The organism is Leptotrichia hongkongensis (assembly GCF_007990635.1).
Taxonomy (GTDB): Bacteria; Fusobacteriota; Fusobacteriia; order Fusobacteriales; family Leptotrichiaceae; genus Leptotrichia; species Leptotrichia hongkongensis.
The window spans coordinates 288,358-519,043 of the sequence record NZ_AP019846.1 but is presented as its reverse complement, the minus strand read 5'-3'; the positions used below and the strand labels follow the sequence as shown (position 1 = coordinate 519,043).

Below are 230,686 nucleotides of genomic sequence, written 5' to 3'. Positions count from 1 at the left end.
TTCCAGTTTCAATTTTCTCTGTAATAACTGGATAATATTCATAATAAGTTATTTCTCTTAATTTTTTTGCTTCAGAAAAAATTACTACTTGCAATAATAAAAAATAAACTATAACTTTCACTTATTTATATCTCCTTTGTATCCCCTTTTTCAATTTACTCTCCTTCAGCATTCAATCTTACAATCTCCACAATTACATCAGTTGCTAGAATCATACTCTCAAGTGCTACAAATTCATATTTCCCATGGAAATTTTCTCCGCCTGCGAAAATATTTGGAGTTGGAAGTCCCATGAATGAGATTTTTGAGCCGTCTGTTCCACCACGGATTGGCTTGATTATTGGTTTTATTTCAAGGTTTTCCATTGCTTTTTTGGCTATTTCTACGATTTCCATGTGATCTTTTATAATTTCTCCCATATTGTAGTATTGGTCTTTTATTTCAACTGTTACTAATTCCTTTTTGTATTTTTCATTAATTTTTTTTGCGACATTTTCAGAAAATTTCTTTTTTTCTTCAAACTTCTGTCTGTCGTGATCTCTTAAAATGTATGATAATTCAGCGTCTTCACAATTTGCACGAATTTTTTCAAGAAAATAAAATCCTTCATATCCTTCAGTCTTTTCAGGCACTTCATCTGCTGGAAAGCTATTTATAATTTCTGCAGCTATTAAACTTGCATTTATCATTTTTCCTTTGGCTGTTCCTGGATGAACACTTTTACCTTTTATTTTAAATACAGCTCCAGCCGCATTAAAACTCTCATATTCAAGCTCTCCAACAGGTCCGCCATCCATTGTATAAGCAAAATCCGCCCCAAATTCATCCACATTAAAGTTGTCTGCTCCACGCCCAATTTCCTCATCAGGTCCAAACGCTACTTTTACCTTTCCGTGCTTGATTTCTGGATGGTTAATCAAATATTTCATAGCCTCAATAATTTCCACAACTCCAGCCTTGTCATCAGCTCCCAGAAGTGTTGTTCCATCAGTAGTAATTACAGTTTTTCCCACATATTCCTTTAAATTTGGAAATTCATGAGTAGATAATACAATATTTTGCTCCTTATTCAAGACAATATCTTTCCCATCATAGTTTTCCACAATCTGTGGATTTACATTAACTGCATTAAAATCAGCAGTATCCATATGTGCAATAAATCCAATAGTTTTCACATCTTTATCAATATTACTTTTCAAAGTTGCATTAACAAAGCAATTTTCATTCACATACACATCTTCCATCCCTATTTCTTCTAGCTCTTTTACAAGCATTTTGGCAAATTCAAGCTGTGTTGGTGTTGATGGAATACTCTCACTTTTCTCATCTGATCTAGTTTCAATCTTTACATATTTCAAAAATCTATCCTTTAATGTTTCATATTTGTTCAAATCCATTTATTTTCCCTACTTTCTCCATATTTTATAATTATAACCTATTTTACAATTTTTTACAGTTTTTTTCAATGCTAATCAAATAATTTATAAATAAATTTAATGTTTATAAAATTTATCTGTATAATACTAGATAATTCTATTATCCAGCTAAATATTTAAAATTCCTTTTCATAGGATATTAATATAAGAAAATTTTAAAACAAATAAAAAACTCAAGCAATCATAATTCTAATATAATTCACTTGAGTAAACTTTTTATTCAAATAACTTTACGGAAATACTAATCATTATGCATAGTTACACCATTTGAAGTTAATAATTGCTTGTCGGTATCGCTTACAGGTCTCCATCCTTTTTCAATCAAACTTTTTGCATACATTTGATTATATTTTAATGCAATAAAAATGGCATATCCTATCGCTACAATTCCAAAAGTAAAACTGCTTAATGCTCCTGCTAAAAGTCCACCCACTAAAAATATAATAGCATTTTTAGCATCTCCTCTAAATAAAGGTACAAACCATCCAAAGAAAAATGTTGTCCACGAAAATCCTAATTTTACTTCTTTTCTTAATCCATTGTTTTCCAAAATTGCTATTGCCATAAAGATACCCTCCAATTTTTTTTAATTATTACATTAATTATATCTTATTTTAATTAAAATTGCAAATTTTTATTGACTTTATTTCTTATTTTATTATATAATTGTTTAGTTTTTCTAATTAATCAAAGGAGGAAATATGAACGAGATTATTACGACAGAAAATACTAAAGTTAACCCAAATCTAGTACAAAACTATCTTATGACAAACGCTAAAAATTTACCTGAAGTTTCAATTGAAGAAATTAGAACAAAATTATCAAATCTTACTCAAGAAGAGTTTAACAGAGTACAGGTCGTTCCAATTAAAGACTCTCTTATAATGTTTATTTTATCATTTTGTTTTGGAAATTATGGAGTAGATAGATTTATGTTAGGACAAGTTGGATTAGGAGTTCTAAAACTATTAACTGTTGGAGGATGCGGAATCTGGTGGCTTATTGATTTATTTCTTATTATGGAAGAAACTAAAAAAACAAATTATGAAAAAATTATGTCAGCAATGCCATATCAAAATATCTAATTATGAAAAATTATTTTAAACAATTATTTAACTATCATAAAAAAAGATTTATTTTATATATTTTACTAATATCAATAATTTCTGTACGTTATTATTTTAAAATACCAACACCATTTGGATTTATTCTAAAACCTCTGCATATTCACTATTGGAGCGAGGGTCTAACAACAGCGAGTATTCAATTTTTAAAAGGTAATTTTTCTCGTGCTTATAAGACAAATCCATTGATATTTATTGTTATAATTGTTATCTTTTTTCATATCTTTTTAGAGCCTTTAATTTTTAAAAATTCAAAAACTAAAAAACAGTAAAAAGATTTAAATAAAATCAATCTACTGTTTTTTTTATTCCCAAAAACTTAGTCAGCACATCATCCTGTATTGTCCCAGCCCACTTTGCTACTTGCCTCAATGTTATTTTTTCAGTAATTTCATTTTCAACATTTTTCTGACTCCCAATAACTACAACTTCATCATTCACTTTCACATTTTCTATATCCGTTAAATCAATAAAAATCATATCCATACAAATTTCTCCAACAATTTTTGCCTTTTTACCATTTACTAAAACATATGCTTCTTCTGAATTTTCGATTTGTTTTTGAAATCCGTGTGCGTAGCCTATTGATACAATGCCTATTTTAGAGTCTCTGCTTACAATGCCTTTACTTCCATAGGAAATTTTATTGTTTTTTTTCACGTTTCTTATGTTTATAATTTTTGATTTTACTGTTATAACGTCTAATAATCCCACATCATAAGATAAAGGCTCCATTCCATAAAGTGTCATTCCTACCCTTGCGAAATCATAATTGTATTTTTGTCCATATTTAAAGAGTAATGGGCTTGCCTGCAAATGTTTGTACTGGTATTTTACATTATTTTTGTGAAATATCTTTAAAATATTTTCATATTTTTCAACTTGCTTTTCTGTTTCAATTTGATTTTCTGCATCTGAAATATGAGAAAAAATAGAGATTATTTTCAGTTTGTTATTTTTAGAATTTATTTCATATTTTTTTATTTTTTCAATTAATTCCAAAATTTCATTTTCATTAAATCCAAGCCTGTTCATTCCACTGTTTACTTTTATATGGATTTTCAAAACTGTATTTTCAAAGGATTTATCCAAAATTTTTAAGTAGTCTGATAATTGTGGAAAATTAAAAATTGTAAGTTCAACATTATTTTCTATTACATATTTTAAATTTTTAGGCTCAATATAATTAAGTGCCATTATCTTTATTTTTTTATTTTCCAAAAAATTTAGTTTTTTTTCTTTTTCAAATTTTTTTAGAATTTCACGAATTTTTATCGCTTCCTCAATATATGCCACCGCAAAGTAATTAGAATTATTTTTTAGCAATATCGGAAAAATATTTTCAATTCCCAGTCCATAAGCATTATCTTTAATTACACAAACGATATTTTTATTTATAGAACGTATTTTTTCCAAGTTCCTTTTTAGATTTTCCCTATTTATTTCCAAATTTACTAACATTTTTTATTGTTTCTCTCCCTGACAAATTCCTAAACTGTTATTATTAATGGAGTCATTATTCCTAAAAGGATAACTAATCTCAAAAGCAGGATTTTACGATAAATTTTTTGATACTGTATTTCAGGTATTCCTTTCTCTTTTAGGAAAAATCCGATTGCTGTGATTTTATTAGAAGTGTCGCTTCTGCTGTAACGGTTTACGTACGGTTCGAATAATATTTTTTCTCCATTAACTGTCAAATGTATTCTTGGTGTTCCCACATATTTATCCATATATCCTGTCGTATTTTTACTATCCAAATTTTTTCCATTTAATGAAGCCACTCCATTTTCAATTTTTAACTTGTCAATTCTCAAAAAAATAAACAAAATCCAGACAACAATGGCAGCAACTGGCAAAAAAGCTGAAATTGTCCTTGCAACTGTAATTTTTTCCAGCAAAGTAAATGCTATACCATAAACAATAGACAATATCGCCATTAATATCAGAATTTTATCCACTCCCTTGTGAATTAATCCATTTAGTTCAATTTTTTCATTAGTAATTTCCATAATAAACAGCTCCTTTCCAGCCTTTTTTTATTTAACAAACAATACTAAAAACTGAAATCAAAATTTATAATTTATCCAAATCTATTTTTTAGTCTGAAAAACAATTAATATTTATTTTTCTTCCAGAAGTCCTGATGCAATGAGCTTTCTAAATGCTCTTGCCCGATGGCTCACACTTTTTCTTTCTTCGTCATCTGCTTCTCCAAATGATTTTCCTAGCTCATACGAATAAAAAATTGGATTATACCCAAATCCATTGTTACCTCTTGCTTCAAACAAAATTTCTCCTTTTATTTCTCCTCGAAATGAATGAATTTCCCCATTTGGAAAGGCAATACTTACAACAGATACAAAATGTGCTTTTCTATTTTCTTTTTTCACATCCTTCAAAAGTTCCAGCATTTTTTGGTTCTTTTCGCTGTCAGTCGCATTTTCTCCTCCAAATCTTGCCGAATAAACTCCAGGTCCTCCATCTAAAGCATCTACACAAAGTCCTGAATCATCTGAAATTGTTACAATATTTGTATAATCTGCAATTTCCTTTGCCTTTTTCCGTGAATTTTCCTCAAAAGTTTCTCCATCCTCCACAACATCAGGAATATCAAGCCCATCTAAAATTGTTACGACTTCTAAATCCATCCCTTCTGTCAGTTTTTCAAAATCTTTTATTTTTCCCTTATTTTTAGTCGCTAAAAATACTTTCATTGTATCGCTTTCCTTTCTCACGCAAAATAGGGGTATACTTACCCCCACCTAAAGATTTTTTTCTTCTGTATAATTATCTTTTATAATTTTATTTACAATATTGTGAACTTCCTTTTTTTCTTCTCTTGACATAGATTTTAAATCTACTGGCTTATCCACAACAATTTTTATATTTTTATTTGGCGTTACCTTTAAACTTTTACGGCTTTGCACTTCATAAGTTCCAATAATTGTGATTGGCAGAATTCTTGCATCTGTATCTGTTGCAAGTTTAAAGCTCCCTTTTTTAAATTCACCAATTGTACCGTCCTCACTTCTGCTTCCTTCAGGGAAAATTACATAAGAATGCCCTTTTTTTATTTTACTTATAGCATCTTTCATATCCTTCATTCCCTGTCTTGCATTTTTTCTATCCAAAAATATACAGTCAAAGGAACGCATCCAACGTCCAATTGCAGGCCATTTTTTCATTTCCTTTTTTGCAATGAAAGAAAAATCAAGTGGCAAATATCCTAATAATGCAGGAATATCTACATTACTTTGATGATTTGAGATTAATATAACTGCTTCTTTTGTGTCTCGTATTTTTTTTATTTCTTCTTCACTGCCATTCTTGTAAATAACTTTTACTTTGCTTCCAGCTCCCCAGATTAGATTTTTCCCCCAATTTTTGGCTACTCGGCATACATATCTATATCTTTTTTCGCCTTTATTGAATATTAGATACCATATATGAACAAAACTTCCATAAATAAAAGTTCCAACTAACACAAGATGGTAAAATATCGTTCTCATACGATTTTCCTCCTTTACCGTTATTCATAATTTTCTTTATATTCTTTCAGCTTTTTAAAAATTTTGTCAAGGGAAAAACCTTGTCTTGCTAGGTACTGTATAAATTTCTGTTCTTCCTTTAATTTTTTTTCTTCCCTCTCATTATTTATATTAATCTTTTTACTATTTTTTTCAATTAATTTTTCTAACTTTGTGTCATCAACATTGTCTTCTTTTTCCTCATCTAAAGTCAGATAGGCCTTTTCAACTGTGACTTTATCAATTCCTTTTTGAAAAAGGTTGTAGGAAATACGATTTTTACCGTAAGTTCTGCCTTCAATATATGAAATAGCATAATTTAAATCATTTAGATACCCTAGTTCTTCCAACTTCTCTATTGCCTGTAAAATAGCTGACTTGTTTCTAAATTTTTCTTGCAGCTTTAACCGTATTTCTTTTTTTGTCCTGTCTTTTAATGAAATTAGAAAAATCCCTTTTTCAAGAGAGGCTTCATACGAAATCTCATCATAAAACCTCTCAATATTGTCATTTACCTTTAAATCATATTTCTGCCTGATAAGAGGACTTATATCCATAATTTCCTCATTATCAAGATATATCTTATTACGATAAATTTTATTAATCTTCATCTGTCTCTGCTTCTTTATTTTCCGTATTTTCAGATTCAACAGTTTCTACTATTTTTAGTTGCTCTGTTTCCTGTTTTGGACGAATAGCATCAAGCACTTGCTTTTCAAGTCTTCCATATACTTCCTTGTTTTCCTTCAGCATATTTTCAACATTTACACGCCCTTGTCCTAGACGTTCATCGCCATAACTGAACCATGCCCCGCTTTTTGAAGCAATTCCAAGATTAATCGCTGCATCAAGTACTTCCCCAATTTTAGAAATTCCAGTTCCATACATAACATTAAATTTAGCTTCTTTAAATGGTGGCGCAACTTTATTTTTTGTAACTTTTACTACAACTTCACTTCCAATAACGTCGTCTCCCTGCTTAACAGAACCTACTCTTTTTACTTCCATTCTTACAGTTGAAAAGAATTTTAAAGCACGTCCTCCTGAAGTCGTTGTCTGTACTCCTGGAACAAATGAAAATCCGCCAATTTTTTCTCTTATTTGGTTAATAAAAATCATAACTGTATCAGATTTTGAGATACTTCCTGTTAATTTTCTAAGTGCTTTTGACATAAGTCTTGCCTGAAGTCCCATTTGCTGATCGCCCATTTCTCCTTCAATTTCAGCTTTTGGAACAAGCGCCGCAACTGAATCGACAACAATTACATCCATTGCTCCACTTCTTACAAGCATATCTGAAATTTCAAGTGCCTGCTCACCTGTATCAGGCTGTGAAATTAACAGCTCATCAATATTTACTCCAAGAGCCTTTGCATAAACTGGATCTAAAGCATGTTCCGCATCAATAAATGCCACTGTTCCACCAGCCTTCTGAGCTTCCGCAATAATATGAAGTGCAAGTGTTGTTTTCCCTGAAGATTCCGCTCCATAAATCTCAACAATTCTCCCTCTTGGCACTCCACCAATTCCAAGCGCTATATCCAAATTCAAGCTTCCTGTAGAAATAGCCCTTATATTCATTTTCTGATTTTCACCAAGTTTCATTACAGCACCATCACCATAATCCTTCTGAATCTGCTTTAGTGCCAAGTCAAGCATTTTCTCCTTTTCGCTTAACGCTTTATCATCCTTTTCTTTTTCTTCAGCTTTTTTTCTAGCCATTATACCCTCTCCTTATTTATTATTATATTCCAAACATTATTATATCACAATTTGATTTCTTTTTATATATTTTTTCTTTTCTATTTTTGATTTCTTTTAACAAATTTTTACTTAAAAAATTTTATTTTATAAAATTCGAATCAATTATATATTTTCCAGAGATATTTTTAGCATTTCATCATTTATATCTTCTATCGTTCTTAATTTGTCATCTTTAATGCAGGAAATTACATTCCACTTATATTTTACCGACAATTCTTTTGCTACTTCATAGGCATTTTTCAAGTAATTTTTATCTTTTTCGTGAATATCCTTCTCTTTTTCTCCAGTTATTTTATTTTCCCTGTTTTTCATAAGTTTTTGACTAAACTCAAACGGAATATCTAAAAAAAATACAACATCTGGCTCTGGTATTGCTATTTTTCTCCATTCCAAGTCTATTAACCAGCTCAAATATATTTCACGTTCAGATTTATCAGATATTTTAGGAACTTGATGAATCATATTTGAAATTGTATATCTATCGCTAATCACAATTCCCCCATTATTGTAAAACTCTTCCCATTCAGTCTTAAATGAAGCAAACCTGTCAACTGAATAAAGCACAGAAGCCGCATAAGCATTGACGCTTTCCGCTGTTTTTCCAAATTCACCTGCAAGATACATTTTTACAGGCTCAGAAGCTCTGCTTTCATAATTTGGAAAAGATATTTTTCTTACTTTTTCGTCTCCTTTTATTTCTTGTAATTTTTTATAAAGTAATTCTGTCTGAGTCTGTTTTCCACTTCCATCTGTACCTTCTATAATTATTAATTTTCCCATTTTTATTTCCTTCATTTTTAAAAAGTCTTTATAATCAAAAATATAGCAGCCTTATTTAAAAGACTGCTAAAATTTTAAATTGTAATTTTATTTTTATTTTATTGATTTTTCCCCATTTTTGCTCCTTTCAGCAAAATGGATAATCGCTATATTCCTTTAAAATTAAGGATTTTAATATGATTTATTTTTTAATCCAAGGCATAAGTTTTCTTAATTCAGCCCCAACTTTTTCTACACCGTGATTTGCAAATTCTGCTCTTTTTTCTTTTAAGAATGGTTGTCCTGCTTTTGAGTCTGCTAAGAAGTCATTTGCAAATTTACCTGATTGGATATCTGCTAATACTTGTTTCATAGCTTCTTTTGTTTCAGCAGTTATAATTTTTGGTCCTGTGATGTAATCTCCATATTCAGCAGTGTTTGAAATTGAGCTTCTCATTGTTGCCAATCCACCTTCATAAATCAAGTCTACGATAAGTTTCATTTCGTGTAAGCACTCAAAGTAAGCATTTACAGGATCATATCCAGCTTCTGTCAATACTTCAAATCCTACTTTCATAAGTTCTACTACTCCACCACATAATACAGCTTGTTCACCAAATAAATCTGTTTCTGTTTCTTGCTTGAATGTAGTTTCAAGGATTCCTGATCTTCCTCCACCAATAGCTGATGCCCATGCTTTAGCAACTTCCATTGTATCTCCTTTAGCATCTTGGTAAACAGCTACTAGACAAGGTACTCCACTTCCTTCTTGGAAAGTTCTTCTTACCAAGTGTCCAGGTCCTTTTGGTGCAACCATAAATACGCTTATATCTTCTCTTGGAACAATTTTTCCAAAATGAATATTAAATCCGTGTCCAAATGCGATATATGCTCCTTCTTTCAAGTTTGGTGCAATATCAGATGCATATACATCAGCCTGAATTTCATCTGGAATCAAAATCATAACTATATCTGCACCTTTTACAGCATCTGCAGTTTCTTTTACTGTAAACCCTGCTTCAGTAGCCTCATCCCAAGATTTTGAACCTTTTCTAAGTCCAACAGTTACATCAAATCCACCTTCTTTTAAGTTCAAAGAATGTGCGTGCCCTTGTGAACCATACCCCAATACAGTAATTTTTTTACCTTCCAATTTACTCAAATCACAGTCAGCATCATAATAAACTGTTGTTCCTAAAATATTTCCTGCCATTTTTTATCCTCCTAAATTTTATATGTATATATTATACACTTTTTAAAAATATTTGCAAATATTTCTTTTTAATGTAACGATATATTTTATATATTTTTGAATTTTATTTTTTAGATATTTTTATTAATAAATATTTTTCATAATCTCTATGTTTTTTTATTTTTATAGGATAGCTCATTGTAAAAAATCCTAGAGATTAGTTTATGCTAGACTTTGTTTAAAAAACAAAAATTATATTTTAAATTTTTTTAAAATATTAGATTTTATCTTTTATAAAAAAAGATTGTAATAAATTCACTATTTAAACGATATTTAGTATAGGATGTTATTATCAAATTTATTGTGCATTTACATAAGCATCTTTAACTTTACACGCTTTTACATCTCCCGAATTTAGAACAGCTCTAAACTCCCATTTTTTATTTTTATCAATGGAGTCAGTGCTATCTACAGCATCTCCAACTTTTGTTCCTTTTTTATCAAAGCAAGGGATTTCAATAGTAACATTTTCCTTTCTGCTCCCACTATTTGTTAAAACTCCTGTTACAATTGTTGTATTCCCATCATTTTCAACTTTTGCCTTAGAAAATTTATACTTAACGCCCTTTGCATCAATTTCTCCATCATTTCCACCGATTATTCCGCCGATAATATTTCCAGTTGTTTTAATTACTGCTCCTGTAACAGTTCCAGCTGCTTTAATTGTCCCTCCAGCAATACTTCCTGCCGCTCCAACAACTCCACAAGATGAAAGAACAAGAGCCGTTCCCATTATCATTATTATTTTTTTCATAATTTGTAAATCCTTTCAATATTTTTTATGCTTATAATACAATAAAATTACTTTAAAACTTATACTATTCCATATTTAAATAACAAATGTTTAATAAAATTTAGCGTAAAATTAAAACTTCCTATCTTTAAACATAATTTTTATTTTCTAATGGAATTTAGTATTAAATTATTTTGTTTAACAACAATTTTACTATTTTTATTATACTCTTTCTTTTTTTGCAGGATTGCTCATTGCCGCAAATCCTACAACCTATGGCTAGACTACGACTTTTATTTGCCCAACTCCGAAACTCCTCCTTCCAGTCGTCAGACAGTCGTAGTTGAACAAATAAAAGCTCCGTCACTTTATTAGAACTAGAAAACTATATTTTAATTATTTGAAAATATACTTTGTTGAAAAAGTCTATAATAAATTTGTTACTTAAAGAGAATTTAATATTACAAATATTTACTAGCTTCCCTAATACTTAATTTTGCCATTTTTTCTTTATTTTTTTCAATAAAATTTTTTACCCATTCAGGATTAGTCTTGCTATAATCTCTCAATGCCCAGCCTATCGACTTATTGATAAAAAATTCAGCCTGCCCCAGATTATTCTCTAAAACCTTTTCCAGTAATTCAGTATTTGTTTTTTCTTTTCTCAAAAGCTGATGATCAATGGCAATTCTTCTAAGCCAAATATTTTCATCAATACTCCATTCCAGCAATATTTTATTCACATTTGAATCCTTTAATGCCAAAGCTCCTATTGTCATATCCAAATTGTCTATCGTATCCCACCATGATTTTTTCAAGATTAACTGTTTAAGCTTTGGAATATCATCTCTTGTCAACTTATCTTTCATATTCTTTAGGTAATCTGCTGCAATATACTGAAATTCCCTGTACTTATTTTCCCAGCATTTATTTACAAATTCCCAGTCGATTTTTTCTTCATTCTTGTATTCCTTGAAAAAATTTTTAAATATTTTGCGTCTTTCAGGCGTCTTAATTCCAATATATTCAAATTTATTAAGCATATATTTTGACATTTGTCGTGCCTGTTCTTCATTTTTATGCTGAATCATTTTTTCATAAAGTTTATTAAAATCCATAAGTTTCCTCTTTTTTCATTTTATTAAAAACATTAATTTCTATTAATTACAAAATTCTAATTTTTAGATTTTAACCCTTACGGAAAATAAAACGGGCTATTCTCCTGAAGTATGCTCTATAACATTATAGTTTAATGCAAAGTGTAGCTATATAGTCATTTCCATAACGTGATAATCTATGTCTTTTGTCACACGATTCATAAAAATCTATCATAGCGAGACCATTTTTAAGTTGTCCTCTAATCTGAGTTTCTAAGGTATGGCTAAATTCATATCCATATTCTGGATTTATGGTTATTTTGCCTTCCTCTTCAAGCTCTTTTGAATTAAAAGGTATTGAAAACTTTAAAAGTAATTCCTCATCGGGTTTGTCCCATACAATGTCAGCATCATACATGTATATCCAAGGATTCATAAATCCGACCATTAACAGTCCACCCTTTTTCAATACTCTAGAGGCTTCTTTATACATGTTTTCTAAATCTTCTATATATACATTTGAAACTGGATTAAAAATAATATCAAAAGTTTCATTTTCAAATGGAAATGGTTTTGTCATATCGCCTTGAACTGTATTGATTTTTAAGCCTTCTCTTTCAGCAACCATATCATCTCTTTGTAATTGTGATTTAGAAAAATCCATTATGGTTACATCATAACCTTTTATAGCAAAAACTGGACCCTGCTGTCCACCACCACAAGCTAAACCTAATATCTTTTTTCCGTTTGCTTTTTCAAACCATTCTTTCGGGACTTTTTTCCCAACAGTTAATGCAACAGAAATTGGATTATTTCTAACTTCTTCTAATTCTTCATGTGTCAATGGCTCAGTATAGTCATTTTTTACATTATTCCATCTATCTTCATTTAATTTTATATAATTGTTCATCTTATAATCTCCTCGTAATTTTATACTATTTCGATTTAAGTTGGAGGTGTTGCCATTACATTTTTCTTACCTCTAAAAATTTTTAATTTCTTGAACAATTTTAATCTTGCTTAATTTTTTTTTATTTTTCCTAATGTTTCTTTTGTTTTAAACTTTAGTTTGTTATGTTTTAAATACAGCACTTTTATAAATCTACAATTCCTTTTCGTGTATTAATTTATGTTCTATGCTATTTATATAATCTTTATGTTTGTGATTATGCTTTTTCTCTGATATAAAGTGACTATGTTCATGTTCATGCGTGATAAAATGAGTATGTGTTTTTCCATCATGCGTATGAACAATTATGTGAGAATGACTATGACTGTGACGTTTAACCATTGTATCATATACGACAACTGCACTACCAATTATCATAAAGATAAGACCAATGAAATATACCAAAGTAAGTTTTTCTCCATTTACTACAAATGCTAAAAAAGTTCCTACAAATGGAGCTACAGCATAATATGCACTAGTTTTTGCAGCACCTAAATCTCTTTGTGCTCTGATATACATAAAAATGCTGAGTCCATATGCCACAAATCCAAGTAGCAAAGCAGCTATTATATATTTCATTTCAGGAATTCTTTCTCCCAAAATAAGGGCGACTATAAATGAACCGCTGCCAGAGAAAAATCCTTTTAATAAAACAATCTCATAAGTACTTTTATCTGCAATTTTTCTAGTGCAGTTATTTTCAAGTCCCCAACAACACGTTGCCAATATAACAAACAATGAACCTAATGAAAATTGGAAACTTTCAGCCCCTTCAAATGAAAGAACTATACTTGATATTGTGATAAATCCAATAGCAATCCACAACTTTGATGTTACTTTCTCCTTAAATATCAGAAGAGCAATAATTGTTGTTGCTACAATTTCAAAGTTACCAAGCAGTGAAGCATTTGAAGCTGAACCAATATTTATACCAATCATCAGAAATATAGGTGCCGCAATATCAAGGACAATCATTCCAACAGTATAAGGTAAATCTGCCTTACTTAACTTTTTATACTTTTCTTCGGCTTTTCTACGAAACAAGTACATAATGCCTACCCCTGTTCCAGCTCCCAAATATAGAAAAGATGCCATCAATGTGGGAGGAATCTTATTTAAAAGCACTTTAGAAAACGGTGTATTTATTGCATAAAAAATAGCCGCAAGCAGTGCTAAAATTACCGCTATAAATTTTCTGCTTTTATCCATGTTTAATAAATCATCTCCTTTTAGGTAAATCCTAAATTTATCTCACAATCAGCCAAGGTCTTTCATTTTCCCAAACAATCTTCACATCCAATCCGAACATCTGAGAAAGTAATTTATCTGTCAAAATATCCTTTTTAAGCCCTTTTGCTAAAATCTTTCCATCGTGAAGAAGTGCCACGTGAGTTACTGATGGCACAATTTCCTCAATCTGATGAGTTACATAAATAAACGGTATTGCATTATTATTTTTGGAATTTTCTTCAAGCACTTTCAAAAAATATTCTCTCGAAGTTACATCAAGCCCTGAACAAGGCTCGTCCAATATAAGCAAATCAGGCTCATTCATAAACGCTCTTGCAAGCAATGTCCGTCGTTGCTCCCCTTGCGACAAAGTTCCAAAATGATTATTTTTTATATACGAAATCTTAAAATCCTCAATAATCTTATCCGCCTTTTCCCTATCCTTATCTGTAACTTCATCATAAATTCCAATAGAACTAAACTTTCCAGAAATTACAACATCTTCCAGTTTTTCACCATTTAATGTACTTGAAAAATTATTTAATGTCGAACTTACAAAACCAACTCGATTCTTTATTTTTTTCCAAGAATAATTACCAAATTTATGCCCAAAAACTCGCACTTCTCCAGAACTTGGGAAAATATAGGCTGGTATCATTCCAAGAAGAGTTGACTTTCCAGAACCATTAAGCCCCAGAAGTACCCAATTTTCACCTTTATTTATATGCCAATCAATTCCTTTCAGTATTTCTCTGCCATTACGCTTAAAAGTTACATTTTCATAGTGTAATATTTCTTCCATAAAAATATCCTTCTTTTTCCAAAATTTTTAAATCCTAAATTCTATTAGCAATTTCAGTTCCCATTTCATCAGTTCCAACTTTCTTCATACCATCTGTATAAATATCAGCTGTTCTAAATCCTGCTTCCAGCACTTCTTCCACAGCTTTTTCTATCGCATCAGACTCTTTTTGAAGATTAAATGAATATCTTAACATCATTACTGCCGAAAGTATTGTTGCTATTGGGTTTGCAATATTTTTTCCAGCAATATCAGGTGCTGAACCGTGACTTGGTTCATAAAGTCCAACTTTTCCATCTCCAAGACTCGCTGATGGCAGCATTCCAAGCGATCCTGTAAGCATTGAAGCCTCATCTGACAAAATATCTCCAAACATATTTTCAGTCAAAATCACATCAAATTGTCTAGGATTGGCAATCAGCTGCATTGCGGCATTATCCACATACATATGCGAAACTTCCACTTCAGGATAATCTTTTGAAATTTCTTCCACAACTTTTCTCCACAATTTTGAAGTATCTAAAACATTGTGTTTATCTACGCTCGTAAGTTTTTTATTTCTAAGTTTTGCAATTTCAAACGCTTTTTTCGCAATTCTCTCAATCTCAGGTCTTGTGTAAGGAAGTGTATCAAACGCCTTTTCATCAGAATATTCCCTATGCCCAAAATAAAGCCCTCCAGTAAGCTCCCTTACTATCATCACATCAAGTCTATCTCCAATTATTTCTTCCTTCAAAGGACTCGCACTTTTTAACGATTTAAACAAAATTGCAGGTCGCAAATTCGTATAAACTCCAAGTTCCTTCCTAATCGCAAGAAGCCCTCTCTCTGGACGTTTTTCAGGCTCAATATTATCCCATTTAGGCCCACCAATAGCCCCAAGCAAAATAGCATCACTATTTTTACAAACTTCCACAGTTTCACTTGACAAAGGAACTCCATACTTATCCACAGACTCCCCTCCAAGATATCCCCGAACATACTCAAATTGATGTCCAAACTTCTCTCCAACCTTGTCCAAAACCTTTATCGCCTCAGCCACTATTTCCGGCCCAATTCCATCTCCATTTAATACTGCAATTTTGTAGTTCATTTTCGCACTTCCTTTCTTAAAATTTTTCTAGTTTTTCTTTAATATTTTTTGTCTATTTTTTTCAAACTCTGGCATAAATTTAGGTTTGATTTCATTGTACTCGCCTTTATACTTTAAATTACCTTTTTCATCATAAAATTCCCAAAGTCCAGTAGCTTCTGAATTTCTAAAAGTTCCTTTTAAAAGAGGTTTCTCATTTTCATAAAAATAATTAATTTCGCCATTATGCTTATCATTCAAAAAATTACTTGTCATATAAATTTTTCCACTAGGATAATAAATCACAACCTTTCCTTCTTCTTTATCATTTATATAAGTTCCAGTTGATTGCAATTTTCCAGACATATAATACTGTTTCTCTTCACCCTCTTTTTTCCCTTGAACATAATTTGAAACTGTATTTATTTGCCCATTTTCAAAATATTCCGTAACAATCCCATCAAAAAGACCATTTTTGTAATTTACTTCTACAATTTTTCCACCATCACTAGCAAAAAATTCCCAAAGTCCATCTTTTTTATCATTCTTATAATTACCTTTTCCTATCAAATTTCCATTTTGATAATAAAATTTTGCTTCACCTTCTCTTTTTCCATTCAAATAATGTACTTCTAATTGCTTTTCACCACTTTTATATGGTCTATTAAATGTATATTTTGCTATTCCTACTTTATATGCTGTTTTAGAACCGCTTACTGCCGATTTCTCAAATGACAAATCGTCCATTGCTTTTCCTAATTCTTTAATATCCTTTATATCTGCAAAAACTAGTTGCATACTCAACAACATTATTAAAAATATAAGTTTTTTTAACATTTAATTCCTCCATCTAATTATTAAATTACTCAATTACTCCCAATTTTAAATTCCAAATCCTAAAGTAATTCCTCTGTAATATGATGCCCTTTTCTTTAAATTTTCTTAACCGAAGCATCTTCAGTTTCCTGTATTGCCTCAAGAATTTCTTTATTTAAAATCCGTTTTTATAAAAATTAATCAAGAAAACAGCAAGTAAGAGTTGTTAATTTTGATTCTGCACTATCTTCTAATAATATTGCTTCATAAGTTTTTTTAACAGGGCTGTATTCTTCAACAATTCCTTTGTCACCTTCTCTTCTATAATTTTTTACTAATTTTCCCGCTTCATCATAAAAATTTATATTCATTAATACACCATCTTCACTATGAGTTCGTTCAGTTTTTAAATTTCCAAATTTATCATACCACTTAGATACTCCTATCTCTATAAATTTAATATATTTATCTTCAAAAGGAATTCCTTCAACACTTGAAGGATTTATTTTAAATCCATTATTATCTTCTATTTCTACCTTAGCTTCTGCAACTTTCTTCTCTTGATTTTCATAAATTTTAGTTAAGATGCCTCTATCGCCTTTTATCTGCTTATAATTAAAACTTCCATTAATTATTTCACTTTTTCTTTCTAATTCTTTTAAAAAACCATCTTCAATTATTGCAGTTACTTTTCCAGCTTTTTTTCTTTGATACTCTGTATATTCTTTTGCAGTCATCATTTTATTTTTTGCAGAAAAACTTATAATTCCGAAAGATAAAACAGCTAATAACACTATTTTAAAAAATTGATTTTTCATTTTTATCTCCTACTTATTTTTTATTCTCTCACAATCCCTTTTGAAATCACATCCAAATCCCCATCACTAAACTGAATATTCGTTTTTGTCCCTGTATCAGCCAAGATTTTCTGTGCAATCATTGTTGTTAATGGATAAATGATATTAAAATGATCTCCACCTGCAATTCGGTATTTCTTGAATGGTATTTTGTATTTATCTGCGGCTTTTTGCATAGGCTCAAATAGAATATCTCTTCTTTCTTCCTGCCCTTCAAAGTGAAAAGTTGGTGCTGTTATTGAACGGACGTATCGAAGTGATGATCTTACTGCTATTTCTCTAGGGTTTGTTAAATCAAATGGAACTCCACCATATTCATCAGGTTTTTCTGTTGCCCAAAAGAAATCTGGCAAGGCACCTATTGCAAAAACTGCTCGAAAACCTTTTGAATATTCGCTTAGAAGCAATGCCTTTGTCCCACCTGTACTGTGTCCAACGAGATAAATTCTATTTGAATCAACATAAGGCAGTGATGCCACATATTTTCTAGCTTCTTCCAAGTCTTCAATTTCCCCATAAAACATTTCATATTTTCCAGGATTTTCATTTTCTCCTCTAGCACTTGGTATTGCAAGCACAAAATCATCTCTTTTAAATGCACCTGCCCCTTGATAATTATTTTTAGGCGATTCTTCATCCCAGCCAAACTCACTATCTCCAATTCCACCAAATCCACCATTTAAATATATGATCGCTGGATATTTTTTCCCGTTATTTTCTTTTGCTGTAATATACATTGGCATTTCTCCTAATTTTGATGGATAATTTACCAATGAAAACTTACTGTTTTTAGGCGGAATATCTGGTTTTCCATCTGGCACAAATTCCGTTTTTTGCCCATCGACAATCTTTGTCTTAAAATTTTTATGAGCCTCTTCCAATGTTTCTCCATATATTTCAAAATCAAAACTATTGTCAATTTGTTTACTATTTTTCTCACTCTTTTGAACTTCTGTATTTGCATTTGAATTTTTGCCTCCGTTCCCGCAAGATACTACAAAAGTTGTTAAAATTAGCAATAAAAGTAATATTTTTTTCATAAAGTTACCTTTCTTTTTTTATTTATTGTTCCAACATTCTTCTTTTGCCCACTCTTTCAGCCAATTTTTCAAAGTACCCACTTTCAATCAGATTATTTCTATTCTGCATCCACCATGCCTTTCCATTAATTTGGGCAAAATTTATTATTTCTTTTTTTATTTTGTCCCCAGCTCTTACTGATATTGTTAATTTATAGTTTAAGATTCCTTTTTTTAAATCAATTTTTTCTATATCATCAACATCTATTCTTGTTAAAAGCCCTTTAATTCCACCAAGTATCCCAATTTCGAAAAACAATATTTCATTCTCCTTAAAAAGTATATAACACGGCTTCATCCCTGCTTTCATAATCAATCCAATAAGTCCCATCATCAAAAATGAATTCAAATTTCGTTCTCTTTTAATACCATAAATAAAATTTTTATCATGCTCTATCCCATTTTGCTTGAAATATTCTTCTACTTTCAACTGTTCTTTTGATTTTTCTGCCATCTTTTAAATTTTCCTTTCTAATTTTTATTCTATTATTTCAACAAACAACTTCCTTCTCAATAATATCGTTAACCTTTTTGTCAATTTTTCACAAAGAATCAAAGAAATTAGCCCATATAATACTAAATTATTCTTTAAAAATACATAAGCTTATAAATAATCAATACTAAAAATCAATTTTTTTATACGTATTTTTACTTTAAATTTCCAATTTGATGCACTATAGATTATCCTCATTTTACATACTACATCTGAAATGCCGTTATCCAAAAACATATTCCAGCTATAAGTGAAAGCGGAGTCATAACATATTTTTCTTTCCTGCTTTTTGAAATCATGTTCATAATAGTATTCAGAGATAGGTAGACAGCAAAGAAAAAACAAATATATTTAGTAACCTTAAAAGACAGCCATAAGGAAATAAAACCTCCAGCTTGCAAAATAATTATCATTGCAAAAATTTGGATACCCACTGAAATGGCTGCCATAACTCTAAATCTCTTAGGTAAAATTTTATGTTGTCCGCCCATTGTAAATTCGCCCAGAGGTAAACCGCAGGCAACAAGAACTGTCATAATTGCTATAACTCCAAATAATACTGCACCTAATATTGAAAACATAAATCAATATTCTCCCTTCACCAAATACAAAAAATTTAAGTTACAAATTTAAATTTCTTTCTTTTTTAATTAATACCATAAATAAAATTTTTATCATACCCTATCCCATATTACTTGAAATATTCTTCCGCTTTTAATTGTTCTTTTGATTTTTCTAACTATTTTTTAAATCTTTCTTTTCACAAATTAAGTTATTCAGATTATCTATGATTCTCCTCATACTTCCTAATCTCATCCTCATGTTCCAATGTCAATCCAATCGAATCAAGCCCTTTTAGTAATCTCTGTTTCCAGCTTTCCTCCAGCTCAAAGAAATAATCTTTCCCATTTGCAGTCAGTTTGTTATTTTCCAAATCAACTACCACTTTAGCATCCCCAGGAAGTTTAGCCAGTTCCAGTCTATCAGCTTCTGGCAAAGTTATTGGCAAATGTCCGTTATTTAGCCAGTTCATGTAGAATATTCCTGAATACCCTCCTGCAACAATTACATGAAATCCATAATCCTGCAATGCCCAAGCCGCATGTTCCCTGCTCGAACCGCACCCAAAGTTATCTCCTGTAATCAAAATTGTCCCTGTCTTATATTCAGGCTTGTTTAAATTAAAATCCATATTATCTGTTCTGTCCTCATTGTATCTCCATTCATCAAACACATATTGCCCAAATCCTGTTTTTTCGATACTTTTTAAATATTGTTTTGGAATTAATTGATCCGTATCTATGTTGTCATTCATTATTGGAACGATTGTTCCTTCATATTTTGTAAATGGTTTCATTTTTCTCTCCTTCATTTTTTATATATAAAAATCTTATTTTTAACTACTTTTTAAAAGAGTTTTTCAATTTATCTTTTATCCCTTTTTTGATTAAATTTCTACACTATCCCCATTGATTCGGCTAATTTTTGATCTAGTTCCTTTCCTTTTACATTTGCTTCTCTTGTTAAATGTTGATTCATATAATCCACAAGTATACCTTCGTTTGGAAGCATTCCCCCTACAAATATTGCCCATCTTAATGTTGCTGTAAAATACAAATCTAACACAGTAAAATTATTTCCTATTACATATTTTTTGCCTTTTAAAAATTCAGTTAAGGTATTTAATGCTGTATCGTAATCTCCATAGCCTACACTTCTTCTTCTCTCTTCACTTGATGGAACATCAAAAAATTTGTCAATAAAAGCATATTCTAATTGAACTAGAAAAAACATCCAACGATAAAATTCTCCTCTTTCCAAAGAATTAACTAGTGGTATCAAGTTTTTTTCAGGATACATATCTGCTAAAAATATTAATATTGCTGCTGTTTCTGTAATTACTTTTCCGTCTACCTCCAATGCTGGAGATTTCCCCATTGGATTTACCGAAAGATATTTTTCTGATTTCATTTCTTTACCAAAATGAACAGGCACTACATCATACTCTGCTCCGCATTCTTCTAGCATCCATCTTACAATCGCTCCTCTCGAACGTGGATTTGTATAAAAAGTTATCTTTTTCATAGTATTTTTCTCTCTTTCAATTTTTTTATTCTTATTAATTATCATTAACCAGTATCTATTCTCTTATTTTACCTCATCCAATTCCCTTACATCCACAAATTTCCCATAAATTGCAGCAGCAGCAGCCATCGCTGGACTTACTAGATGTGTTCTTGCTCCTTTTCCTTGCCGTCCTTCAAAATTTCTGTTAGAAGTTGAGGCACAATGCTCTCCAGCTGGTATCAAGTCAGGATTCATCCCAAGACAAGTTGAACATCCAGCTTCTCTCCATTCAAATCCGGCATCTTTCAAGATTTGTGCAATTCCATTTTCTTCAGCCGCTTTTTTAACAACTTGTGAGCCAGGAACTACAACTGCCGTAATATTTGGCGCAACCTTCTTTCCTTTTACAATTTTTGCGACAATTTCCAGGTCGCTCAATCTTCCATTTGTACAAGATCCGATAAATACGTGCTTTAAAGGTATGTCAAATGGAGTTTGTCCTGGTTTTAAGCCCATGTATTCGTATGCTTTTTCATCATTATGATCTTTGATTTCTGGAAATTTTTCAGTAACATTGATTCCCATTTCAGGATTTGTTCCCCAAGTAACTTGTGGCTCAAGATTTGTAACATCTATTTTTATATGCTTGTCAAAGGCTTCTACAGAATCTGTATACAATTCCTTCCATTCAGCCACTTTTTTCTCAAATTCCTCACCTTTTGGTGCAAATCTTCTTCCTTTCACATAATTAAATGTGGTTTCATCAGGTGCGATAATTCCTGATTTTCCCCCACCTTCAATCGCCATATTGCATATTGTCATTCTTTCTTCCATCGAAAGCCCTCTTATCGTATCTCCAAAAAATTCAAAGGCATATCCATTTCCAAGTCCAATTCCATAAGTCTTAATTATATGTAAAATAATATCTTTTGCGTATACACCCTTTTGTAATTTTCCAGTAATTTCAATTCCCATTGTCTTAGGTTTCTTTTGCCAAATTGTCTGTGTTGCCAGAACATGCTCAACTTCACTTGTCCCAATTCCAAATGCAATCGCTCCAAATGCCCCATGAGTCGCAGTATGGCTATCTCCACAAACTACAGTTTTTCCAGGTTGCGTAAGTCCCTGCTCAGGCCCCACCATATGCACAATTCCATTATTTTCATTAAACATATCAACAAGTTCAATCCCAAATTCCTTACAGTTCGCAGCAAGTGCATCAAGCTGTGCCTTAGAAATCTTATCTCTAATATTCAGTCTTTGTGACATTATTGTAGGCGTGTTATGATCCATCGTTCCAAAAGTCAAGTCAGGCCGTCTAACCTTTCTTCCAGCAAGTCTCAACCCTGAAAACGCCTGTGGCGAAGTAACCTCGTGAATTAAGTGTAAATCTATATAAAGCAATTGTGCTTCTCCAGGCTCTCCTGTAATTACGTGTTTCTCCCAAACTTTATCAAACAAAGTTTTTGGTTTTTTCATTTCATTTTTCATTTCTGACATTTTTTTATCCTCCAATTTTTCTCTCCAAATTTTTAATTCCTAATTTTATAGTTTATGAAAAATAGGCTTCATTTTTTCATAAGTACAAATCTCTTTAAATCCAATTTCTTTTAATTCATTATAAATTTCTTTTATATGTCTTCCAACATCTTTCGCTTTATGAGCATCCGATCCAGCCGTTATTATCTTTCCGCCAAGTTCATAATATAATTTTAATATATCTCTTGATGGTGTCAAATCATCTAATCCATAAGCAAAACTTGAAGTATTTACTTCTATCCCTTTCCCGTCTTCAATAACTTTTTTCAATATTTTTGTAATGACTTCTTTATTTTTTTCAAAGGGATAAACCTCACCTTCAAATTGTTTATTGTATCTTTGAATTAAATCTAAATGTCCTAAAATGCTATAATCTTTAAAATTATTAATTACCTTGTAAATTTCTTCATAATATTCAGCATTATACTCATCTGGAGTTTTTCCTTTTTGAAAATCTTGTTTCCAAAACTCTTTATCTCCAACCTGATGACATGATAAAATTACAAAATCTAAATCATAATTGTCAAATAATTTTTGAAATTGTGGAATTGTATGAGTCTGTATTCCAAACTCCAGCCCTTTTTTTATCACGAGTTTATTCTGATAAATTTTTTGAAATTTTTCAATTTCAGTAAAATAATTTGGATAATCAACATTTAAAACAGCATTTTTTCTATCTTCCTTTGATAATTTCTTATAAACATCATAATCAATTTTTATTCCATAATCTACATGATCCGTAAAACAAATTTCGTTAAATCCTTTTTCTATTGCACTTTTAATATTATTCTCCAGCAATTCATCTGAATCGTCACTATATTTACAATGCATATGGTAATCCGCCAGCATAGTCATTGCCTCCTATATCTAAAGTTTTTTTGTTTTTTTATTCTCGATTTTTTCCTGTATTTCATCTTTTATTTTTTGAAAGCTTTCTTTTGAAAAAGAAGAAATTATTTTATCTTTATCACGGCAAACTATATATCCAATAATATATGGCATTGGCATCCAAAATACTGAATACATTTTTGCTGAAATTGAAAATTTTTCTTCTCTAATTTTAAAATTTCTAATTTTTACATAAGTTGTTCCAGTTCCATTAATAGAATAACTTGAAAGTAAAGATGTAATGTGTGAATTATATTTTACCAAAATTTCTAATATTTTTTCTTTCTGATATTCATCCAGTAATTTTACCTTCGGAAACTGTTTATATATTTTGAAGAAAGAAAATGGTAAAGTCAAAAATGGTATTCCAAATGCCAATATTACCAAAATATTCGAAAATTTACTTAATCCATCTTTCTGCAACTCTCCATTTTTATAAATTTCTTTTTTCTTAATTTTACCATTTTTATGATATTCTATTTTTTCTCCATCCAAAAATCGATTCCATTCAGATGTTGTTTTCAAGTTCCCGTTTTCATAACGCTCTATTCTCTTTCCATATAAAACATCATCTTTGTATTCTGTTTCTGATTGAATATTTCCGTTTTCATAAAACTCTTTCATATTTCCGTTTAGTTTATCATTAACATAAGTAAGTTCAACTTTTAATTTTCCATTTTTATAATGATAATTGATTATTCCCTGCCTCAACCCTTCCTTAAGAGCATATACACTTGAAATTTCTCCACTATCATATCGGACTATTATATTCCCTGAAAACGGCTTGTTTTCTCCTTTTACATAGGCCTTTCCATCAATAATTTCAACTTCTTTCTCTTCAACTTTTCTTTTTTCATCCGAATACAGTACACCACTAAATATAAAACATATCAGAAATATACAATTTAAAAATTTAAACTTCATTGACTTTCAGACCTTTCGTAAAATAATTAATAACAATCCCAATGATAAAAAACATCTGAAAAATCTTTATTTCTTTCTCTTCCATTTCATACCTCTTCCAAGTTTTACATTTACTTTCTTTATTTTAACATAAAAAATTCCAAACTTAAAAAATTATTATTAATTATAGCTATAATTTAATTAGCATCATATTTGTAGTAAGTCCAGCCGCTGTTCCAATAAGCAAGATTGTATTGCCGCTTTTAATTCTTCCATTTTCCAGTCCATGAACTAATGTTATAGGAACAGATGCTGATACCATATTTCCAAATTCCTTGACCTCGTCTAAAAATTTATCTTTTTCTATTCCTAATTTTTGCATTACAAGAGGCATTGCAACGCTAGCCTGATGGGGAACTGTCATATCTATATCTGAGACTTTCATTCCATTATTTTTTAGAAAATTTTTCATTAATTCAGGAATTTTGCTTATTGAAAGAGACAATACTGTTTTTCCGTTCATATCGAACATATATTCCTCTTTTGTAATTTCAGAATAATTTTTGGGATGAAAATTGCTTAAACCTCCTCGAATTTCAGTTGAATGTGCTCCTTCTGACCATGTTTTCTGTATTGCATCAATAACTCCTATTTCCTTTTCAGTTTTTTCAATTACAAATGCTGCCGCTCCATCGCTGAAAAGCTGGAAACTTTCCTTTTGTTTTGGATTTAAGGCTTTTGAAGCTACATCGCAGGAAACTATCAGTACTCTTTCATATCTTCCTGCTTCTACAAGGTATGACATGGTATCCAGTGCAGTTATAAAACTTGTACAGGTAGTATTTATATCAAGAGCTGGAATTGAAGTCCCTTTTGCTATTTTTTCATGAATTAGGGCTGCTGTGCATGGTATAGGCTGTATTCCGACAGCACTGGCTGAAACTATGCAATCAATATCATTAATTGTTATATTTGTATTTTTTAACGCTTTTTCACAGGCGGAAACAGCAAGAGAAATTTGGCTTTCACCTTCACTTATTCTATAACGAACTTGTCCTTTAAGTTCAACTGTATTTTTTGGTAATTCTATTCCATATCCTTTAAATTGAATTCTTCTCATTCTATAACCTTTCTTATTATTCTTTTTAATTTTTTTGTGCTATCTGTTTTATAATCTATAAATCTGATTTCTACATTTTCTATATCCAAAGAATTGAACAATTTATCAAATTCTTTTCTTACCAACTTTTCTTGTTCATTATTTACATTCAAAATTGCAATCTCCAGTAAATTGCTATTTATTTGAAAAACCTGATATTCTCTTATATTCTCAGCAAAAAGTATTGTTCTTCTAATAAAATCTGGAAATACAGTAATTTCTTTATCAAATTTATTTATAAACCTGAAAATATCATCTGAACGCCCTTCAATCTTTTCAATTCTCTGTAAAACAGAACCGCACTCACATGGTTCTTCTGATTCAACTAGAATATCATTCAAATAGTAATTTACAAAAGGCTGGCTTGTCCTCCTGAAATCTGTAATTATCGGATAAAATCTTTTTGCATCTATATATTTCCTGTCAAATTTTATTAAATCTTCATTCAAATGAAGATGTCCATATTCACAAGTACAGGCTAAAAAACCTTCTGTCGCCTGGTAAATCTGATGAATTACTTTTAAATTAAACTGCTTTTTTATATATTCCTCATCAGGTTTTTCCAAAATTTCTGCAACTGAAACAACCTTTTTCACAAAAGTTTTTAATTTGCCTTCCTCTATCTTTTTAGCCAGCATTAGTAGTAAGGAGGGGGGAGCAACAATAATAGTTGGATTGTATTCATTCAACCTCTCAATATGTCCATCAATATCTTTAAAAGTGTCAAAATATTCCAAACTTATTAAAAAAGAATTTATAGATTTATACAAATCATTGTCTGCTCTTAGGAAAAATGCTATTCTATGTCCAAGAATGCTATTTTTAGGCAGCATTTTAGCCAAAATCGTCCCTGCCCATATACCTTGCTCTTCAGGAGTAGTAATAAACATTCCTCTATGTCCAGAAGTTCCAGAAGACAGCCCTACTGAAATATCTTTGTATTTCTGATCAAAATTTCTTGTTTTTTCACTATTTAAGGCGATTTCCATGGCTTCATCCCTTTTTACTCCTAAAGTATTAAGTTCATCAAAATTTTCCATCATAAATACCTTGTTCATAACAAAATTTTCAGAAATTTCGTGAGTTTTAAAATATGGAGATTTTTCTTTTAGAAATTTTAAGTGTTTATTTACCTGCTTTTTTTGGTATTCCAAAAGTTTATCTCGTGAATTCCATTTATTAAAATATCTTATTTTTATAAAACTTGATATAATTTTAAATATTTTTTTCATTCAATATCCTCTTTACCTTTTCTTTATTATCATGACTGACTACAACAGAAATATCATCTTTTAACAATTTTTTTAAAAAATCACTTCCCTGCTGGTAATCCTCAAAGTTATTCTGTATTTTTCTAGCAAGCCATTTCATTTTATCTGTAAACGGAAGATATTCAGTCCCCCAGCATACATCAGCACCAATAAACAGTTTTAATTCCGGCATATATACACATGCCTGACCTTTTGCATGTCCATCTATCTCAACCATAAGCATAGATGAATCAGAAAATAAATCAAAACTATTTTTATACAAAAACAACTTGTTTTCCTTATAATTTTCCTTTCTTATCAATGTCAATCTATTTTCAAAATCATCTGGCAGAAGTTCATTAAAAATCAAAATATTATCTTTTTTTGACTTAAAACTATTATAGCAAGTCTCAGTTAATATTAAATTAGAGTTTGGAAAAAATTTCAATCCTCCAATATGATCAGGATGTAAATGTGAAACAATTATATATTTTATTTCTTCTATACTTATACCTTTTTTTCTAAGCTGGTAATCAATTGTATCTTCTTTTTTTAAGGTTATCGGATTGGGAAATCTATACAAAAAATATTTAAATTTATTTTTTAAAATATCCATAGAATAACCAGTATCATAAAGAATATAGCCCATTCTTTTATGCTTTATCAAAAACACTCCCGCATAAAAATCAACTACTGTCTTACCAAAACCTTTAAAAACCTTCTTTAAATCATTTGTACAATAGCCGCAGGCAAAATATTCAACTTTTTCTATCATTTTCTCTGATGTGCTTAACATATTTTTTTACTCCTTCAAGGACAGATATTTGGGGATAGTATCCTAATTCTTTTTTTGCCTTGTCAATATTCAAAGTCTGGCTGTATCTCATTAAATATAGCGTATATTTGGTAAGAGGAGGCTCTTTTTCAATTCCAAAAAGTTTATAAACTTTTTCTAAAATTGAAACTAGAATTAAAATTAGTCTGTAGTTCCATTTTAAATATTTACCTTCTGTTCCCATCTCGTTAAAGAACAATGTCAAAATTTCCTTAAATTCTATCGGCTCATCATTTGTTATATTATAAGTCTGCCGTGAATACTTTTCATTTTCTAGTGCCAGCCTTAAAGCATAGGCAACATTTTCAACACAAGTTACATCGACTTTTTGTTTTCCATCAGCAAAAAGAGGTATTCCCATTTTTTTATTCAAATCTAGAAGTCTTGGAATTATGCTTGTATCTCCGATTCCAAATAATCCACGTGGGCGAATTATCATATAATTTAGCTTGGAATTCTTGATTATATTTTCTGCCATAATTTTACTTTTTATATAAAAATTAAGGTTATTATCCTTTGGAGCCTCATTTTCCTTAACATCTAGCTGATCCTTTCCCCCAGCATATATGCTGGGAGATGAAACAAAAACTAATTTTAGGCCTTGCTTCTCACAAATTTCAACAATATTTCGAGTTCCTAACACATTTACCTTATAAAAATTGCTCCATTTACCCCAAACTGTAGATAATGCCGCAGCATGAATTACTGCACTGCATCCTTGCAAAGCTCCTAGCAAATCTTCCTTATTTTCTATATCTCCCTTAAAAAACTCAACATTACTGTCAATCAAAGTCTTGCCAATTTTCTCATTTCTTCCAAATGCAACAACCTGATAACCATTATTTTTCAATTCTTCAACTACATATTTTCCTAGAAAACCAGTTGCCCCTGTGATTAAAACCTTCATCGCTATCCTCCTTTTAACAGCCTGTCAATTTCTTTTTTCAACATTTCACTTGGTAAATAATTATTAAATTCTTTTGATAATTTTTCCAAATTGTTCCATTCTTCTCTTTTTATCATTTTCTTAAAAGCCTTTAAAATGGACTTTCTTGATTTTAATTTAGCTGGTATTCCAATTTTAGCTAAATCAGCCCTTACTACATAATCAAACTGGTCATAATCATGAGGAACAATAACAGCAGGCTTGTTATATTTTATACAGGAATAAAGTATTCCTGCTCCGCCATGATGAATAACATAATCTATATTGGGCAAAATTTCATCATAATCTAAATAATGATAAATATGTAAATTATTTTCCTTTACAATACTCTTATCTTTTTCTAAATAACTTCCCAACGAGACTACGAACAGAAATTCAGGATAGATTTTTGAAAGTTCTTTTGCCAGCTCAATTATTAACTTTTTAGCCCATTTTAGATGCGTCCCGTTAGTTAAAAATACAGTTTTTTCAAATTTTTTATTATTTTCAAATTGCACACTATTTTTAAAAAGGGACGAACAGCAAGGCCCAGCCCAAGAAAATTGACTTGGAAAATCATCTCTAAATTCAATTTCTTTCATGCCTAAACCTAGTATGGAATATGGAGAATAAATATTTTCTTCACCTTTTTCGTTGTACAAAGTGAAATTAAATTGTCTTAATTGATTTTTTAAAATAAAACAAACCATTCTTTTAAAATTTCTGACAATGTTTCTTGCTATACTATCTCTTAGTTTGAATAAAAAATTATCTCTTGGATATAGTCCTCCCATATAAGCAGGTGTTGTTGTTCTGCTTTCTATTGCAAATGGTGTTGGAATGCTTGTAATCCAAGGAATATTATTTTTTTTGCACACAAATCCTGCTGGAACGGCTGTAAAATCTGCTATAACTATGTCAGGCTTTCTTTCAGAAAAAAAATCTTCCATTTCTCTTATTATTTCTGGCATAAGTCCCATATTTTCTTTAAATTGCTTATACATAATCCGAAGATTAGTCTGTTTATCAGTATCAGATATTTTTTCAAAGATAGCAGGATTATCTCTAAGAAAAACTTTTACAGGAAATCCAAGTTTCTTTACGACTTCCTCTTTTTGACAACCTGTATAAATACAGATATTGTATTTGTCCTTTTCCTTTAATAGAGGGAGAACTAACTCTAAAGCTGGATAGAGATGTCCGCTAAAAGGTGGAGCAACAACTGCAATTTCAATTTTTTCCTTGTAAATATTCATAAATTATTTCTTTTACCTTTCTATCCTTAAAATATTCCAAATGTCCACAATTTACAATTCTATCAGTCTTGTGAAAATCTAGAAGCCAGCTGTAAATATCTAAACTTCCCTTAATAACTACTGTATTTTTCAAGTTTCCATAACCTTTCGCTACAGGTCCTAAAGCAAACATCGTAATATTCTCATTATTATAATTTGCTAAATCCATAAATTTATTCCAAACATTTAAGCCTGAGCTTAAAGAAATAACTATCACATCTTTTAAATGCTTAACAGGCTCTAAGTGCCTTAAAATTTCCTGTTTAAATTTTTTATTAAAAAGAGTGCCAGAATAATAAACAATATTTGATAAACTTGCTTTAAAAATGCTGATGTCTTCATATTCATCATATTCAAAATCTTCATTATATGGAAAATTTGAATTTATAATTTTGTATCCAAATTGCTTAAAAATATTTAAAATCTCAAATCTTTCTTGTCCTAAGGCAGCTGTTTTAAGATTACTGCTTCCACTTATAAAAAGACAATTTTATCTTCTTTTAAAAAGTTTTTGAAACATCAAGACTTTCCAGCTTTTCTAAATAGTCGTTAAACTTCATAATGTATTTTCCCATCTTTAACTCTAATTTTTTATTTCTCCATATAATCACAGGCGGTGTTAAAAGAGTATAGACAAGTATAAAAGGCAATAAAAATTCACTTGCTAACTCATACGGCAATTCATCAGCCTTATGAAAAAAATTACCTTTCTTTTGTATTTCTGACTGATAAATAAATAATCTCACTATATGGAACAATCCAACCTTTCCTACAAATAGCACTATTATCATGATAAAATGATTTATTCCAAAATAAAAACTTAAAAATAATAGAATAGCTGGTAAGAATACAGGCAATAATATTATAAATAAAAATTTAATGGAAAATGCATTTTTCATATAAACATTGCTAAATAAAAGCCATCTTTTCATAAGAAGAATATATTTTCTAAAATTTGGAACAGTATTTCTCACATTGCAAAAAATAGTACTTTGTATAATTTTTACATTTTTGGAAAGTAAATAAGTTGCAAGTGCCAAATCATCACACAGCCAATATTTTATCTCTTCAAAAGCAGAATATTTTTTTAAAATATCAGTCCTTAAAATATAAAACATTCCATTTATAGTCTTATTTTCCTTTAAAAAAGACATAGAAAAGTATGAAAAAATAGAATTAGAATTTATAAAAGCCGAGATTAATTTTGAATAGAAGCCTTTAATATTATAATTATAAGGAATCCCGGTTACTATCCATTCAGCCTTATCTTTTTCATAAATACTTAATTCATCCAGTTTTTTTCTGTCAATAACTGCATCATCATCTAAAATTACCGTATATTCCGTTTTTATTTTCTTTACAGCTTGCGATAATTTAAATACTTTTGGATTTACTTCTTGCGGAACATCATCTAAGTAATACACTTCTACTCTGCTAGAATAATTTTTATTTTTTAAAATATTTTCAACTGTCTGTCTTGCTAAACAGTCACTTTTATCAACAAGCCAAATAAATTTAATGTCATCAGTATTTTTTAAATTGGCAGACAAATCATCTTCCAATCTTGTATCTCCAGACAAAATAGGTTGAACTACTGTGTATTTGCTCTCATCTATCTTATTTTTTTTCTAGACTATTTATTCTTTTAAAGTAAACAAAAGAAAATATTAATTTTAAAATGAGCAAGATTACTGCCAATATCAATAAAAAATTAAACAATACTATCATTTAATCACCTTTTTCAAGACTAATCCTGCTAACCTTAGCTGTAACGAAATTGGCAATAAATTTATTAAAAACATGGACACTCTATTCCTAAAGCCAATAATGGAAAATCTTCTTCCATTTTCCATCGCTTTTATAATTTTTTTCACTGTTTCTTCCGAACTCATCATAAATTTTTGAGAACTTCCAAATTTTTCCTGTGTATTCTTATCAAAAAAATTACTTTCCGTTGGGCCGGGGCAAACTGATAAAACTCTCACATCTTTATTTTTATGTGCCAATTCTTCATCTAACGCCAAAGAATAATGTAATAATGCAGATTTTGCCGAACTATAAACTGCCATATACGGATGCTGATATAAAGCACCTGTTGAACATACGTTTAAAATTATTCCTTTTCCTTTTTGCAAAAATTTTTCTGAAAATTTTTTAGTTAAAATTAACGGAGAAACAAAATTCACATTCACAGTATCCAAATCTTCTTTATCACTCAATTTCAAAAAATCTGTAATTTTTCCAAAACCAGCACAATTAATAACCAAATCAACATCACAATTTTCAACAATATTTCTTAAATTATCTATATCTGTTAAATCATATTCTATACAAATACATTCAATTAAGGGATTTTTTTCTTCCAGTTCTTTTTTCAATAAATTCAGTTTATCAGAAGATCTTGCCAGCAAATACATTTTTTTACTTTTAATTGCTAATTTTTTTGCCAATTCTTTACCAATTCCTGAACTTGCTCCTGTTATTAAAATTTTTTCCATTATTTATTCATCCTATTCATAATCAAATAATCTGGCTGCTAACAAACTATTATAGTACTTTATTTATTTGATTTTACGTATATATTTAAATTTTTTTCAATTTTAGCACCACAATTTCAGGCTGTGCAAAAAATCTTATGAACATTTCAAACGCTCCGCCACCAACACCTGAAGTAGTATAAATCTTATTTCCGTCATATTCCTTTAATCCATATCCATATTTCCAAGGATGTTTAATTTCTGCCCATAATATCAAGCCGAACAATGTTATCTGTCCACCGTGAGTATGTCCTGCCAAAGTCATATCTGATCTTTCTTTCTGTTCATTTGTCATTTCTTCAAAATAATCAGGATTATGTGTGACGAAGATATTAAAATCATCTTTTTTTATGCCATTAAGCGCCTTCTGTGCATCAGGTTTCCCTTTTAGTAAATCGTCAACTGCTGAAATGTAGATACTCTGGTTATTTACTGTTATTTTGTCATTTTCATTTACCAGCACTTTGTACCCAAGGCTTTTCAATCCAGCCATATTTTTTTCCACAGAATTATAATCATGATTTCCCAAAACTGCATAAATTCCATATTTAGGCTTTTCCAACTTTTCCATTCCTTTGTAAAATCGTGGAATTTTACCAGTCCAGTTAGTATAGTCCCCACCCAGAATTATAATATCCTTTTCCTGCTTATTTATCAAATCAATAATTCTGTCAAGCTGCTTCTGATTAAATCTCGCATAAGTATCTAGCTGAAAATCTGCCGCAAAGACAATCTTCTTTCCATCAAATTCTTGTGGAATATCTTTCGAAGCAATTTCTATCGTTCTGACCTTGAGCTGTGTATATTCATAATGTGCATAAATTAGGCAGATTATAAAAAATATTGCTAAAATTCCTAAAACTGAAAATACTGTTTTTTTAGTTATCATAAAATTTTCCTTTTCAATTGTTTTATTTTCTCTCTAATTTTGAGATTTATAACTTTTCTATTTATTTCTTAATCAACAACTGCACTTACTTCTATTTCTATCATCAATTCCTTATCAATTAATGAAGACACCTCTACCATTGTTGCAACTGGTTTAATGTCCCTAAAAAATTCTCCATGTGCTTTTCCATATTCTTCCCATTTTGAAATATCTGTAACAAACATTCTTGTTCTAATAACATTTTTTAACCCCAATCCTTCCTTTTCAAGAAGTTTTTTTATATTTTCAAGAATATATTTTGTCTGTTCATAGGCATTTCCTACTGCATAAGGCTTTCCATCCCTAACGGCTGTTGTTCCTGCTATTTCAAAAATATTTCCTATCCTTACTGCTCTCGAATATCCTACAATGTCCTCCCAAGGAGAATTTCCGCTTATATTTTTTCTCATTAATTTAACTCCTTTCAAATTCTCATACTTATCAATAATAACATTCATATTCTGTGTTTCAAAAAGTTTATAATAAATTTTTATTATTTTTTATCCTCTTTTAAGTTCAAAAATCACAATCTCAGGCTGTGCAAAAAATCTAATAAACATCTCAAGGAAAGCTCCTCCTAATCCTGAAGTAATGTATATTTTATGACCGTTATATTCCTTCATTCCATATCCATATTTCTTCTTATCCTTTATAGCCGACATGATAATTTTTCCAAAGAAAGTAACCTGTCCTGCATGTGTATGTCCAGCAAGTGTCATATCCGCCTTTTCCTTCTCATCTTCTGTCATTTCCTCAAAATATTCTGGATTGTGAGTCAAAAATAATACAAAGTCCTCTTTTTTCAATCCTTCAAGAGCCTTTTTCGCATCAGGCTTTCCATGCCACAAGTCTGTTACTCCTGCGATATATATATTTTCATTATTTATTGTTATTTTCCTATTTTCATTTACGAGCAGATTAAATCCAAGTTTTTTCATATTTTCAGCTGTTTCTTTTTCTCCTGGATACTCATGATTCCCATAAATCGCATATACTCCAAGTTCCGGAATCTTTATATCCTTCGCATCCTCATAAAACTTAGGAATATTTTTCTCCCAAGTCGCATAATCTCCCCCCAGAAGTATCATATCCTTCTTCTGTGCATTAATCAGCTCAATCGCCTTTTTCTGCTGTTTTCTATTATACCGTGCCATAGTATCATACTGAAAATCTGCTACAAACAGAACTCTCTTGCCATCAAACTCCTTTGGCACATCCTTCGACTTTATCTCAATTGTTTTAATCTTTATATTTCGATATTCATAATGCGAATACACTAAAAATACTATAATTAATCCTAAAAAACCATATAAAATTTTAAGAATCCAACTTTTTCCTTTCATTTTTTCTCCTTCTAAATAAATTAAACAATAACCCCAAATAAAAGTATAAATTCATCATTCCCATATAAGCTCCAAAGCCTGCTACCATGAAAAATGTAAAAAATATACTTTCTCCTGTATCATCAAGGGATGTTATGTATTTTAATACAAAAAAAAGTATCACCGCTTTTATTGTTACTATAATTAATGGAGGGATTAACAAACTTTTTTTATTCACTTTTATTTTTGAAATTAAATAAGCAAAAATCAAACTAATGATGATAAAAATAATTTCTTCTAGTGAAAATAAGTTTTCTAAAATCCACTCATTCTTTATATTCAGATTTATAAAAAATTCATAAATACTATTATTAAGCCTTATAACCGCCAAAACAATGTCAAAAAATGTTAAAAACAATAAGTAGAATAACCAAAAAAATCCTTTTTTCATCTTTATTCTCCACCTAATTTTTTATTTAACTATTTAGGAATTTCAAAAATATTTTACTCATTAGGATTATCATCAAGAACTATCGCACAAATAATATAAGCCAGCAGACCTGTTCCTGCGAAAAGAACCAAAACAAGCCACACTATCCTCACAATACTTGAATCAATGTCAAAATATTCTGCAATTCCTCCACATACACCTGTAAGTTTTCTATCTTTTACTGATTTGTACAATTTATTTTTCATAATATAAAACTCCTTTTCTTCGTTTGTTTTAAATACGAATATTTTCTATTTTTCTTCCTAATTACTCACAAATTCCTTAACTTTCTCAAGAAATTTCTTCCTATCCTCATCTTTACCTTTTGCCTTAAAACTATAATGAATCCATTTCGTTTTCTTTATTCCAACACCACCAAGATTAGCTTTCTTCATAGTAATTCCAAATCCTGTTATACTTAGTAGAATTTTAGGAACTTCAGCTGTCGTAATCATTTTTGCTGTTTTTATATTAGTCAAAAGCCCCTTTATTCCATTTTTTGCGTTTTCATATGCAAAGCCTTTAGTCATAACTTTGTCAAAAAATCCTTTTAATATTGCAGGCATTGACATCCACCAAATTGGAAATACAAGTACCAATTCATCTGTATTTTTTAATATTTCCTGACATTTTTCCACTAAAGGATCAATACTTTTCCCTTGTGAATACAAAGACAATTCTTCTTCTGTCATTACAGCATTAAATTTATCCTTATTCAAATCTATAATTGTATATTTTTGTTTTGTTTCATCAAGTTTTTCCACTACTTTATCTAAAATTGCCTTGTTAAAACTTCCATTCCATGGATGTGCAAAAACTATTGTTTTCATTTTTATTTCCTTTCTTCCTTTTTTGTTTTTTTGTTTTTTTATATCTCATACTTTATTTTTGATTTGATTTCTCATTAGTCAATTTTTCTTCATTTTTCTTTTTCTGTAGTATATTTATAACTAGTTGTATTAAAAATACATACCTAAAGAACATATTTATTTTACTGTAACTTCTAGAAATAAGAAGATGAATATTCCTCCTTACTCCCGTATTATTGCGTGCTAAATCTAATAAAATGATAGTTGTTCATCCATATAATAATATTTTTTATTGTCAGGATTATTATTAAGATTACAAAGCTTTTGATTTTTATGTTCATTTTTGAGAAGAAAATGTAAAAATTAAATTATGTGTAATACATATATTTACTCAAAACTAAACCCATTAATTAATTAATTAATTAATTAATTAGATTTATAAGATCAAACTCTAATCATTTCTCTCTCACTATCAAATAAAATAAAAATATTCTTGCTTTTTTATTATAAACTTATTTCTGTTTAAAATCTTTATATACAAAAAAGTCAATTAGACTTTGTCTGAAAACTCGAAATTTATGTTATTTTTAATGTTTCTTATTTTAAAAATTACATTAAAATTAACATTTATTATTTTGGGTTTTGAAAAAATTTATTAAAAATTTGTCATTTTGAAAGTTTTCAAACACACCCTAAAGTTGTTTTTATTGTTTTTTTTAATCTATATTTATTTATTTTAAAACTTTATATATTTCAAATGCAATAGCTTTTGCCAATAATGGTGGAACTGCATTTCCAACTTGTGTATATTGAGGAACTTCATTTTTTCTTGCTTTTCCACCAGTAGTTCTTTTTCCATAAAACACAAAACTATCATCAAATGATTGAAGTCTTGCAAATTCTCTAACTGAACATATTCTATTACAAATAGGTAAAATCAAGTCATCAGGCAAAGTTAAGATTGTATTACTTGGTTTATCTAAATATAATTTTATTCTTGAATTTTTTTTAGTAACTATCAAATCCAATAATTTCTTCTCCTTTGAAATATTTTTACACTTTTTTACTATTTCCGACTTTGAAGTAGTTAATCTATTTGATAAATATTCCAATAAATTAGGATATTTAATAATTTCTAATCCATCTTTTATTAGTCTTTTCCTTAACTGTGAATTACTTTCTCCTTCATTTAAAAGAGAAAATCTTTCTTCTATATAGTTATAATGTTTTGAAAGTTCATTATTATACTTCTTTTTTTCTGAAATTGTTTTATTAGTTACTATATTTTTTGTTCTTCCTTTTTGAGAAGATTTTTGATATTTCTTATTATCTAATTCATAATTTGTTAAATCTGATATTGCTTCTCTTAAAGTAATTTTTTGTTGAATTTCTTTTGGATATTTAGGTTTTTTCATATCATTTCTTAAAACCAATTAATATTAATCTATGTCTATTTTGAGGAACCCCATAATTTGAGGCATTTAATATTCTTGGTTCTAATAAATTATATTCTACTTTTTTTAATTCATTTTCAATTATATCTATAGCATTTTTATTTTTATAAATTTCATTATCAAAATCAGATACAAAACTTTTAAATTTTATATCAATTATTCCTGGAACATTTTCAAAAACTAAATATTTTGGTTTTATTTCATTTATAACCCTTAAATATTCTTTAAACAATAAATTTCTATTATCATTTTCTTCTTGCTTTCCTGCTCTACTAAATCCTTGACAAGGTGGTCCACCAAAAACAGCATCAATCTCTATATTTTTATTCTCTTCAAAGTCTTTTAATTCCGAAATTATTCTCTTTATATACGTTCCTGTTATATTCTTTATATCCCCAACTTCAAGCCAAGTATTCTCACCTTGGACTAATCCCAATTGTTCATGTCTTTTTCTATATGTTTCAGAAGCATCTTTACTTATTTCATTTGAAAAAATAATATGAAATCCTGCTTGTAAAATCCCTTCACTCATCCCTCCTGCTCCACAAAATAAATCAATTGCTATTGGTTTCATATATCCTCCATTCTCTTTATTTAGGATAACATTTTTTATTTATTTTGTCCAGGATTTAATTTAAAGATTTTGATAAAATTTCTGATATATATTTATGTCTTAATTCTCTTTGTTTTTTGTCCATAACACTATTTTTAGCAGCTTGTACATATTCATCAGGAATCGTTTTTAAAAATATATCTAAATTTTTCTCAAATAATTTTATATCTATATTTTCAATAAATTCTTCATTAAGCATTAAAGCTAAAACTAAACTAAAAATTTCCTCTTATCATAAAATAATTTTTCTTTCGTGAATAATTATAAGTTGGAAATTTAGTTTCACGAAAAATATCTATTATTTTAGAAAAAGATTAAATATTTTTGTTTTCTTTTTATCAACCTTATCTGTTAATTCAACAATTTCATCTTCATCTAAAATTCTTGAAAAAAACTTCCTTTAATATAAGTACCAATAATATCAATAATATCTTTTGTTGCATAATTTTGTTTTATTTGATTCGGAGTGTAACCTACTTACTCCAAAATGATTGATTATATGGTTTCAAATTTCAATCTTGAACAATTTTTAAATTCTAAAGTAAATAATAGGATTTTCTATAAATAATTTCTCCTCATTTTCTTCTAAATCCTCATCTTGTTTTATTATTAAGTCTCCAGATAAAAGTCTGGCAAATAACATAAAATTATTATTTGAAAGAAGCGAAACTCTCTTTTCAGTCTCATTCAATGTATGTTTATTTTTATTTAACCTTCTAAATATTTCTTCTATTTCTGAAATATCTTGCTCTGGATTTAACTTTAATGTAACCGTACCTATTTCATAATCAAGAAATTTTGTTTTTTCTTCATCTGAAAGTTCTTTATAAAATTTTTCTTTAACTGAAAACTCATTATTTATGAATCTTTTTATTGTTGTTAATCTCTGTTGTCCATCTATTACATGAATATATTTGATATTTTTTCTAAATCTCTTTTACCTTCAGCTATAAAAATTTCAGGACAAGGATATCCTAATAAAATCGTTTCAATAAATTCTATTTGATCTTTCATATCCCATACAAAATTTCTTTGATAATATGGTGCATAGATTAATTCTCCCTTTTTCATCATACTTTCTAAATTTCCTATATCTTCTGAATTTAATTTATATTTCCCACCTAAAATTTCACTTCCCATTATATACCTCCAACTTTTCTTTATATATTTCTAAACTTTCATTTAATTTATTATGAAATGTTTCTTCATCTAAATATATCGCAGCACTTATTTTTTGGTTATATTCTTTACTTAACTCATAAAAAAAATTTCTCCAATTTCTTTTAAATTTCTTATCTCCTATAGTATCAGGTCTTATATAACCTTTAAGATAATTTTCTTTAAACAATTGTTCATGTTCAGGTTTACTAAAAAAAGTATTATTTTTAAAATACTCTGTTATTTTCAAAGTATTTTTATATAAATAATAAAAAAAATCTTTGTTTATTATTGCAATATCTAAATCTGAATCATTTGAAAAAAATTTAATTTCTTTCGAGTTTTTAGGTTTTACAAAACTAAAACCAGTATGAGTTGAACCAATGATTTTAAAATCTTTAAAGGGAATGTTATACTCTTTAGATATTTTATCAAAAATATCATAAACTTTTTTAGAAGTTATTTTTAAACTTGGTTTCAAAAGAAATATATGTTTTACTAATTTTTCTGTATTTAAATTTTTAAGTACTCATCAATAATTCCTTTATAACTATCGTTCATCTTTTTATTATATAATTTTATATTATAACTCCTTATATAAAATTATACTCTCCTTTCTGTTTTTATATTTTTTGTCATTTGTCAGAATCAAAAAAACTAGAAAAATAGAGAATAAATTCTCTTTTTTTAACTTTAAATTCAAAGAAACCAAAAATTTTTAAAAATAACCCTAATTTCAATGTACAGGAAGTAATATTCTCCTCTTTCCGAATATTCTTCTAATAACTCTAATATCATTTAATTTGGATTTTTTTTCAGTATCTTTTTATTTTAATTTTTCATTTCTATTTTATATTTTTTTATATTTTTACAAATATCTATTATAAAAACTATTTATTATAAAGCCTATTTATCCCATTAATATAAGCCTTTATACTAGCTTCCACTACATCTATACTTTGTCCTCTACCAATAAATCTGTTTCCATTTTCATATTTCCTAAATCAATCTTGATTACTGTAAAATCTATTTCTCTCATCTTAATTTATTGAGAAATATGCAAAACTTCGTACACTTTTGAATTTTCTACTTCTTTAGGAGCATTTTCAAAAAAATAATACTCTGTATGTTTCCAAGTTTCAGGGTTATATACTAATGTTCTTCCGACAATTTTATCATCTGATATAGAAAATTCCATTCTTTTCATTTTTTCCATTGGTTTTGTTTCATTCTCTATTTCTAATAAATATCTTGCTTTAGAAAAGTTTTCATTAAACTCTTGCAACAATGGTATTCCAATATTTATAGTCTGCCAGCCAAAAGAATTTAAAATATTATCATAGAAACCATCGAATATGAATTTATTCATTCCTTTGTTATCTTTCCAAAAGTATAATGGCGAATATTCTTTATTTTCCTCAGAGATTAAATAGGCTTTAAAAAATAAATCTTCAAATCCATCTGTTTTAAATCCATTTTCTTGCACTCTTTTTCTAATATTATTCATATCAAAATCTTTCGAAAGTTTTACTTTATACTGCATCATTATCATGTTTTTTATCCTCCAATATTTTCTATTTAATTACTATATAATCTATTTATTCCATTAATATAAGCCTTTATGCTTGCTTCAACTACATCCGTACTTTGTCCTCTACCGATAAATCTGTTTCCATTTTTCTCGATAATCACAACTACTTGTGCCTGTGCATCCGTATCTCCTGTAATTGCTTCCAATTTATATTCTTCTAAAACAAAAGTGTCGCTCACTGCTAAGTTTACTGCATTGTAAGCAGCATCAACTGGTCCATCTCCAAGAGCTTCTTTAACCAATTTTTCTCCATCCAAGTCGATTGTAACTGTAGCTTTTGGTTTTTTCCCTTCCTGTCTTGAAATTTCAAAGTGAGTAAGTTTTATTCTTCCTTCAATTTTTGCCGCATCTCCAGCGACTAATGCGATAATATCTTCATCTAAAACATATTTTTTCTTGTCTGCCAATTTTTTAAACTGTGCAAATAATTCTTCCACTCTGTCACTTCCGACATGATTAAATCCTAGCGATTCTAATTTTTGTACAAAAGCGTGTTTTCCTGAATGTTTTCCAAGTACTAAGCTGTCTGGATTTCTTCCAACAGATTCTGGACTCATAATTTCGTAAGTTTCAGGATTTGCTAAAACTCCGTGTTGATGAATTCCTGATTCGTGTGCAAAGGCATTCGCTCCAACGATTGCTTTATTTGGCTGTGTTGCAACTCCCGTCAAAAGGCTTACTAATTTACTTGTTGGGTAAATTTGCTTTGAATCAATGTTTGTGTAATATTCTTCAAATAAATCTTTTCTTGTTTTCAAAATCATCGCAATTTCTTCTAGTGAAGTATTTCCAGCTCTTTCTCCAAGTCCATTAATTGTACATTCAATCTGAGTTGCTCCAGCTTGAATCGCCGCAACCGAATTTGCCACAGAAAGTCCTAAGTCATCATGGCAATGCACAGAAATATCAACATTTTCAATTCCTTTAACATTTTTTCTCAAATAAGTTATAAGTTCAAACATTTCATTTGGAGTTCTGTAACCCACAGTATCAGGTACGTTAAGTGTAGTCGCTCCAGCTTTTATAGCTGTTTCATATACTTCCACCAAAAATTCCTTTTCAGTTCTAGTCGCATCTTCCGAAGAAAATTCAACATCATCAACAAATGATTTTGCAAGTTCCACCATTTCTTTTACTCTTTCAAGAATTTGCTCTTTTGTCATTTTCAACTTAAATTCCCTGTGAATAGGCGAAGTCGCAATAAACGTATGAATTCTAGGCTTTGCCGCACCTTCTAAAGCTTTTCCCGCTGCCTCAATATCCTTTCTCACAGCTCTTGATAAACTACAAACTGTCGAATTCTTTACATTTTCCGAAATCATCTTAACCGCTTCAAAATCCCCAGGCGATGCCACAGCAAACCCAGCTTCAATTATGTCTACTCCAAGACTCTCAAGCTGTTTTGCAATTCTCAATTTTTCCTGTGCGTTAAGATTAACTCTTGGTGTCTGTTCTCCGTCTCTTAGTGTTGTATCAAATATTTTAATATGTTTCATATTTATCTCCCTCTCTATAAACTTAATTTTTTAAAATAATTTATTTATATACAATCCATTTCTAATTTTAAAATCCAAAATTTCTTTTTCTGTGTAATTTAAAATCTCATAATTAAATTTTTTAAATTCTATTCTTGATAAAACCTTTTTTGTAAATGGTCTTTTTGCTGTCATATCTGATATGGATTTTAAAAATCTAATTGTTTCCGTTGAATTTAACACATCACAAACAATCTCTGCATCTTTTTTATTTTCAAAAGCTAAAAAATAGCAAGTGTCATCAACCATGACAGGTTTTTCAGAAAAAATTACTTTAAATATTGGATCTTTATAAAATCCTGATATTGCAACCTTATATTTCATATAACTATAATCACCTATTCCAAACATACTGTACTGTGGCATTTTTTTATAAATTGAACTTTTTCGTTTCATAAAATTATCTTTATGTTTTTCAAGATAATTCCAAGTTTTAGGGTATTTCTCCTTTATCCATAAAGTATCTTCTTTCATTTTTTTTTGAGTTACTAAAACATATTTTTTAAAAACATTTTCTTTAAAATTTTTAATATGACTACTTTTTATTAATGGATATACTAAATCTTCTTCTATTTCTACTTTTTCTTTTAATCCATTCATATAATTTTTTTTATTTAATTCTAATTCACAAATTTTAGAGCAGTCATGCTTTATTCCCTGCCTCCATTCAAATTCACACTTTCCATCTAAATCAGAACTGTAATTAGTATTTAGAAAAAATTTATTATCAGCATATCCTATTGTATCTACATAACTATTGTTAAAATTATAAATATTCACTTCATTTTGAACTTTGGTATCACTCGAACAATCAATAATCAAAAGGCAGGCAGGTACACTGATATTAAATATTTTTTTTGAATCAAAATTAATTATTTTTATATTTCCACTTTTATAGCTAGTTCTGTATAATTCCTTAAAGATATTAATCGCAACACTTTTTTGCATAACATAGCTAATATGAATTTTCTTTTGAGAATTTATTTAATAAATTTAAAATAATTGATTCTGAAATATCGAAATTAGACATTCCTGATAATGCTTCTAATCCTTTGTATTTTTTAAATTTGTTTTTTGAGGTAAATTTTTAGAACCAAATTTTCCTAATTCTGTATTAGACACCCAAGGTGGATTTCCAAGTATTAATGTCTTGCCAAATTTTTCCATATCTTTGTCCCACTTGTAACTAAATATGGATTCATTATAAATTATTGCTTTTGGATTGTTCTTTTTTGCAGTATCTGAATAATTTTTATTTATTTCTATTCCAAACATTTCTGATTTATAATATTTTTTTGAAGCTTCAAAGAAATTTCCTATTCCACAACTAGGCTCTATTATAAAATCTGGTGTAAAATCATAATTATTTTTTATATATTTTACTACTGTACTTGCAAAATCTAAAGGAGTTTGATAATCACCGTATTCTTTTTTGTTATCTAACATAATTGTAAACACCTTCTATTTGATTATTTAACTCAATTACTCTTTTATACTGCAATCTCCACTGTAAAGCATTTGAAACAGTTAAATATCCTTGTTCAAATGGTTTTTTCAAAATCTCTTCAGCTATCATATTATGCTCTATCTCGTCTCCTGGAATTCTTCTATCGTTTAAATAAGACACTATATCCTCTTTATTAGCACCTGCATTTTTCATATTTATTAGCATTTGTGTAGTTGTGTAATCTGCCGTTCTATGTTTTTCTATAAAAGTGATATATTTAAAATTTATTTTACATAATCTTTGATCATTGTCAATGTAATCCTTTTTTTCATAAACAAATACAATTAAATTATACCCCAATCCAAATATCTTTTGTCTAGCATTTCTATAAGGACAAGATGATTGTGGCTGTACTATGGAAGTTGCTTTTATATCTGTATTTAACCCAGGCAAATCAATTCCTTTTGCAGAATTTCCTGTTCCTAAATCTCCATATTTATCTTCTAAAAACTTTTGAAATAATTTTTCAATATAAGTTCCAACTTTTTTACCATCAGTAACTCCATATAAATTATTATGAAAAATTTTACTTTGCAATTCTGAAAATTCCACCGCTTCCTTTATTAAATCTATATTCATATCCCTTCCCTTTCTCCAATTAACTTTTTTAACTTAATTTAAAAGTTACTATTACAATATAGAATAAATTGCCGCCTCTTCTGCATGAATAACCGCTGTATCAAACAATGGAACATCAGTATCCTCATTTTTTATAAGAAGCCCTATTTCAGTACATCCTAGTATTATACCCTCTGTCCCTTTACTTCTAAGTTTATCAACAATTTCTAAAAATTTCTTTTTTGAATTAGAGTTTATGGTTCCAAGACAAAGTTCATCATATATTACTTTATTTATAATTTCTATATCATTTTTATCAGGTATTATGACATTTATCTCTTTTTCAATAAGTTTTGATTTATAAAAATCCTGTTCCATCGTATATTTTGTTCCAAGCAATGCTATATTTTTTAATCCTTTTTCTAATATTTTCTCTGCTGTCATTTCAGCAATATGCAATATTGGAATGGAGATTTTTTCTTTAATCTGGTTAACAACCTTATGCATTGTATTTGTACAAATAACTATAAAGTCTGCTCCTGCTTTTTCAAGATTATTAGCAGCCTCTCCCAAGATTTCTCCACTTTTTTCCCAGTTGCCATTTGCCTGACATTCTTCTATTTCCTGAAAATCAACGCTATATAATATACATTTAGCTGAATGAAGTCCACCAAGCTTTTCTTTCACAGTTTCATTTATTATTTTATAATAAGTTACTGTGCTTTCCCAGCTCATTCCTCCTATTAGTCCTATTGTTTTCAAATTCATCTTCCTTTCAAAATAAATATTTTCTATTCTTTCACAGCCTCAAATCTCAATCTCACATAATCCGCCAGAATTTGTCCATTTTCATTTCTTTCCAGTTCTTTTTCAACTTTTTCTGTTATTTCATCAATCAGTTTTTCATGCATTTCTACTGGAACGTTTACAAGAGCAGGTGCAGAAAAAGTTTGAAGCCATCCTTTTATTCCAGTTGGAAGCAAAGTAGGACGGGGAAAGCTTATCATTCTTTTTACTTTCAGTCCATATTTTTCAAGTAATTCCGTTTTTTCTTCCGGAGTTGGAAAAAACCAGCATTTTTTAGCTTTCAAGTTATGTTTTTCTACAGTTTCAAAAATAGCATTTTCTATTTTTTCCACGTTTCCTTTACGACCCGTCTCGGCTACAAAACGTCCGCCTTTTTTCAAGGCTCGAGCTACTCCTTCCATCACTTTCTCTGGATTAGTCATCCAATGTAGCGCCGCATTGGAAAAAATCGCATCAAACTCATTTTCAAATTTCATATTCTGTGCATCTCCCTGTATGGCTTCAATCCCAATTTTTCTTGCCGCTTCAACAAATTTCTGACTTCCATCAAGTCCTAAAACTTTGCACCCATATTCAGTGATTTTCTTAGTCAATACTCCATCTCCACAACCTAAATCCAAGATATACTCATCTTTTTGAGGATTTAACCATTCAATCAGATCTTCTCCATAAGTTGATACAAAGCGTGCATTTTTCTCATATTTTTCTTTTTCCCAATGCTGACTTATTTTCATTTTATTACTTCCCTTCTATACTTTTTTTTAAATATTACATTTTTTCGCCTCTACTCATTGCTACAACCCCTGTTTTGGCGATTTCAAGTATTCCATAACTTTTCATCATTTCCACAAATCCACGTAATTTTTTCACATTTCCTGTAAGTTCTATTACAAGCGAGTTTGGTGCCACATCTAGCACTTTTCCACGATAAATGTCTGCAATTTGAACGATTTGAGCTCTTGTTTGAGCGTCAGATTTTACTTTTATAAGCATAAGTTCACGTCTTATAACTCCTTCTGCTGGGAAAATCTTTACTTTTACAACGTCAACAATTTTATAAACTTGTTTTTGAATCTGATTTAATGCCTTGTCGTCACCATCAACTGTAAGTGTCAATCTTGCATAACCTGGCTTGTTTGTAACTCCAGCAGTCATCTTGTTTACCGAATATCCTCTTCTATTAAACATAGACATTATTCTTGATACAATTCCATTTGTATTTTTTGTAATTATTAATATTTCATGCTCCTTAATCATTTTCCAGTACCCCTTTCTTACCTATCATTTGACTTACAGTTTTTCCTGCTGGTATCATTGGAAACACATTTTCTTCCTTTTCAACGATACAATCCAGTATCACACCTTCATCTGATAAAATCAGATCTTTTAATTTATTTTCTAAATCTGCTTTCGTCTTCAGTCTTTCCGATTTTATGCCATACGCATCAGCAATTTTCACAAAATCAGGATTACATTCCAAATCAACAAAAGAATATCTTCTATCTTTAAATAACTCCTGCCATTGTCTAACCATTCCCAAGAATGAATTATTTATAATTACTATTTTTACTGGCAAGTTATACTGTCTAATCATCATAATTTCTTCAAGCGTCATTTGAAAACCGCCATCTCCAACGATTAATACAACTTTCTTATCTCTTGCTCCAACTTGAGCTCCAATTGCTGCTGGCACTCCAAATCCCATTGTTCCAGCTCCACCTGAAGTTACAATGCTATTTGCATTTTTATAAGTCATATATTGTGCAGCCCACATTTGATGCTGTCCAACATCTGTTACAACAATTGTATCTCCATCCAGAATATCATTAATCGCCTTTAACACTTCCTGTGGAAGCAATTTATCCTTACCAACATCTCTATGTGCCAATGGATATTCTTTTTTCCATTCTTTTACTTTATCTGTCCATTCCTTGTGATCCTGTGGCTCTAATTCCTTATTGATTTCAGAAAGCACATTTTTCAAATCTCCAACTATCGGAACATCAGCCTTTTTATTTTTATCAATTTCAGCAGGGTCAATATCTATATGTATTATTTTTGCACGTTCACAAAATTTGCTCGGATTTCCTGCGATTCTGTCATCAAATCTTATCCCAGCCGCAATTACTAAATCTGCCTCGTCTGTGGCATAATTTGCTGGAACAGTACCATGCATTCCAAGCATTCCAAGTGATAATTCATGATTTTCAGGGAACGCTCCAAGTCCTAAAAGAGTTGTAGTTACTGGAATATCCATTTTATTTGCCAGCTCTAAAAGTTCCTTCGAAGCTCCAGATTTCATAACACCCGCTCCCGCTATAATTAACGGTTTTTTAGCTTTCTTTATCAATGATAAAGCTCTTTTTATCTGTACAGGATGCCCAACATAAGTCGGCTCGTATCCTTCCAGCTGTACTTCTTTGTCAAACAGCTTATTAAATTCATCATAAGATATTTCCTGCTGTTGAATGTCGTTTGGAATATCTACCAGTACAGGTCCTGGTCTTCCTGTTGAAGCTATAAAATAAGCTTCTTTTATAATTCTTGGAATATCTTTAATATTTTGCACCAAATAATTCCCTTTTGTTATTGGAACAGTAATTCCTACAATATCAGTTTCCTGAAAAGCATCTCTACCAAGCAAGTTACTTCTTACCTGTCCTGTTATTGCCAGTAATGGTACAGAATCCATATGTGCAGTCATAATCCCTGTAACCAAATTTGTTGCTCCAGGTCCCGAAGTAGCAAGACAAACTCCCACTTTTCTAGAAACTCTCGCATATCCATCTGCCGCATGCACTGAACCTTGCTCATGTCTTGCAAAATAATGTTTAATTTTACCAAAGTTGTAAATTTCATCATAAATTGGTATTACCGCTCCACCAGGATACCCAAACATATCAGTCACTCCCACTCTATGAAGGCATTCCAATAGCATTCTTGCACCATTTATCATTTCGTTACTCATTTTTCAACCACCTTTTCTTTTTGATTTTTTTATTAATTTTTCGATAATTTAATTTCTTAATTTATAATATTCCTAATACTATTTCCTATTTAAATAGTAAATGTTTAATAAATTTTGAGTTACATACTATTTTAGCAAAGAACTAAGACTTCTTTATTCTATCTCCTGAGAATTCAATCTTTTAACTACATATCCTTTTTTATTAAATTCTTCTATTATTTTTTGAATATGCTCCTCACCATTTGTTTCCACCGTTACCTGAAGTTCCACATCGTGAAATCTATTAAGATTTTTAAACTGATTATGATCAAGCCTTATAACATTTGCATTTTGTTCAGATAAGATTTGTGATACAGTAACCAGCTGTCCTGGTTTATCAGGCAAGTCAACCGAAAATCTAAATATTCTACCTCTTACAATAAGCCCTTTATTTATCATAGAAGAAATAGTCAGCACATCAATATTTCCTCCACTCAAAATCGACACAATCTTCTTCCCTTTTTCATTAATTTTTCTAAGTGCCGCAACCGAAAGAACTCCTGCATTTTCTGCAACAATTTTATGTTTTTCAACTAATAGAAGAAATGATTCCATAAGTTCATAATCTGAAATTGTAATTATATCGTCCACATAATTTCTTATATAATCAAAGTTCAATTCTCCGATTTTTCTAACTGCCGTTCCATCTGCAATCGTATTTGTTTCAGGCAGTTCCACAACATCTCCATTTTTTAGAGCCGCAATTGCCGAAGCTGCTCCTTCTGGCTCCACACCGATTATTTTTATCATAGGATTTTTCAGTTTTGCTGCAAGTGCAATTCCTGAAATTAGTCCTCCACCTCCAAGTGGCACAAGAATTATATCAGCATCAGGTAATTCTTCTAACACTTCAAGTGCAATCGTTCCCTGTCCTTCCACAACATCATCATCATTAAACGCATGAATAAACACATACCCTTCTTTCTCCTGCAATTCTCTCGCATAATTATAGGCATCATCATATTCTTCCCCTGCCAAAATAACCTCAGCTCCATATTGACGAGTTGCTTCCACCTTTATAAGCGGTGTGTATTTAGGCATCACAATAACTGCCTTAATTCCTAGTTTTTGAGCTGCAAGAGCCACACCCTGAGCATGATTCCCTGCTGATGAAGCAATAACTCCCTTTCTTTTCTCGTCTTCCGTCAATTTTGCAATCTTGTTATATGCTCCCCTAATTTTAAATGAACCTGTTCTTTGTAAGTTTTCAGGCTTAATATAAACATCATTTCCAGTTTCTTTTGAGAATACTGAACTGTGAATCAATTTAGTTTTTGTTATCACAGTACTTAATCTCTCTCTTGCTTCTATAAAATCATAAAGTTTATGCAATCTCTTCACCTTCTTTAAAATTTATTTTTTAATTTGTTTTAAATATCTATTTTTATATAATATTTTTTATTTATATTTTTAATTTTTTTAACGTAAGGGCATCAATCGCCATGCCCTTACATTCCCGCTTTACGCAAAACTTTCTTATAAAGAAAAAAGAAAACTCGCTTTTGAATTTCAATTGTTTTAATAAAAATAAATGTATTTTATTCAAAATATATTCCAAAAGCTCAAACAGTTCTTTTTCCCTTAACGAAATTTTGCTTATTCTTTTTACTGTTACAATTAGTATCGTTAAGTTAAAAATTCCGTGATTTTTTAGAAACAAAAATTACAGAAAAAATACCCATTAACTATAATTCTTTTTACAAAATTTAAAATTGCGGCTACATTAACTATTTTTTATTTAAATATTAGACATTTTTTATCTTTTCATTTAAAAACTCTATTATTATATTTACAATTTCTGGCTGAAACCAATATTCATCAGAATGTCCTGCCCCAGTTACTACATATCTTGTTGATTCTATCCCTTTTTCAATTAATGCCTTGTGAAGTTTTTCTGTATGGATTGGAGGGACTAAAGCGTCTGCGTCTCCGTGCATCAATAGAAATGGTGGTGTTTTGTCGGAAATATATGATATCGGGTTTGTTACTTTTATATCATTTCTTACATCATTTAGCCAAAATTTCACTGATAATAATATTGCCCTGTAACCTTCATCAATATCATCTGGAATTTCAAAATCCACTTCTCCAAAGTCTGTTACTCCATAAATATCGATAACTGCCTTTATATCGCTATTTTCAGATAAATTTTCACCTTTGTCAAAATCTCTTGTTCCATTTGTCGCTCCAGCCATTGCCACTAGATAACCTCCAGCAGAATCTCCCATTATAGCTATTCTCTCCTTGTCTATCCCATATTCATCAGCATTAGCCTTCAAAAATCTGATTGCTGATTTTACATCTTCTACACTTTGTGGAAATACTCCATCAGGAATAGTTCTATATTCCATGCTTGCAACCACATAACCAGCCTTTGCAATTTCAATTCTTTGCTGTAGATAATTTTCCTTGTAGCTATGTGCAAATGAGCCACCTGTTACGAACAGCACTGTTGGAAACTTTCCTTCTCTATTTGGTTTCAAAATATCCATTTCCAATTTTATATTTTTTCTAAAATAGCTGACTGGCTGTGAATAAGTAACATTCACTATTGATTTTATTTTCTCTTGTGTCAGCTTGATATTTAAAACTTTACTTTCTCCACCATTTCCCATTTCAATCTCCTCCTTTGCAAAAGCACATTAATCCAATATCTCAATAGCTCCTTTATCCGCAGAAGACACGTGCATTGCATATTTTCTCAAATACCCTTTTACTTCAATTTTGAATGGCTCCAATTTAGCTTTTCTTGCTTCAATTTCTTCATCTGAAATTTTTATGTTTATTGTTCTGCTTGGAATATCAATTTCAATAATATCTCCATCTTGAACTATAGCAATATTTCCACCTGAAGCAGCCTCTGGAGAAACATGTCCAATTGAAGCTCCTCTTGTCGCTCCAGAAAATCTTCCATCTGTAATTAACGCAACATCTTTGTCAAGCCCCATTCCAGCAATCATAGCTGTTGGCGATAACATTTCTCTCATTCCAGGCCCACCTTTTGGTCCTTCATATCTAATAATTACAACATCTCCTGCTACGATTTTTCCACCAACAATTGCTTCTACAGCTTCTTCCTCACTATTAAATACTTTTGCTGGTCCTGTATGCTGCAGCATTTCTGGATCTACTGCTCCTTCTTTAACAACACAGCCATCTGGTGCTAAATTTCCTTTTAATACTGCAATTCCACCAGTTTTGTAAGCTGGCTTGTCCCAAGGCTTGATTACATCATCATCATTTATAAATGCTTCTTTTGCAAGTTCTCCTTGAGTACGTAATGCTACAGTTTTTGTATTTTCATGCAATCTTCCATTTTCAAGCAGTCTTTTCATAACTCCTGTTACTCCACCTGCTCTGTATAAGTCTTCTATAAAATATTCACCAGATGGCGATAATTTACACAGTTGCGGAGTTATTTTTGCAATTTCATTAAAATCCTCCAATGTCAATTTTATTCCTGCTTCATGTGCTATCGCTGGCAAGTGTAGAGCTGTATTTGATGATCCACCAAGAGCCATATCCATTGCAACCGCATTTTCAAATGCTTCTCTTGTCAAAATATCTTTTGGACGAACATCTGCTTTCAATACTTCCATAATTTGCATCCCAGCTTTTTTAGCAAGCCGTATTCTTTCTGAAAATACCGCTGGTACAGTTCCATTTCCTGGAAGCCCTAGTCCAAGTGCTTCTGTTAAACAGTTCATTGTATTTGCCGTATACATTCCTGCACAAGATCCACAAGTTGGACACGCCATTTCTTCAACAGAATTAAGTTCTCTTTTAGTTATTAATCCAGCTTCATATTGTCCAACTGCTTCAAACACATTACTAAGACCTATCTTCTTACCTTTATACACTCCCGCAAGCATCGCTCCTCCACTTACAAATATTGACGGTATATTTAGTCTTGCAGCTGCAATCAACATTCCAGGCACTACCTTATCACAGTTTGGCATAAATACAATCGCATCAAACGGAGTAGCCATTGCAACTGCTTCAATCGAATCTGCGATTATGTTTCTTGTTACAAGTGAAAATTTCATTCCAATATGATTCATTGCAAGCCCGTCACAAATTCCAATTGTATTAAATTCCATTGGAACTCCTCCAGCCATTCTTATACCATCTTTCACAGCCTGAACCAAGTTTTTCAAATGAACATGCCCCGGTATAATTTCATTAAATGAATTAGCAATCCCAATAATAGGACGATCCATTTCCTCACTTGTAAATCCTAACCCTTTCAAAAGTGATCTGTGTGGAGCTCTAGCCTCTCCTCTTGTTAAGTTGTTACTTCTTCCTTTTCCTTTCATTGTCATTGATTTCACTCTCCTAAAATTTGTTTTTTTCATACATAGTTAATCTCAATTTTTAAGATTTTCCTATATATTTTTATCTATAAAATATCAGCAAACTTTAAAAATAATCATTCTAAAGTTATTTGATTATATTTTATCACATATTTTATAAAATTTTTACTTATTTTTCTTTATAAATTGCATTGAATACTTTATTTTTACTAGTTTTTTAAAAAAATAAAAGACGATTTGTATATAAATCGCCTCAAAGTTACAAAAACAATAACAGTTTTTTTATTATTCCATATAATTCTATCAATTATTTCCCAGTAAAATTAGCCATTACTTCTCTATCATTTACCGATACAACAAAATCATTGTTAGAAACTTTTAAGGCAACGTATTTTCTATTTTGTACAACTTTAATTCCTAAAATTTCAATAATCAGTAATAATGATAAGACTAAAATTAATAATGACATAATTTCCTCCAGTTTTTCAATTTTTTGATTCATTTATCTGTATGAAATTATTATATCAAAAATCAATCATTTTGTAAAATATATATTATATATATGACTTATATATTCTGTTAATGTTAAATGAATTTAAAATTTATCTTTCTTTCTTAATTATTTCAAGTGTTTCCTCAAATTCTTTTTTTATATCCTTATCATCTGAACTTTTAACCAGTCCTAATCCTTTTCGTACTAATTTTTCAGCAGCGTCATAATCTCCTAAGTTTAAATACAAGACTGCTAAATTATCATATGCCCATAAATTACCCTTTTGAATAGATGCATTATACCATTTTATTGCCTCTTTTTGATTTCCTTCATTATAAAAAATTAATCCTAGCCTATTTTCTGGCGATCCATCTTTTTCAAATTTTATCGATTTTAAATACCATTCTTTTGCACTCTTATAATCCTCTAACTCATCATATGCCACTGCAATCCAAAAATAATTTTCTGTATTGTCTGCTACTTTCTGATATTCTTTGTAATATTTTATTGATTTTTCATATTCTTTTTTTTCAATATACAAATTTGCTAAGTTTGAAATCGCAATAAAACTTCCATTATCTATAGCCTTTAAATACCATTTCTCAGCTTCTATATTATCATCTTTATTATCATATAAAACTCCTAGTTTATTTAAATAATCAGCATTATTTGGAAATTCCTTCACATATTTTGCAACCAATAGCAATGCCTTCTTTTCATCATTTTTATCATATGCCTCCTGTATTTGTTTTTCCAGCTTTATTTTCTCCTCCTTTGTCATTGCTGAAAAACTCTGAACCCCTAAACCTAAGTTTATAATCACTAATAATAAAATTAAATATTTCTTCATAATATTTCTTCCTCTCTACTTCTTGTTTAAATTTTTTTAAATCTTATTTAAGAATTCTAGTTATTCTGTTCTTATCTATTCATACTTTTTATAATTTTTTATTTGGTTTTAAATATAACGTAAAAATAATAATAAATTTAATTATTGCTTTCAATTTCTCTAATAGATTCCTGTATAACTTTTATCTTTTCTGTATCTTTTATTTTTCTAGCCTCACTCAACGCCTTTCTAAGCAATTGTAATGATTTTGTATTATCTCCCAATTCAGCATAAAGTACTCCTAAATTTATTTTTGCATCTAAATTATTTTTCTCAATTGCCTTCAGATACCATTTCATTGCTTCTTTCTGATTTCCTTCGTCATGGTAAATCATTCCCAAAATATTTTCTGAATCTCCTTCTGCATCTTTATTATAATATTTCAAAAAATATTTCTTTGCTTCTTCCGGATTTTTCAATTTATAATTTAAAGAGCCCATTATAAAATTTATCTCATCCCCGCTTTCAAGATTTTTATTATCGATTTTGCTAAGCCACTTTAATGCTTTTTCATATTCTTCCATTCCTATATAAACTATCCCTGTTAATAGCCTTATATCATATTTCTTCCCATCATCTGCTATAAAAGGATATTTTTTCTGCATCTCTATCGCTTCATTTAATTCTTTTTCACTTTCATTCTTTTTGCCCATGTCATCATACAACATTCCCAATACAGCTTTTAATACAACATTAGTTGGATTTTTTTGTATATCTTCTTTTAACATTGATATTGCTTTCTGTCTATTCCCTTTATCATATTCTTCCGATACTTTCTCCATCACTTTTTCAAATTCCTTAGAATTCATTTGTGAAAATCCCTGCACTCCAAAAATTAAACTAGTTAGAATTACCACAAAAACTAATAATTTCTTCATTTCTATACCTACCTTTTTTCATTATTTCTTTGTTTTTGTTTAATTAAAAATTTCTCCATTTATTGTATCACAATTATTAAAAAAATCAAAATTTTACATATAATATCCTTAAATCCATTAATTCTTAAGAATTAATTTTTTTAAAGACAAGTAAATCGAAAAAATTTATTTTTATAGTGAAACTTATACAAAATCGACCTAAAAATATGGAATAATAACTTTATGGGATATGAAAAAGATTATAGAAAAAGAATTTTAAATTTTTATTACGAAAATGGAAAAACAAAAACATTATTTCAGTTCAACATAAGTTCCAGCACATTGTACGGATGGATAAAACTTAAGAATGAAACAGGAGAACTTTCATCAAGAACACGGAAAAGAAAATTTAAGGTGCTTAATCCTGAAAAACTTGATGAATATATGAAAAATCCAGAGAATGCAGATAAATACATCTGTGAAATAGCAAAAGATTTTGGCTGTGGAAAGGAGACAGTGAGAGTGGCACTGAAAAAATTAGGATACACAAGAAAAAAAACAGACAAAATACAGGCAGCAGGGCATTTTCTATTATTTCTTCCGCTGTATTCGCTGAATTTAAATCCAATAGAAAATATAAAAAAAACACCTAAGATATTTATTATCCTAAGTGTTTTATATTATTTATGAATGTTAGAAGAAAAACAACTTTTGTATTTCAATTTATTAGAATTGTAATCCTAAACCTACTTTAAATACACTATTTTTTGTGTCATATAATTCATAACCTGCTGACAAGTTAAAGTTATCTGATACATTGTATTTAGCTCCAAGTCCTAAATTAAATACACCTTGATCATAATCTAATCCAGCTAACTTAGCAACTTCTACACCATTACTAGAAATTTTTCTTTCACCATGATAAGATTTTTTGCTAAATCTTTGTTCGTATTCAAGATTTCCATATAAATCTAAAGCTCCAACCTTAGTTTGTCCATAAATTCCTGCTGTAGCATTTCCACTACTTCTTTTAGCACTTCCATAACTTATATTTCCTACAGTAAATCCATCTTCCTTAACACTTGTTACCCCTAATCCAATATAAGGTTTAACGTAAGTATTCTCATCTGTGTCGTCTCTAAATTTATATCCTAGTCTAGTTTGGAAATCTAAAACATTTGAGTCAAATTTTACATTGTTATAATTATTATATTTATGTTTATTACTTCCATATGTCAATGCTGATGCTAAATCTATATTGTCTGTAAAGTCATATTTTCCACTTAATGATACTTGGTAAGAATCTAGTTTTTCTTTTACTCCATCAAATGATTTTTTATATTTTACAGTAGAATTTTCAACTCCTACTCCTGCTCCTAATGTAAAATTACCAAATCTTTTTGTTCCTGATAAAATTGCTCCATTAGTTTTAGAATTATATTTTAAATCCTGATCATACGATCCTGCATTACCAAGATATTGGATATTTAAATTAAATCCATTTTCTTTTTTAGCTTGTTCTAAATCCTTAAAGCTATTTGCTGTTGCAACTTTTGTCAAATCATAGTCAACTCTTGATCTTGCACCTTGAACTGTAGGTATTGTTCCTGTAGTCGCTGGTGTTGTTGGTGTTGATGGCGCAACAGGCGTTGTTGGAGTTGTTGGTGTCGCCGGAGTTGATGGTGTTGTTGGTGTTGATGGCGTAGTAGGCGTAGCAGGTGTTGTTGGTGTCGCTCCTGTGCTAGCTACTGATGCTATTGTTGCCGATGTTACTCCTCCATTTAATGGTGATGTCAATGTTACCGTTGTTGGTCCTGTATAAGTTTGTACAGTTCCCGAATCTGTTACTATATTTAATGTTCCTCCTGCTGGAACTATAAATTTATTTCCCGCAGATATTGTACTTCCACCAGTTGCTGTAACTGTATTAGTTCCAGTACCTAAATTCCAGCTTGTAGCACCTGTTATTGCTGTTCCTGCATTAATATTAAGTCCTCCACCAACAATTGAAGCGGCAGAAAATGTATTTGCACTAATAACTAATGCTCCTAATAATAATAGTTTTTTCATTTTAAATTACCTCCATTTTTGTTTTTTTTAACAATAATTTTTGATAAGTGTTTAAATATTATCATATTTAATTTTTTATGTCAAATTTCATAAAATTTATTGTTTGATAACAATTTTTCTTTGAATTTTGTTATTATATTTTGAAAATTATAAAATTTAAATTAATTTATAAACGCTAAAAAAGTTAAAAAAAATCCCTTTATTTTTAATAAAATTATCATTTATTACTTTTTAAAATATTTATTAAAAAACAGATGTCATAATTACTTAATCTAAATATAAATTTAATAGTTAAAAGTTTTTTGTAAATATTTATATGTATTGTATTGTATTGTATTGTATTGTATTGTATTGTATTGTATTGTATTGTATTGTATTGTATTGTATTGTATTGTATATATAAAATAATTTTTAAAAAAAATATATTAATTTTTATTTAATATTATTAATAAAAATATCATTTTTCAGAAAAATACTTTAGATAATCTAATATCTGCTATATTTAAAAATATACTCAAACCTACCTAAAATTAAACTTCTAAAAATTATATAAATTTAGGGTTTGAGTAAAATAGTCATAACTTTTGAGTTTAGTTTTAAAGCAGTTTTATTATATAAATTATATTCAAATCAATCCACTTAAAAACTAGAATAAAAATATGTAAAAATTAATGAGTCAACTATAAATCCAATTTACTCTTCTACTTTTGTTTTAAAATAGAATTACTATTTTTAAATTCTAATAATGAAAAACTGTCCTTCAATTTTGAAAGACAGTTAAAACATTTAAATATTTTATTTATGACAATAATACTAGATACATTTAAAAATTTAAATATTCCAAATAATGTATTTTTTTATACATCAGGATATTTTCTTACAACTTCAGTAATATTACAAGCTCCCTCAATCACAGGGAACATCATAACAGCCCCAGTACCTTCCCCCAATTTCATATTCATAAAGAGCATTGGCTCTAAGTCCAGTTCCTTCATAATATACTTCATTCCAGGCTCTTCGCTCAAGTGGGAAGCAATCATAAAATCCCTGCAGTTTGGACAAATTTTATATGCAACAAGGGCAGAAATCGCTGAAATAAAACCATCTATCACAACAGGTACATGATTTTTGGCACATCCTAGATAAGTTCCCACCATTCCAGCAATATCAAGCCCCCCAACTTTTGCCAGTACATCTATTATTTTATTTTTTTTAAATTTTTCTTTCTTTTTCGTTCCCTTTATATTTTCTTCAAAAAATTTTGATAATCCATTCACTTCAACTGCTTTTTTTACAACATTCTTCTTATGCTCCAAAGTTTTGTCATCTATTCCGCTTCCATATCCTACAATCTCATCTAGTGACAAATCTGTTAGAACCTTTAAAATAGCACTACTAGTCGTAGTATTTCCAATCCCCATTTCTCCAGTTGCAAATAAATTGTAGCCATCTCCTACAAACTCGTCAACCATTTCAATCCCAGTTTCTATAGCCTTCACAGCATCTTCATACTCCATTGCGGCTTGTTTAGCAATATTATTAGTACCTGATTTCATAATTTTTCTGTTAATAATTCCTGATAAATCTATTTCTTTTTTTATGTCCGAACTCTCATCAATTCCCAGATCTACCACTTTCACATCAGCATTATAAACCATTGAGAGAGCATTAATTGACGATTTACCATTTAACATTGCTTCCACTACATACTGCGTTATTACTCTTTTGGATTTGCTGACTTTTTCTCTTTCCACACCGTTATCTGCTGCCATTACAAGCACCATTTTTTTGCAAGGTTTATAATTTTCGCTCATTCCCTCAAGCCTGATTGCCAACTCTTCCAGTTTTCCCAGTCCTTTTGGAGTTTTTAACAATGAATTCAGTTCATTTTCCTTTTTTTTCATTTTATTTCTATCTAAAGCCGTTATTTTTTTTATTGTATCAAATAAAATTTCTCCTGTAATTTTACTCTTTATGATTTCCATATATATTCCTCTATTTACAAATTTATTTTAATTTTTCAGCAATTTTTTGAAAAGTCTTTTCCACACCCTTCAACAACTTTTCCACATCCTCATCATTGTGAATATAAGAAACAAAATGTGCTTCATATTTTGAAGGTGGCACAATTACTCCATTTTCAAGCATTGTATCAAAATATATGCTGTAAAATTCATCATTTGTATTCATTGCGTCTTCTAAAGTTTTCACTTTTTCCTTTGCAAAAAATATTGTAAAAAGACTTCCAAAATGGTTTACGCTTGCTGGAATATCATATTTTTTTATTAATTCATTAATTTTATTTACCAAATTTTCCGTTTTTTTATTTACATTTTCATAAATTTGAGGATTTTCCTTCAAAATCGAAATTGTTTCTATCCCTGCAGCAACTGAAATTGGATTCCCAGAAAGCGTTCCAGCGTGATAAACATTACCAACTGGCGAAATTAAGTTCATAATTTCCTTTTTTCCACCAAATCCACCAACTGGATAGCCACCACCAATAATTTTTCCAAGAACAGTTAAATCAGGTGTAATTCCAAATACTTTTTGAGCACCACCTAATGAAACCCTAAATCCAGAAATTACCTCGTCAAAAATTAACACCACATTTTTTTCTTTCGTGATTTCACGCACTTTTTCCAAATATTCCTTTTCTGTTTCAATAAGCCCCATATTTGCTGGAATTGGCTCAATAATCACACATGCAATATCATTATCATTTTCCAAAGTTTTCTTTAATTTGTTAAAATCTCCAAAAGGCAATGTTATCGTATCTTTCACAACTCCCTCAGTAATCCCGTTACTATCCTGATGCTCAAATGTTAAAAGCCCTGATCCAGCCTTAACCAGTAATGAATCTGAATGTCCGTGATAACATCCTTCAAATTTTATAATCTTATTTTTTCCAGTAAATGCACGAGCAACTCTCACACTTGCCATAGCCGCTTCTGTCCCCGAAGTAGTCAATCTTAATTTCTCGATTGACGGAAAACAGCTCTTTACAAGTTCTGCCAGTTCTACTTCCTTTTTCGTAGGAAGCCCAAAAGAAGTCCCATTTTCAAGCTCTTTCTTCACAACTTCCAGAACTTTCGAATAATTATGTCCCAAAATCATCGGTCCCCAGGAACCTATCATATCTACATACTCATTTCCGTCTTCATCATAAAGTTTACTTCCATTTCCACTTTTAATAAAAATTGGATATTCTTTATCTACCGACTGAAACGCTCTAACTGGACTGTTCACTCCACCTGGTATTGACTCTTTAGCTTTTTCATAAATTTTTCTTGAGTTATCTGTATTCATCTATATTTCCCTCTTTCCTTTGCTTTTCTTAATTTATACTAAAATTATTTTTAAATATATTCTATCATATTTATCTTGATTTGGAAATATTGAATATTTTTTAAATTTAAACTAAAAAAAAATAACTACCTAAATAAGCAGTTATCACTATTAATTATTATTAGTAATCAGTTAATGGAGGCGACAACCGGATTCGAACCGGTGTACAAGGTTTTGCAGACCTCTGCCTAAGCCCCTCGACCATGTCGCCACTTGACTTTGATAAGTTTATCATATTTTTAGGGCTTTGTCAAATATTTTTATTTCGCCGCCACCAACAATTTCATCACCTAAATAAAATACAATGTGCTGTCCTTCTGAATTTTCGTGAGTCTTTTTATCAAATTCAAAAATTATCCTATTTTCATTACTTTCTTCACTTTTTAAAAGTTTCAATTCCCCAGCCAGTCCTTTTGAAGAAAATCTTGGACGTGCAGTTAATTTTTTTCCAATTATTTCTTCTAAATCATAATGAAATTTACAATTTATCACTTCTATTTCCTTTATTAGCAATTCCTCAAAATCTCCCACAACTACTTCATTCGTTTCAGGGCGAAGTTCCAGTACAAAAAACGGCTTTCCTAAATTAAGGCCCAGTCCACGCCGCTGCCCAACTGTATAAAACTGATAACCTATGTGCTCTCCAATAATTTTACCATTTTTATCCACAAAATTTCCTTTTTTCACATCATTTCCAAGCACTTTTTTCAAAAATGGAATATATCCGTTGGGAGCAAAGCAGATTCCTTGGCTGTCAGGCTTGTTATGAGTATGAATGCCATTTTGTCTTGCAATTTCACGAACTTCTGATTTTTCGTATTCTGCAAGCGGAAATAAAAATCTTTCTACGACATCCTTATCCAGCCGATAAAGCATATAAGTCTGATCTTTTCTATTATTTTTGTCCCATAAAAGCATATTATTCTCGCTAACTTTTGAATAATGCCCTGTCGAAATGTATTTTATCCCCATTTTATCAGCAAATTCTACGAGTTTTTTTATTTTTACCTTTTCATCGCAAATTACACAAGGTGAAGGGGTTTTTCCAGCATTATACATTTTTATAAAATAATCCATTACATCCTTTTTAAATTCTTCCACGACATTTAGTACATAATGAGGTATTCCCAATGTGTAGCAAGTGTATCTGGCATCATTTATATCATCAAGGGAACAGCACGTTTTTCCAGGATTTTCTGAAAGCTCATCAGGCAAATGCTTTAATGTAACTCCTATAACTTCATAGCCTTGCTGTTTCAACAAAAGAGCAGCGACAGAACTGTCTATGCCGCCACTCATTCCAACTACTACTTTTTTATCATCTAATTTTTTGTTCATTTCGTATTTCTTTCTCTTTTCTAAATTTTTAATTTCTATATTCCCAAACTTAAAATCTTATTTTTTATTTTTCTCTTTTTGCCACATATATTCCCCAATTCCTAAAGCAAAAATTAAAAACAATTTATTTTTATTTTCTTTAAATATTTTTCCAAGTTTATACCCTGCTGCCCTGCAAAATTTGTAATAAACAGCATTATTTAGAACTTTCTGCTTAAAAGATAAATTTTGGGAATTGATTTCATTATGATAAAGTGCCTGTCCTTTCGGATTTCGTAGCAGTAAATTATTGTATTTTGCTGTCAAGCCATCTTCCTGATATTCCTTTATCTCAATTTTTTCATTCACATAAGCCATCTTATATTTTTCACAAATTCTGTTATAGACAACAGCTTCTGTAATAAATTTCTCATCATCAAAAACTGGAAATTTATATTTTTTTATAATTTCAGTCCGAAACATAAGCCCTTTGTCGCCCTTAACTCCGTATTTATTGTAAATATCAAACTGTGTCGAAATCATCTCTTTTTCTGGAAAACTAGAGCCTATAACTTCTCCATCTGGATAAGTTGACAAATACCCCATTCCCGCAATATCGTTATTTTTTTCATATTTTTTCCAATATTTCAAAATAGTTTCAAGTCCATTTTCGACATATTCATCATCAGAATCAAGGCATATAAAAAGCTCTCCATTTGCTTTATCAGTTGCAAAATTATACGCTCGCTGTTTACCTCCATTTTCCTTAAAATAATACTTTATATCCAGCTTTTTTTCACTCAAAAATTCTTCTACTTTCTCTTTAGTTCCATCAGCAGAACCATCATCTACAATAAGCCACTCAAAATCCTTGTAGGTTTGCTTTTGAAGTGATTTATACAATTTTTCAAGCAGTTCCTTTCGATTAAAAGTTGGTGTAAAAATCGTAAATTTCATTTTTTATTTCCCCTTATTTTCCAAAACTTTAAAATTTAACGTTTTATAATTTTTCTTTTTATTCCATTTACAAGATTTGCAATTTTAGCGTAAACTTCCCTATTTACAAGCAATTTCGTCACTATCGCCAAATAAACTATTTTCAAGCCAAATTTCATCCATGAAAGCTGATCATTTGACAAATAGAATATTACAGGATTCACAATAATTATGAAATATAAAAATAATTTTTTATAATTAAACGAAATCTTATATTTTTTCCTTATAATCATCATTTCCATTATTGCTCTAAATAAAAAGGCAAGTAACGTTGTCCATGCCGCAATAATAGGCCCAATTTCTGGAAATTTCGGTATAAAAATTATATTTCCAACTAAATTAAATATCATTGCAAACATTGTAAAATAAAAAATGTATATGCTATCTTCGTGAAAATGGAAAAAATAATCAAGGCAAAATAGTGCCTGAACGACAATTCCAGCTAGAATTAAAGGCATATAATTTATCGCCTGATAATAACTTTTTGGAAATATCAATTTTATCCCTTCTGGAGCAAACAACTGTGCGATTACACAGGCAAAGGAAATAATGGCAATAAAATTTTCCACGCTTCGTGTTATTCTTGGATTTGTTCTATCCTCCTTCATTGCCTCATAAAACTCTGGCGTCCAGCTGTTTACAAAAGAACCTGTAACAACCGACAAAACCCTTCCTCCAGTAAATGCAAGCGTATATCCCCCAACTACCGCAAGAGAAACAAATTTTGCCAAAACAAGCCTATCACTCAAATTCACAACCTGATCCGTAAGTTCAATAAAAATTAATGGCAATCCATTTCTTAGCGAATATTTCACATAATCAAAATTCAGCTTAAATCTAAATTTTCCAAAATAATCCTTAAAATAGAACAGAAATACTATAAGCAACGCAATTAAATTTGCAAACTGGTTTCCAAAAACTCCCCATTTTAAGTATTTTATAAAGTAAATTGCCAGAATATAAGTTGTGAAAAGGCTTACAACACTCCCTATTGCAACTTTCATATACATTCTCTTCATTCTGAACAAAGTTGTCGAAAGATTGTTAAAAGCGTTCGTTGTGGCAATTAAGACGCTGACAATTATCAAAGGATAGTAACTTACCTTGCTTAAATCAACTATATATGAAAACAGTTTTTTGGCTATTGGCGTAAATAAAAAAATATAAGTAAGTATATTAAAAACTACTATAATCAAAGTTGAAGAAAACATATAACTTCCAAATTCATCTTCACTTTCCTTCAAATCTACATATTTCTTCATCTGAGCATTATAAAGCCCCAGCCCTAGAATTACAGTAAATAATGAAGTAATCGGAGCCAATGTTCCCACAATCCCAAATTCTTCCTGTGTCAACAACCTCGTTATTATCGGCAAAAATATAAACGACCCCATCTTTGTAACCAAATTCATAAGAGAATAAACCATCGTTCCCTTCAATAAATTCTTATTATCCATCTCTCTCCATTTCCAAAACTTTTCATAAACCTTACTTATTTAAACTAATTTTTAAATATATAGTTTTTAACAACATTTTATCTCTATAAGTATTCAGACAAATAATTTTTTTTATCTTGATTTCTATATTTTGTTATTTTTAGATAATTTGAATTAATATTTTTTCTTCTTAAATCATTATTTTCTCTTTAACAAAATTTCACTTGTTTAAAATTAACTATTATAGTTAAACTAAAGACTGTCGTGATTTTTTTGGAATAAAATTGATTGTTTGAGCTTTTTTGAAACTTTTAAGTTACAATCAATTTATAGAGTTGATAATAACTGTTATTAAAAAGCGAGTTTCAATTTTATTTCAAAAAAATGCTTAGACAAGCTGGGATTGTAAAGGGGATAGCGACTGATCCCCTTTACATTTAAAAAAGAAAAAATATAAAAATATAGAAAAAACAACAATTAATCAAAAAAATTTAGAATTTTTAAAAATTATTTATCTGTATATTTAAGAAACAATTTTGTTATTAGTAAAAAAATTAAATATGTTGCTATCTTAATCCTATTAAATCGTGCACCCGTATCAAGCCTACAACATTTCCATTTTCCACAACAGGCAATACATTAATCTGGCTTTTTCTGTTTTCCATCAGATGAAGTGCATCGAGAGCCATCGCATCCTTTTCAATCGTTACTGGTGTAGAAATCATAATATCAGAGGCAACATAATCAAAAAATTTCTCCTTATGTTCCAATGCACGCCGAATATCTCCTTCTGTTATAATTCCAAGTAGTTTGCCATTTTCAAGCCCTGTATCCGAAATGCACACAGCTCCTAATTTTTTCTTTGTAAGAACCATTAATACATTCTCAATTTTTTCATCTTCTTTTACAACTGGCAATTCATCTCCAATATGCATCAAATCTGAAACATGTAATAATAGCCGTTTGCCAAGACTTCCTCCTGGATGATATTTGGCAAAGTCATTTTCTGTGAAATCTTTTAATTTCATAAGGCATACGGCCAAAGCATCTCCTGTTACTAGAGTTGCTGTAGTCGAACTCATTGGCGCTTGCCCCAGCGGACATGCTTCCTTTTCTACTCCAACATTTATAACAAGTTCTGCATATTTTCCCAACATAGAATCAGGATTTCCAGTAAATGCAACTATTTTCCCTCCAATTTTTTTTATTGGCGCTAAAATGCTTAATACTTCGTCAGAATTTCCGCTATTTGAAATGGCTATTACCACATCTCCATCGCTAATCATTCCCAAATCACCATGAAGTGCTTCTGCTGCATTTATAAATACCGATGTTGTACCAGTTGAGGCAAGTGTCGCAGTAATTTTTTTACCAATTATTCCAGACTTTCCAATTCCTGTCACGACAACTTTATTGTTATTTTTCAAATTTAAAATCATTCGGACTAATTTTTGAAAATCATCTCCTAGTTTACTTTTTAATTTTTCCAGTTCTGCAATTTCAATATCAAATACATTTTTAGCTTCTTTTATAATATCTATTTCCATTTTTAGTTTTGCTCCCTTTATTCAATAAATATTTTTATATTGATGTTTTTATTACACCCAAACTTTTTTATATCAAACTATTAAATTTCAAATAACAATAAAATTCAAGTAAAATAATCAAATGCTGTTTTTGACTACTTATTTTTCATCTCAATCTTATTCAATATTTTCTTAATTTCCTGACTTTTATCCTTATGACAGACAAGCAAGGCATCTTTTGTATTTACAATAACTATATTTTCTAGCCCAATTGTAGCAATAATTTTGTCATTTTCCTTATTAATTACGATATTTCCTTCTGATTCAATCTGCTCAAAATTATCAGCCTGCACAACGTTGCTATCCTTGTCTTTTGGAAAAATATCCTCAAGCGACTTGAAGTTTCCAACATCGTTCCAGTCAATGTCAACAGGTATGACACTAACAGATTTTGTATGCTCCATCACTCCAAAATCTATCGAAATTTTTTCAAATTTTTCAAATTCATCCTTCACAAAATCACTTAGTCTTTCTCCATAAACTTCATTTAAATCAACATTTTCGAGCATTTCTTCAATTTTTTCCAAAATAATGCCATGAGTTTCCATATGTTTTTTTATTTCATGCAAGATAAATTCCGTTTTCCAAAGGAACATTCCACTATTCCAAAGATAATTTCCCTGCTCAATATATTTTTCAGCTAGCTCCTTATTAGGCTTTTCCCTAAATTTCTTAACTTTATATGACTTAAATCTTTCTTTATTTTCACAGTTATTTTTGTCATCTTTTGATTTTTTTCTATCTACATACTCAATATATCCATACCCAGTTTCAGCATAAGTCGGCTTAACTCCCAGAGTAACAATCTTATTTTTTTCAGCCTCTTTAAACGCAAACTCCAAACTGTCCAAAAACTCCTTTTCCTTCTTAATCAAATGATCTGATGGCAAAACTGCCATAATGCTATTTTCATAAATTTTTCTGATAATACATGCCGCATATCCGATACAGGCTGCCGTGTCTCTTGCCATTGGCTCAAAAATTATATTTCTGTCAGCAATCTCAGGTAATTCCTTTTTTATTATGTCAAGATACTTAATATTCGTTGAAATAAAAATTCTCTCTATCGGAATAAGTTTCTTTATCCTATCAATTGTTTCTTTTATCATAGTCTTTTTTGACACAAGATCCAAAAACTGCTTCGGCTTATCATTTGTAGATAACGGCCAAAATCTTGTTCCACTTCCTCCAGCCATAATTAAAGCTACTTTATTCATATCTTTCTCCTGTTCTTCAATTAATTTTATTTATCATTCTGCTTTTTATTTTTCAATTATTTTTTCAGTTAAAAGTATAACATAATTTATTTGTTTTATCAAAAGGAATATTTTAGAAAAATATTAGGAAAAAAATAAATATTATGATAAAATGAAAATATAAGAAAATTTTTTAGAAAGGAATTGGATATGTTAATAGATAAAGTTAAAAAAGTTAAAATTACTGATAATATCACAATTGGTAATGATAAGATCTTTTTGATAGCTGGACCTTGTGTAATTGAATCAGAAGATTTAGTTATGGAAGTAGCTGCAAAAATGAAAGAAATTACTGATAAACTTGGAATTCAGTATGTATTTAAAGCTTCATTTGACAAGGCTAACCGTTCTTCTATTTCTTCATTTAGAGGACCAGGACTTGAAAAGGGACTTGAAATTTTGTCAAGAGTTAAAGAAAAATACGGTGTTGCTCTTGCTACAGACATTCATGAGCCACATCAATGCAAGGAAGCTGCAAAAGTTATTGATTTACTTCAAATTCCTGCCTTTTTATCAAGACAGACTGATTTACTCATCGCAGCAGCAGAAACTGGAAAAGCAGTTAATATCAAAAAAGGTCAATTTTTAGCACCTTGGGATATGAAAAATGTTGTAAAGAAATTTCAGGAAGTTGGAAACGAAAATATAATGCTTTGTGAACGTGGAGCTTCGTTTGGATATAATAATCTTGTTGTAGATATGCGTGGACTTTTGGAAATGAGAAAATTTGGATATCCAGTCGTATTTGACGCTACACATTCAGTACAAATTCCTGGCGGACAGGGCGAAACTTCAGGAGGTAACCGTGCTTATGTATATCCACTTGCAAGAGCTGCAGTATCTGTTGGAGTTGATGGAATATTTGCAGAAGTACATCCTGAACCTGATAAAGGATTGTCTGACGGTCCAAATATGCTAAAATTAGACGATGTAGAAAAAATCTTAACGAAATTGCTTCAATATGATAAATTGACAAAGGAGTTAATATAAAAATTTTTAAAATATAAATTTTAGGAGGAATAGATTTATGAGTTCAAAATTATTATTGACACCAGGGCCAACTAATATTCCAGAAGAATATCTGGAAATTTTTGGAAAGGATATTATCCACCACAGAACACCTGAATTTAGAAGAATTATGAAAGAAAACAATGAAAATTTGAAAAAAGTATTCAAAACTAAAAATGATGTTGCTGTTATAACTTCATCTGGTACAGGTTCAATGGAAACTGCCATTGTAAACTTTTTTTCAAGAGGTGACAAGGTTCTTGCCATAAATACTGGATATTTTGGGGATAGATTTAGAAAAATTGCTGAAATTTATGGATTAAATGTAATTAATTTACAATATGAATTTGGAGAAAGCTACAATTTGGACGATGTGAAGAAAGTTATTTCAGAAAATCCAGATTTAAAAGGAATTTTAGCCACTCATAGCGAAACTTCTGTTGGTATTCTGAATGACATAAAATCTTTAGGAGATTTGACAAAAAATACTGATATTTTGCTAATTGTTGACACAATCAGTGGACTTGTTGTAAATGAGTTTGATTTTGATGGATGGCATGTGGATGTGGCGATTGCAGGAAGCCAAAAGGCATTTCTAATACCTCCAGGACTATCATTTGTTGCAATAAGCGATAAAGCAAAAAAAGCTATGGAAGTTTCTGATTTACCTAAATATTATTTTGATTTGAAGCAATATGCAAAATATTTTGAAGAAAACGGAGAAACGCCATACACTCCAGCAATTGCTTTAATTCTAGCATTGAATCAGTCATTAAAAGACTTGATAAAAAATGGAATTGAAAACACAATTAAGCAAAAACACGATTTGAGAAAATATGTTGAAGAAAAAGCTCAAAAACTTGGGTTTGAACTATTAGTTAAAAATGAGGCAAATAGAACAAATACACTAATTTCAGTTTATAGAGAAGGAATTATTATAAAATCAATAATTTCAGCCCTTGAAGAACAAGGATACACTGTTACAGGCGGAAAAGGAAAATATGCTGAAAGCCTTATGAGAATTGGAATTTTAGGACAAATTTCAAAAGAGCAGATTGATGATTTCTTTGTAATCTTTGAAAAAGAATTAAAAAAACAATTATAAAAAACAAAAAATATAGAAAGTTATCATTTTTTTAACTTTCTATTTCAAAATATTGAAAAGGAGCATAAATGAAACCATATTTATTTAAAATTGGAGGTTTTGAACTTAGAATTTATAGTTTAATGTATATTTTAGCTTTTCTTTTTGGAATGTTTATCGCACTTGCTGATGATGTTGCCGAAAAAAGAGGCGTTGATGATAGAAAAATTATTGAAGATTTTGCATTTACTACAATAGTAGCAGGATTAATCGGGGCAAGATTATATTATGTTATTTTTAAATTTTCAGACTATATTGGAAACCCTTTATCTATCCTGTACATCTGGGAAGGTGGACTTGCAATTCACGGTGGAATTATCGGAGCATTTATAGGCTCATGTTACTATGCCAAGAAAAACAAAATGAACCTATGGGTTCTTACAGACATGGCTGTTGGCCCTTTACTGTTTGGACAGTTTCTAGGAAGATTTGGAAACTTGGCAAATGGAGAAGTTCATGGAGTACCTACGTTTACTCCACTTAGCGTAATTTTTTCAGGAAAGTTTAATGAATGGTGGGCAAAATACCAGTCATTGAGTGCTACTGCACAAGCTCAATTTAAACAGCTTGTTCCTTGGGGATTAAGTTTTCCGTTAGACACTCCGGCTGGGTCAGAATTTCCAAATTTACCACTGCACCCTGCCATGCTTTATGAAGCATTCCTCAATTTAATCGGATTTATAATTCTTTGGTTCTATTTTAGAAAAAAAGAATACAATCCAGGAATATTATCAATGATTTATTTAATCATGTATGCAATTATAAGAATGTTTGTAAGTACATTTAGGGCAGAAGATTTATTAATTTTTGGGATAAGACTTCCATATTTAATAAGTATAGTTATGATTATTGTTGCTATTATTGGAATAAAAATTTTTAGCAGTCCAGAAAGAAAATTTGTGCCTGTCAAAAAAGAAGAAGAAACTCAAAAAAATTAATACTAAAAAAACTGTCATTTCTCTAAAAGGATTTGACAGTTTTTTTATTACCATTAAAATTAAATTTTATTATTTTTTATTTTCTGTTCTTCTTTTTCCACGGTTATCTACCAATGCGTCAATTCCACCTTTTTCAAATTTTTTCACCCAAGAATAAATTTGCTGGTATGATATACCGTATTTTTTGATAGCCAAATTATAATCATAATCATTTTTTTGACAAAAACGCACAGCTTCAACTTTAGCATCTATAGATTTTCTTACGTGTTTTTTTAATAATGAAAAGTTTCCATTTACATCTACACTTCTTCTATAATCTCTAATCCAGTAATTTAATACACTTACAGATGCGATATCATATTTTTTACAAATTTCAAATAAAGAACCTTCATTATTTAAATAGCTTTGAACAGCTTTTTCTTTAACTTCACGAGGATAATGCCTATTTTTATCTTCAACCATTATACTCTCTTCACCAATCTCTAGATACTTCTTCTTCCAAGTCATTAATGAAGATTTTGCAATACCGTGTTCCTTTGCTAATCCTTGAACAGTTCCTTTCCCTTCCAGTATTTTCTTTACAAGCTCAATTTTTAATTCATTAGATATTTTCGATTTTCTTCCCATTAAATTACCCTTTCTAAACAAAATATATTCTTTATTTTTTACACTTTCATTATAAATTCTTTTTCTTAATAATACTAAAACTTTAATAGATTTAACTAGATTTTATATAACTCAAGATACATTTCTATTTTTTATACTAAATAATACACAGCGAAAAAATGCGAGATACTTCCCATAATTACAAAGATATGCCAAATCATATGATTAAATTTACAAATTTTCCATGAATAAAATATTGTTCCAAGTGAATAGAGAATTCCACCCAAGACTAAATAAATTAATGAAACTCGGTTTATATTATTTATCAAATCATTCCAAGCAAATACAATCATCCATCCCATTATTAAATAAAGCAAGGTAGAAAACAGTTTAAACTTTCCTGTGAAAAATGCTTTAAATAAAATTCCCAAAAAACATACTATCCATTGAATTGCTAATATAACTTTATTCATTGGTGAATTGACAACTAAATATAAAAACGGAGTATAAGAAGCAGCTATCAAAATGTAAATTGCCGAGTGATCAAAAATTTCAAATACCATTTTAGCTGTTCCAGGTTTTAGTCCGTGATATATAGATGACATTGTATAAAGAACGATTAACCCAAAGCCAAATGCCATAAAGGATATTATTGTTCCCACATCACGAACCCAGCTCGCACGTATTGTTAAAATTATAAAAGCTAATATTGATAATCCAGCTCCTACAGTATGACTTACAAAATTAGCAATTTCTTCTCCACGTGAAAACTTTTCTGCTTGTTCATGTATATCATTTAATAAATTATTACTTTTCTTAGTTTTTTTAGTCATATCTTTCCTTTCAAATACAAAGATACTTTTTATATTTAAACATGTAACTTTGATTAAAATCATTGTTTAAACACATTGTTTTTAGGTCATTTAACATACAAAATCAAATTTAAAATAACAATGTTATATTATAAATTTTACCATATAAATTTTAGCAAAATATTTAATTTTACTTATAAATTAATTGGTTTGTTTTGTGTGATTAAATGTATTTAATTTTTTTTAGAAATATATCACCTGTTATAATACTTTGTTCTATTATAACAGATGTTTTAATTATATTCAACCCAAAATCAAATTTTTTTTGTATTTTAATAAAAATTTATACTAAACTCTGTTTAAAAATAGGAATAATTTTTTATAATAAGGCTATTTGATAACTAATTTATAATCTTTCAACTAAATTATTTTTTAAATATTTTGAATAATAAATATTTTTTCTTTTTTATGTTCGTAGAATTACTTATTGCTACAAATCAACCTATGGCTAGACTATAATTTTCTTTATTCAACTCCGAAACTGCCCTTTCAGTTATTAAATAGTCACAGTTGAGCAAAGAAAAGGCTCCCTCGGTTTATTAAAATAAAAAACTAATATTTTAATTATCTTGAAATAATAGGTTTTATCCTTTATTGAAAAAGTTTGTAATAAATCCATTATTTAAATAGGATTTATGTTAAATAAAAATCTATCTATTTCTTCTGATTATTTCCTGCAATAACTTTAAATTGTTAAAATTATTATTTTATCTTTCTATCTAAATACTCTACATTCAAATATATTATACTATGTAAAATTATAAAAAATATAACCATAAAAGTATTAATAAATTCCCCAGCAATTACACCAAAATTAGAAATCAAGAGTAACAAGTTAATACCTAGCTCTTCAAAAAGTGAAACTATTGGAAGTAAAAAAATAAATATTGCTGAAAAAGAAAAAATAAAGCAAAGAATACCAGGAAATACCATTTTTAATTTATTTCCTTTAATTAAATGCAAATTATAATCCCAAGATTCTCTTAAATCAAATGGTCTTGCAGAAAATAACGGTATGAAGTAAAATAAGTAAATCCAAAAAATTACTAGCACCATCAAAGACACTATTCCAAAAGCTAAATTAAATTCATCCAAAAACAAAGGGAAAGGCAAATATCGAAATATATAACTAATTATGTAATATATCAAATATAAAAGGAAAAATTTTGAAGCTGATTTATCTAATCTTGAATAATTTTTCTCTTCTATTTTAAAAATTATTTTTGATAAAACAGAAAAATGCCAAATAATAACAAAATTTAAAAATTTGAAGTATATTTGTAAATGATGAAATTCCAGTACTCACACTGATAAATCCTATCGTAATTTTGACACAAGATATAAAAAAGAAAAAAAGTATCCACCACACATCATTCTTGTTAAATATAAATTTCCCTAATACAAAAAAAGTATATCTTATTTGTTGAAAAATATTTAAATTCTTTTCTGTTAATTTCTCCTGTAATTCTTTCATATCCATAATTTTTTATAATCCCTTTCTTTTTTAGTTTTATTTAATAAAATCTTAAATACATATTTAAAGAAAAGTGAGTATTCTCTACCCACTTTTTCCATATTACATATTATTAAAATTGTTTCTGATAAGATGCACCGCCATATCTTAATGTTGCCACATTTCTATCTCCATTTTTACTCCAAGAAATTGGTACATCTATTGTTCCTTTATTTACATTTACCCTTACTGATGAAGGTAAATTTTCGCCATCTTCTGGAACATAAATATTTTTTGCAGCTCTAACAAGCATTTCATGAGCTGATTCGGTAGGAACACTTACATTAAATGTTCTTTCCGCTGTATCTACACCAGCTTTAGCTGTTGCAGTTAAAGTTACTCCTTTACTTCCGCCACCATAAAATTGCTTATTAATTCTTCCAGATACTGAAAACAGGCTAGAATTAGAGGAACGCCATCTTATTGCAACTGGAACTCCATTTGAGGCAGTCATTGATTTTGGCAAGTTAATTCCGCCTCTTGTACTTACTTCTCCTTCAGGAATTGACAATTTTCCAATTACTTCTTGAGTTGCTGCCGCATTTTTAGGGTCTGACTTCCCTTGTTCCTCGTTATTCTGAACTTCATATTGCATTTGGATATTGCCTTCATTTTCAAGGATTCTTCTATCTATGTCATAAATTGCACTTTTAGATGAAATTTGTGTTTTTCCTTGATAAGTTACTACGTTTCCATTTAATTTTATTCTTTTATCTTTCAAATAAATTGTAGCTTTGTCAGCACTTGTATTAATCGTTCTGAACTGTGGCAATGTACTTACGATTTTTACATTGTTTCTGGCATACCCTTCCTGCTTATTCATATCCATATAAAGATAATTTGCTGTCATCTTTGTATTATTTTTAAAGTCTACCATAACTTTGTCTCTTGCAAGAATAAGGTTTCTTCCAGAGTCCATCTCATTATATTGAGAATCAAGTGTAATATCCTTATAAGTCATATGCACATTTTCTTTGATTTCACTACGTGTAATACTCATATTGCTTCCATTTTTATGTGAAACGAAATAAACTTTGGCAGTATTTCCTATGAAGTTTACTGCTTCTGATTCTACAAGCGGTCTTGGGTCATTTACAAGATCTTTTACATTTCCACGGATTTTACCTTTAACATGCCCATCAAACCTAAATTCCTTTTTCTCAAAACTTCCACGCCCTGTGTCAGATGTAATTCTATCTCCCTGAACACTTGTCATTTCCATTTTATTGGCAAAAATATCTTTTGAAATTGTGTTCATTGTTCCATTTGCACCATGTACATTAAAGTTTTGCTTTTTCACGTTAAACGGACCATTCATTCTGGCATCTCCAGTTGGGAACACATATATAAGTCCTGTTCCATCCATTTTATAGTCATCATAATTTGCAGTATAGTAGTCATTTGTTGTAAGCGTTTCTGTTTTTAAGTCATAAACTCCACTTCTATATGTTCCAGTAGTTTTTCTTGGTAAATAGTTATAAGTTCCATTTCCATCACCATTCAATATTTTCGCAATTTCATCATAAAATACATGATCTCCTGTTACTATTAGAGTTTGACTTGTATATTTTACATGTCCTCTTCCATCAACTTGCTTTTTCTTTACGAAATATGATGCAGCATCTGCTGAAATCACACTATTTTTACCAGTGTAAACTACGTTTCCCTGTCCATCTACACGTTCATCCTTCATATAATAATCAACTTTGTATCCAGTTAATTTATTTTCAGGATCCGTATAGATTACATTACCTAAAGCGTTTCCAATTTTGTTTATATCATCATAACGCATTCTATCTGCACGTAATTCTCTTTTTGTCTGCTCTTCCTTGTAAACTACATGACCTTCTGCATCAGATACTTTTATTGGATCATGATACGTAATCTTATCTGCTGTTAATGTCTTCTTATCTTTCTTATTATTATAGCTTGCATGCCCAGTTGCTACAATTACTTCAAATTTTGTTGTCGTTTCAACCCTATCCGCTTCAGAAACCGTTTCATCAACAGTATTTATTAACTTTGTCCTCACTGGTGAAATTAATGTATCTCCCTGTTTCTTATATTCCACACGTTCTGTATAAATTTCCCATTTCTTGTCCTTCGTTGTTCCAACAACTTTTTTCATTAATGTAACATCAGATGTCTTAGTGTTGACTTCTCCCTCTTTTCCAGAAATTAACATTTTTTTCTTTATCAGATCTACAATTACATTTTTAAACCTGATAACTTCATCTCCTTCAGATCCAATCTGCTCATCCGCATAAATGATAGCATCGTCTTTTAGCCTATACATAACTTTTTTGGCTTTCATATCTTTTTGCATCTGTTCAAGCGGTGTCGGAATTTTTTTAAAGAATACTGCATATATAAAATATATCAGTAGTAATACAAGTCCTCCATAACCTAGTTTTTTCCACATTATTTTTCTCCTAATTTTACTAATTTTACTTTCTATTTTTCATATTTTCCTTTAATTCAAACAAAAATTTCATTGCATCCATCGGTGTAATATTATTTATGTCATAGTTATCTATTTTGCTAACAATTTCTGATAATTTTTCATTTTCTTCCTGAATTTCTACTAATTTTTCTTCATAAATCTGAGTTTTTTCATTGATTTCAAAATCACTTGCAAGATTAGTATCTTCAAATTCTTCAAAATCATTTTCAAACTCTGAATTTCCTCCAAAAAGTGATAACTGGTGAACATCTACTGTTCTTTCTATCAATTCCTTTTTCTGCTCCAGCCGTTTCAATATTTTCTTGCTTTCAATCAATATTTCCTTTGGAAGACCAGCCAATTTTGCCACTTCAATACCATAGGACTTGTCTGCTCCGCCTTTTACAATATTTCGCAAAAACATTACTTTTCCCTGCTTTTCATCCACTTCTATCCGATAATTTACAATGTGTGCAAATTTATTTTCTAAATCAGTCAGTTCGTGATAATGTGTTGCAAAAACTGTCTTAGCACCAATTTTATCGTGAATATACATTGAAATGGCAGTCGCAATGGAAACACCATCGGTTGTGGAAGTTCCACGTCCAACTTCATCAAGTATTATCAGACTTTTTTCAGTCGCATTGTTTAGAATGTTGGAGACTTCACTCATTTCCACCATAAATGTACTTTGCCCAGTCAAAATATCATCAGAAGCCCCAATCCGTGTCAAATATTTGTCTATAATTGATAAATTTGCTTTTTTAGCAGGAACAAAAGAACCAATCTGAGCCATTATAGAAATTAATGCGATTTGCTTCATATACGTTGATTTTCCCGACATATTAGGTCCTGTCAGCACAACAAAACTTTCCTTTTCAGTAAAAACTGTATCATTTGAAACATAATCCGTCCTTCCAATCAGCTTTTCTACAACTGGATGCCTTCCACCCTCAATTTCAAAGGAATATTCCTCATTCATTTCAGGTTTTGCGTAATCATTTTCAATGGCACTTACAGCAAAAGACACCATTACATCAATATACGCCAGTCTTTCTGCAAGTTCTGACAAAATTTTCCGATGTTCCTTGAGTTTTCCGCTAATTTCCTTGAACAAATGATATTCCAAATCTTCGATTTTTGCTTTGGAATTTATTATTGTGTCCTCATATTTTTTTAGTTCAGGCGTAATGTATCTCTCTGAATTTGAAAGAGTCTGTTTTCTTATGTAATGTTCTGGCACCATATCCAGATTTGCTTTTGTAATTTCAATAAAATAACCAAAAACCTTGTTAAACTTTATTTTCATATTTCTAATTCCAGTTGCTTCCCTTTCACGCTGTTCAATATCCAGCAAAAAGTCTTTCCCAGAATTCATAATATTCCTTATTTCATCCAGTTCCTCATTATATCCAGATTTTATAATTCCGCCTTCACGTACTGAAAATGGCGCATCTTCTTTTATACTGTCATCAATTATTTTATAACACTCAAACAAAATATTTGTATCAATATCCTTAAAAAAATCAGTATTTCCCAAAATTTTCATTATTTCAACAGCAGATTTTATCGTTTTTTTCAATGCCGTCAAATCTTTTCCATTTTCACTTCCAAAGATTATTTTCCCCAAAAGCCGCTCTAAATCGTAAATATCCTCAAGTTTTTCTCTCAAATCCTCACGAATCAAGATATTATCAATAAAATACTGTACATCTTCCTGTCTTTTCTGTATTTTTTCAATATTTAAAAGCGGATTGTTTATGAATCTTTTTAAAAGTCGTGTTCCCATCGAAGTTTTACACTCGTCCAGTACCCACAGAAGCGAGCCATAAACAGTTTTTTCCCTCTGATTTTTCAAAAGTTCCAGATTTCTGCTTGTAATCGCATTTATTTCAGCGTAATTGGAAATATTCACAAACTCGATTTTTTCTACAGTCAGCTCATGTTCAACCTGCATAGTAGCCGCATAATCAAGTGCCATGGCTGCAGCTCCAATTATGGCCTTTTTATCCTTAATCCCATAACTTTCCAGCGACACAATCTCAAAATAATCCATAAGATACTTTGCACTGTCCCGAACTTTACTCACAAAAGTTACAACTGAATCATTCTTTTGTAAAAAATCATCTAACTTTTCCTTTATTTCTCCATAAAAATCCTCTGTAACAAGCACTTCCTTAGGCTCAATCTTATTAATCTCATTAAATAATTTTACAAAATCATCATCCTTTTCAACTTCCGTTACCTTAAACTCTCCAGTCGTTATATCAATATACGCAATTCCAAATTTATTCTCAATTTTCAAAATACTCATCAAGTAATTATTGCTCTTGGCATCAAGCGCCTCCACATCCACAACTGTCCCAGGCGTTATAATCTTCACAACTTCTCGTTTTACAATTCCCTTTGCCATCTTCGGATCTTCTGTCTGCTCACAAATCGCAACTTTATACCCTTTTGAAACAAGTTTTGTTATATATGAATCTGCCGAATGAAATGGAACTCCCGCAAGCGGTATATCCACATTCTTCTCCTTATTTCTCGAAGTAAGCGTAAGTCCAAGTTCACGTGACGCTTTCACCGCATCCTCAAAAAACATCTCATAAAAATCACCCAATCTAAAAAACAATATAGAATCCTCAAAATTTGATTTTATCTCCTTATATTGCTTCATAAGCGGTGTATCTGCCATCGTTATTTTACCTCTGTTCTCTTTATTTTTTATCTTTAAATTTTATCATAGTTTATTTTCTTTTTCAATTTTTTAAAAAATTAATAAAAATTATCCCCTGCTTATTTCTTATTAAAGTTATAGAAAATAAATTTTTGTTAATAAACATTTTTTCTATATTTTATATTTTTTCTTTTTCTATACGTAAAGGGGAGCAATCGCCATCCCCTTTACAATCCCCGCTCGTCTAAGAATTTTTTGAAAACAAAATCGAAACTCGCTACGTAAAACTTCGCTCAAACAATCGATTTCATTTCCAAAAAATCACGACAATTTTAATTTAGTTATAACAACTATTCTAATTAAAAGATTTTCGAGCAAAATTTCGTTAGAAGAAAAATAGCTGTTTGAGCTTTTGAAATATTTTTTAATTATACATATTTATTTAGATATAAAATAATTTTTGTTCAAAAGCGAGTTCTATTTTTTTTTATAAGAAAGTTTTGCGGTAAGCGGGGTTGTAAGGGCATGGCGTCTGATGCCCTTACGTTAGAAAAGATTATAATTATAAAAGAAAAAACTATTATTAATAAAAATAATCTAAAATAGATATCAAAAATATAATCAGTTTATTTTTTTTGAAATTTCATTGTAAACTCTTTTGCAATTCCCTTTATCCACATACTTCAAAAACTTTTCTCTCAACTTATCAGATTTTTGCTTCATTTCCTTGTCATAATGAAAATTATTTTCGGAGATTTCAATGATTTCTTCAACGCATTTTTCTACAGTTTTGGCTTGTTTTCCAAACAATTCTTTGTCTAGGTCTACATAAGAGCCGACTTTTTCTTCGTATTCACGTTTATCGAACTGGAAGAAGATAATTGGCTTGTTTAGATAGTAAAAATCGTAGGCTACGCTTGAATAATCTGTTATTAATAATTTTGATTTTTGCAGCTCTTCGGTTATGTTTATTTCTTTTGGGAGTATTTTTATATTTTTTCCAAGTTTTATATTTCCAAAGTTTTTTAGATAATCTTGCATTAACTGATGAATGTAAATGTTTAATTTAATATCATTTTTTTCCAAATAGTTATTTAATTTCTTGTCTGTAATTAAATTTGCAATATTTTGAAAATATTTTGTATCTTCAAATTTTGGGTTTTCTGAGTTTTCTGACTTTAGCCAGTTTCGCCATGTCGGCATAAAGAATATTTGTTTTTCTGTAATTTTTAGATTGTATAATTTATCGTATCTTGGGTAGCCTGTTATAACTGCTGTTTCCTTTGGCACTTCCCACCAAGTTTCTGTTTTTACTTTTCTTTCAAATTCTGAATCACAGATATTTAAATCATAAGATTTTACAAGCGCTTCTGCTACTTTTGCTGTTTTTGGATTCATTGCCTGTCGGACTTTAAAGCCTACTGTTCCATGATTTAGGAATACTTTGAATACTTTTTTATGAAATTTATTTATTAGTGGCACTACAAACAGGTATGGGACAATATCCGCAGAAATTGAGTGAGAAAATAATGCAACTTTTGCATTCATAAAATACAGATAGCTTTTTACACTTCCTTTTATCAGTTTTTCTCCTGGAATTTTTTTTGAAATCTTGGCATTTCTATTTATTACCCAGTACACTTCTTCCTGCTGTCTTGACCGTAAATACTCATACATCGCACGTCCATTATCCACAAAAAGTTCTCCTGCGTTTCCGCCTACAAGCCAAATATTTCTATTTTTGAATTTTCCTTTGTTAAACGGATAAATGAGATAAGCTATTATCATATTTATCAAGCATTTTACCTTATCCATATTCTTCTCCTAATTTTTAAATTTTATATTTTGTATATCCAATTTTTCTACCCTTCATCATAACTCTATGATATGCCCTGTTTCTTGTAACAATCATTCCGGCAAAACTTCTAAATTGTCTCTTCCAGTATTTCAGAATATAAAATCTGTTTTTTCTGCCCTTTACTTCCTTTTTTACCAATGCTCCAAATCCCAATGCATATCTATAAGCACGTTCCAGATCGTTATAGTTTCCCTTTTTTGCTGGATGGTAAATTATATCATTTGCAAAATATCTTCCCTTATAGCCTTTGTGAAGCAATGTCAGCACATAGTCTGTTTCCTCGCCACTTCCAAAAGTTGCACCAACGCCTAGATTTTCATCAAATAAGACAATATCATCCTTACCGTAATTTACAAAAAAAGTTATGGATTTCACAGTTGTATCCACATTATCCTTCGTTATTTCCATGTCCTTTTTCTCCATAACGCCTGTTCCATAGTCTTTTCCCCGTTCAAGTGTACGACACGAATAAATCTGATAATTTTTCTTTCTTTTAAAAAATTCTGTAACTTTTTCAAGTGTATCAGGCCGATATTCGCAATCATCATCAGGAAATCCGACAATTTCACCTTTCATCAGGATAAGTCCTCTGTTTCTATTTAAACTTAGCCCTTTTTCATCACTTCTTACATATTTTATCTTAAATTCCTCTTCATAATCTTTCACAATTTCAAAAACTTCATTTCCTTCATTCTGATCCACCACAATCAGCTCAAAATCCTTATAAGTCTGTGCCTTTAGGCTTTTTAGGAATAAATCAAGTTCAGTTGTAACATTAATTGTCGGCATTACAAGGGAAATTTTCATACTCTATGTCTCCTTTTTCTTTTATTTTATATCTAAAATTGTCATATATGGAAGATGATCTGACAGTTTTGTCCAGTCCTGGGTTGCATCATTAATAAAATAGCTTGATTTCACCTTCCATTTTTTCGACTGGCTACCAAAAATATAGTCAATACGTGGATCCGAAAGCGTTCTTAAACCACCAACATTAGATTCCATGTAAGTATCTCTCCAGCCTTTTGTTATTTCTCCGTAATATTTTGTTGTTGGTAAAAAATTAAAATCTCCACTCAAAAACTTTATATCATCTTTATCAAAAAATTTTGTAAGCAAGTCCAGTGACTCCATTTCTTCAGGCTTTATCTGTTGCTTAAAGTCCAAATGCGTATTCATTACCAGCACCTTTTTCCCAAAAGTCTTTTTAGAAAGTTCTGCAACTATAAGCTGTCTTTTTTCAACCCCTTCCGATGGTAATTCATAAGTATATATTTTCTCAAGCGGATATTTTGAAATAAATGAAATCCCATATTCCCCACCATCATAATCTCTTGATTTCTTAAAGAAATAATAGTCATAACCAAGAACTTTCGCAATATCAGAAGTTATATCACGAAAATTACTTCTTTTCGTAAACTTATCAACTTCCTGAAGTGATACAAAATCAGGCTCGTACGGCTTAATGCTTTCACCTAGTTTTTGACCATTCGTAAGTCTTCCTCCATAGATATTATATGTCATTATTTTAAATTCTTTCGCCCAGCTAACAGTTGCCCCACAAATCATAAGCGACAACAATATTTTTTTTAAATTACTCATTTTTCCAATATTTCTCCTAATCCTTCTTTATTTTCTCAAAATAACAGTTTCTCTAATAAAAATTTATCTGTTATTCCAAATTTTTCATTCAATTATATCACTTTTTTTAGTATCTACCAAACCTTTTTATTTTTACTTTTTTATTTCTATCTAAATAATCCTTATTTTTATCTATTTTCCTTCAAATAAAACCTCGCAATTATCCTCATCTTTTTAATCATTTTTTTTACTCCTGACAAATGCTTCGTTTCCAAAAACAACCTTGCCTTCAAACTGCTCCAGCTGTCATTCCACCAATGAATTCCGTATGTTTCAGGTTTTATGCAATCATCAGAATAAATTTCCTTAAACCCATAAGGATAAAAATATTCTTTCGGAAAAATAACTATTTCCCCGTTTTTTAAAGCATTTTCCCTTTTCTCGCTCAAATTATATTTTTTCTCAAAAGTATACGTAAAAATCTTAGGAATTGTCCAAATCGGCTTTTTCCAAATGTCATTTTCGTAAAAATCTTTAATGTCCTTTAACACTTCATTATGCTTCGTTGTCCCAAAAATCCCGACACTTATGTGTTTTTTATCCTCATACCCAATAAAAAAATTCATCTTCCCATTTTTAGAAAATTCATCTTTTCCTTCCAAAATCGGTGTCAAATCTTTAATTATTTCCATATCCGTATCAACATAAATTCCAGGATTTTCATACATAAAATGCACTCTCATATAATCCGAGACATATGCCCAAAGCTTTCTTTCGTAACATTCACGAAAAAATCTATTTTTCGCAAGATGTTTTTCCATATCAAAATTTTTCTCATTTATCTCTATTATTTCAAAATCAGGCAGATTTTTCTTCCACGATTCCAGACATTTATAGAAAATATCTGGCTTTTTGGCGTTTCCAATCCAGACATAATATATTTTTTTTTCTATCATTATTTTCTCCTATTTTTCACCTTTTTTCATAATCATCATATACTTTTTCATCGGATTTTCAGTAACATTCACAACTTTAAATCCAACTTTCTCATACAATTTCTTTGCCCCCGCATTATAATCGAACACATTTAACGTAATCGAATTCACGTCCTCATCTTGAAAAATTAAATTTATAAACTCTATCAAAGCCCTTTTTCCAAGCCCTCTTCCAGTAAGCTCAGGATTAATCAGAAATCTTCCAATATGGATATTATCCCTCTCTTTTCGTATTTTCTGAATGATTCCTATAAACTCTTTCTCACAAAAAATCGAATAAATACCCTTCAAATCATCAATCTGACTTTCTGTAAGTGGAAAATCAAGACTTTTTCCAGCCCATTGCTCAAGAAAGCCCTTTCCCTTTTCATTAGTCCATTTGACTATATCATTGATATAGTCAAATGGATTCCTTTTATTATTTTTATATTTTCTATTTCCATCAACGTTAAACTCCTATTTTTCTACACTAACTCATACTCAATCTCATTTTTAACACAAAATTTCACTATTTCTTTATAAAGCCTTTCATAATTTTCATAAATCATATCTTTTCTGAAATTTTTAAATTCAGAATTTGGACAAGCTCCCAATGTGAATATTCTTTTTCCAAATTTTCCTGTTATTTTTAATCTTCTGGTTTTAAAAAGCGTTGTTAAAGTAACTATATCTGAATTAGTAACTTTAATTTCTTTTATATCAGATTTGTTGTATTCTACATTATCAATAATAATCACATCTTTTGTAACTTTTATAGTTTTAGGTGTAAGTTTATTTAATTTTATTAGAGAAAATACATTTAAACTAACAATAATCAAATAAACAATTAAAAAGAATGCTCTAGTATTTGCATTAGCTGCTGCCATTATTAACAATAAAAATGTAACGATTGTATCAACAATAAAATTTCCAAATTTTTCTTTAATTAATCTTTCCCTAGGAATTGTAAATAATCTGTTTTTTATTACTGTGTTATTTTTTTTATATTGAATTTCATATATTGCTTTCTCAAGTTCTATACTAGCTTTAAGTCCAAGGGAATAAATAGGGATTTCAAATTTATTTATCGACATATACTTACATTTGTACCTGCTTCTATAAGCTCTTTTTTCCTTATAGTACGTTTTGATATTGCTTCCAGTTATCTTTGCACGATGGCATTCTCTTCCATCTTCATAATAAACTAAAATATCTTTTAAAATTACTACTTTCCGATTAAACTCAAAATTTATCTTTAACAAAACTACTACACCAACCAATAATATTATCAAAAAAAGCTGGTCAAATATCTCACTTCCTTTAAATAAAAAAACTATTAATCCTATCAAAAAAATTGCTATTCCAAGCTTTATCAATTTTTCACTCCACAGCATTTTAAACTCTTGAATTTTCTCATCCAATCCCATTCAACTCCCTAAAAAATCAAATTAATTCCTTCTTTTCCGCAATTTTCCTATACATGTAGTCAAAACTGAAAATTATCACATAAACTGCTATTAGCATTGCCATATTTTTTATTAGACCTTCTCCGAAGAATGAGCCTCTTGGGATATAAAATAAATTTGGTATGAAGTAATAGCTTGTTAATAATAAAAATCTATTTTTTACAACATATTTTTCGTATTTTATAATAAAAATTCCAAGCAGAATTGAAATTACAATTAACCAGAAGTAGCCTAAATCATACATTTCTGCAATATAGTTTGAGCCGATTCCTTCCCCTTTTAAATAAGCACCTGAATTTAGGTAATATGTTAATTTATCCGCAATGGAGTTGGTTGTGGCAAGCGTTTCCAGCGACTGTGGCTTAAAGCCGAATATTCCCTGCAAGATGTAGGGGTAGCTTCCGTTCCCAACAATGCTGTGCTTAAAATTGATTGTGTAGCCAAGCACAAGATAACTTACTCCTTGAGAAAATAGAAAATTAAAAATTGTGTTTACCAAATCCAGACTGAATATTTTTTTACTTCGCACAGACACCAGAATTTGTGAAAAAATCACGGTAAATCCTACTAATTTTACCATCGTCTTGGCTTTTATCCTGATTCCATAGACTTTTGCGTAATACCACATTATAAAAAGCAGCTGTGTCAAAAATATTGCTCTTGCCCCCTTGAACGAATCCAGCAGTTTTACCATAAGATAAAGTGAAGAAATTGTCAAAAATTTTCTTTTGGATGGAATTGAAATTAAAAATATCAAAAATCCAATTGTCATTACTGTACCAGAGCCTTTTGTAAATGCAGGATAATCAACTCCTTTTAAAATTCCAGTATAATAAGCCTCGTATCCAGCCCGCAAAATAACCCTTAGCTGAATAAACATCTTGTAGGCTAAAGCAGGCAATGAAATTATAAACAGAGCCATTCCGACATTCGTAAACAGCCTTCTGCTTTCAAGCATAACACTGCTTCTAATCTCATTAATCTTCTCATTTGAAATCGCAATGAAAAATCCTAGATGCGTAAACAGTAACACTAGCAGAAAAACATTTATTATCTCATTTCTCACATCATAAAAAAAATAAAAATTAGCAAACTTCGTAGCCCATCCAAACTCCCTATAATTCACAATATCCAGAAATATCCTTGTAAAATTAAACAAAAACAGCGTATACAAAAAAATCATATACGAATTTAGCCACTCCAAATAAATTTTCGCCGTAAAAAACGTATAAATATAAACACCCATAAGCAGACATTCCAAAAATTTCATCTCCAATGCTTCATTCTTAAAAGTAACTACATTTTTCAAAAACAGCACAAACGCAATAAAAAATATATGAAATATCAAAAACCCAATTTTATCTTTTTTCATCAATTTACCTCTATTTTTCAAAATTTTTTCTTCCATTATTTTCTTCTAAAATTTTATCATATCGGTATTAAAACTTCAATCAGAAATGTTGTATTTTAATATAAAATCTATCTTTTAGATTATTTAATTTTTTACTTTAAAATCGTTTTTATTTACTAAATAAAAATTTTAAATCTAACAACTTTCTAATGAAATCCAAAAAAAAAAAAAAAAAAATGATATAATTCAATATAAACAATACTTTTTAAAACAATAAACAAAATAATACAAAGGAGCTGATTTTTATATGAAAAGTCTATTTAAAATTTTGATTATCGCTATGCTTGGATTAAGTGTTGTCGGATGTGAATTGCTTGATCCAAAAGGATGGGAAAGAGCACGTCAAAAGGCAGCTGAAAGAGGAAGAACATGTTATGAATATTCTAGCGGATATATACATTGTGAAAATACTAAATAAAATATTAATTTATGAATTGATGTAACAAAAATACAAAGTTGAAATATTTGTTTTAGGGAAAATTGCTCTATATAAAATTTTGAGTAATTTTCTTTTTTATTTTAAAAAATTGATTTATCTTCTCTAAATAATTCAAATTAACAGAACTTTTATTCGTTCTGACAAGTAAAAAGAAAAGTCTTGAAGTTGGAAAATCTGGTAATAGGTGTTGTGTAGCTATTTTTAATTATTGAGATAAAGATTTACTACAATATAAGAAATTTAAAGTAATAAGTAATCTCATGAAAAAAGAAAAAGTGTAATAAAAATACTAAAAACTGCTATTAAAAAAATCAAATCTTTCACAAATTACTTGAAAAATTTGACTTTTTTCTTACACTATTTTATTGTGACTTTAAATATTTTTTTAAAGTTTTGCCGCACCAGTGGATATAATCACTTCCGTTTCCATTATTAATCCTCCCCAAATACATCCTCATAACTTACTCCGTTTTTTTCCGTGTCTGATATTAATTTCTGGATTGCAGGCTTGATATTATTTTTTCTCACTTTAAATTCCTTTAAAAGTTCTTCTCCTGAATATCCTTCCTTTATCAAGTCCTCCAAAATCAAATCTGAAAATTCCATATCTTCATTTTCTTTTACAGGCGTTACAATCAAAGAGCCTTTGCTAACCTTTATTTTTGCCTCTTTTGTAAAACCTAGATATTCCATAACTTTTTTAGGAATTGTAATCTGATTTTTAGAAGAAATTGAGATTGTCTTATTCATTTCCAAAATATTACTTTCCATAAAAAAACTCCTTTTTTGGTTTCTTTGTTTCTTGGTAAAATTATAAACCTAATTTCAGGTTTTGTCAATTTAAATTTCAAATCAAAATACCAATCAAATATTTATAATTAGTCTTTGTTGAGTAAATTAAAGTATTAGTCTAATCATAAGTATTGTAAAATAATTTTAATTATTGGGATAAAGATTTAAAGTAATGAGTAAATCCGTGAAAAAAGAAAAAATGTAATAAAAATAGTAAAATCTACTACTAAACAAAGCCTAATACTAAATATTCATTATAAAATGGAAATACATTTTAAATATAAAGAAAATTAACTTGATTTTTTCTAATTTCAAGTTAAAATTTAATATAGAATAGAATTCGTTAAAATGGAAATATATATAGGGAGGAAATGTTATGAGAATATATGACAGCAGTAACATTAGAAACATTGGTATTTTGGGACATAGCGGTTCTGGAAAAAGTAATATGGTGGAAGGTCTGGAATTTACAGCAGGGCTTGCCAGCCGTATTACAGGTAGTGAAAATGATACTAAGATTACAAGTTCTCTCAGTCTTCATGCCATAGAATATCAGGGGACAAAATATAATTTTGTAGATATTCCTGGCTATAGTGATTTTTTTGGAGAAGTTGAATCTGGACTTGCGGCAGTTGATGGAGCTATTATTATTGTTGATGGGACTACTGATTTGACAGTTGGTACTGAAACGGCTCTAGAACTTACAGACAGCAGAAATATTCCACGATTTATCTTTGTAAACAAAATCGACAATGAAAAGGCAGACTATGAAAAGATTCTTTCACAATTAAGAGAAAAATATGGAAAACGAATTGCTCCATTTCATGTGGCTTGGGGAAAAGGGGATGGATTTAGAGGTCATATTAATGTAGTTGATATGTTTGCAAGAGAGTTTGATAAAGGAAAAAATGAGTGCAAGACTGTAGATATGCCAGCTGATATGGACAATCAGATTAATCCTATTCGTGAAATGCTGTTAGAAGCTGTTGCAGAAACAGATGAGGAACTAATGGATAAATATTTTAATGGAATTGAATTTACAACAGCTGAAATTCATCGAGGGCTTAGACAGGGAGTGCTTGACTGTTCAGTAATTCCTGTTATTTGTGGTTCGACTTTAAAAAATATCGGACTTCATACAGCTTTTGATATTGTAAAGGACTTTTTGCCATCGCCTTCTGATAATCAAAAGATACAGCCTGAAAAAAATGAGTTCGTTTGCCAGATTTTCAAGACAACTATAGATTCTTTCCTTGGAAAAGTTTCTTATGCCAAAATTTATTCTGGCGAAATCAAGCAAGACAGCGAGGTTTTTAACATTAATAAAAAAACGAAAGAAAAAATTGGAAAAATAAATACATTTGTAACAAATAAAATGGAAGAAATTCAAAAAGGAATTGCAGGAGACATTGTCGTATTCTCAAAATTTAACAGCACAGGTACTTCTGATACATTATCAGCAAGTGAGAAGGAAACTTCATTAAAAGACATAACTTTTCCAAAACCACAGTTATTTGTGGCAATAGAGCCTCTAAATAAAAATGATGATGAAAAAATGTCATTAGGACTCAATCGTCTAATGGAAGAAGACCCAGCATTCAGATGGCACAGAAACCTTGAAACGAACCAGACAATTCTCGGAGTACAAGGAGAACTTCATTGTGCCACAGTTATCGAAAAATTAAAAGCAAAATTCGGAATAACAATAAAAACTGTAGAATTAAAAGTTCCGTACAGGGAAACAATTAAAGGTACTTCTGATGTTCAGGGAAAACATAAGAAACAGTCTGGAGGACATGGACAATACGGAGATGTATTAATTAAATTTTCACATATCGACGACGAAGATTTTGTCTTTGAAGAAACAATCACAGGAGGAAGCGTTCCAAAATCATATATTCCAGCGGTAGAAAAAGGATTAAGGGAATCTCTTAAGGAAGGGGTGCTGGCAGGTTATCCTGTAACTAACATAAAAGCAGTTTTATACGACGGATCATATCACGATGTTGATTCCTCTGAACTGGCCTTCAAAATTGCAGCAAACTTGGCCTTCAAGAAAGGAATGCTTGAGGCAAAACCTATATTGCTTGAACCAATTATGGAGCTTACAATCATTGTTCCAGAAGAATACATCGGAGATATAATAGGAGATATTAACAAAAAACGTGGAAAAGTAATGGGAATGGAGGCTCACAAAGGAACAAAACAAAAAATTACTGCTGAAGCTCCAATGTCTGAAACTTTCAAATATGCAAACGAATTAAAGGCAATCACGCAGGGACGTGGATACTTTGAAATGAAACTCATAAGATACGAAGAATTAATAGGAGATTTGGCACAAAAAGTAATTGAAAGCAGAAAAAATAGAAATTAACTAAAATTTTTTCAGAAAAAGAGAGAAATTTAACAATGTATTTTTCTCTTTTTTTGAATATCAAACTACTAAATTATGAATACGAAAAGGAGAAAAAATGGGATTAATTTTTGTTACTGGCGGAGCAAAAAGTGGGAAAAGCAAGTTCGCAGAAGAAATGCTGCTAAAATTAAATAATGGAAAACAGGAAAATATATATTTAGCGACTTCAATTGTCTTTGATGAGGAAATGAAGGAAAAGGTGAGACTACACAAAGAAAGACGTGAAAACAATTGGATTACCGTCGAAACTTACAAAAATTTTGAAATTTCATTAAATCATTTTTTTAAAAATAATAATGAAACACAGCACAACATGCTTGTAGACTGCCTTACAAATATGGTTACTAATATAATTTTTGAAGAAAGAGATATTGACTGGGATAATTTTGATAAAAATTTATATGTTCAAATTGTGGAAAAATTAAATAAAAATGTGGAAAATTCGGTAAATGAACTTCTTAAAGTCAGTCAAAATTTTGAAAATGTAATAATTGTATCAAATGAACTGGGAATGGGGCTTGTTCCAAGTTATCCTCTTGGAAGGTATTTTCGTGAAATTGCTGGAAAAATGAATCAGATTGTTGCAGAAAAGGCAGATGAGGTATATTTTGTAGTTTCCGGAATTCCAATGAAAATAAAATAATTTAATAATAGACGGGATTTTATAAAGGAGAATTTCCATATGAAAAAAACAAAAACAGATTTACAAATAAAAAAGATAAAATTAGAAAAGAAATTCTGGCAAAAAGGAATATTCTTTCTGATAAAGATATTAATAAAAAAGTGATTTAATTATAAAAAATTTGGTTTCATATATTGAGAATGTTCAAAATATTATGATTTTTATGGATATGAAAACCGAAGTCAAAATCACAAAGCTACTAGAACTTTATCCAAAGAAAAATTTTTTTATTTCTAAAATTACAAATAGCAAAAATAGAGAAATGAAAATTAATAAATATAATAAAAATGAACTTATTTTACACAAATTTGGATATTATGAATCTTCTTCCAACGACTTTTATGATGAAGAAATATTGGATGTTGTCATTGTTCCTGCTCTTGCCTTTGATTCTAAGAAAAATCGGATTGGGTTTGGTGGAGGATATTATGACACTTTTTTGGAAAAAGTCAGAAAGAAAAATAATAAAGTTCTGTTTATTGGAGTTTGTTATGATTTTCAGATAATTGATAGCGTTCCAACTGAAAAACACGATATAACTTTAGATTTTGTAGTTAGCGAAAGTAAAATTATAATCTAACTCTGTTCTCGTTTTAAAATAGAATTGCTATATATAATTTTTACAAAAAAATATAAAAAAATAAATTTTTTTCCTTGAAATTATAAAAAAAAAATGATATTATATATTGCTAAAAAAAGAAAAGATTTGAATAGTGTAACATTAAAATATAAACTCTATTAGATAAGTTGGATATATTTAAGGATTAGAGCATATTTCAATTCGGACTACAACTAAAACTGAATCAGTCCGAATTTATTATTTTAAAATTTTTTATTGGTCATAAAAAAGTCTTTTAAGAAGACTAAAATTTTAGAAAGGAGAGTTATTATGAAAAAAAAGTTGAAAAATAATAATTTTTTGATTCCATCCTTTTTAGCAGGCATAACGGGCTTGGGCTTTGGAAAAGCAGTAAACTCGAATAATAATCCATCCATAAATATTTCAAGTGGCAATTCATTTTCAAATAAACAAAACTTGTTGAATAACGAAAATATTGAATTTTCAAAAAATGAAGAAATTTACGATATTATAAAAAATAATTTAAAAAATGAAAACGAATTTAAAGTGGATTTTAGCTATACAGATGGTTTTCATAAAAGCAAGGATGATGATAAAAAAAATAATCACATCATAGATAATGAATTTGCAGAAAATGAAGCAACGATTCCTTATGTAATTATCAATCCTGCAAATGGTCCTTCTGACAAGGCTGATTATGACTATGTTGTTCAAATTAAAAAAAACAAGGATCTTGGAATTAAAAATCTTGGATATGTAACCACAAATGAGTATACTAAAAGTATCAAAAAAGTATGTTCTGAAATTGACAAATATATACATTTTTATGGCTCTGATAATATTTCTGGAATTTTCCTTGATGAAGTTTCATCAGGTACAAATCCATTAGAAATTGATTATATGGCACAAATATATAATTATATAAAAAATAAGTATCCCGACTCAATCATAGTCGCAAATCCTGGAGGAACAGTAACAGACGAGATGTCTAAATACTCTGATTTATGGCTAACGAGTGAAGTATCTGCAAATAACTACATCAATCATTGGACTCCAAGAACTTACAATTTTGAAAATAATCCTGAAAATGCAAGCCGTATTGTCCATGTTGTTCACTCTGCAGCACCAGAACAGTACGAAACTCTACTAAAATTGTCAAAAGAACGAAATGCAGGATTTTTGATGATTACAACCGATGTTCCAAACGTTCCTTATGAAAATTTGCCACAAAATTTTGAAAACTTAATATTATCAATAAACAATCCTGAACTTGAAAATCTTTCAAATACAAGAAATGATTTAACTGAAACATCAGTATTAGATAATTCATACATAAAATCCGAATCTACTGATTCAAAAAATTCTACATCCGAACAAATTGTGAAAAATATCCAAACGGAAAACTTCAATTATAATTCAGACCAGTTAGTATCTTCTGGAAAATACAGTATCACTGGAAATCTTGAAATATCAAGCCTTGATTTTTGGAAACTTTTGGATTTTCATTATAAAGACAGCGTAAAAAATTTTTCTAAAAATGTATTCAATTCCCATTTTGACTTTGGATACAGTATTTTAGAAGAATTTATTTTAAATGCTTCAAATAAAATAAGTAAATCTGGAGATTTTGAAATTGATTTTAACAAGAACTGGAATATTTAACAAAAAAATTAGCTGTTTCATAAATATCATGATACAGCTTTTTTATATTATTATTCTACTTTTCACTCTTATCCACAATTACTTTTAATGAATGCCAGCTAAGTGTCGCACATTTTACTCTTGCAGGCATTTGAGCCACATATTCCATAAGAACAGCATCTCCTAATTTTTTACTTTCTTCACTTGTCAATTTTTCTTCCTGCTTCATCATTTTGAAAAACAAATTTACTTTTTCCTTTGCTTCTTCCATTGTCTTCCCTTTTACCAAGTCAATCAGCATAGCCATAGAAGCCGTTGAAATAGCACATCCGCTTCCAATAAAAGCGGCATCTGTTATTACTCCATTTTCATCAGTTTTTATTTCAAGTGTCAAGTCATCTCCACAGTTTGGATTATGCCCACGTTCTGCAAATGTCGGATTTTCAATTTCACGGTTTAGTTCCTTACGTCTGCTGTATTCCAGTATTGTCTGCTGATATATTTTTTCTAAATTCATATTAAACCTCCTTTTCAAATTTTTTTCTTTTATTTATTTTTCCTATAATTCAAAAACTTCCTTCACTTTTAAAAGCCCTTCTATCAGTTTATCAATATCCTCTTCATTGTTGTAAATGCTAAAACTCGCACGGCAGCACGAAGGCACTCCTAAATACTTCATTAAAGGCTGTGCACAATGATGCCCCGAACGAACTGCCACATTATACGAGTCAAGTATAAATGCTACATCATGAGAATGCACATTTTTTACATTAAAGGCAATAATTCCAGCGCGCTCAACATCTTTTGTAAAATATGTTTCCACAAAATCTAGCTTTTTCAATTTTTCTAAAGCAATTTCAGTAAGAGAGTTTTCAATTTCATTAATTTTCTCATAACTTACTTCTTCAATAAAATTAATTGCCTCTTCCAGAGTTACTGCTCCTTCCACATTCTGAGTTCCACCTTCAAATTTATTTGGAAGCGGCGCAAACGTTGATTCCTCCTCTGTTACAAATTCAATCATATCTCCACCATATAAGAAAGGCGGCATTTTGTCAAGAATATCCTTTTTTCCGTACATAACCCCAATTCCCATTGGCGTAAATAATTTATGTCCTGAAAATACAAGAAAATCTGCATCCAATTTTTGAACATCGTGTTTAAAATGCAGCATAGATTGTGCAGCATCCACAAGAATGCGTATATTTTTATTTTTGTTTCGTGCAATTTCAATAATTTCCTTTATTGGCTGAATAACTCCTGTAACATTTACCACAGCGGAAATAGCCACAAGTTTTGTTTTATCTGACAATTTATTTTTAAAATCTTCAATATCAAATTGTCCATTTTCAGTAAGATAAACAAACTTTATCCTAGCATTTTTCTTTTTAGCCACAAACTGCCAAGGGACAATATTTGCATGATGATTTGAAATTCCTAGAATTATTTCATCATTTTCATTTATAAATTCCATTCCGTAAGAATAGGCGATTAAATTAATTGATTCTGTCGTATTTTTTGTAAAAATCACTTCTTCAGGATATTTTGCATTGATAAACTTCTTTACAGTTTTACGTGCATTTGACATCAAGTTTGAGGCTTCCATGGACAAAGTATGCGAACCACGCCCTGGATTACCGTTATATTTTTCATAGTATTCCATAATTTTATCCATCACTCTTTTGGGCTTTTGTGAAGTCGCCGCTGTATCAAGATAGTGATTATTTCTATTTTTAAATATTGGAAATTCTTTTCTGTAGTCCATTTTTCCCTCCCTATACAATTTTACCCACAAGCAATACAAAAATTATATCACTTTGTGGGTAATTTTTCAAATTCATATTTTTTATTTTAAATTCTTCTTTCCAGTTCTTCAAATAATTTTTCTCTTAATTTTTCATCATCAATGTTATCCATTATTGGACGGAATGAAGATTCTACTATTAATTTTTTTGCTCTTCCTTCAGAAAGTCCACGGCTCATTAGATAAAATAATTTTGATTCATCAACTTTTCCGACAGAAGCAGCGTGTTCTCCGATAACATCATCTTCGCTACAGAATAATGTTGGAATAGAGTCAGCCTTTATTTTATCATTTAACAAAATGGCGAATTCCCCTTCACGTCCTTCAGACTTGCTCGAACCTTGCTTAAAGTAAAGGTTTCCACGAAATACTTTTTTAGCAGTATCTTTTACAGCTCCTCTTCCTTGAAGCTCACCAACTGTTCTACGTCCACGGAATACTACTGAATACTCCAAGTCCAGCTTTCTGTCCTCATCAGCAAGATATGCAGGCCATACATAAACTTCTGATGAATCTTCCTCAAGATAAGATTTATGGCTTATTGCATTAATCTTTCCACCTAGTTCAACGCTGTAATATTGAGTTTTTCCTTGACCCAAAGTTTCAATTTTTGATGACTCAAAATTAGAACTTTTTGTATTTAAAGTTTGTATTTTTATAATTTTTACTTCTGCATTTCTTCCAGTGAACACTTTTATAATTCCATTGTGATAAACTGGTGTGTCGTCTTCTGAATCATAAGTAATAATTACCGTAACTTTTGCAAAATCTTCTACTTCAATAACATTGTAGTCAACTAGAAAATTATTTTCTTTATTTGCCCGATAATTTAAGTAAATTGGCTTTTCAATTTTTTTTCTTTCAGCAATTTTTAGGTACTTCCCTTCATTGCAAAAAGCAAAATTCTGTGTCTTAAAAAAGTCTCCTAGTCCATATTCATTATCATTTTTTAATCTTTCCAGCTCATCTATCGAGTCACTAATATTTTTTATAGTAACTCCTTCTTGATTTCCATGCTTTATTTCTAGATTATTAAATTTCTTAAATGTTTCAGGCTCTTCGTATTGATAGCCTACTCTTGTCCAATTAACTTTTTCAAGCTTTTTATATTGTTCAAACTTTTCGAGTCTGTATTCACTATTTTCAAGATTTTGTATGCTTGATTTTTCTAACATTTTTGCTCCTTCCATTTTTCAGCAATTTGAGTTTTGCCTGTTTATCCGATTGTTCCTTCCAGTTCCAGCTCTATCAATTTATTAAGCTCTACAGCATATTCAAGTGGCAGCTCCTTAGAAATTGGCTCAACAAATCCTCTTACAATCATAGCCTTTGCTTCATCTTCGCTTATACCTCTTGACATAAGATAAAATATTGCTTCGTCGCTTATTCTTCCGATTTTTGCTTCATGTCCAATATCAACGCTATCATTATTTATATCAATTATTGGTATAGTGTCTGAAGTTGATTCATTATCCAGCATTAATGATTCACATTCTACAGTTGATCTTGCTCCAGTTGCTTCTGGCAATACTTTTAAAAGCCCTCTATAAAATGCTGTTCCTCCATTTTTGGAAATTGATTTTGAATGAACTGTTGAACTTGTCTGTTTTCCTTGATGAACAATTTTACATCCTGTATCCAAATATTGTCCAGCCGCTGCAAATGTAACTCCTGTAAATTCACATCTTGAACGATCACCTTTTAGAATACTCATTGGGTAAAGCATCGAAACTCTTGATCCAAATGATCCAGAAATCCACTCAACTACTCCATCATCTTCCACTATTGCTCTTTTTGTATTAAGATTGTACATATTTCTTGACCAGTTCTCAATTGTTGAATATCTTAATCTTGCCCCTTTTCTTACAAACAATTCAACCGCTCCTGCATGCAATGCATTTTTTTGATATTTTGGAGCAGAACATCCCTCGATATAGTGCAAATCAGCTCCTTCGTCCACAATAATAAGCGTATGCTCAAATTGTCCTGCTTCAGGTGCATTCAATCTAAAGTATGATTGTAAAGGCATATTTACCTTTACTCCTTTTGGAACGTAGATAAATGATCCTCCAGACCATACTGCTCCATGTAATGCCGCAAATTTGTGATCATTAACTGTAATTAATGTCATAAAATATTCCTTTAGCATATCTTCATATTCTACCATAGCAGTTTCAATATCTGTATAAATTACACCTTGTTCTTTCAATTCTTTATGAATGCTGTGATAAACTACTTCCGAATCATATTGTGCTCCTACTCCTGCAAGTGACTGCTTTTCAGCCTCAGGAATTCCAAGTCTGTCAAATGTATCTCTTATATAACTTGGTACATCATCCCAGTTTTCATTCATAGGTGCTGAATCAGGTTCTAAATAATGCACAATATCATTTACATCAAGATCTGATAAATCTGGACCCCAGTCAGTCATAGGTTTTGAATTGTAAACTTCTAATGCCTTTAATCTAAATTCTTTCATCCACTCAGGCTCATTTTTTCTTTCTGAAATTTTTTTGATAATTTCAGGAGTAAGTCCCTTTTCAGCCTTATATTTATAATGTCCTTCGTCTTTTATATCATAGACACCACGTTCAATGTCTGCAACATATGTTTTTTTTCTATTTTCCATTATTCCCACACTTTCTATTCTGTATTAATTATAATCCTAATTCTTCCTTCATTTTAGCATAACCATCTTTTTCAATGCTTTCAACTAATTCCTGTCCACCTGTCTTAACAATTTTTCCATTCATCAAAATATGAACAAAATCAGGCTTTAAATAATCCAGCACTTTATCATAGTGTGTAATTATAAGTAAAGCTGTATCTTTAGTCTTTAATTTTTGAACACCTTCAAATACAACTTTTGTAGCGTCAATATCAAGTCCAGAATCAGTTTCATCCAGAATAGCCAATTTTGGCTCTAAAACTGCCATCTGTAAAATTTCATTCTTTTTCTTTTCTCCACCAGAAAACCCAACATTCAAATGTCTATCTGCATATTCAGGATTAATGTGAAGTTTTTCCATTTTTTCCACTAATTCATTATGAAATTGCATTAAATACTGCTTTTCCCCAGTAACAGCCTCTTTTGCCGTTCTCAAAAAGTCCTCCACAGTAAGCCCTGGTATTTCTTCAGGATATTGAAATGATAGGAAAATTCCTTTTTTAGCTCTTTCATCAACAGCATCTTCATTAATATTCTCTCCATCCAAAATAATTTCTCCATCAACTAATTCGTGTTTTGGATGTCCCACAAGAATACTTGCAAGCGTAGATTTTCCAGCTCCATTAGGCCCCATAATTACATGAACTTCTCCTTTGTTTATAGTCAAGTTCAATCCTTTTAGAATCTCTTTCCCTTCTACTTCAGATTTTACATTTTTCAATTCTAACAAACTCATGTTAATTTTACCTCCAAAATATTTTATATATAAATTTATTTGTTTTACAAATTAAATTACACTTTATATTCTATCAAAAATTTGTAATAAAATCAATTATGAAAATTTTACTATTCTAAAATTACAATACTTTATTACACAAATATAATGCTAAAATTTCTTATAATTATTATAAATTTTTCAAACCAAATACAAAAATCTAATATTTTCAAATATTCAAAATACAATTCCAACAAACCAATCAAGTTTTTATACAGCTACAAGTTTCCAAAATTTATTAAATTTAACTCAAAAACAAAATAAATTATAGCCAATTAACTATTGAATCATATATATAAAAGTCAACGAAATTTCTTCTCATTTTATGCTGAAATTACCATAAAATAAGAAAGTGAAAAAAAACACTTGAGTTTTTTGATAAAATAGAGTATTATATAAATTGTAAGGAATGTAACAAAATATATGCTTTATTTTAGGAGGAAAAATGGCAGTAGTTAAGGATTTAGAAAGTTTAAAGGAACTTATTCAAAGAGTTAGAAAAGCTCAGGAAGAATTTGCAACATTTGATCAGGAAAGAGTCGACAAAATTTTTAGAAAAGTGGCTCAAAAAATGAATGATGAAAGAATTACTCTGGCAAATTTGGCAGTAGCAGAAACTGGAATGGGAATCGTGGAAGATAAGGTTATTAAGAATCACTTTGCTTCTGAATACATTTACAACAAATATAAAGATGAAAAAACTTGTGGAGTTCTGGAAGATGACAGATCTTACGGAGTTAAGAAAATTGCAACTCCAATAGGAATTATTGCAGGTATTGTACCAACAACAAATCCAACTTCAACAGCAATGTTCAAAACATTAATATCATTAAAAACAAGAAATGCAATAATATTTTCACCGCACCCAAGAGCAAAGCAGGCAACTATTGAAACAGCTAAAATTGCTTTGGAAACAGCAGTAAAATACGGAGCGCCAAAAGATATAATCGGATGGATTGACGAACCAAGCGTAGAACTATCAAGAGAACTTATGGCAAGTGCTGACTTAATACTTGCGACAGGTGGACCGGGAATGGTTAAATCTGCTTATTCATCAGGAACTCCTGCAATTGGAGTTGGAGCTGGAAATACGCCAGTTGTAATTGACAAATCAGCAGATATAAAAATGACTGTAAACTATATTTTAATGTCTAAAACATTTGATAACGGAGTAATCTGTGCAACAGAGCAATCTGTAATTATAGACAAAGAAATTTATGACAAAGTTAAAGCCGAATTTTTGAACAGAGGAGCCTATATCCTTAACGACGAAGAACTAAATAAAGTAAGAGAAGTATTATTTATAAATGGAAATCTAAACGCTGATATAGTTGGAAAAAGTGCATATGTTATTGCAGGTATGGCAGGATTTGAAATTCCAAAAAGTTCAAAAGTGTTAATTGGGGAAGTTGAGTCTACTGGAATTGAGGAACCATTTGCACACGAAAAATTATCGCCAGTGCTTGCAATGTATAAATCAGAAGATTTTGAAGATGGACTAAAAAAAGCTGATGAATTAGTAAAACTTGGTGGATTGGGACATACATCTTCATTATATATTAATTTAGCTGAAAAAGAAAAAATCGATAAATTTGGAAGATTGATGAAAACAGGACGTACATTAATCAATATGCCAGCATCACTTGGAGCAATCGGAGATGTATTCAACTTTAAATTAGAACCGTCATTAACACTTGGATGCGGTTCATGGGGAGGAAATTCTGTGTCAGAAAATGTAGGAGTAAAACACTTATTAAACGTAAAAACAATTGCAGAAAGAAGAGAAAATATGTTATGGTTCAAAGTTCCTGAAAAAATTTATTTCAAATACGGATCACTTCCGACAGCTTTAGAAGAATTGAAAGGAAACCACAAAAAAGCATTTATCGTAACGGATAAAGTATTGGCTGAACTAGGATATACAGAACATATTACAAAAGTGCTTGACAGCATACATATCGATTATAGAATATTCTCAGAAGTGAAAGAGGATCCAACATTAAGTTCAGCTCAGGCTGGAGCAAAAGCAATGCTTGAATATAACCCTGACATTGTTATCGCTCTTGGTGGAGGTTCTGCAATGGATGCTGCTAAAATTATGTGGGTATTGTATGAACATCCAGAACTTCGATTTAGAGATTTGGCAATGAGATTTATGGATATTAGAAAGAGAATTGTTGAATTCCCTGAAATGGGTAAAAAAGCTAAATTTGTTGCAGTAGCAACATCGGCTGGAACTGGTTCGGAAGTAACTCCATTTTCTGTAATTACAGATGATGAAACTGGAATCAAATATCCTCTTGCAGATTATGCATTGACACCAAATGTAGCAATTAACGATCCTGAACTTATGCTTACAATGCCAAAAGGACTTACAGTAGCTTCTGGAATTGATGTATTCACACATGCTCTTGAGTCTTATGTTTCAGTTATGGCGACAGAATACACAAAACCTTATTCAAAAGAAGCGGCTAGACTTGTATTCAAATACTTGCCAGAATCAGTAGAATTAGGTTCAAAAGCAATTAAAGCAAAAGAAAAAATGGCAAATGCCTCTTGCCTTGCAGGAATGGCTTTCGCAAATGCATTCTTAGGAATAAACCACTCGCTTGCACACAAACTTGGAGGAAAATTCCACGTTCCACACGGTATCGCAAATGCTATGCTTCTTGAAGAGGTTATCCGTTTCAATGCAGCTGAGGCTCCAACAAAGATGGGATTATTCCCTCAATACAGATATCCTGATGCAATGCAAAGATACGCTGAAATGAATGATTATCTAGGATTTGGCGGAAATACTAAAGAAGAAAAAGTAGAAAATTTAATTAAAGGAATTAATGAATTAAATAAAAAAATAGGAATTCCAGCAAGCATTAAAGAATGGGGAGTGCCTGAAAAGGACTTCTTGGAAGCTGTGGACGAAATGTCACTAGATGCTTTCGATGACCAATGTACTCCAGCTAACCCAAGATACCCACTAATGGATGAATTAAGAGAAATTTACTTGAAAGCTTACTACGGAAAAGAATGGGAAAATGAAAAAGAAAGAGTTGGAAAAATTTTAGGGTTCTAATCTATGTTTATGAAAAAAATAAAGTAAAAAAATAAGGGATTTTCTCAAAATAGAGATTATCCCTTTTAAAATTATTCTGTTTTAATAAATTTAGCAACAAATTTTGTTCCTTTGTTCAATTTACTTTCAACATCAATACTTGCATTATGCTGCTCAATGATTTTTGCAACTAATGAAAGTCCTAATCCAAAACCTTTATTTACTTTTTTGTTTCGTGAGTCATTTACTTGGTAAAATCTACCCCAAATAAGATTTTTATCCTCTTCTGGTATTCCAATTCCATTGTCTTCAATTTCCATAACACAATTTTCATTTTCTGAATATAATTTTACATTTATTTTATCTTTTGTAAATTTCATTGCATTATTAAGTAAATTGTCAAGCAATCTTTCAATCATTACTTTATCTGCGTTTATAAATATATTTTGTTCAATATTTTTTGAAACTTCTATATTTTTTTCACTTAAAAGATTTTTATAATCTTCTAATATTTTTTCCATTGTTTCTGAAAAATTTATCTTTTGCAATTCAATAACAGTCTGCTTTTCTATTTTGGAAAGTTCCATTATTTGATTTATCAGTTCCGACATTCTTTTTGCCTGACGCTGAATCACAGAAAAGGAGTCCTTTGCTTCTTCCACAGTGTCTGCATATTCCAGCGAATACTGGCTTTCTGTAAGTATAACACTCACAGGTGTCCGAAGTTCGTGCGAAACATCTGAACTGAACTGTTTTTCACGTATATAGGAATTTTCAAGCGAATTTAGCATTTCATTAAAGGTATCTGCCATCCTGTGTATTTCATCTTTTCCTTCATCAATTTTGATTCTTTTGGAAAAATCACCGTTTTTTTGAATTTCTGAAGCTGTATCTGATATTTTGGCTACAGGATTTAGAGCTTTTTTTACAATTCTGTATCCGCCATAAACTATTATTAGCAATAATAATGGACTTAAAATTAAAATTATAATAAGCAGTTTGCTTACTTCATCAGATAACTGATTTACTGGAACAATTCCTCTAACCCATTCTCCTCCAGAATTTTCTATTTTTTTATCGAAATAATAATATTTTTCTCCATTCTTTTCATAAGTTCTGACAGTATTTTCTTTATATTTTAATGTCAAATCAAATCCTCGTGGCGACATTCCGCCCATTTCTATCCCTTCGCTATTGTACTTAACAAAGTAAATCCCGTCATCAAATTCATCAAACTCATTAGGATCTGAAACCATCTCAACAGTCATTTCAATTACAGCCTCCATCAATTCCCGATGGTTCAAGTCTCCTGTCATCTTATTTGCAACGGTAAATGATACTGTTAGCATAATCGAAATTAAGATTACTACAAAAACAGTATACCAAAGAGTTACCTTCACAGTAATTGGAAAATCCCCCCAAATTTTATTTAATTTATTTTTCAAAACTCAATTATTCCTTTCTTTTCAAAAAATTCCTAATAACTAATTTATTTGAACTAATCCTCCTTTATAACATATCCAAGTCCTCTTTTTGTATAAATTATCTGTTTTCCATCTTCTATATCTATTTTTTTCCTAATATTTTTTATCAAAACGTCAATTATATTAGAATCTCCTTCATAATCAAAATCCCACACATGCTCCTTAATCTGATCTCTGCTTAAAATCCGATTTTTGCTTTGCATAAGGTATTCCAGAACTTCATATTCCTTTCCTGTTAATTCTATCTGCTTTCCAGCTCTTGTTACTGATTTTTCTGAAGTATCCAAAATCAAATCTCCTATCACAAGCTTATTTGAACTATTTCCATACTTTCTCCTCACAACTGCCCTAATTCTTGCCAAAAGCTCATTAAAGTCAAATGGTTTTACAATATAGTCATCAGCTCCCAAGTCAAGCCCTTTTACTTTATCATCTGCACTATCCCTTGCAGTAAGCATAAGAACAGAAGTATGATTTCCTTTATCCCTAAGTTTTTTTATAACTTCAAATCCATCTACTTTTGGCATCATAATATCCAGAATTACTAAATCGTATTCACTATATTCCAGATAATCTAGCGCTTCTTCCCCATCTAGCACGCTATCTACACTATATCCATTTTTTTTTAGATACCTTGTTACAACATTATTCAAATCTACTTCATCTTCTGCCAGCAAAATTTTCATATTTAATTCTCTCCTGTATTATTTTTAGCAAATGCTAAAATCTTAAGTTTCTATTATTCTAATATATACTCAAACCTATTTAAAATTAAACTACTAAAAATTATATAAATTTAGGGTTTGAGTAAAATAGTCATAACTTTTGAGTTTGGTTTTAAAGCAGTTTTACTATAAAAACTATAGCAATTTTACTATAATATATCACAAATTCCAAAAAATAAAAAGAGAGCAAACTGAAAACAGTAAATTTTCAATCAACCCTCTGCAAGAATATTTTTTAATTTATTTTATTAATCTCTTTCTGCTTTCCATTTTACAATGGCTCCAGTTACTGCGTCAATATCAAATTCGTATTCCCATCCATTGTAGTAGATTTCTCCTTCATAGACCATTCTTCCATTTTCTCTATCCAAATGGATTTCTTTTACGTGAGAACTGTTTGCTCCTGGCACTTTTTTCAATGCAATGTTCATTGCCCTGTTTACTCCAATGTAACTGTTTGAAGAAACGTTTCTGTTATATTTATTTTTGCTTTTTGCGTTTGCAGTCACTGATACTCCTAATACCATGATTCCTAATAATGCGATACTTAAAATTTTCTTTTTCATAATTTTTCTCCTTCTTTTTCATTTAATTTTGTTTTTTGATTTAAAAATTTTTGCAAGATTTTTTATTTATATTGTATTTTAATAATTTTTATTATAATGCTTTACTTGAGTTCCAATAATTTCTCCTGTTGAAGCGTCTATATCAAATTCGTATTTTGAATTATTGTAAAAAATTTCAATTTCATAAACTGCTCTTCCATAATCATGATCTAGTTCTATTTTTCCAAAATGGCTTTGATTCGCTCCTGGCACTTGTGCAAGTGCAATTGATTTTGCTTTTTCCATTGTTATAGTTTGCGAATTGTTCACATTGTTATTAATGTAGCCAGGATTATTTGAAATTTCATCTACTTTCCATTTTACAATATCACCAGTTACAGCATCAATATCAAATTCATATTCCTGTCCGTTATAATAAATCTCCCCTTCATAAACCATTCTTCCATTTTCTCTGTCTAAATTGATTTTTTTCACGTGAGAATTGCTTGCTCCTGGTACTTTTTTCAATGCAATATTCATTGCCTTATTTACTCCGATGTAATTATTTGAAGAAACATTTCTGTTGTATTTATTTCTGCTCTTTGCATTTACAGCTACTGATACTCCTAATACCATAATTCCTAATAATGTAATACTTAAAATCTTCTTTTTCATCTTTCTTTCTCCTTTAATATTCATTTATTTTTTTACTTTTCTCTCTTATCTTGAATACATTATAAAACAGTTTTATGAATATAAAATGAATGGAAAAAAAATTTTACAAAAAAAGGAACAGTCCTAATTTTAATTAGAAATATTCCTTTTATTTATATTATCCGCTGTTACGAAGTCCTGTTGCAAGTCCATTTATTGAAATGTGAATGGCTTTTCTCAGTTCTTCTGAATCGTCTCCGGCTCTTGAACGTTTTATTAATTCAATTTGTAAATAATTCATCGAGTCAAAATATGGCAGACGATTTCGTAGGCTGCTCACTAACTCTGGATTATCTGCCAGTAAAACATCATTTCCTGTAATTTTTTTCAAGATATCAATTGTTAAAATCCACTCTTTTTCTATTTCCTTAAAGATTTTTTGTGCTGTTTCCTGATCACTTGCCAGTTTTACATATTCTGCGAAAATTGATAAATCTGTTTTTGATAGAACCATGTCAACATTTGAAATTGTTGAACGGAAGAATGGCCATTCCTTATACATTTTCTGCAAAATTTCCAATTTTTTATCATCATTGTCAATCCATTTTGTAAATGCTGTTCCAACACCATACCATCCTGGAAGCATTATTCTTGCTTGCGACCAAGAGAATACCCATGGGATTGCTCTTAGGCTGTCTAGTGATTGTGTTTTTTTACGTGAAGACGGTCTTGAACCAATATTCAGCCCTGAAATAAAGTTTATTGGCGTAACTTCAAAGAAAAAGTCTGAAAATCCGTCTGTATTGTAAACTAAGTCACGGTAAGCGTAGTAACTTAATTCTGAGACATTTTCTATTATTTTTTCATATTCTTCCCAGTCTGCATCTTCTTCTGTCAATGCACTTGATTCAAGCGCTGCTGAAACCAATGCCTCCAGATTTTTTAATCCTAAATCAGGATTTCCGTATTTTGCACCGATTACTTCTCCCTGTTCTGTAAGTCTGATTGTTCCGTCTGTACTTCCTTCAGGCTGTGCTAAAATGGCTTCGTAGCTTGGACCCCCACCACGTCCTACTGTTCCTCCACGTCCATGAAAGAATGAAATTTCCACGTCAAATTCACGTCCGATTGCAGTCAGCTCTTTTTGTGCCTTGTATAAAGACCAGCTTGAACTTAAATATCCACCATCTTTGTTACTATCTGAATATCCTAGCATAACTTCCTGTTTTCGACCTTTTTTATCCATCCATTTTTTCACTAACGGCAAATTAAACCATTTTCTCAAAATATCAGGAGCCGCAATTAAATCTTCCACTGTTTCAAAAAGCGGAACAATCTGTAAATCGCAAAATTCATTTCCTTCATTTCCTTTTGCAAGATTGGCTTCTTTTAGTAAAATAGCTATCTCTAGCATATCTGAAACACTTGTTGCATGAGAAATCAGATTTTTTTCAATAATTTTACTTCCAAAACGTTCTCTCAAAGATTTTGCCTTTCTGTAAATTGCAAGTTCTGAAGCCAGTATTTCACTTTGTGGAATTGTCGGATCACTTAAAATTCTAGGGTCATGTTCCAATTCCCGCAGTAAAATCTCACATCTTGCGTCTTCTGACAGACTCAAGTAATCTCCTAAAATATTTGCACTTTTCAAAAGTTCAGCAACACATATTTCATGAACGCTGGAATCTTGTCTTAAGTCAATTGTTGCAAGGTGAAATCCAAATATTTTTGTAGCACTGATTAGATTGTTTAATTTTCCTTGCGTTAAAAATTCACTATTATTCTTTTTAAGTGATTCTGCCACAATTACCAAATCATTTGTAAATTCATTAGCTGACTTGTAAGGAAGATCAATTCCATTTTTTCTTTTTGGCGGTAATAAGTCACGGTTGTAATCACACAATTTGTAGGCTGTTGCAAGAAGTCTGTCTGTTATTGTTGTCAATGCACGACGATATGGCTCGTGTGTTCGATGCGGCGAAACTTGTCCTGAAGCCTCTGCCAAGTTTTGCAGTTCTTCAGTTACGTTTGTCATTGAAATAGACATTGATAAATCTCTATAAATTTCTCGAACTACATCCAGATAATGCTGGAATAATTTTATAGCCTGCTCTTGTGCCGACTGCTCCAGTGTATTTACTGTAACATAAGGATTTCCATCTCTATCTCCACCAATCCACATTCCCATAGTAAGTGGAAGCAGAGCTTGAGATTTTACTTCAGAATTTCCTAATGTTTTTGAAATTTCCTGAAATTTATTCATAAGCCTTGGAATTTCATTAAAAAATGTAATGTTGTAATAACTTAGAGCATTACTTATTTCATCTGTTACACGTAATTTACTAGCTCTCAACATTGAAGTTTGCCACCAGATTTGAATACCACGGCTTAAATCATTAAGCCATTCATTTTCATCAATTTGATGAGATTTTACATTTTCATATTTATCCAGAATATCAGTTAATTTTTTTGTCAAATCCAAAATACTTTTTCTTTGAACTTGTGTCGGATGTGCCGTTAAAACTGGAACAATTGAGACCTTTTCCATAGCCTTCAATATTTTATCTTGACTGATTCCCTTTTTCTTCAAATTTTTTAGTGATTTTTCAAGAGATCCAATTTGCGGCTTGTTGGAAATCTTTGCATATCGCTGTTCATGAGTCTGATACACATCTTCAGCAATATTCGCAAGTGCCGAAAAAATCGAAAAACCTCTTATTACACGTAAAATTTCCGCATCAGTAAGATCCGAACAAAAAGACGATAAATTTTTTCTAGCCTCCTGTTTTTGTGTTTTATAATATTTACTAGAAGCTTCTTTCAATTTTTCAGTAACTTCATAAATATGTAAACCCGCATATCTAAAAATCGTTTCACCTAGAAGAGTTGCAAAAAGTTCATTATGAACAAGCAAATCCTCCTGATGCTTATCAAGTTTCACTGATGGTAAAGGAGTTATCGGTAAATTTTTTAAATTCATTTATTTCACACTCTCTTTCTTTTTTAACATTTATATATTTATCATTTATTCTCCAATTTTTTTTAAATATTTCATCTGTTAAATTATACCATAAAAAAGGCTTAGATTAAATAGCGATTTCAAATTATTACAAAATGTGATATAATTTTAACAAAATATGAAAAATTTATAAAAATATTTTTTTAAAATAATTTTGTTATTTTAGTTAATTTAAGTAGCCTTTTTATATAGTGAATTTATTATTTAAATTATTTTAAGCAGGGAGATCAGAGGCCATCTCCTCTGTTTCGCAATAACAGTTATTTTAGCATAATTAACTAATTAACACTTAATAATGTTCGCGAAAGTTCTACGAACTACCCACGTTTTACGCAAAACTTTCTTATAAAGAAAAAATAAAACTTGATTTTGAATAAAGGTTATTTTTACATGATTAACTAAATATTATTTAAAATTTATTCCAAAATCTCAAACAGTTATTTTTTCTTTAACGAAATTTTGCTTACTTTTCTAGTATCACAATTATGTGATTAAATTAAAACTGTCGTGATTTTTTTGGAATGAAAATGATTGTTTGAGCGAAGTTTTACGTAGCGAGTTTCATTTTTATTTTAAAAAAATGCTTAGACGAGCTGGGATTAGTGCGTAGCACTTTCGCCAAAATCTTCAAATATTATAATTTGAAGAAATTGAAATAACTAATATTGCGAAATAAAAGGGGATGGCGATTGTTCCCCTTTGCTTTATAAAAAAGAAAAAGTATAAAATTATCAAGAAAAATCTTTATTAATAATAATTTGTTTCATATAATTTAAATAAGAATATAGGATTTTTAAAATATTAAATAAAAGAAAAAAAGAATGTTGAGGAAAAGAAAATGGAAAAAAATTATGATGTATTAGAATTTTATAAGATAATTAATGAACTTATTGATTTATCACGACTGGAAAAAACGAAAGAAAAGTTTCTGGATATTGATATTATAAAGGAAAAATCGGTTTTGGATAAAGAACTTATGCTTATGATGGAGATGATTGACTTTTATAAGTATGATGATGGTTTGGAACTTGCAGGGCTTGCAGATATTACTAGAATGATGAATTCTATTGATATTATTGGTTCTTATTTGAGTGCTGAGGATTTGGCAGTTCTGAAGAAAAATTTGACGATTTTTAGAATTTCTAAAAGCAGGGCTAAGAATGTTCGAGATAAATATAGAACGATTTGGAATCTGTTTAGCGATGTTGAGGAAGTTAAGGATATTGAGAACTTTATTTCAGAAGCAATTAACGATGAAGGAGTATTGAAGGACGAGGCTTCGATTGGACTTCGTGATGTGAGAAGGCAGAAACAGAATATTAATGCAAATATAAAAGAGAAATTTGACGAGCTGATTTCCAATAAAAGTACGCAAAATGCTATTCAGGAAAGAATAATAACTCAAAGAAATGATAGATACGTAATTGCTGTAAAGACAGATTTTAAAGGCCTTATTAAAGGAATAGAACACGATAGGTCTGCAACAGGAAGCACAGTTTACATCGAGCCTTTAAATGTTGTTTCATTAAATAATAAATTACGTGAATATGAGGCTCGTGAGCGTGAGGAAATTAGAAAAATACTGCTCAGAATTACAGAGCTTGTGAAGACGAAAAAGGAAGAAATTCTGGAAATTAAGGAAATTTTGGAAAGACTGGACTTTATTGATGCGAAAACAACTTATTCAGTTAATAAAAAATGTATTGTTCCAAAAATTATTAATAAAGAATATTTGAAACTGGTTGAAGCAAGACATCCGTTAATTGATGAAAATACAGTTGTGCCGATTAATTTTGAACTTGGGAATCCTGAAAATATAATGCTTATTACAGGGCCTAATACTGGAGGGAAGACAGTAACATTAAAAGTGGCTGGACTTCTTACAATTATGGCTTTATCTGGTATCCCGATTCCTGCAAATGAAAAAACTGAAATTGGATATTTTCACAATGTACTGGCTGACATTGGGGACGAACAAAGTCTTGAGCAAAACTTATCCTCATTTTCAGGGCATGTGAGCAAAATAAAAGATATAATTGAAAATGCAAACAGTAAATCGCTTGTATTAATGGATGAATTGGGAAGTGGAACTGATCCGATGGAAGGGGCTGCTTTTGCGATGGCAATCATTGATTACTTGAACAAAAAACACGTAACTTCAATAATCACAACCCATTACAGCGAAGTAAAAGCCTATGCCTTTAATACAACAGGAATTAAAAGTGCCTCAATGGAATTTGACGTGGAAACATTATCTCCAACGTACAAACTGCTGGAAGGAATACCGGGAGAAAGTAACGCTCTTATAATTGCAAGAAAATACGGAATTAGTGAAGAAGTGATTGAAAATGCGAAAAGCTACATAAGTGAAGATAATCAGCGTGTCGAAGAAATGCTAAAATCAATAAAGGAAAAAAATGATGAGCTGGAAACAATGCAGGCACAATTAGAAGCAACAAGAACTGAACTTGACAAGCAAAAAAGCATTTATGAGCAAAATATGATAAAACTTGAAAATGAAAAAAATGAAATTATAAAACGTGCCTACGAGGAAGCTGACAATTACTTGAAAAACATGCAGGCAAAAGCCAAAAACTTGATTGACAAAATTAACAGCGAGGAATCTAAGAAAGAAGATGCAAAAAACGCTCAAAGAAGCCTGAATATGCTACGTGAATCATTTATTACGGATAAAAAGAAAAATGTAAAGGAAAAGAAAGTTGTTACTCAAAATGTAGATTTTGCCGTTGGGGAAGAAGTGCTTGTAAAAACAATGAACCAAAATGGAAAAATTTTGAAAATAATGCCAAACAACCGTATTCAAGTGCAAACTGGAATATTAAAGCTAGTTGTATCAACTGACGACATTGTAAAAATTCAAAAGAAAAAAACAAACAAATTCAAAAACTTCGCTTCATTAAAACGAACTTCTCAAGTACGAGGAGAAATCGACTTACGTGGAATGAATGCCGACGAAGCAATCGCTGAACTAGAAACATACATGGACAGAGCAATGCTAACAGGCTACCACGAAATCTACATAATTCACGGAAAAGGAACAATGGTACTAAGAAAAAAAATCCACGAATACCTAAGAACTTCAAAATATGTAACAGAATTTAAAGATGCCAATCAAAATGAAGGCGGAATTGGGTGTACGGTGGCTACTTTGAAGTAGGAAATTTATGTTAAGAGAGATTTTTATAAATTAAAAGTTTTCAAAAGCAGGGAGAATAAAAAATGAAACTTTACAACACAATGACAAATAAAATTGAAGAATTTAAGACAATAGAAGAAAATAAGGTAAAAATGTATGTTTGTGGACCTACTGTCTATAATTACATACATTTGGGAAATGCACGTCCGATTGTTGTTTTTGATACGTTGGCACGGTATTTTGAGCATAAGGGCATGAAAGTTGAGTTTGTGCAGAATTTTACGGATGTGGATGATAAGATTATAAATAAGTCTATAGAAGAAGGTACTTCTGCGAGTGAGGTTTCGGAAAAATATATAAAATATTTTTTTGAGGATATTAGCAAGCTGAATATTCTTGAGAGTGTAAAAAGACCTAAGGTTACTGAGAATATGGCGGAAATTATTGAGATTATTCAAAAATTAATTGATAATGGGTTTGCTTATGAGAAAAATGGGGATGTTTACTTTGAGGTAAAAAAATATAAAGATTATGGAAAATTATCAAATCAGAAAATTGAAGAGCTGGAACTTGGGGCTAGGATTGATGTGTCGGAAATTAAGAAAAATCCAGTAGACTTTGCACTTTGGAAGAAAAAGAAGGATGGAGAGCCATTTTGGGAATCGCCTTGGGGACAAGGGCGACCTGGATGGCACATAGAATGTAGTGCGATGGCAAAAAAATATCTAGGGGATACATTTGATATTCACGGTGGCGGACAAGATTTAGTTTTTCCGCATCACGAAAATGAGATTGCTCAAAGTAAGTGTGCTTATCACGGAAACTTTGCAAATTATTGGCTTCACAACGGATTTATTCAGATAAATGGCGACAAAATGTCAAAATCGCTAGGAAATTTCTTTTTGCTTCGTGAAATACTTGAAAAATTTTCTGGAAATGTAGTAAGACTTTTTATTCTTAGTACTCATTACAGAAAGCCGATTAACTTTTCATTTGAGAATATGGAAGATACGAAAAAAGCGTTGCAAAATATTGTAAAATCAATGAATAAATTTGAAAATATTGTTGAAAAATATAAGAATGAAAAAATAGAAAATGTTAAAAATTCAGAGTTTTCTCAAAAAATTGAAGAATTTGATAAAAAATTTGAAGAGGCGATGGATGAGGATATGAACACACCACAGGCACTAGCGACTATTTTTGATCAGATTAGGGAAACAAATAAATTTATTTCCACAAATGAAAATGAGTTTTCCACAATTTATTATGAAATAAAAAAATCTTATGATTCTTTGAAGGAAAAAATAGAAAATGTGTTTGGAATAGCGATTGAAGTAGAAAATGCTGTGAAGGAGGAAGAAGGGGAAAATATGGAATTAACAAAAAAATTAATTGAATTACTGATAAAATTACGAAGTGAGGCAAGAAGCGAGAAAAATTTCAAGTTATCCGATGAAATTCGGGATGAATTGAAGGCACTTGGGGTAGAAATTAAGGATAATAAGGATGGAAGTACGGATTATAATTTATTGTAATTTTTGATTTAAGAAGAGGGAAAAATGAAAAATATTTTAGTAGGAGTTACAGGGGGAATTGCGGCATATAAATCGGCTGGGATTGTATCGCTTTTGAAAAAGAAAGGATATAATGTGAAAGTTGTGATGACTGAAAATGCTACAAAAATCATTGGACCTTTAACTCTTGAAACTTTATCAAGAAATAGGATTTATGTGGATATGTGGGACAGTAATCCGTATTATGAGATGGAACATATTTCACTTGCGGATTGGGCAGATATGGTTTTGATTGCACCTGCGACTTATAATATAATTGGAAAAATTGCAAATGGGATTGCGGATGATATGCTTACGACGATTCTTGCTGCTGTTTCGGTAAGAAAGCCAGTATTTTTTGCTTTAGCAATGAATGTGAATATGTATGAAAATCCGATTTTAAAAGAAAATATTAATAAACTCTCATCTTTTGGGTATAGGTTTATTGATGCAGAAGAAGGACTGCTTGCCTGCAATTATAGTGCGAAGGGTAGAATGAGCGAACCAGAGAATATTGTTGAAGAAATAGAAAGATATAGCATTTTTTCAAAAATAGAAAATTTTGATACTGTGCTAAAAGGCAAAAAAATTCTTATAACAAGCGGGCGAACAAAGGAAAATATTGATCCAATCAGATATTTGTCAAATAATTCAAGCGGGAAAATGGGATATTCAATTGCTCAGGCGGCGGCTGATCTGGGAGCAGAAGTAATTTTAATTAGCGGGCCTACGGACTTGAAAATTCCAAATGGGCTTAAAAATTTTATTTCTGTGGAATCAGCACTTGAAATGTATGAAAAAGTGGATAAATATTTTAAAAATACTGATATTTTCATAGCTTGTGCCGCAGTTGCTGATTACAGACCAAAGGAATACAAAAAGGAAAAAATAAAGAAATCTGATTCAGATTTTGTTATAGAATTGGTTAGAAATCCTGATATTTTGCTAGAGATGAGCAGGAAAAAAGAAAAACAGCTATTAGTTGGATTTGCGGCAGAAACTAACGATATAAAGGAAAATGCCTTGAAAAAGCTGGAAAAGAAAAATTTGGATATTATAGTGGCAAATAATGCGTCTGTAATGGGCAGCGATGAAAATGTGATTGAGATTATTAGAAAAGATAGGACTTCGGTGGAAATTAGTCAGAAAAGTAAGGTGGAGCTGGCTTATGATATTTTGAGTGAGGTTATTTGTGAGTTGGAAAAAATAAATAAAAGAAGGAGAGGCTATAAAAATTTAGCAAATTAACTGTTATGGATAATGAAAATAAGAATTTAGACAATAAAATTGAAGAAAAGCATGAAGTGAAAAATTCAAAATTTAGCAAGAAAAAAGGGATAATTTGGGGAATAATAGCTTTATTAATTTTAGGAATTATTGTTTTCGGAATGATGTTTAGCAGAAAAAACATTAGTTCTAGGAAAAATATTGTGAATGAAGAGGAAGATGACAAAATTTTTAGGGTTAATCCAGTAAAAAATCCGCAAGTTACCTATTATAATTTTCGTGGCGAAGTTTATCCTGACTGGGCTAAATTTGGACTTACTCGAAGCAATGGAGCGAGAGGGCATCAAGGAATCGATATCTTTGCATTGCCAGGGTCAGATGTTTATGCTGTTCTAGATGGTAAAATTGTGGATATGTATGTGGATAAAACTGGATATGGATTAAATTTCTACTTGGAAGTCGATCCAAAAGAACTTGAAAAAATAAAAAGAAAAAATTACAAACCTAAAGAAAGTGCAAGAGAATGGGCATACAGCCCAAATTATGATCCTAATACAATGCAAGTAAAATACATTAGATATTGCCATTTAAGTGAAGTGAATGTAAAAATCGGAGATACAGTAAAGGCTGGGCAAGTGATTGCCAAAACAGGTACAACTGGAAATGCAAGCGGAACACACGCTCCTCATCTGCATTTTGAGATAGCCTTTGAAATGAGAGGAAAAGGACTTATAAACAGAGTTGATCCAGAAATGTACTTTAAAATAAAAAATGGAGACAAAATGACAAAACAAGAGATAGATGTCCAGACTGAAGCAGCTAAGACAGAATGGTTTGAAACAAAGGGCTATGATACTGGATTTAGAGATAAAAGTATATTTTTAGAAAATAAAAGTACTCTTGAAAATGATAAAAAAACAATTATTAAACATAAAATAAAACAAAGAAAAAAATTTAAGTAAAAAATTAAAGCAAGTGGCTAATATTCTAACCTCTTGCTTATTTTTTATTTTCTACAATAATTCGATATCAATTTTTTAATAATTTTTTTACAATTCTCTTTTTTTACTTTCCAAAACCCTATCCAAAATCACAATTGCCGTAGCTGCTTCTAATACTGGCACTACTCTCGATACTATTATTGGATCATGTCTTCCTCGTACTTCTAAAATATCATTTTGCTTTGTTTCAAGATTTACAGTTTTTTGTGCTTTTTCAATTGAAGCCGTCGGTTTTATTGCCACCTTGAATGATATTGGCATTCCAGTAGTTATTCCACCTATGATTCCACCGTTATTATTTGTAAATGATTTTATATTACCTTTTTCATCATAAAACATTTCATCATTTGCTTCGTATCCTGTCATTTCCGTAATTCCAAAGCCTGCTCCAAATTCTATTCCCTTTGTAGCTGGAACTGAGAAAATCATTCTTGAAAGTTCACTTTCCATAGATTCAAAATATGGGTCTCCTATTCCCACAGGAAGTCCTGTAACCATAAGTTCCACAATTCCACCAAGTGAATTCTTTTCTTCTCTTGTTTTTTCCACAGCCTTTTCAATTTTTTCCACAATTTCCTCATTCAAGACAGGTAAAATCATATTTCTGAGTTTATCAATATTTTCTTCTGTAATATCGCTTTCCACAAAATCTCTATCTTCAATATCTTTCACTGATTTAATGTGAGCTGCAATTAAAATCCCCTGCTCCTTCAAAATCTGTTTTGCAATCGCTCCAGCAAATACCAACGAAGCCGTTATTCTACCAGAAAAATGCCCGCTTCCACGAATATCATTAAATCCGTTATATCTATTAAATCCACTCCAATCTGCATGTCCTGGTCTTGGCTTTCTTTTTAATTCGCTGTAATCCTTTGAACGCTGATTTGAATTTCTGATAATCATCGCAAGTGGCGTTCCAGTAGTTTTTCCATCAAAAAATCCGCTCAAAATCTCAAATTCATCCTTTTCCACTCTAGGTGTTGTCAATTTTGATCTTCCAGGTGCTCTTCTTCTCATTTCCTGTGAAATAAATTCCAAATCCAGCTCCGTTCCTGCCGGAATTCCGTCAATATTTACTCCCAATGCACTACCATGTGATTCACCAAAAATTGATATTTTATAATTTTTTCCAAAATTTGCTGCCATTTTTTTTCTTTCTATTTTCCCACATTTTTATTTATCATCATTTTTTACAACAAAATCTTTTCCATTTACAAAAACTGCCTCACTATTGCTTATTGGAAGTAAATTTAATTTACTTTCATAAATTTTTATAGTTTCTTTTGAACTTTCGACAAACGGAAATTCATTATTATGTGGCACAATATAAAAATCTGTAATATTCATTGCTTCATAATTATCCAAATCAGGAGCAATTTCCTTATTATCCATTATCTGAATGTATTCTATATTTTTAGAAGTAATAACCGCTCCAGCCGATTCTCCTATATAAAGCATTCCATTTGATATTTTGTCTTTGATAGTATCTAAAATTTTTTTACGTTTTAGTTCCTGCAATAGATAAAATATATTTCCACCTGATACATACAAAATTTTTGTATCTTTCAATATATTTTCTATTTTTTGTTTTTCTGTTTTTGAAATATCTAAAATATTTATTGAAAATCCCAATTTCAAAAATGCTTGCTTAGCTTCGTCTACATATCCTTTATAATCTTCAGGGTTTGAAGCAGTAGGAACAAACGTAATTTCTTTTTCTGGTACATCTTTTAAAAATTCTTTCACTAAATTTTTCGTTCCTGCTAAATATGATGTCAAAAATAATTTACTCATAATAAATTCCCTTTCCTAACGGTCTCAACAAAATTTAATTAAATTTTACATCCGCATATTTTATTAATTTTCTATCTCATTAATTTAGATTTTACCATTTTTAACTTATTTATCAATTATAAATAAATTTTATCTTTCTTAGCAATCTTTCTCTATTTCTCCACCCATTTTCACAAAATCATCCCAAAAATGCGGATAAGATTTTCTAACACTTTCAGCCTCTTCCAGAATTATTTCCTTTTCACATCTTGTCGAAGCAATCGCAAGCGACATTGCAATTCTATGGTCATTCCATGCATTCACTGTAACTCCCCCTGTAAATCCTTCTACACCTTGAATAATCAAACTGTCCCCTTCCTCAGCTACATTCGCTCCAAGTTTATTCAATTCCGTCTTTATTGAAGTTATTCTATCTGATTCTTTTATTCTCAATCTTTCCCCATTAATAATCCTAGTTTCCCCTTTACTCAAGGCAGCCAGCACAGTCAAAACTGGTCCAATATCAGGACATTGCGAAATATCAATTACTGTACCTTGAGTTTTAGAAGGCTTCACAAGTACATAATCATCAAAAATCTCAAGATTTGCCCCCATTCTTTCAACAATTTCTATTATTTCCCTGTCGCCCTGCAGCGAGTTCTTATTCACATGCAGGCATTTCACTTCATTATTCCTGTTTGCAGAAATTATTCCAGCCACAATCCAGAATGCCACTTGCGAATAATCCCCCTCAACAGTATAATCAAACGGCTTATAAATCTGATTTCCTCTTATATCGAAACTTTTATAATTGTTATTCACAATTTCAATTCCTGCCAGTTTCAATATTTCCAATGTCAAATCAATATATCCTTTAGATTCCAGATTCTTATTAATAGTCAACTTTGAATCTCCGTCCAAGAGTGGCAAGGCATACAAAAGTCCAGTAATAAACTGCGAACTTATATTCCCGTCAATTTCATAATTCCCTGCCTTCAATTTTCCATTCACTGTAAGTGGCAATTTCCCATTCTCATTTTTATAAAAAATTCCCTGCTTATCAAAAATTCTATAATACGAGTCAAGCGGCCTGTCCACGAGTTTCCCTTTTCCGTCGAAAATCAGTTCATTTTCATCTGTAATCCCAATCGGTATCAAAAACCTGATTGTAGATCCCGACTCATTACATTGTACATATTTATCTTTTGGAACGACTTTTCCGCTATTTCCGATAATTTCAAGAGAACTTTCCTCTCGATTGATTTTCGCTCCCCAGTTTTCCATAATATCCGTTGTTGTCGTAATATCTACTGAAAACTTCAAATTATCAATTTTTGATTTTCTACTGTTTTCAGCCAATGCCGCCGCAATCACTGCTCTGTGCGAATAACTTTTAGATGGCGGGATTTCTATTGTACCGTTTAATACACTTGGTTTTATTTTTATTTTCATAATTTAATCCTCCTAATCTTCTTCAAGAATTTTAATCAATTCCTCTTTACTTGGCAAAACTGTTTTATATGTACTTGCAAAAATTTGCTCATTATCTTCTGGCAACGTGTATTCCACCAAAGACTGATTTTTTTCCTGACACAGTACTATTCCAATTGTTTTATTTTCATCATCTAATTTCATTTCTCTGTCATAATAATTTACATACATCTGCATTTGCCCTATATCCTGATGTTTTAATTTACCAATTTTCAAATCAATTAGGACAAAGCATTTCAAAAGCCTGTTATAAAAAACTAAATCAATGTAAAAATGCTGTTCATCAAAAGATATTCGTTTTTGTCTACCTACAAATGTAAAGCCATTCCCAAGTTCCAATAAAAAATTTTCTAATTTACTTATTAATTTTTCTTCCAGTTCACTTTCTGAATAGCTAGACTGTTCTGGCAATCCTATAAATTCAAGGATATAAGGATCCTTTATCAAATCCTGTGGCTTTTCTATAATCTGTCCTTTTTGCGAAAGTTCCAAAACTTTCTTCTTATCTCTACTTAAACTTAACCTCGTATACAACGCACTATCAAACTGTCTTTCTAGTTCTCTTAAACTCCAATTATTTTTAACAGCCTCGATTTCATAAAATTTCCTTTCATCAGGATTTGAAATTCTGCTTAATTTAATATAATGCGACCAACTCAATTTAAATTCATCAGACAGTGTCTGATGAATTCCATTTTCCGAATAAACTACATAAAATTGTCGCATTTGTCGTAAATTTGTTACTGAAAATCCTTTTTTGTATTTTTCAGTTAATTTCTCAGATAATATCTCTAAAATTTTCTTTCCATATTCTGCTCTATTTTCACCTTTCTGCTCTTCCTCGACTATCATTCTTCCTATCTCAAAATACGTCAAAACCATCGTCTGATTAACAGTTGTAACAACTTTTTTCCTTGCATTTTCCAACAAATCAATTACATTTTTCACTATTTCCATATTTTCAATTTCTCTCTTTTTCATTATTTCTCCCCCTTTTATAAATCCCTTTTTTAATTCATCGGACACTATCTCCTAAATTTCCGAGAAAGTGTCTCAAAAATCTCGTTTTCTAGTTAATTCTCCTTACTCATCTGTTCCTTTTTCTCAGCTCTTATAAAAGCAACTACAGATACAATCGCAACTAAAATTATCCAAGCCCAATCTGTATATATTTCATTACTTATTTTAAAAACTCCCATCCACGAATAAGATAAACCTTCTAGAAATGGTAATTTTTGCTCTTTTTTCAAATAATAAGCTACCAAAACTACATCAACAAAGTATACTGCAATCATGGAAAAAATTGTAATTACAGGAATTCCTTTTGTAATATCCCTCATTGGCAAAGCCTCATATTTTGGATTTAGTAAATTTTCATTTTTAGCATTTGCTCCAAATTTACTTTGACGTATAGGTTTGGCAATATTTTTACTTTCTGTCTCTGTCTTTTTAATTTTTATTCCAAATATCCAGCCAAAAAAAACTATAAAAAATATAATTATAGAAATTATTTTATATCCTAAAAAAATCATCGAAAATCCTAAGCAAATCATAACTGCAACAATAGAACTTAACCCTGCAAATAAAATTCCATTTAAATATCTCTTCATAAATAATCCCTTTCATCTAATTTTTATTCAGTTTTTCTATTAAAAAGACTAGTAGATTTTCACAGAAAACCTCAATTTCATTTCCAAAAGCTAAAATAATATTATTGTTTAAATCCTTTACAAATATCACTCCATCTGTTACACCAATTATATATTCTTCCCAGTTATATATTTCATCATCAAATGTAATATTTTCTTTCGAAACTTTTATTTTCTTTAAATTATCAAAATTCTCAATTTGCTTCTTGTCTGAGAAAAGACTGAAACTTAATTTATGTGATTTTCTAAATGGAAATTCCTCATTTCCACCATTTTCAATATTTTCTAATGCACTCGGATAATTCTGTTTTACAAAATCTTCTTGAAATAAATTAAAAGCATCTTTTTTATACCCGCCTGCATTAATTTTTTCCCACTTTCCTTCATTAGATTTGAAAAAAATCGCTGTAAATGTATTTCCCACCATGTATACTTCCTTTGAAAGAAAATATTGCAAATTTTTATAATAGTTTTTTTCATTTTTTCCTATACTGAAACCATCATCATAAAAATAAATGTTTGGATATTTCTTTTTATAATACGAAAACACAAAGAAATCTACTATTCCTAGTATAATTAATAAAACTATAAAAATTATAACAGTAGAAACATAAAAATTTCTGCTAATTTCAACTGTAAATAATAAAACTACTCCTATATTTAATACCAGCAAAGAAATTAAAAATTTTGCTGAATTAAAAATTATTTTTAACCAGTTCGCCTTTTCCACTTTTCAGAAATTTTCCTGTAACATATTTTTTCACTCCTTCACTATTTCAAATAGGTCATACACTGTCTGACCTTTTCAATTTCCCCTCATAATCACACATTTATATTTTTACAATTTCAAATGCTTACTCAAAAATCTCCTTTTCCCCAATCTTCATAATCTCAACTTCCCCAATTTCCTTTAGAATTACAAAATTAATTCCATCACTTGTACTTTTCTTATCCCTTTTCATAATTTCAGAAATCCTGTCTTTCGGATATTCAATCTCAGTCGGTAAATTCAATGCTCTCAATAGTTTCTCAATTTTTACAGATTCATTCTTTTTTGTAAACCCTTTTTTCTCCCCAATTTTTGTAATATCTACCATTCCAGCAGAAATCGCTTCTCCGTGTGAATATTTCTCATAATTTGTAAACTGCTCTATTGCATGTCCGATAGTATGTCCAAAATTCAATATCATTCTCAAATTACTTTCCTTCTCATCTTTTTCCACAACTTCCTTTTTTATCTCACAGGAACGGTAAACAATCTCATTCACATATTTCATCAGATGTTCACGCAATTTCTGCTTATAATTTTCATCATCATAAGAAACTTCAACTGTTTCCACTATTTCCACAAGTCTGTCAAAAAACTTCTTATCATAAATACATCCATATTTCACAATTTCAGCAAATCCGTCGTAAAAATATCTGTCTGTCAATGTATTCAAAAAATAATTGTCAATTAAAACAAGTTTCGGTTGATGAAATGCCCCAACAAGATTTTTCCCTTCAGGCAAGTCAACTCCAACTTTTCCTCCAACACTGCTGTCGACCTGTGAAACAATCGTCGTGGGTATCTGTATAAATCCAATCCCACGCATATAACTGGCAGCCGCAAATCCGGCAATATCTCCAACAACTCCGCCACCAAATGCAACAACCATATCTTTTCTTGTAAGCCCTGCATTTACCATTGCAGAATAAATTTCAGGCATTATACCAATATGTTTATTTTTTTCTCCTGCTTCCAGCACATAAATTGTATAATCAAAGCCTTTAAACATCTTCTTATATTGATTCCTATAAATTTTATCCACATTAGAATCAGTAATCACAAATAATTTTTTGCCATTATAAATTTTTTCAATATATTCAGGAAATTTCTCAAAAAAATTTTTTCCAATTACAATATCATAAGAATTTTCCCCTAATCCAACATTCAATATTTCCATAATTTTCTCCATTTCCTCTTCTTTATGTGTATATTAAAATATAGCAAAACCATTAAATTCTGTCATTTAAAATGATTTTACTATATAAATTTTTATTTCAAATTATATCTTTTTTCAAGTTCCCTTTTTATATAAACCGACTGAAATTCTTCTTTTAACATATCCATTATAATCACATCATAAGTTTTGCCCATAATCTCAACTGCTTTACGCAATCTCCCAGCTTCCTTAAAACCAGCTTTTTTATATAAATTATAAGCTGCTTCATTATATTCAAATACACTTAACGATATATTTCTCAAATTTAAAAATGAAAAGCCATAGTCAAGTATTAATTTTACAGCTTCTATTCCATATCCTTTTCTTTGATAATTAGAATTTCCAAGCATAATTCCCATTGTTGCAGTACGATTTAGCAAATCTACCGAATTAAACCCTATATTTCCCAAAAGATCATCATTTTCAAGCAGCCTAACAGCAAACATTTTTTCTTTTTTTACTGAAATTAAAAATTCCTTTTCACTTTCGAAATCTATGATATTAGTATAAGAAAGATAGCCCAAACCAACCGAAACTTTTATATCATTAACCATTTCAGCGTATTTTTCAACATCATCAAGAGAAATTGGCGAAAGATAAACATTGTCACCAACTAATGTTTTTAAACATTTTTTATTTTCAAAATTGTTTTCCATCTTATTCCTCCTGAATCAATTTACTTTAGTCAATCTTTTCTCGCCGTTTTGTTGAAATTATAAATTTTTCCTTTAAAGTTCCTAAATCATTATCATTCAATGCATCTTTTATTACATCTAGTTCTCTTTCAAACTGCTGTATCATCTTTAAGAGATTTTTTTTATTACCTATAAAAAGCTCTGCCCACAAATCTTCGTTTATTTTTGCAATTCTCGTCAAATCCCGATAAGAATCCCCAATAAAACGATTCGTATCGTACTTTTCACTATCACTATTTACAAGCGAAACTGCAATTGCGTGGGTAAGCTGGCTCGTAAACGCAATAATTTCATCGTGTTCCTGTGCTGTAAGAAAACTGACTTTCTTAAAGCCCATGCATTTCACAATTTCTGAGAGCAGTTCTAGATTTTCTTTTTTATTTTTTTCATCCTTAATAATTATATAATTTGCATCTTTAAAGACTCTACTATCTGCAAAATCAATCCCACGTTTCTCACGTCCCGCCATAGGATGTCCAAAAATAAAGTCAATATTTCTTCCACTCTTCTCAATAATTGGGTCAATATCCTTAATGATTTTCTCTTTAATTCCAACAACATCAGTAATTATCGCATTTTCCTTAAAATAATTAATATTATTCACAAAGAATGACTTCATCAAGTTCGGATAAAGAGTAATTACCACAAAATCTGACTTTTCCAAAGGCTCTCTTGTTTCCAAAAAACCTTTATTTATAATATTTTTCTCTTCTGCCTTCTTTATCGTTTCCTCATCAATATCAATCCCATAAACAGTCTTAATACCAATCTCCTTAAAACTCTGTGCAAAAGCAGCTCCAATTACTCCGAGTCCAACTATTGTTACTGTCAAATTTTCTATTTTTTTTAAAATTGTAAACACCCCTTTTTACAAATTTTCTTATAAATAGCTATTTCAATCTAAATACCACTATCAAAATTTTAATTATTCCACCAACTTTTATTTTGCTTTTCTAATTTTTTCATTTCCTCTGTTCTTCCTTGCGACTTATAAATTTCTATTAACATATTTCGCTCGTATGTTTTACCATCATTTGGATGCTTAAACGCCATAGAATTTTTATACGCCTTTTCAGCTTCAATAAAATTACCTTGTAAAAAATACATATCTCCTATTCTAATCCAATAATCCCGTGCATCAAACTTTTGTTTTTTATTAGATATTTTTTGTATTGCCAATTTATAATACTTTATGGCATTTTCATAATTTTGAGTTTTATAATCATACATTTGAGCTAATGAAGCATAATCAGGTTGATAATCTTCTAATTCGATTAACTGTAAATAAGTTTTTTCTGCTAAGTCATATTTTTTCAAACTCACATAAGAATATGCTAATATTCTCAAATCTCTAACATCACCTGTTTCCTTATAATTATTTTCATATTCTTGTAATTTTTGTTCACCAAAACTTTTATCCTTCTTCTGTCTTTCCAAAGTTTCTTGAGCTGGTTTATATTCTTTATCAGCAGCTTCTTTCAATAATTTATTTCCTTTTTCATCCTGTTTTATCCAAATATAAAATTCTCCCAAATCATTTAACGCTTTTACATCACCAGATTTTATTAATTCATTATACCGTTCAATAATTTTTTCCTCTAATTCTTTAGTTTTCTCTATATTTACTTTTAAAACTGAAAGCACTATTGAATCTCTCCAGTATCTATAGAATGAAATAATTTTTTCTTTTGTTTCTCTACTATTTCCTAAGTTATTATTTTCTTTTTCATATTTTAATAATAATTTCTCAGATTCTTCAAATTTTCTATTTCGAAAATAATAATCACTTAATTTTAATAGTGAATCCTTATCTCCTTTTTCAATTTGCTTTAAATACTGCTTTTCCTCTTTAGTATAAGTTTCTTTAGAAAAAGAATTAATTGAAGAAATTAAAATTAGTAATAATAGCCATTTTCTTTTCATTTTTTACAACCTTCTAATAAATTTACTTAAAACTTTTCCCTAACACATTCGCAATTTTTTCTACATCCTGCATCAAGTCATCAAACACTTCAAATTTCAATGATTGAGGCCCATCTGACAATGCCTTGTCTGGCTCAGGATGTACTTCTACCATTAATCCGTCTGCTCCAGCAGCAATTCCTGCCATTGCAAGAGGTTTTACCATCCAGTATTTTCCAGTTGCGTGAGATGAATCTACGATTATCGGCAAGTGTGTTAATTTTTTAACCATCGGCACTGCATTCAAATCTAGTACATTTCTGTATGCTGTTTCATAAGTTCTGATTCCTCTTTCACAAAGAACTACATTTTCATTTCCGCCAGCCAAAATGTATTCTGCCGACATTAACCATTCTTCGATTGTTGCACTCAATCCTCTTTTTAACAGTACTGGAATATTTGTTTTCCCAACTTCTTTCAGCAAATCAAAATTTTGCATATTTCTCGCACCTAACTGAATCATATCAAGATGTGGACCAAATTCGTGCAATTGAGCGATTGACATAACTTCACATATTATTGGAAGCCCTGTTTCTTCTTTTGCTTTTTTCATCAATTCAATACCTTCCATCCCTAATCCTTGGAAGGCATAAGGCGATGTTCTAGGTTTTACAACTCCACCTCTTAAGATATTTGCTCCAGCCGCTTTTACAGCTTTTGCTGTATCAATAATTTGTTTTTCATTTTCCACAGAACAAGGTCCTGCCATCATCACAAGGCTATTTCCCCCAATTTCTACATTTCCAACTTTTACAATAGTGTCCTCTGGTTTAAATTTTCTACTTGCTCTCTTATAAGGCTCTTGTACTCTTTGCACATCCAACACATAATCTAGCGACTGGATATGTTTTATATCAATAGTACTGATATCTCCAACTAAGCCCAAAATCGAATATTCTTTGCCATTAATCAATTTAACACTCACATTATTCTCCGTTTCCAATCTATTTACTAAATTTTCCAAGATTTTTTCACTTATTCCACCGTCTACTTTAATAATCATCATTTTTTCTCCTATCTTATTTTTAATTTTTTATTTATAAAACTTTTTTGAATAAATTTCAAACTATACCACAACTACAGCCTTTCCTTTATAAATTACCATAAAAACATCTCATTATCTTCTCCGAACACTTCATAATCTATTTTTTTATGCTAACTATAAAATTTGCTAATTGTAGCTTTATTCTCAATTTCTTACAAAGTATTCTCGTATACTTTAATATTTCTAAAGATTTTTTTTACTTACTTCGCATTCTTAAATATATTTGCTTCAGAAATAACTTCTTCAAAGTTAATTTCTTTGTATTCAATAATTTTCTTGCTCTGAAGCTCAAGTAACCATATTTTAACTTTTTCCTGTATTTCCTAATTTTTCAACTAAATTTTTGTAAAAAAAAACTCTCTTAAAACAACTTTAGGAGAGGATAATATTTATACACAATATTTATTTCTATATTTTACGATACTTTAATAGTTTATTTACATAGTTAAAATTTATAAAATTTACTTAAATAAGTCAAAATTATAAAAATATTTTAAATTATCAAGCAATTATTATATTTTAAACCTCTACATCCAGCAATTATACTTAATTAATCTCAAATCTTATATTTTTCAAAACTACTTAAAATCAATTAACTATAAAATCTCTATTCTTTTGTAAATCCTTCAAATCTTCAACACTACTACTTTTTAAACTACTAAATTACCTTTTAAAATTTTTATTTTTCAATAAATTTAATCTCCTACTATCCTGCTATCCTACTAATTATCTCATATATCATAACAAATATTAAATATATTGTCAACCATTAAAATTATATTAACAGAAAAATCAAGTTAAATAAAAAACAGAGAATAAGTTATCCCTGTTTTCAATATTTTCAAAATTATAAGTTGTATTTTTTCTTAAATTTATCAACTCTTCCAGTTTCATCAACAAATTTAGATTTTCCAGTATAGAATGGGTGAGAAGTTGAACTTGTTGCAACTTTTATTACTGGATATTCTTGACCTTCAAAAGTTGTAGTTTCTTTAGAAGTTTTAGTTGATTTTCCTAAGAATTTTTCTCCGTTACTTGTATCTTCAAATACTACAAATCCGTAAGATGGATGTAAATCTTTTTTCATAATTGCCTATGCTCCTTTCTATTTATAACTATGATTATTTTCAATATTTCATATAATCGAATACCATATTTTTCTTTAATTTTCAAGTATTTGGATTTGAATTTTTTTACTTTCTGTTGTACTTGATTTGAGAATATACTTTTTGTAAAAACTACTTTAAAACCAAATTTAAAAATTATAATTTTTATTCTAAAACAATTCATCTATTTTACTCTATATCTCCATTATTTTACTAATTTCTACTAAAATTCTGGCAATATATTCTCATAAGGCAAACTTATCATTATATCATGCATTACTTTTTTGCTTCCAAATTTTACTATTTCGACATTTCTGCTAATATTATCCCTCCAGCCACAGATACATTCAGCGAGTTTATTTCCCCTTTTAAGTGTATTTTTACAATTTTGTCGCAATGCTCCTTCACTTTTTTTCGCATTCCGTTTCCTTCACTTCCAAGTACAAGACACGTTTTTTCTGGATAATTTTCTTCATAATAATAATTCTGTCCATCAGCTTCTGCACCGTAAACTGTATATCCATATTTTTTTAATTTATCAATCGTATCAGAAATATTTGTGACTTTTACAATATCCACATGCTCAATCGCTCCTGTTGATGATTTTACAACTGTTTCCGTGACTTTCACACTATTTCTATCCTGAATAATAATCCCATCCACTCCAAAACACTCCGCACTTCTTATAATCGCCCCAAAATTTCTTGGATCCTGAACCTGATCCAGCACAACTACTCTTGACTTTTCTTTTCTCAAAAGCTTTTCCAAAAACGCAGAAAAATCCACATAATAATCAAATTCTGAAACAAGTGCCACAACCCCCTGTGAATTTTCAGTCCGTCTATCAGTATAAAAAATCTTTATATTCCTTCTACTTGCCAGATTCAATATTTCCTTGATTGTTTCCTTCTTTATCTTCTTATAAATTTCCAGTTTCTCAATATTTTTATCCGATTTCAACACTTCAATCACTGGATTTATACCTATTATCTTCTCCATTCTTTTTTCTCTCTCTTTCTATTATTAATATTAAAATAAATGATTTTTTCTAATACTGTTTTTCTATTTATTACTTTTTTATTTCAAAATTATTTTGATTAACAATTATTTTTCTTATTTGTATTTATATGTTTTTTCTTTAACGAAATTTTACTTGATTTTTTGTACTTTTCAAAATACATTCTAATTTCATAAAACCGCTGTAAATTATAAAACTTAAAAAATTTGTCGTGATTTTTTGGGAATGAAAACTACTGTCTGAGCTTTTTCAAAATATTGAAATTGCTATTATTTAAAGAGTTGATAAAAACTCTTATTAAAAAGCGAGTTTAGTTTTTATTTCAAAAAAATGCTTAGACGAGCCAGGGTTGCAAGGGAAATGGTGACTGATTTCCCTTGCTTATATAAAAAGAAAAAAACATAGAATTATAAAAAAATATTTATTAACAATAAGCAATTTTTCAAAATCTAAATAAAATCCTTAAGATATATACTTAAAAATTAGATTTGATTTTTTAATAAGACTATCAAATTAATTATTATTGAATTTTATCTCTATTTTTTAAATAGGTTTTAGCATTAAATATATTTTATACTAATTTAATCTCAAAATCAAATAAAAATATTCAACAATTCAATTAATATTAAAAAGGAATGCTCTTATAAAAATTATAAAAAACACTCCTTAAATTATATTAATTTTTATTATTTAAATTATAACCAGTCACTTCTATACATTCTGTATTCAATTTCAGGGAAGATATTATCTCTGCTTTCAATTTCATTTATCCATCCTTCATCCAATCTTCCGTTTTTGAAGTCTTCATAAATTTTAAATAATCTGTGAACGTGATCGCTTATTTTTTTGTGAGCATAACCAACCATTGTTCCTGTATACATTATAAATTCCCAGCAAGAAGTCTGTGCCATCAATAACTCTCTTGCCGCCTGATTCAATGCTCTATATTCTAATTCGTTGTATGGTTCTCTTCCGTTTGCTAATTCTATCATTTTTTGTGCTGCTTTATGTAAATGTCTGTAGGCGTAATCATTTGAGCTATCTATCCAAACATCATAATAACCGTTTGCTCCCCAGCTTGACATACTTACATCAACTATTTGATTTGTAGGATATAATTCTAAATATTTGTATGGTGTTATTGTAGAAAAATTAGATTCTGCTATTGCTCTGAATACCCATTCTAGGAATATTGGCCCTTCATACCACCAATGTCCGTATAGTTCGGCATCATAAGGTGACACTACAATAGGTTTTCTGTATTTCATTTTTGAAGCGAGATATTCTATTTGTTTTGAACGGTTGAAGACAAAGTTGTAGGCGTGTTCTTTTGCTCTTTCTGCTGCTGCCTGCGGATTATAAATAGCTTTATAGGTTCCTTTTTTATCTGTTATTGCATGGTATTTTATTCCAATGTTTCTTCTTACTCCGTCACTATGCAAATAAGGTTTTACAAGTTCATAATCCAGTTCGTAACCAGCATCCTTGTGAAATTCACGGTAAAGTACGTCTCCTGGATAACCTGATTCAGAACTCCAAACTTGCTCTGACGACTCTAAATCTCTTGCAAATGCAGCTACATAGTTTTTTGTGTAGACTGGTGAATAAATACCATAAACTGGACGTGGGTTACTGTGCATAATTCCATGTGCATCTACTAAAAAGTATCTTATTCCATGTTTTTCAAGGAATTTATCCTGTCCTGGATAATAAGCACATTCAGCCAGCCAAATTCCTTTTGGATTTCTTCCAAAGTTTTTTATGTAATCTTTTTTTGCCATAAAAACTTGAGCATTTACTGCTTCAGGATAATCTTTCATTACTGGCAAAAATCCGTGCGTTGCTGTAACTGGAATAATTTCAAGATTCCCTTGATTTTGAAATTTTCTAAATGCCCCTACCAAATCTCTATTGTATTTTTCTTCAAACACTTTCTTTGCTCTTGTATTAAACCATAGATTGTGTTTTGCAACATTTAGCATATCGGGATATGGACTCAGTCTTTCCACTTCTTTTTCACAAAATTCAATCAATTTGTCTATATGACGAATATATCTTTCTCTTAATAACTCATCATTTAACATATTTACAAGTGTTCCAGACATTGTGATTGTTATATTCCAAGGAATATTATCCCTTGTCAAGCTTTCAAACATTTCTAGTAGAGGAACGTATGTTTCTGTAATCGCTTCATATAACCAATCTTCTTCCAAAAATTCTTTATACTCTGGATGTCTTACATATGGCAAATGCGCATGTAAAACAAGACTAAAATATCCATTCATAATTCTTCCTCCATACGTCTAAAATTCTTATATAGTATATTTATACCATACTTTCTGTAAATTTCAAAATTTTTTATAGAAAGTTTACTGATATTTTAAGTTTTCTTTTTTATTATAATTTACATTTTATATTTTAATTTTTAATCTTTAACAAAATTTTCTAATATATATTTATTTTATTCATCAGTCATATAATTAAAAAAATCAAAATATTAATAGTATATTTTATAAAAAAAATCTACACATTTATTTGTTTTTTTAGTTTTAATTTATAATATTATTAATCTTTTTTTATTTTTGTATACAAAAATATTTAGATTGAATTATTTTGAACAATGAATATTTTTTTCTACTTTCATTTATATTCAAGTTTATTTTAAAATCGCTATCTTCCATAACATATGAAATTGTAAATGTTGTTGTAATTCCTCTTCTAATATATTTAGCTGAATGGGAACGAAGCATTTTAATTGAAAGAATAAATGACGGAATTAAAAATATGCCGCAAAAATCTGGAAAAAGATACAGCAGGAAAACTGGAAATGTAATTGGACGGCCAGTTAAAGTCTTAAATCTTTCAAAAGAGGAGCAGGATATGTTAAAGAGGGTAAGAGACAAAGAAATAAGCGTAAAAAGTTTTTGCAGGTTTATTCAGATAAGCAGATCCTCATATTATAAATATTACAGGAACAGCTATCTTGATTAAAGACTAAAGATAGGTGGAATTTCAATTATGACTGATGAATTTTTTGAAGATGAAAATGTAGATAATGGGGAAAATAATCTTGAATATGACAGGGATATTTTTGACATTGAAATTGAATTTGATGACGAAGTTGTTAAGAGAATTGAAAGAACTGAAACAGCTAGATTGTAACTTTACTTTCACAAATGAAATAAGTTTTTGAGTGCAAATGAAAGTCATTTTTTCAAAATTTTATGTGCTGAAAAAATCACGATAAGTTTCTAAAATTTTTTAATTTTCGAAAAACTGATAAGCGTGCTTTCCAAAATTTGAATTTTCGGAAAGTTTATTGGGGAAAATTTTTACAAAAAAAGGACTTGATTTTTTGAAAAAAATGGGATAATATTTGATTAGCGTAGAAAATGAGAGCCTAGTTTTTGGAGGTGGATGGGCAGTTTAAGAAATTTTACTTCAACTCATTTTAAAATATCAAAAGAAAATTTAATTGAATAAAAATAAAATATTTAAGCTTATGTGCAGATTATTGGTAGTTTTCTTCTAAAAGTTTGCACAGGCTTTTTTTTTGATAAAAAAATATATTAGAAAAATCAGGATAAAATTTCTTGAAATTATAAAATAAATTGATGATGATAAAGATTAATGTTCATATTGCGTCATATTAAGCCCGTAGCGTTCGTTAAATTGTTTTTTTGGTAAATCTTTGTCTGATTCAAACTTTTTTTGTTATAGAGATAATATGAGCTTATTTCAAAACAAAAAATAATCGCTGTCTTTTACAACAACGATTATTTAAAACTTTTATAATTTAATTATTCACTTTCATTTTCTAATTCAGAATTATTCTCATCAATATCTTCTTTCGGATTATTAAGTGAATTATGTTTTAAATGTATTAATTCATGTGCTAATACAATATATGTTGGAACTATTTCTGAATATATTTTAGTAGCATTTCCATTACTATCTAATTGTACATTATTAAGTCTTACTTTTTTTTCTGTATTTAGTAATGCAAAATATTCCTTTTCATCGTTTATATTTTTTGGGTAATTATATGTAGACATTGACCCTTTTTCTTGTTGTTTACCATCTCTATCCATTTTTACTTTAAACCAATTATTGGGATCTCTTTGAGTTGTTATCGATACTTTCTTTTATTATTTATTAAATCTGATATTAATCGATTCCCATTTACACACTCAGAATTACCATTTATATTACAAGTTGCTTCTTTTTCTTGATTTCCATTCTTGCTTATACACTTATGTCAATATGACTTATCAAATATATTTTAAGAAATAATATTAATGGTCAATAGTCCATCTTCTGGTTTTTCCTTGCTCTACAAATAGTATATCTATTTCACGTTTTAAATTATATATTTTATTATTAGCCTTATCTTTTATGACAGTTTCAAATATAAATTCATTTTCCATATATGGTCCAGAAGATATGTTATATTTTTCATTCTTTTCTCCTAAAATCCAGAGCAAATCATTATTAATAGAATATTTAAAAATATAACTGTTAATATCAATATATTTACTATTACTTATACTTTCAACATATAAATTTTCATTTATGGAAATTTCTCCTATTTTTTTTTCTTTGTAATAAATTATTATAGTTTCTAAATATAAATTATTCTGCAAACTTTTTAATTTAATAATTATATTACCATTGTCAAAATTTATATCTTCAATATTAGAAATTTTATCTTTATCTCCATAATTTAAACGACGCATTGAAATTTCATAATGATTTTCTTTAATTATCTCACCCCTATTAAAACAATAATAAATTAGTAATAAAAGTAATATTATTATTAAAATTTTTTTCATAAATTATCACCTCAAATCCATTATCCGAGGAGCTATTTGCTCAGGATTAAATTTTAATAAATTGTTTAATTGATTTTTAAAATCATCTAAAAAGAGACGGTCAGATATATACTCCATTGCTTCTTTTAAACCTATAGAACTATATCCTCTTGATATAGCCCAAATTTTTATATCTTCATAATTATCAGACACTACTTTTCCTACTAAAGATAATTCTATTCTTTTTGGTATACTACTTTTATCATCTGGTCCAGTTCCCCAATTTAACCAATAAATTACATCTCTCACATGTTTGGTTTTATCTTCATCTTTATCATTAATATAAGTAACAGTATTAAAAGTTCCTCTATTATAATAATCATTTGTGTTTTGCAACAACGATTATTTGAAAATTTATACTTTAACTACTTACTTTCAATTTCTAATTTAAAATTATCCTCATCAATATTTCTTTTTGAATTATTTTTAAGTGATTTAATATGATGAATTATTTCATGGTAGCATACAAATTCTTCGGAATTAACTTTTTCTGTTTTTTTATCATCTAATTTTTCAAAGGGTATATTTTGATAAACATATAGATATTCAATAAGTTCGTTAATTTTATTCAAATCACTTTCTTTTATTTACAATTGTTTTCAGAATTTAAGGCATTTTAAAAATTAGTTTAGAAAGTATGGGTTCTCTTCTTTTACTCTCTGTTTTTTATTAGGTAAGATAATTCTAATAAATCTAAATATATTGAATACTCATATATATCATTTTTATCATACCTATAAATTCTAACTATATCATTTATATCACTTTGATCTAAATTTTTATAATCCACTTTCCTTTGAGCATTTTTATATCCATCATAATGTATAAATTCATCAACATTTCTCATTCCTACTTTTATCTTATCGTAGTTATTATCTTTATATAAATATTCAACAAGTTGATTTAAAATATTTAATTCTTTTTCCAAATCATATTTCTTTTTTAACTCTATTTCATAATTTTTTATATTATCTAAATTAAGTAGAAAACTAAATTCATTTGTTGAATAAATAATAAAATTTGAACTATAATGGCATGATACTTTTTCTCGTGGATTATAAAATCTCATTAACAAATAATCTCTTATAAAATCAATATGTAGCCTTATTTTCTTATTTATCATTTCTATTTTTTTTTTAACTTCTTCTGAATGATTAGTTGTTAAATTTAAATTTATCATGTTTTTAATTTCTCTTATGAAAATTGAATAGTAGTTTTCCTCTATAGAAGTAGCTTTTATTAGAGGAGTGTTGGTACAAGAAAAATCAGTATTATAATATGCGTCTCCTACGACCTCATATACCTTAACAGAATTAATATTTTTATAATTATTCCCATTTCCATCAATCCTTCCCCTAAAACCTTCTATGTGCTCAGAAAACTTATTATTGATAATAGAATTTTTAAATTTTTTATTAGTTTCAAAAGTGTTCGAATAATTTAAACAATTAAAAAATAAAAACAAAAATAACATCGTATATTTTTTCATTAGTATATCACCCTATCCTTATATTTTTTTTCTCATTTTTTATGAAAAATCCCTGTTTCTATTTTAGCCTTTTTAATCTTTAGCTATCCGTTATTATAAATTCTTAACAAAAAACTTTTAATTTCCCACTTATAAACTCAATTGTTACATCTATATTTTCCCCTTCTTCTCCATCAATGCTTACGTCAATTTCTTCTGTAACTTTTTTTATTTCACAGTTTTTGGCTTGTAAAGTTCGGATGTAATCGTTGTTTGTTAAGTTACTGTTCATTAAGTCTATTAGGATTTTTGGAATATCCAGCGGATTGTCAATGTTTTTTACGATTAAAATATCCATAAATCCGTCATTCATACTGGCTTCATCAATTACATTTTCAAATCCTCCAACACTTTTTCCATTCAGAATTGCGTACAAAATAGCCTTTTCCTTCACTTTCTCATTCCCATCCAGCACAATATCCAAGTCAAAAGTCTTTATATTTGTAAGTTCTCCAAGTCCATTTATATAATAGGCAATTTTCCCAAATGTTTTTTTCAATGTTTTGTCTGTATTGTAGGAAATTTTAGTAAATAGTCCGCCAGCATACGAAGACAAGAACACAGTTTTTCCATTGATTAATCCAAAATCAATGTTTTTAGCAGTTTTTTTAGTAATTTTCTCTATCCAGTTTTCAATATTTTCTTCAATTTTCAATGCTTTTGCAAAGTCATTTGATGTTCCTGTCGGAAATATTGCAACTTCTGGAAACTCAATGTTTTTAGAATAAAGTTCACTTAAACAACGGCTTAATGTTCCATCTCCACCTGATAAAATCAAAATATCATATTTTTCATTTTTTAAAATTTCTGTAAGCAAATCATAATTCTGATTTATGCTGTAAAGTGTCAATGTAATCCCTTTTTCCAGCAGTTTTGTCGTGATTAAATCAAAATTGCTTAAAATTATATTGGCATTTCCAGATTTTGGATTGTAAACCAAAATAGCCTTTTTTAGTTTTTCCATATTTCCTCCTATTTTTTATATTCTTGTCACATAGATATATTATTTCACATCACTTTTTTATAATTTTTTACAACAAATTAAGATTTTTGCTACTCAAATATTTGTATCATCATTTACTTTTACAAAATCTCATTAACCGAATAATCAGAATAAATCTTTTCTCCATCAGTAAGTAACTTTTTCAATTTCATTTTTTCTTCAATCGGTAAATATTCTACAAAAATATTTTTTGCATTTTTTCTCTCCTTCTTCGTTGAATTTTCTAAAAACATTATATTTTCTGGCACTTCAATTTTCGTATCTATCTCTTCAATATTATTTTTGTCCAAATCATCTGTTTTTACCATAAAATCTTCAGAATTTATTATTATGCAAAATCTGTTCTCTACTTCCTGTTTTCCAGCTTCACTTAACTTTTCAGTATTTTCCTGAGGTTTTTCCACAATATTCTCAGAGTTTTCCACATTTTCATTATTTTTAAACTCTATTTTTTCAATTTTCTTGTATTCCAGCTGTTTTGGCTCTTCATTAACTTCAAGATTTTGGCTATTTTCCTTAATTTCATAATTGATTTCGTTTTGCATTGAAAAATCTGTTTTTATAATATTTTCTAGCTTTTCTGTATCCTTGTAATTATAAAACAATGTAAATGGATAGTCATTTTCAGAATATTCTTCATTTATATCAAAATATGATTTTATAAAATTGTTAAAAATTGGCTTTTTATCTGAACTTATTACAATTTGACTTTTTTTATCAGTCATTTTTTTATAATAAATTCCAACTGTCAGTAAAAAGTTTTCAAAATTTGACATTTTGTATTTATATTTTTCATTTTCGTCAAAAATATTTTTTATAATCAAGTTTTTATTTTGCTTAAAAAACTGTGCCAGCAATTCTTTAGTCTGTGAATTATACTCCATTTTCCCAATCAAAAATTCTTTTATTTTCTTAAAAATACCAATTTGCGTGTAATCATAACATTTAAAATTATAATCTCTTTTTATCAATATATTTACAATATTATGATTTGAAGCCTGCTTCACATCCTCCATTTTCACAGTAAAATTCCAGTTATAATACTGATTTAAAAGTATTAACAAGTTGGAAATGCTGTAATCAAGCCGTCCAATGAACTTTCTTCCTTGAAAAAGCGAAACCTGGTCAAATTCCATTTTCATTGTAATTTTCTTTTCCGTTTCCAGCTCAATATTTGTATAAAATACCGACTTCATCGGGAAAGATGTGTTAAAAAGCGAATGATAATAAGACAAAGTATCGTCCTTCAATTGCGATACCTTCACATCCTCAACGTACACTTTCGTATAATATCTGTCCTGAAACATTTCTGTCTTTAATTTATAAACAATATCGTAAAACAAATTCTCATTCAACTCTTTAAAATACTCGCCAGAATTAAACCAGACAGCATTTTTATTAAAAAATCCCTTTTGCTTTATGTCAAACATTATATGATTTTTATTTTCTCCAATAAATTTTATATTTTCAAAAAGTACGTTATTTGTCCTGAATGTCGGCATTGGATTTCCAAAGCCAAATGGCTTCAAAAGTTCTATTATTTGGAAAAATTCGTAGGAAACCTTTTGAATTGGTATTTGCTTATCAATTTCTATTATTTTTACAAAATCCTCTTCTTTCAGTTTTGTTTTTGCAAATTTATTTATTTTTTTCCTAAATAATTCCAAATTTTTTATTCCAATCGTAAATCCTGCTGCTCCAGAATGTCCCCCAAACTTTACAAAAAGTTCAGGCATTGACTGCAACGCCTCTAAAATATTAAAATTTCCAATGCTTCGGCATGATCCAACTGCTATTCCTTCATCTTCCTTCACTTCAATGATAATCGCAGGCTTGTAATATTTATCCACAATTTTGGAAGCCGCTATACCAATTACTCCGTGATGATATTCAGGCGAATAGTCTACAATCACATAATCTTCCTTCAAATCGCTTTCTTCAATATGTTTTTCCACTTTTTCGACGATTTGATTCTGCAATTCTTTTCGCTCAAAATTCTTATTAATCAATTCCTTTACGATTATCTCAATTTCCCTGTCATTATCAGAAATTAGCAATTTTACCACCATTTTTGCATCTTTAAGCCTTCCAGCCGCATTAAAGACAGGTGCGATGATAAAGCCCACATCATACGAATTATACTCAGTTTTTTCATTAAAACCTGAATTTTGCGTACTAAACAATTTATACAGCAAAAATCTAAGCCCCTTATTTTTAGAACGGCTAAGCTGCTCCAGCCCAAATTTTGTCAAAATCCTGTTTTCTTCAACCAGTGGCACAATATCCGCAACTGTACCAATTGCTACTAAATCTAGATATTTATATGCTTTTGCCTTTTTCCCAATTCTTTCATAAAGACAAAGAATTACCATAAAAATAGTCCCAACTCCCGCTAGAAATTCAAAGGAAAATTCATTTTCAGGACGTTTTGGATTCACAACTGTAATAGCGTCTGGAACTTTATCCCCATGTAAATTATGGTGATCTGTAATAATTATCGGCAAATTTATAGAATTTGCAAACTCCACTTCAGGAAACGCTGTAATTCCACAATCCACAGTAATTACCAAATCTGCCCCAGATTCTTTTATTTTTTTCAATGCTTCATTATTCAACCCATACCCTTCATCCCGAATAGGAATGTAGTAGTTCACATTTTCCGCCCCAAGCTCCTTTAACGCCATATACAAAATAGATGTCGAAGTAATTCCATCCACATCATAATCCCCGTATATCCAAATATTTTTCTGTTCCTTTATCGCCTTTTCAATTTCCAAAACTGTCTTTTCCATATCCTGCAGTCCATAAGGATTCTGGATATTTTCAAGTTTTGGATTCAAAAACTCCCTGATTTTCTTCTCTGTCGTTATTCCCCGTGAATAAAGTATTTTCAAAATATCATTATCAATTACCGAACTTAAATTTGTATTTTCAAAATTCTGTTTTTCAGTCTTACTTTTTTTCATTTTTTTTGTTTTTTCATCATTTTTCTGCTTGTCATCTCTTTCAATATATTCCCTCTCCTGTCGTGGATTAGGAATAATTTTTGCAGCCCATTTCGTATTTCTCATAGTTTTCTCCTCTTTTATATTTTCCCCTCTTATTTTAAACTTTATTTTTATTATTGTACTCTCTTTTTAAGTATTCGAATACTAAATTCTTTTAAAATATTCATTTTAATACTAATTTCTAACTAAAAATGGTACACAACCGATGTTTTCGCTAACTTAATTTTTTCATTTTCACAAGAGGTCAAGACCTCTTGCTTTAGAATATTTGTTTTATTAATAAAGACATATAGTTGTCGAACAGGTTTAATCAATAGCGACAATATATACTTTTTCCTAATTTATTATACATAGTTTAATCAGATATTAGTATAAGCTATTTTGATTAATATTTCTTTATTAAAGCAGCCTTCATAATTAAATTAAAAATGTCGTGATTTTTTTAGAATGAAAACGACTAAATACATTTATGTGTTTCTTTCACTAGAATCTTCATAGCAAATATATTTTGTAGAGTTGTTCTAATCTTTATCTGCGAAAGTGAGCATAGCGAGTTTCGTTTTCGTTTCAAAAAAATGCTTAGACAAGCTGGGATTAGTGCGTAGCACTTTCGCCAAAATCTTCAGATATTATAATTTGAAGAAATTGAAATAACTAATATTGCGAAATAAAAGGGGATGGCGACTCTTCCCCTTTGCTTTATAATAAAGAAATAACATATAAATTTTAAAAAATATTTATTAACAATAATTCATCTTATGGATCTTAAATAAAAAGCATTAATTTAAATATCTACATAATTTTACCACATTTTTTTATCAAAATAAATGCCACCTATTCTAATTTTTTTCTAAAAAATAAGAAAAACCCCTAAAATAAAGGGGAATTTCTTTTTATAAAAAATAAATTTTATTTTAATTTAATTTTATTCTTCTGTTGAATAATCCATTGCTGCCATTCGTTTATAGTAGTTCCAGTTGTCTTTGGCATTCTTTAAGTTTGCTTCAAGCAATTCTTTCGCTTTTTCAGGAAATTCTGCGGCTAGGGTTGCATATCTTCGTTCTCCTAGCAGGAAATCTTCGTATTTGTCCCAAGCGGGATTTCGTGTATCTAACTGCAGTGGATTTTTCCCTTTTTCAGCGAGTCTTGGATCATATCTGAAAATTGGCCAGTATCCTACTTCTGTTGCAAGTTTTTCTTCTGTCTGGAATTTACCCATTCCAGCTTTTATTCCATGCTCTATACAAGGTGAATAAGCAATTATTATTGATGGTCCTGAATAAGACTCTGCTTCTCTTATTGCTTTTAGTGTCTGATTTTGATTTGCACCCATTGAAACTTTTGCTACATAGATATTTCCATAAGTCATAAGTATTGCAGCCAAATCCTTTTTCTTAGTTGGCTTTCCAGAAGCAGAAAATTTTGCTACTGCTCCTGCTTTTGATGCTTTTGAAGCCTGTCCTCCTGTATTTGAGTAAACTTCAGTGTCAAGCACAAGCATATTGACATCATCTCCAGAAGCTAGTACATGGTCAAGTCCACCAAATCCAATATCATAAGCCCATCCATCTCCTCCAAACATCCAGATAGATTTTTTGATTAGATATTGTTTTAGTTCCAATATTTCAGTTATGTTGTTTTTTACTTTCTCATTTGAATTCTCAGAATTTTCCTTTTCCATTAAAGTTACTAGTTCATCACGTATTTCCGTAGTCTTGTCTCCATCATAAAAGTTATCTGCAAATAAAGTAAATAAATCAGAAAGTTCTGTTGAAACATCAGCCTTTATTTCTTCCATTCTTTTTAAAATTCTAAGTCGAATTGTATTTACAGCCTGAAACATTCCATACCCATATTCAGCATTATCTTCAAATAGTGAAGAAGCCCATGCAGGCCCACAGCCGCTTTCAGCAGTCGTATAAGGTGAAGACGGTGCAGAAGCTCCATAAATTGAAGAACATCCTGTAGCATTTGCCACAATCATACGTTCTCCAAATAACTGTGTTACTAATTTGATATAAGGTGTTTCTCCACAACCTGCACACGCTCCAGAAAATTCAAACAGCGGCTTTGCGAATTGTGAGCCTTTTACAGTATTTTTCCCTAAAATCTTATCTTTGTATGAAACATTGTTAAATAAGTAATCTGTGTATTCAATTTCATTTCTTTCAATTTGAGACTGAGTAGATTTCATAACAATGGCTTTTCCACGTGGTGCAGGACAAACATCTACACAGGCACTACATCCTGTACAGTCCAGAGGCGATACCTGAATCTTATATTCAAGTCCATCCATTCCTCTACCAAGAGCTTTTATTGTAGGCATTCCCTCCGGTGCCTTTTTCATTTCTTCTTCATCAAGCAGAAACGGACGTATTACAGCGTGAGGACACACATACGCACATTGATTACATTGGATACACATGTCTGGCTGCCATTCTGGCACTTCATCAGCAATTCCTCTTTTTTCATAATGTGCCGTTCCATGCTGGAAGCTTCCGTCAACCATTCCATTTTCTATAATTGAAGAAACTGGCAATTCGTTACCTTTCATAAGATTAATCGGATCTGCAATCTTTTTGATAAATTCAGGTTTTGCAGCTTCAATAATTTGCTCATTGACTTCAAGGTCTGCCCATTCTGGCAATACTTCAACTTCTTCCAGACCGTCAATTCCTCTGTCAATAGCATTCCAGTTTTGTTGAACAATATCTTGTCCCTTTCTTCCATAACTTTTTTCTGCATACTCTTTCATGTATTCCTTTGCTTCTTCGTGAGGAATTACTTCTGAAAGATAGAAAAAGGCTGATTGCATAATAGTATTTGTTCTATTTCCTAATCCAATTTCTTTAGCTAATTTTGTAGCATTTATAATGAAAAATTTGATTTTTTTTCTAGCTAGTTCCCTTTTTATCTCATTCGGAATACTTGGTATCAATTTCTCCTTTTCCCAAATTGTATTTAAGAGGAATATTCCACCTTCTTTCAATCCAGAAATCATATCATATTTCCCAAGATATGCAGGTGCCGAACAGGCTACAAAATTAGGTCTCGTAACTAAGTAAGTTGAGCGAATTGGATTTTTACTGAATCTCAAATGGGATCTTGTCACTCCTCCAGCTTTTTTGGAATCGTATGCAAAATATCCCTGTGCATACAAATCTGTCTTATCTCCAATAATTTTTATCGAATTTTTATTTGCTCCAACTGTTCCATCTGAACCAAGCCCAAAGAACAGACATTCTTTTACATCTTCATTTCCTGTAAACACTTCATCTTCAAGTGCAAGAGATGTAAATGTTACATCATCAATAATTCCAATTGTAAAATTATTTTTAGGCTCTTTTTGTGCAATATTCTTGAACACTGCTATAATTTGTTCTGGCGTTGTATCCTTTGATGACAGTCCATATCTTCCACCAACAATTTCAGGTGCATTTTCACGTCCATAGTAAAGTGCCTTTACATCCATATATAATGGCTCTCCCAATGCTCCAGGCTCTTTTGTCCTGTCAAGTACAGCAATCTTTTTCACGCTTTTTGGCATTGCATCAAAAAAATACTTGCTGGAGAAAGGACGATATAAATGAACATTCAGTACACCTACATTTTCCCCATTTTTATTCAGATAATCCACAACTTCCTTTATTGTTTCATTTACAGACCCCATTGCAATAATAACTCTTTCAGCAGTTTCTGATCCATAATAAACAAAAGGTGCATAGTTCCGTCCTGTCTTTTCACTAATTTTTTTCATATAGTCATTTACAATATCAGGTACAGCTTCATAAAATTTATTTTGAGCTTCTCTTGCCTGAAAATAAATATCGTCATTCTGAGCTGTTCCCCTTGTTACAGGATTTTCTGGATTTAATGCTCTTTCCCTAAATTCCTGAACAGCTTTTTTATCAAGCAGGCTTTCAAGAAACTCATAATCCATAACCTCTATTTTATTTATCTCATGCGAAGTCCTAAATCCATCAAAAAAATGCATTACTGGCACTCTCGACTTAATTGCTGTTAAATGTGCAATTCCAGCAAGATCCATAACTTCCTGAACCGAACTTGTCGCAAGCATAGTCCATCCTGTCATTCTAGCCGAGTAAATATCCTGATGATCTCCAAATATTGATAACGCCTGTGCAGAAATAGCCCTTGCCGCCACGTGCATTACACCTGGAAGCAATTCCCCAGCTATTTTATACATATTAGGTATTTTTAATAGTAATCCTTGAGAAGCAGTAAACGTCGTTGTCAAAGCCCCAGTTTGCAACGATCCGTGTACAATCCCCGCAGCTCCAGCTTCTGATTGCATTTCCACAACCTTTACTGGCATTCCAAATAAATTTTCCTTTCCGTATGATGCCCATTGATCTACAAGCTCTGACATAGTTGATGACGGAGTAATCGGATAAATTCCAGCGACTTCCGTAAATGCGTAAGCTATATGAGCTGCAGCTTGGTTACCATCCATTGTTTTCATATTTTTTGTCATTTTTCCCTCCAAATTAAGAAACTTTATAACTTTTTCATTTTTTGTTTCATTATAAAATTTCAATTACATATATATAATTATATATTTTCTAGCCCAAATTTGCAATTATTTTTTAACTTTTCTTTTTATTATTTTTTACTTTTATGAATCAAGTCATTGTTAATAAAGTTTTTCTCTTTTATTTTCGCAGGATTACTCATTGCCAGCAAAAAAATACTCCTACGGACTAGTTTGTACTAAACTATGTTTAAAAATGAAAATTATATTTTTATTATTTTGAAATAGTAGGTTTTTATCCTTTATCGGAAAAGTTTGTAATAATTTCGTTATTTAAATGGACTTTAATATTAAAAAGAAATTTCATTTCTAAAAAATTAAAATTATTTTTAGTTTAACTATAATTAGTTAATAGTTTTAGATTAAACACTATTGAAAGGGAATACTGTATTTTAGAAAAATAAATCCATGCGAAAAAGTTTGCTTATTTATAAAATTTAGTATATAATATACTAAAAACAAAAAATAAATTTTGAGGTGATTATAAAAATGAAAAAATTAACATTATTTTTTATGACATTGCTTTTATTTAATGTGTCATTTGCAAAGGAAAAAATTGATACTACTTTTACATTTCGAGATTTTTCGCCAACATCAGCGAGTATTGTAAGAGTTACTCCAAAAACAAAAATTCAAAATAAATCAAGAATTTCATATCCTGTATTTGCTGGTAGAAATTCTACTGTTACTAAAAATATGAATACAAATGTAACAAGATTTATCTCTGATTATAAATCTACAAAACATATTTCTTATAATGTTTCTTACGATGTAACAGCAAACAACAGTTCATTTGTAAGTATTTTATTCAAAATTGAATTAACAGACAATGATACAGGACAAAAAGCAAAACTTCACAATGCAATGACATTCAACTTAAAAAATGGAAAAGTTTTACAGCTTAAAGACCTATTTGCCGATGGATTTGAATCTTCTCTATCAAGTGCAATTAATGATAAATTTAAACAGTTTGGTCTTCCTCAAGTTGATAGATTTGATGCAATTGTAAAACAGCAAAATTTCTACATGGAAAATGATTCTATTATCTTTATTTATAATAAAGGTGAAGCTTCTAATTTTGCTGATGGGGAAGTATTTATTCCATTCTTATTGACAGATTTAATAGGAATCTTAAAATAATTTTAAACTAAATATATTAATTAAAAAATACACTAAAAAATAAATTTTACTTTATTAATAGTGTATTTTTTTATTTACTTTGTAGCTTTTTCTATTAAAATTTCACGTTTGTAAGTATCCATATTGGCTTTTGCCCCAATTGGCACGGTAATAAATGGTCTTACGTGTCCAGATTTGAAATTTTTTACAATCGGAACATTTAATTTTCCAAAGTTATCATAAAAAACTTCGTCAATAGTCATATCTGTTGGATCTGACTGTTTAGGATTCTTAAAATCTCCTAATATGATTCCCTGTAATTTATCAAATTTTCCAGCCAGTTTTAATTGTTTCAACATTCTGTCCACACGATAGCTTACTTCGTTTGTTTCTTCTAGAAATAATATTTTTCCATCTGTATTAATTTCGTGGTCTGTTCCAAGTGTAGCAACTACTAATGATAGATTTCCACCAGTAATCCTTCCGCTTCCACGTCCAGTTTTCATAATTGAATAAGTATCATCAAAACCTAACAAATTATATGATTCATTACTTGTGAAAGCTTTATTAAAGGAATTTTCTGTAACTGGCGGAATATTTTTCAAATTATCTGCCATAGGTCCGTGAAATGTCACAAGCCCAGTTTTTTCATTAATTGCGAGTAATAAAGTTGTATTGTCACTAAATCCTGAAATAATTTTAGGATTTTTCTTGATTACGTCATAATTTAATTTATCTACAATTCTAATTCCGCCATATCCACCACGCACAGCAAAAATAGCATTAATCTTAGGATTTGCAAACATATCATTTATATCTTTTGCTCTTACATCGTCAGTTCCTCCAAATCCGTACCATCTTGATGAAAATGACTGTCCATATACAACATTAAATCCTCTGCTTGTCAAATATTCTATTTCTGCGTAACTATTTTCGTTAGTATAGTTTGCAGGTGCTATTAAACCAATTGTATCGCCTGGTTTTAGTCCTTTTGGAATTACAATTTCATTTACTGTATTATTTTTTGCACTCTGAGAATCTACAGCATTTTTTATTTTTGTACTTACGCCTGAACTACTTCTTGTTGTATTGTATGTGGCATTTAATGTTAAACTAGTTGTTAATAGTCCTAATAGTAACAATTTTTTATTTATTTTTATTGTTCTCACTTCCTTTTATAAATTTGATTTTTAATAAATTTTCCAAAAAAATAGGCAATTTATCTTAATATTCACAATTAAGATGCCTTGCCTAATTATACCAAATAATTTTATAGTTTACAATTTTTTATTTAACTTATTTCTTCATCGCTTGAACTTGTTTTAAAACTTCTGCTGCTCCACTTACCTTGTTATTTACAGCTTCTTGTAAAATTTTGATTGCTTCTTCTTTTCTACCTTGTCCTGCATAAACTTGTCCTAAAATAACTTTTGCAGAATTATCTTTATTTTCATTTATTGCTTTTTGTAAATATTTTTCAGCTAATCCTGGTGCTCCAATACTTCCAAAATAAATTCCAATTTGTTTATTAGTGTCTTTTGGTACAGCTGATTTTATTTGATTGTATAATGGAGTTATTTTTGCTGTATTGCTTTGTGCTTCATAAATTCCTAATAATAAAATTTTTGCACTTACATTTTTAGGCTCTACTGCTATTGTTTTTGTTAAGAATTCTTCTGCTTTCTTAGGGTTATTTTGTTGTAAATAGTAAGTTCCCAACATTCCTAAGATTTGTCCATTTTTACCTTGCGAAGCTGTATTCATTTCTAATAAATATTTTTCAGCTTGTGCTGGATTCTTTTCATTCATAGCAATTTCAGCTAGCAAGATTCCCGCTCCATTTACACGATCTTTTGCTCCAGTGTATGCTTTTTGTAAATATGATTTAGCTTGTGCATTGTTATTTTTTGTTAAATAATATTGTCCAATGTTGTAATTTACTTCAGCTACAAAATCTTTATTTGAAGATTGTACTGCTTTATTGTATCTTGCTGTTCCTTTTGATTGTTCGTTATTATCAAAATAGAAAATAATTAAACTTGATGCTATATCAGCATTACTTCCACCAGATTTTTCATCTGTCCAAAGAATGTATTTTTCAGCTTCAGCTTTATTTTTTTGTTGAATTCCCACTAAGTAAAGTAATCTTGCAGCTTCAACAGCTTCTGCATTTGTAGATTGACCATTTCCCCAAGCAGCTTGTAAATAAGGTTTTGCTTGAGCCACTTTATTTTCTTGCAAATAATATGCTCCTAATTCAAGATTAGCTTTTTGTGCATAAGCAGCATCTGTTCCTTTAGCAACTCCTTCCAATACCTTTACTGCTTCAGCTACTTTTTTCTCTCCTGCTAGTTTTACTGCTTTTTCATAATCTGATTTTCCATCAGCAAATGAAATTGCCCCTGTTACTAAAATAGCTCCTATTAGTAATATTTTTTTCATTTTTCCTCCTAAAATAATTTGAATTTATCCTTTTATTTAAATGTACACATTTATTTCACAAATTTATTTTATCATTTTTAAATTTGATTTTACTTATAAAGTTGCGTAAATAATTCTAAGAATTGCTTTTTTATTCATCTTTTCATAAAAAAGCACTAAATATTTCTCAAAGCATCAACTAATTCTGTTTTTGAAGCAGTCTTTGCATCTACACCTTTTATGATTCTAGCAGGCGTTCCAGCTACAACAACACCTTCTGGCACGTTTTCTGTAACAATCGCTCCAGCTGCAACAACCGAACCTTTTCCTACTCTTACACCTTCCAGTACAACAGCATTTGCTCCAATAACTACATCGTCTTCAATAACTACTGGATCTGCTGAAGGCGGCTCAATAACTCCTGCAAGTACGGCTCCTGCACCAATGTGACAATTTTTACCAACTTTTGCACGTCCACCAAGTACAACGTTCATATCAATCATTGTTCCTTCACCAATTTCAGCACCGATATTTATAACAGCTCCCATCATTATAACAGCTCTGTCTCCAATGGTTACTTTATCACGAATAAACACTCCTGGCTCAATTCTTGCATTAATATTTTTAATATCAAGCATAGGAACACCAGAATTTCTCCTATCATTTTTCAGATAATAATTAGTAAGATTATTTTCACTAATAATTTTTTCAATTTCTTCCCAATCTCCAAAAACTATCTTTAAGCCTTCTTTTCCTATTACTTTACAAGAATAAGCATTTTTTATCTCTTCATCTGTATAAAGTTCCACAGGTGTTGTCTTCTTGGCATCAGCAATATATTGAATAATCGCCTTTGATTTTTCCAATTCAGTCATTCTATTCCTCCAGTTTTATTTTTACATATTATGATTTTCTAATCATTGTATTTTCCGTATTTTAGCATTTTTTTCTGATTTTTACAACTGTAATTTGTTTTTTAATTTTTTATTTTGATTAAATATAATTCATTTTCAATATATAAATAACGGAATTTAAATTTTATATTAAACATTTGTTTCCGATAATATTTTAAAAATATACTCAAACCTATTTAAAATTAAACTACTAAAAATTATATAATTTAGGTTTTGAGTAAAATAGTCATAGCCTTTTGAGTTTAGTTTTAAAGCAATTTTACTATATGATAGGTATATTTTTTTACTATTGGTTTTTTCTTAAAAAATTATAATCTTTATTTTGAAATAGAAATAAATTGACAAAAATAGATAAAAAATGTTACTATAAATTCAGGTTTTGGAGTTAATCGCTTGAAAATTTATTTTTAAGAGGAAAGTCTGGACTTTGCAGGGCAAGGGAGGCAGCTAACGGCTGCTGGGAGAAATCTTAAGGAAAGTGCCACAGAAAAGAAACCGCCTGTCTTTTTCAGGTAAGGGTGAAAAGGTAGTGTAAGAGACTACCAGTAATTTAAGAGATTAAATTAGCTAGGTAAACCCCTCCCAAAGCAAGAGCAAGCAGAAAGTTATTAAGAGGCGGCCCGTCTTGACTTGATTGGTAGCTCGCTAAAATCCATAAGCAATTATTGATTTAGATAAATGATTAACAAATACAGAATCCGGCTTATACCAAGGCCTACCTAGACTCAGAAATTTTCTGAGTTTTTCTTTTTTATAAAATATATACTATTCTTTAATTTAAATAGCAAATGTTTAATAATTTTTAAATTACACAATATATTATCAAAAAAGTAAAATTTATTATCTTTAACATAGTTTATATTTTCTAATAAGATTTATTATTAAATTATTTTATGTAACAACAGTTTTTACTATATTTTTTTTAAGGATTACTCATTGTTGCAAATCCTTATCTTAATAATAAATGTCTATCCTGATAATTAAAATTGCAGTAATCTTACTACAAATTTAAAAAATATGAAAACTCTCATTTTACTTTAATGTTTTGATAATATCATATTTTTGAAAATAAAATATATAAAAAATAAAAGGAGATGATTACTCATGAATCAGATAAATGGAAAAAGAGCAATATTGGAAAATGGAATTTTGAGAAAAGAAGTAAAATTTGGATTTTCAAAAGCGGCATTTTTTCTAGGATTTATATATCCTTTAATTAAAGGAGATTATATGATTGCTGGAATTGCTTTCATTGTAATTGGTACAGCTGGGCTGATATTTTTCCCATTAATATTTATTTTATCAGCTATATTTGGTCTTAAATATAATGAAATGCATGTCAAAAAACTTATTAAACAAGGATGGTATCCGTTTACAGAAGAAGATGCACAGGTTTTGAGAATGAATGGAATTTTATTCAATGATACAAATAATTCTTTTAGAAGTAATGGAGAAAGAATGATGAAAGAAGCTGAAAATTGGGAAACACAGCAACCAGGAAAAACTGAAGCTATCGAATTTAAGGAAGCTAAGAATAATAGTAATTTTCGTGATATGAATAACAATAGTATTGACAATGTAAATACTAACAATTCTTATAATAATCCAAGTAATCCTGAAACGAATTATAAAAATCGTACACTTCAGAAATTTGTGGCAAGATTAATCGGTGGTGGACTTGTTTCGCTTGTTCTAGGTGTTTTTACGGCAAATATTATTTTAATTCTTTTAGGAGCAGGATTGACAGGTGGAGGATCATTTTTAGCTGCCAAAAATAAGGATAAGATAAAATGGAAATAATGGAATATTTAATTAAATCTAGTAATTATAAAATCTTTATAAAAAGATTTTTTCTTCTTTCTCTGTTTTTGTCGGTATTTATAAGGTATAATAAAAGTGAATTATTTGTAGAAAGTAATCAAAATTGTGAAAAAACAACAAAAATAGAACAATTAAAATTATTTTGTGAAAAAAATCAATGTACACTAATGGAAACGGAAGAGAGTGAAAGATAATGAGATTATTAGTTGTAGAAGACGAAAAGAAATTAAATGACCTTATTACAAAAAAGCTGGAAAAGGAATATTATGGCGTTGATAGCTGTTTTGATGGAGAAGAAGCAGTCAGATACGTGGAAGGAACTGAATATGATGCAATAATTCTAGATATTATGCTTCCAAAACTTGATGGATTTGAAGTGATTAAAAGAATAAGGGCAAAGAAAAATAAAGTTCCGATATTACTTTTAACAGCAAGAGACAATATAGATGATAAAGTTAAAGGACTAGATTACGGTGCAGATGACTATCTTGTGAAACCTTTTATCTTTGAAGAACTTATGGCTCGTATCCGTGTGCTTTTAAGACGCAATTCTGGAAATGCCGACAATGTAATTACAATAGCCAATCTTAAAGTCGACCTTGATGCCAAGACTGTTTTTAGAGATGATTTATTAATAAAACTATCAGGTAGAGAATATTCAATTTTGGAATATCTAATACGAAATAAAGGAAAAATTTTATCAAGAGAAAGAATAGAAGACCATATCTGGAATTATGACTATGAAGGTGGAACTAATGTAATAGACGTATATATCAGATATTTGAGGAAAAAGATTGATGACAGCTATACTCCAAAACTTATTCACACAGTTCGTGGACTCGGTTATGTATTGAGGATTGATAATGAGAATGAATAAATTTTCTATAAAATCTAAAATAGCTTTCTGGTACATTGGTCTTATGATAAGCCTTATAATCATATTTCTTACAACAATAATCTATATCAGCGAAAATCTTATACGGGCAAACGCTTACAAAAATTTAAAAAGCTCCGTAATTTCAGCATTCGATGAAATTGAAGTTTATGATGGCGAACTTACTATTGATAATGATTTTATTATTTTTAATAATAATGTTCATTTATCAGTTTATAATGACGAAACAGGGTTTATTTATGGAGACATTCCACTAGATTTTGAATACGATGAAACTTTTTCTGATAAAAATGATGTGAGAATTATAAAACATAAAAATAAAAAATGGTATATTTTTGATAGCAAAAAGAATTTTCAAGATTATGGTATTGTTCATATTCGAGGAATCACTCCTGCGACAGAAGCTGAAAATATTATTGAAACAATTGTTTTAATTTCTCTGATTGTATTACCATTTTTCTTATTATTCTCCGCAATAAGCGGATACTTTATAACAAAGAAGGCATTTAGGCCAATAGAAAAAATAAGGGAGGCAGCAGAAAAAATAAATGAGGGAAACAATTTGACACAAAGAATTAACATTGGAGAAGGAAATGATGAAATTTACACTTTGGCAAATACATTTGATACAATGTTTGATAGACTACAAAACTCCTTTGAAAGAGAAGCACAGTTTACATCTGATGTTTCACACGAATTACGGACGCCTGTGTCAATCATAATTTCCGAATGTGAATATGGACTTGAAAATCTAAATTCAATAGAAAATGCAAAAAATACAATTTCTTCTGTACTAGATGAAACTAAAAAGATGTCAAAACTAATCTCACAGCTTTTGACTTTATCGAGAATGGACAGAGGAAATCAGAAACTTAATTTTGATAAAATAAATATAAGTGAAATGACACATCTTATTGCTGACAGCCAGCAACATAGTGCAGACAATAAAAATATAAAAATTTATTCTGAAATAGAGGAAGATATTTTTATTGTTGGTGATGAGACAATGATTATGAGAGTCTTTGTAAATTTAATTTCAAATGCAATTAACTATGGTCGTGAAAACGGTAATATATGGATAAAATTAACACAGGATAAAGATTTTGCAATCTGTAAAATTATTGATGATGGAATTGGTATTGAAAAAGAAAATATACCTAAAATATGGGGACGATTTTATCAGGTGGAAAGTTCCAGATCAACAGAAAATCTAGGACTTGGTTTATCAATGGTAAAATGGATTATAGAGGCACACAAAGGAGAAATTGCTGTAGAAAGTGAAATTGGAAAAGGAAGTTCGTTTATATTTAGGCTGAAAAAGGAGGAATAATGAAAAATAATTTTTTAAAAACATTACTTATTTCATTTTTTATTATAGTAACAGGAGCTTTTGCAAATGGAAATTCACCTAAAAAGGCTAAAACTGTAAGAGTTTTTAATGTCGATGTAAAAATTTCGATTGAACAGGCAAAACAACTTGCATTGAATCATTCAAAAGTGGCAAAAAATATGGCAAAAATGACTAAAATTCGTTTGGATAAAGAAAATAGAAAATTCATTTATGAAATAGAATTTTATACAGAACGGAAAAAATACAAATATAACATTGACGCTAATACAGGAAAAGTTCTGAGTTACAGTGAAAAAGAACGAATATCCGCTTCAACAACAATAAGAGATAATGGTAAAATTATCAATACAAATGGCAGTGATACAGAAATAAGAAAAACACCAAAATATATTGGAATGGAAAAAGCAAAAGAAATAGCGGTTGCACGGATTACTGGTGCGAAAAAAATCAATGTTACAAATATTCAGCTAGATAGTGAAAAAGGAAGAAAAATTTATGAAGGAAGAATTGTGTATAAAAATACAGAATATAAATTCGACATTGATGCTATAACAGGTGAAGTAATAACTTGGGAAGTAAATGAAAATTAGTAAGATAAATATCCTCTAAAGTTTAATAATAGACTAAAGAGGATATTTTTTTGAGATTTTATTTGTGAAAATTTCTTTTCTATTATATAATATACTCAAACCTATTTTAAATTAAACTGCTAAAACTTATAAATTTAAGGTTTGAGTAAAGTAGTCATAACTTTTGAGTTTGGTTTTAAATAAGTTTTACTATACATTTGAATAACTTTTCATTCTATCTTGTATTATATGAAAGGAAATAAAATGAAAAAAATAATTATTATACTAGCACTTATATTTTCTAGTTTAAGTTTTTCTACAGAACAGACTGAAAGAATTATGTGCTATATTCCTAAAGAGCTAAAAACAAATAGTAAGGCAAGATTAATTTATGAAGATACAGAAAAATATAAAGATGAGGAAATACCAGCTGATGTTGCAAATCCTGAAATTGTTAAAGCATTAAAAGAAAGAAGGCTCGTAGTATTTCAGATGAAATGTAAATATGATGGTGATATGTACCGTTATATAACTGCTTCAGACTATGCAGTCGAATATCTTACAAAACAGACAATCAATAAAGAAGAAGGAAACTATTATTTACTGGAACTTCCAACAAATAAGGCACTCGCTTTTCAAGATATGCTATTCATTGGAGATTTTATAGATAATTCAATCAGCACAAATGATGAACTTTTTCAAATTCTCTATCTGATAAATGTTCAGTTTTTAGAAATAAGACAACAGGAACTGGAAGAGGAAGGCTTCAAAGTGGTTTACTAAATTTTCTCTATTGTTTTATTTTTACAGGGATTATTTATTCTTAGTATCCCTGCATCTATTCTGATTTATAGCTATTTAACAAAAAATCACAACCGAATTAACGATTGTGATTATATTTTTAAATTTTTTATATTCTCTATATCTTTAAATCCTATTTGTTTTAAGATTCTCATATCTCTTTTATATAATCTTAAATTTCTATCTTCATAAAATCTAAAAACAATATCTTCAAATCTTATATTTTCTATGTATTTATTTTCAAAAAAGAAAGGGAACAAGGCTTCTTTCAGCTTGTAATAATTTATAAAAACCAGTTTCTCTAATGCTTTTTTCTCATTTTTAATAATCATTCCACGTTTTTTAAAAAGTTATAACTGTTCAATAATTTCTAAATACTCCTTACTCATAATTACTCCTATAATAAATAAAAGCCTATACCAACTATAAAAAGTTTGTAGAGAGTTTGATATGTTCAATTCTACCCTATTTTTATATAAATATCAATAAAATATTAAAAAAATCGAAATCATATTACAAATTTTATTATCAAAAAATAAAATGAACGACAATGCATATTTACTGTCTTCACTCATATTCCTTGCAATATAATTTTATCTCTTTGAAAAAAGTAAAAATTCTCATTTTATTTTAATCTATATTACATATCATAAAATTGAAAAATGACTAATTAATTAGCGTTTGAATAAGGAGGAAAAATGAAAAAAATATTTTTTGCAAGCCTGTATTTTATTCATCTGCTCTGTTTTAATATTCTGGTACTATTTTTTCTACCTGTATTAGTATTAGAAGTATCAGTTTTAAGTAATTTGAAAATGATTGGAGGTATATATTCGAAAAATCTTATATTAATTTTGCTTAATATATTTTTATCATATTTTTATGCAAAAGTAGGAATTGGAAAAAAGGCTTTGATAATTTTAACAATAATTGGTGTAATATTAAAAATACTAATATTTTTAATATCGTATAAATATTTAGTTTCATCAGCAGGAGATGAAGAATTTTTACCAACTTATTATGCTTATTTTGCCATAGGTTTATTGGATGTAATATTTCTTGTGGGCCTTGGTGTAAATTTATTGATAGGAAGGAGAAAACAGTATGATAAAAATTAAAAAATTGACAGGATTTATAATTTTTCTACTTTTTGGAATAATATTTATTTCCTGTGGAAAACCTTTAAAAAAAGACATAATAGACAAGGGATATATATTAGAAGTAGGTGTATCCAATGAGATTGACAGGGAATTTGCTGAAAAAATAGAGCATTCTCCCACTTATACTATTTTCAAAGCGACTGAATATAAGGACAGTAATATTATGGTGCAGAATCTCAAAAATGGAATAGTTAAAGCAATCCTTTCGCCTATGCTGTCGTTAGGAAATTCTGATTACGGCTATTATCCTGTCTATGTGGATAACAAAAATTATGAAACTGTATATCTCATATACAGAAAGGATATTCCCGATTTTTTGAAAAACAGCTTTGAAAAAGGGGACGGCTTTATGTTAAATAATATGGAAAAATATTCTAAAGAAAAATATAAAGACAGATTTTCATTTTTTAGTAATATTAAAGATTTTGAGAAAAAAATAATGGCTAATGAATGGACACTTATGAATATTGCAGGACTTGAACTTAAAAACAGTGAAATTTCAATAAAACTTGATAAAGGAAATGTTGTCATAACAGGAAAAAACGGGAAAAAATATTCGGGAAAATATTTCCTGAAAAATCACAGAATTTCTTTTGAAATAGATAATTTGAGTAATCTGCTGAAAAAAGGAAGCGGACTGAACGACAGGGATAAAGATTTTTTAGATGATTTAAGCAATGCCGATGTAATAACGCTTATGGATAACGAGCAAATTCTTTATATCGGAGTTCCTGAGAGTAATCTCATATTTAAAAAAACATCAAAAAATAAATAGAAAGGAAAAAGCTCTAATGTTCTTTTAATCTAAAAAATATACAGTATAATTAAATAATAGAAATCATAAAAAATAAAATTTTTAGGAGGAATAATTATGAAAATAAATTTAAAAAAACTATTTGTTACAGCAGTTATTGTAGTGGGAATATTTGTATCACAGCCTGCACACGCATTTTATTATGATATGTCAGACAGTTTTAACTATACGAACAATGTGATAAATAGTACAAGAAATTATTTACTTGGTAGTGAAGTAATAAGCCACATTAAAAAAGGAGATTATTCTTCAAAGAAAAAATCAAATTCTAAAAAAACAACTACAAAAACAACGGGAAGTTCAGCAACTTCAACTACAGCCCCAAAAACAACAAAAGCAAATATTACTTTTAAATCGGACGGAAATACAAGAGGACTTGATTATTTTGTTAATAACTATCCGTCAAAACAGAGAGGAGAAGCAAGAACATACCTGAAACAGATGCAGGATTCTTTCCCGCAGGTAGCACGTTCAGTAGGAATACCTACAAATGACCTGTCTTCAGGATTGGCAGCTGCAATAGCAGGAGCATATATGGCATATAACAATGTAAGTCTGAATGATGATTATATGAAACCTATGCAAAATCAGTTAAAAACAGTGCTTCAAGGTGTAGATGACTTTGATAAAATGAGTAACAGTGATAAAAAATACATTTACGATCAATTGGTAATAATAGGAATGAGTTTGGCTGTAAATCAGTCCCAAAACCAGCAAAATCCAAATGCAAAAGTTACTGCCCAATTAAGAAACGCAGGAAAACAGGTGCTTGAAGGACTTCTTGGAGTAAATGCAAGTGAAGTAAAAATCACATCATCAGGGCTTTCTTATTAAAATAAATAATTACAAAAATAAGAAGTTTTATCGTAGTATATAGTAATAATATAAAAATATATAATTTAATTTAGGAGGAATAATTATGAAAATAAATTTAAAAAAACTATTTGTTACAGCAGTTATTGGAGCGGGATTATTTGTATCACAACCTGCACATGCATTTATGGGATACTGGTATGATTATAACAGTGACTGGATTCAGCAGGATATAATGAGAAGAACTTTTGAGAATCATAATAGAGTTTTTGGTAATAATACAAATAACAACAGTTCAAGTGGAAAAAGTTCAAGCTCTAAGAGTACAGGAAGCAGTAAAAGTAAATCATCATCATCCCAAACATCGTCTAAACCAAAACCGGCAAAAAAAGCCAAAATAACTTTTAAATCGGATGGAAGTACAAGAGGACTTGATTATCTTGTTAACAGATACCCTTCAAAACAAAGAGGAGAAGCGAGAACATACCTGAAACAGATGCAGGATTCTTTCCCGCAGGTAGCACGTTCAGTAGGAATACCTACAAATGACCTGTCTTCAGGAATGGTTGCTATATTAGCTGGAGCATATATGGCTTATAATAATGTCAGTTTAAATGACAGTTATATGAAACCTATGGCAAAACAGTTTAAGGAAGCTCTAGAAAGTGTAACTGAGTTTGATAAAATGAGTGATAGTGATAAAAAATATATTTATGACCAAATGGTAATAATAGGAATGACTTTAGCTGTAAATCAGTCCCAAAATCAGCAAAATCCAAATGCAAAAGTTACTGCTCAATTAAGAAGAGCGGGAAAAGAAGTACTTGAGGGAGTTCTTAAAGTAAATGCAAGTAAAGTAAAAATAACATCGTCAGGGCTTGTTTATTAAAATAAATAATTACAAAAATAAGAAGTTTTATAACAGTATGTAGTAATAATGAAAAAAAACAAAAAAATGAAAATATATAATTCAATTTAAGAGGAGAAATTATGAAAGTTAAGCAAATAAAAAAAATATTTTTAACAATAATAGCAGCATTAAGTTTTGGGATTTCAAATCAGGCTTACGGTTTTTTTATTGATTATAATGCACAATGGATGGCTAATCAAGGGCTCAAAAATGCAAGAGAACAGGAAAAAAGAAATAGAGAAAGATATGAGGAAATGTATGGAGAAGACGAATATAATAATTTAATGTCAAAAAAAACATCGTCGAATAAAAAAAATACATCTTCATCGACAAGTGCTAAGACAGTTACTTCTACAAAAAAAGCTAAAATAACATTTAAACCTGATGGAAATACAAAAGGATTAGATGATTTAGTTCTTCAATATCCTTCAAATAAAAGAGCCCAAGTGAAACCTATATTGAAAAAATTACAGGATTCATTCCCGCAAGTAGCACGTTCTGTAGGAATACCTACAAATGATTTATCAACAGGAATGGCAGCTGTTGTAGCAGGAGCATATATGGCTTATAACAATGTCAGCCTTAACGATAATTATATGAAACCTATTGCAAATCAGTTTAAAGAAGCTATGCAAAGTGTTTCTGAATTTGATAAAATGAGTGACAGCCAAAAAAAATATATTTATGACCAAATGGTAATAATAGGGATGACTTTGGCAGTAAATCAGTCTCAAAATCAACAAAATCCAAATGCAAAGACTACAGCTCAATTAAGACAGGCTGGTAAAAAGGTGCTTGAGGGACTTCTTGGAGTAAGTGCAAGCAAAGTGAGAATAACGGCATCAGGGCTTTCTTATTAAAATAATAGAATAGGAGTGAAAATGAATAAAAAAGATATATTTTCTAAAGGGATAAATTCTTTTACACTACATATTCTAGCAATGGCATTTATGGTGGCAGATCATCTGTGGAATATATTTTTTCCTAATCAGATATGGTTAAATGTGCTTGGAAGACTTGCCTTTCCTATTTTTGCCTTTATACTTACGGAAGGATTTTACAGGACTAAAAACAGAAAAAAATATTTAATACGTATCTTTATTTTTGCAGCTATTTCGGAAATTCCGTTCAATTTTTTTGCAAGTCTGGCATTAAGAGGAGAAATAATGGTATTTTATCCATATAACAATGTATTATGGACTTTCGGAATTGCCTTATGCGGAATGAATTTACTGGAAAAAACGGAAAAATCAGAAAATATGAATAAAATAATAAAATTTTTTGCAAAAGCTGCCATAAGCATTTTAACTGTCGCAATTGCACATTTTGCAAGAAGTGATTATTTAGGATATGGAATTGCAATTATTCTGATATTCTATTTTTTCAGGGGGAAAAATTACAGGAATATAATATTTCAGGCTGTATTAATGGTGTTTCTAAACGTATTTATTATGCCTGGACTTGAATTTCCGTTTAACTTTTTTGGAAATGAGATATTTATAAAAACACAGATATTTGCGATATTTTCACTGCCGATAATATGGCTTTACAACGGAAAGCAGGGTATTCATAACAGATTTACAAAATATATGTTTTATTTCTTTTATCCATTACACCTTTTACTAATAGTGGCGATTTATGTTTCTTTTATGATATATCTGATTTCTTTGATAGGTAAGAATTATGGAAATTAAGTCAAGCCAATATTTACAAAGCAAAAGTTTAAGAAGAACTGTTAAGAAAATAAAAAACATAAAAAATTCTGTATCCATTGGGGAAGTGATAAAATTGAAAAAAATTTTAATGATAGCTATGATAGTTTTTGTTGTTTTTAGCTGCAATAAGAAACAGGAACAAAATAAAACAAAAAAAGGTAATAATATTAATACAAGCCAGAGCGATAAAAATAAAACTGAAGAAAATAAAAAGAATTCAGAAAAAGACAGCTCTGAAATAGAAAAGCAGAAAGAAGTTTCATCAGAAGAAGTTATAAAAAAAGCGGAAGAGGAATTTTTAAAGGACAGCAAAAATCTTGAGAAATACCATAATTATGTAACTGTGGCATTTTATCAAAACCGTGAATTTAAAAGAACAAAGGAAATTACAGAAATATTTTTAAAAAATGCTCCTGATTATTCTTATGGTTACAGAGTGATGGCAGATATTCTCTTTTATGAAAAAAAATATGAGGAAAGTGCTGAATATTATGAAAAAGCAATAGGTATTTTAAAACATGGTAAACAGAGTTATGCTGAATATAAGGATATTAAAGTATTAAATAATGTACTTTCAGAGATAATTGAAAAAAATTTGATACAGGCTTACAGATTGTCAGGAAATAATGAAAAAGCAGTAGAAACTTTTATAATTAACCAAAAATTTCTAAAAGAAAACTATAATCCCCTTTTGTATAACATAGCTTTAGAAAATGCCAAAAAGGATAATGAAATGTTAAAATCTACTAATAGTAAAAAATATGAGGAAAACAGGAAAAAATTATCTGATTTAAATTAACAGTAAAATAAAAAAATTACAGGAGGAAAAGTTATGAAAGCAAAATTTATGAAAAAAATATTTCTTTTAAGTATTTTAGCACTGGGACTTGGAATTTCAGGACAAGCTCATGCTGACTACAGCGATATGTTTAAAAATGAAATAATGCAGGAACTTTTAAATACAACTTCATCTTCACAAGGTAAATCTTACGGAAAATCATCACTTACTTTCACACAGGACGGAAGTACCGATGGACTGGAAACATTGGTTGCAACTTATCCAAAAAGCCAGCAAAAGGAAATAAGGGCATCATTAAAACAGCTGTATGATTCTTTTCCACAGGTAGCCCATTCTGTAGGAATACCGACAAATGATCTGTCTTCAGCAGTAGCGGCTGTAATAGCAGGAGCATACATGGCATATAACAATATAAGTCTTAATGATGACTATGTGAAACCTATGGCAGATCAGTTCAAGGCTCATCTTGAAAACAGCGGATTTTTTGACGGAATGAGCAACAGGGAGAAAAAAAGTATGTACGACCAGATGGTTATGGTTGGAATGACTTTAGCTGTGGGACAGTCCTTAAATCAGAGCAATCCTAATTCACAGACTACCGCTCAATTAAGGGATGCAGGAAAACAAATACTTGAAGCTATTTTAAAAGTGAATGCTGATAGAGTCCGTATAACAGCCCAAGGAATATCTTATTAATACGGAGGGGACTGAAATGAATTCAATTATTGTATTAGTGTATCTTTCAGTTGCTGTTATATTAATCGTTTTTGGTGTGAAACAAATAAAAAACAGAAAAAAACTTCGTAAAATTAATCAAAAACAGGAAGATGAGGTTAAAGAGAAAATAAAACTTGGAATTTTAGCAGCTGATACAGTTTACCGTAAAAAGACGGAAACAGGAAGAGTATTTTATGAAGTGCCGGAGAATTTGAAAAAAGCAGTTGTTTTAAATCTTATTTGCTTTGCCATAATGCTAATATTAATATTTTTGGGAATAAAACTTGGAATATTGCTTTTAATAGTCTGTGCTGTAATAAGTATGATATATGGATATAAATATTATTATTCAAAAGAAAAAACAGAAAATACACTTGAAATAATAAATGAAGATTTTTATTTAAATGGAAAATTATTGGATATTAAGGGCTATAACTGGGGAACTGAATTGTTTCCTATATTTGGAACTCAAATAATATACTCTAAATCCCATATTTATCTTCTTGACGGAAAAAAAGAAATCTGTTTTGTACCTGAAAGACAGTTAAAAAGATCTCAAATAGATATAATAATAGAAGATGACAGAATTTCTAAAATTATAGATGATATTATTGATGTAATCCGGAAACGACAGATTCCAAAAGTAAAATTTAGGCTTTTTAAAATGAAAAAAATGCAGAGCATACTTCTCTTTTACTTTTTATATCAATTGTGATACTTGTTTCTTTATATAAAAGCAAAGCATATATGTATTTATTTTAGTAAAATAATGGTAGCATATATGGTGTATAACAATATTATCTTTGTAAAAACAGGTACTGAAAACAATTTTAAAAGTGGATGCTGACAGAATTCATATAACATTGCAAGGAATATCTTATTAATTCAGGGAGTTTAAAATGCTATATAGTTTAGTTTTTGCATTAATATATTTTGCAGTTTTGAGTATAATAATTATTTTTGATATGAAAAATAGAAAAATCAAAAAAAATTTACGTAAGATTATTCAAAGGCATGAAGATGAAGCTAAAGAGAAAATAAAACTTGGAATTTTAGCAGCTGATACAGTTTACCGTGAAAGAACAGAAACAGGAACGGTATTTTATGAAGTTCCTAAAAATTTGAAAAAATCAGTTGTTTTGAATATTATCTGCTTTACCATAATAGAAATATTAATGTTTTCCGGGATAAAAATTGGAATACTGCTTTTACTTAGCTGTGCTGTAATAAGTATAACATACGGGAACAAATATTATTATCCAAAAGAAAAAACAAAAGATACGCTTGAGATAATAAATGAAGATTTTTATTTAAATGGAAAATTACTGGATATTAAAGGCTATAACTGGGGTACTGAGTTATTTCCTCTATTTGGCACTCGAATAATCAGATCTAAATCTCACATCTATCTTCTTGATGGAAAAAAAGAAATCTGTTTTGTGCCTGAGAAAAACTTAAAAGGAGGCTCTTCGCAAATAGATATAATAATAGAAAATAGCAGAATCTCAGAAATTGTGGACAACATGATAGACATAATTCAGAAAAAGCAGATTCCAAAAGTAAAATTTAGGCTTTTTAAAATGAAGATAATGCAGAGTATGCTTCTTTTTATATCTTTTATGCCAATTATGACATTCGTTTTACTATATGGAAGTAAAGCACATATACATTTATTTTAATAGGATAAGAAAATAGCTGATGGAATTTTGAATAGTTAAATACAGACAGAGGTGAAAAAATGAAAAATAAAAAAATAAATCTAGCTATGATGGCAGGAATGATTTTAATGAGTATGGGATGTGAAGCAAAGGGGAAAGTTTCCCAAAGTGGCATTTCAGGAAAATATAATGTGGAAACACTTACTACAAAAGGGCAGATTGTAAAGGTGGCAGGTCAGGAATGTTTTGAAAATTCATATTTTGAAATAAAAGGAAATATTGCTTATATAAGTCTTAACAATGTAGTTAACGGGAACTGTATAACAAAGGCAGGAACTTATGATATGCAAAGTAAGGGCAACGGAAAATACATTCTTGTAGGAAATGGCAAGGAATCAGATGAAATTATTGTAAAAAATGGAAAAGTGCAGTATAATCAGGATACAGGAATTTCAATGACATTTTCCAAAGATGTGGCATCTACTCCAGAAAATATAAAAAAATAGTTTACTTTTTGATTAAAAAGCTAAAAAATATAGCATTTTTAGTGCAATCAGGAAAATTTATTATTAGAAAAATCAGGAGGAATCATGAAAAGATTTATATCATTTATTTTACTGGCAATTATGTTTATAACAAGCTGCGAAATTAGCCAAAGTGCTGAAGAGAATGATGATAAAAAGGCTGTAATAGCGGCTTTTGAAGATTATATCAATGCAGCAAAAAATGAAGATACAAAAAAAGTTAATGAATATCATTTAATATGGAGGAATGTCTGGCGTACTTCACAGGAAAGCTATAAATATCTTACATATAAAATAAATAAAATTGAACTAACGAAGCAGAAAAATGGAAACGGAAGGGACATAAAACTGGCTTATGTAAATGTGTCACTAAAATATCCCGATTTAAACTATATAATGTCTAAATTTTATAAAAATAAAGATTTTAATTCGTTAGTTAAAGGAAAAAGCAGCCTAACACAGATGGAAATAATAGAACAGGAAATATCTTCCTTTTTAAAAAGTGAATTAAAGAAGAATGACATAAAATATATCGAAAAAGAGATGACTGTAAAATTTGAATATAATATTCCAATCGGAAGATGGGTAATTCCCAAAGACTGCAATAAGGAATTTATAAATATTCTTTCACTTGATAATTATAAAATAAAGGGGATGGATAAAACAATAGGGGAAATAGCAAGAAGTCCTATAACAACAAAGGAAGAAAAAGAGCTTTTAATTAGTGAAAAAGAGGAAAAAATAAAAAATAAAACAGCAAAAATTGATGATTATAAAATGCTTCTAATACTTTACTCACCGGTAAAAAATCCTGATAACATCAATTTTAAAAGAATATCGCAAAAATTAATAGAAAATCTCCCTGATTATCCGGAAGGATACCGTATTATGACAGATTTTATTTATCATAATTATCCTGATAATTATTCAGAAATATTAAATTATGCACAAAAAGGAATTGAAGCATATAAAAATGTCGATACAAAAAAATATCCGGAATTTATTTATGAAAACAGCAAAAATCATCCGATGAATGAATTATTTGCAATTATGATAGATGTTTATCTCAAAAAGGGAGAAAAAGAAAAAGCACTGGATGTGTTCAATAAAAATAAGAAAATCATAAAATACTGGATGCCTCCTGCAAATTATGCACAGCTTGTAAAAAGGCTGGGTATACAATGGTAGAATTTATAAATTTTCACAAATAACTAAAAATTACAGTAATGGGAGCTGATTTATTATGAAAAAAATTATTTTTGCATTTTTAATATTAGCAAGTGCCTACAGTTTTGCAGCACAAAAGACGTTAAGAAATGTTGAAAAATGCCGTGTAACTTCAAGAGGTATGACAAAAGATGGCAAAAGATTCGCAAACTGTGTGAGCCTTCAGTCAGGAAAAACATTTAATTTTACAGGACTTGTTGACCAGACTTATTACAAATTTTCCAAAGGAACAGTATTTAAAGTGTATTTTTATGGAAATGGAAATAGAAATTTAACTTTGGAAACTTTTGACTATATTGGTAATTAATTTACTAAAAATAATATTTTTTAAATATTTTAAATAAAAAAATTTAAAATGTCATATAAGAAGTAAAATAACAAAACATAATTGAGAAATTTTTGAAAAAATATTATTACTGTACCTCCAATCTTGAAAATTAAATTGGAGGTATATTTTTTATTTTCTTCAAGTCTTTTCATACCCCAATCTTTTCGACATTTACGTAAACGTCTTGACAAACTTTAAAATAAATTATATAATATGGCAACATAGTAAAACAACTTTAAAATTGGATATAACTTATAACTAAATTGCTTAAATTACAAGTTTATTTATTATAACAATAATCCAATTTTGAAGTGGTTAAACCATTAAATTTATTATAAAAAACAAAATTTATTTGAAAGGAAATAATCAAAACAGTGAGTTATAATTTTACAGATTTTTTAAAGAAAAAAAATGAAAAAAATTTAAATGAAATGACAAATCAAGAAATTTATTACAAATTACTGGAATATGTTAAAGAAAGAGCAGATGAAAAAACACCTAATAAATCTAAAAAGAAAATATACTACATTTCTGCAGAGTTCTTAATTGGAAAATTGTTGTCAAATAATTTGATTAATTTGGGGATTTATAAGGAAGTAAGGGAAGAATTGAAGGCTGCAGGAAAAAACTTGAGCCACATTGAAGAAATAGAAGTGGAACCTTCATTAGGAAACGGTGGACTTGGAAGACTTGCTTCATGCTTTGTTGATTCAATGTCAACTTTAGGAATCAATGGAGAAGGAGTTGGACTTAACTATCACTGCGGACTGTTTAAGCAGGTTTTCAAGAACAATGAGCAAAAAGCTGAAGCAAACTACTGGATAGAAGACCAAAGTTGGCTAAGAGATACAAATATTGGATATGAAGTTAAATTCAAAAACTTCAGTTTACATTCAAAATTAAAAAGAATTGATATTTTAGGATATGAAAAAGATACAAAAAATTATTTGAATTTGTTTGATATTGAAAGCATTGACTACAATTTGATAGAAAATGGAATATCGTTCGATGAAGAAAATATTGAAAAAAATCTAACATTATTCCTATATCCTGACGACAGTACAAAAAAAGGAGAATTGTTACGTATTTATCAGCAATATTTCATGGTATCAAATGCAGCAAGATTGATTATTGCTGAAGCAACTGAAAAAGGAAGCAACATTCACGATTTAGCAGACTACGCATTTGTTCAAATTAACGATACACACCCAAGTATTGTAATCCCTGAATTAATTCGTATTATGACGGAAGAGCATAATATTTCTTTTGAAGAAGCAACAGAAATTGTAACAAAAATGACAGGATACACAAATCACACAATTTTGGCAGAAGCATTGGAAAAATGGCCTTTAGACTATCTGGAAGAAGTTGTGCCAAATATTGTTGAAATTATAAAAAAATTGGATAAAGTTATAAAAGCTAAATATTCAGATGAAAAAGTACAAATTATTGATGGACAAAATAGAGTTCATATGGCAAATATGGATATTCATTTTTCTTCAAGTGTAAACGGAGTTGCTTATCTGCATACTGAAATCTTGAAAAATAGTGAACTTAAAGAATTTTATGAAATTTATCCAAACAAATTTAATAATAAGACAAATGGTATTACATTCAGAAGATGGCTTGAAAGCTGTAACGAAGACTTGGCAGACTACTTGAAAGAATTAATTGGTACAGGATACTTAACAGATGCTGAAAATCTAAAAGAACTTTTAAAATATGTTGATGATAAAAATGTTTATGAAAAATTATCACAAATTAAACACGAAAATAAAATTAAATTGAAAAAATACTTACAACATACACAAGGAATCGTTATTGATGAAAACAGTATCATTGATACTCAAATTAAGAGATTCCACGAATATAAACGTCAACAAATGAATGCTTTGTATGTAATTAAAAAATATTTAGACATTAAAAATGGAAAATTACCAGAAAGAAAGATAACAGTATTATTTGGTGGAAAAGCTGCACCAGCCTACATCATTGCTCAAGACATAATCCACTTAATACTTTGTCTATCAGAAATAATAAACAACGACCCAGAAGTAAACAAATACTTAAATGTTTACCTAGTTGAAAACTACAATGTAGGGTTGGCTGAAAAAATTATTCCAGCAACAGATATTTCTGAGCAAATCTCGCTTGCTTCAAAAGAAGCCAGTGGAACTGGAAATATGAAATTTATGCTAAATGGAGCATTGACTCTTGGAACAATGGATGGAGCGAATGTGGAAATTCATGATCTTGTAGGCGATGAAAATATTTACATTTTTGGAAAAAATAGTGATTATATAATTAAATTATATGAAACATCAGGTTATGTTTCAAAAGATTACTACAAGCAAGATGGAATAAAAGAAGTAGTTGATTTCATAACTTCAGACAAATTATTAAAAGTAGGAAATAAAGAAAGATTAGAAAGACTTCAAAACGAATTAATAAACAAAGACTGGTTCATGACATTAATTGACTTTGAAGATTACTACAACACAAAAGAAAAAATGTTTAAAGACTATGAAAACAAAGACTTGTGGTACAAAAAAGTAATAAACAACATAGCAAAAGCAGGATTCTTCTCATCAGATAGAACAATCGCACAATATGAAAATGAAATTTGGAAAACTAAAGGAACTAAATAAATTTTATAAAACAGGGATTAATTCTTAACTCCCTGTTTTTTTTAATTCTATTTAAATAACGAATTCATTACAAACTTTTCTAATAAAGGATAACAACCTAGTATTTTTATTTAATTCTAAGATATAATTTTCATCTTTTAAATAGAGCCTAGTATCTAGTAAAACTAATTTAAAACGGAACTCAAAAATTATGACTATTTTACTCAAACCCTAAATTATATAATTTCTATCAGTTCAATTTTAAATGGGTTCGAGTATAAAATAAAAAAGGTAAAAAGTTGAATAATTATGAATTAGTTATTGAACAATCTCATTAAAAAATTTACTCCTATTTTTTAAAGGAGATTAGTATTAGATATAAAAAAATATTCTAATCAGCTACGACTAGAATATTTTTATATTTATTCTTTTTTTTTAATTTTCAAATTTACTAAAAAACCTTTTTATCTTATCTTTAAATGAATGTGCTTTTTTGTAATTTTTCTTATTGTCAAGCGAGCCATCAAATTCACGTAAGATTTCTTTTTGTTTGTCAGTAAGATTTGTTGGTGTTTCCACTTTTATTTCTACAATTTCATCTCCTCTATTTTCACTTCGGCCATATTTAATTCCTTCATTTCTCAATCTGAATGTTTTTCCATTTTGAGTTCCTTCAGGAATTACTATTTTCTTCTTGCCACTAAGTGTAGGCACTTCCACTTCTCCGCCTAAAATAGCCGTTGTCATTTTCAAAGGTACTTCACAACGAATATCATATTCACTTATTCTTTCAAAAATATCATGCTTTGCAACAGTTATATACACATATAAATCTCCGAAGATTCCACCATTTGCTCCAGCATTTCCACCTTCTCTTACAACTAATCTTTGTCCTGTTTCTACTCCTGCTGGAAATCTTACTTTTCTTGTATGTGTTTCTCTTTCTAATCCTGTTCCATGACAAGTATGACATTCTTTTTCAGGAATTTTCCCTGTTCCGTGACATTTGTCGCATTCCTGTATTCCGCTTGTCATACCAAACAATGTTCTCTGTTGCACTCTTACGTGTCCTGAACCATTACATTTATCACATGTTTTCATATTGTGTCCTGGCTCAGCTCCACTTCCATGACAAGTTTTACATTGTCCATCTCTTTTATATTTTAATTCTTTTTCTGTACCAAAAGCCACTTCCTCAAGAGTTAATGTTAAGTTGTATCTTAAATCATCCCCTTGATGAACTCTTGGTCCTTGACTTCGACTTCTTCCACCAAAAAAACTTCCAAAAATATCTCCTAAATCCTCAAAATCAAATCCACCGGCACCTCCGCCAAAGCCTCCGAAGCCTTGTCCACCAAAGCCACCTGCTCCAGTTCCCCCATTTTCAAATGCAGCATGTCCATATTGATCATAAGCTGCCCTTTTTTGTGGGTCACTCAATATTTCATTTGCTTCCTGTACTTCCTTAAATTTGGCTTCAGCTTCAGGATTATCCTTATTTCTGTCAGGATGATATTTTTTTGCCATACTCCTATACGCTTTTTTTATATCCTGTTCCGAAGCGTTTTTAGGTACGCCAAGCACTTCATAATAATCTCTTTTTGCCATTTTCTATCTTTCATCCTTTCCACTTCTGCAAATTTTATTTAATCTTTCGTTATAATAATATCAATTTTCTCAAAACTTAAATGCTTCCAAGTAGACTTATTAGTCCAAATAACATAAGCATCTCATTATTTATATTTTCCATACCTCTAAAGTATATTAGAAGTCCTGGAGATCTATAAAGTATAAGCACTATCATTAATGTAATTAACAAATATAAAGCCCCTGTCACAGGTTCTTTTCCTTTTCCAACTTCTCTTATTTTATTAAAAATCGAGCTAATTGAAATAAATATGAAAACTCCGTATAAAAATGACTTAAAACTAATATTCAATGGTAGTACGTAAATTAGAATCAGTAACAAAGTTTCTACAATCGCATTTTCAAATCCAGCCTTTAGTGATTTATTAACAAAAAAACAAACTCCTAATACAATTAGAAAATATATAAATATGTATAAGTTTGAAAAGTTAAAATTATAATTATAAAATAACATTCCAAACGATACCGAACCTACAAAAATCGAAAATTTCTTCAAATTATTTTTTAGTATCTCTAGCATTTTCACTTCCTTCTATTATACAATTCCATAAAATATCTTCTAAATTGTCAGGAACTTATAATTTTTTAGTTTTATAACTGGTATCCAAAAAATTATAATCATCTAATAATTGGTTTCACAGCTAATTGAATATATTATAACCTAATTTGCCAATAAAACCAATATAAAATTTAAATTTTTGTCTATTTTTTACCTTCAATAATCAATTTTGCGAAAAATTCACTATCTTTTTCCAATTTCAAAATCCCTGTTTTTTCTTCCAGTTTCCCGCTTGCATTCTCAAAATCCGAAATTCCATACCAAGGCTCTATACACACATAAGGAGCTTTTGGCTTGCTCCAAAATGCAATATAAGGAAATCCTTTATAATCAACGCTAAGTTCCTTAGAATTTTTACTATTTTTTATCGTAACTTTCTCTGATTTCAAATCATCAAATACTATTGCATCATCATCAAACACAGTTTCAGTAATCTGCAATTTATTCTCATTATTCAAGCAATCAGCTTTTTCATCAAAAACTAACCCATTATCGGTAAGTTTATATTTCTGCGAAGTTTCATTTTTTTCAAATTCCAAATAATAATCACTCAATTTTATATCATCAGTTACATCAAGTGCAAATGCAGGATGTGTCCCAAGTGAAAAATACATATCAGAATCATTCTTATTCACAACATTATACCCAATTTCCAGAGTATTTTCGACAATTGTATAAGTTATAAACAGTTCAAACTCAAACGGATACTTCTCCAAAGTTTCCTTATTTGAAGAAAATCTAAACTTCAAAGAATTTTCAGTTTTCTCAACCAGTTCAAAATCCTCAGTCCGAGCAAACCCATGCCGTGTAGAAATTTTATACTCTTTTCCGTTGTAACTATAAGCCCCATTTTTTATACTTCCAACAAACGGAAACAACACAGGGGAACTGGCAGCCCAAAACTCAGGCTTTCTATCCCACATAAACTCTTCTCCGTCCACTTTGTAACTTTGTAATTCCGCTCCTCTGTCTGTAACTGAAATTTCAACATTCCCATATTTTAGAGTGTTTATTGTACTTTCCATCTTCGACACATCCTTTTTTAAAGATTTTTATTTATTTTGATTTTATTATTGTACCAAATTTATTTTTTATTCAATTTCTACTTCAGAAAAAATAATGTCTACAACTTTTTCTAAAATGTCCTCTGGTAATTTTTCAATAATTTTATAACTTCTTGTAGTAATATCCAAAGACTTAAGGTGTTCACATAAGATTATACCCGTAGTAGCAGTCCGACTGTCTAATTTTATATGAAGCGGAAATTTATCTATTGAATTTGTAATCGGACAAACTAAAACTAAATTTGTTACCTTATTGAAAGTATCATTGCTTACTATAACCGCAGGACGATATCCAGCTTGTTCATGTCCTACCTGCGGATTAAAATTTATCTTTATTATATCCCCTTGTTTTACCATACCTCTTTACCTACTGGTTCTCCCCAATCTATTTCCTGTTTTTCATAATCCTCATTATAATTTGCAAATAATTCCTTTATTGTCTTTCTTTTTTCTTTTTTTATTTTTTTTAATTTAAGGCAATCATCTCCCTCTTCTATCAAAATAGTGTCATTTACCTTTAAATCAAGTATTTCCAATATTTTTTTAGGAAGTCTTATTCCTTGACTGTTTCCCCATTTTTGTATTTTTAAAACCTCTGCCATAATAATCTCTCTTTCTATTAAGTATATACATAGTATATACTTTTTTTATGAAAAAATCAATTATTTTTTATAAAAGAAGGAGAACTAATTCCCCTTCTCAATCCTATTTTTCACTTTAAATTTCTATTTCTTAATTAATCCACAACTTCTGCATCTTCCACATCATTAGCACCAGAGTTGTTATTTTCTCCAGCTGTTTCTCCGCCTTGTGCTTGTTGTGCTTGAGCTGCTTCTTGGTACATTCTTGTTGCGAAACCTTGAGAAACTTTTGATAATTCTTCAATTGATTTTCTGATTGCTTCTACATCGTCGCCATCTTTTACTTTTTTCAATTCTTCGATTGCTTTTTCGATGTCTTCTTTTTCAGTTCCTTGAAGTTTATCTTCATTTTCTTTTATAGTTTTTTCTGTTGCGATTACTAATTGGTCAGCTTGATTTCTTGCTTCTACTAATTCTTGGAATTTCTTATCTTCAGCTTCGTGTGCTTCGGCATCTTTTTTCATTTTTTCGATGTCGTCTTTAGATAAGTTAGAACTTCCAGAAATTGTTACTGTGTTTTCTTTTCCAGTTCCTAAGTCTTTTGCAGAAACGTGTACAATTCCGTTTGCATCAATGTCGAATGTTACTTCGATTTGAGGTACTCCTCTTGGTGCAGGTGGAATATCATTTAAGTTAAATTCTCCTAATTTATGGTTATCAGCCGCTCTTGCTCTTTCCCCTTGCAATACAACTATTGATACTGCTGGCTGATTATCTGCCGCTGTTGAGAATACTTGTGATTTTTTAACAGGAACTGTAGTATTTCTTTCGATAATTTTAGTAAATACTCCTCCCATTGTTTCAATTCCTAATGATAATGGAGTTACGTCTAATAATAATAAGTCTTTAACGTCTCCCATCAATACTCCACCTTGAATTGCCGCTCCTGCTGCAACTACTTCATCAGGGTTGATTGATTTGTTAGGTTCTTTTCCTAAGAAAGATTTTACCCATTCTTGAACCGCTGGAATTCTTGTAGAACCTCCAACTAACAATACTTCATCAATATCGCTAGGACTTAAATCAGCATCTTCCAATGCTTGTTTTACTGGTCCTTTAGTTGCTTCAACCAAGTCTTTTGTCAATTCATCAAATGCCGCACGAGTCAATTTTTTCTCCAAATGTTTAGGTCCTGTTGCATCCATTGTAATAAATGGTAATGAAATTTGTGTTTCTAGTGTAGTTGACAATTTTTTCTTAGCATCTTCTGCCGCATCTTTCAATCTTTGAATTGCCATTTTATCATTTCTCAAGTCAATTCCAGTTTCTTTTTTAAATTCATCAGCTAACCAGTCAATAATTTTTTGGTCAAAATTATCTCCACCTAAGTGGTTATTTCCAGAAGTTGAAATAACTTCCACAACTCCATCCCCAATTTCAAGCACAGATACGTCAAATGTACCTCCACCTAAGTCAAATACTAATACTTTTTCTTCTTTTTTCTTATCTAATCCATAAGACAATGCAGCCGCTGTTGGCTCATTTATAATTCTTTGAACTTTAAGTCCTGCAATTTCTCCAGCATCTTTTGTTGCTTGTCTTTGTGCATCTGTAAAGTATGCAGGCACTGTAATTACAGCTTCTGTTACTTCTTCACCTAAGTAAGCTTCAGCATCTTTTTTCAATTTTTTAAGAATCATTGCTGAAATTTCTTGTGGTGTATAGCTTTTTCCATTAATATCAACTTTATAGTCGCTTCCCATGTGAGTTTTAATCGAAATTACAGTTGAATCAGGATTTGTAATAGCCTGTCTTTTTGCAATTTCTCCTACAATAATTTCTCCATTATCCTTGATATTTACTACTGACGGAGTAGTTCTTCCACCATCAGAATTTGGTATTATAGCAAAGTTTCCACCTTCCATAACTGCCACGCAGCTGTTTGTTGTCCCTAAATCTATTCCTATTATTTTACTCATATCTATCATTCTCCTTTATTATCAATTTTTTATAAATTTAATTTATTTATTTTTTATTTCAATTTTTATTGTTTCTTATTTACAGTAACCATCGCAGGTCTTACAACTTTTCCTTTCATTTTGTACCCTTTTTGGAAAACTTGCACAACCACGTTGTCATCTAGTTCCTCTTTGTTTTCAGTAATCATTGCTTTATGTTCGTAAGGATCGTACTCTTTTCCAGCCGCTTCAATTTCTTCTACGCCTTCTTCTGTCAATAGATTTTTTAGATTATTCAAAATCATATTAACTCCTTCGATTAATGAATCAAAGTTTTGACTTTCCTTCGATGCATCAACCGCTCTTTCCAGATTATCTATATTGTCAAGCAATTTTACGATAATTCCTTCAGAAGCGTATTTTCTCATTTCAGCAACTTCATTTTCTTTTCTTTTTGTGAAGTTTTGAAATTCAGCTAACTTTCTTGTATATGAATTTTTCCATTCTTCAAGTTCAGCTTCTAATTTCTTTACTTTATCATCACAATTATCAGAAGTTTCTTCTGCACTTTTTTCAGCTTCTTGATTTTCTACATTTTTATTTTGCTCTTCAACCGCCTCATTCTGTACAGCTTCACCTTCCAAATTTTCCTTTTCCAAATCTTTTTCCGCCATTTAAAAAACCCACTCTCCTTCTTATTATTTATTTTTTTGATTTAATAACTGATTCACTTCTTCTGCTACATATTCAACGAGTCCAACCGTCTTTGAATATTCCATTCGTTTTGGTCCAATCACACCGATAATCCCCTTCGCATTATTAAGCGTATAAACCGAGAATACAAATGAGAAATCTTCAAGCCCTGCAATATTCAAATCTTCTCCGAAAATTACATTAACTTCTCTATCCTTAAATTCCTCCATCTGTAAAAACTGTGCAAACACGTTCCGTAAATCATTCGGATTATTAAACAATTTTACACGGTTTATAAGGTTCATTACATCAGAGGCATTGTTTTCAATGAGATTCGTTCCACCTTCAAAAAATAATTTTCCTTCATCAGAAATCATATTATCCTGAAAATCGCTTTGCATAAATAAATTTGTATTCGTGAAAAAATCCTTTAAGTCAGATAATGTAAAATACTCACTGTTCGCAATTTTTTCATTTAAAAAACTATTTATTGTTTCCACTTCATTTTCAGTTACAGGATTTTCTAGAAAGATATTTAAATTTTTTGTAAGGGAAGAATTCATTACAACTACGGCAAGTATAGTCGTTTCATCAATATGTACCAATTTTACCTTTTTTACACCTTCCTGCGTAAACGCCGGCTCTAATACAACCCCGGCATATTGACTAATTTTTGACAATAATCTGGATGTTTCCTCAAATATAGTATCAATTTGATTCATCCTCTTATTGTACGCCTGCATGACTTTCGCCTTTTCCTCCTGAGAAATATCTCTGATTTTCAAAAGCTCATCGACATACAGCTTATATCCTTCACTTGTCGGAATACGTCCAGAAGATGTATGTGTTTTTACAATTAGGCCCTTATCTTCCAAATCTGCCATTGTATTTCGAATAGTGGCCGAAGACACTCCAATATTGTATTTTTTCTCAAGTGTCCGTGATCCCACACTCTCACCAAATTCCAGATAGTGCTTGATAATAGCCTTTAAAATCAATTGCTCCCTATCATTCATCTCGGCACCTTCCTTTTTGTTGTTAGCACTCTCTAACTTAGGTTGCTAACTATAGATATATAATATTACATTTTTTTAAATTTGTCAACACTTTTTTTAAATTTTTTTTCATTTTTTCAAAAAATTTTTATGATATTGAGATAAATATAATAAATACTGAGTTTTTTAAGTTTATTTTTTCAATTTTCTATAATATACTCGAACCCTTTTAAAATTGAACTACTAGAAATTATATACTTTAGGGTTTGAGTAAAACAGTCATAACTTTTGAGTTCTGTTTTAAACTAGTTTTACTATATATTTATTTTATGCTAAACCTCATTTAAATAACGAATTCATTAAAAACTTTTTTAATAAAGGATATAAACCCAATATTTCAAATAATCAAAATATCTAAAAAATAATAAAAAACTGCACCCTCCATCTTGTTATACAAAATTTCAGGTACAGTTCATATTTTATTTGTCTGTTCTTCAATATATAAAATTTACTTTATTATTTATCAAAACACAATAATTATTAGTTCTATCAATATAAAGTTTAACTTTTACCAATCTTTCATCAACTCTAAAAGAAATTTTTAGAAATTTCTTTCGTATCATCAAAACTTGTAACGGCAAAAGCATTGTCATTAATTTTTTTATAATTTGATTCAATTTAATTTTTTACTCCCATATTCAAATTTGTTAAAGTATGTATTTTTATTTATTTTAACTAAATTTTCTTTTTTTGCAAATTCTTCAAAATTTTCATTATAAATATTGATTGGCAATATAATTGATTTTCCTAGATAATCACCAGATAATTCAAATGATTTTTTTTTACTCAATGTTTCATTAATGTATAGATGTCAAACATTTGTTACAAAAATATATTAAAAAAATATTTCTTTCCTAATGTATCTTTAACCTACTGATTTTCCTTGTACTCTTTTAATACTTCATTTGGACTCTTAAAGCCCAGTACTTTTCTTGATATGTTGTTGTATCTTGTATTGTATTTCCTTATTGCCCTTAACAGTTCTTCCTTGCTTTTAAATTTCTTGTCTGCATAGTACTTGCTGTCAAGCCTGTGGCTTCTTTCCACTTTTCCATTCTCCCATGGCGAATATGGACGGGTTGTCACGTACTCTATCCCCTTCTCCTCCAGTTTCAGCTCAAACAGTGTTTTCTTATCACTTTCAGAATTTGTGAACTCTTTCCCATTATCTGTCTGAACTTTCTTTATGTCAAATCCCAGCTCCCTTTCCAAGTTCTCTAGAAACTTTGCAGTCTGATAGGTGCTTTTTCATCTGCTATCCTTAACACTCTTTTTCTTGTATATTCATCTAATGCTGTTATTTGATAATACTTCTGGTCACGTGTTCCAAACTGTATGCATTCTTCTGGAACATATTTTATGTCTATCTGCACTCTTTCCCAGGTACTTCGCCTGTTCAACTTTCTTTTTCTTTTATGCTGCTTTTTAGGCTTTTCTTTGGCATTGCCCTTCATTTTCCTTATTATCTTGCACATTGAATCGTATGTACGGCTGTAGCCTTCCTTTCTTGCTTTAACATAGACTTCTGCCAGCCCTTCATAGCCAAATTTCCTGTACTTTTTCATAACCAGCTCTATTTCTTCTTGCGTGTGCTGGTTTGGGTGGCTTTTAGGTCTTCTGCTTTTTGGCAGAAGAGACTGGACTGTTCCGTCGTATCTGTCTCTCCAACGTTTTATCTGCTGACGTGATGTCTTATACTTCACTGCTGCCTTTGAATTATTATTATGTTTTATTGCATACTCAATTGCCCGTTGACGAACACGGTATATTTCTGATATACTACTCATATGAAAGGTTTCTCCTTAATGTGGTTTGGTAGATTTACATTATATCAGAAACCTTTCTTTTTTTGTATATTCTTGTCACATATGTATTATCTCACAACATTTTTTTTTACTCAATGTTTCATTAATAAGACTATTATCACTATTCTTTAACCATAATCCTTCAGGTATAGAAATTTGTACATTACTATTTCCAATCTCTATCTTTTTTTTATTTTCAGTAAGAAGCAAGGTATTCAATTTCTTATTATTACCATAATAATAAGGACTTTCAGGTTTAGGAGGAGGTAATAAACCATCCCCCTGCATTGAACCTATGATTGCAGCTGTTGTAAGACAGAAATTTAAACAGAAAATACTTACCAAAATCAATAATATAAACTTCAACTTTTTCATCTTAATTACCTACTCTTTCTCTTCGTATTTCAATCATTAAACTAATTATTGCTTAATTTTGTATTTTTGATATTTTCTTAAAAGATAATACTCGTTTTTTCCCTTTCAGAGATTAGATTTTTTTCTATTTTTTCATCCGCATCTTCCATAAAATCAATAAAACATTTCTGATTTTGGTACTTTTGATTCAGTATTTTCAATTTATTTTTTGTTTCAGAGCCAAGATGATTGTCTTCTTTCAAAATATTTCGCACATCTTGATTTAGTACAAGCAGCTCATTTATCGAAATTCTGCCGCTGTATCCGCTGGAGCATTCATCACAGCCTTCTCCCATACATTTCTGGCACTTTTTCCCAACTAGTCTTTGTCCAATTACTCCGATTAATGAATCTAGTATCAAGTATTTTGGAATGCCCATATCTACTAGCCTGATTAATGTGGAAACAGCATCGTTTGTGTGAATTGTCGAAATTACAAGATGTCCTGTTAATGCTGCTCTTACAGCAATTTCAGCCGTAACTTCATCTCTAATTTCTGAAATTACAATAATATCGGGGTCATTTCTTAATGTAGCTTTCAAGACTTCAGCAAATGTTACTCCGATACTCTGATTTACCTGTATTTGAATAATTCCGTCAATTTTGCTTTCTACAGGGTCTTCTACCGTTATGATTTTTTTTCTTCCGTCATTTAACATATTTATTAAGGATTTTAAGGTTGTGGATTTTCCAGAGCCTGTCGGTCCGCTTACAAGTATCATTCCATACTTTCTAGTTAAAATCTCATTTAGCATTGCTATGCTTTGGTTCGAAAATCCTAGTGTTTCAAGGTTTATGTCTTCCAGATAATTTTCAAGAATACGTAGAACTATGCTTTCTCCGCCAATTGTTGGCATATAGGCTGCTCTTATGTCATATCGCTTATTAATATTTTTTATATTCAATAAAAAAGAAAAGCTGCCATCTTGTGGCTTTCTTTTCTCTGCAACATTCATTCCCGCCAAAATTTTTATTCTGGCAATAATTTCTGTAATATTTTTTTCAAGTACCTTTTTGTTTACGGATTCATATAATTTTTCACTTTCCATAAGATACCCGTCAACTCGGTATTTTATTTCCGTGCCTTCCAGCAAGTCAAATTTTATGTGAATATCGCTGGCACGCTCCTTAAATCCAGCCTTTACAATTTCATTTAAATAAGAAACTGTATCTTTTGATAACAAATTATTTTTTTTATTATCAGAAATATCCTTTAATTTTACTTTCTCAGTTATTTTTTCATTCATTGTCCTCAATTTCCCTTCCCGCTTTTATAGTTTTTTATTTTTAGTTATTTCTTTTTTACACTTCCAGCATTAAATTCTTCTAGTACTAATTCTGTCTGCTTTTTCAATGTTTTAAATAATGCCTTTTTAATCAAGTTGTACCATTTCAAAGCTGCACGTTGTGCATCAATCCCCTTTAATGTTTCCTTTAGCTGTAATTTAAAAAAGTCAACTTCTTCATAAGAAAGTTTTACATTTTTAGTTTTTTCCTTTTTGTTTGCCTTTGTTATTTTTACTTCATTTTCTAGATATTTAAAGAAACCAAATACGTTTGGCAGCTGTTTTTCATACTGACTCATCATTTTTCTCATTTCTTCAATCATTCTTGTTAGATAACTTCTTGACATTTTAGAAAATGTAATATTGACTTTTCTTTTTCCTTTTCCAATTTTTTGTACAAGCTGCTGCATTTTCGCTTGTGATTTTGCATTTATTAAATCCATATTGCTAACAGTATTTGGATTTACCATTTTTGCCATAAAAGACTCCTTTCCATTTATTATTTTTATATTTATAATAATTTATTAAAATTATAATTATTCTACTCAAATATCTAACTTTTGTCAATTTAATCTTAAATATCATCATCTAAAATTATTGATTATTTCTTCAAATGCAATATTTCCTTCTCTTAGCAATGTCAATTTTCCATCTTCATATTTCACAATTGTAGAAGGTTTTCCTGTCAGTTTCACTTTTTCATTTGAAATAATTATATCTGCATTTTTTATTAATTCCTCGCTCAGTTTTTCTACTTTAGTGACAGCATTTTCGCCTGAAATATTTGCACTTGTGGTTAATAAAACGCCTCCAGATTTTTTTATTATTTCAAGGGCAGTTTCATTTTTTGGAATACGAATTCCAATTGTTTCCATATTTTTATCAAAATGTTTTGTAAAATTCTGATTTGCACGAAAGATGACAGTTAGTTCTCCCGGCCAATATTTTTTGAGTATATTTTCAATTTTTTTTATATTTTCATCAGTTTCGTTTATTAATTCTGCTAATTTATTTTTATCACTGATTAAAGCGATTATTTTTTTTGAAAAATCCCTTTTTTTTATTTTATAAATTTTTTCCATGTATTCTTTTTTGGGAAGAGTGCCTATTCCATAAACAGTGTCCGTTGGAAATATGGCAACTCCTCCCTTTTTTAAAATATTTACTGCATTTTGAATTTTAGTCATCGTTACCATCATCAACCGGCATTTCAAATAAGTCGCTTATTGGATTATTTGTAGCAATTCTTTTTATTATTTCCGCCAACATTTTACTTGTTGATAAAATTTTCAATTTGTCGAATTTTCTGTCTTCGGGCAATTGGATTGTGTCAGTTACCACAACTTCTGTAAAGGCTGAGTTTTTTAATCTTTCGATTGCAGGATCTGAGAATACGGCGTGTGTAGCACATGCGTAAACTTCCGATGCCCCTTTGTCAATCAGAGCCTGCGCCGCATTGCAAATTGTTCCCGCTGTGTCAATCATATCGTCAATTAAGATGGCTTTTTTCCCTTTTATATCTCCAATAATATTCATAACTTCTGAAACATTTGCCTTCGCACGTCTTTTGTCAATTATCGCAAGCGGTGTATGAAGCCAGTTTGCAAGCCCTCTTGCTCTTTTTACGCCTCCAACGTCAGGTGAAACAACAACAGTATCTTCCGGGTGGAATCCATATTTTATAAAGTGTTTAGCCAAAATTGGCAATGCTTCCATGTGATCCACTGGAATGTCAAAAAATCCTTGAATTTGTCTTGCATGTAAATCCATTGTAACTACTCTTGTAGCTCCTGCAACAGTAAGCAGGTTTGCAACAAGTTTTGATGTGATTGGCTCACGTGGACTTGCCTTTCTGTCCTGCCTTGCATACCCGTAATAAGGAATTATTGCAATAATTTCTCTGGCTGATGACCTTTTAATCGCATCAATAAAAACTAAAAGCTCCATAATACTTTCATTTACAGGCTTTGAAGTAGATTGGATGATAAACACCTTGCATCCCCGTACACTTTCATTTGACTTTGCAAAAGTTTCTCCATCGGCAAATCTTACAATTTCAGCAGATGATAAATCCATATCCAAATATTTTACAATTTTTTGCGCTAAAACTTCACTTGATGTTCCTGCAAATATTCTTATTCTGCTCTTGTCTTCCTTGGTTAATGTTATCATTTCATTTCCCTTTCTCTCTATATTTTGAATTTTTATTAAAATATTTTTATTTTCCATTAAGTTATAAGGTCTTAAATTTACATAATAAATGTTTTATAACATTTTCTGATTTTTTGACATTTTTCAAAATGTTTTACTTATTTTTTTCTTTATTTACCTGTTTTGCCCTTCCAAATGCAAGTGCTTCATTAGGAATATTCTTTGTAATAACAGAACCTGCGGCAGTTAGTACTTTATCACCAATTTCTACAGGTGCTACAATTATTGAATTGCTTCCAATAAATGCATTTTTTCCAATTTTTGTCTTATGTTTATTTTTCCCGTCATAATTGCAAGTGATTGTACCTGCACCGATATTCGTATTTTCCCCAACTTCAGCATCTCCAATATAAGTCAAATGCCCTGTTTTCACACCTTTTTCAAGCGTAGCATTTTTTATTTCCACAAAGTTTCCCACATGTACAGTTTCTTTCAAATGCGCCTTTGGACGTAAATGTGCAAAAGGTCCCACAGTTACCCCTTCCTCAAGAGTAGACTGCTCAACAACAGAAGCCTCTATTTTCACATTATCAGCAATCACAGAATTTTCAATTCTCGTATTTCCCAAGATTTCGCAGTTTTTCCCGATTTTCGTATTACCTTGAATTGTAACATTTGGATGAATTACAGTATCCTGTCCAATTTCAACATTATCTTCAATATAAGTTGTATCTGGGTCAATGAGAATTACTCCGTTATCCATAAGTTCAGTATTTTTTCTGTTTCTTGAAATTTTACTTGCCTGCGCTAACTGAGCTTTTGAGTTTACTCCTAAGATTTCCTCTTCATCTTCAATTTGAAAGCTGTCAACACTGTAACCTTCATTTGTCAATATTTTTATAGCATCGGTTAAATAATATTCACCTTTTGAATTGTTATTGTCAATTTTTTCTATCGCATAAAGCAGACTTTCATTTTTGAAAATATATACTCCTGTATTAATTTCATCTATTTTTTTCTGACTTTCGCTTGCTTCCTTTTCTTCAACAATGTTTGAAATCTTATCATTTTTCTTAACAATCCGACCATATCCAAATGGATTTTTAACTTTACATGAAAGTACAATACAATCAAGATTTTTTTCCTCAAACGTATCCTTTAATTTTTTCAATGTTTCTTCCTTCAAAAGCGGAGTATCTCCACAAGTGATTAATACATTTTCTCCATATTCCTTGATTTTATCCTTTGCAATTAAAATAGCATGTCCTGTTCCAAGCTGTTCTTCTTGTGTAACATAAACAACATTTCCCATTTCAGCTAAAACATCTTCCTTTTTATGTCCTAGAATAAAAATATTTTTATCATTCCCAATATTTTCTAGTACATTGACCACTCTTCTAATCATCGGAACACCGTTCACTTTGTGCAGAACTTTAGACTGTTCAGACTTCATTCTAGTCCCTTTTCCAGCCGCTAAAATTACCGAAATCATTATTTCCTCCTTAAAATTATTAACAATAAAATATTTGTTTTTATTTTACTCAAGCTATAAAAAATCTAGTGTTTAAAAAAACTCAAATTTTTGAGTTTAATCTTAAAATTTCTTTTCTGTTTAATTATATCAATTTTTTCTGATTTATTCAAATAATATAAATAATTTTTTAATAAAATATCTTTAAATCAAAGTTTTTTTTTCTCTTCATTCTCACTATCTTTATTATAATTCAAATGAATCCTCAATGCCTCTAGTGAAATCTGAATTTCTAACAATGAAAATATTAACGAAATTATGAGTGACACTAGACTTATCCCAAAACTTATATATCCAATAAAATTTATTTGGAAAAACAGGAATAACATTGAAACAGCACATAATAATAAGCTAGAAACTCCAAAGTACTGCATCTTTTTAATATAATTTAACCGTTTCTTCAGATTCTTAACCTGATAAAATTCATGCTCGATTTCTCCGCTCGAATCCATCTGTCTGACAATGGCTGTAAGTGCCAAAAATCTGTTAGTATATGCCAGCAAAAGAAGAGATACCGTAGGAAAAAGAACAGCTGGGGTAGTTATTTCCAAAGTCATATTTTTCATCATCCTTTCAATTTTTTATAATATATATTTATTTAACAATTTAAATACTACACTTTATTTTTATTATAATTGAAATTACTAAAAAATGCAAAATAAAAATGCAAGGACTAAAATTTTGCCCTTGCTTAAAAGATTTTATTTTTATTAAAATTAAAATGAATCTGGTGATGACAACACTTTTAAATCTTTATCTATTTCAAATACTAAAGGTTTTCCTGTTGTTAAATTCAGTTTTAAAATATCGTCATCTGAAATATTTAGCAAATATTTTATTAAAGCACGCAAACTATTTCCGTGAGCTGCTACAATAACATTTTTCCCTTCCTGCAAACTTTTTGAAATATGTGAGTGCCAGTAAGGCAGAACTCTTTCGATAGTATCTTTAAGGCTTTCTCCAAGTGGCGCTTCAGAATCAGATAAATCTGCATATCTTCTATCTGATTTTGGATAGTATTCGCTTGATTTGTCTATTGCAGGCGGGGCAACATCAAAGCTTCTTCTCCAAATAAGGACTTGCTCGTCTCCATATTTTTTAGCAGTTTCAGCTTTGTTTAATCCTTGTAATGCTCCATAATGACGTTCATTCAATCTCCAAGATTTGTAAACTGGAATGTATAGTTCATCCAGTTCTTCCAAAACGTAATTAAGAGTTTTAATGGCTCTTTTCAAATAAGATGTGTACGCAATGTCAAAAACTAACCCCATTTCCTTTAATGCTTTACCTCCAGCTTTTGCCTCTTCCACTCCTTTTGAAGTCAAATCTACATCTTTCCATCCAGTAAATTTATTTTCCAAGTTCCATTCACTTTCTCCATGACGAATTAATACTAATTTCATTGTTTTCCTCCTTTTGATAAAGTTGTTTTATATTTGAACTAATAAAAAGTGGCTTTATTTTATTATTTTGTTTCAGTTTCCACAACTGCTTCTACAGAGGCTGTGTTTGTAGATAGTTCTTTTTCAGCAATTAAATCTTCAAGATGTTCCTTTGTTGTCATCAATTCTTCAAGGTTCATATTATCATAAGTTGCTTCTGAAGATGTTTTTATATTTATTCCTTGTTTTCTTAAAAAACTGTCAACTTTATTTTGATTTTTTTTGTACAGGTAATAACCTACTGCTACAGTTCCTACTCCGATTGCTGCTCCTACTAAATGTTCCTTTTTAATGTTTCCAAATTTTATCATTTTTATACCTCCAAATTTTTATTTGTTATTATTTTATCATTTATTAATTTTTATTGCAAAGCAATGTATTTGTCATCTGGCTCATTGCCTGCCCTGTTATTGAAAAATATGTGATCTATCAAATCACTCAGATTTTCAATAGAATTATCATTTCTTACATCTACAACATAATGAGATTTTCCATTATCAGCTTTTAAACGATAAATTCTTACTTCCTTGTTGGAAAAGTTATTTAATACAAGATGCCGTCCAAAAGTTGTAAACCACATAAGCGCTATCGCTGTAACCGATCTGTTTGCCAGATACGATTTGAGCAAATATAATGCAGGCAATATTTCAATGTCAAAAAAACCTTTACGCTGTGTTTCCCTGTAAGCATGCTCGATAATTGCTGCGGTTGTCAGCCCTGCTGTAAAGTTATTTATGCCCATTTGTAATTTTTCAACTTTACTTTTGCCAAGCCCATACAGGAAAGAAAGTAATATTGCGGCTCCAGAATAAACAGACAGTAAATCTATTGATTTTTCTTCAAAATCTTCAACAAGTTTTACTGAAGTCATGCCATGTTCAACTGATAAGGCAGTCGCAGTTCGGTAAATTACTTCATCTATTGAAATTTCTTCAGGCTCAAATGTAACGAGCAAAGTATTTATAGTCTGATTATACCGTAAAGCTGTATTTTTAGTTTCAACTTTTACTGTTTCAAAAAATTTTTTTGTATTGGCAATATCGTGTGAAATTTTGAATCTGACACGATTCGGTAATTTATGCAGTATTATTAAGGTTAGTTTTTTCATATCTTAATTCAAACTCCTTCAAAAACACAAAAATTTTTATTTATTAACATCGTATTTTAATAGTCGCAATGAATTTCCAACTACTAAAATTGTGATAGAGTTATGCAAAATTGAACTGTATATTGCAGGCAGAAGTCCTGTTGCACCTAATACAAGGGCAAAACTATTTATTCCAATTGCCATTGCAAAATTCTGCTTTATTATTTTTACAGTGTTTTTTGCTAAACCAATTACACCTGGTATTAGTAATGGGTCGTCTGAAGTTATTGTAACATCAGCAGCTTCCATCGCAATGTCGGTACGTGAACTTCCTAGAGCTATTCCTACATTTGCGTAGGAAAGGGCAGGAGCGTCGTTTATTCCGTCACCTATCATAATAACTTTTGAACCAATTGAACGGAATTTTAAAATATCTTTAGCCTTGTCCTCAGGCATCAGTTCAGACTCGTATCTATCCATTGACATTCTTGAAGCGATAGTTTCAGCCTGCTGTCTCAAATCTCCCGTTAACAGTACAATATCATCTATTCCTTGATTTCTTAGCCGATTCATTGCCTTTTTTATATTTTCCCTAGGCGGATCTGAAACACCGATAACACCTATTAAATCATTATTTTTAGCCACGTAAATTACAATTTCTCCACGATTTTGCATTCCCTTCACTATATCACTTGCCACTTCTAGTGAAATATCGTTCTCTTCCATGTATTTCAGGCTTCCTACACGAATAATATCCTTATTTATAAAAGTTTCTATCCCTCTTGCAACTTTAATAACGGATTCCTTATGTTTTGGAATTTTTAATCCTCTATTTTTAATTTCATTCAAAATTGCACTTGCTAAAGGATGTGATGAAGTTTCTTCAGCCGCGGCAGCTAGTGCAAGCATTCGGTTGTCTTTCATATTTTTTCCAAAAGTCTTCAGCGTTTGAATTTTAGGTTTTCCTTCGGTAATTGTACCTGTTTTGTCAAATATTACTGTGTCAGATCTTGAAAGTTCTTCCAGATAGTTGCTTCCTTTAATCAAAATTCCATTTTTAGCCGCTGTATTAATTGAAGCTGAAAATGCTGTTGCTGTTGACAGCCTTATTCCGCATGAATAGTCAATTACAAGCATACTAAGGGCTTTTTGCAAGTTTTTCGTTGAAACATAGACAATTCCGGCGAGCAGAAAGTTAAGCGGGATTAACTGTGCAGAAAATGTATCGGCGTAAGATTGAATATCAGCCTTGTTAAAAGCGGCATCTTCCACTAATTTTATAATTCTGGAAGCTGTCCTGTCATCTCCAACCTTCTCAGCTTTTACAGTAATATTTCCACTTTTTAAAAGTGTTCCTGCAAAAACTTCTTCTCCAGCCTTTTTCGTAACAGGCATATATTCCCCAGTAATTGCCGACTGATCAATTATCGCCTCACCTTTTTCAATCGTTCCATCCACACTTATTTTTTCCCCAGTTTGAACAAGTATAAAATCTCCCTTGCTAATTTCTTCAATTGGAACTTTTTTGGCCGTATTTCCATCATCAGACTGCTTCCAGACATAGTTTTCTCCAACACTTAACATGTCTTTAATTACGCCACGTGTCTTTTTCATTGTATAAACAGTCAGAAGCTCTGCAAATTTTTCTAAAATCATAATTGTCAAAGCTGTTCGTTCACTTCCTAAAATAATGCTGCTGACAATAGCTGTAGAACTTAGCGTATCTGCGTTGGGACGCTTATTTTGAATAAGAGAATAAATTCCATTTTTTAAAACAGGCAGGGCTAAAGAAACTGTTGATAAAGTTTTGTAGTTAAATAGGCGCCTGATTCCTGTTAATTTTGTCTTTGGATTTGGCAGTAGCAGTAAAAGTACAGCAGCACCAATATTTTTAATAATTTCCTGTGGAGATTCTTCCTGCAGACGTCTTTCAATCACATATTTATTTGATATTTGTTTTTTTTCGTTTTTGTATATATCTACTAGATATGTATTTAATGTATTTTGAAGTAAAGATATTAAGTTTTCACCAGTTAATGAGAAATTGTCAAAATAAACAAGAATAGTTCCTGTAATACTTGAAATCTCAACACTTTGGATATAATGAACCTGCATTAGCTGCTTTGTTATCTCTTCCTTATGAATTCCAAGATATTTTAAAGCTCTTGATTTTATTCTGATTCTTCCACGAATTTCGTGTAAAATCTTGCAGTCCAGCAAATAATCTTTATTTAACATAAAAATCCCTTTCTTTTTTCATTTTGGCAATAATTAAAGTTCTTTAATTATGTTATAAAAAGTATCCAAATTATCTTCTATTTCCTTTAAGGATTTATTTTCATATAATTCAGAATGATTAATCATAGTTTTCCATACTTTGTTCAGCCAGTCCAGTATTTGTTTTTCTGAAATTAATTTTACATCATAGTAAAGCAGAATTTTATTTGTCACATACGAATACTCAATACTTTTTATGCCTTTTTTTGATAAAATAAGTTCTGTAACTCGATAATCATATTTTTTTAATTCTTCTGGAATCTTTGACAAATTTGGGACCGAAAGCCTTAATCTGCCAGGAATACTGTGTACAACCTTTATCTGATTAAACATCAGATATGTAGCCTTAAATAAATTTTCTAACATTATTTTCTTTTCCCTTCTGATAAAAAAATAAAAGCCCACCATAATAAAGTAGTACCTGTAGGCAATTTTGGAATTTCTCTTAATTTTTTAATGCCATAAAAAGCAAAAATTCCTGCAACTAATGTCTTTAAGTCCAGATAACCTCTACTTTTATTGTAAATAGCCATATCAACAGATTCAAATGCCTGTTTTAACAATTTTTTTACTTTTCCAGGCTTATTTTTTAAGGCTTCTTCTTCCAGATGGAGCAGTTTTAGTACGATTAAATATAAAAACGAACTTTCAATAATTTTTTCATCAAAATAAATTAAGATGCTTCCAATAATGGAATTAACGCTTACTGAGTGTATTCCTGATAATTGACGTATATTATTTAAAAATTCCTGTTCTAATTCTTCATTTTCCTTTAATACATCTGTTTGAAGTCTCAAACGTCCATTCTGGTAATGTTTTACTTGAATAACGCCATAAAAATTTTGTAACATAACAAACTCCTTAAATATTTTCATAAACTATTATATACCTTTTTATTTTAAATTTCAAGAATTTAATTAAATAAAATAAAACAGACTTTAAAACAATTTTATCAAAAAATAAGTGCATTTCTAACACCCTTATCCTAAAAAATTATTAAATTTAAAATTCATATTCTCCATTCCAAGTAATAAACAATTTAACAAGCTCTTCTGCTACTTTTTTGTTTCTTATATTAATGTCTTCAAAAGTCCAGTCAGTCTTGTCTGCTGGGATTAGTTCACGTACATATTTAATTTTAGATTTTTCATAACTTGCTTTTTTCTTTTCAAAAAAGTTTTCTGAAGCTTTAATCGACAATTTCTTTTCAAAAGGAATCTTGTTTCCAATATAATTTATATATTCTTTAACCTGTTTATTTTCAACACTTTCTGAGAAACGGTTACTCCATTTTTGTGGCAATATATATTCAATTTCCCATTTTTCAGGAAGTAATTCATCTTGATTGTTGTAAACAACCATTTTTAAAATCATACGCACAAGATTTTTGTTTGGTGTCTTGACTTTTTCCTGCAATATTGAAATGGGAATATTCTTGAATGCAATTTTTGGAGAAATATTATCAACAATATCAACATTAAGTTTAAGAATATCAGCTTTTACAGCGGCAACACTCGGTGTTACAAGATAATTTGCTGTCAATTCCAAAAATAGCTTTCTTAAAAATTTTAAGAAATAAGTTTCAAAATTTTCTTTTTCGCCATGTGACAAATAATAGACAACAACAGGATATTTCCAAGATTCATTTGGATAAGCTGATAAAGTATCCAAAATCTTTATAATCTGTATATTTTCTGTCCAAGGCTTGTCATCTATTGATTCATGCCTATTCATCACAACCCATAAATCAAGAATCTGATCCAGATGCTTCAAAAGATTTGATTTATAAAGCCTTGTAAATCCACCCTTTGAATAAAAACGTCTAAGTCCAAGTGTAGTCGTTGCCACATCTTTTTCTACTGCCCTTAGATAAAACATATAATAATAAAATAGCTGTTTTACATTTTCTTTAGCATAAATTGCCCGTTCACTTAGTTTTTTCCACTGTTTTATAAACATTTTCTTGTATTCTTTTTTGATTCGGTTATACATTTTTGCCTTAAAAATATCAGCTTCAGAAAGTGGTAATCCTCTGTCATTCAAAGTAGAAAATACACTTAATGCATCATCTTGCGAATCTGTATTTATTGGAAAGACTACCGCTCTATTTAAAGTATAGTAAATAAATTCAAGCATTAATGTAGGGCTTAATTCACAAAGTTTGTCAAATAACTTTTGAAATAAAATATAATTTTTTGAATAATTGTCCGTAGCCTCAGGATCAGCAACTCCAGTTTCCAAAATATTTTGTAAAATTTTATTTCCTTCATTATCTATAACTCGTGAATTTATAAGTACGCTTTTATAATCAACTTCTCCAGTTAATTTCTCCTGCTTCCAGAGTGCAGGCTGAATCTGTCTTATAAAATTTTCCTGTTCAACAGTTTTTTCCTCATAGGAAACTAATTTTGTATAAATTGCACGCAAAAGAAGAAACAATGAAGTAATTCTCTGCTGCCCGTCAATTATTTCCTGTTCCCCATTCTCATTTTCATACGAAACTATGCTCCCTAAAAAATATGTTCCTTCTACTTCACTATTTCTCTTTGACTCATTTTCAGTAAATTCTAATAAATCATAAAACAACGTCTTAGTCTCATTTTCAGTCCAGGAATATGGTCTCTGATATTCAGGTATTAAAAACATCTGATCTTTTCCACTTTCCAGCAACTGTTTGATGCTTTGCTTATTAACTTGTATTGTTGCAACCATAACGCCTCCTACCGTTCTTTTTATAAATTATACACCATTTCAATGGTATTTTTCAACCGAAAAAATTTTAGGGAAAAAATTGCTACTATAATTTGTTCTTTATAATTATTTTTGATGCTAAAAAATATAAACATATATTTTGGTTATCAAAATAAAAATATCCAATTGTAAAAAATATAAAAACATTATATAATTAAATAACAGTGGTTATATATTCGGATTTTTTATATTAAACTAATAAAAATAACTAACAGAGGAGATTTTATGTTTGAAAAATTTCGACTGAAAAATTTATCAAAAGTTATACAGTCTGCTATTTCAAATCTTTCAGAACAATTTACAAAAAGAATTATTTTGATACTTTTTCTAAAATAAATTTTTTAAATATTGAAAATGTCGCTTTATTATATAAAAGAAATAAAAACATTATTATAAGCAAAAGTGACAATTTTTTGAAATCTTTAGATAAATATATTTCTAATTCGGGCATTGATTTATCTTTTTTTGAAAATGTCGATTTAAAAAAACTTGTTCAAAATTTTGAACGGCTTTGTTCCAATGGATATAAAAATTTTATTGAAAATGACATTAGAAATGAAATAATCGAAAGAATAAAAAAAATATTAGAAATTTTACCAAAATTATATTTATTTTTTTATATTATTCTAAATTATACTTCAATAAACGAAAATATAAAAATTAGCAGAGCTCCACCATATAATTTTTACAAATAATCACAAATAATTATTTATAAAAATTATAAAATTGGAGGAAATAAAAGTGAACGAAAAGACAGAAAATAAAAAAATTGAATTAAAAGGAATAAAAATAGGAAAATATTTTATTGAAAAACCAATAGTTCAGGGTGGAATGGGTGTTGGAATCAGCTGGGATCAGCTTGCTGGAAATGTTGCAAAAAATGGATGTCTTGGAACAATAAGCGCCATCTGTACTGGATATTACCAAAATATGAGATTTGTTAAAAAAGCAGTAAATGGACGTCCTCTTGGAACAGAAAATGCCTACAACCGTGAAGCGCTTTTTGAAATTTTTAAAAATGCAAGAAAGATTTGTGGTGATAGACCGCTTGCGTGTAATATTCTTCATGCAATAAATGATTATGAAAGAGTTGTACAGGATGCTCTTGATGCAGGAGCAAACATTATTGTTACTGGGGCTGGGCTTCCATTGGAGCTTCCAAGGCTTGTAAAAGATTTCCCAGATGTAGAAATCGTTCCAATAGTCTCATCTGCCAGAGCATTAAAAATAATCTGCAAAAAATGGAAAGCAGCTGGTAAAATGCCAGGAGCAGTAATCGTGGAAGGTCCAAAAAGTGGTGGACACCAAGGGGCAAAATATGAAGAATTATTCGCACCTGAACATCAGCTGGAAGCAATCTTGCCACCTATAAAGGAAGAACGTGACAAATGGGGAGATTTCCCAATTATTGCAGCAGGTGGAATATGGGATAATAACGATATAAAAAACATTATGGCACTTGGAGCAGATGCTGTTCAAATGGGAACAAGATTTATCGGTACTTATGAATGTGATGCAAGCGATGTACTAAAACAGGTACTTCTTAACGCAAAAGAAGAAGACATTGTAATTGTCAGCTCTCCAGTAGGTTATCCAGGACGTGCAATAAAAACAAACTTAATAGAAACATTGGAGCCTAATACAAAAAAAATTAAATGTATCAGTAACTGTGTATTCCCTTGTGAACGTGGAAAAGGTGCAAATAGAGTTGGATACTGTATTGCCGACAGCTTAGGTGATGCTTATTTAGGTAGGCTTCAAAGCGGATTATTCTTTTCAGGAGCAAACGGATGGAGATTAAAGGAAATTGTACATGTGAAAGATCTGATAGACGAGCTTATGACAGAAGCTAATTAGTTATAATGATAGCTGGAAACGAGGGGCATAAACCCCTTGTTTTCTAATTAATAGCCTATTTTTATACAAATATTTATAACTTTTTAAGTTTAATTTTAGTTTTTTAGCAAAAATTAGATTTTTTTATAAAATATGGTTTTTACTAAAGAATTAAAATAAAAAATTGGAGAGAAAAAATGGTTAAAAGAATAAATTTAAAACAAATAGCAAATATTCTCTTAAATAAGAATATCGAAGAAAATGAGAAAAAAACTAAAAATAAAAATTGGAAATTAATGAAACCAATGACAAAAAATACTAAACTGAAAGAACTAATTGATTCAGGTCTTTTTTATATTCCTCTTTCCCAGCATATAGGAAGTCCATCTATACCAATAATAGAAATTGGAGATTCTGTAAAAAAATATGAAAAAATTGGAGAGATTTCAGGTAATATTTCAGCTAATATTCACTCCCCAGTTTCTGGAGATATTGTTGATATTGTTGAACATTTTGTAGCAAGTGGAAATAAGGTAAAAACAATTATTATAGCAAATGATTTTCAGAATAAGGAAGAAACTCTTACAAAAAGGGAACTCCGTGATTTAAAATTAATAAAAAAAGATGAAATTTTTAAAATAATAAAAGAAGCAGGAATTGTAGGTCTTGGAGGAGCACAATTTCCTACTCATATAAAATATGACATTACATTTAGGAAAGTGGAAACACTTATAATAAACGGTGCTGAATGTGAACCATACTTAACTTCTGATTATTCAACAATGAAAAACTACACGAAAGAAATTGTTCGTGGATTAAAAGTTATACAAAAATTACTAAACCCAAAAGAAATTGTGCTTGGAATAGAAGAAGAAAATAGTGATTTAATCGAAATATTTGATAAAATTCAAAAAGAAGAGGAATTTGAAATAAAAATAAAATTACTTCCTACAATTTATCCGCAAGGAAGTGAGCTGCAACTAATAAATACTATTACAGGAAAAAAACTGAAAAAAGGGGAACTTCCTCTTGAAAAAGGTGTCATTGTAAGTAATGTCAGCATAGTTAAAGCGATTTATGACGCATTTTTTGAAGGGAAACCACTTATTGAAAGAATTGTTACAATTTCTGGAGAAGAAGCTAAAAACATTGGAAATTATAAAATAAAATTTGGAACTCCTCTTTATCATATCGTAAAGGAACTAGGAATACCTAATGAAGATAAAGTAATTTTTGGCGGACCAATGATGGGAACAGAAGTTTTTGATTCTAGAGTGCCAGTAATAAAGGGAACTTCTGGAATACTATTTTTGAGTAATGAAGAAATAGAACGTAAAAACTGTATTTCATGCGGATATTGTGTCGAAGCCTGTCCAATGAACCTTATGCCTTTTGAGTTTGCTGATTATTATGAAAAAGGAAAGTATGAAAAAATGGTAAAAGCTAATATCCAGAACTGTATTGAATGTGGAGCCTGTGAATTTGTCTGTCCATCACGAGTTCCTTTAATGGAAAGTATAAAAACTGGAAAATTAATTTTGTCAGAAATGGAGGAAAAGAAATAATGAAAGATGAAAAGTCATTACTGGAAGAAATATTAGATAGAAAAAAAAGTATTAAAAATGGGCTTTTGGATAATGATGAAAATATTTTCAGTTCTAAAAATCAAAAATTTTCAGAAACAAAAAAAATTAATCCATCACAAAACAATATTTCTAAAAATTCAACATTAAGAAATAAAAATAATGAAAAAATAATAAAATTAGAAAAAACTAGAGATGAAAATATTAGAAGTGAAATAAACATAAGAAAAAACAAAACAGAAAATAAAGACACAAGTTCTCTAAATTCAATTGTAAAAAAGATGAAAAAAAGTACAGCCAACAAAAAAAACAGGCTATAAATGAAAAAATATTTAATAAAAATAATATAGATGATAATAATAAAAATAAAAACAAAAAAAATAGAAGACAAAAATAATAACGAATTTTTTCAAAAAAGGAAATTAAAAAAACTATCTTTTACTCCATACATTAGAACTGAAACTGATGTAAGAAATATTATGAAAGATGTTATTATATCATTATTCCCAGCTATTATTGCATCAGGATTGGTTTATGGAATAAATGCACTCTTGCTAATTGCAACTTCTATTTTATCAGCAGTTGTAACGGAAAAGTTATTTTCAAAAATATTTTTAGACGATACCAATTCTATCCATGATTTATCTGCAATTATAACTGGTATTTTATTGGCTATGACCTTAGCACCATTAACTCCTTTACCTATAGTTGTTTTTGGAGCAGCAATGGCTGTAATCTTTGGAAAATTAATGTATGGGGGAATTGGAAAAAACATTCTTAATCCCGCAGTAGTAGGTCGTGAATTTATGACTGTCTTTTTTTCTGTTTCAATGTCTTCAGGAGCAATTTGGTTTAGCCAAAAGGCTTTACTATTACCAAAAATTAATTTTTTTGCAAACTTTTATAAAGCTCCATTTACAAGTTATCTAGATGAACTATTACTAAGTTCTTCAGGTTCTTTAGGATTATACTCTGCTTTTGCCTTGATTCTAGGTGGATTGTACTTATTGCTGAAAAATCGGATTTCATGGCATATTCCTGTAAGCCTGTTTGCTACATTCTTCCTGATAACAATGTTATTAAAAGAAGATACCTCTGTTTCAATCGGCGGATTATTATTAACAGGAATTTTTATGGCAACTGATATGCCGACAAGTCCATCTTTTGCAGGCGGAAAAATATATTACGGGATAATGCTTGGGCTCATAATAGTCTTATTATCATTACTTGGAATAAAAAATGAAACATTATCATATGTTCTAATAATATTGAATCCTTTTACAAAATTTATAAATAAAGTTTTTCGTCCAGTTGTATTTGGTTACAATGTAAAAGAAGAAATATTAAAGCAATCTGGAAAAATGATTTTACTTACTATCGGGATTTTCACTTTTGCAGTTATCTTTGTGAAGTTCCATAAATTTGGAATCATTCCCTATTTAGTATATCTTTATATTTTGATACTTACAATAAAACTCATTACAACTAAAAAAAGAATAAACTATTAAAGGGGCTAAAAAGCCCCTTTTTACATACTTATTTTTTTATCAATGTTACACTAACTTCAGAATCTTCCAAAGCACTTCCATTAATAAAGTTTACTCCATCAAAATGTAAAATATCTCCTGGTACTAAAACATGTTTTTCAGTTTCATTCAGGTACATTTCCATTTTTCCTTTTAGAACGGTAAAAATAATTTCCTCATCTTCATGATTGTGTTTAGCAATTTTTTCATCTTTTTTCAAAATTTTCTTTACCAATTTAAAATTTCCTTTGTTAAATAGCAATCCTGCTTCATTTTTTACATTTCCAAACATCTTTTTTCTCCTTAATATTTATTTTTATTTTGTTTTTTTAGCTTTATATAAATCTTCCAGTAATTCATCATTATTTTTATATTTTTTTATAAGTTCTATCAGATTTTTCATTCCTTCAACTTCTGACATTTCATTCAGCTCTCTTCTTAATTTCCAAATTTTTTCCAAATTTTCTCTTGGAATAAGAAGCTCTTCACGTCTTGTTCCACTTTTTAGTACATCAATCGCAGGAAATATTCTTAACTGTTCCAGCGTTCTGCTCAAAATGATTTCCATATTTCCTGTTCCTTTAAATTCCTCAAAAATTACTTCGTCCATTCTACTTCCAGTCTCAACAAGAGCTGTCGCAATAATTGTAAGGCTTCCACCATTTTTTATATTTCTTGCGGCACCTAAAAATCTTTTTGGATAATAAAGTGCATTGGGATCGATTCCTCCCGAAATTAATTTTCCGCTTGATGGAATAGTGATATTATATGAACGTGCAAGCCTTGTTAAACTATCCATAAGAATCAAAATATCTTTCCCACGTTCCACTTGCCTTTTTGCCATCTGAAGAACATTTTCTGTAACTTCCGTATGTACTCTTGGGTCTTCATCAAAAGTCGCTGAATATACTTCCGCATCTTTTACGTTTTCTTTAATATCCGTAACTTCTTCAGGACGTTCATCAATTAATAGTATCCACACATCAATTTCAGGATTGTATTTTATAATGTCATTTGCAAGAGTAGAAAGAAGTACTGTTTTACCAGCTTTTGGAGGTGCAACTATAAGTCCTCTTTGTCCTTTTCCAATTGGCGAAATTAAGTCAATAATTCTTGAAGAAATTTCCCCGCCTCCTAAATTTAGCTTTTCATCTGGATAAGATGGTACTAAATCATCAAAATACGGACGTTCTAGCGATTTTTCAGGCAAATCTCCATTTACAAGCAATACTTTCAAAATCCCATAATTCTTCTCAGTTCCAATCGGAATTCTCAATTCTCCAAATACAATATCCTCATTTCTTAAGAAAAATCTTTTTATCTGTGAAATTGACACATAAACATCAGGCCCAATCGAAGTATTTCTCAAAAACCCATAATTTCCCTCACCTATTACATCCAATTTACCAAATCCATAAGTTTTTCCTCTTTCTTTCCCCTTTTCAATCAAAATTGCATTTATAAGTTCAAGTTTTGACATTCCAGAAAAACTTCCAATTTTATATTCCTTTGCCATTTTCTTTAATTTAGTTACATTTTGAGAAAGAATTTCTCGTATCATTTCTTCTTCGGAATCTGAATTTTCAGAAACATCTTTCTTATCTAATTCTAGTTGTTCATCCAAATTTTTTTCCGATTCTATTTCATTATCTTTTTTTGCCATTTATTCCTCCACCAGCTCTCCATACAATGTCCATGTTTTCGCATTGTAAATTTTCGTATTTACAAATTGCCCTTTCAGGTCTTTTCTATCACTTTTAAATAAAACTATTTTATGTGTAGAACTTCTTCCAACTAGCATTTCAGGATTTTTTTTACTTGGTCCTTCAACTAGCACTTTTACAATTTTTCCTAAATATTTCTGACTTTCTTCTTTTGCTTTCATATTCTGCAGTCTCATAAGCTGTTGCAATCTCTCATTTTTTACTTGCTCATCAACTTGATTTTCCATTGTAGCCGCAGGAGTTCCTGTTCTCTTTGAATACATAAACATAAATGCATTCTCAAATCCAACTTCATTTACTACATCCATTGTATCTTGAAAGTCTTCATCTGTTTCCCCAGGAAACCCAACGATAATATCAGTAGTAAGCCCAATATCAGGTATTTTTTCTTTAATTTTCTTAGCAAGAGCTATAAACTCTTCCTTCGTGTATCCTCTATTCATTGAATCTAAGATTTTTGTAGATCCTGACTGTAATGGTAAGTGTAGCATTCTAGCTATTTTAGGATTTCTTGCAATTGTATCAATTACTTCATCACTAAAATCCTTTGGATGTGGAGATACATATTTTATCCAGAAATCTCCTTCTACATTTGCACTTTGCTCCAGCAGCTTTGCAAAATTATCTTCTCCATTCGCAAAATCACTTCCATATGAATTTACATTCTGTCCTAAAAATAATATTTCCCTGTATCCTTTTTTTGTATATTGCTCAACATCCCTAACAACTTCATTAAGAGGTACAGATCTCTCCATTCCACGCACATAAGGGACTATACAGAATGTACAGTAATTATTACACCCATAAGTAATCGAGATAGAAGCCACAATATCATCTCCAAAGTCTGCATCTACTCTTGTTGGAAGTTCATCCTCATCATCTACCATAACAATATGTGTTTCTTCTCCTGCTTCGATTCTCTCTAAAATATCAGGAATTCTTCCTATATTCTGATTTCCAAGAACCAAATCGACATAAGGCGTTTTTTTTATAAATTCATCTCTTACCTCTTGAGCAAGGCATCCTGTGACACCAATAATCATTTTTCCATCTTTTTCTTCCTTAATTCTTTTCAAATCCCCTAGTTTTCCATATACTTTAACAGCTGCACCTTCTCTTACCGTACAAGTATTTAAAAATACCAAATCTGTATTTTCAATATCTTCAGTCATGCTATACCCCATTGTTTGCAGCATCTGCTTCATTTTCGCACTTTCATTTACGTTCATTTGACAACCGTATGTTATTATAGTTGCTCTCTTTTCCACTTTTTTCCCTCCAAATTTTGTTCTTTTTTAAAAATTTTTGATTTTTACTGAATAGTTTTGAATTGACTAAATTGATAATTTTTTCAACACTTAAATAGTTCTAGCTATCCAAGTATAAACCATTATTTTTCAAGTTTATTTTCTCCTATTGTAATGGTATCATTTTTATTTTGGAATTTCAAGAATTTTTTATTCTTTTTTTTAATTATACTCGAACTCATTTAAAATTGAACTGATAGAAATTATACAATTTAGGGTTTGAGTAAAATAGTCATAATTTTTGAGTTCTGTTTTAAACTAGTTTTATTTCTTGTTTAATACTAAATCTATTAGAAAATAAAAACTATTTTAAGGATAAGAAGCCTTAATCCTCAGCTAAATAATGTGTAATTCAAAATTTATTAAACATTCGCTATTTTAATGGAAAATAATATGAAAAAATAATTATCAATTAAAATTTTTAAAATAAAAAACACTCTAGGAGTGTAGAGTGCAATTTATTATGAAAAAATTTAATTTTATTATTGGTGCCCGAGGCCGGAGTCGAACCGGCACGATATAAAATCGACGGATTTTGAGTCCGTTGCGTCTACCAATTTCACCACTCGGGCATAAATTTTAAATTACCTAATTAGTATAATATATTTTTTAAGTTTTGTCAACTTCTTTTAAAATTTTTTTTGTATAGATGTTGTATAGATGTCAAACATTTGTTACAAAAATATATTAAAAAATATTTCTTTCTTAGTGCAGTTTTTTATCTTCTAATTTTCCCACTTAAATAGGATAAAATATATTTTTTAGAATAAACTAACAATTTTTCATTATTTAACTACAATTGCTTAGCAACTTAAAAAAGTTTTAAAATTAAACAAATAAATTGCAGGATCTACAATAATTGCCAATCCTGCAAAATAATTTTATCCTAACTTAAATATCTCGTCTTCAAAATGTCGAATCATTTCTCCATTAAAGAATTTCGCCATTTTCTGTTCCATCATATCTACAAACAAGTATTCGCTCTCAAAATGTCCAATGTCAACTAAAATACGCCCTTCTTCTAAAGCATCTAAAGCCTCGTGGTACTTCAAGTCTCCTGTGAGAAACACATCAATTTTATCAGCCACTTCATACATAAATGAACTTCCACCACCTGTAACAAGTCCAATTTTTCGTACATATACATCTTTATTGCCAACATACCTTACATAGCTTATTCCAAGAGAATCCTTTATTCTTTCAAGCAAGTCTTCCAGTCTCATTTCCTCATTTAATATCTTTATTCTTGCAAGTCCGCTATGTACATGTTCCACCTTATTTTTTATTGGATTATAGTCTTCAAATTCGTGTTCATTAAAAATTATTTTTTCCCCATCTAGATTTAGTTTATCCATTATAAAGTCATTTAACCCATTAATTGCAAAATCAGAATTAGTATGAATTGAATAAACCGCTATTTTATTTTCTATTAATTTTAATAACTTTCTTCCATGTACAGTTTCATTTGTAATTTTCTTTAGACCTGAAAAAATAACTGGATGGTGTGAAATTATCAAATCTACATTGTTATCTACAGCTTGTTTTACAACTTTTTCTGTTACATCCAGACAAAATAACACTTTATTGACTTCCTTTGTGTTATCTCCCACAAGAAGTCCGACATTATCCCAGTTTTCAGCAATTTTAGGATTAAAGATTGTGTGAAGCTCTCCTATTATTTCCCATAATTTCATAATTTCCTTTTCCTTTCATTATTTTTCTTAATTTATTGTATAATTTGCCTCTTCATTATTTTCTACAAAATCATTTCTCATTAAGTCAATTGATAACTTATTAAGTGCCTTCTCCTTTAAAATATTTACATTGTGACTTGCAATATTTAAAGATTTTGCAATTTCCTTTTCTGTATACACTTTATCATCCAGTCCATAAGTCATAACTAAAATCTGCTCATCTAGATAATTTAGTTTTTTAGGAATATTTTCAAGAATATACATCTGTGTAATTTTATCAGCCTTTTCCAATATCTGTGAATTTCCAATCAGCTCCTCAGGCTCTACCTGGTCAAACAGTTTTTCAAGCTGTTCAATATATTCTTTTGAAACATTCATCTGTTTACTTATTTCATCCATTGAAAATCCCATACTCCTGTCAACTTTTACTTTTAAATATAAAATATACGATAATTCAGATGATTTAATATCTTTTAACAGTTCCTTCTGAAATTCCAAAATATATTTTACAGCAAAATTTTTCACAAAAAATTCGGGCTCTTTTGTTATTTTCATAATTTCATCATAATAATTCAAACCTGACATAATTCCAAGTGTAGCTTCCTGAACTGTATCCAAAAACGAAAATCCATATTTTGAATAAAGCAAGCTTTCTTTTACTGCAATTTTTAAATATTTATCAATTAATTCTTCCTTTTCTTTCTCATTTTCACTTTTTTTATCAAGTTCTTCGTATTTTCTCTTTATATCTTCTAAATATGACTTTATCATATCCTTTTCTTCAATAAAAATATTCTCGTCTTCTAATACGATAAAATCACTCCCATCAGTTGAAGTCCTAACCTCTGGAATATTTTCCAAATGGATAAATTTCAAAAATTCAAAAAATTCATCATCATTCATTGTATGATTTTCTATAATTTTTTCAAAACTGAAACTTCCTTTTTTTCTTATATCTTCAAAAACATTTTTTAACATCTTTTTTCCCCTTATTTTATTTATTATTTAGTTCATCTAAAAATCCTAAATATCTAAAAGGAGCTAAATAACAACTTTAGCTCCTGTAATCTTCCAATTTTTTTCTTCTGCTTGGATGTCTTAATTTTCTTAATGCTTTTACCTCAATCTGTCTAATACGTTCCCTTGTTACATTAAAGATTTTCCCCACCTCTTCAAGAGTTTTCTGAGAACCGTCATCTAGTCCATATCTATATCTAAGCACCATTTCCTCACGCTCATTTAATGTTTTTAATACTTCATCAAGCTGTTCCTTTAATAGAACTCTCGTTGTTGCGTCATAAGGATTCGCAAATTTATCATCTTCCACGAAATCTCCCAGTTCACTATCTTCTTCACTTCCAACTGGAGTTTCAAGTGAAATCGGATCCTGATTCATTTCCAAAATACTTTTTACCTTTTCTACTGGTAATTCTAACTTTTCAGCCAATTCCTCTGCTGTTGGCTCTTTTCCAGTTTCCTGTAAAATAATACGGCTTTCCTTTTTGATTTTATTAATTGTTTCAATCATATGAACAGGTATTCTTATTGTTCTTCCCTGATCTGCAATTGCACGTGTTATAGCCTGTCTAATCCACCAAGTTGCATAAGTCGAAAACTTGAATCCTTTTTCATATTCAAATTTTTCCACAGCCTTCATAAGCCCCATATTTCCTTCCTGAATTAAATCCAGCATTTTCAAGCCACGATTTGTATGTTTTTTTGCGATACTGACAACAAGCCTTAAATTTGACTCTATTAATTTCTGTTTTGCTTCCTCCTCGCCATTTAAAACTCGTTGAGCATATTCGATTTCTTCTTCATAGCTAAGTAGTGGAATTTGTCCAATTTCACGTAAATACATTTTTATTGGTTCATCTACATCCATACTTTCTGCCATTTTTAACAAATCTGTCTGTAATAGTTTATCCACTTCCGAATCGTCGATTTCACTCTCTACAAATTCATCATGCGAATCTTCAAAATCCGATATTTCCATTTTTTCGATAGCTTCTATGGAATCAGGAACTTTTAATAAATCCTCTTTTTCCTTTATAGTATCTACGATTTGAACACCGTCATCAGTCAGTTTTTTTATTAACTGCTCGATTTTTTCAGTTGAAAATCCGATAGATAAAACAGAATTTATTTCTTCGTAACTTACAACTTTTTGCTCTCGTGCCTGTTTTATAAAATTTGCGAGACTATTTTTTAAATTTTGTTTTTTATCAGACATAATTCGGTCTCCTTATCAATATAAATTCATTATATAATTTTTCTATTTCACTAATTTTATTAATATTTTTTAATTTTGATAATATTTTTTTTAATTCAATTTTCTTAATTCTATCGTTTTCTTCCTCAGTTTTTTTTCTTTCCTCATCTATTTCACGCTCAAACCAGCCAGAATAAATTTCCCTAAAATAAATTTCCTTATCCTTAATGTCATTATCTGCCCGTAACTTCAAGTTTGTTACAATCTCCCTATTTTCTTCACTAATATCAATTTTATCAAGTTTCATTATATCAAAATCTATAGCTTTCAATTTTTCTATTAGTTCATTAAAAATCGGATGGCTAAATTCTTTATTTAAAAGTTCTATACACTTTTCCTTTTCTGATTTATAAAATTCCAATATATATATAAGTGTTTGTTCTTCCAGTTCAATATATAAATCTCTTTTTTGCTTTTTGTATTGAACTTTCTGATTTTCATAGATTCTTCTTTTTTTCATTTTAGAAGTTTTATTCGGCAAATTTTTGAGTTCCTCTTCTAAAACAAATTCATTAATTCCAAAATTAGCTGATAATCTTTGTAAATATAGATTTTTATTAAGATTATTTGTAACATTTGAAAAAAATGGTTTTAATCTTTCAATGAATTTTCTTTCTCCACTTATGTCATTCAAATCCAAATCTTTTGAAGCTTCCTTTGTTAAAAAATCAAAAATTTCTTCTGATTTCTTTACAACTTCTATAAATGCCTTTTTACCATTTTTCCTCAAGAACTCATCAGGATCCTTCTCATTTCCATCTATAACTAGACACTTTACATCAAAATCATATTTTTTTAAAATGTATCCTGCTTTTATTATGGCATTCTTCCCAGCTTCATCGTTATCATACGAAATCAATATTTTATCTGTATATTTTTTTAAAAGTTGTGCCTGTTCCTCAGTAAGTGCAGTTCCAAGACTTGCAACTGCATTTTCAAAACCATTCTTTTGGGCTGTAAGTACATCAAGATAACCTTCCATCAGCATCACAAAGCCTTTTTTCCTAATATTTTCTCCTTGATGCTTTATTCCAAAAAGTTCATTTCCTTTTTTAAAAATAGGCGAATCTGGAGAATTTAGATATTTAGGCAAATTAGTATTTTTTTCAATTATACGTCCCCCAAATCCTACAATCTGAGAATTTATATTGTAAATTGGAAAAATCACTCTATTTCTAAAGCTATCATAAATTTCGCCATTTTCATTTCTTTTGACAAGTCCTAATTCTATTATCTTTTCTTCTGGAAATTCTTTTTTTAATAAATGCTGAAATAATTCATCTCTTGAATTATTGGCAAATCCTATCCCAAATTTTCTGATTTCTTCAATAGAGAAATTACGTTCCTTCATATATTCTAATGCTTCAGGATATTTTTCAATATTTTCTCTAAAAAATATCTGGGCTTCATTCATTATTTCGTAATACTCCTTGTTTAGAGCCTTTTTTCTTTCAATTTCCTGATTGATTGTCCTATATTCCCTATTTTTCTTGAGTGGAATATTATACTTTCGAGATAATTCTTCTACTGCCTGAATGAAACTAACATCATTGATTTTCATATAAAACGAAATTACATTTCCGCCAATTTGTGTACTAAAATCCTTAAAAATATTTTTTACTGGGCTGACTGTAAAAGATGGAGTCTTTTCATCTTTAAAAGGAGATAAGCCTTTATAATTTGAACCTGCCTTTTTTAAATTTACATATTCTCCAATCACTTGAACAATATCTAAATTATCAATTAATTTCTGTATCTCTTTTTCACTATAAATCATTATTTCTTATTCCTCCATAAAAAAAAACAGTCAATAAAAAATATTTACACTATTAGTATAATTTGTTTTTTTAAATAGTCAATACTTTATAAACAAATTTTTTTAATTTTCCTCATTAGTTTCACGAATTATTTCCACATCATCTTCCATAATATCTTTAAAAACTTCATCCATTATTTCCGATTTTTGCTTCCCTTTAGCAAATTCTCTTTTTGCAATTTTCCCTGATACAATTGCAAGCTCATATTTATTCGGTATTTTAGTCAATAGTTCATCTATTGTTATTTTTTCTTTTTTCATTTTTTATAATTTTCTCCTATTATTTTAGAATTTATATCAATTTTGTGGATTAATAATATTTATCAATGCTGTGCAAGATTCTTCAATATCATTATTTATTATAGTGTAATCATATTTTTTTTCATATTCCAGTTCTTTTAACGCATTTTTTAAACGTGTCTGAATAACTTCTTCTGTATCAGTATTTCTGTTACGAAGCCTTTTTTCAAGAGTTTCCATATCCTTTGTACAAAAAAATACCAATACAGCGTCTTTTTTCTTTTCCTTTGCAATTAATGCACCTTGCACATCAATTTCCAAAATTACATTTAATCCTTTATTTAAATTACTTTCTACTACTTCTTTCAATGTTCCATAATAATTTCCATGAACATTTGCATATTCATAAAATTCATCATTTTTTATTTTTTGTTCAAAAATTTCCTTAGTTAAGAAAAAGTAGTCTTTACCATCGATTTCTCCGTCTCTTGGCTGTCGAGTTGTAGCTGATATTGATAATGGAATATTTAGTCGATCTTTTACTAATTTTGTAACTGTTGATTTTCCTGAGCCTGAAGGCCCTGAAACAATGAATAATTTTCCTTTCATTAGAAACCACCTTTTATTTTTTTACGCGAATAAGGGAAATTTATATTCACAAATCTCCCTATTCACAATATTATATTAATAATCTAATTTTGACAGTAATATTAAAATTTTATGCTTATAGTTACTTCAAGTATATATTTACTAATCAAGTTTAAATTATCTTAATTATTCAACTTCTGCTGTTTCTTCAATAGTTTCTATAATTTCATTTGGATTGTCCTTCAAGGCACCTAAAGTTTCTGTAACTTCTACTTTTTCTCCATCTACTTCCACCTCAGTTTCCACAGCTTCCTCTTCTACAATATCATTTTTTAAGACTGCATCCAAATACTTATAATCATTGAATCCTGTACCTCCTGGCACTTTTTTACCAATGATTACATTTTCCTTCAATCCTTCAAGTCTGTCTGTTTTTCCTTCAACAGCCGCATTTGCAAGAACTTTTGTAGTTTCTTGGAACGATGCTGCAGAAATGAAACTTTCTGTATTTACAGCTGCTTTCGTAATACCTTGAATTACTGGTTCGTAAGTTGCTGGACGTTTTCCTTTTGAAATTAATATTTCATTTTCACGTTCCACAATTTTTTTATCGATTAGCTCATCTTCAAGGAATAATGAATCTCCAGCTTCTTTAACTTTAATTTTTTGGAACATTTGTTTTACGATTATCTCAATATGTTTATCGTTAACCGCAACTCCTTGCTCTCTATAAACTTGCTGTACTGATTCAAGAATAAATTGCTGTGCTTCTACAAGCCCTTTTATTTTCAGAATATCGTGTGGTGAAACAGGCCCGTCAGTTATTTTCGCACCTTTTTCGATTAGCATTTCATTAGTTACAACCAAATGCTCTCCCACAGGAACAGTATATTCTTGGATTAATTCTCCTGTTTCAGGATCTTCAATCAAGATTAATCTCATACCTTTTTTCTTTTTGTCAGAGAAAACTACACGCCCTGCAACTTCTGATAGAATAGCTTTTCCTCTAGGATTTCTTGCCTCAAATAATTCTTGTACACGAGGAAGACCTCCTGTAATATCTTTATTTCCTTCTCCAGTTTTTAGGATTTTTGTAATAATTTGACCTTTTTTAACAGTTTCTCCTTCGCTTACCATTAAATATGCCCCATAAGGAACTGCATATTCTACTTTCTTATCACCTTTTGTATAAATTATTATTCTTGGGTTTACATCATTACTTTCCACAGGTTTTATAGCTACTTTTTCAGTAACTCCATATTTTACATCAATATTTTCTTTTACATAAATATCTCTAAATTCTACTTTTCCTGCAACAGATGTAATAATAGGTATTTGATAAGGATCAAATTCTACTAGCACTTTACCTTTCTTAACAGAATCTCCATCTTTTACGTGTAAAGTTGAACCTGAAGGCACTTCATATCTATGTTTTCCTATTATTACACGTCCATTTTGTGAAACAACGATTTCTTTCCCTTCATCATTTACAAGTATAGAAATATCTTTAAGTTTAACTTTTCCAGAAACATCAGCTTTATAATCTGACTGAACAGATGCCGCTGTTGCTACCCCTCCTGTATGGAAAGTACGCATTGTAAGCTGTGTACCAGGTTCCCCAATTGATTGAGCCGCAATAACTCCAACTGCTTCTCCTTTAAGAATTTCCTTGTGATTAGAAAGATCTAATCCATAACATTTTTTACAAACTCCTTTTTCCAGTTTACATGTCAAAGGCGTTCTTATTTCTACTTCACGAATATCTAATTCTTCAATCTTCTTAATCAAATCATCAGTTATTAAAGTATTTCTTTTGGCAATTACTTTTCCTTCATGAATTAAGTCTGTTGCCAAGTTTCTTCCATAAATTCTTTCGCTTAATTTTTCGATTACTTCCCCAGCATCCATCAAATCTGATACGACAATTCCATGTTCACATCCACAGTCATCATGATTTACGATAACTTCGTGTGAAATATCAACAAGTCTTCTTGTTAAGTATCCTGAATCGGCAGTTCTCAATGCTGTATCCGCAAGTCCTTTTCTTGCTCCATGTGATGACATAAAGAATTCAAGAATGTTAAGTCCTTCTCTAAAGTTAGCTTTAATCGGCATTTCGATAATACGCCCTTGCGTATCTGCCATAAGTCCACGCATTCCACCAAGCTGACGCATTTGTGCAATTGACCCTCTAGCTCCAGAGTTTGCCATCATGTAAACTGGGTTAAATTCGTCCAAGTTATCCATCATTTCCTTAGTTACTTTTGAAACTGCCTCATCCCATATAGCGACTGTTCTTCTGTATCTTTCTGCATCAATAATTTCTCCAGATTTATATTGTTCCTCAATTTCAGCCACTTCATTTTCAGCTTTTTCCAAAATAGCCTTTTTACTTTCAGGAATTTCCAGATCTTCAATTCCAACAGTAATTCCAGCAAGTGTTCCATAGTGAAATCCAAACTCTTTAATTTTATCAAGTAGTTCAGATGTTTTTTCAAATCCAAATTTTTTATATAGCTCAGCGATTAATTTTCCTAATTCACCTTTACCAAAAGTTTTTGTATAATCTCTCACTTCTTTTGGAAGCATTGTATTAAACATAAGACGTCCAGGTGTAGTTTGTATTGTTTGCCCGTCAATTCTTACATTTACAAGAGCATGAACTGCAACTTGTCCATTTTGGTATGCTGTAATTAACTGATTTTTGTTAGAAAAAGATTTTCCTTCTCCTTTAACACCTTTTCTTTCCTTTGTCATATAGTAACATCCCATTACCATATCTTGCGATGGAACTGCTATTGGTCTACCACTTGATGGTGCAATAATATTATTTGTTGCAAGCATTAATAATTTTGCTTCCATTTGAGCTTCTTGTGACAATACCAAGTGGACTGCCATTTGGTCTCCATCAAAATCCGCATTAAAAGCAGAACATACAAGTGGATGAAGTCTTATTGCCTTCCCTTCAATTAATGTTGGCTCAAAGGCTTGAATTGAAAGTCTGTGCAATGTTGGCGCCCTATTTAAAAGAACTGGGTGATTTTTTATAATTTCTTCAATCAATTCCCATACGTTTTCGTCTTCTTCCTCAACCATTTTCTTAGCCACTTTTATATTTGAGGCAAGTTCCCTTTTTACAAGTTCTCTCATTAAAAATGGTTTATACAGCTCAAGTGCCATTTTTTTAGGAAGTCCACATTGATTCATTTTTAAATTTGGTCCAACGACTATAACCGATCTTCCTGAATAATCCACACGTTTTCCTAGCAGATTTTGTCTAAAACGTCCTTGTTTCCCTTTTAACATATCAGAAAGTGATTTTAATTCCCTATTGTTTTGTGTAACAACTGGTTTTCCACGTCTACCGTTATCAATTAATGCGTCAACTGCTTCCTGAAGCATTCTTTTTTCATTTTTTATTACAATTTCAGGCGCTTTTATTGACATCAATTTTTTAAGTCTGATATTTCTGTTGATTACTCTTCTGTATAAATCATTCAAGTCAGAAGTGGCAAATCTTCCACCATCTAATTGAACCATCGGACGTAAATCCGCAGGAATTACAGGTAATACAGTTAAAATCATCCATTCTGGCCTGTTCCCTGCTTCTATCAAATCTCTAACTACTTTTAATCTTTTTATAACTTTTCTTCTTTTTTGTGTAGAGTGTTCTGTATCCATTTCTCCTTGCAAAGTTTTTTCTAGTTCAAACAAGTCGATTTCCTCAAGCAAGGCTAGAACTCCCTCAGCTCCCATTTTTGCTGTAAATTCATTTTTAAACTGATTTTCATATAATTTATATTCACGTTCAGTCAGAATTTCACCTTTTTGAAGTCCAGTTTCTCCTGGATCAGTCACAATATATCTTGAAAAATATAGAACTGATTCCAATTCTTTCGTACTGATTCCCAATAAAAGGCTCATTTTGTTAGGCGTACCTTTAGAATACCAGATATGTGCAATTGGAGTAGCAAGTTTTATATGTCCCATTCTTTCACGCCTAACTTTTGAAGTTGTCACTTCAACACCACATTTTTCACATACCATGCCTTTGTAACGCATTCTCTTGTACTTCCCGCAGGCACATTCATAATCCTTAGACGGCCCAAATATTCTCTCACAGAATAATCCGTCCATTTCAGGTTTTAAAGTTCTATAATTTATTGTTTCGGCTTTTGTAATTTCACCATACGACCATTCCAAAATCTTTTCTGGCGATGCCAATTTTATTTGAATACTGTCAAAATCTCTTATACTCATTCGTTAAGAGCCTCCTCTATTCTTTAATTCCACTTTTTTTGAAAAGTAAAGTGGGAAAACTTTTTATATTTTAACTTTTAATTTAAAATTTTATTTTTAACTATTTTTTACTAAGCATCTATATTCTTATCTAATTCAATTTGTTCCCCATCTTTATCATAAAGAGCAACATCTAATCCAAGTGACTGGAATTCCTTAATTAATACTCTAAATGATTCTGGAGCATCTGCTTCTGGCATTGCCTGTCCTTTTACGATAGCTTCATAAGTTTTTGTTCTTCCGCTAATGTCGTCTGATTTAACTGTAAGCATTTCTTGAAGGATATTTGACGCACCGTAGGCTTCCAATGCCCAAACTTCCATTTCCCCAAGTCTTTGTCCACCAAATTGGGCTTTTCCTCCAAGTGGCTGCTGAGTAACAAGTGAATATGGTCCAATTGCTCTGGCATGCATTTTGTCCTCTACCAAGTGGTGAAGTTTTAGCATATACATACGCCCCACTGTTACTGGGTTGTCAAATGGCTGTCCAGTTCTTCCGTCTATCAGTTTTACTTTACCAGTTCTGCTGTATCCAGCTTCTTCCAAGTAATTTTTAACATCTTCTTCACTTGCTCCATCAAATACTGGTGTTGCAATATATTTGTCAATATCTCCAATTGCAAGTCCCAAATGCACTTCCAAAACCTGTCCGATATTCATACGTGATGGCACCCCAAGTGGGTTAAGACAAACATCTATCGGTGTTCCATTTTCTAAATGTGGCATATCTTCAACTGGTAATACTCTTGAAATAACCCCTTTGTTTCCATGACGTCCAGACATTTTATCCCCAACCATTATTTTTCTTTTTTCTGCAATATAAATTCTGATTAGTTTATTTACTCCAGCTTTCAAATCATCTCCATTTTCCTTAGACAATTCAAGTACGTCTACAACAGTTCCTTTTACTCCGTGTGGAAGTCTTAATGAAGTATCTCTTACATCTTTTGCTTTTTCCCCAAAGATTGCACGTAATAATTTTTCTTCTGCTGGTGGTTCAGTTTCCCCTTTTGGAGTTACTTTTCCAACAAGGATATCATCAGGAGTTACATGAGCTCCTATTCTTACAATTCCATTTTCATCAAGATTTCTCAAAGCTTCTTCAGAAACATTAGGAATTTCTCTTGTAATTTCTTCATCCCCTAATTTTGTAGTTCTTGCTTCAATATCAAATTCTTCAATATGAATTGATGTAAACACGTCATCTTTTCTAAGTCTTTCAGAAATAAGGATTCCATCCTCGAAGTTATATCCTTCCCAAGGCATAAATGCCAGCAAGATATTTTTACCTAATGCCAAATCTCCACCCGCAGTAGATGGTCCATCTGCAATAATGTCACCTTTTTTAACTTTATCTCCCAAATCAATAATTGGTTTTTGGTGTAAGCACATTGATTGGTTAGATTTTTCAAAGTTTAATAATCTATGGTAATGTTCTTTCCCTTCTTTATCAGTTACAATAATTTTTCTTGCATCCACAAAAGTTACAGTTCCTGCTGCTTTTGAAGTAATTACTGCTCCTGAATCCACAGCAACTTTTCTTTCAAGTCCAGTTCCTACATAAGGAGCCTGTGTTTTTAACAACGGTACTGCTTGACGTTGCATATTTGAACCCATCAATGCACGGTTGGCGTCATCATGTTCCAAGAATGGAATTAATCCCGCCGAAACAGATACTAGCTGTTTAGGTGACACGTCCAAAATATCAACTTTTGATTTATCAATATGCACAATTTCATCTCCATAACGGCAAACAACTTCATCAGTCAAGAAATTTCCGTCTTTATCAATAGGAGTATCAGCCTGTGCGATAAACAGTCCTTCCTCTTCATCAGCTGCTAAATATCTAATATCATTAAAATCAGCTTTTCCATCGTTTATTTTTACAAACGGAGTTTCTATAAACCCGTATTTATTAACTTTCCCATAAGTTGAAAGTGAAGCAATAAGTCCGATATTTGGTCCTTCTGGAGTTTCTATTGGACAAATTCTTCCATAATGCGAGTTATGAACGTCACGCACCTCAAATCCTGCTCTATCTCTTGAAAGTCCCCCTGGTCCTAATGCTGAAATTCTTCTCTTATGAGTCAATTCTGACAATGGATTAGACTGATCCATAAATTGTGACAGCTGTCCACTTCCAAAAAATTCAAGAATTAACGCATTTAATGGTTTTGTATTTAAAAGACTTTGCGGAGTCAGTGTTGTAATATCTTGAATTGTCATTTTTTCTCTGACCATTTTAGACATTTTAAGCATTCCACCTTTTATTTGGATAGAAAGTAGCTCTCCAACACCTCTTACACGTCTGTTTGATAAGTTATCAATATCATCTGTAAAGCCTTCTCCACTTACAAGATTTTTTACGTATTCAATAGTTTGTAAAACATCTTCTTTTGTAAGTACAATCACATCTGCTGGTACATCTATTTTCAATCTTTTGTTAATTTTATATCTTCCAACATCTGCCAAATCGTATCTTTGCGGATTAAAAAACATCTGTTTAACAAGCGATCTTGCACTGTCTACAGTTACTAAGTCACCTGGACGCAATTTTCTAAATACTTCAATAACAGCTTCATCACTATTTTTTGTGCTATCATGCACTAAAGCGTTTGCAATAATTCTATCTTCAGGCTTCACTTCCCAAATATTAATTACAGGCACTTTTGCATCTATTATTTTCTGAATTACAGGCATATCAATAATTTCTTCTGCTTCTGCAACAAACTCTCCTGTTTCTTCATCTAAAATATCTTCCCTTACAAAACTTCCTTCTAATCTTGAACGCAAAACTTCTTCCAGCTCAGTATCTCTATATTTTGAATAAAGTTCTGATAACTCTACTTCTTTTTTTTCAAAGAAATGATTCATAATTTCCGTATTATTTTGGAAAAAATCAACCGCTTTTAAAAATACTGGTAATAATACTTTCTTTCTTCTATCAATTTTTACATTTAAGATGTCATTTTTATCAGTTTCAAATTCAAGCCATGTTCCTTTATAAGGGATAATTTTCCCAATAAACACATCTTTTCCTGTCTGAATATTCAATTCCTTGTTAAAAGTAATTCCTGGTGATCTGTGTAATTGAGAAATAACGACTCTTTCAGCACCATTTATAATAAATGTCGCTTTATCAGTCATAAGTGGTATATCTCCGAAATGAACTAATGTTTCCTGAATTTCTCCTGTTCTCTTGTTAGTTAATTTTAATCTAACTTTTAATTGCCCAGAATATGTTTTACCTCTTTTTTTACATTCCAATTCATCATTTAAAGGCTCATCATTATCGTGAATTTCATACCATAAGTATTCTAATTTTAGTAATCCATTGCTGGATTCAATTGGAAAAATTTCATTAAAGATTGCTTCAAAACCTTTATTTTCTCTTTTTTGAGGTGGCACTTTAGTCTGTAAAAAATCTTCATAAGAATTTAGTTGAAATTCTAAAAAGTGCGGCATTTCCCCTCTATCTACTATTTTCCCGAAACTATATCTTTCAATAAGTTTGTTCATTTAAAAAATTCCTCCCTATAAAAGAACACATTCTTCTTAAATTCAAATCAAAAATTAAATTTAAAAATTCAAACTTCATCTAAAAATGTTCTCATAATTTCGATTTGTTATTTCACGTCACTTAAACTAAGCAACCTTTATAAAAACTCATATCGTTATACTATAAAAAACTAAAAAATAGACTAAAAATACTCCTGTTTTAAACATGTAAACCTCTATATTTAGCCTTAAAGTTAATTATACCAAAACTACTTTCAGATTTGATTATTTAAAAACAACTGAATTCATCTAAAAGTAATCCTTTTCGATATTCTTTTAGAAGTAGCTTTATCGTATTATAATTATGAATTTGTTTGACTTATTTATAAAAATTAATACAAAAAAGAATAACTAATTATTCAATTTTAAAGTTTTGTAGTGGAAAAAGACACTCTCCATAATCCTTAAGAGTGTCTTCACTATTGATTTTCTTTTTACTATTTTAATTCTACAGTTGCTCCTGCACCTTCTAATTGAGCTTTTATTGCTTCAGCTTCTTCTTTAGCAACTCCTTCTTTAATTGCTTTTCCACCAGCTTCAACTAATTCTTTAGCTTCTTTAAGTCCTAATCCAGTAATTCCTCTTACTTCTTTAATTACTGCTAATTTAGCTCCTCCTGCAGATACTAAGATTACATCAAATTCAGATTTTTCTTCAGCTGCTGCACCTCCTGCTGCTGCACCTCCTGCAACTGCTACTGGTTGAGCTGATACTCCAAATGTTTCTTCAATAGCTTCAACTACTTCTTTTAATTCTAATACAGACATAGCTTTTAAATCTTCTATAAATTGTTCTTTATTAAATGCCATTATTTTATTTCCTCCTAATTTTTTTATTTATTTTTATATTTTTAAAATTATTTTATGTTTAAAATTACTCTGCTGATGCTCCAGTTTCTTTTTGTTCTGCAACATTTGTTAATGCAACAGCCAACATTCTAACTGGCGACAACAATCCATAAGCAATTTGACCAAGTAATTCGTCTCTTGATGGTAATTTAGCCAATGCTTCAACAGTTGACACGTCAACTCTTTCAGACTCTAGCAATCCACCTTTAATTGACAATTTATCTTTTAATTTTTTTCCAAAATCAAAAATTAATTTAGATGGCGCAACTCCATCTTCATATCCTAATGCAAACGATGTAGTTCCTTCTAATAAATCATCAACATTTGTATCAAATCCTGCTTCTTTCAATGCTATTTTAAACAATCTGTTTTTAGCAACGAAATATTCTACTCCCGCTTCTCTTGCAGTTTTACGAAGTTCAGTATCTTCATTAACACTAATCCCTTTATAATCAACAAATACTACCGCTTTAGCTTCTTTTAATTTTTCAACTAAACTTTTTACTGCTTCTAATTTTGCTTGTGCTGGCAATTTGTTTCACCTCCTTATAATAAAAAGCCTCTGAAACAAAAACAATAAGCCCAGAGGTATCATACTATAAAAATATCTATTATTCTAATATCTATTTGTAATAATATTTACCTCGGTAGGGTTTAAAGAACTTTCATTCTACCTACTGTCTTTGGTTATTATTTATATGATTTATGTGTCACAAATCAATATGTATTATTATACAATAACTTTTAAAAAAATGCAAGTATCTTTTAAAAAATTATTTCTAAATTACCGAATAGAAAAAATCTACTCGGTAATATTATTTTTTTACTATTCAGCTACAAATGCTCCAGCCAATAATGGATCAATTTTAATTCCAGGTCCCATAGTTAATGAGATTGCAACTGTTCTTAAATATTGTCCTTTTGAAGCTGCTGGTTTTAATTTAATAATTTGATCTAAAGCAACTTTAAAGTTTTCTACGATAGCTTCTTTTGTAAAGTCAACTTTTCCAATTGGCAAGTGAATTGATCCTAATTTATCAACTTTAAACGCAACTTTTCCTTTTTTAAATTCTTGAACTGTTTGTTCAACATTTGTTGTAACTGTTCCTGATTTAGGATTAGGCATTAATCCTTTAGTTCCTAAGATTCTTCCTAATCTACCTAATTTAGGCATCATATCAGGTGTAGCAATTACTAAATCAAAATCTAACCATCCATTTTGAATTTTGTTAATGTATTCATCATCCCCAGCAAAATCTGCTCCTGCAGCTAATGCTTTGTCAATATTTTCTCCACTTGTGATAGCTAAAATTCTTACAGTTTTACCTGTACCATTTGGCAATGAAACTGTACCTCTTACTTGTTGATCAGCATGTCTTGGATCTACTCCCAATCTTATTGCCAACTCTACTGTTTCCACAAATTTAGCACTTTTAGTTTCAAAAACTAATTCCAACGCTTCTTCTGGTGTGTAAACTTTCATTTTATCTACTTTTTGAGAAATGTTATTATATCTTTTTCCTCTTTTTGCCATTTATTATTTCCTCCTCTGTGGTAATTGAATTTACTAAATCTCCCACTTGTTTTACTAATCATTTAATTTTTTTATTATAGAATTATATTATCGGTTATTAAAATTTCTTTTTTATTATTCAGAAATTTTGATTCCCATACTTCTTGCAGTTCCTGCAATAATATTCATAGCTGCTTCAACTGATCCAGCATTTAAGTCCGGCATTTTTGTTTCTGCAATTTCTTGTAATTGAGCTTTTGTTATAGTTCCAGCAACTTCTTTTAAAGAGTTTCCAGCACCTTTTTGAACTTTAGCCGCTTTTTTCAATAAATCTGATGCAGGTGGAGTTTTTAAAACAAAAGTAAAACTTCTATCTGCATAAACAGTTATTTCTACTGGAATTACAAATCCCATTTTATCTTGTGTTTGAGCATTAAACGCTTTACAAAATTCTGCAATATTTACCCCATGTTGTCCTAATGCAGGTCCTACTGGTGGTGCAGGATTCGCTTTCCCCGCTTCTAATTGTAATTTAATCTTCCCGATTACTTCTTTAGCCATTTTTCCTCCTTTGTGGTAATTGAATTTGTTAAATCTCCCACTTTTTCTTTCAAATTAAAATTTCGCTAATTATTATTCTTTAATAATACTTTTGTTTTTCAATTTTATTTTTGACTTTTAATAGTCTATTTTTTCTATTTCAGTATGCTCTACTTCTACTGGAGTTAAACGTCCTAAAACTTCAAGCATAACCTTTACTTTACCGTGTTCGTAGTCAATTTCAGAAATTTCTCCTTGTTGCCCGTCAAAAGAACCGCTTTTAACGGTAACAACCTCACCAACTTCAAAATTAATATCAAATCTTGGTATTCTTTCTTCACCTTCGACATCAATACCAACTTTAGCAAGTAAATCTGAAGCTTCTTCATCAGACAACGGTATTGGATCACTTCCAACTCCTACAAATCCAGTAACTCCATTGGTATTTCTTATAACATACCAAGCATCACTATCAACACGATACCCTAATCCTAGCTCATTTTCTTCTCTAACAGAAAGCATTTCTATCATTACGTAACTTGGAAAAAGTTTTCTTGAAACTTTTACTTGTTTACCACGCTTTTCTTCTAGCACCTCTTCTTCAGGAACTAAAATTCTAAAAACTCTATCTGTCAAGTCAAGCGACTCTATTCTTTTTTCAAGATCTGTCGCCACTTTTTTTTCATAGCCAGAATACGTATGAATTATATACCATTTTTTTTCGTATACAATTTCATCTTCATTTTTTTCCTTTGTTTCAGTCACTTTACGCGCCTCCTATAAGATTTTTCAAAATATCACTTATCTTTGCCAGCACAAAATTAAACGCTGTATCAAAAAGTAGTGTATATATCGCTATAAATGCTGTCATAAGAATCACAATTATAGTTACATGATAAACTTCTATTTTATCAGGCCAATATATCTTTTTATATTCTTCACGTAAATTTCCCAAAACTTCTTTTAAATTAAATTTACTCATGATTTTCTCCTAGAATTATTTAGGAATTTAAACAAAACCTAAACATTGACTGTATAATCATTTAACACTTGATCAATCTTTATGATATTAATCAAATTGATACTTTCAAAAAAAAATTCCCATAAAATAAAATGGCAGGCCAGGCAGGAATCGAACCCGCAACTTTCGGTTTTGGAGACCGACGCTCTACCAATTGAACTACTGACCTATCTATTTTTATGAGATTATTTAACTTCTCTATAAAGAGAATGTCTTTTAAGCACTGGGTTGTATTTTCTTAACTCTAATCTTTCAGGATGAGTTTTTTTGTTTTTAGTTGTAACATAATGTCTCAACTTAGTTTCAGTGCATTCTAAAATAACTTGTACTCTCATCGTTTTCTATCCCTCCCAATAAAATATTGGTATTACCAGAATAAACTAGCTCATTTATAATACCATACTCTGTATTTTTTGTCAACACTATTTTCTTTACTTTTTGTTTTTTTAGTGTATAGATGCCAAACATTTGTTACAAAAATATATTAAAAAAAATATTTCTTATATATTTCTAATTCCTTAGTACTCCTTAATTTGCATTTTATATACTTATTAAATTTATAAAAGTCTGCTTCCATAAGTTTAATAATTGCTTCAATTGCATCATCCATATACATCATATCTACTATAATTCCACCAAAACGAACCATATAAAATCTTGGATCATGAAAATTAATTTTTTCTTAATTTTTCTATTCAATTCTTCTTTTGTTGTTCCTAAAACTTCTATCTCATTTTTTGATTTATAATAAAATAAATTTTATTATTATTACCAATTTTTCCATAACAAATCCAATAATTTCTTATTTTTTTAATTCTGAAATTTCGCCATAATAAATTAATTTTTTATTTTTTCTTTTAAATGGTGGACATTAAATCCACGTTCATTCAATATATAAGCTGAAGTAGTTATTGTTTCTGAAAGAACTGATTAACTTATATTTCAGAAGTTAAATCTAAATAAAATTTAGGGAAAGGATCATCATAAGTTATAATTGAAAAAAACAGGTTTAATTATATGATAATATGTATTTCTTATTATAAGAACTCCTAAAAATGTCAAAAAACAAAATAATATTTTTTTTTCATAACATTACCTCTTTTTAGAATTTTTTTAAGATTTTTAATATTCAAATTTCAATCCAACAGGGTTTTTAAATTCATCTGTGTAGCTTATACTTCTTTTGCCCGCAATTAAATATCTCTCTAAAATTATATTTTAACAAACAGAAAATTAGTTTTTTTCACTTGATTGTCCAAAGTTTTGGATGCACTTTAAATTTAATTTCAAAAAAGCACTCTGTTTTCAAAGTGCTTATTTTTTTACTAAAGTTATATTTTAAAATCAAGCTTAAAAATCACTTGATTTATTAGTTCAATTTTTAAAAATTTGAACATATTATTGCTACTCAACAATAACTTCCACAACTTCATCTACCGTAAATCTAGAAAAATATTCACCAATATCAACTGTTTCTAATTTTTCTTTCACAGCTTCTCTTGTATATTTCGTATCTTTCAAAAGATTTTCAATTTCACTCAAATCTTCATTTTTACCAAAGAAATCTCCATAGAATTTGATATTTTTAATTCTAGAGTTTTCTACTGTGGCAAAAATTTGGATTTTACCATTTTCAAATCTCTTTCCTCTAGTTATATTAAATTCTGGCGACTCTCCGTAATTCCATTCCCAGCTTCTCTTAATTTCAGCTCTCTTGGCAATGTAATCCAGCTCCTCTTTGCTAAAAACATACTCTTTCATATCTGGATACTGTTTTTTCATATATTCCATTATTTTTTCACCAAATTCATTTACGGTGATAGGTTCTTTCAAATGAGGAAGTATATTTGTAACACGGCTTCTTACTGATTTTACGCCTTTTGACTCAATTTTATCCTTTGAAACTTTCAATGCATTTCCTAATTCTCCAAAATTTACATCAAACAATAGGCATCCATGGTGCATTACACGTCCTTTTATGTATGCTTGAGCGTTTCCGCAAAATTTCTGTCCATCTATTTCCAAATCATTTCGTCCTGTAAATTCTGCTTTTACTCCCAATTCTGCTAGAGTTTCTATAATTGGCTTTGAAAATTCCTTAAAGTTAAAACCTTCCTTATCTTCCTGCTTATTGGAAATAATTGTGTAGTTTAAATTGTTTAAATCGTGGTAAACTGCACCTCCTCCAGAAATTCTACGAACAACATGAATTCCTTTTTCACGAGTATATTCTGTGTTAATTTCCTCAATTGTATTTTGATATTTTCCTACAACAATTGTTGGCTCATTTATCCAAAGTAAAAATATTTCATCAATATCACGCAGCTGCTTAAAGCAATATTCTTCTAAAGCAATGTTAAATGCTGGATCATTTGACTTACTAACATAATATTTCATATGTTTAAAATTCCTTTCAAAATTTCAATTTATTTCACTTTTTTATTATTTTCTTTTTCTAGGTAAATGAATCGCTTCATCTAATGCATCTGCACATGCTTCAAACAGAGCTTCTGAGTAAGTTGGATGAGCATAGATTGTTTTAATCACTTCATCTACTGTAATTTCCATTGCCATAAGTCCTGATGCTTCGTTAATCATTTCTGCCGCTGATGGTCCTACAATGTGCACCCCAAGAATTTCGTCATATTTTTTATCAACTATAACTTTTACAAATCCTGCTGATTCTCCTGAAGCCAACGCTCTTCCATTTGCTGCGAATTGGAATTTACCAACTTTAATGTCATATTTTGCTTTTGCTTCTTCTTCTGTAAGTCCTGCCATTGCCACTTCTGGTACTGTATAAATTGCAGATGGAGTTGTTTCAAGTCTAACTTCCCTATGGTTTCCTTGAACTGCATTTTCAGCCGCAACTTCTCCCATTCTGAATGCCGCATGAGCAAGCATCTTGATTCCATTTATATCTCCTGGTGCATAAATTCCAGGTACACTTGTTTCCATATATTTATCAACTTTGATTCGACCTTTTTCCATTTCTAGCTCAATTTCTCCAATAGCTTCTAAATCAGGTACTCTTCCGATTGACAATAATGCTTTTTCAGAAACAATGTCATCATGTCCGTCAACTTTGATTGTTAAGTTGTGTCCATCATCAACTATTTCCTTAATTTGTGTAGAAGTTAATATTTTCATTCCTTTTTTCTCAAGCTCTTTTCTAAGTACAGCTGAAGATTCCCTGTCTACTCCTGGTACAATTCTATCCATCATTTCCACAACTGTAACTTCACTTCCAAATGATAAGAACACTTGTCCAAGCTCAATTCCAACAACTCCTCCACCAATTACAGTAAGTGATTTTGGAATTTGCTGTATGTCTAAAATGTCATCACTTGTAAGAACTTTGTTGCTTTCAATTCCAGGAATATTGATTTTTCCAACTTTCGATCCACCAGCTAAGATTATTTTATCAGCTCTTAAAACAGTTTCTCCATTTACAACAACATCTTTATCCTTATTGATTTTTCCAACTCCATTAAACATTTTAATTTCGTTGCTCTTTAAAAGTCCTCTTACACCATTTGTCAATGTTTTAACAATTTCATTTTTCAACTGCACAACTTTTGGCATGTCAATTGTGTATTTTTCACTTTCCAAAATAATTCCTCTTTTGCTTGCCATTTCGATACCTTCGAGAATTTCAGCATTTTTAAGGAATGTTTTTGTAGGAATACATCCTCTGTTCAGACAAGTTCCTCCAAATTCATTTTTTTCTACAACTGCCACTTTTGCACCAAGCTGAGCTGCACGAATTGCCGCTACATATCCAGCAGGCCCTCCACCAATTACAACGACATCAAATTCATCTTCTGCCTTTTCTTTTTTAGGTGCAGGTTGAGCCACATTTTCTGGTTTTGGCTGTGAAGCTTGTGCTGGAGCTGCACTTGCTGTATTTGCTGAACCTGCTTCTGGAGCTGCTTCTCCTTCTGCACCAATATATCCGATAATTTCTGTAACAGGTACAGTTTCTCCATCTCCTTTTACTATTTTTATCAAATATCCTGATGCTTCAGCTTCCAGTTCCATACTTGTCTTATCTGTCATTATTTCAAGTAAAATTTCCCCTTCTTCTACCTTTTCCCCTTCTTTTTTATTCCATTTTATAATCTGCCCTTCCGTCATATCTATTCCAGCTTTAGGCATAATTATCTCTGTAGCCATAAAATTCACTCCTTTATACTCAAATAATTTTACATTTCATATTTTCTATCTAATTTTAAATTAACAAAGAAATTGGATTTTCCAAAGCATTTTTCAAATCCTGCATAAATTTAGCTCCAGCAAGTCCATCTACCACTCTGTGATCAATTGTAAGTGTCAAAGTCATCATTGGACGAACTGTAATTTCACCATTTACAACAACAGGCTTTTCAACTGTAGAAGAAACTCCCAAGATTGCTGAGTTTGGCTGATTTATTATCGGGTTAAAGCTTTGTACTCCAAACATTCCAAGATTACTTATTGTAAATGTGCTTCCACTTTGTTCATCAGGCGTCAACTTCATATCTAATGCTTTTTTCACTATCTTTTTAGATTCAACAACTAATTCGCTAAGTGTCATTTTATCTGCACCTTTTACAACTGGCACAAGAAGTCCACCGTCAAATCCTACTGCAATTGCCAAGTTTACATAATTATGCAGAATAATCTGTGTTCCGTCTTCTGACAAACTTGAATTTACAAACTTGTGCTTTAACAAAGTTTTTATAACTGCAAATGAAATAATGTCTGTTATTGTAATTTTCTTTCCTGTACTTTCTAAAATTGTATCAAGTATTTTCTTTCTTAGTGCAATAGCTTCAGTCATGTCAATTTCGTAATTAAGTGCGAATGTAGGTGCTGTTAGATAACTTTCTGTCATACGTTTTGAAATAACTTTTCTCATTGCTGACATTGGCACAATTTCTATATCCTGCTGTGAAACCGTTTTTTCTTCTGCAACAACAGCTTTTTCATGTCTTGCCAAGTCTTCTGTTTCCTGCGGTTTAGCAATCAATTTCAAAATATCATCCCGCATTATTTTCCCATTATGCCCTGTCCCAACGACATTTTCCAATTCAAGATTATGGTCTAATGCTATTTTTCTAGCAAGTGGCGATATTCTTACTTGCTTTTCAAATTTAAATGTTTCTACATCTTCCTTATGAACACGTCCATTTGCTCCACTGCCTTTCACAAGAAAAAGATCAAGTCCCATCTGCTGCGCTAATTTACGTGCTGCAGGAGTAGCTCTTAACTCATTATTTTCCATAGCTTCTTCCTTTCTATTTTATTTCTTCCTATATATTTTTTATTGTTTATTTTTTACTTTTCTAATTGCTTCTACAATTTTTTCCACACTTGGAACCATCGCTGTTTCAAGAGCGTGATTATAAGGTATTGGTACATCTTCTCCAGCTAACCTCACAATTGGGTGATCCAAATAGTCAAATGTGTCACTTTCTGAAATAATTGCAGAAATTTCTCCGATAAACCCGCTTGTTTTGTGAGCATCATTTACTAAGATTACTCTTCCTGTTTTTTTAACAGAATTCAAAATAATTTCCTTGTCTAGCGGAATCAATGTTCTAGGATCCACCACTTCTACGCTAATCCCTTCACTTTCTGCAATTTCCGCCGCCTTCATTACTCTTTCCAGCATTCTTCCATAAGTTACAATTGTAATATCTTTTCCTTCTTTTTTAATTTCTCCTTTTCCTAAAGGAATAACAAATTCAGGATCTGTAGGAACTTCACCTTTCATATTGTATTGTGCTTTATATTCAAGGAAAATTACTGGGTTATTATCACGAATTGCTGATTTTAAAAGTCCTTTTACATCAGCAGGTGTTCCTGGTGCAACAACCTTTACTCCTGGAATATGAGTAAACCAAGACTCAAGCGACTGTGAATGCTGTGCTGCCGAACCCACTCCAGAACCTGCCGCACATCTGAATGTTACTGGCACTTGTCCTTTTCCACCAAACATATATCTAGTTTTTGCCGCCTGATTTACAATATTGTCCATCATATAAACGATAAAATCCATAAATGTTACATCAACTATAGGACGAAGCCCTGTCATTGCAGCACCAACTGCAGCTCCAGAAATTGCTGACTCTGAAATTGGAGTATCTTTTATTCTTTCTGGCCCAAATTCATCAAGCATTCCAACTGATGTTCCAAAATCCCCTCCAAAAATTCCTACATCTTCTCCCATTAAAAATACATTTTCATCTCTTCTCATCTCTTCCGACATTGCTGTAATAATTGCCTCTTTTACAGACATCAACTTTGTTTCCATTTTCTATCTCCTTTTCTAATTCGCAAATATATCTTCAAATGCAGATTCCAACGTAGGTTCTGGACTATTTTTTGCAAATTCTACTGCATCTTCAATCTGTTTTTTTGATTTTTCTTCAAGTTCTACTAATTCTTCCTCTGTCGCAATATTATTTTCAAGCAAGTAATTTCTGAATTTTAAGTTAGGATCTTTTAACTTCCATTCGTCAACCTCTTCTTTTGTTCTGTATTTTCCAGGATCAGAACTCGAATGCCCGAACCATCTATAAGTTACGCTTTCAATAAATACAGGTCCTTTTCCTTCTCGCACATCCTTTACAGCCTTTTCAAAAGTTTCATAAACTGAAAGAACATTATTTCCATCTTCAATAAAATATCCTGGCATTCCATAAGCTGCAGCCCTTTGATAAAGATGCTCCACTTTTGCAACACTATTAATTGAAGTACTTATTCCATATCCATTATTAATTGCATAAAAAATAACAGGTACATTCCATACTGACGCCAAGTTCATCGCTTCGTGAAAACTTCCTTCATTTGTAGCTCCATCTCCGAAAAAACAAACTACTATTTTTCCAGTATTCTTCACTTTCTGAGTATAAGCTGCACCAACTGCCATTCCATGTCCACCACCGACAATTCCATTTGCTCCCAAGTTTCCGCTTTCTAAATCAGCAATGTGCATCGAACCACCTTTACCTTTACAAGTTCCAGTAGCCTTTCCCATAATTTCAGCCATCATTCCATTCAAGTCAATCCCTTTAGCGATAACCTGTCCATGTCCTCTGTGATTAGATGTAATAAGATCATCAGCATTCAATGCCGCAATAGCACCAACATTTGCTGCTTCTTCTCCTACTGACAAATGTGTCATTCCAGGCACCATTCCTCTTTTCACAAGCTGATTTACCTTTAAATCAAAATTTCTAATGCTAAGCATTCGTTCGTAAATATTCAGCAATTTACCTTTTGATAGTTCCATAATTCCCTCCATTAAATATATTTTATATCTTTATAAATTTTTAACAATCAATATTTTGTTTTTCAAAATTTTCCAGTTAATTTTATCATAATTTTGTAATCATTACAACAAATATTTACAAGTTAAAAAAATATCTTTTAAGTACTTATTTCTTTTACTAACTTTAATCTTTTCTATTATACAAAATTATCCTTTACATTTTATAAATTTTACATTATACTTTAAAGTACTAAAAAATTAAGAATTGGAGGATAAATTAAATGAAAATCGCTGAAGCTCTTATTTTACGTGCCGATATTCAAAAAAGAATTTCACAGTTAAAAACAAGACTTAATAATAATGCTAAAGTTCAAGAAAATGAAGAACCTACCGAAAATCCCGAATTTTTATTAACTGAATTAGATGACTTGATTTCCCAGCTAAATGATTTAATAATAAAAATAAACAAAACAAATACTCTTTCAAAAATTAATGGGATTTCATTAGTTGAACTAATTGCAAAAAAAGACACTCTTTCACAAAAAGCAGGGATTCTGCGTGAATTTATAGAAATTGCAAGCCAAAAGATAAATCTTTATTCCTCAACAGAAATAAAGGTTTTTAGTACGATTAATGTTCCAGCACAGCAAAAGCAGCTAGATAAACTGTCTAAGGAAATTCGTGAAACTGATACAAAATTACAGCAGGCAAACTGGACTATTGATTTGATTGAAGAATAGAAAAATATAACTTATACTAAATTCTATTTAAAAATATTAAGTTTATATTCTTTAATTAGAAAATTCACAATAAATTTTGGGCGTAGATATTATTAAGGTGAACATAAGCCTCTGGATATTAGGAAAAAAATATCCTACAAAATGACGTAATGCGGGGAAGTTACAATAATTACGATTAATCCCAGTATTGTTACATCAGTACGAATCATTGTAAATGTTACTACCATATGTTAATTAGTAATATCGAGGTTGGGTTGCGGGATTACTTTAGTTATAATGTGTAGACTGTTAAATATAAAGCAACTTTTTTATTTATATTTTTTTAACATTGTTTAAACATGACTTACAGTAAATAAATTTAGCGTTGGGAGAGAATTTTTTCTCTCACCAACGCTAAATATTATACAACCTTATATACTCAAACCTATTTTAAATTAAACTGCTAAAATTATATAAATTTAAGAAATAGTTATAGCTTTTGAGTTTAGTTTTAAATAAGTTTTACTATAATTGTATTAGACTTGATTTATCGTAAATTTATAAAAATAAAACCAATATAAAAAGTGAAAAACTAAGATTAATTAGTAATTCACTTTTTTCTTTTTTATCTTAATACCATAAAAGATTAATTCCATTTTCTTTACATTTTTTTACGATTTCAGGAGTCCAAACAGAAGCCTGAACTTCTCCAATATGTGCTTTTTGTAACAAGAACATACAAATTCTCGACTGTCCGATTCCTCCACCGATTGTTAACGGTAATTCATCATTTAAAAGCATTTTATGAAAATCAAGATTTTTTCGCTCTTCTAAGTTCAATTCCTTCAATTGACGTTCTAGCGCCTTTTTATCTACACGGATTCCCATTGACGATAATTCTAATGAACTATCGAGAACTGGATTCCACATAATCAAATCTCCATTCAGTTCCCAATCATCATAATCTGGAGCACGCCCATCATGTCTTTGTCCAGAATTTAACATTTTTCCAATTTGCATAATAAATACTGCGCCATTTTCTTTTGCAAATCTTTCTTCTCTTTCATTTGGAGTCAATTCAGGATATAAATTTTCTAATTCTTGTGAAGTTATAAAAGTTACTTCCTTTGGTAAAAATTTTTCAAATTTACTAAATTTATCTGTCAATTCTTTTTCTGTATTTAAAAAGACTTGATAGATTTTTTTTACAGTTTCTTTTAAAAACTCTAAATTTCTATCCTCTTTTGAGACAACCTTTTCCCAGTCCCATTGATCCACGTAAATTGAATGAGTGTTATCCAAATCTTCATCTCTTCTAATTGCATTCATATCTGTGTAAATACCTTTTCCAGCCTCTACACCATACTGCTTTAATGCAATTCTTTTCCATTTTGCAAGTGAATGCACAATTTCCAATGTAGTATCTGGCATTTCTTTCATTTCAAAAGCCACAGGACGTTCAACTCCATTCAGATTATCATTAATCCCAGCAGACTTTCTGACAAACATAGGTGCTGAAATTCTTGTTAAATCCAATGCTTTTGCAAGTTCTCTCTCAAAGCAGTCTTTCGCCACTTTTATGGCAATTTCTGTTTCCATAATTCCGTATTTGGAATCATAATTTTTTGGAATTATAATACTTGACATATACTCTCCTTCTTTCCCAGTTTTTTTATTCTACTTTTAAATGGTATCAAAATTATTATTTATTGTCAAATTTTTTTATTTTATAACATAGTATTTTGGTTGCTTTTTAGAAGAAAGAGGTGTAAAATATATCCACTTCTAAAAAATTAGAAAATTTCAAAAATTATTTATGAAAGGATGTTATGAAAAAAAAGTTATTAATTTTGTTTACTATTTTAATTTCTCTACTTGCTATAATTACTACAAATCACAATTTTAAAAACTTTTGGAAGAAATTCATTAATTCAGAAAAAATATTAAAAACTAAAGAATCAGATACTCCTAAAAATGATAAATACAATGAAAAAACAGAATTTACAATAATTGGCGTTGGAGATATAATGCTTGGCTCAAATTACCCTTTTGAATATCTGCTTCCTGAAAATGATGCCAATATTCTTAAAAACACGCAAAATATACTGAAAAATGCTGACATAACTGCAGGAAATCTGGAAGGAACACTATTTGATACAGGCGGAACTCCCAAAAGCTGTAATAATCCAAATGTATGTTATGTCTTTCGTATGCCTTCAAGATACGGGACATATCTAAAACAGGCTGGATTTGATTATTTGAGCATTGCCAATAACCATAGCAATGATTTTGGAGAAATTGGAATTAAGGAAACTATGAAAAATCTTGATAATTTAGGAATAAAATATTCTGGAATTAAAGATATTACTGAAAGTGCTGTTTTAGAAAAAGATGGAAAAAAATTTGGATTTATTTCATTTTCTCCAAATTCAGCTACTGTAAAACTAAATGATTATAATTATGCAAAAAAACTTATTTCTGAATTAAAATCAAAAGTTGATATTGTAATTGTTATGTTTCATGGTGGAGCCGAAGGTGCTAATGCTGAACACATTACTAAAAGACATGAAATTTTTCATGGCGAAGATAGAGGAAATGTTTATGAGTTTGCCCATTTTGCTATAGACAATGGAGCTGATGTAATCTTTGGGCAAGGCCCTCACGTTACAAGAGCAGTCGAACTTTACAAAAATAAATTTATTTCATATAGCGGAGGAAATTTTGCAACTTTTGGAAAAATAAACGTTTCTGGTTCAATGGGAATTGCACCTATTTTTAAAATCAAAATAAATAATAAAGGAGATTTTATTTCTGGAGAAATTATTCCAGTAAGACAAACTTACAAAAGTTTAGGTCCTTTTATAGATTCAGAAAAATTAGCAATAAAAAAGATAATTTCCTTAAATAAATCTGATTTTCCAAATGGAAATGGGCTTTCTATCAGCGAAGAAGGAAAAATTACTAAGACTAATGATCTATAGTAAAACTTATTTAAAACTAAACTCAAAAGCTATGACTATTTTACTCAAACCATAAATTTATATAATTTTAGCAGTTTAATTTAAAATAGGCTTGAGTATAAATTAAAAACTTTTTCTTTTATTTTTCACAAATTTAAAAAATATAGCTGGAAATCAGGATAAAAACATCCTGATTTTATTTTCTTTTCAGTCTGATAATCTCCCTCTCATTCTCATCCATTCTATTCCCCAGCTTTTCATTTTCCCTCTCTAACCTTTCCAATTTTTTCCTCTTTTCAATTTCCTCATCCTTAATATTCCTTCGTTCCACAATCACATTATTCCCAATTTTATCATCAGGATTCCCAATAATCTCCATTCCTTCTCCAATATCCATTCCAAAAATTTCAATTTTCTCTCCGTTATTCATCCCAATAAACACTTCCTTTTCTTTAACCAAATTATTCTTATCAATCAAATAAATATAACTTTTCTGATTTTTAAAAATAACAGCCTTTTTAGGAACAGCTAGAATATTCTCTTTTTTCTTATAAATCACACGAATATCCACTTGCTCGTTTAAAAACAAATCCTTAAATAATGTTGGCAAAAACTCAAACATATTCATATCCCCAATTTTATTAATCTTAATTAATTCTGCTTCAATAACTTTTTTTTCAGAAAATAAATCTGAATTCTCTTTTACTTTATCCTTATCTCGCAAAATTTCCTTATTCTTATCATTTTTAATTTCAACTAATTCTTCAAGCGATTTCTCTTCCCCAATCTTTTTATTTTCTCTCCTAAAAATATTAATTTTAGCCACATTCCCAATTTTCAGATTTTTAACTTTATCACTTTTCACGCTTTCACTAACTATTTTTAAATCTTTCCTTTTAGCAAGAATCAAAATAGGCTCATTTTTATTTGTAATTCCACCTTTCACTGCATTAATTTTCGCAATATAAGCGTCAAATGGACTTCTTACACTTCTCTGAACCAATCTTGTATTTCTCATTTCATCTTTAATTTCAATTTCCAATCCTGATATTTCTCCACGTAATTCCTGAATTTTCTGACTAACATCAGCTCCCAATTCCTTTTGTTTTTTCAAATTTCGTAATTCCCGATTTTTAATCACTAATAACATACGTTTTTCATTCAATCTATTTTTCTGATAATCGCTAAATTTCACTATTACATCGCCCTTTTTTACAAAATCTCCAGCTTTGTAATAAACATCATCAATGGATAAATTCACATCCAGTCCAATTTTAGTAATATTATGTGCAACAACAGTTCCTTTCATGTCCACAAAAAGTTCAAGATTTTCACGTGTTATTTTTTCAATAACATATTTCTGATTAATTTTGGGAGTACAGAATTTTATCATAAAAAGAATAATAAAAATAAAAATTACGGGCATTATCCAAATTATCTCATCTTTTTTTCTCAAATTTCTCTTCCTTTTTTAGTGGTTTCCGTCAAAATAGGAATTTTCACTTAAATTATCTTCATAAGGGAAATATTCCTTTCGTCCAAGATAAAGCTGATCTGATTTTCTTTGGATTGGAACGACAAAAAATCCCCAGTTGTTCAAATCAGTATAAACAAAAAATCTTACTGTGCTGTTTTGAATTGTATCAGTATCATTTTGAGAAATTATATTTGTAAATTCAGGCAAAATTTCCTGTGCGTCCATTTCTTCATAATTATCCTCATTTTTATAAATCATTTCTTTTTTCAATTCGCCTTCCGCAGTATAAACATAAATTTTTAGTTCTTCAGCAGAAATCTTTTTGTCAATTTGTCCAATCAGAATATCAGCCTTTCGTGAAGTCTGTATCATTTCCACTTTTTCCCCATCGTATTTTTCCACCCACACAGAATATGGTACAAGCGGAACTTCATTCACAATTTCCACATCTATATGTCCAAAACGCTTATAATCCAGATATTTTATAGCTCCATCCAGACAGTTCAGTTTTAGCTCGTAATCATCACGATGGCTCAGTTCCTTGTATTCAATCATCTTTCCCGGCACAAATTCCTTTAGTACTTCCTGAAATGTACTGATTTTCGTTGACTGTCCGCTTAATTTTATTAATGAATATTCAAAAAGCAGCCCTTCCTTGTAATATGTATTCAAAAATTTTCTGAGCATTCCGTAAATATCAGCTTTTACGATTTTTTCAATTTCTTTTATCGTAAAAATATGTCTTGGATAATCTGTTATTGTGGTAAATATTCCATTTTTATAAATATGAATTTTCCAGCTTTTCAACTGCGTTATATGAATATCATTCCGTTTTTCATAATTTCTAGGCACATCAAAACGTGTCCGCAGTCTTCCATCGGATGTAAAAAATTCTTTTTTAAGATTTTCAGCGGCTTCCCATAACATATAAAAGTTATTCCGTATTTTCTGATATTCCTCACTCATTTTATTCTCAAACTGTGAATATTTTGTAGGGATTACATTTTCATACTTTTCATATTCCAAATTCATATTTTCAAAAATCTTCTCAACACCGCTGTCATCAATTACCTTGTAAATCATATCATTGTCATATTTTATCAAATCATTAATAGAAACAACCCTATCTTCAGAATACTTTGCCCCAAGTACAATTTTCAAAAACTGCATAATCCTGTAAGTCAAGTCATTTCCACCAAAATTCTCATCCCCATTTTCAAAGCTCGTTCTTATATCCAGATAATATGAAATTTTGTCCTTACTAATCACATATTTACAAGCTGCCAAATCCGTCGTCCCGCCACCACAGTCAATAATTAATGCACTATATTCTTCATTCTCCTTATATTTTCCCTTCCTTATCTGTATCTCAATTGTATTGTACAACACTGCAATTGCTTCATCCATAGCATTTTCACGAATAATTTCATATTCATAATTTTTCTCGCTTGAAATTATATTTTTTTCAGAAATTTCAGAATTCTGATTTTTATTAAATTTATTTTCCATCATGAAAATTTCCTGAAACATTGTCAAAAACTGCTCCTTCAATTTTACAGGGCTGGAAGCATGAATTTTTTTAAACTTACATTTAAACATATATTCCGCACGGTTCACAATATATTTTAAGTACGCCTTTATTATATCCTTTCTTTTTACATACAGAATATTTCCAAACTCATCATTAATTTTCTCAAGTTTATTATGTTCATGCACCCACCTTTTCAAGCTGTAAAAAATTGAGCCATTGACAATATAGTCATTTCTTTCTAGCTTTCTTACTACATCGTACCCAAATGAATACTTAATATTATTAGCATCGCTACAATTATCAACATAAACTAATGTTGGAAAAATCTCACGATAATGTCTCTCTCCATCATCAAATTTTACATAATTTATCGCATCTATTACAACATTTCCATTCAAAATATCATTAGTGGGCAAATCCTTCACATAATTTTTATCCAGATATGCCCCAAGAGCCGTATTTACTGTTCCAAAATCAATACAAAGTGGCGTATTCGTAGTTTCCAGATTTTTCACAACAAAATTTTCAATTTCAACTTTATAATAGTCCATCTGATATGGATAAAGCGGTGTCATTTCATTTTCCTTCAAATTATAAAACTTATGAATAAATTTCAAGTCATTTTCTTTAAAGAACAAAAATGAAAATTTATTATTTCTCAGCGTTTCGACTCTAAAAAATTCCTTTTTACTAATTAAAAAATACTTATTCCTGCTATTCAAATCCTTTTCCAGCTGGAAAATCCCACACAAGTAATTATTTGCATTTATAAGAAAGACATTTGCACTGCTGACATTTTCAGGAATCTCAATTTTATAATTGTCTTCCCTCATCAAATCAAGCTCCTTGTATAAAATAATCTTGTGTGGCACCCGTATCTTATTCTCATGATGAATTCTCTCGCCAAGTTTATTATCAAAAAGTTCCTGAACATTCACAAGCCCGTTTTTATTATACTTGTCAATACAGTAATTTTCCTTGACTCCCCTATATTTCATCAAAAGTGAGATAAGCTCCTCTCTCGTGGGCGTTTCCACATGTACATTTACCAAATGTTCCTCAATTGCAATCTGATACATCTCATAATAAGATTTTCTTCGCAATTCCTCTTCATAAAATAATCTCATTTTTACCTTTTCCCCTTTAGTCATTAATAATGAATACTTTCTTTAAATTCAAGTTTTGGTTTTGATTTATTAATTTAAAATCTAAATAAAAAGCTATAAACATAGATTTTATTGAAACTATTTCAGTTCATCATTATAAAATTAAATCTATTAAAAAGCTTTTATTTTAAGCAAAAATTTTTCGCAATTTTTCAATCATTTCCCTAACACTTCCAAACCTTTTCTGCCTGTCAAATTCCAGCCCTTTTTGTATAACTTCTTCCACTTCCTTAAATTTCCCAACCTTCTCAAATTCTAAAATAACTTCTCTTCCAAACTCCAGTTCAGCCTTATAAAACCTCTTAATCGCCCCATCCACTTTCACTCCACAAAGCATAAAATATAAAAGTGCCGCAAGTGAATAAACATCCGTTCTTTCATCAATCTCTACTTTCTCTGAATAAATCTCAATCGGCGAATATCCGTCCGAAACCTTAACAAACTCAACTTTTTCTTTCTTTTTCAAGCTCGCTCCAAAATCAATAATCCTGATATTTCCCCTAATATCAATCAAAATATTAGAAGGCTTCAAATCACAATGAATAATTCCCTTTTTATGAATTTTACAAACTACTTCGGCAATTTTAAAAAATATTTCCAAAATATGATTTATCCTCATTTTTCCATTTTTTATCCTATTTTTCAAAATATATTTTTTCAAGGTAACTGCACGAAAATATTCAGTAACAATATAATTTGTCCCATTTTCACTAAAAAAATCCACAAGTTTAACAACATCATCTACAAATCTCTGTTTCCTCCTTTTAGATTTTTTCAAAAATTTCTCCAAAATACATTTTTCTTTCCAAAAACATCCTTTCAAATTTTCAAAATCCTTCTTGTACTTTTCAGTGAAAACCTCTTTATCATTTCTCATAACAATTTCTGAAGGATAACATTCTTTAATAATTACTTTTTCCCCTTGTCTATCTTCACATATATAAATATTGGAAAAATCACTTTTAGCTACATAATTTAAAATTTTATACTTCGCATTCAATATTGTTCCCTTTAATAAAAAATCCATTCTTATTTTCCCTTTTAAATTCTCTATTTTTCACAAAATTATTCCCGTTCCTATCACGCCCAAGAACTTCCCAGTTTTTCTCAATTTCCTTTTCAAGTTGTGAGATTCCATTACTTTTTACTTTATAATTTTTCTTAAAATTTCTATTATCTGCATTCAAATTTTTTCTATTATATTTTTTATTTTTAGAAACTTTCTTTTTATTCTTGAATTATTTAATTTTTTAGCTCTTTTCTCTTTAGTTTCTATAATATTTTGAGTAATTTCCAAATTTTTTGCATGGTTCTTTTCTATTTCTTTATTCCCTGTTTCCACATTTTGATTTTCAACTGCATTTTCATTTCCAGCAGTTTTCTTAACTTCAACTTTAACATTTGCTAAATTTCCCTGTTCAATTTTATTATTTTCTATTTCTGCTTTTACATATAAATTATTTTCCAATAAATTTGATTTTTCACTAATCTTCTTAGCCATTACATTTTTGACATTTTCGTTTTTCTTGTTTTCAAAATTACTTTTTTGAATATTTTTTCCCACAGAAAAAAGCATAAACACAAATATTACAGCCAAAAATATATATTTTACAACTTTTTCCTGTTTTTGATTTTTTTCATTAATTTCTTTTTCTAACAATTTATAATTCTTTTCCATTTCAATATCTTCAACAAAAATCGACAAAAATGGTATCACTTTTCCCAATTTTTTCTCACTAGCCTTTATCTGTTCACTTAAATTCTGCTCGACATTTAATTTACTTTTCCTATCAACATAAACCTCCTCAATTTCACTCTCATTAACAACTTTCCAAAATTCAGAATTCCCAGCCAGCAAATAATCATGTTTTTTCAGTCTTATTTTTTTGACTTGCTCACCACTTATCTTTTCGACAATTCTATTTTCCCTATACAAAACAAATTCAGTTTTCCCCATATTTCCAACAATCATATTATTTTTTTCAATAATAATAACAATTTGCGAATAAAAATTTTTTAAATCAAAATTTTTTTCAACTTTATGAACTTTATATAATTTTGTTTTCTCAAAAATCACTTTATCAATGGAAGATTGTATCATCTGTTTTATATTTTCTAGAGAAAATTCATTATTTCCCAAATATTTTTCAATAATTTTATGAACTCCAATTTTTGCTAAATTTATCTTGTCAATTTTCTTATTTTCAACATTACTATTTTCAATTTTTTGAAATATTTCTAACTTTTTCTGCATTTTTTCATCTATCTTTTCATCAAGGTCAGCAATACACCATATTCCCTTGCTTCCATTTGGAATATATGCCGAATAAGTATTTTTTTCAGCAATTTGTGCATATTCCTTAAAAAAGAAAGTATTTAATTTTATATTTTTTACCATCTTTCCTCCTTTCTTTTAAAAAATTTTCCAAAACTGCCACCATTTTTTATTCGCCTTTTTCTCAGACTTTTTCAACTTTTTCTCAATTTCGGCTATTTCGTTTTGTTTTGTACCGCTTTTTTCCAGCTTTTCCTTTGCCTGCGTAAATTTTTCCACAGCTCCCTTCCATTTTTTATTCTTAAAATCATCTTCTGCTTTTTTCTTTAGCAA

211 protein-coding genes, 3 tRNA genes, 1 other RNA gene, 4 pseudogenes and 1 other annotated feature (2 of these 220 running past the window's edge) are annotated in these 230,686 nt (G+C 30.0%); of the genes and pseudogenes, 44 read left to right on the top strand and 175 right to left on the bottom strand.

Annotated features, from left to right (window positions below; genetic code table 11):
• From FVE75_RS02525 to FVE75_RS02515, 3 genes are all read right to left on the bottom strand, one after another.
• Nucleotides 1–121, bottom strand: the start of a protein-coding gene (locus FVE75_RS02525) for a hypothetical protein (RefSeq protein ID WP_147005054.1). Its footprint begins 512 nt before the window's first position; only the first 121 of its 633 coding nucleotides appear in the window; the start codon lies at nt 119–121; its stop codon lies off the left edge, out of view.
• A gap of 34 nt (nt 122–155) precedes the next feature.
• Nucleotides 156–1,397, bottom strand: a complete 1,242-nt coding sequence (gene pepT / locus FVE75_RS02520; protein WP_147005053.1) for a peptidase T — start codon at nt 1,395–1,397, stop codon at nt 156–158.
• Between the two features lie 280 nt (nt 1,398–1,677).
• A complete protein-coding gene (locus FVE75_RS02515; protein ID WP_147005051.1) occupies nt 1,678–2,001 on the bottom strand; it encodes a DUF2628 domain-containing protein in 324 nt (107 codons plus the stop codon).
• A 136-nt stretch (nt 2,002–2,137) separates the two neighbouring features.
• Between FVE75_RS02515 and FVE75_RS02510 the strand changes: the two genes are divergently transcribed.
• Nucleotides 2,138–2,521: a TM2 domain-containing protein gene (locus FVE75_RS02510; RefSeq protein WP_147005050.1), complete on the top strand. Its 384-nt coding sequence runs from the start codon at nt 2,138–2,140 to the stop codon at nt 2,519–2,521.
• A gap of 327 nt (nt 2,522–2,848) precedes the next feature.
• On the opposite strand, the gene alr is transcribed toward FVE75_RS02510, so the two are convergent.
• From alr to FVE75_RS02210, 60 genes and pseudogenes are all read right to left on the bottom strand, one after another.
• The gene (alr, locus tag FVE75_RS02500) at nt 2,849–4,021 is read right to left on the bottom strand and encodes an alanine racemase (protein ID WP_147005047.1); all 1,173 of its coding nucleotides are present in this window, start codon (nt 4,019–4,021) and stop codon (nt 2,849–2,851) included.
• A 29-nt stretch (nt 4,022–4,050) separates the two neighbouring features.
• Entirely contained in the window at nt 4,051–4,572 is a 522-nt protein-coding gene (locus tag FVE75_RS02495) for a hypothetical protein (RefSeq protein WP_147005046.1), read from the bottom strand.
• A gap of 111 nt (nt 4,573–4,683) precedes the next feature.
• Nucleotides 4,684–5,277: an XTP/dITP diphosphatase gene (locus tag FVE75_RS02490; RefSeq protein ID WP_147005044.1), complete on the bottom strand. Its 594-nt coding sequence runs from the start codon at nt 5,275–5,277 to the stop codon at nt 4,684–4,686.
• 48 nt (nt 5,278–5,325) lie between these two features.
• Nucleotides 5,326–6,072, bottom strand: coding sequence for a lysophospholipid acyltransferase family protein (locus tag FVE75_RS02485; protein WP_039901306.1), 747 nt, complete (start codon nt 6,070–6,072; stop codon nt 5,326–5,328).
• Nucleotides 6,073–6,092: 20 nt separating this feature from the next.
• On the bottom strand, nt 6,093–6,701 hold the full coding sequence (locus FVE75_RS02480; protein WP_147005042.1) for a regulatory protein RecX: 609 nt from the start codon (nt 6,699–6,701) through the stop codon (nt 6,093–6,095).
• Entirely contained in the window at nt 6,691–7,812 is a 1,122-nt protein-coding gene (recA, locus tag FVE75_RS02475) for a recombinase RecA (protein WP_147005041.1), read from the bottom strand. The genes FVE75_RS02480 and recA overlap by 11 nt, the downstream gene beginning before the upstream one ends.
• Before the next feature lie 144 nt (nt 7,813–7,956).
• Nucleotides 7,957–8,634 carry a dTMP kinase gene (locus FVE75_RS02470; protein ID WP_147005039.1) on the bottom strand — a complete coding sequence of 226 codons (678 nt, stop codon included), beginning with the start codon at nt 8,632–8,634 and terminating at the stop codon, nt 7,957–7,959.
• Nucleotides 8,635–8,815: 181 nt separating this feature from the next.
• The gene (gene ilvC, locus FVE75_RS02465; protein ID WP_147005037.1) at nt 8,816–9,826 is read right to left on the bottom strand and encodes a ketol-acid reductoisomerase; all 1,011 of its coding nucleotides are present in this window, start codon (nt 9,824–9,826) and stop codon (nt 8,816–8,818) included.
• Nucleotides 9,827–10,163: 337 nt separating this feature from the next.
• On the bottom strand, nt 10,164–10,619 hold the full coding sequence (locus FVE75_RS02460; RefSeq protein WP_147005036.1) for an FxLYD domain-containing protein: 456 nt from the start codon (nt 10,617–10,619) through the stop codon (nt 10,164–10,166).
• Between the two features lie 440 nt (nt 10,620–11,059).
• Complete coding sequence (locus tag FVE75_RS02450; protein ID WP_147005032.1) at nt 11,060–11,716, bottom strand: DNA alkylation repair protein; 657 nt, start codon at nt 11,714–11,716, stop codon at nt 11,060–11,062.
• A gap of 124 nt (nt 11,717–11,840) precedes the next feature.
• On the bottom strand, nt 11,841–12,605 hold the full coding sequence (locus FVE75_RS02445; protein WP_147005031.1) for a class I SAM-dependent methyltransferase: 765 nt from the start codon (nt 12,603–12,605) through the stop codon (nt 11,841–11,843).
• Nucleotides 12,606–12,797: 192 nt separating this feature from the next.
• Nucleotides 12,798–13,853, bottom strand: a complete 1,056-nt coding sequence (locus tag FVE75_RS02440) for a DMT family transporter (protein ID WP_147005030.1) — start codon at nt 13,851–13,853, stop codon at nt 12,798–12,800.
• Between the two features lie 37 nt (nt 13,854–13,890).
• The gene (locus FVE75_RS02435; protein ID WP_147005028.1) at nt 13,891–14,676 is read right to left on the bottom strand and encodes an ABC transporter ATP-binding protein; all 786 of its coding nucleotides are present in this window, start codon (nt 14,674–14,676) and stop codon (nt 13,891–13,893) included.
• A 34-nt stretch (nt 14,677–14,710) separates the two neighbouring features.
• Nucleotides 14,711–15,769, bottom strand: coding sequence for a 3-isopropylmalate dehydrogenase (leuB, locus tag FVE75_RS02430; RefSeq protein ID WP_147005027.1), 1,059 nt, complete (start codon nt 15,767–15,769; stop codon nt 14,711–14,713).
• A gap of 27 nt (nt 15,770–15,796) precedes the next feature.
• Nucleotides 15,797–16,585 (bottom strand): toxin-antitoxin system YwqK family antitoxin, encoded by a 789-nt coding sequence (locus FVE75_RS02425; RefSeq protein ID WP_147005026.1) that lies wholly within the window; start codon nt 16,583–16,585, stop codon nt 15,797–15,799.
• 176 nt (nt 16,586–16,761) lie between these two features.
• Entirely contained in the window at nt 16,762–17,382 is a 621-nt protein-coding gene (locus tag FVE75_RS02420) for a hypothetical protein (RefSeq protein WP_147005025.1), read from the bottom strand.
• A gap of 20 nt (nt 17,383–17,402) precedes the next feature.
• Complete coding sequence (locus FVE75_RS02415; protein WP_147005023.1) at nt 17,403–18,461, bottom strand: alpha/beta hydrolase family protein; 1,059 nt, start codon at nt 18,459–18,461, stop codon at nt 17,403–17,405.
• A 22-nt stretch (nt 18,462–18,483) separates the two neighbouring features.
• Nucleotides 18,484–18,954, bottom strand: a complete 471-nt coding sequence (locus tag FVE75_RS02410) for a hypothetical protein (RefSeq protein ID WP_147005021.1) — start codon at nt 18,952–18,954, stop codon at nt 18,484–18,486.
• Between the two features lie 245 nt (nt 18,955–19,199).
• Nucleotides 19,200–19,574 carry a hypothetical protein gene (locus tag FVE75_RS02405; protein ID WP_147005020.1) on the bottom strand — a complete coding sequence of 125 codons (375 nt, stop codon included), beginning with the start codon at nt 19,572–19,574 and terminating at the stop codon, nt 19,200–19,202.
• A 200-nt stretch (nt 19,575–19,774) separates the two neighbouring features.
• Nucleotides 19,775–20,350: a 3-isopropylmalate dehydratase small subunit gene (gene leuD / locus FVE75_RS02400; RefSeq protein WP_026749486.1), complete on the bottom strand. Its 576-nt coding sequence runs from the start codon at nt 20,348–20,350 to the stop codon at nt 19,775–19,777.
• Nucleotides 20,351–20,448: 98 nt separating this feature from the next.
• Nucleotides 20,449–21,078, bottom strand: a complete 630-nt coding sequence (locus tag FVE75_RS02395) for a glutathione S-transferase family protein (RefSeq protein WP_232052590.1) — start codon at nt 21,076–21,078, stop codon at nt 20,449–20,451.
• A gap of 63 nt (nt 21,079–21,141) precedes the next feature.
• The gene (gene leuC, locus FVE75_RS02390) at nt 21,142–22,560 is read right to left on the bottom strand and encodes a 3-isopropylmalate dehydratase large subunit (protein WP_147005017.1); all 1,419 of its coding nucleotides are present in this window, start codon (nt 22,558–22,560) and stop codon (nt 21,142–21,144) included.
• A gap of 45 nt (nt 22,561–22,605) precedes the next feature.
• A complete protein-coding gene (locus FVE75_RS02385; RefSeq protein WP_147005016.1) occupies nt 22,606–23,448 on the bottom strand; it encodes a histidinol-phosphatase HisJ family protein in 843 nt (280 codons plus the stop codon).
• 18 nt (nt 23,449–23,466) lie between these two features.
• On the bottom strand, nt 23,467–24,411 hold the full coding sequence (locus FVE75_RS02380) for a toxin-antitoxin system YwqK family antitoxin (protein WP_147005015.1): 945 nt from the start codon (nt 24,409–24,411) through the stop codon (nt 23,467–23,469).
• A 169-nt stretch (nt 24,412–24,580) separates the two neighbouring features.
• Nucleotides 24,581–25,510, bottom strand: coding sequence for a 3-oxoacyl-[acyl-carrier-protein] synthase III C-terminal domain-containing protein (locus FVE75_RS02375; RefSeq protein ID WP_147005014.1), 930 nt, complete (start codon nt 25,508–25,510; stop codon nt 24,581–24,583).
• Nucleotides 25,507–26,781: a F390 synthetase-related protein gene (locus tag FVE75_RS02370; protein ID WP_147005013.1), complete on the bottom strand. Its 1,275-nt coding sequence runs from the start codon at nt 26,779–26,781 to the stop codon at nt 25,507–25,509. Before FVE75_RS02370 ends, FVE75_RS02375 begins: the two co-directional genes overlap by 4 nt.
• Nucleotides 26,765–27,595: an MBL fold metallo-hydrolase gene (locus tag FVE75_RS02365; RefSeq protein WP_172618759.1), complete on the bottom strand. Its 831-nt coding sequence runs from the start codon at nt 27,593–27,595 to the stop codon at nt 26,765–26,767. The genes FVE75_RS02370 and FVE75_RS02365 overlap by 17 nt, the downstream gene beginning before the upstream one ends.
• Nucleotides 27,558–28,541: an NAD-dependent epimerase/dehydratase family protein gene (locus FVE75_RS02360; RefSeq protein ID WP_147005012.1), complete on the bottom strand. Its 984-nt coding sequence runs from the start codon at nt 28,539–28,541 to the stop codon at nt 27,558–27,560. Before FVE75_RS02360 ends, FVE75_RS02365 begins: the two co-directional genes overlap by 38 nt.
• Before the next feature lie 2 nt (nt 28,542–28,543).
• Complete coding sequence (locus FVE75_RS02355; protein WP_147005011.1) at nt 28,544–29,815, bottom strand: glycosyltransferase; 1,272 nt, start codon at nt 29,813–29,815, stop codon at nt 28,544–28,546.
• A pseudogene (locus FVE75_RS02350) lies at nt 29,790–30,414 on the bottom strand (hypothetical protein). Before FVE75_RS02350 ends, FVE75_RS02355 begins: the two are co-directional and overlap by 26 nt.
• A pseudogene (locus tag FVE75_RS02345) lies at nt 30,404–31,582 on the bottom strand (glycosyltransferase family 21 protein). Before FVE75_RS02345 ends, FVE75_RS02350 begins: the two co-directional pseudogenes overlap by 11 nt.
• Entirely contained in the window at nt 31,579–32,352 is a 774-nt protein-coding gene (locus FVE75_RS02340) for an SDR family NAD(P)-dependent oxidoreductase (RefSeq protein WP_147005010.1), read from the bottom strand. The pseudogene FVE75_RS02345 and the gene FVE75_RS02340 overlap by 4 nt, the downstream one beginning before the upstream one ends.
• Nucleotides 32,353–32,437: 85 nt before the next feature.
• Entirely contained in the window at nt 32,438–33,280 is an 843-nt protein-coding gene (locus FVE75_RS02335) for a metallophosphoesterase (RefSeq protein ID WP_147005009.1), read from the bottom strand.
• A gap of 68 nt (nt 33,281–33,348) precedes the next feature.
• Nucleotides 33,349–33,729 carry a RidA family protein gene (locus FVE75_RS02330; RefSeq protein ID WP_147005008.1) on the bottom strand — a complete coding sequence of 127 codons (381 nt, stop codon included), beginning with the start codon at nt 33,727–33,729 and terminating at the stop codon, nt 33,349–33,351.
• Nucleotides 33,730–33,819: 90 nt separating this feature from the next.
• Nucleotides 33,820–34,662: a metallophosphoesterase gene (locus FVE75_RS02325; RefSeq protein WP_147005007.1), complete on the bottom strand. Its 843-nt coding sequence runs from the start codon at nt 34,660–34,662 to the stop codon at nt 33,820–33,822.
• Complete coding sequence (locus tag FVE75_RS02320) at nt 34,637–35,092, bottom strand: hypothetical protein (protein ID WP_147005006.1); 456 nt, start codon at nt 35,090–35,092, stop codon at nt 34,637–34,639. The genes FVE75_RS02325 and FVE75_RS02320 overlap by 26 nt, the downstream gene beginning before the upstream one ends.
• A gap of 53 nt (nt 35,093–35,145) precedes the next feature.
• Nucleotides 35,146–35,337: a PspC domain-containing protein gene (locus FVE75_RS02315; RefSeq protein ID WP_147005005.1), complete on the bottom strand. Its 192-nt coding sequence runs from the start codon at nt 35,335–35,337 to the stop codon at nt 35,146–35,148.
• A gap of 57 nt (nt 35,338–35,394) precedes the next feature.
• The gene (locus FVE75_RS02310) at nt 35,395–35,961 is read right to left on the bottom strand and encodes an NAD(P)H-dependent oxidoreductase (protein ID WP_147005004.1); all 567 of its coding nucleotides are present in this window, start codon (nt 35,959–35,961) and stop codon (nt 35,395–35,397) included.
• 710 nt (nt 35,962–36,671) lie between these two features.
• The gene (locus tag FVE75_RS11650) at nt 36,672–37,355 is read right to left on the bottom strand and encodes a DNA cytosine methyltransferase (RefSeq protein ID WP_269472160.1); all 684 of its coding nucleotides are present in this window, start codon (nt 37,353–37,355) and stop codon (nt 36,672–36,674) included.
• A gap of 1 nt (nt 37,356) precedes the next feature.
• Entirely contained in the window at nt 37,357–37,968 is a 612-nt protein-coding gene (locus tag FVE75_RS11645; RefSeq protein WP_269472159.1) for a DNA cytosine methyltransferase, read from the bottom strand.
• 55 nt (nt 37,969–38,023) lie between these two features.
• A complete protein-coding gene (locus tag FVE75_RS02300) occupies nt 38,024–38,206 on the bottom strand; it encodes a hypothetical protein (RefSeq protein WP_147005003.1) in 183 nt (60 codons plus the stop codon).
• A 330-nt stretch (nt 38,207–38,536) separates the two neighbouring features.
• Nucleotides 38,537–38,869, bottom strand: a complete 333-nt coding sequence (locus tag FVE75_RS11815; protein ID WP_408610441.1) for a hypothetical protein — start codon at nt 38,867–38,869, stop codon at nt 38,537–38,539.
• 38 nt (nt 38,870–38,907) lie between these two features.
• Nucleotides 38,908–39,147 carry a DUF262 domain-containing protein gene (locus FVE75_RS02295; protein WP_147005002.1) on the bottom strand — a complete coding sequence of 80 codons (240 nt, stop codon included), beginning with the start codon at nt 39,145–39,147 and terminating at the stop codon, nt 38,908–38,910.
• The gene (locus tag FVE75_RS02290; protein WP_147005001.1) at nt 39,137–39,646 is read right to left on the bottom strand and encodes a hypothetical protein; all 510 of its coding nucleotides are present in this window, start codon (nt 39,644–39,646) and stop codon (nt 39,137–39,139) included. Before FVE75_RS02290 ends, FVE75_RS02295 begins: the two co-directional genes overlap by 11 nt.
• A 409-nt stretch (nt 39,647–40,055) precedes the next feature.
• Nucleotides 40,056–40,157, bottom strand: a pseudogene (locus FVE75_RS11810) (alpha-isopropylmalate synthase regulatory domain-containing protein); the annotation flags it as partial.
• Between the two features lie 53 nt (nt 40,158–40,210).
• On the bottom strand, nt 40,211–40,717 hold the full coding sequence (locus tag FVE75_RS02280; RefSeq protein ID WP_147005000.1) for a DUF4865 family protein: 507 nt from the start codon (nt 40,715–40,717) through the stop codon (nt 40,211–40,213).
• Nucleotides 40,718–40,743: 26 nt separating this feature from the next.
• On the bottom strand, nt 40,744–42,252 hold the full coding sequence (locus tag FVE75_RS02275; protein WP_147004999.1) for a 2-isopropylmalate synthase: 1,509 nt from the start codon (nt 42,250–42,252) through the stop codon (nt 40,744–40,746).
• Nucleotides 42,253–42,282: 30 nt separating this feature from the next.
• Nucleotides 42,283–43,239, bottom strand: coding sequence for a hypothetical protein (locus tag FVE75_RS02270; RefSeq protein ID WP_147004998.1), 957 nt, complete (start codon nt 43,237–43,239; stop codon nt 42,283–42,285).
• Nucleotides 43,240–43,335: 96 nt separating this feature from the next.
• On the bottom strand, nt 43,336–43,737 hold the full coding sequence (locus tag FVE75_RS02265; protein ID WP_147004997.1) for a DNA methyltransferase family protein: 402 nt from the start codon (nt 43,735–43,737) through the stop codon (nt 43,336–43,338).
• Entirely contained in the window at nt 43,727–44,377 is a 651-nt protein-coding gene (locus tag FVE75_RS02260; RefSeq protein ID WP_146963783.1) for a type II restriction-modification system restriction endonuclease, read from the bottom strand. Before FVE75_RS02260 ends, FVE75_RS02265 begins: the two co-directional genes overlap by 11 nt.
• Nucleotides 44,378–44,428: 51 nt before the next feature.
• Nucleotides 44,429–45,118, bottom strand: a complete 690-nt coding sequence (locus FVE75_RS02255; RefSeq protein WP_172618758.1) for an aspartate/glutamate racemase family protein — start codon at nt 45,116–45,118, stop codon at nt 44,429–44,431.
• Nucleotides 45,119–45,147: 29 nt separating this feature from the next.
• Entirely contained in the window at nt 45,148–45,897 is a 750-nt protein-coding gene (locus FVE75_RS02250) for a class I SAM-dependent methyltransferase (RefSeq protein ID WP_147004995.1), read from the bottom strand.
• Between the two features lie 34 nt (nt 45,898–45,931).
• A complete protein-coding gene (ilvN, locus tag FVE75_RS02245; protein WP_006804546.1) occupies nt 45,932–46,420 on the bottom strand; it encodes an acetolactate synthase small subunit in 489 nt (162 codons plus the stop codon).
• Nucleotides 46,413–48,131, bottom strand: coding sequence for a biosynthetic-type acetolactate synthase large subunit (gene ilvB / locus FVE75_RS02240; RefSeq protein ID WP_147004994.1), 1,719 nt, complete (start codon nt 48,129–48,131; stop codon nt 46,413–46,415). The genes ilvN and ilvB overlap by 8 nt, the downstream gene beginning before the upstream one ends.
• Nucleotides 48,132–48,284: 153 nt before the next feature.
• Nucleotides 48,285–49,502 (bottom strand): threonine ammonia-lyase, encoded by a 1,218-nt coding sequence (gene ilvA, locus FVE75_RS02235; RefSeq protein ID WP_147004993.1) that lies wholly within the window; start codon nt 49,500–49,502, stop codon nt 48,285–48,287.
• Nucleotides 49,503–49,915: 413 nt separating this feature from the next.
• Nucleotides 49,916–50,785, bottom strand: a complete 870-nt coding sequence (locus tag FVE75_RS02230; protein ID WP_147004992.1) for an alpha/beta hydrolase — start codon at nt 50,783–50,785, stop codon at nt 49,916–49,918.
• Nucleotides 50,786–50,812: 27 nt separating this feature from the next.
• Nucleotides 50,813–52,492 carry a dihydroxy-acid dehydratase gene (gene ilvD / locus FVE75_RS02225; protein ID WP_172618757.1) on the bottom strand — a complete coding sequence of 560 codons (1,680 nt, stop codon included), beginning with the start codon at nt 52,490–52,492 and terminating at the stop codon, nt 50,813–50,815.
• A 298-nt stretch (nt 52,493–52,790) separates the two neighbouring features.
• Nucleotides 52,791–52,952, bottom strand: a complete 162-nt coding sequence (locus FVE75_RS02220; RefSeq protein ID WP_039901132.1) for a hypothetical protein — start codon at nt 52,950–52,952, stop codon at nt 52,791–52,793.
• Between the two features lie 133 nt (nt 52,953–53,085).
• Nucleotides 53,086–53,826: a tetratricopeptide repeat protein gene (locus FVE75_RS02215; RefSeq protein WP_147004991.1), complete on the bottom strand. Its 741-nt coding sequence runs from the start codon at nt 53,824–53,826 to the stop codon at nt 53,086–53,088.
• Between the two features lie 137 nt (nt 53,827–53,963).
• Nucleotides 53,964–54,743 carry a tetratricopeptide repeat protein gene (locus FVE75_RS02210; protein WP_147004990.1) on the bottom strand — a complete coding sequence of 260 codons (780 nt, stop codon included), beginning with the start codon at nt 54,741–54,743 and terminating at the stop codon, nt 53,964–53,966.
• Nucleotides 54,744–54,965: 222 nt separating this feature from the next.
• On the opposite strand from FVE75_RS02210, the gene FVE75_RS02205 reads away from it, so the two are divergent.
• The gene (locus FVE75_RS02205) at nt 54,966–55,412 is read left to right on the top strand and encodes an IS630 transposase-related protein (RefSeq protein WP_147004989.1); all 447 of its coding nucleotides are present in this window, start codon (nt 54,966–54,968) and stop codon (nt 55,410–55,412) included.
• Nucleotides 55,413–55,448: 36 nt separating this feature from the next.
• On the opposite strand, the gene FVE75_RS02200 is transcribed toward FVE75_RS02205, so the two are convergent.
• From FVE75_RS02200 to FVE75_RS02160, 9 genes are all read right to left on the bottom strand, one after another.
• Nucleotides 55,449–56,792, bottom strand: coding sequence for an autotransporter outer membrane beta-barrel domain-containing protein (locus FVE75_RS02200; protein WP_147004988.1), 1,344 nt, complete (start codon nt 56,790–56,792; stop codon nt 55,449–55,451).
• A gap of 857 nt (nt 56,793–57,649) precedes the next feature.
• Nucleotides 57,650–58,777 carry a nicotinate-nucleotide--dimethylbenzimidazole phosphoribosyltransferase gene (gene cobT / locus FVE75_RS02195; protein ID WP_147004987.1) on the bottom strand — a complete coding sequence of 376 codons (1,128 nt, stop codon included), beginning with the start codon at nt 58,775–58,777 and terminating at the stop codon, nt 57,650–57,652.
• A 22-nt stretch (nt 58,778–58,799) separates the two neighbouring features.
• Complete coding sequence (hemL, locus tag FVE75_RS02190) at nt 58,800–60,101, bottom strand: glutamate-1-semialdehyde 2,1-aminomutase (RefSeq protein ID WP_147004986.1); 1,302 nt, start codon at nt 60,099–60,101, stop codon at nt 58,800–58,802.
• Nucleotides 60,102–60,276: 175 nt separating this feature from the next.
• A tRNA-Cys gene (locus tag FVE75_RS02185) sits at nt 60,277–60,351 on the bottom strand.
• Nucleotides 60,352–60,371: 20 nt separating this feature from the next.
• Entirely contained in the window at nt 60,372–61,478 is a 1,107-nt protein-coding gene (mnmA, locus tag FVE75_RS02180) for a tRNA 2-thiouridine(34) synthase MnmA (protein WP_147004985.1), read from the bottom strand.
• Nucleotides 61,479–61,535: 57 nt separating this feature from the next.
• On the bottom strand, nt 61,536–62,414 hold the full coding sequence (locus FVE75_RS02175; RefSeq protein WP_147004984.1) for a glycosyltransferase family 2 protein: 879 nt from the start codon (nt 62,412–62,414) through the stop codon (nt 61,536–61,538).
• A gap of 35 nt (nt 62,415–62,449) precedes the next feature.
• Complete coding sequence (locus FVE75_RS02170; RefSeq protein ID WP_147004983.1) at nt 62,450–63,910, bottom strand: lipopolysaccharide biosynthesis protein; 1,461 nt, start codon at nt 63,908–63,910, stop codon at nt 62,450–62,452.
• Nucleotides 63,911–64,455: 545 nt separating this feature from the next.
• Nucleotides 64,456–65,436: a KpsF/GutQ family sugar-phosphate isomerase gene (locus FVE75_RS02165; RefSeq protein ID WP_021745163.1), complete on the bottom strand. Its 981-nt coding sequence runs from the start codon at nt 65,434–65,436 to the stop codon at nt 64,456–64,458.
• 134 nt (nt 65,437–65,570) lie between these two features.
• Complete coding sequence (locus FVE75_RS02160; RefSeq protein ID WP_147004982.1) at nt 65,571–66,692, bottom strand: mannose-1-phosphate guanylyltransferase; 1,122 nt, start codon at nt 66,690–66,692, stop codon at nt 65,571–65,573.
• A 189-nt stretch (nt 66,693–66,881) separates the two neighbouring features.
• Here FVE75_RS02160 and kdsA point away from each other — a divergent pair, with 189 nt between their 5' ends.
• The 3 genes from kdsA to lgt all read left to right on the top strand — a co-directional run bounded on the left by kdsA (nt 66,882) and on the right by lgt (nt 69,821).
• Nucleotides 66,882–67,721 (top strand): 3-deoxy-8-phosphooctulonate synthase, encoded by an 840-nt coding sequence (gene kdsA / locus FVE75_RS02155; protein ID WP_147004981.1) that lies wholly within the window; start codon nt 66,882–66,884, stop codon nt 67,719–67,721.
• Nucleotides 67,722–67,758: 37 nt separating this feature from the next.
• Nucleotides 67,759–68,844, top strand: a complete 1,086-nt coding sequence (locus FVE75_RS02150) for a pyridoxal-phosphate-dependent aminotransferase family protein (protein WP_147004980.1) — start codon at nt 67,759–67,761, stop codon at nt 68,842–68,844.
• A gap of 68 nt (nt 68,845–68,912) precedes the next feature.
• A complete protein-coding gene (gene lgt, locus FVE75_RS02145) occupies nt 68,913–69,821 on the top strand; it encodes a prolipoprotein diacylglyceryl transferase (protein WP_147004979.1) in 909 nt (302 codons plus the stop codon).
• Nucleotides 69,822–69,890: 69 nt separating this feature from the next.
• Here lgt and FVE75_RS02140 read toward each other — a convergent pair whose 3' ends face one another.
• The 11 genes from FVE75_RS02140 to wzy form a co-directional block, all read right to left on the bottom strand.
• Nucleotides 69,891–70,448, bottom strand: coding sequence for a helix-turn-helix domain-containing protein (locus FVE75_RS02140; RefSeq protein ID WP_147004978.1), 558 nt, complete (start codon nt 70,446–70,448; stop codon nt 69,891–69,893).
• A 131-nt stretch (nt 70,449–70,579) separates the two neighbouring features.
• On the bottom strand, nt 70,580–71,260 hold the full coding sequence (gene trhA / locus FVE75_RS02135; protein ID WP_147004977.1) for a PAQR family membrane homeostasis protein TrhA: 681 nt from the start codon (nt 71,258–71,260) through the stop codon (nt 70,580–70,582).
• 1,625 nt (nt 71,261–72,885) lie between these two features.
• Nucleotides 72,886–75,234, bottom strand: a complete 2,349-nt coding sequence (locus FVE75_RS02125; protein ID WP_147004975.1) for an immunoglobulin-like domain-containing protein — start codon at nt 75,232–75,234, stop codon at nt 72,886–72,888.
• A gap of 25 nt (nt 75,235–75,259) precedes the next feature.
• The gene (gene mutS / locus FVE75_RS02120) at nt 75,260–77,947 is read right to left on the bottom strand and encodes a DNA mismatch repair protein MutS (protein ID WP_147004974.1); all 2,688 of its coding nucleotides are present in this window, start codon (nt 77,945–77,947) and stop codon (nt 75,260–75,262) included.
• Between the two features lie 603 nt (nt 77,948–78,550).
• Nucleotides 78,551–79,744, bottom strand: coding sequence for a CDP-glycerol glycerophosphotransferase family protein (locus tag FVE75_RS02115; protein WP_147004973.1), 1,194 nt, complete (start codon nt 79,742–79,744; stop codon nt 78,551–78,553).
• Nucleotides 79,745–79,760: 16 nt separating this feature from the next.
• Entirely contained in the window at nt 79,761–80,594 is an 834-nt protein-coding gene (locus FVE75_RS02110; RefSeq protein ID WP_147004972.1) for a glycosyltransferase family 2 protein, read from the bottom strand.
• Between the two features lie 21 nt (nt 80,595–80,615).
• The gene (locus tag FVE75_RS02105; RefSeq protein ID WP_147004971.1) at nt 80,616–81,389 is read right to left on the bottom strand and encodes an endonuclease/exonuclease/phosphatase family protein; all 774 of its coding nucleotides are present in this window, start codon (nt 81,387–81,389) and stop codon (nt 80,616–80,618) included.
• A gap of 167 nt (nt 81,390–81,556) precedes the next feature.
• Complete coding sequence (locus FVE75_RS02100; RefSeq protein WP_147004970.1) at nt 81,557–82,324, bottom strand: glycosyltransferase; 768 nt, start codon at nt 82,322–82,324, stop codon at nt 81,557–81,559.
• Between the two features lie 9 nt (nt 82,325–82,333).
• Nucleotides 82,334–82,654 carry a GNAT family N-acetyltransferase gene (locus FVE75_RS02095; RefSeq protein ID WP_232052589.1) on the bottom strand — a complete coding sequence of 107 codons (321 nt, stop codon included), beginning with the start codon at nt 82,652–82,654 and terminating at the stop codon, nt 82,334–82,336.
• Between the two features lie 173 nt (nt 82,655–82,827).
• Entirely contained in the window at nt 82,828–83,769 is a 942-nt protein-coding gene (locus tag FVE75_RS02090; RefSeq protein WP_147004969.1) for a hypothetical protein, read from the bottom strand.
• 16 nt (nt 83,770–83,785) lie between these two features.
• On the bottom strand, nt 83,786–85,216 hold the full coding sequence (gene wzy, locus FVE75_RS02085) for an O-antigen polysaccharide polymerase Wzy (RefSeq protein WP_232052588.1): 1,431 nt from the start codon (nt 85,214–85,216) through the stop codon (nt 83,786–83,788).
• Nucleotides 85,217–85,466: 250 nt separating this feature from the next.
• Between wzy and FVE75_RS10870 the strand changes: the two genes are divergently transcribed.
• On the top strand, nt 85,467–85,637 hold the full coding sequence (locus FVE75_RS10870) for a hypothetical protein (RefSeq protein WP_172618756.1): 171 nt from the start codon (nt 85,467–85,469) through the stop codon (nt 85,635–85,637).
• Nucleotides 85,638–86,090: 453 nt separating this feature from the next.
• On the opposite strand, the gene FVE75_RS02080 is transcribed toward FVE75_RS10870, so the two are convergent.
• Complete coding sequence (locus FVE75_RS02080) at nt 86,091–86,429, bottom strand: AbrB family transcriptional regulator (protein WP_147004968.1); 339 nt, start codon at nt 86,427–86,429, stop codon at nt 86,091–86,093.
• Nucleotides 86,430–86,826: 397 nt separating this feature from the next.
• Here FVE75_RS02080 and FVE75_RS02075 point away from each other — a divergent pair, with 397 nt between their 5' ends.
• The 4 genes from FVE75_RS02075 to FVE75_RS02060 all read left to right on the top strand — a co-directional run bounded on the left by FVE75_RS02075 (nt 86,827) and on the right by FVE75_RS02060 (nt 91,790).
• A complete protein-coding gene (locus tag FVE75_RS02075) occupies nt 86,827–88,824 on the top strand; it encodes an elongation factor G (protein ID WP_147004967.1) in 1,998 nt (665 codons plus the stop codon).
• A gap of 97 nt (nt 88,825–88,921) precedes the next feature.
• Entirely contained in the window at nt 88,922–89,509 is a 588-nt protein-coding gene (cobU, locus tag FVE75_RS02070) for a bifunctional adenosylcobinamide kinase/adenosylcobinamide-phosphate guanylyltransferase (RefSeq protein WP_147004966.1), read from the top strand.
• 193 nt (nt 89,510–89,702) lie between these two features.
• Nucleotides 89,703–90,128, top strand: coding sequence for a 5-formyltetrahydrofolate cyclo-ligase (locus tag FVE75_RS02065; protein WP_232052587.1), 426 nt, complete (start codon nt 89,703–89,705; stop codon nt 90,126–90,128).
• 309 nt (nt 90,129–90,437) lie between these two features.
• Nucleotides 90,438–91,790: a spherulation-specific family 4 protein gene (locus FVE75_RS02060; RefSeq protein WP_147004965.1), complete on the top strand. Its 1,353-nt coding sequence runs from the start codon at nt 90,438–90,440 to the stop codon at nt 91,788–91,790.
• 55 nt (nt 91,791–91,845) lie between these two features.
• On the opposite strand, the gene sufU is transcribed toward FVE75_RS02060, so the two are convergent.
• The 5 genes from sufU to sufC all read right to left on the bottom strand — a co-directional run bounded on the left by sufU (nt 91,846) and on the right by sufC (nt 96,977).
• Nucleotides 91,846–92,286, bottom strand: coding sequence for a Fe-S cluster assembly sulfur transfer protein SufU (gene sufU / locus FVE75_RS02055; RefSeq protein WP_026746833.1), 441 nt, complete (start codon nt 92,284–92,286; stop codon nt 91,846–91,848).
• Nucleotides 92,287–92,328: 42 nt separating this feature from the next.
• The gene (locus FVE75_RS02050; protein ID WP_147004964.1) at nt 92,329–93,534 is read right to left on the bottom strand and encodes a cysteine desulfurase; all 1,206 of its coding nucleotides are present in this window, start codon (nt 93,532–93,534) and stop codon (nt 92,329–92,331) included.
• A gap of 86 nt (nt 93,535–93,620) precedes the next feature.
• Nucleotides 93,621–94,748, bottom strand: coding sequence for a Fe-S cluster assembly protein SufD (gene sufD, locus FVE75_RS02045; protein ID WP_147004963.1), 1,128 nt, complete (start codon nt 94,746–94,748; stop codon nt 93,621–93,623).
• Between the two features lie 41 nt (nt 94,749–94,789).
• A complete protein-coding gene (gene sufB / locus FVE75_RS02040; RefSeq protein ID WP_172618755.1) occupies nt 94,790–96,202 on the bottom strand; it encodes a Fe-S cluster assembly protein SufB in 1,413 nt (470 codons plus the stop codon).
• Nucleotides 96,203–96,230: 28 nt separating this feature from the next.
• Nucleotides 96,231–96,977 carry a Fe-S cluster assembly ATPase SufC gene (gene sufC / locus FVE75_RS02035; protein ID WP_021744694.1) on the bottom strand — a complete coding sequence of 249 codons (747 nt, stop codon included), beginning with the start codon at nt 96,975–96,977 and terminating at the stop codon, nt 96,231–96,233.
• 484 nt (nt 96,978–97,461) lie between these two features.
• Between sufC and adhE the strand changes: the two genes are divergently transcribed.
• The gene (gene adhE / locus FVE75_RS02030) at nt 97,462–100,089 is read left to right on the top strand and encodes a bifunctional acetaldehyde-CoA/alcohol dehydrogenase (protein WP_147004961.1); all 2,628 of its coding nucleotides are present in this window, start codon (nt 97,462–97,464) and stop codon (nt 100,087–100,089) included.
• Nucleotides 100,090–100,160: 71 nt separating this feature from the next.
• Here adhE and FVE75_RS02025 read toward each other — a convergent pair whose 3' ends face one another.
• The 5 genes from FVE75_RS02025 to ppc form a co-directional block, all read right to left on the bottom strand.
• Nucleotides 100,161–101,513 (bottom strand): sensor histidine kinase, encoded by a 1,353-nt coding sequence (locus FVE75_RS02025; RefSeq protein ID WP_147004960.1) that lies wholly within the window; start codon nt 101,511–101,513, stop codon nt 100,161–100,163.
• Between the two features lie 53 nt (nt 101,514–101,566).
• Nucleotides 101,567–102,238 carry a response regulator transcription factor gene (locus FVE75_RS02020; RefSeq protein ID WP_147004959.1) on the bottom strand — a complete coding sequence of 224 codons (672 nt, stop codon included), beginning with the start codon at nt 102,236–102,238 and terminating at the stop codon, nt 101,567–101,569.
• 287 nt (nt 102,239–102,525) lie between these two features.
• Nucleotides 102,526–102,843, bottom strand: coding sequence for a PepSY domain-containing protein (locus FVE75_RS02015; RefSeq protein WP_147004958.1), 318 nt, complete (start codon nt 102,841–102,843; stop codon nt 102,526–102,528).
• 78 nt (nt 102,844–102,921) lie between these two features.
• Complete coding sequence (locus FVE75_RS02010) at nt 102,922–103,497, bottom strand: PepSY domain-containing protein (RefSeq protein WP_147004957.1); 576 nt, start codon at nt 103,495–103,497, stop codon at nt 102,922–102,924.
• 157 nt (nt 103,498–103,654) lie between these two features.
• A complete protein-coding gene (gene ppc, locus FVE75_RS02005; RefSeq protein ID WP_147004956.1) occupies nt 103,655–106,456 on the bottom strand; it encodes a phosphoenolpyruvate carboxylase in 2,802 nt (933 codons plus the stop codon).
• A gap of 877 nt (nt 106,457–107,333) precedes the next feature.
• Here ppc and FVE75_RS02000 point away from each other — a divergent pair.
• The 4 genes from FVE75_RS02000 (at nt 107,334) to FVE75_RS11640 (ending at nt 113,394) form a co-directional block, all read left to right on the top strand.
• A complete protein-coding gene (locus tag FVE75_RS02000) occupies nt 107,334–109,673 on the top strand; it encodes an endonuclease MutS2 (protein WP_147004955.1) in 2,340 nt (779 codons plus the stop codon).
• Nucleotides 109,674–109,735: 62 nt separating this feature from the next.
• The gene (cysS, locus tag FVE75_RS01995; RefSeq protein ID WP_147004954.1) at nt 109,736–111,187 is read left to right on the top strand and encodes a cysteine--tRNA ligase; all 1,452 of its coding nucleotides are present in this window, start codon (nt 109,736–109,738) and stop codon (nt 111,185–111,187) included.
• Between the two features lie 24 nt (nt 111,188–111,211).
• Entirely contained in the window at nt 111,212–112,453 is a 1,242-nt protein-coding gene (gene coaBC / locus FVE75_RS01990) for a bifunctional phosphopantothenoylcysteine decarboxylase/phosphopantothenate--cysteine ligase CoaBC (protein WP_147004953.1), read from the top strand.
• Between the two features lie 5 nt (nt 112,454–112,458).
• Nucleotides 112,459–113,394: a M23 family metallopeptidase gene (locus FVE75_RS11640; protein WP_147004952.1), complete on the top strand. Its 936-nt coding sequence runs from the start codon at nt 112,459–112,461 to the stop codon at nt 113,392–113,394.
• A gap of 87 nt (nt 113,395–113,481) precedes the next feature.
• Here the strand turns inward: FVE75_RS11640 and aroC are convergent, their stop codons facing one another.
• From aroC to FVE75_RS01915, 14 genes are all read right to left on the bottom strand, one after another.
• Nucleotides 113,482–114,579 carry a chorismate synthase gene (aroC, locus tag FVE75_RS01980; protein WP_147004951.1) on the bottom strand — a complete coding sequence of 366 codons (1,098 nt, stop codon included), beginning with the start codon at nt 114,577–114,579 and terminating at the stop codon, nt 113,482–113,484.
• Between the two features lie 27 nt (nt 114,580–114,606).
• Complete coding sequence (locus FVE75_RS01975) at nt 114,607–115,227, bottom strand: Type 1 glutamine amidotransferase-like domain-containing protein (RefSeq protein WP_147004950.1); 621 nt, start codon at nt 115,225–115,227, stop codon at nt 114,607–114,609.
• A 138-nt stretch (nt 115,228–115,365) separates the two neighbouring features.
• Complete coding sequence (aroA, locus tag FVE75_RS01970; protein ID WP_147004949.1) at nt 115,366–116,658, bottom strand: 3-phosphoshikimate 1-carboxyvinyltransferase; 1,293 nt, start codon at nt 116,656–116,658, stop codon at nt 115,366–115,368.
• Between the two features lie 12 nt (nt 116,659–116,670).
• A complete protein-coding gene (locus FVE75_RS01965; protein WP_147004948.1) occupies nt 116,671–117,678 on the bottom strand; it encodes a PDDEXK nuclease domain-containing protein in 1,008 nt (335 codons plus the stop codon).
• A 92-nt stretch (nt 117,679–117,770) separates the two neighbouring features.
• On the bottom strand, nt 117,771–118,307 hold the full coding sequence (locus tag FVE75_RS01960) for a hypothetical protein (RefSeq protein WP_147004947.1): 537 nt from the start codon (nt 118,305–118,307) through the stop codon (nt 117,771–117,773).
• A 16-nt stretch (nt 118,308–118,323) separates the two neighbouring features.
• The gene (locus FVE75_RS01955; protein WP_147004946.1) at nt 118,324–119,076 is read right to left on the bottom strand and encodes a hypothetical protein; all 753 of its coding nucleotides are present in this window, start codon (nt 119,074–119,076) and stop codon (nt 118,324–118,326) included.
• A gap of 124 nt (nt 119,077–119,200) precedes the next feature.
• Nucleotides 119,201–120,292, bottom strand: coding sequence for a 3-dehydroquinate synthase (gene aroB, locus FVE75_RS01950; protein WP_147004945.1), 1,092 nt, complete (start codon nt 120,290–120,292; stop codon nt 119,201–119,203).
• Nucleotides 120,293–120,384: 92 nt separating this feature from the next.
• Nucleotides 120,385–120,987, bottom strand: a complete 603-nt coding sequence (locus FVE75_RS01945; RefSeq protein ID WP_147004944.1) for a GNAT family N-acetyltransferase — start codon at nt 120,985–120,987, stop codon at nt 120,385–120,387.
• A gap of 25 nt (nt 120,988–121,012) precedes the next feature.
• Entirely contained in the window at nt 121,013–121,888 is an 876-nt protein-coding gene (locus FVE75_RS01940; RefSeq protein WP_147004943.1) for a prephenate dehydrogenase, read from the bottom strand.
• Nucleotides 121,889–121,947: 59 nt separating this feature from the next.
• Nucleotides 121,948–122,949: a tetratricopeptide repeat protein gene (locus tag FVE75_RS01935; RefSeq protein WP_021769007.1), complete on the bottom strand. Its 1,002-nt coding sequence runs from the start codon at nt 122,947–122,949 to the stop codon at nt 121,948–121,950.
• 22 nt (nt 122,950–122,971) lie between these two features.
• Nucleotides 122,972–123,991 (bottom strand): 3-deoxy-7-phosphoheptulonate synthase, encoded by a 1,020-nt coding sequence (aroF, locus tag FVE75_RS01930; protein WP_147004942.1) that lies wholly within the window; start codon nt 123,989–123,991, stop codon nt 122,972–122,974.
• Between the two features lie 889 nt (nt 123,992–124,880).
• Complete coding sequence (locus tag FVE75_RS01925; protein WP_006806019.1) at nt 124,881–125,120, bottom strand: type B 50S ribosomal protein L31; 240 nt, start codon at nt 125,118–125,120, stop codon at nt 124,881–124,883.
• Between the two features lie 319 nt (nt 125,121–125,439).
• Nucleotides 125,440–126,138, bottom strand: a complete 699-nt coding sequence (rlmB, locus tag FVE75_RS01920; RefSeq protein ID WP_147004941.1) for a 23S rRNA (guanosine(2251)-2'-O)-methyltransferase RlmB — start codon at nt 126,136–126,138, stop codon at nt 125,440–125,442.
• A 714-nt stretch (nt 126,139–126,852) separates the two neighbouring features.
• On the bottom strand, nt 126,853–128,442 hold the full coding sequence (locus FVE75_RS01915; RefSeq protein WP_147004940.1) for a glycoside hydrolase family 57 protein: 1,590 nt from the start codon (nt 128,440–128,442) through the stop codon (nt 126,853–126,855).
• A gap of 328 nt (nt 128,443–128,770) precedes the next feature.
• Here FVE75_RS01915 and FVE75_RS01910 point away from each other — a divergent pair, with 328 nt between their 5' ends.
• Together FVE75_RS01910 and FVE75_RS10865 are read left to right on the top strand one after the other, a co-directional pair.
• Nucleotides 128,771–129,148, top strand: a complete 378-nt coding sequence (locus FVE75_RS01910) for a helix-turn-helix domain-containing protein (protein WP_232052586.1) — start codon at nt 128,771–128,773, stop codon at nt 129,146–129,148.
• A gap of 27 nt (nt 129,149–129,175) precedes the next feature.
• Nucleotides 129,176–129,319, top strand: coding sequence for a hypothetical protein (locus FVE75_RS10865; RefSeq protein ID WP_172618754.1), 144 nt, complete (start codon nt 129,176–129,178; stop codon nt 129,317–129,319).
• Nucleotides 129,320–129,957: 638 nt separating this feature from the next.
• On the opposite strand, the gene FVE75_RS01905 is transcribed toward FVE75_RS10865, so the two are convergent.
• From FVE75_RS01905 to nifJ, 8 genes are all read right to left on the bottom strand, one after another.
• Nucleotides 129,958–130,248: a type III secretion system effector protein gene (locus tag FVE75_RS01905; RefSeq protein ID WP_026748817.1), complete on the bottom strand. Its 291-nt coding sequence runs from the start codon at nt 130,246–130,248 to the stop codon at nt 129,958–129,960.
• A gap of 204 nt (nt 130,249–130,452) precedes the next feature.
• Complete coding sequence (locus tag FVE75_RS01900; RefSeq protein ID WP_147004939.1) at nt 130,453–130,989, bottom strand: hypothetical protein; 537 nt, start codon at nt 130,987–130,989, stop codon at nt 130,453–130,455.
• A 6-nt stretch (nt 130,990–130,995) separates the two neighbouring features.
• Nucleotides 130,996–131,277, bottom strand: coding sequence for a hypothetical protein (locus tag FVE75_RS01895; RefSeq protein WP_172618753.1), 282 nt, complete (start codon nt 131,275–131,277; stop codon nt 130,996–130,998).
• A 116-nt stretch (nt 131,278–131,393) separates the two neighbouring features.
• Nucleotides 131,394–131,600: a hypothetical protein gene (locus tag FVE75_RS01890; protein ID WP_147004937.1), complete on the bottom strand. Its 207-nt coding sequence runs from the start codon at nt 131,598–131,600 to the stop codon at nt 131,394–131,396.
• A gap of 80 nt (nt 131,601–131,680) precedes the next feature.
• Nucleotides 131,681–132,517: a hypothetical protein gene (locus FVE75_RS01885; RefSeq protein WP_147004936.1), complete on the bottom strand. Its 837-nt coding sequence runs from the start codon at nt 132,515–132,517 to the stop codon at nt 131,681–131,683.
• Nucleotides 132,518–132,620: 103 nt separating this feature from the next.
• Entirely contained in the window at nt 132,621–133,520 is a 900-nt protein-coding gene (locus tag FVE75_RS01880; protein ID WP_147004935.1) for a diacylglycerol/lipid kinase family protein, read from the bottom strand.
• Nucleotides 133,521–133,639: 119 nt separating this feature from the next.
• Nucleotides 133,640–136,630: a single-stranded-DNA-specific exonuclease RecJ gene (recJ, locus tag FVE75_RS01875; RefSeq protein ID WP_147004934.1), complete on the bottom strand. Its 2,991-nt coding sequence runs from the start codon at nt 136,628–136,630 to the stop codon at nt 133,640–133,642.
• An 862-nt stretch (nt 136,631–137,492) separates the two neighbouring features.
• Nucleotides 137,493–141,062, bottom strand: coding sequence for a pyruvate:ferredoxin (flavodoxin) oxidoreductase (nifJ, locus tag FVE75_RS01870; RefSeq protein ID WP_147004933.1), 3,570 nt, complete (start codon nt 141,060–141,062; stop codon nt 137,493–137,495).
• A 546-nt stretch (nt 141,063–141,608) separates the two neighbouring features.
• Here nifJ and FVE75_RS01865 point away from each other — a divergent pair.
• Complete coding sequence (locus FVE75_RS01865; protein ID WP_147004932.1) at nt 141,609–142,259, top strand: RsiV family protein; 651 nt, start codon at nt 141,609–141,611, stop codon at nt 142,257–142,259.
• Between the two features lie 74 nt (nt 142,260–142,333).
• Here the strand turns inward: FVE75_RS01865 and FVE75_RS01860 are convergent, their stop codons facing one another.
• The 3 genes from FVE75_RS01860 to dapD all read right to left on the bottom strand — a co-directional run bounded on the left by FVE75_RS01860 (nt 142,334) and on the right by dapD (nt 145,534).
• Nucleotides 142,334–143,407, bottom strand: coding sequence for a S66 peptidase family protein (locus FVE75_RS01860; protein ID WP_147004931.1), 1,074 nt, complete (start codon nt 143,405–143,407; stop codon nt 142,334–142,336).
• Between the two features lie 127 nt (nt 143,408–143,534).
• Nucleotides 143,535–144,680: a tetratricopeptide repeat protein gene (locus tag FVE75_RS01855; protein ID WP_147004930.1), complete on the bottom strand. Its 1,146-nt coding sequence runs from the start codon at nt 144,678–144,680 to the stop codon at nt 143,535–143,537.
• 155 nt (nt 144,681–144,835) lie between these two features.
• A complete protein-coding gene (gene dapD / locus FVE75_RS01850; RefSeq protein WP_147004929.1) occupies nt 144,836–145,534 on the bottom strand; it encodes a 2,3,4,5-tetrahydropyridine-2,6-dicarboxylate N-acetyltransferase in 699 nt (232 codons plus the stop codon).
• Nucleotides 145,535–145,946: 412 nt separating this feature from the next.
• Between dapD and rnpB the strand changes: the two genes are divergently transcribed.
• The 6 genes from rnpB to FVE75_RS01815 all read left to right on the top strand — a co-directional run bounded on the left by rnpB (nt 145,947) and on the right by FVE75_RS01815 (nt 150,992).
• Nucleotides 145,947–146,295, top strand: an RNA gene (gene rnpB / locus FVE75_RS01845) — RNase P RNA component class A.
• A gap of 382 nt (nt 146,296–146,677) precedes the next feature.
• Nucleotides 146,678–147,373, top strand: a complete 696-nt coding sequence (locus FVE75_RS01840) for a DUF2628 domain-containing protein (protein WP_147004928.1) — start codon at nt 146,678–146,680, stop codon at nt 147,371–147,373.
• A 214-nt stretch (nt 147,374–147,587) separates the two neighbouring features.
• Nucleotides 147,588–148,271, top strand: a complete 684-nt coding sequence (locus FVE75_RS01830) for a response regulator transcription factor (protein WP_147004926.1) — start codon at nt 147,588–147,590, stop codon at nt 148,269–148,271.
• Entirely contained in the window at nt 148,258–149,619 is a 1,362-nt protein-coding gene (locus FVE75_RS01825) for a sensor histidine kinase (RefSeq protein ID WP_147004925.1), read from the top strand. Before FVE75_RS01830 ends, FVE75_RS01825 begins: the two co-directional genes overlap by 14 nt.
• Nucleotides 149,619–150,230, top strand: coding sequence for a PepSY domain-containing protein (locus tag FVE75_RS01820; protein WP_147004924.1), 612 nt, complete (start codon nt 149,619–149,621; stop codon nt 150,228–150,230). Before FVE75_RS01825 ends, FVE75_RS01820 begins: the two co-directional genes overlap by 1 nt.
• Before the next feature lie 243 nt (nt 150,231–150,473).
• Nucleotides 150,474–150,992 (top strand): DNA methyltransferase, encoded by a 519-nt coding sequence (locus tag FVE75_RS01815; protein ID WP_147004923.1) that lies wholly within the window; start codon nt 150,474–150,476, stop codon nt 150,990–150,992.
• 110 nt (nt 150,993–151,102) lie between these two features.
• On the opposite strand, the gene FVE75_RS11045 is transcribed toward FVE75_RS01815, so the two are convergent.
• Nucleotides 151,103–151,342, bottom strand: a complete 240-nt coding sequence (locus FVE75_RS11045) for a hypothetical protein (RefSeq protein WP_197735199.1) — start codon at nt 151,340–151,342, stop codon at nt 151,103–151,105.
• 366 nt (nt 151,343–151,708) lie between these two features.
• Here FVE75_RS11045 and FVE75_RS01805 point away from each other — a divergent pair, with 366 nt between their 5' ends.
• From FVE75_RS01805 to glgP, 14 genes are all read left to right on the top strand, one after another.
• Complete coding sequence (locus FVE75_RS01805; protein WP_147004922.1) at nt 151,709–152,128, top strand: flagellar biosynthesis protein FliQ; 420 nt, start codon at nt 151,709–151,711, stop codon at nt 152,126–152,128.
• Nucleotides 152,115–152,945, top strand: coding sequence for an amino acid decarboxylase (locus FVE75_RS01800; RefSeq protein WP_147004921.1), 831 nt, complete (start codon nt 152,115–152,117; stop codon nt 152,943–152,945). The genes FVE75_RS01805 and FVE75_RS01800 overlap by 14 nt, the downstream gene beginning before the upstream one ends.
• 96 nt (nt 152,946–153,041) lie before the next feature.
• The gene (locus FVE75_RS01795) at nt 153,042–153,818 is read left to right on the top strand and encodes a DUF6683 family protein (protein ID WP_147004920.1); all 777 of its coding nucleotides are present in this window, start codon (nt 153,042–153,044) and stop codon (nt 153,816–153,818) included.
• Between the two features lie 85 nt (nt 153,819–153,903).
• Nucleotides 153,904–154,686: a DUF6683 family protein gene (locus FVE75_RS01790; RefSeq protein ID WP_147004919.1), complete on the top strand. Its 783-nt coding sequence runs from the start codon at nt 153,904–153,906 to the stop codon at nt 154,684–154,686.
• A 101-nt stretch (nt 154,687–154,787) separates the two neighbouring features.
• Entirely contained in the window at nt 154,788–155,567 is a 780-nt protein-coding gene (locus FVE75_RS01785) for a DUF6683 family protein (protein ID WP_147004918.1), read from the top strand.
• A 21-nt stretch (nt 155,568–155,588) separates the two neighbouring features.
• Complete coding sequence (locus FVE75_RS01780) at nt 155,589–156,401, top strand: TraX family protein (protein ID WP_147004917.1); 813 nt, start codon at nt 155,589–155,591, stop codon at nt 156,399–156,401.
• Nucleotides 156,391–157,221, top strand: a complete 831-nt coding sequence (locus FVE75_RS01775) for a tetratricopeptide repeat protein (RefSeq protein ID WP_232052585.1) — start codon at nt 156,391–156,393, stop codon at nt 157,219–157,221. The genes FVE75_RS01780 and FVE75_RS01775 overlap by 11 nt, the downstream gene beginning before the upstream one ends.
• A 33-nt stretch (nt 157,222–157,254) precedes the next feature.
• Complete coding sequence (locus FVE75_RS01770) at nt 157,255–157,917, top strand: DUF6683 family protein (RefSeq protein WP_147004916.1); 663 nt, start codon at nt 157,255–157,257, stop codon at nt 157,915–157,917.
• A 16-nt stretch (nt 157,918–157,933) separates the two neighbouring features.
• The gene (locus tag FVE75_RS01765) at nt 157,934–158,653 is read left to right on the top strand and encodes a hypothetical protein (RefSeq protein WP_232052584.1); all 720 of its coding nucleotides are present in this window, start codon (nt 157,934–157,936) and stop codon (nt 158,651–158,653) included.
• A gap of 184 nt (nt 158,654–158,837) precedes the next feature.
• The gene (locus FVE75_RS01760; RefSeq protein ID WP_147004915.1) at nt 158,838–159,617 is read left to right on the top strand and encodes a hypothetical protein; all 780 of its coding nucleotides are present in this window, start codon (nt 158,838–158,840) and stop codon (nt 159,615–159,617) included.
• 59 nt (nt 159,618–159,676) lie between these two features.
• A complete protein-coding gene (locus FVE75_RS01755; RefSeq protein WP_053393222.1) occupies nt 159,677–160,102 on the top strand; it encodes a hypothetical protein in 426 nt (141 codons plus the stop codon).
• An 84-nt stretch (nt 160,103–160,186) separates the two neighbouring features.
• Nucleotides 160,187–161,308 carry a hypothetical protein gene (locus tag FVE75_RS01750; RefSeq protein WP_147004914.1) on the top strand — a complete coding sequence of 374 codons (1,122 nt, stop codon included), beginning with the start codon at nt 160,187–160,189 and terminating at the stop codon, nt 161,306–161,308.
• 55 nt (nt 161,309–161,363) lie between these two features.
• A complete protein-coding gene (locus FVE75_RS01745; protein ID WP_147004913.1) occupies nt 161,364–161,654 on the top strand; it encodes a ubiquinol-cytochrome C reductase in 291 nt (96 codons plus the stop codon).
• A gap of 395 nt (nt 161,655–162,049) precedes the next feature.
• Nucleotides 162,050–164,323 (top strand): glycogen/starch/alpha-glucan family phosphorylase, encoded by a 2,274-nt coding sequence (glgP, locus tag FVE75_RS01740; protein ID WP_147004912.1) that lies wholly within the window; start codon nt 162,050–162,052, stop codon nt 164,321–164,323.
• Between the two features lie 414 nt (nt 164,324–164,737).
• Here glgP and dnaJ read toward each other — a convergent pair whose 3' ends face one another.
• The 23 genes and pseudogenes from dnaJ to FVE75_RS01620 form a co-directional block, all read right to left on the bottom strand.
• Complete coding sequence (gene dnaJ / locus FVE75_RS01735; RefSeq protein ID WP_147004911.1) at nt 164,738–165,910, bottom strand: molecular chaperone DnaJ; 1,173 nt, start codon at nt 165,908–165,910, stop codon at nt 164,738–164,740.
• A 76-nt stretch (nt 165,911–165,986) separates the two neighbouring features.
• Nucleotides 165,987–166,469 carry a phosphatidate cytidylyltransferase gene (locus FVE75_RS01730; RefSeq protein ID WP_147004910.1) on the bottom strand — a complete coding sequence of 161 codons (483 nt, stop codon included), beginning with the start codon at nt 166,467–166,469 and terminating at the stop codon, nt 165,987–165,989.
• Between the two features lie 182 nt (nt 166,470–166,651).
• Entirely contained in the window at nt 166,652–167,533 is an 882-nt protein-coding gene (locus FVE75_RS01725; protein WP_147004909.1) for an aldose 1-epimerase family protein, read from the bottom strand.
• A gap of 66 nt (nt 167,534–167,599) precedes the next feature.
• Complete coding sequence (locus FVE75_RS01720; RefSeq protein ID WP_147004908.1) at nt 167,600–167,929, bottom strand: type II toxin-antitoxin system PemK/MazF family toxin; 330 nt, start codon at nt 167,927–167,929, stop codon at nt 167,600–167,602.
• Nucleotides 167,923–168,174 (bottom strand): AbrB/MazE/SpoVT family DNA-binding domain-containing protein, encoded by a 252-nt coding sequence (locus FVE75_RS01715; RefSeq protein WP_021769887.1) that lies wholly within the window; start codon nt 168,172–168,174, stop codon nt 167,923–167,925. The genes FVE75_RS01720 and FVE75_RS01715 overlap by 7 nt, the downstream gene beginning before the upstream one ends.
• A gap of 134 nt (nt 168,175–168,308) precedes the next feature.
• The gene (gene dnaK / locus FVE75_RS01710) at nt 168,309–170,132 is read right to left on the bottom strand and encodes a molecular chaperone DnaK (RefSeq protein ID WP_147004907.1); all 1,824 of its coding nucleotides are present in this window, start codon (nt 170,130–170,132) and stop codon (nt 168,309–168,311) included.
• 65 nt (nt 170,133–170,197) lie between these two features.
• Nucleotides 170,198–170,785 (bottom strand): nucleotide exchange factor GrpE, encoded by a 588-nt coding sequence (gene grpE, locus FVE75_RS01705; RefSeq protein ID WP_147004906.1) that lies wholly within the window; start codon nt 170,783–170,785, stop codon nt 170,198–170,200.
• Nucleotides 170,786–170,809: 24 nt separating this feature from the next.
• A complete protein-coding gene (hrcA, locus tag FVE75_RS01700) occupies nt 170,810–171,820 on the bottom strand; it encodes a heat-inducible transcriptional repressor HrcA (protein ID WP_147004905.1) in 1,011 nt (336 codons plus the stop codon).
• Between the two features lie 909 nt (nt 171,821–172,729).
• Nucleotides 172,730–173,646: pseudogene (locus tag FVE75_RS11900) on the bottom strand (DDE-type integrase/transposase/recombinase).
• Nucleotides 173,647–173,721: 75 nt separating this feature from the next.
• Nucleotides 173,722–174,039, bottom strand: a complete 318-nt coding sequence (locus tag FVE75_RS01685; protein ID WP_197735196.1) for a hypothetical protein — start codon at nt 174,037–174,039, stop codon at nt 173,722–173,724.
• Between the two features lie 77 nt (nt 174,040–174,116).
• Nucleotides 174,117–175,325 carry a GspE/PulE family protein gene (locus FVE75_RS01680; protein WP_147004904.1) on the bottom strand — a complete coding sequence of 403 codons (1,209 nt, stop codon included), beginning with the start codon at nt 175,323–175,325 and terminating at the stop codon, nt 174,117–174,119.
• Nucleotides 175,326–175,369: 44 nt separating this feature from the next.
• Nucleotides 175,370–175,843 carry a viral A-type inclusion protein gene (locus tag FVE75_RS01675; protein ID WP_147004903.1) on the bottom strand — a complete coding sequence of 158 codons (474 nt, stop codon included), beginning with the start codon at nt 175,841–175,843 and terminating at the stop codon, nt 175,370–175,372.
• A gap of 105 nt (nt 175,844–175,948) precedes the next feature.
• Complete coding sequence (locus FVE75_RS01670; RefSeq protein ID WP_026745204.1) at nt 175,949–176,551, bottom strand: L-threonylcarbamoyladenylate synthase; 603 nt, start codon at nt 176,549–176,551, stop codon at nt 175,949–175,951.
• On the bottom strand, nt 176,544–177,536 hold the full coding sequence (locus FVE75_RS01665; protein WP_026745205.1) for a ribose-phosphate diphosphokinase: 993 nt from the start codon (nt 177,534–177,536) through the stop codon (nt 176,544–176,546). Before FVE75_RS01665 ends, FVE75_RS01670 begins: the two co-directional genes overlap by 8 nt.
• 133 nt (nt 177,537–177,669) lie before the next feature.
• On the bottom strand, nt 177,670–179,007 hold the full coding sequence (gene glmU / locus FVE75_RS01660) for a bifunctional UDP-N-acetylglucosamine diphosphorylase/glucosamine-1-phosphate N-acetyltransferase GlmU (RefSeq protein ID WP_147004902.1): 1,338 nt from the start codon (nt 179,005–179,007) through the stop codon (nt 177,670–177,672).
• A 188-nt stretch (nt 179,008–179,195) separates the two neighbouring features.
• Nucleotides 179,196–179,603 (bottom strand): DUF2721 domain-containing protein, encoded by a 408-nt coding sequence (locus FVE75_RS01655; protein ID WP_147004901.1) that lies wholly within the window; start codon nt 179,601–179,603, stop codon nt 179,196–179,198.
• A 159-nt stretch (nt 179,604–179,762) separates the two neighbouring features.
• Entirely contained in the window at nt 179,763–180,449 is a 687-nt protein-coding gene (gpmA, locus tag FVE75_RS01650) for a 2,3-diphosphoglycerate-dependent phosphoglycerate mutase (protein WP_021745298.1), read from the bottom strand.
• A 62-nt stretch (nt 180,450–180,511) separates the two neighbouring features.
• Nucleotides 180,512–180,799, bottom strand: a complete 288-nt coding sequence (locus FVE75_RS01645; RefSeq protein WP_147004900.1) for a hypothetical protein — start codon at nt 180,797–180,799, stop codon at nt 180,512–180,514.
• Between the two features lie 50 nt (nt 180,800–180,849).
• Complete coding sequence (locus FVE75_RS01640; RefSeq protein ID WP_147004899.1) at nt 180,850–181,596, bottom strand: hypothetical protein; 747 nt, start codon at nt 181,594–181,596, stop codon at nt 180,850–180,852.
• 36 nt (nt 181,597–181,632) lie between these two features.
• Complete coding sequence (locus FVE75_RS01635; protein WP_147004898.1) at nt 181,633–183,813, bottom strand: heavy metal translocating P-type ATPase; 2,181 nt, start codon at nt 183,811–183,813, stop codon at nt 181,633–181,635.
• A gap of 33 nt (nt 183,814–183,846) precedes the next feature.
• The gene (locus FVE75_RS01630) at nt 183,847–184,218 is read right to left on the bottom strand and encodes an HMA2 domain-containing protein (protein WP_147004897.1); all 372 of its coding nucleotides are present in this window, start codon (nt 184,216–184,218) and stop codon (nt 183,847–183,849) included.
• On the bottom strand, nt 184,218–184,703 hold the full coding sequence (locus FVE75_RS01625; RefSeq protein ID WP_147004896.1) for an HMA2 domain-containing protein: 486 nt from the start codon (nt 184,701–184,703) through the stop codon (nt 184,218–184,220). Before FVE75_RS01625 ends, FVE75_RS01630 begins: the two co-directional genes overlap by 1 nt.
• A gap of 151 nt (nt 184,704–184,854) precedes the next feature.
• Complete coding sequence (locus FVE75_RS01620; protein ID WP_147004895.1) at nt 184,855–186,564, bottom strand: DUF262 domain-containing protein; 1,710 nt, start codon at nt 186,562–186,564, stop codon at nt 184,855–184,857.
• A 780-nt stretch (nt 186,565–187,344) separates the two neighbouring features.
• Between FVE75_RS01620 and FVE75_RS01610 the strand changes: the two genes are divergently transcribed.
• The 4 genes from FVE75_RS01610 (at nt 187,345) to FVE75_RS01595 (ending at nt 191,530) form a co-directional block, all read left to right on the top strand.
• Complete coding sequence (locus FVE75_RS01610) at nt 187,345–188,460, top strand: nitronate monooxygenase (RefSeq protein WP_147004894.1); 1,116 nt, start codon at nt 187,345–187,347, stop codon at nt 188,458–188,460.
• A 176-nt stretch (nt 188,461–188,636) separates the two neighbouring features.
• Nucleotides 188,637–190,004: an electron transport complex subunit RsxC gene (gene rsxC / locus FVE75_RS01605; protein ID WP_147004893.1), complete on the top strand. Its 1,368-nt coding sequence runs from the start codon at nt 188,637–188,639 to the stop codon at nt 190,002–190,004.
• On the top strand, nt 190,004–190,342 hold the full coding sequence (locus FVE75_RS01600; RefSeq protein WP_147004892.1) for a YfhO family protein: 339 nt from the start codon (nt 190,004–190,006) through the stop codon (nt 190,340–190,342). Before rsxC ends, FVE75_RS01600 begins: the two co-directional genes overlap by 1 nt.
• A gap of 30 nt (nt 190,343–190,372) precedes the next feature.
• On the top strand, nt 190,373–191,530 hold the full coding sequence (locus tag FVE75_RS01595; protein ID WP_147004891.1) for an RnfABCDGE type electron transport complex subunit D: 1,158 nt from the start codon (nt 190,373–190,375) through the stop codon (nt 191,528–191,530).
• Nucleotides 191,531–191,558: 28 nt separating this feature from the next.
• On the opposite strand, the gene FVE75_RS01590 is transcribed toward FVE75_RS01595, so the two are convergent.
• The 25 genes from FVE75_RS01590 to FVE75_RS01470 all read right to left on the bottom strand — a co-directional run bounded on the left by FVE75_RS01590 (nt 191,559) and on the right by FVE75_RS01470 (nt 220,246).
• Nucleotides 191,559–191,840 (bottom strand): cupin domain-containing protein, encoded by a 282-nt coding sequence (locus FVE75_RS01590; protein WP_147004890.1) that lies wholly within the window; start codon nt 191,838–191,840, stop codon nt 191,559–191,561.
• Nucleotides 191,841–191,864: 24 nt separating this feature from the next.
• Nucleotides 191,865–193,211, bottom strand: a complete 1,347-nt coding sequence (rho, locus tag FVE75_RS01585) for a transcription termination factor Rho (RefSeq protein ID WP_232052583.1) — start codon at nt 193,209–193,211, stop codon at nt 191,865–191,867.
• Nucleotides 193,212–194,540, bottom strand: coding sequence for a tRNA (N6-isopentenyl adenosine(37)-C2)-methylthiotransferase MiaB (miaB, locus tag FVE75_RS01580; RefSeq protein ID WP_147004889.1), 1,329 nt, complete (start codon nt 194,538–194,540; stop codon nt 193,212–193,214).
• A gap of 525 nt (nt 194,541–195,065) precedes the next feature.
• Nucleotides 195,066–195,151 (bottom strand) — tRNA-Leu (locus FVE75_RS01575).
• Between the two features lie 309 nt (nt 195,152–195,460).
• Nucleotides 195,461–196,273, bottom strand: a complete 813-nt coding sequence (locus FVE75_RS01570; protein WP_147004888.1) for a Nif3-like dinuclear metal center hexameric protein — start codon at nt 196,271–196,273, stop codon at nt 195,461–195,463.
• Nucleotides 196,274–196,300: 27 nt separating this feature from the next.
• Entirely contained in the window at nt 196,301–197,251 is a 951-nt protein-coding gene (locus FVE75_RS01565; RefSeq protein ID WP_147004887.1) for an RNA polymerase subunit sigma, read from the bottom strand.
• A 76-nt stretch (nt 197,252–197,327) separates the two neighbouring features.
• Nucleotides 197,328–198,506: an RNA polymerase sigma factor RpoD gene (rpoD, locus tag FVE75_RS01560; RefSeq protein ID WP_021745208.1), complete on the bottom strand. Its 1,179-nt coding sequence runs from the start codon at nt 198,504–198,506 to the stop codon at nt 197,328–197,330.
• A complete protein-coding gene (gene dnaG / locus FVE75_RS01555) occupies nt 198,499–200,322 on the bottom strand; it encodes a DNA primase (protein ID WP_147004886.1) in 1,824 nt (607 codons plus the stop codon). Before dnaG ends, rpoD begins: the two co-directional genes overlap by 8 nt.
• A 102-nt stretch (nt 200,323–200,424) precedes the next feature.
• Nucleotides 200,425–200,622 (bottom strand): DNA-directed RNA polymerase subunit omega, encoded by a 198-nt coding sequence (locus FVE75_RS01550; RefSeq protein ID WP_021745206.1) that lies wholly within the window; start codon nt 200,620–200,622, stop codon nt 200,425–200,427.
• Nucleotides 200,623–200,658: 36 nt separating this feature from the next.
• Nucleotides 200,659–201,210: a guanylate kinase gene (gene gmk / locus FVE75_RS01545; RefSeq protein ID WP_147004885.1), complete on the bottom strand. Its 552-nt coding sequence runs from the start codon at nt 201,208–201,210 to the stop codon at nt 200,659–200,661.
• A 165-nt stretch (nt 201,211–201,375) separates the two neighbouring features.
• Nucleotides 201,376–205,449: a DNA-directed RNA polymerase subunit beta' gene (gene rpoC, locus FVE75_RS01540; RefSeq protein WP_147004884.1), complete on the bottom strand. Its 4,074-nt coding sequence runs from the start codon at nt 205,447–205,449 to the stop codon at nt 201,376–201,378.
• A gap of 110 nt (nt 205,450–205,559) precedes the next feature.
• Nucleotides 205,560–209,006: a DNA-directed RNA polymerase subunit beta gene (rpoB, locus tag FVE75_RS01535; RefSeq protein WP_147004883.1), complete on the bottom strand. Its 3,447-nt coding sequence runs from the start codon at nt 209,004–209,006 to the stop codon at nt 205,560–205,562.
• Between the two features lie 476 nt (nt 209,007–209,482).
• A complete protein-coding gene (gene rplL / locus FVE75_RS01530) occupies nt 209,483–209,854 on the bottom strand; it encodes a 50S ribosomal protein L7/L12 (protein WP_147004882.1) in 372 nt (123 codons plus the stop codon).
• A 64-nt stretch (nt 209,855–209,918) separates the two neighbouring features.
• Nucleotides 209,919–210,425: a 50S ribosomal protein L10 gene (rplJ, locus tag FVE75_RS01525; protein ID WP_021745201.1), complete on the bottom strand. Its 507-nt coding sequence runs from the start codon at nt 210,423–210,425 to the stop codon at nt 209,919–209,921.
• 12 nt (nt 210,426–210,437) lie between these two features.
• Nucleotides 210,438–210,598: a sequence feature (ribosomal protein L10 leader region), on the bottom strand.
• A gap of 121 nt (nt 210,599–210,719) precedes the next feature.
• The gene (rplA, locus tag FVE75_RS01520) at nt 210,720–211,427 is read right to left on the bottom strand and encodes a 50S ribosomal protein L1 (RefSeq protein WP_147004881.1); all 708 of its coding nucleotides are present in this window, start codon (nt 211,425–211,427) and stop codon (nt 210,720–210,722) included.
• Between the two features lie 114 nt (nt 211,428–211,541).
• On the bottom strand, nt 211,542–211,967 hold the full coding sequence (gene rplK / locus FVE75_RS01515) for a 50S ribosomal protein L11 (protein WP_021745199.1): 426 nt from the start codon (nt 211,965–211,967) through the stop codon (nt 211,542–211,544).
• Between the two features lie 117 nt (nt 211,968–212,084).
• Nucleotides 212,085–212,711 carry a transcription termination/antitermination protein NusG gene (gene nusG / locus FVE75_RS01510; RefSeq protein ID WP_147004880.1) on the bottom strand — a complete coding sequence of 209 codons (627 nt, stop codon included), beginning with the start codon at nt 212,709–212,711 and terminating at the stop codon, nt 212,085–212,087.
• 1 nt (nt 212,712) lies between these two features.
• Complete coding sequence (gene secE / locus FVE75_RS01505) at nt 212,713–212,928, bottom strand: preprotein translocase subunit SecE (protein ID WP_147004879.1); 216 nt, start codon at nt 212,926–212,928, stop codon at nt 212,713–212,715.
• Between the two features lie 132 nt (nt 212,929–213,060).
• Nucleotides 213,061–213,136 (bottom strand) — tRNA-Trp (locus FVE75_RS01500).
• Between the two features lie 16 nt (nt 213,137–213,152).
• Nucleotides 213,153–213,302 carry a 50S ribosomal protein L33 gene (gene rpmG / locus FVE75_RS01495; RefSeq protein WP_021745196.1) on the bottom strand — a complete coding sequence of 50 codons (150 nt, stop codon included), beginning with the start codon at nt 213,300–213,302 and terminating at the stop codon, nt 213,153–213,155.
• Nucleotides 213,303–214,371: 1,069 nt separating this feature from the next.
• Nucleotides 214,372–215,364 carry a lipoate--protein ligase gene (locus tag FVE75_RS01490; RefSeq protein ID WP_147004878.1) on the bottom strand — a complete coding sequence of 331 codons (993 nt, stop codon included), beginning with the start codon at nt 215,362–215,364 and terminating at the stop codon, nt 214,372–214,374.
• Nucleotides 215,365–215,409: 45 nt separating this feature from the next.
• A complete protein-coding gene (lpdA, locus tag FVE75_RS01485; RefSeq protein ID WP_147004877.1) occupies nt 215,410–217,143 on the bottom strand; it encodes a dihydrolipoyl dehydrogenase in 1,734 nt (577 codons plus the stop codon).
• Between the two features lie 55 nt (nt 217,144–217,198).
• Nucleotides 217,199–218,233, bottom strand: coding sequence for a dihydrolipoamide acetyltransferase (locus FVE75_RS01480; RefSeq protein ID WP_147004876.1), 1,035 nt, complete (start codon nt 218,231–218,233; stop codon nt 217,199–217,201).
• Between the two features lie 39 nt (nt 218,234–218,272).
• The gene (locus tag FVE75_RS01475; RefSeq protein ID WP_147004875.1) at nt 218,273–219,265 is read right to left on the bottom strand and encodes an alpha-ketoacid dehydrogenase subunit beta; all 993 of its coding nucleotides are present in this window, start codon (nt 219,263–219,265) and stop codon (nt 218,273–218,275) included.
• 15 nt (nt 219,266–219,280) lie between these two features.
• Nucleotides 219,281–220,246, bottom strand: coding sequence for a thiamine pyrophosphate-dependent dehydrogenase E1 component subunit alpha (locus FVE75_RS01470; RefSeq protein ID WP_147004874.1), 966 nt, complete (start codon nt 220,244–220,246; stop codon nt 219,281–219,283).
• Nucleotides 220,247–220,506: 260 nt separating this feature from the next.
• On the opposite strand from FVE75_RS01470, the gene FVE75_RS01465 reads away from it, so the two are divergent.
• Nucleotides 220,507–220,965: a DIP1984 family protein gene (locus FVE75_RS01465; protein WP_147004873.1), complete on the top strand. Its 459-nt coding sequence runs from the start codon at nt 220,507–220,509 to the stop codon at nt 220,963–220,965.
• Between the two features lie 609 nt (nt 220,966–221,574).
• Here FVE75_RS01465 and asnA read toward each other — a convergent pair.
• A complete protein-coding gene (gene asnA / locus FVE75_RS01460) occupies nt 221,575–222,591 on the bottom strand; it encodes an aspartate--ammonia ligase (protein ID WP_147004872.1) in 1,017 nt (338 codons plus the stop codon).
• 182 nt (nt 222,592–222,773) lie between these two features.
• Here asnA and FVE75_RS01455 point away from each other — a divergent pair, with 182 nt between their 5' ends.
• Nucleotides 222,774–223,925 (top strand): CapA family protein, encoded by a 1,152-nt coding sequence (locus FVE75_RS01455; protein WP_147004871.1) that lies wholly within the window; start codon nt 222,774–222,776, stop codon nt 223,923–223,925.
• 175 nt (nt 223,926–224,100) lie between these two features.
• On the opposite strand, the gene FVE75_RS01450 is transcribed toward FVE75_RS01455, so the two are convergent.
• From FVE75_RS01450 to FVE75_RS01430, 6 genes are all read right to left on the bottom strand, one after another.
• Nucleotides 224,101–225,360 carry an efflux RND transporter periplasmic adaptor subunit gene (locus tag FVE75_RS01450; RefSeq protein WP_147004870.1) on the bottom strand — a complete coding sequence of 420 codons (1,260 nt, stop codon included), beginning with the start codon at nt 225,358–225,360 and terminating at the stop codon, nt 224,101–224,103.
• Nucleotides 225,361–225,375: 15 nt separating this feature from the next.
• On the bottom strand, nt 225,376–228,039 hold the full coding sequence (locus FVE75_RS01445) for an acetate and sugar kinases/Hsc70/actin family protein (protein ID WP_147004869.1): 2,664 nt from the start codon (nt 228,037–228,039) through the stop codon (nt 225,376–225,378).
• A 166-nt stretch (nt 228,040–228,205) separates the two neighbouring features.
• Entirely contained in the window at nt 228,206–229,105 is a 900-nt protein-coding gene (locus tag FVE75_RS01440; protein WP_147004868.1) for a serine/threonine-protein kinase, read from the bottom strand.
• Complete coding sequence (locus FVE75_RS11165; RefSeq protein ID WP_232052582.1) at nt 229,062–229,265, bottom strand: hypothetical protein; 204 nt, start codon at nt 229,263–229,265, stop codon at nt 229,062–229,064. Before FVE75_RS11165 ends, FVE75_RS01440 begins: the two co-directional genes overlap by 44 nt.
• Nucleotides 229,262–230,476, bottom strand: a complete 1,215-nt coding sequence (locus tag FVE75_RS01435; protein WP_232052581.1) for a hypothetical protein — start codon at nt 230,474–230,476, stop codon at nt 229,262–229,264. The genes FVE75_RS11165 and FVE75_RS01435 overlap by 4 nt, the downstream gene beginning before the upstream one ends.
• Before the next feature lie 15 nt (nt 230,477–230,491).
• Nucleotides 230,492–230,686, bottom strand: partial view of a PP2C family protein-serine/threonine phosphatase gene (locus FVE75_RS01430; protein WP_147004867.1) — the 3' end only. Its footprint extends 2,175 nt past the window's final position; the window shows 195 of its 2,370 coding nt (coding positions 2,176–2,370); the start codon falls outside the window, past its right edge — the gene reads right to left on this strand; the stop codon is at nt 230,492–230,494.

What these genes read in the sequence shown, in the direction of transcription:
- pepT (WP_147005053.1), bottom strand. Translation starts at nt 1,397, where the DNA reads ATGGATTTGAACAAATATGAAACATTAAAGGATAGATTTTTGAAATAT.
- FVE75_RS02515 (WP_147005051.1), bottom strand. Translation starts at nt 2,001, where the DNA reads ATGGCAATAGCAATTTTGGAAAACAATGGATTAAGAAAAGAAGTAAAA.
- FVE75_RS02510 (WP_147005050.1), top strand. Translation starts at nt 2,138, where the DNA reads ATGAACGAGATTATTACGACAGAAAATACTAAAGTTAACCCAAATCTA.
- alr (WP_147005047.1), bottom strand. Translation starts at nt 4,021, where the DNA reads ATGTTAGTAAATTTGGAAATAAATAGGGAAAATCTAAAAAGGAACTTG.
- FVE75_RS02495 (WP_147005046.1), bottom strand. Translation starts at nt 4,572, where the DNA reads ATGGAAATTACTAATGAAAAAATTGAACTAAATGGATTAATTCACAAG.
- FVE75_RS02490 (WP_147005044.1), bottom strand. Translation starts at nt 5,277, where the DNA reads ATGAAAGTATTTTTAGCGACTAAAAATAAGGGAAAAATAAAAGATTTT.
- FVE75_RS02485 (WP_039901306.1), bottom strand. Translation starts at nt 6,072, where the DNA reads ATGAGAACGATATTTTACCATCTTGTGTTAGTTGGAACTTTTATTTAT.
- FVE75_RS02480 (WP_147005042.1), bottom strand. Translation starts at nt 6,701, where the DNA reads ATGAAGATTAATAAAATTTATCGTAATAAGATATATCTTGATAATGAG.
- recA (WP_147005041.1), bottom strand. Translation starts at nt 7,812, where the DNA reads ATGGCTAGAAAAAAAGCTGAAGAAAAAGAAAAGGATGATAAAGCGTTA.
- FVE75_RS02470 (WP_147005039.1), bottom strand. Translation starts at nt 8,634, where the DNA reads ATGGGAAAATTAATAATTATAGAAGGTACAGATGGAAGTGGAAAACAG.
- ilvC (WP_147005037.1), bottom strand. Translation starts at nt 9,826, where the DNA reads ATGGCAGGAAATATTTTAGGAACAACAGTTTATTATGATGCTGACTGT.
- FVE75_RS02460 (WP_147005036.1), bottom strand. Translation starts at nt 10,619, where the DNA reads ATGAAAAAAATAATAATGATAATGGGAACGGCTCTTGTTCTTTCATCT.
- FVE75_RS02450 (WP_147005032.1), bottom strand. Translation starts at nt 11,716, where the DNA reads ATGGATTTTAATAAACTTTATGAAAAAATGATTCAGCATAAAAATGAA.
- FVE75_RS02445 (WP_147005031.1), bottom strand. Translation starts at nt 12,605, where the DNA reads ATGAACAATTATATAAAATTAAATGAAGATAGATGGAATAATGTAAAA.
- FVE75_RS02440 (WP_147005030.1), bottom strand. Translation starts at nt 13,853, where the DNA reads ATGGATAAAAGCAGAAAATTTATAGCGGTAATTTTAGCACTGCTTGCG.
- FVE75_RS02435 (WP_147005028.1), bottom strand. Translation starts at nt 14,676, where the DNA reads ATGGAAGAAATATTACACTATGAAAATGTAACTTTTAAGCGTAATGGC.
- leuB (WP_147005027.1), bottom strand. Translation starts at nt 15,769, where the DNA reads ATGAACTACAAAATTGCAGTATTAAATGGAGATGGAATTGGGCCGGAA.
- FVE75_RS02425 (WP_147005026.1), bottom strand. Translation starts at nt 16,585, where the DNA reads ATGTTAAAAAAACTTATATTTTTAATAATGTTGTTGAGTATGCAACTA.
- FVE75_RS02420 (WP_147005025.1), bottom strand. Translation starts at nt 17,382, where the DNA reads ATGAAAAATCAATTTTTTAAAATAGTGTTATTAGCTGTTTTATCTTTC.
- FVE75_RS02415 (WP_147005023.1), bottom strand. Translation starts at nt 18,461, where the DNA reads ATGAAAAAAATATTACTTTTATTGCTAATTTTAACAACTTTTGTAGTA.
- FVE75_RS02410 (WP_147005021.1), bottom strand. Translation starts at nt 18,954, where the DNA reads ATGGCAGAAAAATCAAAAGAACAGTTGAAAGTAGAAGAATATTTCAAG.
- FVE75_RS02405 (WP_147005020.1), bottom strand. Translation starts at nt 19,574, where the DNA reads ATGTTTTCAATATTAGGTGCAGTATTATTTGGAGTTATAGCAATTATG.
- leuD (WP_026749486.1), bottom strand. Translation starts at nt 20,350, where the DNA reads ATGAAACCATTTACAAAATATGAAGGAACAATCGTTCCAATAATGAAT.
- FVE75_RS02395 (WP_232052590.1), bottom strand. Translation starts at nt 21,078, where the DNA reads ATGAAAAAGATAACTTTTTATACAAATCCACGTTCGAGAGGAGCGATT.
- leuC (WP_147005017.1), bottom strand. Translation starts at nt 22,560, where the DNA reads ATGTCAGAAATGAAAAATGAAATGAAAAAACCAAAAACTTTGTTTGAT.
- FVE75_RS02385 (WP_147005016.1), bottom strand. Translation starts at nt 23,448, where the DNA reads ATGCTGGCGGATTACCATATGCATTGTAAATATAGTGACGATTCAGAT.
- FVE75_RS02380 (WP_147005015.1), bottom strand. Translation starts at nt 24,411, where the DNA reads ATGAAGTTTAAATTTTTAAATTGTATATTTCTGATATGTTTTATATTT.
- FVE75_RS02375 (WP_147005014.1), bottom strand. Translation starts at nt 25,510, where the DNA reads ATGAGAAGAATTCAATTTAAAGGATATGGAATAGAATTACCAAAAAAT.
- FVE75_RS02370 (WP_147005013.1), bottom strand. Translation starts at nt 26,781, where the DNA reads ATGAAAAAAATATTTAAAATTATATCAAGTTTTATAAAAATAAGATAT.
- FVE75_RS02365 (WP_172618759.1), bottom strand. Translation starts at nt 27,595, where the DNA reads ATGTTAAGCACATCAGAGAAAATGATAGAAAAAGTTGAATATTTTGCC.
- FVE75_RS02360 (WP_147005012.1), bottom strand. Translation starts at nt 28,541, where the DNA reads ATGAAGGTTTTAATCACAGGGGCAACTGGTTTTCTAGGAAAATATGTA.
- FVE75_RS02355 (WP_147005011.1), bottom strand. Translation starts at nt 29,815, where the DNA reads ATGAATATTTACAAGGAAAAAATTGAAATTGCAGTTGTTGCTCCACCT.
- FVE75_RS02340 (WP_147005010.1), bottom strand. Translation starts at nt 32,352, where the DNA reads ATGGAAAAAATTTTAATAACAGGAGCAAGTTCAGGAATTGGTAAAGAA.
- FVE75_RS02335 (WP_147005009.1), bottom strand. Translation starts at nt 33,280, where the DNA reads ATGATAACTAAAAAAACAGTATTTTCAGTTTTAGGAATTTTAGCAATA.
- FVE75_RS02330 (WP_147005008.1), bottom strand. Translation starts at nt 33,729, where the DNA reads ATGAGAAAAAATATAAGCGGAAATTCTCCTTGGGAGGACATTGTAGGA.
- FVE75_RS02325 (WP_147005007.1), bottom strand. Translation starts at nt 34,662, where the DNA reads ATGAAAGGAAAAAGTTGGATTCTTAAAATTTTATATGGTTTTTTAGGA.
- FVE75_RS02320 (WP_147005006.1), bottom strand. Translation starts at nt 35,092, where the DNA reads ATGAAAAAAGGATTTTTTTGGTTATTCTACTTATTGTTTTTAACATTT.
- FVE75_RS02315 (WP_147005005.1), bottom strand. Translation starts at nt 35,337, where the DNA reads ATGAAAAATAAATTGTACAAATCAGTAAAAGATAGAAAACTTACAGGT.
- FVE75_RS02310 (WP_147005004.1), bottom strand. Translation starts at nt 35,961, where the DNA reads ATGAAAACAATAGTTTTTGCACATCCATGGAATGGAAGTTTTAACAAG.
- FVE75_RS11650 (WP_269472160.1), bottom strand. Translation starts at nt 37,355, where the DNA reads ATGAAAAAACCTAAATATCCAAAAGAAATTCAACAAAAAATTACTTTA.
- FVE75_RS11645 (WP_269472159.1), bottom strand. Translation starts at nt 37,968, where the DNA reads ATGAAACCAATAGCAATTGATTTATTTTGTGGAGCAGGAGGGATGAGT.
- FVE75_RS02300 (WP_147005003.1), bottom strand. Translation starts at nt 38,206, where the DNA reads ATGCTTAATGAAGAATTTATTGAAAATATAGATATAAAATTATTTGAG.
- FVE75_RS02295 (WP_147005002.1), bottom strand. Translation starts at nt 39,147, where the DNA reads ATGGGAAGTGAAATTTTAGGTGGGAAATATAAATTAAATTCAGAAGAT.
- FVE75_RS02280 (WP_147005000.1), bottom strand. Translation starts at nt 40,717, where the DNA reads ATGATAATGATGCAGTATAAAGTAAAACTTTCGAAAGATTTTGATATG.
- FVE75_RS02275 (WP_147004999.1), bottom strand. Translation starts at nt 42,252, where the DNA reads ATGAAACATATTAAAATATTTGATACAACACTAAGAGACGGAGAACAG.
- FVE75_RS02270 (WP_147004998.1), bottom strand. Translation starts at nt 43,239, where the DNA reads ATGCAAAAAAGTGTTGCGATTAATATCTTTAAGGAATTATACAGAACT.
- FVE75_RS02265 (WP_147004997.1), bottom strand. Translation starts at nt 43,737, where the DNA reads ATGTTAGATAACAAAAAAGAATACGGTGATTATCAAACTCCTTTAGAT.
- FVE75_RS02260 (WP_146963783.1), bottom strand. Translation starts at nt 44,377, where the DNA reads ATGAATATAGATTTAATAAAGGAAGCGGTGGAATTTTCAGAATTGCAA.
- FVE75_RS02250 (WP_147004995.1), bottom strand. Translation starts at nt 45,897, where the DNA reads ATGAAAATAAGTCAGCATTGGGAAAAAGAAAAATATGAGAAAAATGCA.
- ilvN (WP_006804546.1), bottom strand. Translation starts at nt 46,420, where the DNA reads ATGATTAAGGAGCATGAAATATTAATAATTACAAAAAATACAAATGGA.
- ilvB (WP_147004994.1), bottom strand. Translation starts at nt 48,131, where the DNA reads ATGAGTAACGAAATGATAAATGGTGCAAGAATGCTATTGGAATGCCTT.
- FVE75_RS02230 (WP_147004992.1), bottom strand. Translation starts at nt 50,785, where the DNA reads ATGGGAAATGGTGGAGAAAGTAAAGTTTTAAATATCAAGCTGACACAA.
- ilvD (WP_172618757.1), bottom strand. Translation starts at nt 52,492, where the DNA reads ATGACAATGAAAGGAAAAGGAAGAAGTAACAACTTAACAAGAGGAGAG.
- FVE75_RS02220 (WP_039901132.1), bottom strand. Translation starts at nt 52,952, where the DNA reads ATGTCATTATTAATTTTAGTCTTATCATTATTACTGATTATTGAAATT.
- FVE75_RS02215 (WP_147004991.1), bottom strand. Translation starts at nt 53,826, where the DNA reads ATGAAGAAATATTTAATTTTATTATTAGTGATTATAAACTTAGGTTTA.
- FVE75_RS02210 (WP_147004990.1), bottom strand. Translation starts at nt 54,743, where the DNA reads ATGAAGAAATTATTAGTTTTTGTGGTAATTCTAACTAGTTTAATTTTT.
- FVE75_RS02205 (WP_147004989.1), top strand. Translation starts at nt 54,966, where the DNA reads ATGGGATATGAAAAAGATTATAGAAAAAGAATTTTAAATTTTTATTAC.
- FVE75_RS02200 (WP_147004988.1), bottom strand. Translation starts at nt 56,792, where the DNA reads ATGAAAAAACTATTATTATTAGGAGCATTAGTTATTAGTGCAAATACA.
- cobT (WP_147004987.1), bottom strand. Translation starts at nt 58,777, where the DNA reads ATGGAAATCATAAAGAGTAAAATTACAGGAGAAATTTTATTTGATACA.
- hemL (WP_147004986.1), bottom strand. Translation starts at nt 60,101, where the DNA reads ATGAATACAGATAACTCAAGAAAAATTTATGAAAAAGCTAAAGAGTCA.
- mnmA (WP_147004985.1), bottom strand. Translation starts at nt 61,478, where the DNA reads ATGAACAAAAAATTAGATGATAAAAAAGTAGTAGTTGGAATGAGTGGC.
- FVE75_RS02175 (WP_147004984.1), bottom strand. Translation starts at nt 62,414, where the DNA reads ATGAAATTTACGATTTTTACACCAACTTTTAATCGAAAGGAACTGCTT.
- FVE75_RS02170 (WP_147004983.1), bottom strand. Translation starts at nt 63,910, where the DNA reads ATGGATAATAAGAATTTATTGAAGGGAACGATGGTTTATTCTCTTATG.
- FVE75_RS02165 (WP_021745163.1), bottom strand. Translation starts at nt 65,436, where the DNA reads ATGGAAATAGATATTATAAAAGAAGCTAAAAATGTATTTGATATTGAA.
- FVE75_RS02160 (WP_147004982.1), bottom strand. Translation starts at nt 66,692, where the DNA reads ATGAATAAAGTAGCTTTAATTATGGCTGGAGGAAGTGGAACAAGATTT.
- kdsA (WP_147004981.1), top strand. Translation starts at nt 66,882, where the DNA reads ATGTTAATAGATAAAGTTAAAAAAGTTAAAATTACTGATAATATCACA.
- FVE75_RS02150 (WP_147004980.1), top strand. Translation starts at nt 67,759, where the DNA reads ATGAGTTCAAAATTATTATTGACACCAGGGCCAACTAATATTCCAGAA.
- lgt (WP_147004979.1), top strand. Translation starts at nt 68,913, where the DNA reads ATGAAACCATATTTATTTAAAATTGGAGGTTTTGAACTTAGAATTTAT.
- FVE75_RS02140 (WP_147004978.1), bottom strand. Translation starts at nt 70,448, where the DNA reads ATGGGAAGAAAATCGAAAATATCTAATGAATTAAAAATTGAGCTTGTA.
- trhA (WP_147004977.1), bottom strand. Translation starts at nt 71,260, where the DNA reads ATGACTAAAAAAACTAAGAAAAGTAATAATTTATTAAATGATATACAT.
- FVE75_RS02125 (WP_147004975.1), bottom strand. Translation starts at nt 75,234, where the DNA reads ATGTGGAAAAAACTAGGTTATGGAGGACTTGTATTACTACTGATATAT.
- mutS (WP_147004974.1), bottom strand. Translation starts at nt 77,947, where the DNA reads ATGGCAGATACACCGCTTATGAAGCAATATAAGGAGATAAAATCAAAT.
- FVE75_RS02115 (WP_147004973.1), bottom strand. Translation starts at nt 79,744, where the DNA reads ATGGATAAGGTAAAATGCTTGATAAATATGATAATAGCTTATCTCATT.
- FVE75_RS02110 (WP_147004972.1), bottom strand. Translation starts at nt 80,594, where the DNA reads ATGAAAATTTCCCTTGTAATGCCGACAATTAATGTTACAACTGAACTT.
- FVE75_RS02105 (WP_147004971.1), bottom strand. Translation starts at nt 81,389, where the DNA reads ATGAGTAATTTAAAAAAAATATTGTTGTCGCTTATGATTTGTGGGGCA.
- FVE75_RS02100 (WP_147004970.1), bottom strand. Translation starts at nt 82,324, where the DNA reads ATGATAGAAAAAAAAATATATTATGTCTGGATTGGAAACGCCAAAAAG.
- FVE75_RS02090 (WP_147004969.1), bottom strand. Translation starts at nt 83,769, where the DNA reads ATGGGATTGGATGAGAAAATTCAAGAGTTTAAAATGCTGTGGAGTGAA.
- wzy (WP_232052588.1), bottom strand. Translation starts at nt 85,216, where the DNA reads ATGGAAGAAAAAATTTTGAAAAATAGAGGTAAATTGATGAAAAAAGAT.
- FVE75_RS10870 (WP_172618756.1), top strand. Translation starts at nt 85,467, where the DNA reads ATGAAAAGTCTATTTAAAATTTTGATTATCGCTATGCTTGGATTAAGT.
- FVE75_RS02080 (WP_147004968.1), bottom strand. Translation starts at nt 86,429, where the DNA reads ATGGAAAGTAATATTTTGGAAATGAATAAGACAATCTCAATTTCTTCT.
- FVE75_RS02075 (WP_147004967.1), top strand. Translation starts at nt 86,827, where the DNA reads ATGAGAATATATGACAGCAGTAACATTAGAAACATTGGTATTTTGGGA.
- cobU (WP_147004966.1), top strand. Translation starts at nt 88,922, where the DNA reads ATGGGATTAATTTTTGTTACTGGCGGAGCAAAAAGTGGGAAAAGCAAG.
- FVE75_RS02065 (WP_232052587.1), top strand. Translation starts at nt 89,703, where the DNA reads ATGATTTTTATGGATATGAAAACCGAAGTCAAAATCACAAAGCTACTA.
- FVE75_RS02060 (WP_147004965.1), top strand. Translation starts at nt 90,438, where the DNA reads ATGAAAAAAAAGTTGAAAAATAATAATTTTTTGATTCCATCCTTTTTA.
- sufU (WP_026746833.1), bottom strand. Translation starts at nt 92,286, where the DNA reads ATGAATTTAGAAAAAATATATCAGCAGACAATACTGGAATACAGCAGA.
- FVE75_RS02050 (WP_147004964.1), bottom strand. Translation starts at nt 93,534, where the DNA reads ATGGACTACAGAAAAGAATTTCCAATATTTAAAAATAGAAATAATCAC.
- sufD (WP_147004963.1), bottom strand. Translation starts at nt 94,748, where the DNA reads ATGTTAGAAAAATCAAGCATACAAAATCTTGAAAATAGTGAATACAGA.
- sufB (WP_172618755.1), bottom strand. Translation starts at nt 96,202, where the DNA reads ATGGAAAATAGAAAAAAAACATATGTTGCAGACATTGAACGTGGTGTC.
- sufC (WP_021744694.1), bottom strand. Translation starts at nt 96,977, where the DNA reads ATGAGTTTGTTAGAATTGAAAAATGTAAAATCTGAAGTAGAAGGGAAA.
- adhE (WP_147004961.1), top strand. Translation starts at nt 97,462, where the DNA reads ATGGCAGTAGTTAAGGATTTAGAAAGTTTAAAGGAACTTATTCAAAGA.
- FVE75_RS02020 (WP_147004959.1), bottom strand. Translation starts at nt 102,238, where the DNA reads ATGAAAATTTTGCTGGCAGAAGATGAAGTAGATTTGAATAATGTTGTA.
- FVE75_RS02015 (WP_147004958.1), bottom strand. Translation starts at nt 102,843, where the DNA reads ATGAAAAAGAAAATTTTAAGTATCGCATTATTAGGAATCATGGTATTA.
- FVE75_RS02010 (WP_147004957.1), bottom strand. Translation starts at nt 103,497, where the DNA reads ATGAAAAAGAAGATTTTAAGTATTACATTATTAGGAATTATGGTATTA.
- ppc (WP_147004956.1), bottom strand. Translation starts at nt 106,456, where the DNA reads ATGAATTTAAAAAATTTACCGATAACTCCTTTACCATCAGTGAAACTT.
- FVE75_RS02000 (WP_147004955.1), top strand. Translation starts at nt 107,334, where the DNA reads ATGGAAAAAAATTATGATGTATTAGAATTTTATAAGATAATTAATGAA.
- cysS (WP_147004954.1), top strand. Translation starts at nt 109,736, where the DNA reads ATGAAACTTTACAACACAATGACAAATAAAATTGAAGAATTTAAGACA.
- coaBC (WP_147004953.1), top strand. Translation starts at nt 111,212, where the DNA reads ATGAAAAATATTTTAGTAGGAGTTACAGGGGGAATTGCGGCATATAAA.
- FVE75_RS11640 (WP_147004952.1), top strand. Translation starts at nt 112,459, where the DNA reads ATGGATAATGAAAATAAGAATTTAGACAATAAAATTGAAGAAAAGCAT.
- aroC (WP_147004951.1), bottom strand. Translation starts at nt 114,579, where the DNA reads ATGGCAGCAAATTTTGGAAAAAATTATAAAATATCAATTTTTGGTGAA.
- FVE75_RS01975 (WP_147004950.1), bottom strand. Translation starts at nt 115,227, where the DNA reads ATGAGTAAATTATTTTTGACATCATATTTAGCAGGAACGAAAAATTTA.
- aroA (WP_147004949.1), bottom strand. Translation starts at nt 116,658, where the DNA reads ATGAAAATAAAAATAAAACCAAGTGTATTAAACGGTACAATAGAAATC.
- FVE75_RS01965 (WP_147004948.1), bottom strand. Translation starts at nt 117,678, where the DNA reads ATGAAAAAGAGAGAAATTGAAAATATGGAAATAGTGAAAAATGTAATT.
- FVE75_RS01960 (WP_147004947.1), bottom strand. Translation starts at nt 118,307, where the DNA reads ATGAAGAGATATTTAAATGGAATTTTATTTGCAGGGTTAAGTTCTATT.
- aroB (WP_147004945.1), bottom strand. Translation starts at nt 120,292, where the DNA reads ATGGAAATATTGAATGTTGGATTAGGGGAAAATTCTTATGATATTGTA.
- FVE75_RS01945 (WP_147004944.1), bottom strand. Translation starts at nt 120,987, where the DNA reads ATGGAAAACAATTTTGAAAATAAAAAATGTTTAAAAACATTAGTTGGT.
- FVE75_RS01935 (WP_021769007.1), bottom strand. Translation starts at nt 122,949, where the DNA reads ATGAAAAGAAAATGGCTATTATTACTAATTTTAATTTCTTCAATTAAT.
- aroF (WP_147004942.1), bottom strand. Translation starts at nt 123,991, where the DNA reads ATGATTATTAAAGTAGACGGTGGAATAAGTGAAAAAATCTTGGAAAAT.
- FVE75_RS01925 (WP_006806019.1), bottom strand. Translation starts at nt 125,120, where the DNA reads ATGAAAAAAGATTTACATCCATCTTACGGATTTGTAGTATTTGAAGAT.
- rlmB (WP_147004941.1), bottom strand. Translation starts at nt 126,138, where the DNA reads ATGGAGAAGATAATAGGTATAAATCCAGTGATTGAAGTGTTGAAATCG.
- FVE75_RS01915 (WP_147004940.1), bottom strand. Translation starts at nt 128,442, where the DNA reads ATGAATGGATATTTTAGTCTTGTTTTACATGCGCATTTGCCATATGTA.
- FVE75_RS10865 (WP_172618754.1), top strand. Translation starts at nt 129,176, where the DNA reads ATGACTGATGAATTTTTTGAAGATGAAAATGTAGATAATGGGGAAAAT.
- FVE75_RS01905 (WP_026748817.1), bottom strand. Translation starts at nt 130,248, where the DNA reads ATGGATAGAGATGGTAAACAACAAGAAAAAGGGTCAATGTCTACATAT.
- FVE75_RS01900 (WP_147004939.1), bottom strand. Translation starts at nt 130,989, where the DNA reads ATGAAAAAAATTTTAATAATAATATTACTTTTATTACTAATTTATTAT.
- FVE75_RS01885 (WP_147004936.1), bottom strand. Translation starts at nt 132,517, where the DNA reads ATGAAAAAATATACGATGTTATTTTTGTTTTTATTTTTTAATTGTTTA.
- FVE75_RS01880 (WP_147004935.1), bottom strand. Translation starts at nt 133,520, where the DNA reads ATGGAAAAACTAAAAAAGGCTATTTTGGTTTACAATCCAAAATCTGGA.
- recJ (WP_147004934.1), bottom strand. Translation starts at nt 136,630, where the DNA reads ATGAGAAATACGAAATGGGCTGCAAAAATTATTCCTAATCCACGACAG.
- nifJ (WP_147004933.1), bottom strand. Translation starts at nt 141,062, where the DNA reads ATGACAAAAAATATGAAAACAATGGATGGTAACCAAGCTGCAGCTCAT.
- FVE75_RS01865 (WP_147004932.1), top strand. Translation starts at nt 141,609, where the DNA reads ATGAAAAAATTAACATTATTTTTTATGACATTGCTTTTATTTAATGTG.
- FVE75_RS01855 (WP_147004930.1), bottom strand. Translation starts at nt 144,680, where the DNA reads ATGAAAAAAATATTACTAATAGGAGCTATTTTAGTAACAGGGGCAATT.
- dapD (WP_147004929.1), bottom strand. Translation starts at nt 145,534, where the DNA reads ATGACTGAATTGGAAAAATCAAAGGCGATTATTCAATATATTGCTGAT.
- FVE75_RS01840 (WP_147004928.1), top strand. Translation starts at nt 146,678, where the DNA reads ATGAATCAGATAAATGGAAAAAGAGCAATATTGGAAAATGGAATTTTG.
- FVE75_RS01830 (WP_147004926.1), top strand. Translation starts at nt 147,588, where the DNA reads ATGAGATTATTAGTTGTAGAAGACGAAAAGAAATTAAATGACCTTATT.
- FVE75_RS01825 (WP_147004925.1), top strand. Translation starts at nt 148,258, where the DNA reads ATGAGAATGAATAAATTTTCTATAAAATCTAAAATAGCTTTCTGGTAC.
- FVE75_RS01820 (WP_147004924.1), top strand. Translation starts at nt 149,619, where the DNA reads ATGAAAAATAATTTTTTAAAAACATTACTTATTTCATTTTTTATTATA.
- FVE75_RS01815 (WP_147004923.1), top strand. Translation starts at nt 150,474, where the DNA reads ATGAAAAAAATAATTATTATACTAGCACTTATATTTTCTAGTTTAAGT.
- FVE75_RS11045 (WP_197735199.1), bottom strand. Translation starts at nt 151,342, where the DNA reads ATGATTATTAAAAATGAGAAAAAAGCATTAGAGAAACTGGTTTTTATA.
- FVE75_RS01805 (WP_147004922.1), top strand. Translation starts at nt 151,709, where the DNA reads ATGAAAAAAATATTTTTTGCAAGCCTGTATTTTATTCATCTGCTCTGT.
- FVE75_RS01800 (WP_147004921.1), top strand. Translation starts at nt 152,115, where the DNA reads ATGATAAAAATTAAAAAATTGACAGGATTTATAATTTTTCTACTTTTT.
- FVE75_RS01795 (WP_147004920.1), top strand. Translation starts at nt 153,042, where the DNA reads ATGAAAATAAATTTAAAAAAACTATTTGTTACAGCAGTTATTGTAGTG.
- FVE75_RS01790 (WP_147004919.1), top strand. Translation starts at nt 153,904, where the DNA reads ATGAAAATAAATTTAAAAAAACTATTTGTTACAGCAGTTATTGGAGCG.
- FVE75_RS01785 (WP_147004918.1), top strand. Translation starts at nt 154,788, where the DNA reads ATGAAAGTTAAGCAAATAAAAAAAATATTTTTAACAATAATAGCAGCA.
- FVE75_RS01780 (WP_147004917.1), top strand. Translation starts at nt 155,589, where the DNA reads ATGAATAAAAAAGATATATTTTCTAAAGGGATAAATTCTTTTACACTA.
- FVE75_RS01775 (WP_232052585.1), top strand. Translation starts at nt 156,391, where the DNA reads ATGGAAATTAAGTCAAGCCAATATTTACAAAGCAAAAGTTTAAGAAGA.
- FVE75_RS01770 (WP_147004916.1), top strand. Translation starts at nt 157,255, where the DNA reads ATGAAAGCAAAATTTATGAAAAAAATATTTCTTTTAAGTATTTTAGCA.
- FVE75_RS01765 (WP_232052584.1), top strand. Translation starts at nt 157,934, where the DNA reads ATGAATTCAATTATTGTATTAGTGTATCTTTCAGTTGCTGTTATATTA.
- FVE75_RS01760 (WP_147004915.1), top strand. Translation starts at nt 158,838, where the DNA reads ATGCTATATAGTTTAGTTTTTGCATTAATATATTTTGCAGTTTTGAGT.
- FVE75_RS01755 (WP_053393222.1), top strand. Translation starts at nt 159,677, where the DNA reads ATGAAAAATAAAAAAATAAATCTAGCTATGATGGCAGGAATGATTTTA.
- FVE75_RS01750 (WP_147004914.1), top strand. Translation starts at nt 160,187, where the DNA reads ATGAAAAGATTTATATCATTTATTTTACTGGCAATTATGTTTATAACA.
- FVE75_RS01745 (WP_147004913.1), top strand. Translation starts at nt 161,364, where the DNA reads ATGAAAAAAATTATTTTTGCATTTTTAATATTAGCAAGTGCCTACAGT.
- dnaJ (WP_147004911.1), bottom strand. Translation starts at nt 165,910, where the DNA reads ATGGCAAAAAGAGATTATTATGAAGTGCTTGGCGTACCTAAAAACGCT.
- FVE75_RS01730 (WP_147004910.1), bottom strand. Translation starts at nt 166,469, where the DNA reads ATGCTAGAGATACTAAAAAATAATTTGAAGAAATTTTCGATTTTTGTA.
- FVE75_RS01725 (WP_147004909.1), bottom strand. Translation starts at nt 167,533, where the DNA reads ATGGAAAGTACAATAAACACTCTAAAATATGGGAATGTTGAAATTTCA.
- FVE75_RS01720 (WP_147004908.1), bottom strand. Translation starts at nt 167,929, where the DNA reads ATGGTAAAACAAGGGGATATAATAAAGATAAATTTTAATCCGCAGGTA.
- FVE75_RS01715 (WP_021769887.1), bottom strand. Translation starts at nt 168,174, where the DNA reads ATGGCAGAGGTTTTAAAAATACAAAAATGGGGAAACAGTCAAGGAATA.
- dnaK (WP_147004907.1), bottom strand. Translation starts at nt 170,132, where the DNA reads ATGAGTAAAATAATAGGAATAGATTTAGGGACAACAAACAGCTGCGTG.
- grpE (WP_147004906.1), bottom strand. Translation starts at nt 170,785, where the DNA reads ATGGCGGAAAAAGATTTGGAAAAGGAAAATTTGGAAGGTGAAGCTGTA.
- hrcA (WP_147004905.1), bottom strand. Translation starts at nt 171,820, where the DNA reads ATGAATGATAGGGAGCAATTGATTTTAAAGGCTATTATCAAGCACTAT.
- FVE75_RS01685 (WP_197735196.1), bottom strand. Translation starts at nt 174,039, where the DNA reads ATGAAAAAGTTGAAGTTTATATTATTGATTTTGGTAAGTATTTTCTGT.
- FVE75_RS01680 (WP_147004904.1), bottom strand. Translation starts at nt 175,325, where the DNA reads ATGAATGAAAAAATAACTGAGAAAGTAAAATTAAAGGATATTTCTGAT.
- FVE75_RS01675 (WP_147004903.1), bottom strand. Translation starts at nt 175,843, where the DNA reads ATGGCAAAAATGGTAAATCCAAATACTGTTAGCAATATGGATTTAATA.
- FVE75_RS01670 (WP_026745204.1), bottom strand. Translation starts at nt 176,551, where the DNA reads ATGACTAAAATTCAAAATGCAGTAAATATTTTAAAAAAGGGAGGAGTT.
- FVE75_RS01665 (WP_026745205.1), bottom strand. Translation starts at nt 177,536, where the DNA reads ATGATAACATTAACCAAGGAAGACAAGAGCAGAATAAGAATATTTGCA.
- glmU (WP_147004902.1), bottom strand. Translation starts at nt 179,007, where the DNA reads ATGATTTCGGTAATTTTAGCGGCTGGAAAAGGGACTAGAATGAAGTCT.
- FVE75_RS01655 (WP_147004901.1), bottom strand. Translation starts at nt 179,603, where the DNA reads ATGACTTTGGAAATAACTACCCCAGCTGTTCTTTTTCCTACGGTATCT.
- gpmA (WP_021745298.1), bottom strand. Translation starts at nt 180,449, where the DNA reads ATGAAATTAGTATTAATTCGTCATGGAGAAAGTGAATGGAACTTGGAA.
- FVE75_RS01645 (WP_147004900.1), bottom strand. Translation starts at nt 180,799, where the DNA reads ATGATAAAATTTGGAAACATTAAAAAGGAACATTTAGTAGGAGCAGCA.
- FVE75_RS01640 (WP_147004899.1), bottom strand. Translation starts at nt 181,596, where the DNA reads ATGAAAAAACTAACCTTAATAATACTGCATAAATTACCGAATCGTGTC.
- FVE75_RS01635 (WP_147004898.1), bottom strand. Translation starts at nt 183,813, where the DNA reads ATGTTAAATAAAGATTATTTGCTGGACTGCAAGATTTTACACGAAATT.
- FVE75_RS01630 (WP_147004897.1), bottom strand. Translation starts at nt 184,218, where the DNA reads ATGTTAGAAAATTTATTTAAGGCTACATATCTGATGTTTAATCAGATA.
- FVE75_RS01625 (WP_147004896.1), bottom strand. Translation starts at nt 184,703, where the DNA reads ATGTTACAAAATTTTTATGGCGTTATTCAAGTAAAACATTACCAGAAT.
- FVE75_RS01620 (WP_147004895.1), bottom strand. Translation starts at nt 186,564, where the DNA reads ATGGTTGCAACAATACAAGTTAATAAGCAAAGCATCAAACAGTTGCTG.
- rsxC (WP_147004893.1), top strand. Translation starts at nt 188,637, where the DNA reads ATGGTTAAAAGAATAAATTTAAAACAAATAGCAAATATTCTCTTAAAT.
- FVE75_RS01600 (WP_147004892.1), top strand. Translation starts at nt 190,004, where the DNA reads ATGAAAGATGAAAAGTCATTACTGGAAGAAATATTAGATAGAAAAAAA.
- FVE75_RS01595 (WP_147004891.1), top strand. Translation starts at nt 190,373, where the DNA reads ATGATAATAATAAAAATAAAAACAAAAAAAATAGAAGACAAAAATAAT.
- FVE75_RS01590 (WP_147004890.1), bottom strand. Translation starts at nt 191,840, where the DNA reads ATGTTTGGAAATGTAAAAAATGAAGCAGGATTGCTATTTAACAAAGGA.
- rho (WP_232052583.1), bottom strand. Translation starts at nt 193,211, where the DNA reads ATGGCAAAAAAAGATAATGAAATAGAATCGGAAAAAAATTTGGATGAA.
- FVE75_RS01570 (WP_147004888.1), bottom strand. Translation starts at nt 196,273, where the DNA reads ATGAAATTATGGGAAATAATAGGAGAGCTTCACACAATCTTTAATCCT.
- FVE75_RS01565 (WP_147004887.1), bottom strand. Translation starts at nt 197,251, where the DNA reads ATGTTAAAAAATGTTTTTGAAGATATAAGAAAAAAAGGAAGTTTCAGT.
- rpoD (WP_021745208.1), bottom strand. Translation starts at nt 198,506, where the DNA reads ATGTCTGATAAAAAACAAAATTTAAAAAATAGTCTCGCAAATTTTATA.
- dnaG (WP_147004886.1), bottom strand. Translation starts at nt 200,322, where the DNA reads ATGATTTATAGTGAAAAAGAGATACAGAAATTAATTGATAATTTAGAT.
- FVE75_RS01550 (WP_021745206.1), bottom strand. Translation starts at nt 200,622, where the DNA reads ATGAAAAAAGAAAAAATAACAATAGATGAACTATTGACTAAAATACCG.
- gmk (WP_147004885.1), bottom strand. Translation starts at nt 201,210, where the DNA reads ATGAAAGGAAAATTATTCATTGTTTCAGGGCCTTCAGGCTCAGGAAAA.
- rpoC (WP_147004884.1), bottom strand. Translation starts at nt 205,449, where the DNA reads ATGAGTATAAGAGATTTTGACAGTATTCAAATAAAATTGGCATCGCCA.
- rpoB (WP_147004883.1), bottom strand. Translation starts at nt 209,006, where the DNA reads ATGAACAAACTTATTGAAAGATATAGTTTCGGGAAAATAGTAGATAGA.
- rplL (WP_147004882.1), bottom strand. Translation starts at nt 209,854, where the DNA reads ATGGCATTTAATAAAGAACAATTTATAGAAGATTTAAAAGCTATGTCT.
- rplA (WP_147004881.1), bottom strand. Translation starts at nt 211,427, where the DNA reads ATGGCAAAAAGAGGAAAAAGATATAATAACATTTCTCAAAAAGTAGAT.
- rplK (WP_021745199.1), bottom strand. Translation starts at nt 211,967, where the DNA reads ATGGCTAAAGAAGTAATCGGGAAGATTAAATTACAATTAGAAGCGGGG.
- secE (WP_147004879.1), bottom strand. Translation starts at nt 212,928, where the DNA reads ATGAGTAAATTTAATTTAAAAGAAGTTTTGGGAAATTTACGTGAAGAA.
- rpmG (WP_021745196.1), bottom strand. Translation starts at nt 213,302, where the DNA reads ATGAGAGTACAAGTTATTTTAGAATGCACTGAAACTAAGTTGAGACAT.
- FVE75_RS01490 (WP_147004878.1), bottom strand. Translation starts at nt 215,364, where the DNA reads ATGAAATATTATGTTAGTAAGTCAAATGATCCAGCATTTAACATTGCT.
- lpdA (WP_147004877.1), bottom strand. Translation starts at nt 217,143, where the DNA reads ATGGCTACAGAGATAATTATGCCTAAAGCTGGAATAGATATGACGGAA.
- FVE75_RS01480 (WP_147004876.1), bottom strand. Translation starts at nt 218,233, where the DNA reads ATGGAAAATAATGAGTTAAGAGCTACTCCTGCAGCACGTAAATTAGCG.
- FVE75_RS01475 (WP_147004875.1), bottom strand. Translation starts at nt 219,265, where the DNA reads ATGGAAACAAAGTTGATGTCTGTAAAAGAGGCAATTATTACAGCAATG.
- FVE75_RS01470 (WP_147004874.1), bottom strand. Translation starts at nt 220,246, where the DNA reads ATGGAACTATCAAAAGGTAAATTGCTGAATATTTACGAACGAATGCTT.
- FVE75_RS01465 (WP_147004873.1), top strand. Translation starts at nt 220,507, where the DNA reads ATGAAAATCGCTGAAGCTCTTATTTTACGTGCCGATATTCAAAAAAGA.
- asnA (WP_147004872.1), bottom strand. Translation starts at nt 222,591, where the DNA reads ATGTCAAGTATTATAATTCCAAAAAATTATGATTCCAAATACGGAATT.
- FVE75_RS01455 (WP_147004871.1), top strand. Translation starts at nt 222,774, where the DNA reads ATGAAAAAAAAGTTATTAATTTTGTTTACTATTTTAATTTCTCTACTT.
- FVE75_RS01445 (WP_147004869.1), bottom strand. Translation starts at nt 228,039, where the DNA reads ATGAGATTATTTTATGAAGAGGAATTGCGAAGAAAATCTTATTATGAG.
- FVE75_RS01440 (WP_147004868.1), bottom strand. Translation starts at nt 229,105, where the DNA reads ATGGATTTTTTATTAAAGGGAACAATATTGAATGCGAAGTATAAAATT.
- FVE75_RS01435 (WP_232052581.1), bottom strand. Translation starts at nt 230,476, where the DNA reads ATGGTAAAAAATATAAAATTAAATACTTTCTTTTTTAAGGAATATGCA.